This window comes from Bacteroides sp. BFG-606, from assembly GCF_024788145.1.
Classification (GTDB): domain Bacteria; phylum Bacteroidota; class Bacteroidia; order Bacteroidales; family Bacteroidaceae; genus Bacteroides; species Bacteroides vicugnae.
In genome coordinates this window covers 1615757-1846442 of sequence record NZ_JANUIL010000001.1, presented here as the reverse complement: position 1 = coordinate 1846442, position 230686 = coordinate 1615757, and the positions used below count along the sequence as shown (strand labels likewise).

Sequence of the window (230686 nt, the reverse complement as noted above, 5' to 3'; positions counted from 1 at the left end):
TTAAAGTTTTTCAAAGGCTCTGTCTTGTCCAGTACCAATGAATAGTTCCAGGGACTATCCGGATAGATTTCAGTAGTAGGCCATTTCTGGGGATCAGCGCCTTTCTGCCATTTAGAATCACCGATAGCAGTCTCGCGGCTGTCTTTCTCTACATATTTCTCTGCAATCTTGAGAGACAAAGTGAGGGGACCATAATCTACGCTTACGCTATTTTTATTAACCTGCCAGGTACGCATAGACAAAGACATCGGTAACATCAGTTCCACGCGATCTCCATTCGACCATTCCCGATGGATGCAAAGGTATTTTCCCGCTACGGGAGCTACATTTACCTTCTTACCATTCACGCGCACTTCTGCTCCTTTTGTCCATGAAGGAATGCGGAGATAGAACGGAAAAGTGACCTTTTCACCGGTAGAAACAGAGAAGGCAATGCTTTCCTCAAAAGGATAATTCGTCTCTTCGTGAAGAGTGATTTCCTTTCCGTCGCCCACCTTTACAGTAGCTTTGCAAGCTGCATAAATAGCAGTTGCCACTCCGTTGTCGGGAGTTGCCAATACCAGATGTTCGGTAAAGTAAGGCCAGCCCTGTGCATGATTGTGTTGGCAACAACGGCTGCTGAAAGGATTCATCGAAAGGAATGGGCCACGATTGTCAATGCCCGGATGATGATTCTTGGAATCACTGATGGCATGGTTCGGACAGGTGATATAGCGCAATGCTTTAAAGTCCGGCATCACGGCAGCAGGATAAGAGTTGAATGCTACTTCTTCACAGTGTTCAGCCCACATAGGGTCTCCCGTCATGCAAAGCATGATTTCATCGGAGGCCATCTGTTCAACCAGTCCGCAGGTTTCCACTCCCTGACGGGGATCGATGTATCCCAAACGGGCATTCTCATCCGCACCGAACATACCACCGGGCACTTGTCCGAAAGTACGGCGAATCAGATGATGAACATTATAAGAGGCTTTCAGCATCGCTGAATCTCCGGTCTGCATATAATAAGTGGCAGGTTCACGGAAACATTGGGCGATATTGACATTGTGCCAGTTGGGTAAAGAGGTAGATTTAGTCCAGTCGGCAGTGTTGCGATGAATCTTTTCAGCCAATTCTAACAAGAAAGCATCTCCGGTATGGTTGTAAAGCCAATAGATGCTGATGATATTATCACCACCGCGGCTTTTCTCCCAGTAATCTTCCAGAAGCTGGTCATCGGGAACAGTCATCTGCCATTTAAAGTAGTTCGTCATCAGGTCAATGACACGCTGATCTTGAGAATACTCGTAATAGGATTGCAGACACCAGAGCATAATCATTTGTGCCCAAAGTTCACGTTTTCCGTTACGTTCGTTGACAGGACCGAAGTAACCATCCGGCTGGCGACTGGCAAATACGCCTTCAATCCAGTACTTGGTTTCCTCAATCATCTTCGGGTCGTTCAGGATATATGCCAGATTGCCGTAGCCTTTGAGCCAATAGGGAACTTCTTCCCAACCATGGTCACCACCGGTTGTCAACCAAGCATTATTATCTTTCTCCAGCCAGGCACTGATCTCTCCCAAGTGTCCGGTCAGACCGTCACGCTGCAATTCGAGATACTTCTTCACCCAACCTTCAGGCTGAATACTGCCTACCGGCAACTTGATAAAATTCAATGGACGAAGCGGAGCGCGATACCCTGTGTAATTGGTATTGACAGACTGCATATCCGGCCGATCCACTACGGTCACTGTGCCACTGGTGGGAGCAGGTGCGCAAGCTGTAACCGCTATCCCAAACACTATCGATGCAAAAAAAACTTTAGTCTTGATTATCTTCATATCGTCTATTCTACTGATTCCAGAAACTCCTCATCATCCAACGAACCTTAATGGGATGCCAGTACATGACATTCGAAACACAGAACGGATAATCCCTAATCAGACAATCCGTTCTTCAAAAGCAGGAGCCTGTTTTATTGCCTACTTATCTACAGAGAATTTAAAAATACATTGACTTGTATATTTCTCACCCGGACGAAGTACAGCCGACGGCCATTCGGGTTTGTTCGGTGTATCCGGATATTTCTGTGTTTCAAGACATACGGAAGCACGTTGGTTGTAAGTGATACCTTTCTTTCCTGTCAGTGAGCCATCGAGGAAGTTTCCGGCATATACCTGAATACCCGGTTCGTTGGTATAAACATCGAGTACGATACCTGTCTTCGGTGATTTCAGAGAAGCGCATTTACGAGTTACGTCACCTTTTGTATTCAATACCCAGTTGTGGTCGTAGCCGTTGCCGTTTTTCAGTTGTACGAAATCATAGTCATTGATACGCTCGCCTACCGGAGTCGGAGTACGGAAGTCCATTGGAGTACCTTCTACTGTAACAATTTCACCCGTAGTCATAAAGGTGCTGTCCACCGGAGTGTAATAATCCGCATCAACTGTCAACAGATGACCGGCGTTATTGCCTGCGTCTCCCTCCAGGTTGAAATAAGAGTGATTGGTCATATTCACAATAGTCGGCTTGTCTGTTTCTGCCTCGTATTGAATGTCGATAGCGTTATCATCTGTGAGTTTCATTACCACTTTACAAGTGATATTTCCAGGAAAACCTTCTTCACCGTCTTCTGCCAAATAGGTCAGTTGCAGTTCCTGCGGATTGGGTTGAACAGCATCAAACACACGATACTGGAAGCCTTGCGGACCACCGTGCAGGCAATGGCCATAATTGTTACGAGGAAGCTGATATTCCACACCGTCCAATGTAAATTTACCCTGATTGATACGGTTGGCATAACGTCCGATAGTTGCACCGAAATCCGACGGTTTACTGATATAATCCTGAATAGAATCGAAACCGAGCACGACATCGCGCATCTGTCCGTCTTTATCGGGGACCATCACTGAAACAATACGTCCACCAAAGTTCGTGATACAAACTTCCATGTTGTTCTTGTTGCGCAAAGTAAACAAATCGGTTTTCTTTCCATCCACTTCCGTCTGGAAATTACTCTGCAATAAACCGGAATCCGTAGTCTTTTCGGCTTTCGGCGTACAAGATGCCATTAAAAGGGCGGCAACGGCCCATACACATAAATTTTTCATGATACAACTTGTTTTTAGATATTCATTTTCAGATGCAGACGACGCGGATAACGCGTTTTTTCTCATTTTACATCAGAGAAAGAGCCGCATCATCCGCGTTATCCACGTCTAATTTAGTATGTCAGCATATTATTGTATACTATTCAATAAATCTACCTTTCCTTCATTAATCAACTTCAAAATCAGCTCACCGAAAAGAGTATTCTGCCAAGCGAACCATGCACGGGTAAATTTCTTCGGATTATCCTTATGGAAAGATTCGTGCATAAAGCCTGTGCCGGCATCCGTATCCATCAGCATCTTGATACAGGTCTTGATTTCGGCATCATTCTGACTGGTAAAGGCTTTCATCATAATACTCATCGGCCATACCATGTCATAACCGATGTGCGGTCCGCCGATTCCTTCACCTGCCTTGCCTTTAAAGAAGTAAGGATTGTCTTCGCTCCATACAAAGCGACGGGTGTTCTGATAAATCGGATCGTTCACATTCACATCGCCCAGATAAGGCATTGCAAGCAGGCTCGGCACGTTAGCATCGTCCATCAGGTAATGATTTCCAAAGCCATCTACCTCGAAGGCATAGATTTTACCATATTTAGGATGATTATATACCGCGTATTTCTTCAAAGCTGTTTCTACTTCCTGCGCCAGGTCTTTACATTCTTTAGACAAGGCTGTTTTCTTATTTACTTTCTCCAGAATCTCGGCAGCCTTACGCAAAGAAGACACTGCAAAGAAATTGGAAGGAACCAGGAATTGAAGAGTGGTGGCATCGTCCGAAGGACGGAAGCTGGAAACAATCAAACCGACAGGTTTCACCGGTGCTCCAAGGCCGTCATTGCTCACAGTATCCAGTGCACGTTCTGTTTTACGCTGGAATTTATAAGGGCCTACTCCTTCTTTACGTTGCTGTTCCTTGAAGGTTTTTAGTACGTTAGCGATTGCCTGAATCCATTCTTCGTTGAATATGCTTGCATCTCCGGTAGTCTTCCAGTAGTGATAAGCCAGACGCAACGGATAACACAGGGAGTCGATTTCCCATTTACGTTCGTGCAATTCCGGTTTCATATCCGTAAGGTCGCTCATCCAGTGACCGTTAGGAATGGCACCGTCATTAAACGCATTTGCATACGGGTCGATATTGATACATTTAAACTGGCGGAGGATCACTCCTGCCAGCATTTCTTTCAGTTCGGGGTCCGAATTAGCCAGTTGCACATAAGGCCATACCTGTGCACCGGAGTCGCGCAGCCACATGGCATGAATATCCCCCGTATATACGAATGTATCCGGTTTGCCATCACTTCCCTTACGGAAATGTACGGTAGTATCCAGGGTATTCGGGAAACAGTTGGCAAACATCCATGCCAGCTTCTCATTCTTCAGAAGCTTCTGTACACGGAGAATCTCCTTTTCCACTGCATTCGAACGGAACAGGCGGTTGGATATCTCAGGACGGTTATCTTTCTGAATGGCATCTGCCAGACATACATGCATTTCCATCATACGGTTGGAGGCTTGTAGCTGGCCACCGCAGAGAAGCATACCCGCCAGCATACCTGCACTGATATATTTGATTTGTTTTTTCATGATTACTTCTTCTTTTTGAATTCATTAGAGAAAGAGTAAGGGAAATCGCTTTCTTTCGTACCACGTTGCTGATTGGGTTTGGCATCCATCTTGAAAGAAATGGTGGCACCATTCATCAGGTCCTGATGGGTCAGGTAGTTTTTGGTGTGTTCCTTGCCGTTCAGCGTCATTGATGAAATGTAGCGCTTGTCATCTCCGTTATTCGGGGCGGAAATGGTTACTGTCTTTCCGTTTTCCAGATGCAGTTTCATCTCTTTGAAGTAAGGAGTACCCAAGACATACTCATCTGTACCGGGGCATACCGGATAGAATCCCATTGCCGAGAATACATACCAGGCAGAAGTCTGGCCGTTGTCCTCATCACCGCAATAACCGTCGGGAGCAGGAGTATAGAGTTTATCCATTACTTCACGAATCCAGTGCTGCGCTTTCCAGGGTTGACCGGAATAGTTGTACATATAAAGCATGTGCTGGATCGGTTGGTTGCCATGTGCATAGTTGCCCATATTCATAATCTGCATTTCACGGATTTCATGGATAACGGCTCTGTAATAGCTCTCATCGAATATCGGAGGCAGAATAAATACAGAGTCCATCATCTGGTTGAAGCCATCTTTACCACCCATCAGGTCGATCAGACCTTGAGGATCGTGGAATACAGACCAGGTGTAATGCCAGCTATTACCTTCCGTGAAAGCATCTCCCCATTTCAACGGGTTGAACGGAGACTGGAAGGTGCCGTCTTCATTCTTGCCACGCATCAGTTTGTGTTCGGGGTCATACAGATTCTTATAGTTCATCGCTCTCTTTGCGAAGATTTCAATCTCTTTTTTCGGTTTCTTCAAGGCTTTGCCGAGTTGGTAGATACACCAGTCATCATAAGCATACTCCAGTGTGCGGGCTGCATTCTCGTTAATACCTACATTATAAGGTACGTAGCCCAACTTGTTATAATATTCATATCCCAGGCGTCCGGTAGAACCCACTTTCGGATGCACAGCATTCGCTCCGTGTTTCACGGCTTCCCACAACGTCTCAATATCGTATCCTTTCAATCCTTTCAGGTAAGCGTCGGCAACTATGGAAGCAGAGTTGTTTCCAACCATACAACCTCTATGACCGGGGCTCGCCCATTCCGGCAGGAATCCGCTTTCCTTGTAGGTGTTCACCAATCCTTCCTGCATCTTCGTATTCATGGATGGATACATCAGGTTGAGGAATGGGAAAAGACAACGGAATGTATCCCAGAAACCGGTGTCGGTAAACATATAGCCCGGAAGTACTTCACCGTTATAAGGGCTGTAGTGCATAACGTCTCCTTTGGCATCTATTTCATAGAAGCTTCTGGGGAACAATACCGAACGATACAAGCAGGAGTAGAATGTACGCAAATGGTCGATATCATCGTCTTTCACTTCGATACGTCCCAGAACGTCGTTCCATACCTTGCGGCCTTTCGCTGCAATCTGTTCAATGTTGTCCGTACCCAGCTCTTTCAGGTTCAGTTCAGCCTGTTCGGGGCTGATGAAAGAAGAAGCTACACGCACATTTACCTGTTCGCCCTTGCGGGTTTTGAAACCGATCAGTGCACCGGCATGATTGTCTGTCACTTCCAGTTTGTTGGTGTCAATCACACCACTGGCTACGGCAGCTGTATAAGTAAACGGTTTATCGAATACCAATACAAAGTAGTTTTTAAAGTTGGCAGGAACACCACCGCTGTTTTTAGTAGTATAGCCGATAATCTTGTTCTCCGAAGGGATCACTTTTACAAACGAGCCTTTATCGAAGGCGTCTACCACTACATAAGAGTGGTCGTTTTCGGGGAAAGTGAAACGGAAAGCGGCGGCTCTCTCTGTCGGAGCAATCTCCGTCACTACATCATGGTCGGCAAGATATACCTTATAGTAATAAGGGGTAGCCGTTTCAGCTTTGTGAGAGAACCAACTGGCACGCTGGTCCTGATTGAATACTGCTTCACCGGTGACCGGCATGATAGCAAATTGACCGTAATCATTGATCCAGGGACTTGGCTGATGGGTTTGTTTGAATCCCCTGATCTTGTCAGCGTCATACGTATAGGCCCATCCATCGCCCATTTTACCAGTCTGCGGAACCCAAAAGTTCATTCCCCAGGGTAACGCAATGGCGGGGTAAGTATTTCCGGTAGATAGTGCGTGCTTCGACTGCGTACCAACCAGCGGACTAACATAGTCCACTGGGCCGGTAATTGTTTTTGCAGTCATACTCCATGCACTAAGTAACGTAAAAGCGAATAGAGCTAGTTTCTTCATGGTATTCTTGTTTTATTTAATCAGTTTTCCTTCAAGCATCTTGATAAAATATCCACCTACAACGGAACGTGCCTGGAAGCCTCTCTGATTCGGTTCATCTGTAAATACCCAGTCGGACATCGGAACACGGTTAGGTGTCACGTTCATAAACAGATATACCGGTTCAATAAATTTCTCAAAGGTAGCTTTGTCGTCAGCCAATGTAGCTGTCCACATGATCCAGTCGGTTTTGGTGTATGTTTCACGGTTATCCAATGGAAGACCATATTTATTTTGCTTCGAAAGATAGTAAGCTATTTCCGTTTCTGCAACATTTTTAGGGAAGATTTGCAGATTCAACAGTTTATCCCACACTAAGTTATACTTCTGGCTCCATGTTCCCGGTTTGTCAAATGTCAGACGGTAGTGGTCGCCATCATCCGCCATTTTCACCCATTCGGCAGCCATATCTTTTGCTTTCTGTGTGTATTTCTCGGCTACTTCTTTCTTGCCCAGCATATCTGCCAGATAGCCATATGAAGCAACACCCATGATCGCTTTGATAGAAAGGTTGGCATTGTGTGCGAAGTGACCTGCAAAGTCATCGGTACAAAGTTGGTTGGCCGGATCAAGTCCGTGCTCTGCCAGATAATCCGTCCAAGTAGTCAGTGTTTCCCAATGTTTCTGTGCATATTCTGCATTGCCTTCCACCTTTGCAATAGCAGCAGCCAACACTACCATATTACCCGATTCTTCTACCGGCATATCACCGCCATAAGTCTGGCCGTTAGCTAATGGATAAGTACCTACATCATGTGCCGCAAACGGTTTCTCCCATTTTCCGCTTTCGCTATAATAGAAAATATGGTTCATGGTAGCTTTCACCAGTTCCGGGTTATAGTACAAAAGCAGCGGAGCTCCCGGATAAGTCAGGTCGACTGTTCCGATAGAACCATTACTGAAGTTTTCTTTAGAAAGGAATACCAGGTCACCGTTCGGAGCTTCTACCAATTTATGAGCAGCCAATGCCTGACGATAAGCCAATGCACAAAGTTCGGCATATTTACGTCCACCGGCTGCAATCGCTTCTTCCATCATTTTCTTGTCGAAAGCGGCACAGTTCTTCATCTGTGTCTTATATTCTTTCTCTGCTTTCCGGAATTGGGATACAATCGTTTCATTGCCCTGACGGTTCCAGTAAGGACGCAGGTTATCGCCAAAGTATTGGATAGAATAAATATCATCGTATCCGATCAATAGATGACCATCCGCTTTTTGTGTTTCGCCTAATGAGCGTACCAAAGCCAATTTATCATAACCATTCGTGGTAGGAGCTTCCAGTTTATTTGCTACAAAGTTTTTACGCAGTTCTCTGCCGTCACCGATTGCAGATGTGCTGTTTTCTTTTTCAGCAGCCAGATAGAAATGTCCCCAATCGATACGTACATCATCACCTTTCTTCTTCAGGATTTCCTGATTACGGCTTCCGGTACGAAGGAATAACAAGTCACCGTCAGTAAAGCTGTCGGCTACAGATTCCTGGTGAGGTTGGTCGATTGCCCATTGCGGAGATACTTCGAAATACAATTCAACCTGATGTTTCTTGCCGTCATTGGAAGCTACTTCATAAGAAATATAATTGACCGGACGTGACAGCAAATCCAGATTATCCATAAACATAGGAGCGGTAAATGTCAGTTTCAAATCTACCGGACCGCAAGTAAAGGTATAATAAGTCTGCATAGGCTGTACGTCTACAGATATTTGTTGTGCTGTTTGATGGAAAGAACGGTAACCGTCCAGTTCTACCAATAATCCGAAATCCAGTAATCCGTTTCCTACACGGTTACGGCAATAGCCAGCAATCAGATTCTCACCCGGTTTCAAAGAAGCTACCACTTCTTCGGGCAGTTTCACTCTCTCGTTCTTTTTACAAGCATTACCAGTATCTACCACTTTGATGCCGTTGATATAGATGATAGCATCATCGTCGTGAGAGAATTCCAGATATACATTCTTTCCTGTCAAGTCTTCCTGAATATCAGCTACCCGGCGTACCCAGATAAATTCTTCACCCCATTGGGTCTTGGCTGTATGTTCATTCTCCATGGTTCCGAAAGCAGCTTCTCCTTCTTTCCATGCTTTATCATTAAATCCGGCATTCTGCCATCCGTCAGCAGGCTGTTGAGTGGTATACTTTCCTATCCAGCTACCTTGTTCGGATGTCTTTACCAAAGGACGTAGTTCCAGTTCTTCCGTTCCCATGAAACGGTAAGTTTGTCCGTCTACTTTCGCCACTCCAAGCAAAGGGAAATCCTTACCTGTCCAATGTTTTACGGAGCCATCATACAGATTGTCAGTAGTAGACCAAGCACTAGTGTAAGGGTCAATCGTCACCAGCGGGTATGCCGGAGCACGTAATTCATTTTTCTCGTGCTGCTCTATCTGGGTCTCACAGCTACAAAGTACAGAAGCTGTTCCCAGCAACAGCATCATCAGTTGTTGTTTCATAATTTAAATCACCTGTTTTATTTAATCTATTTTACCATTCTATGGATACATTCACTCCGGCAGGATCGTTCTCGAAACTCAATAAAAGAGTTTTTGAAGATTCATCCCATTGCGGCTGTTCCGTCTTCCCGTTTACCAGAACTTTCCCGGGCTTGCGCGGCAAGAGGATTCTGGATACATTCGTCGTATGTAACGGACTCTTAGCTACAAATGAGTAGCTCTGCTTCCCGACTTTCTCATCGTAAACGCGAGAAGCTCCGCAAAGCACCTTCGCTTTCACCTTACCGGACACTTTACTCAAGTCATACAAATATCCTTGTTCGCCGGGATTAATCTGTTTCATGGTCAGTATCGGCAGGTCTTTGTCGAATAAATCGATATACAGTCCCGACAGTTTCAAAGGCTCTTTAGAGGAACTTTCATCCATTACTGCCGCGATTGTATAAGGTCCCCGTTCCACCACAAAATTATTTTTGATTTCTATCTTTTTACCTGTTTTGTCCAGATAAGCGGATGCAATCGTTTCAAAGTATTTGCGGTCGTTCCCATTCTTCAATACAAAATGCTTCGGGTCTTCGCGCATGACAATCACGGTACCTTTGCCAGAACGATATGTTCCATCGCCGGGAGTGCGGGACAAGCCCATTGTCTCAAACAAATGTTCCGAAGGGGCTTTGTAGGCGTTTCCTTCTGTATTCCACCATTCCAAAACGGTTTGATAGGGATCGACATCTTCTCCGCAATACACCAGTGTACCTCCCTTTTTAACCCAGTCTGCCAGATAGTTATGGTATTCCGGCTTCATCGGTTTCATGTTCGAGTAGGACATTACGAGTACCTGAAGTCCTTTGAAAGTTTCTTGGAACGGAGTATTCTCCATGTGTACCAGTTCCACCGGGATTCCTCTTTTTAATAATGGCAAAGTTTGGCCATAGAAGCTGGAGAATTGCGGATCGTCATATCCGTTATGATCCGGAAAACGCTGGAACATCAACGAATTTGCCATTAATACCCCAATGCCGTGCGTACCGTTGATCTGCTTGTCAGAGGTGCGAATGTCATTCAATGTATTAATCATCACCTGCATTTGCGTGGAGTATGAGCGTGGAATGCGTTCTTTCTGATCGGTTCCGGCTATCCGGTATAATCCCTGATAAATACGGTCCGGCCATGGCATCACTTCATAAGTATCTACCATCGGGTACATTAGCTGTGCGGCAAAAGTGGCCTGATAATTTATCTTATAATCCAGCCAGTCTTTGGCACGGTCTTCAATCGGATCGGTCAGGAAATACATTTTGCGATTCAAAGGATCGGTCATGGATTTCATGCAGCCATATTCGAGAAAGGCATTCTCAAATACACGCTCTTTCTTTACACCGTTATAGAAGTTCGGTTCACGGGCAGTACCCGTCCATACCTGTGCTATGTAGCCGTCTACACAATCCAATGAAGCCAGACTGGCTTCCGGGCTTACAATTTGCCAGGAAGTGTAGTTAATCAAAGAATGAGTAGGCACATAACATTTCACATCCAGCCCTTTCGATTTACCGTATTCTTTGGCATAAGTAAATATCTTATCCAGTGCATAATAGTAGAGGTGATATTTCAACTTATTGGAAAGATAGGTGTTCTCGGGAGATTCATGTTGAGGTCTCCAGGGGAAATTATAATATTTCTGCCATTCTGACTTGAAGGCTTCGCTATATCCGCCACGCATCCAGAATTCAGGTTCCTCCAGATAGATAGAAGTAATTCCGGCATCAATCACCCGCTTTATCTGCGTTTCCTGCATATAACGGATAAAACTTTCGGTAGGCACAATGTAGGGTATCAAGTGTCCGTGGGCTATCTCGTTTCCGTTACGATCCCGTTGACCTTCTTTCAGGTGACCGTCTATTCCATCCCATTTGCCGAGAAAATAGTCTTTATAGTCTCCCCATGCCACTCCGGTCATAAATTGTGTCTGATATCCCTTGTCTCTCCACGACTGGACACGTTGTTCAAAAGAAACACCTTTTTTATCGAGTGTACCATATACCATCGTGGCATCGGCACGCACATCTGTTTCCGGTTTCCAGGGTTCGGCTGTTTGAAAAGTTGTTTTTGCTTCCTTGCCGTTAGTCGTTTGAGCAAAGGAAACATTATTACCGGTTAATAAAAGGCTGAATACAATCAGTAGTTGTTTATTATTCATTTTCACGTGGTTCTGTGTCGTTTTCTATTTACTTCTTAGCCGGAAATAAAAGCATCAATGCCGGTATACCGGAAGCTGAATAACTGTCGATTTCCGCACCTGCCGGCAACTTCTTATGATATTCGCCTCCACACACATTCCGCGTCTCATCTCTGTTTGCCCAACCTGTTTTGATGGTACGTTTCAGGAACGGAAGATATTGGGTTTGTCCGCAATCATATACTAACCATGCCATGTATTCTGCAAAGATAGCAGTATAGATACCCTGTTCAATACCACCTTCGAAAGGTAGCACTTTATGTTCCGCAGACATATCTTTCACTGTATAGTCTGCTGCCAAAATTGCATTGTCCAGATAACGTTTCTCTCCGGTCGCCTTATAAAGCAGTATGGATGCACCGATAAAGGTTGCCTGATTGTAGACATGTGACTTCCACGCGGGATTGCCATTTCCATGACGGCTATCAGCTATCTTTCCCGTTTCTTTATCCAGCAGATTTTCCACTCCCCATTCGTAGATTTCTTTGCCTTTGGCAAGATATTGAGCCTTCGTCTGATAAGACGGACGTTTGTCGGTCGATTCTTTTCTATTTTCAGGCACATTATTGTAGAGCGTCAATGCCGCTACCACTGTCGGGAAGTTGATACATGCCATCTTTCCATCACCGAATTTATTCGGTTTCGGATTCCGAATGGGTTGCCATTGCCAGAACATACCTCCGTTTTCTTTGTCATACGAACCGGTATCACCCACCTTTTCCGAGCCATACCACACACGTTTGAAACTGGCCTCCGAGAGTTTCAGGTATTCATCCACTCCAAGAAGCTCGTATGCGCGCGCCAGACTGATAGTCCACCACATGATGTCATCGTAGATGAACCAGCCGGTGTTTTCGTTGTTATCATCAAAATCAAACTGGCAATATTGTGCTTTGTTTCCTGCGAAAATTTTCTCGCAAAGAGTTTTATACTCACGAGTCTTTTTTTTGTCTTTCTGTGCCTTTGCCAGTTTATAGGCATTCATCGCCATGTCCCAATAAATAGGCTGACACCAAATAGCCGCCGCTCCATTACCGCGGTCAACGGCGCTTGGATAGGAGGAATTTGTTTTATAAATATATTTATTAGAGTCTAGTAGGGTATTGTTAAATCCTTCGTAAGCTGCCCATACATCTTCGTTAGTATATGCGTGCTTCTTCTGGTTTGCTTTTCCTAAATTGCCGACTGCCCATATAGTAGTTGATGCTCCCATTAGCAGCGTCAGAGCCAAAAGAATTTTGCCTTTCATGATAGTTTATAAGTTTATAGTATTTTTCCTGTTACAAAGATTGCAGAAATAGCTGAAAAAAAACAATAATATTTATTCAATAAAGAACAAATACAGACCAAAACGCTTTTCTGCAATAAAAATATAGGATTAATAAAAGGGTATTGGAGAATAATTTCCCCTAACGACTTCCTTTGCTTCAAACTAGAAAATCATTTGTACCTTTCAATGAAACACTCAACAAAGGCACAAATGATTATTATAATGAACCTATTGATTTCCCTTTATGCAGGGATTTATAATCAGTGCTTTTTTATTTCCGGTCTTTTACATTCGGAAAAGTCAGCATCAGAGCGGGAATACCAGAAGCTGTATAAGCAGACAGGGGCATTGTTGATAATGGAACTTTTTCGAGGAATTTATTAGTCAGATTACGTTCCTTATCGCGGTTTTTCCAGCCCAGATTGATACTGCGTTCTATGTATTCGGTGTATTGGGTTTGTCCACAATCATTAATCAGGATAGGTATGTATTGGGCTAAAATGGCATTGTAAATACCCATTTCGTCTCCTAATTCTTCTTGAGATGGATTACCTTCCGGTCTTAAAACTTTGTTGGCTGTTGACTTCTTTGCTACAATATAATCCATCGCAGCTTTTGCATGATCCAGATAAGTTTGGTCCTTTGTCTCAAGATAAAGCATTGCTGCAGCACCCATACATGTAGCTTGGTTATAAATAAGCATTGTCCAAGCAGCATCAGCATTTCCATCATGTTTAGAGTCTGCCACCGCGCCTGTTACCGGATTGAATAAATTTTCCGAAGCCCATTTGTAAACGGTTTTTGCTTTTGTCAGATACTCGGAATTGTTTGTAGCCTTGTATAGCTCCATTGCAGCTATGATGGTCGGATAATTAATACATGCCATTTTTCCTGTACGACCGTATTTCCAGTCCCAGTACATACCACCGCTATTCGGGTCGAACGAACCTTTATCTAGTGGATCTCCTCCATCAGCCATCGGTTTTCCATTCCATACTCTATAGAAACCATCTTCTGATATTTTTAGGTATTTATTATCTTTAGTCAACAAGTATGCACGTGCCAATGAACCGACCCACCACATCATATCGTCATACAAATCCCAGTGGGAGTAATCATACCAATCGAATGTGAACTCATTAGAACATCCTTCGAAGTGTTTTTTCATCAGATCCATATATTTATTATCACCTGTGAGTTTGTAGGCATTCATTATCATATCAAACATCGTGGCTTGTGTCCAACCCACAGCAATTTCAGCGCTCCCGCTTCCTGCATCTCTGCGATAGACTTTGCGGGAATCTTGGAATAAGTACTCATTAAATGAGTCGTAAGCTGTAATTACATCGTTGTATGTGAATCCTTGATCATCAGAATTGTTGTTGTCATTGGCATCAGAGTCGGAACACCCGAATAACATAGCCATCAACATCCAACTGAAAACGATTATTGTTTTATTTTTATTCATAACTGTTTTTTTTACTTGAAATTTATGAAAGAGGTTATCCCCGTAAGGATAAGAAGATAACCTCTTTTCAAAATAGGATTGTTTTAATCTAAATGCTACGCCAATAATTACGGAATCAATACTTCCATTGGTTCACTGTAGTTCCATCGACGGGTACTTTCCGTTTCATAGTTTATACGGGCAGCTGCTCGTATAAATACTGTCCGGCCTGACGGTATTGTACCATTGGATTTAATGGTAACTTCTGTTCCAAAAAGAGGTTCAAAGTCTGTTCCAGTGTACTCTATCTTGTTAGACCAGCGATCGTCTCTTGCTCTATATCCCACAGTTGAAGAATAACTTACAAATAGTTGTATATCAGTCATATTCACGAAGTTGTCGTTGTATTTCCCTAGAGGTTCTATCTTTTCTTTGAAAATTTCCTTGCTGACCCCTCTCGTTACTTTGACTTTGGCTGTTATTTTGCCATTGCTGATTGTCGGCTCTCCTACGAATACTATTTTCAAGAAAGGTTCTACTTCAAAACGGACTTTTGTTACGCCTGATATTTCTTTCTCTATCGTTTCATCTGCTAAAGGCACTCCATATTCATCTTCCCGTACTAAGGGTATGAATGGACCATCAATACGGATGTTGTATGTACCTTTGAATAATTTTGTATTCTGGAATGTGCCATCGGGCATACAATAAAAATCAGGGTTGTGCTGAACGTTATCTCCCCAACTAAGTTCGGTCAAGCGTACGCGAATACCTTCACTACCTTGGTCGGTAAGTATTCTTTCTCCTGTAGCTACGTCGATCACTTCACCTTGCAGTGTCTCTCCCGGTTCGTCGTAATTATCAACTTTGAACATATCGCAGGAACCGAAAGTAACCAGTGCACACAATAAAGTACAAAATGTTATCTTTTTCATATTCTATGTTTCTTAATTAGTTTTTTATATCACTTATCTTTTTATCGATTAGGCTGCTGATCAATCACCGGACTCTTAGTCACTTGGTCACCCGGTATCCCGAAGTAGTAGTCGATAGTACTGTAGCTGGCCGTTCTGTTTGAAGCCCACTGAAAACGAGCGTCAAAGAAATACTTACCAGCTTGGGTTGAGAAGAAAGGATATAGTCCACGGAAACGGTATTGGGAATTATTGCTAAACTTACCTTTATCTCTTGTTTCACCCCAGAATCCCTCTCTGTTTTCGTAATGCTGTACACGCCAACGGCGCAAATCCCATTTAGTCTTATGTTCAAAGGCTAATTCTTTACGACGTTCTTTTCGTACGATGTCACGTCCTCCGTCTGTAGCTGTGAGTTTACTCGTCAACAGAGTAGCTCCTGCACGTTCACGGATATCATTTACCGCTTTAGTTGCCAGTTGGAGAAGATCTTCTCCGTCGGGAGAGGTTACTCCGGCCATAGATAATTCTATGGCTGCTTCAGCTGCATTGAGTAGAACTTCGGCATAACGCATCAATATAAAAGGCTGAGCTGATTTTCCTTCGCCTGCCGCGAACGATGGATCAGGATTTAACCATTTACGTCCATAGAATCCGGTCAATGCAGCTTCTCCCTGGTCATAGAACGGACCATTTTCTCCGCCTGCCGTCATATCTTTGCCGTTATATTTTACTACTTCCTGATTTTCCATCTTAGGACTGAGATATAGTGTCTTGGGATTACTGGTATATGCATTTAAGTCTTGGTAGTGAGTATCAGCATTGGCAAAAGAGTAATCATTGAAAAAAGGCTTGATAGGGGTATTTCCGGTATATATTCCCGCTCTGATTTCAATTTCTCTACCTTTAAACATGTCACCGGGGAAGATTACATAAGCACGTAAGCGAGGTTCCGCATTTTTAAAGAAGTCCATCGGTGTGTCAAACATCAGATAGTTGCCATCGGTGTTGGAAGCACCATCAGTCACTTTCATTGTTCCGTCGGCATAATGATCGAAGCCATCAAACAATTCTACAAAATCAAGAGTCGGGCACGTTTCTGATGACAGTGGAGCACGGAAAATTAATGGAGCACTGTAAGCGTCATATCCGTGTGTGATGGTAGGGTAGATGTATTTTCTTACATATATATTTTCAGGACTAGTCAGGTCGCTAAACATATCTACCATATTCTGATATTGAGCTTCTTTATCGTTTGCCGCCCATTTTTTCTTATAAAGATCGTAACCACCATTTATCATCACTTCACGTGCTGATTTATAAGCTTCTGTGAAATATTTCTTGGATGCATTTTCCCATCGACTCTCATCAAATCCGATGACACGCACACCGGTTTTGCGTCCTAGTCCTGTAAGACGTCCCTGAACTTTCTCATTATATTTAGCAACGGACCCTGCATATAGCATCGCTTCGGATTTGAATGCTAATGCGATGTATTTACTTGAATAGCCATCTTTTAACGGTTTGTTACTCAATAATGAAATGGCTGTGTCAAAGTCTGATAACACTTGGTCCCATGTTGCTTCCTCTGATGAACGAGGAACTTCCAGTGTACTTTCGTCAGCCGGATATTGTATTACTTTTGTAACCAGGGGCACGCCACCATAGCGCTTTGCCATCGTGTAAAACACAAAAGCCCTAACAAAATAAGCTTCACCCATATAGTGATTATAAGTAGTACCGGCAAAATTGCCTTCGTATTTTGGCAGGTTTTCAATTAGAAAGTTGGCATCGCGCAACAAAGGAAACGATTTTCCCCAATATTGAGTGTCTTCACCAGTGAAAGTTTTGCAGACGTCATCTCTGCCAACAGCTTCACCTGTGCCTTCAATACCGAACGCACCTAACCAGGAGTTGAAATCAAATCCCCATTTTGCCATATATTTGAAATCCTCAAAAGGCATATTACTGTACATTCGTGCCATATAAATATCCATTCCCGATTCACTTCCTATTAAGTCCTTATCAGTAATGAGATTTTTAGGGGCAATATCCAGATCATTGCAACCACTAAATAACAAGATACTAAACAATGATAATATAAATATCTTTTTCATATAGATAATTTTTAAATTATTTTTTATCCCAAACTTTAGAAAGAAAGAGACATCCCTACTGTATAGGTTTTGTTCAACGGATACATTCTACCCAGATCGTCGTCAGGATGTTCCGGATCGACAAATTTTACACCTGTGATGGTAAACAGATTGTAAGCATTGGCGAATATACGTAGATTCATGGTCGATAGAGCCTTTATTTTAGGTAGGGTATAGCCAATTTCTACACTCTTCAGACGCAAATAAGCTGTGCTGACACGATTGAATTCGGAGTTTCCTCTGGGGTAATGACCTGTATAGCCATAGTGACCGCTAACCCATTGAGTCTTCGGATCGTAGGGATCAGCCGTTGGGTCTGTCGGATGCCAACGATCGAGGAATTGCTCTAAAGCACCTCCGCCATTTTCACCCCATATATTATACAAAGGTTCTTTATATTCCATAGAACCGAGAGCAGAGCCTTGGAATAAGATATTCAAATCGAAATTCTTATAGTTGAAATCCAAGTTCAAACTGTAATTTAACCAAGGTGTCTGATCGAATGCAAAAGGATGCTCGTCTTGTCCATTGATTTCACCATCTCCATTCCAGTCCACATACTTGTAATCTCCGGGAAGTATATCTCTGTCTTTATAAATAGGGTATGACCAGATATCATTCCAATCGGTGTAACGTCCTGCTGCATTATAGCCAAATTGCACGCCTTGGTAACGATTATTTAAATTATCGTTGCGCCATCTGTCATAAGAACTGGACCAAGGACCTTTATCGACTGCAGTCATGTGTTTTCTACGAGTAATGGTACCTATTGCTTTTACCTTATAAGAAAGATCTCCTATTTTATTCCGGTGTGTAAGCTCCAGATCTATACCAAACTGGCGGTCACTGTTAACGTTCTCCAATGGAGCTTCAGCACCTACAACTGTTGGTAAATCACCGCTGCTACGGGCAAACATGTTTTTGCGGCGGCGGTCGAAATAGTCGATTACAAAACCGAATAAACCATCCCATCCCTCAAAGTCTACACCAATGTCGAATGTTCTTGATTCGTACCATGAGATACCTTCATTGGGAAGAGGTTTGGGTGAGGCGGCATAAACGAATTTATCACCGAAAACGAAACCGGGAGCATATTGGTTATAATACCCTTTTTCTGCATTTCCGCTGGTAGCAGGATAATTATATCCTTGTGCCCATTCATAGTTCCAACCATTACTTAAATCATCTCCCAACACACCGTAGCTGGCGCGCAGTTTTAATTGATTTACAAAAGAAAGGGCGGATATTGATTTGAAGAACGGCTCTTCAGAGATACGCCATCCGGCAGATACGGACGGGAAGAATCCCCATTTATGTCCTTTTGCAAATTTGGATGATCCGTCGTAACGGAATTGAGCTTCTAACAGATAACGGCTTCCGTACGCATAATTCACCCTGCCTATCAGAGCGGAATTGGCTTCTTCGTACAAATCAGAGTTACCCGAATACATTCCACCTTGTTGGGCGGTATCTTCGCCTACAAAAAGATATGGAACACTGAAAGCAAGATTACGTTGAGCATAGAAATTATCTCCCTGACGTTTTTGAGTCTCCCAGCCGACTAATCCGCTTATGGAATGCTCTCCAAATGTGCGATTATAATTCAATATCAACTGAGCCAGCGTCTGCTGTTTGTCGTACATTTTTCGGAGGAGGTTGCTCGGAGAACTGTTGTTGTACAATTTTTGAGCATAGGTATCGGTCAAATCATCATAAGCATATTGATAATATTCCTTACGATAACTTTCATTATTGTCCAATCGGTAATCGTAACTGAACAATGCTTTTGCCGACAAACCTTTTAAAACAGGGGTTATCGTTCCAAAATCATAATTGAGTGATGCTGAAGATTGGATGTTTTTCTGTTTGTTCTTTTTGTATCCCGACACGTCGGAAGTCATAAAGGCAACCGTATTATTTTCCAACTCCAATCCTTTGTAATTCAGCATTGTATTTTCCGGATCGGCATATGCCGGATACAATACACCCTGCGACCAATAGTTGCGAATAATGTCGACAGAACTGTAGTAAGGAGAATTTCGTTCATCAAGGAAAGCACTAAGATTGAGTTCAAAAGTCAATCCTTTGAGAATTCTTGTCGAGATGTTAGAACGAATATTATATTTTTCATAATTCAAATCTCCTGATTTAAAGAATCCTTCCTGATAGAAGTAACCCATACCTATATAGTATTGAGTTCTGTCATTTCCTCCTGAAATACTTATATCGTGTTGAGTCTGCGGAGAATGATCTGAAAATATTAATGAATTCCAATCAGTAGCACGACGAGTGCCATTACGGAAAGCTTCGAACTGATCTTCACCGTATATAATATTTCCGCCATCTACTTTATTCATCGCCTTTTCATTATACAGAGTCATTGTTCCATAAGGATCGGCCAGTTTAGGCATATCGGATGGCTGTTGTATAGTAAACGAACCATTGTATGAAACTTTGGTTTTCCCCTCTTTTGATCCTTTTTTGGTGGTTACCAGTACTACGCCATTGGCAGAACGTACACCGTAGATAGCAGCCGAAGCATCTTTCAATACAGAAATATCATCAATATCATTAGCGTTCAAACGCTGGAAGTCTTGCACATCACGGGGAACACCATCAATGATAACCAATGGAGCGTCATATCCACGAATATCGAAGTTGTTGCTATAAGAACCTGGTTCGGCACTTTTCTGCCATACACGTACTCCGGATATTTTACCGGTAAGCATATTCTGGGGATTCTCGTTTTTAGTTTTTAGCAATTCCGTACTTCTCACTCCTGCTATCGAACCGGTAAGGCTCACTTTCTTCTGTACACCATATCCCACAATCACTACATCGCTGAGAGTAATGTCGTTGGATTTCATAGAAACATTGATTTGTGTACGGCCATTTACTTTTTCTTCTATCGGGTTATAGCCTACAAAAGTGAATACTAAAGTAGCATTCGCCGGAGCTTCAATACGATATTGACCATCTATACCGGTTATCGTACCTATGCTTGTATTCTTTATTACAACATTGGCTCCAATTACAGGCTCATTGGTTTCATCTGTAACAATACCTTGAATGGTTTTCTTTTGTGCCCAAGATGAGGAACTCAAAATCAGAAGAAACACCATCAGAATGCAAGTGTACAGGTGCTGCATTCTTTTTGCACGTTGTGTTTTCATCATAATGATAATTATTAAAATTTAGTTATGTTTTTATTCACTCTAAATCGGTTTCCACCCGAATCTTTAACCTGATTAAAAAGGTTGACAGGGAAAAGATTCGAGTAGGAACAGATTCATCTTATTAATTTAATTCGACACTATGGAATACCAGCTTATTCTCATCGCTGCTCTTTTCTCCATTATACACACCTATAGCCAATACTACATTATTGCCGTTGAATTGAGATAAGTCGTATTCGAACTTAGCATAGGAATTCGGATTGTCAGGATTTCCGGCATCATGTTTGAATTTCCAACAACCGCCTTCGGCAGCTGCTGCTTCCCGAGCCGTATTGGATGTGGGTGCTAAGTGAGTGAATGTTCCGTCTTCTTTAACGACAGTAAGCTTGAAGAATGTCCATTGACCACCAAAAGTACGGGTTCTCAATGTTAGTTTGTTATTTCCATCGGCAATTGCAAATTTGGCATAGAAATAGGCCTCAGGTTTATTGATATTAGCAGCTCCGTTACCCGTCGTTTTTATCAGATAGCCTTCACTTGGGAATACTTCGGGGTCTTTTACTGTCGGCATAAATGTCCAGCCATAGGCTATATGATTCACATCTCGCCATGCACGATATGCCCCATAATAATCGTCTCTACCACCTCTAATTGGGCTTATTCCGGTGAATGATTTGGCTGTTTGAACCATTGTTGAGCGGACCATTTCATGAGTTAATTTCCACTCTTCCAAACCACTGATAGAAGTGCCCGGCAACCAGTTCCATCCTTCTACTTTTGTAGGAGCAAAACGAATAGCACGGAGAACCAACTGCTTCCAATAATCGCCTGTTGCGGTACGATAGATTCCGATAGCTATAATGACTTCTTTTCCAACATAATCACTCAAGTCAAAAGTATAATCAGTATAATCGGATGTACCACAGGTCTGGGTTTCTCCTACTTTTACAGCTACAGGTTCTGCTGCAGAAAGATCTACTACTTGTACTCCAAAATATGCTGGAGCCTTGTCATCTGCATTGTGGGTGCGGACTCTCAATGACAGTATCTTATTATCTTCCGTGATTTTCTTGCTACCATAAGTATAAGAGTCAAATGCGTCCAAATTAGCCGGATTCTTTTGTTCATTACCAGTATTTCTGATTCTTAAAGTTGTACCCTCCGACTGTTCTTCCATATTACCCCAGAAACTCAAAGTACACATATAGTCTGTTGACCAGTCCCAATGAGGATAACTGTCGCCATTTCGTCCGCCCCTGTATTCATTATAAAGCCATTTGTCCGCTTCCTTCAAGTCATCGGCCGTTAAGCCCGGTAATACTTCTACTCCACCCAGACGAATATCGAGAGTGGCTACCTTATCTGCGAACTGATCTTTCTTAATATCCCTTGAAACCGCTACATAATTCGTTTTGCTAAATGTAATAGAATAATTGTCGACAATAAGGCTTTCGAATAAGTATTTACCTTCATTGTCGGTCGTTGTAGCCAATGAGCCTAGTTTCACAGTTACGCCTGCAAGAGGAGCATTGTTATTTTTGGCGTCAGTGACAGTACCCATCACTTTAGCATCTGCACTTAACATTTGAATGTTAATAGAGGCTATTTTATTAGCATCGAATTTGCCGGCCAAAACTGTTGCACTGGTAGTCAGATAATCTTTTTTAGTGAATGTAATAGCACGCTTATCCATAGGAACATTGGGAAAAGAATATTTTCCGTCAGCACCGGTTGTTGTAGAACCCTCAACATCAGAGATGGTAACTGCAACACCACCAATTGGCGTGTTGTTTTCATCAGTAACAATACCTGTTACAGTACCGTAGTCGAACTTTGTAGAGTCATCGTCGTCGCTACACGAACTAACTGCGAACGCGATGGTTCCCAGTAGCATAAAGAGCGTGAACGTTCGTAAGTTTTTCATTAGTTTCATACGCAATTCAAAATGTTTTTTTTTGTTTTCCATAATTCATAATTAAATATTTATGTGTGTATTACAAGGGTTAGAACAGTCAAGCATGTTTTAGGCCATAGATCTATTGGACTTAATAATTCGTTTTCATCTTTTGGTTTTATATCCGTCATGGTTCGTTTGGTTATTTCTGGCAAAAAAAGAGTACGACGGTTAAATTATGGGTTAAAATGCGGTTATTAATCAGAAAAATGCATTAATCCCGGCCATTTTACAGGGAATATTTTATGGTCGTTTGGAGGATGACTAATCATCGGATAATTGGAAAAGGTATAGAGACATGTTTAAAAAAAAAGAATATTAAAAGGATTAAAACTATTATATGTGGGACTTTTTATGTAAGTTTGTATTTAATTATTTGATTGAATACACAAATTAAAATATATGAAACCGATAATTTATTATACTATGATAAGTCTGTCCTTCCTATCAACTGCTTTATATGGGCAAGGGCTGGAGTTTAAAGGGAATGATTATCCTATTGATGAGCGTACATTTTATAGTGTTTTCGGTGATACACCTATTCCGTTTTCGGACAAATTTACTATAAGCTTTGATATGTCATTAACCCGACCGTCTCGTTTAGGCTATATAGTCAGGATCAAGAGCGAAGATAATAGCAAAATCTATAATTTATCTTATTACAATGATGGCACATTCTCTGTGTTCAAATTAAATGAAGAGGGCAAGAACAGTCTCATTGCCGCTAAATTTGAAACTAAAGAGCTGGTTGTATCTCGTTGGTTTCCCATTTCAATAGAATTTGAGCCACACAAAGGTTCTTTATGTCTAACCATCAAACGGCAACAGTTTTTTGCTAATAATCTTAACTTGCCTACCAAATGGACTCCAGATATTTATTTTGGAAAGAGTGATTATATGATTGATGTGCCAACCTTTTCGATAAAGGGACTAACTGTCTCTGATAATAAACAGCAATATAATTTCCCTTTAAAGGAAAGTGAGGGGGAGGAAGTCCACACTCTTGAAGGTAAAGTATTCGGGCGTGTTAGTAATCCGATATGGCTCATCAATGAATCTTATAATTGGGATTATAAGCGAAAGTTTACGTCTTCTAGTGTAGCAGGCTACAATTTTGATGCCCTTGCAGACAATATCTATATATTTAATAAGGATACTCTAATTACGTATAATTTGTATTCGGGTGATGTGAGATACGATACTTTTACGAATGAGTGTCCCATGGATATTTTTTTAGGAACAAATTTCCTAGATGGTAAGACTAATAAACTTTATGTGTATGAAGCTCAAGCAGAGGTTGCAGGTAAACCAACCATCGCAACCCTTGATCTATACACCAAAGAGTGGTCTATAATGAGTTATGAAAGTTTGCCTATGCAGCTACACCATCATAGTGCTGCCTATGATCAGACAAATGAACGACATTTCATATTCGGAGGTTTTGGAGATATATACTATAGTAAAGAGCTATATATGTATAATTATAATAAAAACAGGCAGGATGCGGTAGCCTTGAAAGGGAAACAGATAGCCCCCCGATATTTCTCATCCATGGGATATCGTGAGGATAATAATTCTCTCTATATATACGGCGGTATGGGGAATGAATCGGGAGAACAGATTGTAGGACGTCAATATTTTTATGATTTACACAAGGTTAACTTGAGTAATCATACAATCTCTAAGCAATGGGAAATTCCATGGAATAAAGAAAACGTTGTTCCTGTAAGAGAAATGGTTATCCAAGATGATTCATGCTTTTATACGCTTTGCTATCCGGAACATTTTTCTGATACTTATCTCAAACTATATCGTTTCGCATTCAAGGACGGAGCTTTCCAGATATTGGGTGATTCTATACCGATACATTCAGAAAAAATAAAGACTAAGGCTAATTTATATTATAGTGATAAACTCAATAAACTTTTTGCAGTGGTACAGGAGTTTAATGATGATGATATATCTTCAGGCATCAAAATATATTCATTGGCTTTTCCTCCGATAAGTAGTGAATTATTGAGTATATACAAACCTCACAACAGCGATAAAAAATTTACTTATCAACTATTGATAACATTACTTATATTATCGTTTATAGCAATTGTATTTGCTCTGTTTTTTTTCTTAAACGTCGTTCTCATAAAAAACAAGGAGAAAATGATAAAAAAAACGTTATAAATTCAGTAAATGTGAAGCAGCCCACTACCTTGGAACAAAATCCAGTCAAAGCCAATAGTGTTTATTTGTTTGGAGAGTTTATGGTGCGTGACAGGCAAAATAAAGATATAACCTATATGTTTAGTACTAAATTGAAACAGGTGTTCTTATCAATTCTTCAATATAGTCATAAAGGAGGTATTTCATCGCAGAGATTGAGTGAATTGTTCTGGCCCGGTAAATCAGAAGATAAGGTGAAAAACTCACGTGGGGTTACTATTAATCATGTAAGAGGGATATTAAAAGAAATTGATGGAGTTGAACTGATACATGATAAAGGTTTGTTCAGGATTGAATACACTGATGAATTTTATTGTGATTATCTTGCTTGTGTCAAACTTTTAATGACAAATAATACGGGAGGGCATGAGACAGAGCTACTAAGAATCGTGTCTCGAGGCAAGTTCCTTCGTTCAATTGATATGCCGGAGTTTGATTCTTTTAAAGGAAGTCTTGAACAGAAATTAGAACCGATATTATTGATTGAAATCGAAAATTGTTTCAAGAAAGAAGCGTATAAAATAGTTGTTGCACTTTGTGAGAGTTTATTTTATATTGATCCTATCAATGATGAAGCTCTTTGTTATGCAATTCAGTCTCTAACAAAAATGAATATGGTAAATGAGGCAAAAGTGCAATACTTGCAGTTCTGTGTTGAATATATGAATACAATAAATAAAGAATACACTTACTCCTTTATGGATTTACAAAAGAGGAATATGAGCTAGTTTTCAGTAGCTATATCGACAATTGTGATATATTGAATTTATAAGGACAAAAATAAAACAATAAATCAAAAAAAGCCCATCTTTATTAAAATATTAATTACCGATGGGCTGAACTTTTCAGATTTTACTTCAATGGGCTGGCTTCTACTCCCTCGAAAGTCATCTTTATGGGTTTTATTTTTCCGTCTTTATCAAAAATCATGCGATCAATACAGGTCACACGAGCGTTTCCATCCGTTTCACCTAATGGATGGCGATGATAAATGATGTACCATTCGTCCGCTCCCGGACCTTTCACTACAGAATGATGACCGGCACCCGTTCCAATATTGGGATCTCGCTGTAAGATTTTTGCTTCTCTTTTAAAAGGTCCGAATGGTGAGTCGGCAATCGCATAGGCTACGCAATAATCCGGTCCGGTCCAACCGCCTTCCGACCACATAAAATAGTATTTACCGTTACGTTTTAACATGAAAGGTCCCTCTACATATTTTTCGGGAGTTACTTCCTTATAGATGGTACCATCCTCAAACGGTACGATACTCAACAAGTCCGGAGCCAGCTTCACCATATTGCAATGTCCCCAGCCACCATAATACATATAATACTGTCCGTCATCATCTTTGTAAACAAACTGATCGATCGGCTGTGCACCATTTACAAATTTATCAATCAGAGGTTTGCCCAGTGCATCCTTAAATGGTCCGGCAGGATTGTCGGCTACAGCCACACCGATACCTCCCAGCTCGTTATTACTTTGAATATCATTCGCACCGAAGAATATATAATATTTGTCATTCGCATGAACCACAGCAGGTGCCCATAAAGCACGTCTAAACCAACTTATATTCTCTTTCGACAACACTTTCGGGTGTTTTGTCCAGTTCACCAAGTCTTTAGACGAGAAAGCATCCATGAAGGTTTGTTCGTCATAAGGCGCCGAATACGTAGGGTAAATCCAGTATTCATCTCCAAACACAATTCCTTCCGGATCGGCATACCAGCCCGGAAATACAGGATTGCCACTTGTCTTTGGTTGCTGACCGGCCTTTTGCCCAAATACAGACAGGGAACAACAAATAATACAGAAAAGAATAAGATGTTTTAGTTTCATATAATATCAATTTTAAAGTTCGTGCTACAAAGATGAGAAAAAACGAATAGAAAATTCAATAATTATGAACCAATTAAGGATAAATACTAACCAATCTGCAAAAAAAAGATGATTTATCAAGATTTTGTGCTTTCTTTGCAGTGTCATTATAAAATGAAAAATACCATGAAAAGCGGAATCTCATTACTAACTGTACTTTTAGTCATTATTTGTGCATCTTGCCAACCCAAGAAGAAAACAGAGCCGGAAAAGGAAACGATAACAGGAGATACCTATACGAATCCGTTGCGCGAAAAAGGAGCAGAACCATGGGGTGTTTTTCACGAAGGGAAATATTACTACACACAAGGTTCCGAAAGCAGGATCATACTTTGGGAAACGAGTGATATAACAAACTTGGATGACAGTCTTAAAAAACCGGTATGGATACCGACAGACCCTAGTAATTCGCACCATTTATGGGCCCCCGAGCTACATCGGATCAATAATAAATGGTATATCTATTTTGCGGCAGATGACGGTAACATGGACAATCACCAGATTTATGTAATTGAGAACGAGGCTGCCACTCCTACAGAGGGAAAGTTTGTCATGAAAGGCCGAATACCGACTGACAAAGATAACAACTGGGCGATTCATGCAAGCACTTTTGAACATAACGGACAACATTATATGATCTGGTGCGGATGGCAAAAACGAAGAATCGACAGTGAGACACAGTGCATTTACATCGCTTCCATGGAAAATCCATGGACTCTTTCTTCCGATAGAGTCCTGATTTCCAAACCTGAATATGAATGGGAATGTCAATGGGTCAATCCTGATGGCAGTAAAACGGCCTATCCGATTCATGTGAACGAGGCACCTCATTTTTTCCAACCGAAGAATAAAGACAAAGTTTGCATTTTTTATTCTGCCAGTGGTAGCTGGACGCCTTATTATTGTGTAGGATTACTAACAGCAGACGCCAATGCTGACCTGCTGGATCCCGCTTCCTGGAAGAAACATCCGACCCCTGTATTTCAGCAGGAGCCGAAAAACGAAGTTTTTGGTCCCGGCGGCAGTTCTTTCATTCCTTCACCGGATGGAAAAGAATGTTATATGCTTTATCATGCCCGCCAGATTCCCAACGACGCTCCGGGTGCAATGGACTCACGTACTCCCCGCTTACAAAAAATGGAGTGGGACAAAGACGGAATGCCTGTACTGGGTGTTCCGGACAAAGCCGGAACGAAACTCCCCAAACCATCAGGAACAAAAACTGCTGACAAATAACAAAAAAACGATTGTTCAACAAAGAAAAAAACTGACCACTACTTCCGGTATTTATCATCAAAAGTAACTTTATAGGAGACTTTATATAGAAAAAGAAGAGATTTTGCTGTTTTTTGAACGGCAAGTTTCCTTTATTCTCTTTAAATTCCACTTTCTTTGCAATGTTCCTTCTTATGGAATTTATATCTAATAACTAATTATAATGTATACCATGAACATGAAAAAGAATTTTCTAACAATGCTACTTGCATTGGCTCTATGCAGTTCGACTTTTGCTCAATGGAAACCTGCCGGTGACAAAATCAAGACATCGTGGGGAGAACAGCTCGATCCTAAAAATGTATTGCCGGAATATCCGCGTCCTATCATGGAACGTAGTGACTGGAAAAACCTGAACGGGCTTTGGAAATATGCAATCACAAAGAAGGGAACTCCTGCACCTGCTGCTTACCAGGGTGACATTCTGGTTCCTTTTGCTGTAGAATCGTCTTTATCAGGCGTAGGCAAAATGATAAACGAGAAAGAGGAACTGTGGTACCAACGCACTTTCGACGTTCCTTCCAACTGGCGTGGCAAACAAGTCCTGTTGCACTTCGGAGCAGTAGACTGGAAAGCAGAAGTTTGGGTGAATGACGTAAAGGTAGGTGAACACACAGGCGGATTTACCCCTTTCTATTTCGATATCACTTCCGTACTTAATAAAGGCAATAATGATCTGGTAGTAAAAGTATGGGACCCTTCAGATCGTGGCGAACAACCCAGAGGAAAACAAATAGCAAACCCTCATGGCATTTGGTACACTCCGGTTACAGGTATCTGGCAAACAGTGTGGTTGGAACCGGTGGCAACACAATACATCGCTAATCTGAAAACTACTCCTAATATTGATAATAACTCTGTTAAGGTAGAAGTTGCTGCCAACACAACTTCTGCTGACAAAGTGGAAGTAAAAGTATTCGACGGCAAGAACCTTGTAGCCAAAGGTGCAGCGTTGAACGGAGTACCCGTTGAACTGGCAATGCCTGCTAATGCTAAACTGTGGTCTCCGGACTCTCCCTTCCTTTACAATATGGAAGTGACTCTGTATAAAGACGGAAAAGCAATCGACCAAGTAAAGAGCTATACTGCTATGCGTAAATATTCTACCCGCAAGGGTCCGAATGGTATCACTCGCCTGCAGTTGAACAACAAAGATTATTTCCAATTCGGTCCGCTCGACCAGGGATGGTGGCCTGATGGTTTATATACTGCACCGACAGACGAAGCTTTGGTTTACGACTTGAAGAAAACAAAAGACTTCGGCTACAACATGGTACGTAAACACGTTAAGGTAGAACCTGCACGCTGGTACACTCATTGCGACCAGTTGGGATTGATCGTATGGCAAGATATGCCGAACGGTGGTCCCAGCCCACAGTGGCAAGCACGTAACTATTTCAACGGTACAGAAGTGATTCGCTCTGCTGCTTCCGAAGCTAACTACCGCAAAGAGTGGAAAGAAATCATCGACTGTCTGTACTCTTATCCGAGTATCGCTGTATGGGTACCTTTCAATGAAGCATGGGGCCAATTCAAAACTCCGGAAATCGTAGCGTGGACCAAAGAATACGATCCTAGCCGACTGGTGAATCCTGCCAGTGGTGGTAATCACTACACTTGTGGCGATATTCTCGACCTTCACCACTATCCGGGCCCAAACATGTTCCTTTACGATCCGAGACGTGCTACCGTATTGGGTGAGTACGGAGGTATCGGCCTTGTAGTAGAAGGAAACACTTGGGTGAATGACAAGAAAAACTGGGGTTATGTGAAGTTCAATACATCGGACGAAGTAACCAACGAATACATCAAATATGGCAGACATCTGTTGGAATTGATCCAGAAAGGATTCTCTGCTGCCGTATATACTCAGACAACAGACGTAGAAGGTGAAATCAACGGTCTGCTCACTTACGACCGTAAAGTAATCAAAATGGATGAAGCTAAAATCAGGGAAATCAACCAGAAAATCTGTAACTCTCTGAATAAATAATAATTAGAATAATACTCTTTTCCTTGTTGAATTTAAAAACAGCACCTCTGAAGGTCTATATTCAGGGGGGCTGTTTTTTTATGTTTTCATTTTTTCCCGATGGGCTTACTCTTCTTCCTGCATGAAGATCTTTACCTGATTCCAGCTATTCTCCGTATCATTCGATACTTTCTCACCGGGTGTAGAGCGTCCTTCTTCCAGATATTTCTTCATAGTCCGTTTCATCTCTTTCACCTCATTCTCATAACGTTTATCACCGATGATATTTTCTTTTTCCGAAGGATCTTTCACGATATCAAACAATTGCATCGGAGGGAACTTAGCTACATCAACCGGTTTAACGGGATATGTCCACCCACCGGAGCCTCCGTAAAATACCAGTTTCAGTTGGGAAGTACGTAAAGACAGATACCCCTCTCCTGCCTCATGCACCAAGTCTTTGCGGGTGGAAGTGCCTTTCTTACTCAATATCGGCCACATACTGTAACTGTCGACGGCTTCTTCCGTCTCCAAATTGTGGTTAAGCATTTCGGCAAAGGTAGCATAAAAGTCAATCAACGAAACCAGAGAGTTATTTGTCTCTTTCCCGTATTTACCTTTCCAGGAGACAATAAGCGGTATTCTGTGACCGCCTTCATAAATATCACTCTTATAGCCTTTGTAGATATAACTGGGGAAATGCCCCTGTCTTTCCATATCTTTGACGCCTATATAGGCAGCACAGCCATTGTCCGAAGCAAATACGATGATGGTGTTATCCAGTTGTTTATTCTTCTTCAATGTTTCTACAATTTGGCGCACCATGTCGTCTATCATGACTACAAAATCACCATAGGGACCGATGCTGGTTTTACCCTGAAATTCTTTCGAAGGCAATATAGGTGTGTGGGGAGCAGTAATAGGCAAATATAAGAAGAACGGTTTCTTACTGCCTTTCTGCTCATTGATATAGTTCAGGCTGTGACGGATGATGTTGGGAAAACATTCTTCCGGTTTGAAGTCAGCTCCTGCCATTCCTCCGTGCATCAGTAAAGCCAGGTTCTTTTTCTGGGGTTCTATCACATGATCGGGGATAGAGGTTGCCTTATTGTTTTCCACGTAAACATAGGGAGAAATATCCAGTGATGCAGGGATGCCGAAGTAATAGTCAAATCCTCTGTCGGTAGGTCCGTTCTTGATCGGGAGCGAGAAATCGATATCTTTCATGCTTCTACCGTTGTCCGTATATCCCCAGTCCCAGCCTAAATGCCATTTGCCGATACAAGCGGTATTGTATCCGTTGGCTGAAAACATTTGTGCGATGGTGCGACGTTCAGGGTCGATCATAGCAGGTGAATCACCATTAAGACCGCCTCGTTTCAGTTTGGTACGCCACGGATATCTTCCGGTCAGGAGAGAATATCTGGAAGGAGTGGATAAAGCAGAGGAAGCATGGGCATCCGTAAAGGCAATTCCGTGCCCGGCCAGTTTGTCGATGTTAGGAGTATGGATTTTAGATTCGGGATTGAAGGCGGAGATGTCTCCGTAACCTAAATCGTCAGCCAATATAAACACGATATTGGGTGTTTGCGCCCTTACAGCAGTTACTGCAAAAAGTGCAGAAGAGATTGTGATTAGTTTATTCATATATATAATGTATTAAAACCGTAGTTAATAGGTGATATCGCCTATGCCTTCATGTTTTCCAAGCGGCATGCCCGTATTATCCTACTGCCATCTCTTTCGTTCCACTCCAGTGAACGCCCCCTTCCACTCCAGTAAACAGGTCTGTGCACTCTAGTAAACAGTTTGTGCCACTCTAGTGGAACGATGCAGATGCTTTATCAATAACAAGGCAAGAACGAATGGAAAACAGGAGGACATCAGGTTGTTTGAACGGAAAATGCTCTTCATCTGTTTTCAATGTAGGCGTTTACAGTACCCATCATCCGTGCAATTTCGATGAGAAGTGTATGAGAAATGATTGAAAAACGTATGAGAGAAAGCCCTTTTTCCGTTAAAATATCTATAAAAAGTATGAGAGATGCCTGTTTTAAAAACATCTCTCATACTATATACATTTAATTACAAGCTTATTATCGAGATTTTATGAGAAATGAGAAATAAAAAAAATAAAATCTCTTTCAGAGAGCAAATAACGATAGCATTGTTGGAATGCTATGCATTGGCTGCTTTCTTCTGCCTGTTCTTAGGGGTGCGTGGCTGGTCTTTATCAGCTCCGGTATCATTTTGCTGCTTCATCCATTTCTGCAGTTCCATCGTCAGTTCAGCTTTCTTCTTACTATATTTCTTCATATCCGCCAGATTATTCATCTCGAACGGATCTTTCTTGATATCATATAGCTCGAATTCAGGACGATTCTTGTAACGGTTCAATATTTTATGTGCCTGATCCGACTCCTGTGCTTTCCAGGAGAGATACCATTCTGCCTTTTCAATATGTTTTTCCACGTATGTTTCTTCCGGAGTCAGATTCCAGATCAAGCGATAGTGTCCGTCTGAAATGGAGCGAATCGGATAGGCCGGACCCTCGGGAACATTGTTGTGAACATGATAAGCATATTTATGGTGTGTCTTCGTTTTCCCCTGAAACACACCCAGCAAGCTCTTTCCGTCTATCACGTCAGGAATTTCTCCGCCTGCAACATCGATGAACGTAGGAAGAAGATCCTCATATTGAACAATGGCAGAAGTTTCCACACCCGGTTTAATGACACCCGGCCAGGAAGCAACCATCGCCGACTTGACCCCTGCACTCCAATTCGTCCATTTAGCTCCGGCAAATTGCGTACCTTGTTCGGAGATGAAAATGACAAGCGTGTTCTGCAGCAGATTCTTATCTTTCAGAATCTGCATAGCGTCACCCACCTGCTGATCGAGCAAACCGACTTCAGCCAAATATCTGGCATAGTATTCACGCGTTACTTCCGTATCAATAAATTGTGGCGGCAATTGAAGTTTCTTCCGGTCGAAGACGGAAGCGTCACCACCCGTCCAGGGAGCATGCGAGTTGATAGAAGCCAATACCAGACAGAAAGGTTGGGAAGCATCACGCTCCATAAACTTTTCGATACCTTTGGTATGATAGTCAGTGTTTGTACTTGTACATCCTTCAGGAAATCCCGGTACTTTCTCGAAGGGGAAGTTAGCCAAAGGCCTGATATGCCATTTCCCGGCTAATCCTACCCGATAGCCAAGTTCCCCTAGATAAGTGGGAAGAGACTTTACATCAGCATTGACCGCACTATGGTTTGCATAACCACCATGATGCATCGGATACATACCTGTATACACACAATGCCGGGTAGGCGTACTCATCGAAACGGAGTTATACGCATTGTTGAATTTGATCCCCTGCTCCGCCAGTGCGTCTATATGAGGTGTCTTGTTGTTTACAGCCCCGAAACAGCCTATATCATAATAGGAGCAGTCGTCGGCTATGATTAATAGAATATTAGGTTTCGAAGGAGTTTGGGCAAACCCATTCCCTATCGCCAATCCGCCTAAAAGGCACATGCTAATCATTGATTTTTCCATCTTGTATTATTTTCAATTCATAGGGTTAACAGATTCAACGTACTACTTTCCATTCTTTAGGAGCCTTGAATCCGTCACGGCCTTTACCGTATGGAACCTCCGGTATACAAGGAGTGATGGTGTCATATTTCAAGGCAACCTGATACAGGGCCTTCACAATCTTCTCGTTTCCTGCACTGGCATTTTTCTTTTCATAAGGATCTGTTTTATAATCAACCAGAAAATCCTGTTTCAAATCAAGTCCCGGTTTCATGCCTTTTCTGATCAGTTTATAGTCTTTATTGACTACAGCGCCGTGTCCCAGATAGAAATCGCGGTCGATGCAGCTCTTCTTACCATTCAATACAGGGAGTATGCTGATACCATCATATTCACGTTTCGGACGACTGTTATCTCCTACCAGTTCTTTCAATGTGGGAACAAGGTCAACAAAACCTGTCACCTGCGAACTCAAGTTCTTATACTGTTTCTCTGCTTTCTTCCAATAGAGAACAGCCGGAGCGTGCACGCCTCCATCCCACTCGTCGAATTTATGCCCACGCAATGGTCCTGATGAGGATCCCGGAACGCCGGCAGTACCGTTATCGCTAAAGAAGATAAAGAAAGTGTTGTCCATTATTCCTTTCTTCTTCAAGGCATCTACGATAGCTCCGATTCCTCTGTCCATACAGGAAACCATTGCACTATAAGTCACCTTTTTCTGTTCCTTCGGTGTCAGACTGTCGAAGTTATCACAATAAAGTTTAATATCTTTTTCCTGTGCTTGCAGCGGAGTGTGAGGCGCATTATAAGCTACATACAACATAAACGGACCTTCTTTCTCATAAGCATCGATGCAACGGATAGCTTCTTTGGTTATCAGTTCGGTAGAATATCCCTTGTCATGACAAGTTTCCCAATCGTTGTGCCAATCCAATTCGCCCTCACGCGTAAGGTCGAAATAATCTATTGCACCGTTCAGGTGACCGTAGAAATGCGAAAAGCCCCTATTCATCGGATAATGCACTTTCTTCGTATGTCCCAAATGCCACTTACCGATAATGGCTCTGTTCTTATATCCGTTGCGTGCCAACATATCGGCCATCGTTTCTTCATTCTCGTCCAGACCGTCTTCACGCCAAGGCGGAATAACAGCCGAACGAACACCAAAGCGGTTCGGGTAACGTCCCGTCATCAGTCCCGCACGGGTAGGCGTACTGATAGGAGAGGTATAGAAACGTTCGAGCTCCACTCCTTCTCCAACCAGAGCATCCAGACAGGGAGTCTTGATTTCACTTCCATGAAATCCGACATCTCCCCAACCTAAATCGTCGGCCAATACAATCACAATATTAGGACGCTCTGTCTGTGCATGAAGAAATGCCGGAAGCAGAGTACATCCACAAAGCAAACCAAAAAATTCTTTTTTCATGATATACGATTTATTAATAACATTCTGTGTTTCATTCGTTTGATATGTGACGGCTTATTTTTTTCTTTCCCGGCATGTGTTCGAAGGCACGCATCTCGGTAGCTTGTCCTTCGTCTCCACAATCCTTCATCCATCGTTTCAATTCTTTATCCAGCCGGCTGATGGTAGAGGCTTGTCCCGCATCTTCCGCCAAGTTTTTCATACAATACGGATCATTCTTCACATCGTACAGTTCGATAGCAGGGCGATGCTGGTATCTGGTCGTCATAGCTTTCGCATGACTATCCGTTTCCGCCAGACTTTTCCACTCCTTGAATAAAGGAGAACTCGTCATAACATTCTGAAAAGTAGCTTCCGGAGTGAGATTGACAATATATCTGTACCGACCGTCGTATACCGAACGGATTCCGTAATACGGCGATCCGGCATTGATACCTCTCGTGGTCTGAAGGGAGAAAGAATATTTTTTATGTTCCTTCTTTTTGCCTGTCAACACCGGTTTGAAGCTTTCTCCATCCATTTTCGCCTGCGGCTTTCCTCCTGCTATGTCGACAAAGGTAGGAACAATATCGACGTATTCCACCAATGCATCACTCACGCTTGCCGGCTTAATCACTCCCGGCCAGCGGACGATACACGCAGAATGTACTCCCGCATCATAACAAGTCCATTTGGCAAAAGGCAGGCTGTTGCCTTGTTCGCTCAAATATACGACAACAGATTTATCTGTCATTTTTTCCTGATCCAGAATAGAAAGGACGTTGCCAAACTCCTGATCCATAAAATTGATTTCTGCCAGATAACGAGTAAACTGCTTGCGTGTTTGGGGAATATCCACATACATAGGGGGTAAGGTTAGTTTATCTGCATTAAACTGCGAAGCGTCTCCTTTATTCCAGGGAGTATGCGGTTGATTGGAAGCAACAAACAGACAAAAAGGGTCTCCTTTTGCTTTGCAATCGGAAACAAATTTCTGAATCGCTTCAAAATTCAAATCTCCTCCTTTCAAAGAAGGTACATAAAGGTCGAAAGGAAATACTGATTCCGGAGCGATATGCGATTTCCCGATCAATGCTACTTTATAGCCCAATGGCTGCAGATGATGCACGACACTCAATGTTCCTTCATCGGCACAAGTATGATTGGGATAAGCCCCGCTACGTACAGGCCATAAACCTGTATATAAATTATGGCGGGTAGGTGATGACATCGGGACAGCCTGATAGGCTTGTGTGAAACGTACTCCCTGGGTAGCGAAACGGTCGATATTCGGAGTTTTCGAATCAACACTTCCATAACAGCCCAGATCATAATGGGAACAGTCGTCGGCTATAAACAACACAAAGTTCGGTTTTTCCGTTTGCTGTGCATATGCCAGGCTGGTAGCACCCAATGCAACGGATGCGCTCAATAGCAATTTATTCATTTTGTGTTCCTCCTAATTATTTCTTCGGATGTTTAGGCAATACAAAGTTAGCATTCGCCCATTTCTCCCATTCGGTAACCAGTTTCGTCAATACTTCAGGGTGCTGTTCTGCCAGATTGTTACGTTCGGTGCGGTCTTTAACCACGTCATACAGTTCCCATTCTTTTCCTTTTTCGTCGCGGATCGCTTTCCAGTTGCCCCAGCGGATCGCTCTGTTGTTTTGATGTTCCCAGTACATATATTCGTGCAAAGAGTCTGTTTTCTTTTGAATAGCAGGGAAAAGACTGCTTCCTACCAATGGATATATTTTGTTTCCACCGTGATAAGTTTCCGGGTAAGCGGCTCCTGTCGCTTCCAGAATAGTCGGCATAATGTCCGGCAAATAACCGGGAACACGACACCATTCACCTTTTTTATTCTTCAGATTGTTTTTCCACGACACGATGAGAGGGGTAGAAATACCTCCTTCATAAGAACGGCATTTGTATTTGCGGAACGGAGTATTGGAAACCTGTGCCCATGCCCTTCCATAAGAAGGGAATACGCTACAAGCCGGGTCGTTGATCTCTGACACTTTTCCGCCTCCTAATTCTGCATAAGGTTCGGCACAAGCACCATTGTCGGACAGGAACATGACAAGCGTATTGTCCAGTTTATGATTCTTCTTCAGGTAATCCAGCAATTTTCCTACATTATAATCTACACAATGCACCTGTGCTGCATAAACAGCCATCCGATAGGCTACTTTATCTTTCTCCTGCTCCGTCAATTCATCCCATTTCCGGTTTTCCCATTCGGCGAATTCTGTGCTCGAGTCAATAATTCCCATTTTAGTCATCCGTTTCCGTCTTGCTTCACGAATTTCATCCCATCCTTTTTCACGATAGATCTTTGTGAATTTCTGAATGTCTTCCTCTTTCGCCTGCAACGGCCAGTGAGGAGCATTAAAAGCCAGATAAAGGAAGAAAGGTTTATCGTCTTTCTGTTCATCAACAAAGCGGATGGCATAATCAGTAAATGCATCCGTTGTATAATAAGGCGCTTCCGGAGTCGGAAGTTTGGTGTTATCTAGCGTCAACCCGCGTCCTCCTGATGGTCGTAGATAACTGCAAGCTCCTGCCAGGATACCGTAGAAACGTTCAAATCCCCGTTGTAAAGGCCATTTTTCTTCTCCATGCATTCCCAGATGCCATTTACCAGCCATATAAGTATGGTAGCCTCCTTCTTTCAAGACCTCGGCTATTGTGACACAGTTCCGGTTCAGGAATCCTTTATATCCCGGCACTCCCCAGTCGTTCGGACTCTTTTGATTCTCTTGCTTAAACGGATCTTCGGACATTTGCCCGATGCCCGCCTGATGCTGATATAGTCCTGTCATTAAACTGGCCCGGGCGGGGCAAGAACGTGAAGTGTTGTAAAATTGGGTGAAGCGTACTCCTTTGGATGCCAACGCATCAATATTAGGGGTCAGTATTTCTCCACCGTAGCAGCCGATATCGGAATAACCCATATCATCTACCATAATCAGTACGACGTTCGGCTTTTCCTGTGCCGAACAAAACGATGCCATCAGTAAGGGGGCAGTCATTAAGAAATTCTTCTTTACCATAGTATTATCAATTATCTGGAAAACAAAAGTAGAGAAGTTTATGCAAAAGGAAGGAAAAATGCTAATCAATAAAGAACAAAATCAGGTATATGTGATACTAAACAGGCATACAACACGCTCCTGTACTTTTATTTCTATCATGAATAGTTTTTTTCCTTTATTGAACAATATGTTTTCTATTTTTAGATCCATTTTCTCTAACTTTGTACTTTAGTTAAAAATCTATTGAAATGAGAAACAAACGAATTATTCTTCTGCTTTCTTTTTGCTTATCATTAATAGCAACATGGGGAGAAGTACCTCCCGCCAAGGTCATATTCCAACAATATATGAACCAGGCACAAACATTCGCCAACAACTTTCCACGGGAGAAAGCGTATTTACATTTTGATAATACGAGTTATTACGTCGGTGACACAATTTGGTTCAAAGCTTATGTCACCCTTGCCGAAAAGCAGACTTTCAGTCTGATCAGCCGCCCTCTGTATGTGGAGTTAGTAGACCAGACAGGGCATATAGCAGATAAACAAATTATCAAGCTGACACAGGGAGAAGGAAATGGGCAATTTATTCTTCCTCATTCAATGCTATCCGGTTATTATGAGGTACGCGCCTATACGCGCTGGATGCTTGCTTTCGATGAGCCACAGTATTTTTCGCGCACTTTTCCTATTTATCAGCTTTCCAATAGTGATAAATTGGAACGTAGTATCACGACTTACGAACTAAGTTCGTCGATGAAGAACCGTCCGTCTGAAACGGAGGAGAAGTTTAATTTGCGTTTTTTCCCTGAAGGAGGACAATTAGTGGAGGGGGTAACTTCGCAAGTCGCTTTCAAGGCGGAGAGTAAGAATGGAGGGGACATTGAATTATCGGGAACGATCTATACCAAAGAAGGAACAGAGATCACCTCTTTCGAAACTTTGCACGATGGAATGGGACATTTTGAATATACTCCTTCCGCTCAACCCGCGATCGCTAAAGTCAGTTTTCAAGGAAAGAAATATGAATTCACACTTCCACAGGCATTGCCCAACGGGTATGTTTTAAGCACTGTCAGTAATGCCGGTGCCCTTTTGGTGAGAGTATCCTGCAATGCAGCCACTCCTCAAGACACATTGGCTGTATTTATCAGTCATCAAGGGCGTCCATCTATTCATCAGCTGATTAGTTGCCGGGCAGATGCTCCGCAGGAGTTTATTTTGCCCACCCGTAAACTACCGGCAGGTGTACTGCAGGTCAGCCTCATCAACCGGGCAGGTAATACATTGTGCGAACGTTTCGTCTTTGCCAATCCGCGTGCTCCCCTGCAAATATCGACGGAAGGATTGAAAGAAGTGTACGCTCCCTACGCTCCCATTCGTTGCGAATTGCAAGTAAAGAATGCTAAGGGAGAACCAGTATCCGGAGAATTGTCAGTCAGCATCCGGGATGGTGTCCGGTCGGATTACCTGGAGTATGACAACAATATTTTCACCGATCTGCTGTTAACCTCCGATTTAAAAGGATACATCCACCAACCCGGTTATTACTTCGCATCCCCGTCTCCGCGAAAGCAAACCGAACTGGATGTTTTATTGATGGTGCACGGATGGCGTAAATATGACATGAGCCAGACCATCTCTACCGCTCCTTTCACTCCGCTTCAATTGCCGGAAGCACAATTGGCACTGAACGGGCAGGTGAAATCAACCATTCTCAAAAATAAGCTGAAAGATATTGCGCTTAGCGTGATAGTGAAGAAGGACGATCAATTCATAACCGGAGGAACCGTGACCGATGAAAACGGTCGTTTCACCATTCCGGTGGAAGATTTTGAAGGAACGACGGAGGCAGTAATCCAAACCCGGAAAGTCGGTAAAGAACGTAATAAGGATGCTTCTATCCTGATCGACCGTAATTTCTCCCCCGCTCCGCGGGCCTACGGCTACAAAGAGCTTCATCCGGAATGGAAAGACCTGGCCTACTGGCAACAGAAAGCCGAGAGTTTTGATTCTTTATACATGGATTCTATCCGGAAGGTAGAAGGACTTTATGTATTGGATGAGGTGGAAATAAAAAGCAAACGCCGGCAAGGAAGTAACATGGCTACCAAGATCAGCGAGAAGAGTATTGATGCTTATTACGATGTACGCCGTTCGGTGGATGTATTACGCGATAATGGAAAGATTGTCACTACCATTCCCGAATTAATGGAAAAGTTGAGCCCGCAATTTTATTGGGATCGCACCAATGACAAGCATACGTATCGCCAGAAACCGATCTGCTATATTATGGATAATCACATTTTGTCTGAAACAGAAACTCAAATGATGCTGACCGAGGTGGACGGATTAGCTTCTATCATCATTAGCAAAGGTACCGGAGGTATTGATGACGACATCATCCAAAATACAAAGATGTCCGAGGTGACCGATAGTACAGGAGTCGATATAAGCAAACTGGATAAATATAGTGTTTTCTACCTGATTCCCCTGCCCAGACGCGATGTATTGAATAAAAACCAAAGTGCGGTACTAGGTACCCGGCAAACTGTTATCCAAGGATATACCCGTCCATTGGAATATTATTCTCCCGCCTACCCGACCAAGGAGCTGTATATGGACAAAGTAGATAAAAGACGGACGTTATACTGGAATCCATCCGTACAAGCTGATGAAAATGGGAAAGCGGTGATTGAATGTTATAATAATCAATATTCCACTCCGTTGATTATTCAAGCGGAAACACTGGGTAAAGATGGACAAATAGGAAGCATGAGGTATTCTACTATTAGCAAAACAGAACAATAATCTCTATTACGGATTAGTCAAGTTAGTATGTGAATATATTAATGGGGATGAAGTTATTCCTGACCCGGAATCCTTCATCCCCATTATTTGTTCAGTCCTCTATTAATCTGTTTTATATAAAACCCATTTTCTATGAAATAATTCTTATTTCTTTTTCTGTCCCGGATAAGGTTCTACCATACAACGTTTCGCCCATGCTTCATAAGCCTTTGCCATCTCTGCCACCTTTTCCGGATATTTAGCAGCCAGATCGTGTTGCTCACTACGATCTTCATTCAAGTTGTACAATTCCCATTGAGAGTTATTTTTCGGACGAACTAATTTCCAGCCATCATTAGACAGGAAAGCACGTTCGTTGAAGTGTTCGAAACCTAAATAATCATGTCCTTTACGATGTCCGGTCTTAAAGATCGGAAGCAAACTCTTTCCTTCCATAGGAAGAATATCATGTCCTTTGTACGTTGTAGGATATTCTGCATCCGCCAGATCAATACAAGTAGCCATAATGTCCATCACATGGCCGATTTCAGACGTCATGCCACCTATGTTCTTTTTGATACCTTTCGGCCAGTGGGCAATCATCGGAGTACAGATACCTCCTTCATAAGATTTAGCTTTCCAGAAGCGGAACGGAGTATTAGCCACATTAGACCAGCGGGCTCCTAATGAAGCGTATGTAGTTTGTGGTCCGGGCAATACTTGTTTATTACGTGGGTAAATGATTTTCTTTCCATCACGGGTCATATCCGGACGGTCGTTCTCCCCACCAGTCATATTCTGGCAATCTTCATTACTGCACCCATTATCAGACAGGAAAAGAATCAATGTATTATCAAGCTGCCCGGTCTTTTTTAAAGCCTCAATAACCTGCCCGATACCTTGGTCTACACGGTCGATCATGGCAGCATGAACAGCCATGGCACGGGCATCCCATTCCGCGTGCGGATTGTCTTCCCATTTGTCATGAAACTGACGTTCGGACAAGAAATTATCCATTCCCGGGAAAATGCCCAATTGCTTCTGACGTTCGTAGCGGGCATTACGGATAGCTTCCCAACCTACTTTATAGGTATCCTTGTATTTCTCAATATCTTCCGGCAATGCATGCAGCGGCCAGTGTGGTGCTGTATAAGCCAGATACATGAAGAATGGTTTGTCATCTTTTGCGTATTCTTCTACTTCCTGTACAGCACGGTCTGAAAGAGCTTGTGTGATGTAATACCCGTCGGGTACTTCTTTTATGGGTACCTCACCTTCTACCAGACTAAACGGATCAAAATAATCCACTACCCCATAAATAACTCCATAATGAGAATCAAACCCACGATTTACAGGATAATGACACAAATCAGAGAATGTGTCATGGAAAACACGGTGTGCCAGCCATTCGCGTTGATCTTTGCGCAGAGGAGTTTCTGCAACATGCCATTTTCCAACCATACTGGTGGTATATCCTGCTTCCTTCAATACTTCGGCAATGGTAACGGCATTACGTGAGAGTGTCCCACGATAGCCCGGTAAGTGAGCATCAAAGGTCATTCGTCCGATTCCGGCCTGATGCTGGTAAAGTCCCGTCAATAGGGAAGCACGCGTCGGACAACTACGGCTTGCATTATAAAAATGATTAAATCGTACTCCTTCTTGTGCCAGTTTGTCCAAATTAGGAGTATGAATCTCACTACCATAGCATCCCAAATCGGAGTACCCGAGATCGTCTGCAAGAATTACCAGAATATTAGGGCGTTTATCCGACTTTTTCCCTTTCGCTTCCGCTACAGAATTACCGGCAACCATCAAAGCAGTCGGCAATAGTAATAATTTAGAATTCATAAGTTTAATGTTGGTTTATAATTTGTTTTTCACTGTATTACTCTTTTCCTTTATCTTTATTCTCTTCAAACCATTTACATACTTTTTTACTTAACTTGGCTACAACTTCCGGATGCGACTGTGCTACATCATTTTTCTCGAACTTATCTTTTTCAATATCATACAATTGCGCATCACTTCCATCACTATTTATCAGCAACTTCCAGTTACCGCTGCGTATAGCCAGATGAGGACTTCTGTCATTCGGGTTTCCCGGTTTCTTAAAGAACTGATTTCTTCCGAAATCCCACATCAAATCTGTTTTACGTTTAGCTTTTGACTTACCCAAAAGAATTTTATCATAATTTTGTCCGTCTCCCTGATAGCCTTTTTCTGTTGCAATCCCGGCTATTGCACACAAAGACGGATATAAATCGACTGCACACAACACGCTTTCGCTATTCACTTGCCCGGCCTTTATCTTCTTGGGATATTTTATCAGAAACGGCATACGGATACCACCTTCATAAAGGCTATTCTTGGTTCCTCTTAAATAAGCAGCACGAGCGGATTGAAAGCTGGGAGCCGGTCCGTTGTCACTAGTGAAAATCACGATTGTATTTTCTGATAATCCCAGCTCTTCCAGTGCTTTGATAAAACGTCCGATCTGTTTATCCATTTCAGCAAGAACAGGAATGAAGGCTTCTTCCGTATTCCAGCTTTTGTTTTCTTTTTGCTTAAATTCCGGTACCCAAGGGGTATGCATATCATCCGGCCACAGATTCAGGAAGAAGGGTTGGTCTTTATGACGTTTGACAAAGTCAATACTCTTATTTACAAAGTATTCGGTACGTCTCCAACGTTTTACACTGTCTTTAGCTGACCAGATCCAGTTGGTAGCAGTGATTGCCGGATCAGGGTCAGGGCTTTCATACGTTGATATATATTCGTCGAAACCATAATTCCTAATAGAAGGGGCATTGCGCACGTCGCGTCCGCCTCCCATGTGCCATTTCCCGATATGTCCGGTAGCATAACCTGCACTCTGAAAAGCACGTGCCATAGAAGGAGCCTTATCGCTTAGAAAGTTGCGTTGCTCACATTTTTTATTAGCAGCTTTCCCATTTAAAAAGGTGTTGATTCCTTGTGTTATAGGAAATGTCCCTGTTGTCAGTCCGCAACGGGAAGGTGAGCTGACCGGTGCCGAGGAATAATATTGATTGAATAATAATCCGTCCTGCGCTATCTTGTCAATATTCGGAGTGGGGACAAACTTACCTCCATAACAACCGATATCTCCGATTCCCATATCATCTATATAGATAATGACAACATTGGGTTTTGTCTCTGCCTGCATATTGACCACGGGTAGCAAAGCTCCGAGCCAAGGCAAATGTTTCTTGATGTTCATAACTATTTTGATTTAATTAACTGTACTTCTTGTCGTTTTTTGTATGACTGACCTACAGAACAAAAGTAAAGAAGTTTTCTTTTAAAAAAGGAAAAATACAAATCAATAAAGGAAAAAAACAGGTAAACAGAGGTGAAAGCTGTCGGTCATAATCTATTTATAAGCAAATAGGGAAGATATAATTTCCTATATCTTCCCTATTTCTATTTATTAATAGGATTACCATTCAACCTGCTGATCTTCATCCGGAATCTGGGTATTGATATTCCGCTGAAGCGTCATGCTTCCTTCCACCCTATATTTGATGGGAATGACTTCTATACCACTTCCACCATAGGTGAAATCCTGAAAATCGTATTCAAACATGATTTGAACATAACGACGTTCCAAATAAGGGCGTGTAGCATCCATAATCGATGTTTTGCTATAGATAGGTGTTCCTATCAATTTGAACTGCATTTCGTTATTGGGATCATCTGGTTCCATATCCAATGTTTCATCGTCCCTAAAACGCACATTGATTTTGTATTTCTTACGGATATCCTTATCCATGTCTTCATTAATCAGACCGGCATAAAAGAATACGGAATTGTTGTCTATCACATATCCTGTACGCTTGTTCGTCGTTCTCGCGTTGTTATCAGGCTTGCCATTTATATAGGTGTACACTTTCATGGAAGAAGCCGTGTACGAACCGGAATAATCGTTAAAAGGAACCACTCTCAACAGAGCTTTTGCATAGTTCTTGCGCGGATGACCTTGATAATCATAGGATCCATCATCAACAATGGTCAATGGTAAAACCCATTTTTCCAACATATCAATACCTTGCAAATTAAAATCTATATTCAATTGCTCCACACACGAACCGGCAGGAATATGCACTGTCTCAGGGAATTCATATTTGTCTTCCTCCATTTCCGTATACCACAATTCCGGACGATAAAGACTAAAACGTTCGATATTCAACGTTTTCAGTGTGTCCTTATCCACCGCTATATGTATATCTCTGTCCTGTCCATTCACTGTAGAGCCACTGACAATGATAGGTAGTTGATAAGTCACCTTTCCATTGTCCTTATATCTGACATAGATGGTAGTAACACCATCGCCTCCTGAAGCGATAGGCGCTTTGAAAGATACGTATTGTTCATACTGCTCATCTTCCCACTCATTATTACAAGCGGTTCCCAAGATGATGACAGCCAATAAACTTAAGTAAATATATATATTCTTCATATCATATTCTTATTAGGAGATTAATCATTGTACGTCCATCCCGGATTCTGCGTCAACCGTTTATTACGTTTCAACTCATCATGGCTGATAGGCCAGAAATAGAGTTTACGCGAGAAAGCAGTAGGTAAGTCTGCAATTTCAATTGGAGTATAAAATTGTTCTCTCTGCTCCTCTGTGTCCGACATATAGAAATTACATCCGTAATTTTTCTTGGACTCTTCCACTTCTGCATCTTTCCATCTACGTAAATCAAAATAGCGCTGCCCTTCGGCCATTAGTTCAATCTGACGTTCGCGTTTCAGTTTCTTACGGAATATATCCCGATCTTGATACTCCGGTGTTGTATAATCGGGAACACCTGCACGGCGACGTACATCCCTAATGCCTTTTTTCATTTCATTAATGTCACGTCTAACAGTATAACTGGTAGAACCATCCCATGATGGAATGTCGTATGAGGATCCATCTTCCAGTTCATTCAAAGCTTCAGCATAAATCAACAGAATTTCGGCAAAACGAATGGCAGGTTCTGCTTTCGCTTTGATTTCCTTACGGTTCGTATCATCTGGATGTACATACTTCATGATACCGATGCCAGACCGTAAATAAACGCCCGTACCAGAGAAACCGTCAGTATTAATACCGTAATAATAGTTAACTTGTTTCTCAACGTCATTTTTATAATCAACTGTCTCTGCATTTTTTAGTAAAGGCCACACGCAACCATTGAACGAAACAGAAGCATAGAAACGCGGTTCACGCCATGCATACTCTTTCCACACCCCCTTCTTTAAATGAGGATATGTTCCTGCTTCTCCTTCCTTTTTAGTCACAAAACGATTTCCAACCTGACAGGTATCTAAAAAGGTTTGGCGGTTAAACTCCGAACCATCATACATATAGTAAGCATCACACATCTTTAATGTCATACCATAAGCATTGCTACCGTTGCCCAATGTTCTCGGCATTTGAAGTTCCACCATTTTAACCAAACTATTTCCACCCTGATTACGCCCACGACTAAAAATCAACTCCGGATTCTGATACATCGCTAACGCACCGTTGAAAACCGACCGATAAGATTCGTAAGGATCTATATCACTATAACCACCTTCATTCCATGTCTTTGTCGAAAAATCGCCATCCTGATATGGGGCAATGGTAGCAGGATATCCAGGTTCGGCAATATCAGTAGCCTTCTTATGATAAAGTTCATAACGACGCCCGTTATTTTCCCCGGGAAGTTCCATAACATCTCTGGCTGCAGCCGCTGCCTTTGCCCACTTATATTCATTATATTCTTGAGACATCAGACAATTTCCATCGTAGTCTACCATATCCGAAAACTTATCTGCCTCACCCGGACGTGGGTTATTAATGGGGCTTGCCGAGTACAACAACGCTCTAGCACGAGCCGCCAATGCCGCTCCACGTGTAGGACGCGAGCCCTGATTAAGAGCTCGACTCAAAGGCAAATCTTTGGCAGCCAAGAGCATCTCCGATTCGATATATTCTACGCATTCATCATACGAACTACGTTGGATGGCCAAATCATCGTAACTGGCAGTATAATCCAGTCCCTCATCGGGCAACAAAGGTACAGGACCGTATTTGCGCAACAATAACCAATAATAGTAAGCACGAACAAAACGGGCTTGCGCTTTCAGATCAGCCCTCTCCTTCTCGGTAAACTTCGTGTTCATATCAATATTTTGAATGAAGATAGAGGCCTGGCGGATACCTTTATAACTATCATCCCACGAATGGCGATAGCTTTCATTGTAAGTACCAGTCTTGAACTCCTTATACCCAGCAAGACTATTACCTCCGAAATAGATATCATCAGCAAAATTAGTGATAGTATTCAACATCATAGATACTTCCAAATTGTAACCATTTAAAAAGAGTAGGCATGCGCCAACCATTCTTCTGTATTTTCTTTATCAGTAAACACATCCTCTAAAGACCGACGGTCTTTAAAATATTTATCAGAGTCGAGTTTATCCGCACAAGCAACAATAATCGCACTCAACACAATACCAATACACAATTTATATATCTTTCTCATTTTTCATGTATTTAATTAGATATTCACAGTCAATCCCAAAGTAAATGTCTTGGCAAGTGGATACTTCTCTCCATTAGTACTTCCCATTTCTGGATCCCATTCTTTAAATTTAGCAAACGTCAAGAGGTTTGTACCGATAAAAAATACGCGTATCTTGTTAAACCGTATTTTGTTCACGATTGATTTCGGTAATGTATAACCTACTTCCAATGTTTTCAAGCGTAAATAAGAACCGTCTCTGAGCCAGAAAGTGGAAGCTCTATAGTTATTATCATTTCCTCCATAGCTAAGTCTTGGATACGAAGCATTCGGATTCTCATTGGCTGGAATACCCAATGTGGCTGCCGTTTCCGCATCAACATAGCGATCTTGCACCAAATTCGTCAAAACATTTCCCCACTGACTGCCACTAAAGGCGTATACTGTGGGGCCATTAATGAAGAATGAAGACTTACCTGCTCCCTGGAAGTGTGCATTGAAATCGAACCCTTTCCATTGTGCAGAGACACCAAATCCATAAATTAAATTCGGTTTGGTTGTCGCACCAATAGCCACTTTGTCTCCGTCATTAACAACACCGTCTCCATTGACATCTTTATATTTGATGTCACCCGGTTGTACTTTTCCCCATGCTGTCTGTTGAGGGCTATTGCGTATATCATCGTAATCTTTAAATAGTCCCAAAGCAATTAGTCCCTTTGCCTGATTCACCCGGTAACCTGCCTCCTTTTGATAAGGGTAAACCGCATTCATTTCATCTTTCTCCAAAATTTCGTTTTTGCTGTAAGTGAAATTACCTCGAACAGTCAGATTGACCTTTCCTATCTTTTGCTTGTAAGCAAAGTTGCCGTCGAAACCTTTCGACAGAACACTTCCGACGTTAGCTTTCGGATTACTATTCACACCTACAATACCAGGCAAATATTGACGTTCCATATAGATACCGTCACGCTGTTCATGGAAATAATCTACAGTAGCTGTAAACTTATCATTAAATAGAGAAAGGTCCACACCGGCATCGTGCTTGGTGGCAATTTCCCAAGTAACATTATTGGAAGCCAATTGCGTATAGTGCATTCCTGTATAGACATTGTCCGGAGAGCCGTAGTCACTCCATGTCCAGCCATTTCCATCATCTTTGATAGTATATAAATAGGGGAAACGATGTACAGTATCGCCTATTTTAAGTTTATCACTACCAACTTTACCATATGAATAACGTAACTTAAACATATTCATCCATTTCAGATGTCTTTTTATCAGTTTCTCTTCCGCTATGTTCCAAGCCAAAGAAAAGGCCGGAAAAAAGCCAAAGCGATGTCCGTCCGCAAAATTCTCCGAACCATTATAACCGAAATTGAAATCAACAAAATAGCGATAGTTCCAGTTGTAGTTGACACGCCCCGCCAATCCCATGTGCCGTTTGGCAACACCATTTTTTACATCCGTACCAATATCAACCGTAGTCCGGTAAGCGTCCTGAGTATATTTCAATATTGCACCCACATGATGTGCTTTGAACGCCCGATTATATTGTAAGAATGCTTCTAAGAATTCACGACGCTCACCACTCGAAGAACTAGTCTGCTCCATAGGCTTCTCTGCATTTTGTTGCTTAAAAACCAAATTCCCATCATCATCACGGTCTCTTTGGGCACGCCAAGTTTCCGGCATTCTGATGCGGTTTATTTCGCTCTGATTGCTCGTATCAAACCCGAAACGTCCCTCAAAACGTAGACCTTTCGTGATGAAATCCAACTTTTGCTCTAAAGAAATATTGGTCTGAATTTTATTGTTCCAGATTTCCTTATAACCGCTCTGGGTAGCAAGTACCCAGGGATTATTGCGATTATCGTCCGTTCCGTGTGAAGGAATGTACCCGTTAGAATACATTACAGGAATACTGATCGGGCTCTGTCCCATTAAAGAAGTCCATACGTTAGCACCTTGTCCCGGTGCATTACGCTTTTTCAAAGAACCGGATACCCCCACTTTGACAAGTGTACTTTTAGTAATGTCAATATCCGTATTCAGACGATAGTTCCAACGCTGGCTACTGGGATTAGTATTATAATCCTTACGCATAGCCTCATCCGTCTTATACATCCCCTCCTCATTAATGTAACTGAGAGATACGAAGTAACGTGCCGTGCTACCACCACCACTCATATTCAGATTGGCACGATAAGTCATGGCTCCATCCTTCATCAGCACATCCATCCAATCCACATTCGGATACAAATCCTGATCAAGCCCCAATCGCAGGATTTCCATTTCATCATCCTGATACATTCTCTCCTGATTACGCGTAATCCGCGCTTCATTCATTAACATAGCATAACTATAGCCGTCTGCAAATTCAGGTGTGATGGTGCGCGAATTATAAGAACTCTCCACCTTGGCATTGATCTTAATCTTACCTTCTTTACCACGTTTAGTGGTAATCAAAACCACACCATTTGCACCACGAGAACCGTAAATTGCTGTAGTAGAAGCATCCTTCAAGACAGTAAAAGACTCAATATCTTCAATGTTGATTTCATCCAAATCACGTTCAAAACCATCAACCAGCACCAATGCAGCACTATTGGCACCAAAAGTGGAAATACCTCGAATCCAGAATTCAGATGTGTTCACCCCTGGTTGTCCGGAAGTCTGCATAGCAAGCACACCAGACACATTTCCTGCCAGTGCGTTAGAAAGATTGGCTGTAGGGTTAGATTTCAAAACCTCAACATCTACATTCGTCACGGCACCGGTCACAGTCAACTTTTTCTGTGCACCAGTTCCCGTGATTACAACTTCATCGATTTCCCTAGCTTCCGACTCTTTCATTGATATATTAACCAGATTCTGACGTTTCACCAATATCTCTTGCGTATCGAAACCAATATACGAGAATACTAAACGAGAAAATTCCTCTGTTTTAATCTTGTAACGTCCGTTGATATCCGTTATTGCTCCCAATCCCGGTTTGTCCTTCACTGTCACATTGACACCTACCAATGGTTCTTTATTCATATCTGTCACGACTCCTGTCACCTCAATCGTTTTTTCTTGCGCAAAGAGAGAAACTGAGACAAACAACAAACAAATCGTAATAAATTCTTTTATCCTCATGCGTTCTTCTTTTTATTGATTTCCTTGGTTCTGATTATCATCGGATGCTTCTATGCCTAAATCGTCAGAGGCTTGTTCTTTAGCAATCTTCCGAATTTTATGATTTCCCCAATCACCTACATAGAAAGTCTTTGTAGCCTCATCATAGGCCAAAGCTGTCGGTTGATTAAAACGAGCTCTTTCACGCACCTCTCCATTCTGCTTACCCCATTTATAACTGGTTGATGAAGCAGAACCCCGTCCGGCAAATGTAGAAACCACTCCATCCGGAGTCAACACCCGGATACAATGATTCTCTCTATCTGCAAAATAAAAATCATACCAATCAGCTTTATTGGCAGCCTTATACTCCTCATTGAAAACAAAAACACCTTGACCGGGTCTATTGATACGTGCATTGATACCAACAAGATCTTTATAATCTGCCTGACCAGATTGTCCGCACACGATGTACGGAGTCACCAATTTTTTTGTTTCATCATCATAATTGGAACGAAGTATATAATGCGATTCATGCATAATGATATACACATATTTACCTGTTGGATGAGGAACCATACTAAAGTCAACGGTTTGGTTAGGTACGCTAAATGCCAAAAGCTCATCCAGCCCTTCTCCTTTAGGAACTTCCGGATTGTTATTATAACCATTCTCTTCAAAATTATATCTGTACACTTTACCCTCTGCACGATAATTGAAGTAAAGTTCTCCCGTTTGCGGAAGGACCATAGAGCCATTGCAAGCATTACCACGTGTCAAAGCTACCCAACTAGACTCTTTGAAATCCAGCCCGTCCGCACTACTTCCACGTTTTAAGATAATATTGTTTCTATTCTTAGAATTACCAGTCTGAGGAGTAGCCAATACCATATCACCATCATTAGTCCATGTAATAGTAGTTGCACGTTTAATGTCATTTAATTTTTTAGAGTAGATCATCTTCTTTTCCAAATCCAGTATCCTTAAAGGTCTTTCATTATCATTTTGAGACAAGTAAAGGATATTAGGATGTTGAGGATCGAAAGAAAACCAAAAAGGATAATCAATCTTTCCGCAATTATCAAACGGTCCAGTCTCTACAATATCGCCCTGGCCCAATTCATCTACATCACCACATAAGTCTGTCACCACCAATTGTGGTTCATACTGGTATTTTTCAGGCAATACTACAACTTGTTCACCGACTTTCACCTCTACAGTTCCTTCAAAACAACTTTCTGGCGTAGAACAGTAGATAGTGGTACCTTTAACACTGACAACAATAGCTTCTTTTCCGCCTACTTTAACAGAAATAATAGAACGATCTATTCCAAAATTACTTCCATAGATAATCATCTTCTTTTTTCCACCTCCCGATTTAGGCGTAAAATCTGTCACCTCTACCGGCTGATTCGGATCGTAAGGCGCTGATGTCTCATCTTTACTATCTTTACAGCTACCAAGACAGACTGCAAAGATGAATCCCAACATCATGCACTGTAGCCCTATGCTCCCATGTTTCATAGTTTTACATTTCATAATACACTAGATTTAAATTATTGATTATTCTGAACTTTGTCCATTAATACCTTCATCCAGTATCCTCCGATTACTGAACGTGCTCTGAAGCCGACCCATCTGCCGCTGTCTGTATGATGCCAGTCACTGATAGGCACACGAGATACCGTTTCGTTGATATATTTATAGAGAGGATTAGTAAATTTCTGAAAAGTTTCTTTATCCGGAGACATAGCTGCTGTCCACATAATCCAGTCGGATTTTGTATACTCTTTGCGGGAATCTAAAGGAAGTCCATAAGGATTCTGTTTTGTCAAGTAATAGCTGATTTCTTTTCCGATTACATTATTAGGGAACAGATTCAGATTCCACAACTTATCCCAAACCATATTGTATTTTTGGCTCCAAGTGTTCTTACGGTCAAAAGCCAAACGGTAATGGTCGCCTTCATTTGCCATTCCTTCCCACTTCACCGCCATTTTCTTGGCTGTCGCTGCATATTTATCTGCCACATCATTCAAACCGAGCATACGAGCCATCTCGCTATATCCGGCTACGCCCATAATCGCTTTCACTGAAAGGTTGGCATTGTGCGCCCAATGTCCGGCAAAGTCATCCGTGCAAAGTTGGTTTTCCGGGTCCTGTCCATACTCTACTAAATAATTAGTCCATGTAGTTAAAATGTCCCAATATTTCTTAGCATAATCAGCATTACCTTCGATCTTCGAAATGGCTGCTGTTAGAATCACCATGTTACCACTTTCCTCAATTGGCATATCACCACCATAAACTTGTCCATTAGCTATTGGGTAAGTACCAAGGTCATGTGCAGCAAAAGGTTTATTCCAGCGACCACTTGCACTATATTCGAAAATACTGGTCATCATCGCTTTCTCCAAATCTGGATTATAAACGAGGAACAGAGGGGCGGACGGATAGGTCAGATCGACTGTATTGATACAGCCATTACTGTTATTCTCTTTAGAGAACCACATCAGATTACCTTCTTTATCAGTAAAGAGCTTGTGAGCAGAAATAACTTGACGATAGGCTGCAGAGCAGATTTCTGCATATTTTTTGCCACCTGCTTTTTCTGCATCACTATAAATAAGTTCGTCAAGTGCACGACAACGCTCCATGATGGATTGATAGTTATCTCTTAGTTTCTCGAAAGCATCAAAAATCGTCACTTTACCATCATGTTTCCAATATCCCATACGTTTTTCATACATATATTCAATAGAATAAATGTCATCATAACCGATCATCATGAAACCATCTTTACCATCTTTGGTAACAGTTCCAAAATTATGTACATAAGCCATTGCAGGAGTATTTTCTTCTCTGCGAGTGATCCATTTAGTTTTACTTGAAGCTAAAGTTCCATTTTTAGCAAAAGATTCTTTCATTCCGCTATAGTCACCCAAGCTTACAGATTTTCCTGCTCCATTTACACTACCAAGATATACATATCCCCAATCCGCACAAATCAAATCACCTTTACGATCACAGATCGGTTGATTAATAGTACCAGCCTCTACATAACTAATACCATTTTTTGATAATGTGCGCGCAATAGTGGGTTGGGTTGTTTCATTCACTGCTAACTCCGGAGTAGTTTCTATATAAAATTGTACATCGTGCTCTTTTTTATCAAGAGGACGTACACGATAAGAGATGTAGTTAATCGGAGTTGAAAGCAAGTCCAAATCATCTATCAATTGAGGTGCTGTAAATACGACATCTAATTCGACTGGGCCACAAGTGAATGTATAGTAACTGGAAGTGGCTAATACATCTACCGACTTCTGTATGGCTTCATTATCAAATGTTACTGCATTTTTCTTTTCACGATATAAACCGAAATCCACGTAAGATCCTCCAGTTGTGTTATGACAATGTGCGGCAATCACATTTTTACCACTACGAAGTTTCTTCTTTGCTTCATCTGAAAGTTTTAGGTTTACATTATTCTTCCATACGAGATCCGTAGCCACCAGTCTTTCCCCATTTAAATATAATTCGAATACATCGTCGTGAGAATAAATGAGAAAAATATTTTCTGTTAAATCCAAATCATTAATTTCAAATGTACGTCGAATATAAATATCTGTATTATCTCCTTTCCATTCTGTACGGACCCGTGGCATATCACGGCTGCCGAAGGCAGCTTTACCTTTTTTCCAACTACTATCATCAAACTGGAATTCTTGCCATCCATTTGCGGGTTGGCTATTAGTATATGCCGCCTCCCAGCGTTCCACATTCGTCATGGGAGCAATAGGTATTAGAGCCACTTGATCTTTACCCAGGAAACGATACACTTTACCATCTACACGTAAGGCTCCTACTAAAGGCTTTTTAGCTGTAGTCCAGTGTTCTGTACTTCCTTCCATCAATTTATCATAAGGAGACCAGATAGAGAAGTGAGGATCTGAAACAACGATAGGTACTGATGGAGTACGTAGCGCTACCTCTTTTACTGGTTTAAATAAGTTGCCGGTTTGAGCATTTGCAAATAAACCGACCGAAAAGACCATTACTGTTAGTAGTTTCTTCATAAATATTTTCTAATTAATCTACAATTTTAAGGTTACCCATCTACAATCTTGTTTACCAATAAAGAAAAACAAACCCTACATTTTCTTTTATTCTTCTTTTTACCTTACTACTATTACCTCTTAAAAATGCAATTTTACCTTTCTTATCGCTATACCTAAATAATATATAAAATCAGTACTGTCGAACATTGATAAATGCTAGGGGGAAAAGTTAATATAGAATTGTGTGTTTCAGGCAGACCTGGGAGTCATACAAATCCAACTGTTTTTCTATAGCATTTTATTTGTAACGCTACAAAATAATGGAATTAATGCTAAATATTAGGAAAATCTGTGTTCAAGAAAGGACAAAATCTATTCTTTTTTCATGTTTTGAACGTTTTTAAAGTATAAAAAAGGTCTGTTACAGTATGATTTGAGTAGTTTTTTTCCTTTTTGAGCAATTTTTATCCACTTTTTTTAAAGATAGCGCAATACATTTTGAGATTCTAGCTTTTAACGATGAGATATTGCTCATTTCAGATAGCTTTTGTAACTTTGCAATACGAATGCAATACAGATTTTACTATCGCCAAATATACTCCATATATTAAACCAAGGTACGTCACTCGAGAGGGGACTACTGTCCTTTATGTTCGATATAACTACAATCGAACTAAGCGTACGCTCATCTCTACTGGATACAGTATTAAACCAGAACACTGGGATTCTAAAAAGAGATGGATTAAGCGCGCTTGTCCAAACTATGATGAGATTGATGCCTGTCTGATTAGAATGACATCCAAGCTTGGAGAAATTCTTATATATGCAAAGATAAATGGAATAAGTCCAACCGTAGATTTTGTTTTACTTGAACTAAAAAAGAATAGAGAATATGAATTACGACCTAATCGGGTAGATATCTTTGATGCATTAGAAAGATATATTACAGAAAAAGCTCCAGTTGTTTCTGCAGATCAAATAAAAGACTACCGAACACTTCGCAAACATCTGGTCGCTTTCAAAGAACATTCATCGCAACCAATTACTTTCCATAACCTGAATCTTATATTTTACAATGAATTTATGGACTATTTATTTTATAAAGTTATAAAGCCCGATGGAAGTGTTGGTTTACTCACTAATTCTGCTGGAAAAATTGTACGTTTGTTAAAAGGGTTTGTTAATTATCAAATAGATAAAGGAGTTATTCCTCCAATTGACTTGAAGCATTTTAAGGTCGTAGAAGAAGAAACTGATGCTATTTATTTAAGTGAAAAGGAACTTTCAACAATACACGAGTTAGATTTGTCAGATGATAAGCAATTGGAAGAGATTAGAGATGTTTTTATTACTGGGTGTTTTACAGGACTACGATATAGTGATCTCTCAACATTAAGTCCTGAACATATTGATTTAGATAATGAGATTATAAATCTCAAACAGAGAAAAGTGCATAAAGCTGTCATAATCCCTATGATCGATTATGTACCGGAAATACTCAAGAAGTACAACTACGATTTACCTAAAATTCCTAGATATATATTCAACGAAAGAGTTAAAGAATTAGGGCGAAGAGCAAAACTAGAACAGAAAATCGAAGTTGTTCGCAAAAAAGGAAAGGAACGGGAAAAGAGAGTCTATGAAAAATGGGAGATGATCTCTTCTCATACCTGTCGACGATCGTTTTGCACAAATATGTATTTATCCGGCTTTCCTGCTGGAGAGCTTATGCGCATATCTGGGCATAAGAGTCCATCTGCATTCATGAGATATATAAAGGTTGATAATCTACAGGCTGCAAAAAGACTAAAAGAACTTCGAGCTAAACTTGCCAGGTAAAGATTGAAATATTTTATCTTAGTTATTTCAAATTATGTTCTATTTTTCATGTATGCAGAAGAATTAATCTTCTATTGAGTTGCTAAATAGAAAAAAGAAAGTCACATTTACATCATATATATTCCTTTTATTGAATATATATAGCATAATTCTTTATAAACATGTACTTTTTCATACTATCGAAAACGAGTTTTGATATAATGAAACAAGTCGTTGGTTTAAAAGAAACATCTCCTACCTTTAAAAGAAACCACTTATTGGTTTAAAATGAACTACGCTATGGCTTCCTGAATAGGTTTCTAACATCTATTTTTCTTGTTTTCTTAAGCTATTATACGATAGCATTTCTCTGCAAAATAGTATAAAAAGATAGATAATTCATTCTGGAAAGCCTCATTTACGTCGTGTTCATTCAATAAGAGCCATTATTCAATCTATTTGATTTTTTATATCTCAAAATGTTGCCAGTTTTTATATCATAAAAGAAGTTACATAGATAAAAAGGGAAGAGAGAGAGGAAAAATATTCATTTTTTCAGATTAGTCCATATTTCATCTTAGACTACCATTATATTCATCCATTAGCTTTTTTATTTATTAAAAGTCTACTCATAAGTTAGAATTTTGTACTTTGTTTGATGCCCATAACAACACAAAGACAACACGAAATAACGATAATTCATTGTGTAACAACTAGTTATTTACTGTCAACTTAGTCTGGACAGGACCCAGGCAATCAACTTTGTACAGATGATTTTGCAGGTCATTGGGCTCACAATGCCAATCTTTCAGTGAAAGCGATTATGGGTGTAGCCGGATACAGCGAGATAGCTCGTATGCTTGGAATGAATGATGTGGCTGATAAATATGCAACGATAGCTAAGAAAATGGCGGTGAAATGGGAAGAAATGGCAAATGAGGGTGATCATTACCGTTTGGCCTTTGACCGTAAGAATACCTGGAGCCAGAAATATAATATAGTGTGGGATAAGATGTGGAGTCTAAATTTATTCCCAAATAATGTAATAAAGAAGGAGATTGATTATTATTTAACAAAGCAGCATCCTTACGGACTGCCTTTGGATTCCCGTAGAGAATACACTAAATCCGACTGGATTATGTGGACAGCGGCTATGTCACCCAATCAATACACATTCGAAAAATTCGTATCCCCCCTTTATAAATATATCAATGAAACAAATTCTCGAGTACCTATTAGTGATTGGCATGATACAAACAGTGGTGACTGGATAGGATTTCGTGCACGTTCAGTGATTGGGGGATATTGGATGCAAGTATTGATGAATAAATCTTATGAAGTGTTTGAGTTAAAGAATTTCTATTATTAATTAAAATGAAAAACATGAAAAGTAGAATGAAAAAAGTATTGAATGAATGGCAGTGGATGATACTGGCATTACTTGCAATTTGTAATTACAGTTGCAAGAATGAGAACAATGTAAAAGTAGGTGTTTTTGATCCTTCAAGCCCTATGACAATTTCTGATTTTACTCCACATGAAGGTGGAGCATATCAAAAACTTTTAATCTATGGGGAAAATTTTGGAACTGACGCTTCTAAAGTAAAAGTGACTATTGGTGGAAAAAACGCAATTGTTATTAATGTGAAACACACTCATATTTATTGTTTTGTTCCTTCTGGAGCCTTTAATGGAGAAATAGAAGTAACCGTAGGTGAAGGAGAAAATAGTATAACAGCTGTTGCTGATAGAAAATTTGAATATCAGAAAAAGATGGTAGTAGGAACACTTTGTGGTTATCGCAATAATCGTGATGATCAAGGATGGAAAGATGGACCATTTGATGGTCCCGATGGTATCAGATGTTGCGGTTTTGCTAATAGCGGTCGTATGGCATTCGATCCGCTAAATAAAAATCATATATATATATGTTATGATGGTCATAAGGCCATACAATTGATTGACTTGGAGAAACGTGAACTTTCTTCACCTTTGAATATTAATACCGTGCCTACTAACCGCTTGCGTAGTATAACCTTCAACAAAAAAATAGATGGATATGCTGATGAGGCACAATATATGATCATATCAGTTGACTATGATGGTCGGGGAGATGAAAGTGCCAGTGTTTATATCATCAAACGTAATGCAGATGGAACATTCAATGATAATTCTGATATTCAATTGCTAGCTTCTTATAAACAATGTAATGGTGCCTCTATTCATCCTATTAACGGGGAACTCTATTTTAACAGTTATGAAAAGGGACAGGTATTTCGTTTGGACTTAGCTGAATATTTCAAAACAATCAGAAATAATCAGGATTGGGATCCAGTCGTAAAAAAACATCCGGATATCTTCAAACAACTATTTACTATTGCTGACCCTAGTTGGGAGTTTCAGATTTTTATTCATCCTACAGGCAAATACGCTTATTTTGGAGTCATTAATAACCATTACTTTATGCGCTCTGATTACGATGAGGAGAAAAAAACATTCATTACTCCATATAATTTTGTGGGAGGTTATAAACAAAGTGGTTATAAAGATGATGTAGGAACGGTGGCGCGCATGAATCAACCTAGCCAAGGTGTGTTTGTCAAAAATGACGAGTATATAGGTGAAAATGATGAGTATGATTTTTATTTTGTAGATAAGCTCAATTTCTGTGTACGAAAAGTAACTCCGGAAGGTATCGTTTCTACATATGCAGGACGAGGAATATCTACAACTTTGGCTGATGGCAACCAATGGGGAACGGATGATGGTGATTTGCGCGAAACAGCACGTTTTCGCGATGTTACCGGGCTTGTTTATGATGATGAGAAAGAGATTTTCTACATTCATGATCAAATAGGACGTACCATTCGTACCATTTCAATGGAGAAAGCTGTAGCTATCGGTGACAAGACAGTGGATGACGAATATAAATAAAAGAAACTAACAAATAAACATACTATTGGAATATGAAAAAAATATTAGCTATTTTCTTATTGGTCGCAGTAGTTCCATTGACAATATTAGCACAGCAAAAAATTACTGTAGGAGGAATAGTCACCGACACACAAGGGGAGCCAATGATTGGCGTAAACATTACTGTAAAAGATGTAGCCGGTTTGGGTACTATTACAGATATTAACGGTCAATTCATCATTAAAGTAGAACCCTATCATCGTCTGCTATTCTCATATATTGGATACGATAATGTAGAAGTGCTTGTGAAGGAACAGCGTACTGTTAACGTAACAATGAAGGAGTCAGAAGCGAGCAAATTGGACGAAGTTGTCGTTACTGGTATGGGGACTCAAAAAAAGCTTACCGTAACGGGAGCTGTAACGAACGTAGATGTAGGTGAGCTGAAACGTTTTCCAACTTCTAATATCTCTAATGCATTAGCAGGTAATGTACCGGGTATTATTGCCCAACAAACTTCCGGACAACCGGGGAAAAATACATCAGAATTCTGGATACGAGGTATTTCGACTTTCGGAGCTAGCTCGAGTGCTTATATTTTGGTAGATGGATTTGAACGCAGTAGCTTGGATGAAATCAATATTGAAGACATCGAGTCGTTTACAGTATTGAAAGATGCTTCCGCCACTGCCATTTATGGCTCTAAAGGAGCTAACGGTGTGGTACTGATTACAACCAAGCGCGGTAAAGCCGGAAAGATAAATATTGATGCTAAAGTGGAAACCTCTTACAATACTCGTACTATTACACCAAAGTTTGTAGACGGCCTTACATATGCAGGATTGATGAACGAAGCGTTGGTGACCCGTAATAAGGGAGTGGCCTATCAACCTGAAGAACTGGAACTATTTCGTACTCAAATGGATCCGGATTTTTATCCGAATGTAGATTGGTTAGACTTGATTTTGAAAAATGGTGCATGGAGTTATCGTGCCAATCTGAATATGCACGGCGGTGGTAATACTGCCCGTTACTATGTGTCTGCAAGTTATACAGAAGACCAAGGTATGTATAAAACTGATGAAACATTACGGAAAGATTACAATACAAATGCCAACTATAAGCGCTGGAACTATCGTATGAATGTGGATATTGATATAACAAAGAGTACTATTCTGAAGTTAGGTGTAGCTGGCTCGCTTGCTAAGCGCAATAGTCCGGGATTAGGGGACGATACTTTGTGGGGAATGCTTTTCGGATATAACTCTATTGCTTCACCTGTGTATTACTCCAATGGATATACACCTATTTCTCATAGGGATAATGTGAATAAGCTCAATCCATGGGTAGCCTCCACACAGACTGGATATAATGAAAATTGGGATAACAATCTACAAACTAACGTAACCTTGGAACAGAAATTGGATTTTATCACTAAAGGTTTGAAGTTTATCGGACGCTTTGGATACGATACAGATAACAGTAACTGGATAAACCGCCATCGTCAACCGGATTTATATAAAGCAAATGGACGTGATCAGACAACTGGTGAAATTATCTTTGATAAAATGTTTTCTGCATATGATATGCAACAATCAAGTGGCAGCTCTGGTAAACGTCGAGAATTCCTTGACTTGTTATTAAGTTGGGACCGTAGTGTAGACAATCACCATGGAGGAGTTACTTTCCGTTATACACAGGATAGTGAGAAACGCACCGTAGATATTGGTTCGGATATCAAAAATGGTGTGTCAAAACGTAACCAAGGATTGGCGGGACGTTTCACTTATAACTGGAATTACCGCTATTTTGCCGATTTCAATTTCGGTTACACCGGCTCGGAGAACTTTGCTCCAGGACATCAATTCGGTTTCTTTCCTGCTTTTTCTCTAGCTTGGAATGTAGCCGAAGAACCATTCGTTAAACAACACCTAAAATGGATGAATATGTTTAAAATACGCTACTCACATGGCAAAGTAGGAAATGATAACCTTGGAAACGAAAACCGTTTTCCATATTTATATACCATAGCAACAACTGGATATAATGACAAAGGGGATCCTAATTATGTATATAATTGGGGATTTGGTGATTATAAAAAGCAATTCATTGGTGCTCATTATACACAAATGGCTTCAACCGGCGTAACTTGGGAAATTGCAACAAAAGATGACTTGGGAATAGACTTTTCTCTCTTTAATGACAAACTTACTGCAACGGTAGATTACTTCTATGAAAAACGTACAGGAATTTTTATGCCTCGTGAATTTCTACCAGAAATTGCCGGTTTAGAAAGCAAACCGAAAGCAAATGTAGGTGCGGTAAAATCTCGTGGATTCGACGGTAACTTTACCTACCATCAGAAGCTTGGTAAAGTGGATATGACTGTTCGTGGCAACATCACATACAGTAAAAATGAGGTGCTGGAAAAAGATGAAGAAAATCAAGTTTATTCTTATTTATATGAAAGAGGCTACCGTGTAAACCAGTGTAAAGGATTGATCTCTGAAGGATTGTTTGCCAATTATGATGATATCCGTAACAGTCCTAAACAAAGTTGGGGGACAGTACAACCTGGTGATATAAAGTATAAAGATGTCAATGGCGATGGGATTGTTAACGATCAAGACAAAGTGGCTATTGGTGCTACAACCAAACCGAACTTAATATATGGCATAGGGGCTTCTTTTGCATGGGAAGGTTTTGATATCAATATTCATTTTCAAGGAGCTGGAAAATCTACTTTCCCCATTTATGGTAAGTGTGTCTATGCGTTTAGTGAAAGTGATTGGGGGAATATCTTCAAGGATATGATAAATGACCGTTGGGTGGATGCAGAAACTGCTGTCAAGCTAGGTATTCCTGCTAATGAAAATCCGAATGCATCTTATCCTCGTCTGAGTTATGGAGGAAACAGTAACAACCAGCAAACATCCACTTTCTGGATGCGTGATGGACGGTATATTCGTTTAAAGAACTTGGATATCGGTTATACATTGCCAAAGAATTTCGTAAACAAACTGCATTTTAATAATATTCGTGTTTACATCACAGGATCAAACCTGATTACATGGTCAAAATTTAAGACTTGGGATCCAGAATCAGCCAATCCACGTGGCGAAGACTATCCATTAACAAAATCGATTACTGTGGGAATAACTGTCAACCTATAAAATACAATTAGAAATTATGGTAAAGAAAATTTTTATATTACTATTAGCTATAGTGGGAATAGGATTTATGCTCTCCTGTTCAGATTACCTAAATTCGGAGAAATATTTCAAAGATCGTCTAACCTTGGAAAAAACATTCGAAAGCAAGGATCATGTGGAAGAGTGGTTAGCTTATACTTATTCATTTCTAAAAGGAGAAAACGAAGAGGTTACGACTAAAAACCCCGGAACTAATCCTTTCTGTTTCGCTGACGATATGTATTTTGGTGATCGTGATAAAACAATTGATGCTACCAAAAATGAATTGTCGTATAATATGTTCAAATTGGGAGAATATGATGAAAACTCATATAATATTGGTGCTTGGGGAGCATGTTACAAAGGAATTTATCAAGCATCCGTCATGATTCATAATGTAGACAAATGTAAAGAAATGGAAGACTGGGAGATTCAAGACTACAAGGGACAAGCTCGTTTTGCACGTGCCTACTATTATTGGTTGTTGTTACGGCGTTATGGTCCTGTGCCTGTTATGCCGGATGAAGGGGTAGACTACACTGAAAGTTACGAACAAATTGCTACGCCACGCAACTCATATGAAGAAGTGGCCCAATATATTAGTAACGAAATGGTACTGGCTGCCAAAGAATTGCAATACGACCGACGTACAGATAATTATGCTGTTACTCGTCCCACTAGGGGGGCTGCACTAGCGACACGTGCCTATGCACTGATTTTTGCTGCTAGTCCATTTGCTAATGGTAATAACGATGAATACGCGCAGGCATTAGTAGACGATCAAGGTAATCGTCTACTCTCTCAGGAATATACTGAAGAGAAATGGGCGAAGGCCGCTGCTGCATGTCGGGATGTTCTTGATTTAAATGTTTACGACTTGGTTCATGTGAACAAATCCACTTCGGATAATGGGCCTTCCGAACGTCCGACTGTTAAAATACCGGATGATGGGGAATTTTCCACTAAAGAGTGGCCCAACGGTTGGGCTAATATTGATCCGCTTAGATCTTATCGTAACATATTCGACGGGACGTTATTGCCTGCTAATAATCAAGAACTCATCTTTACACGTGGTGCGACAGATATTAATATGATGGTGCTTCACCAAATGCCAAAAGATGATGGTGGGTGGAACTCACATGGTATGACGCAGAAAATGCTTGATGCTTATTATATGAACGATGGAACCGACTGCCCGGGTATGAATAGTATGTATATGGGAGTTACCGGTTATGAAGACCGTGTAGATAGCCGTGAGCGCAGGACTGGATTTACCGGATTACAAGATCTTAAAAATGGTAAGTACACAGAACTCGGATGGAAATATGATCCTAATAAGGGTGACAATGAGCAGGCTTCAACAGGCATGAATGTTTCTTTACAGTATGTAGAGCGGGAGCCAAGATTCTATGCCTCTGTGGCATACAACGGCTGTACATGGCATTACTTGAGCCAGACTGAAAGCAAACCCGCTGATTGTAATCAACAGGTCTGGTACTATTTTAGAAGTTCTGACGGTTATCGAAATGATGGTTTCTATTTGCGTACAGGTATAGGAATCAAGAAGTTTGTTCACCCAAATGATTATCCGGGTAATTATGTCGCAAAAGCAGAAACTGCTATCCGTTATGCTGATATTTTATTGCTTTATGCAGAAGCACTGAATGAGTTAACTGGAATTTATGATATTTCTTCTTGGAATGGAGCGATAACCTATACTATCAGTCGTGACAAGTCACAAATGGAACGGGGTATTCATCCGGTTCGTATTCGTGCCGGCCTACCAGACTATAGTGACGATGTATATGCTAATGCTGATAAGATGCGTAAAGCGTTGAAACGTGAACGTATGATCGAATTAATGGGAGAAGGGAAACGCTATTTCGATCTTCGCCGCTGGAAAGACGCACCTACGGAAGAGGCTGTGCAAATATATGGATGTAATGTTTTTGTGGCTGAAGACAAAAGAGAAGAATTCCATTCTGCTATCCCTGTATACAATCTTCCATCTACATTCTCTGAGAAATTGTGGCTTTGGCCAATCAAACACAGTGAGTTGAAACGCAATTCTCGTTTGACACAGAACCCTGGATGGACCATGTATGATTAATTATAAAAGTAGAGACAGATATATGAAAAAGATATATACTTTAGCAGTTTTAGCTGCAATTATCGTGTTAGGAACTTCCTGTAACTCAGAATGGGAAAAGGAACAGTATCAACATTACATCTCTTTTAGCTCTCCTTTAGACAGCAAAGGAGTCACGAATATTTATGTGCCTTATAGTCGCCATGATATAGAAGGTAATTATGCAGAAGGTGGCGAAGGAAGGTCCAGTTATCGCTTGCCAGTACTTGTCAGTGGTTCTACTGATAATACTCAAGATATTACCATACATATATCACATGACTCGGATACGTTGAACACTTTGAATAAGGCTCGTTTTGCAACTCGTACAGATTTATTCTATAAAGATATGGGAAATGAAAGGTTAACGTTTGTTTCCTATCCAGAAAACATGCTGATAGGGGCAGGACAAAATATTGGTTTGTTAGACCTCAAGTTTGATTTTCGGGGAATTGACATGTCTGAAAAATGGGTACTTCCATTACAAATAGTAGACAATCCGTCTTACGGTTATCAAGCACATCCACGTAAAAATTACGCTAAAGCAATATTGAGAATTTTTCCGTTCAATGACTATTCAGGTGATTACTCCGGAACAGGACTAACTAACAAAGTTGTGATGGGCGAAAATACAGATGGCACAATAAATGAAACAGCTGAATCTATTACGAAAGCTTCAGTAAGAGGATATGTAATAGACGAACAGTCGATGTTCATTTATGCCGGAATTGTAGATGAAGATTATACAGACCGCAAAAAATATAAGATTAAATTCAAATTTAAGGGCGACAAGAACGGGTCAGTCAGCATATCGTGCGATAATGCGGAAGAGATTGGATTCAAAGTGAATGAAAAAATTATGCCTTCATTCCGTATTTCATCATCCATGGATGAAGCAAAACCTTACTTGGAACATCGTTATGTAATTATCAATAACATAGATTACTTCTTCAATTATATTCCAGTAGAAGGCACTATCATTCGCTATCATGTAAAAGGTACATTGACTTTGTCACGCGATATCAATACCCAAGTACCAGATGAAGATCAGGCTATTGAATGGTAATTTGTAAGTATCCGCTTTATTCCCTTAAAGAGATTAGTGATTAATAGTTAGTAGGCTGCACAATATGAAGTGCAGCCTACTCGGTAAATGGCTTACATATCTTCCAGCCCTAAAACTCGTGTCTCAATATCATATTTTGCCATCTCTTTGTGTCTTAGATGCTCCACTTTTTCCATGAAGGCCGAATGGACATAATTGTTCTCCGGCATTCGTTTCACCTCAGCTACAAGTGCTTTCTTACCACTTGATTTGAGAGCAACAATATCAATTTCAAAAGAATTTAATCGTTCCTTGTTTGCAGAACTTTTAGTTTCCCACCAGGAGCCAATTTCTTTAAACCCTCCTTCCTCTGCTAATTTCTGTTTAAAATATTTCTCCAATACTCTACCTGAATAGGTCTGATAATCAGCCTTTGCTAGTTGACGAAGGTCTTCAAAGTTCTGTAGCTCAATATAGGAACGGTTCCGTTCAATGTATTTAAACCAGAAATTTAGAAAGTTATCACCAATAATATATCGTACATTCTTCTTTGTACCGGGTTTCGCAAAAATAGGCCGCTCACGAGTTATCAAATTATACACATTTTCTAATTTACTTAAATGGCCTCCAATAGATATACCACCTAATGCCGATTCTATTTCTCCTTGTGTATAATGTCCATTTGCTATTTCTAATAGGATAGAAAAGTAAATACCGTAATTTTTTCCAAATTCAGTAATCAACAAATTACGCCCTTCATCTATAAACAGGGAATTCTCTGAAAAAACGAAGTCATATATCCGGTCAACAGAAAGCGCTTGATTGTCACAGAATAACTCTACATATTTAGGGATTCCTCCGCTCAATGTATACAAAGCTAACAGGTCATCATTGGTATACCCGGGTGCAAAATCCTCCATAATTTGTTTTAGCACTTTGGTATTGAAGGGCCGAAGACATAAAATGTTGTCAGCACGTCCGAATAATGGTTCTCCATGATCTGTGAATATCTTTTGCATCAATGAATATACAGAGCCGCTAATTACAAGATTTATTTTAGTTTCTTGCCGATATTCATCCCAAAGATTTTGCATATCACTAAAAACATCGGGTCTGATATTATAAAACTCCTGAAATTCATCAATGACAATATTAAAAGAGCGTGTTTTTCCTATTTCGAAAAGATATTGTATCAAATTAGTAAAGTTGGATATGCCATCCGGAATAAAAATAGATAATGTCTCACGTACTATTTTTATAAAATCTGCTACTAATATACTCTCTGCCTTTCTTCCAATGAAAAAATAGACAGTAGGTGTTCCCTTCAGAGCCTGTTTTATAAGACTGGTTTTTCCAATACGCCTACGGCCTGTAACCACAATCATTCTGGAGTTTTGACCAAATGCAAGCTCTTGTACACGCTTTAATTCTGCAATTTCTTTCTCTCTATTATAAAACTTCATAATCAATAAGTTTTTCTCAACGGTCGTTGAATCAACCGCCGTTGCAAAAATATGAAATAAATTAAGAACAGGCAATTTTACAATACTTATTATTGATGTTTTCGCCATTTTTAGAGCTCATCCGAAAGAAAATGGAATAATAAAAAAATGAAAATAAGTGACTTTATTGAGAGAAAAATTACTTTGATTTTACTCAAAAAAGGTGTAAAGCACAATACAGAAACAATACATAAATCTATAATACCTAGATTATCAAATAGATATAATAAGATTTGTTAGTTTGGACAGGACCCGGAAAACCAACTTTGCACGGATGACTTCGCCGGGCATTGGGCGCACAATGCCAACCTTTCAGTGAAAGCGATTATGGGCGTAGCCGGATATAGCGAGATGGCTCGTATGCTCGGTTTGAATGATGTGGCAGATAAGTATGCAGCGACAGCCAAGAAAATGGCGGTGAAGTGGGAGGAAATGGCAAATGAAGGCGACCATTACCGTTTGGCTTTTGACCGTAAGAACACTTGGAGCCAAAAATACAATATGGTTTGGGATAAGTTGTGGAATCTGAATCTGTTCCCTAATAATGTAATCGGAAAAGAAATCAGCTATTACTTGACAAAACAGAATCCTTATGGACTTCCTCTAGATTCCCGCAAAGAATACACAAAATCCGACTGGATTATGTGGACAGCAGCTATGTCTCCGGATAAAGAGACTTTTCAGAAATTTGCTAATCCTCTCTATAAATATATCAACGAAACGGTATCTCGTGTGCCTATCAGTGACTGGCATCATACAGACAGCGGCAGATGGGTCGGCTTCAGAGCACGTTCAGTAATCGGAGGATACTGGATGAAGGTATTAATGGACAAAGTTCAGAATAATCAATAAAACTACTATGGTGTTAACTCAAAATTTATACGTATGAAGTTCTTAAGAGAAATTTTGTTAGTTGGACTATTACCCGGTTTTCTTATAAGCCAGGCACAAAATGTCCAAAACAAAGAAGATTTACCTTTAGATTTAGGTTATCGTGTACTTCCTATGGGAGATTATAACGGTTCAGCCTACACTATCTCGGGTAAACAGTTACGTAATCTACCCGTTACAAATCTTTCGGCAGTATTAGCAGGATTGGTACCTGGTTATTTTGCCCGGCAGGTCCAAGGTGGTGGATTGGTGAATGAACAGAATTCATTCTGGATAAGAGGACAGAGAAGTAATTCATCCGATGTGCTAGTACTGGTTGATGGACAAGAACGGGATTTTGCTGTTTTGTCATCACACGAAGTAGAATCAATTACCGTATTGAAAGATGCTGCAGCAACAGCTTTATATGGAATGCGTGCAGGCAGTGGAGCTATTCTGGTTACAACCCGTAAAGGAATAAAAGGGAAACCACAGGTTGAATTAACAGCTCAAATAATAGCTCAACAGCCACTTAAAGAGTTAGAGTCATTAAATGCAGCCGATTACGCAAGACAGCATAACATTGCCCGTCACAATGACAATATGGATCCACTGTATTCCAACTATGACATTATGAATTATGCAAACAATGACCCTAATTCCATATTGTATCCCAATGTAGATTGGGCCGATAAATACTTGAAAGATACCCGATGGAGCCAGCGCTATAATCTTAATATCCAAGGAGGGACTGAAAAAAGTACATATTTCGTGAATGCAATGTACACTCGTAACAATGGCTACTTCAATACGGATGATTCACATGATTATAGTACCAATCACTCTGCCGAACGGTTTAATATCCGTTCCAATATTGATTTTGCTGTAACTCGCACCACCCAACTGGACGTAAATTTGTATGGCTGGTATCAAAGCCAGAACGGGCCTGGCAGTGGAGCCGAAAACATTTATAAAAACCTGGTCACATTACCGCAAGGAATCTTCCCTGAATGGTACAGTGATCAAGGGTATACAGATCAATACGGCAATATTATCAATACAGAAGATGGAAAAATTGTAGCAGGAAATGCATTCCGTGAAAATCCATGGGCAATGCTAAACCGCTCCGGTTACTTCCAGGACAAACAATTGTATGGTTCTTTCCGTACGAAACTCTCACAGGATCTTTCCTTCATAACAGAGGGATTAAAAGCTTCTATTGCTTTATCTATGGATTCACGCACAGTTTCTTCTATCAGACGTACAATAACTTTCGCATATTACGAAAAGGACGCCACGAATGAGAACGTTCTCCGCCGGACCCGCGAGGATGACTCGATGATAAACAAGGTAGATAATACCAGTTCTTTCCGCCGGACCGGTATCGTGGCTCAATTAGATTATAACCGTACCTTTGGAAAACATGGAGTTTCGGCTTTAGCTTTCTATGAACAATATGAAAGCAATGATGAAATGGTATTACCAACCCGCTTCCAAAGCGTAAACGGTTGGTTCGGCTATAATTATGATAAAAGATATGGCATCGATGTTATCGGAGCTTATCAGGGTTCTCACAAATTTGGTCCGGGACACAAATTCGGTTTCTTCCCTACAGTATCTGCCGGATGGACTGTTTCTAACGAGTCCTTTTGGAAAGATGTTCAAAAATTAGTGCCCTACCTGAAACTAAAAGCATCTTATGGACAAGTCGGCAACTCATCGGGTGTAGATGCCTTTTATTACAGGGGACGTATGTGGCCGCAAAACGATGTCTACATCACAGGGGTAAACATGGGAACAAAACTTGGAGGATATATTCAGGATATACTTCCAAATCCCGGACTGACTTGGGAAAAAGCAAGAATTCTGAACATCGGAATAGATACCAGACTATTTTCAGACCACCTATCTGTTACAGCTGAATTTTTCAAGGACAACCGTCATGATATGTACGTAGTTAATAATAAAATCAGCTCTCTTGTCGGTAATGTAAAAGAATTTAAGCAGAATATAGGCAAGATCAATAGCCATGGAGTAGACTTATCTGCCATGTGGAATTCAAATATCGCAGATTGGAGCTATTTCATAGGAGGTACATTCTCTTATTCCACGAATGAGCTGATTGCAAATGGCGAAGTAGATCAGCCATACGAATGGTTGAAGAATCAGGGACGTCCTTTGGGAGAAAACCGAGGATACATCGCAAAAGGCTTTTTTAACTCTTGGGAAGAAATAGCAGCCTCTCCTGTACAAACATTCTCTGATGTCCAACCAGGCGATGTACGTTATGAAGATATAAACAAAGACGGACAGATCGATGTAAACGATATGATACCTATCGGATATGGAGATATTCCCAGAATGATGTATGGCATTAATCTAGGAGTCGGCTACAAAGGATTTTCGATCACCGCATTGTTTCAGGGAGCAGCAAAAGTCTCTCATCAATATTCGGACATCGTAATGAATCCTTTTACAGACAACGGAACCATATTTGAGCATCAACTTGATTATTGGACACCCGAACACCAGAATGCAGCATTCCCACGTTTAACAACACTGGACAATGCCAATCTTAACAACAGGCAGATAAGTACATTAAATGTGAAAGATGCTGATTTCTTAAGATTGAAAACGTTGGAAGTTTCTTATGACTTTCCTGTAAAAATGATACAGAAAATCCATCTTAAGGGATTGAGACTTTTCCTTAGCGGAACGAATCTGATTACCTGGACAAAATATAAATGGGTTGATCCTGAAGCGCCTTCACTGGCGGCTCCTTTGACGAGAAACATGAGTATAGGTTGTTCCTTAAAATTCTGATAGCATGAAAAAATCGATAATTTATTTAGCAATAAGCGCAACACTTACACTTTCTGGTTGTGATTATCTGGATGACATGCCCTATGACTGGGCACAACCTGATGATATTTTTACGAATGAGCAGAACTATCTGAAACCTATCAATCAGGTTTATGCATATATTCCCGAAGGCTTCAACCACGTAGGAAATGCCTTTTTAGATGCAGCCACTAATGATGGAATAAGCACAATCATAGATTCGGATATCCATAAGTTGTCTCGTGGATATATCACTTCTTCAAATCCGATTGAAGAATGCTGGAATAATTCATACAAGGGAATCCAACAAGCTGTTTTTGCTCGCAAGTATTTGCGTGAAGCCGACTTGGTGTTACAAAATAAGACAGAAGAAGATATCCAAGCATTTAAGGACACTTATTGTGCGGAAACTGAATGTTTACAGGCCTTATTTGAGTTTAACCTGTTAAGACACTACGGAGGTTTTCCTATTGTCGATCGTATTTATGAAGTCGACGATCCTGAACTGCAAACAAAAGCAAGAGACTCTTTCAAGGACTGTGTCAATCACATCGTACAGTTGTGTGAGAGTGCTGCCGCTGTGTTGAAAGTTGACCCGGAAGGTGGGAATGGTTCTTATGGCCGTATGACTAAAGGAATGGCACTTGCCATTAAAGCCAAGACGTTACTCTACGCTGCAAGCCCACTCTATAACAGAACAGATAATAATGACCCAGTACTAGGGTATACTGACGGCTCGGATGTGACAGAACGCTGGCAACTTGCCGCCAAAGCTTGTGCAGATGTAATTAACCTGAATGCAGATGGAACTATAAACCCAAATGGAAATAAGAAATATAGCCTGATAGCTCTTACTGCTGCTAAAACGTATGATAAGATCTTTATCCATGCTAACCCTAATCAGGAATACATATTGTTCTACACAGCTGCCAAAGACAATGCTCTGGAAAACAGGCATTATCCCCCTACTATTTCCAAAGATCAGGGAGGAGGTACAGTACCTTCACAGCAATTAATCGATGCATTTACTATGAAAGATGGAAGTAATTATACCCATTCTTCTGATGGCGAGAACATGTATAATAACAGAGACCCACGTCTGGCAGCAATTATTGGATATGACGGTTCGGTTTATGGAAAGAATACCATCTATACGCGAATTAGTGATAATATAACCATAGACGGACTCAACCAAGTGAAAAACCGTTCGACCAATACTGGGTATTATTTGGCTAAGTTCCTGGACAAAACCCTGAACTTCGGACAGGCTAATGTAGGTACTGTTTTCCACTTATTCCCGATGATTCGCTTATCTGATATCCTACTTTCCTACGCAGAAGCCATGCATCACGCTTACGGCATGAATGCGGACCCTGAAGGCTATGGTTTGACAGCAATAGAAGCCGTACAGAAAATACGTTCCAGAGCCGGATTCGGAACAGATGATAAATTTCTTAATGGGGTGACAGATGATAACTTCATGGAAAAGGTGAAGCAAGAACGTCGTATCGAACTCTGTTTTGAAGAACATCGTTACTTTGATTTGCGACGTTGGATGGATGGCAATCAACTAAGAGAACCTATTGTCGGAATGAAAGTAGAAGAAAATGTTTCCGGACTTCATTATACTCGCTTTACAGTAGATGAAGCACGCAATTTTAAGGATTACATGTATTATCATCCCATTCCTCTGAAAGTAATCAAGGAAAGCCCTTCCATTCAACAAAATCCGGGTTGGTAATGGGGATCAAAACTATTTAATAGATAGAAAACATGAAAAAAATAATAATATTATTCATATGCTTAACCAGTTCCATCTGGCATGTCTATGCACAAACCAAAGTTAGCGGAATTGTCAAAGATGCCCAAGGAATGGAGATGATTGGCGCTACTGTCCTTCAGAAAGGGACTAATAATGGAATAGTGACTGGTTTGGATGGCAAATTTACTCTTACATTGTCCAACGAAGCAGAACAGACAATTCTTATCTCAATGATTGGCTTTATTGAACAATCTATTGCCATAAAAAAGAATCATCCTTTTATCAATGTCACTTTAGAAGAAGATGTTGCGCAATTGGATGAAGTCGTTGTTGTAGGATATGGCACACAGAAAAAAGTATCTCTCACCGGTTCCATTTCTAATGTCGGGACGCAAGACTTGAAAAGTATGCCTGTATCAAGTGTCACAAATGCTTTAGGCGGCCGCATCCCGGGACTAGTAACCCGACAGGAAAGCGGACGTCCCGGTGGCGATCAGGCTACGATGTTTGTTCGTGGTCGCGCTTCATTGAACGATTCTAGCCCCTTGGTACTGATTGACGGGGTAGAACGCCCTATGGCACAAATCGACCCTGATGATATTGAAACCATCTCCGTGTTAAAGGATGCTTCTGCAACGGCGGTATACGGTGTACGAGGAGCAAATGGTGTGATACTGGTGACTACCCGACGAGGTCGTGAAGGAGAAACTCAAATTTCTTTCTCGTCTGAATTCGGTGTTACTTCCTTCAATCGTATATCTCAAACTCTAAGTGCAGAATCCGTTTCAAGATTCATGCGTGAAGGTGCTATCAATGACGGCTTTGACCCTTCCGATACTGGTAATACCCGAGGCCTTTTTCTTTCAGAATACGATAACTATCTCTATCGTACCCAAAAAAGTCCGTTCACACACCCGGACAATGACTTTGTAGATATGTTTACGAAGAATGGTTTCCAACAAAAATACAACGTCAACTTATCCGGTGGAAACAAGACAGTACGCTACTTTGTCTCTGTGGGATACTTTACTCAAACAGGTATGTTTGAGACAGATGTGGACAAAATTAAAGAACACGAAACGATACAAGCTCTTTTAGCAGCCTCACCAGATGTAGCAAAAGGCTTGTACAAAGAAGGCTATAATTCAGAATACAGGTACAATAGGCTCACTACCCGTTCAAATATCGATATCAATCTGACTGAAGATTTTAAAGTATCCGTGAATCTTGCTTATCGTTTCGGAAGTCAGAACCGTCCCTATGGCTACGATGCTGATGGACAGGAAGCCATGCGTTTGTTCGGTATGTTCTACCGCAATTCTCCTCAAGCATTCCCCATCTTGAATGCGAATGGTACCTATGCCGCTGCCGATGGGATATGGAGACAAAATCCACTCGTAACGTTATGTTATACAGGTTTTTTTCTTGATTTCAACAATAAGCTTGAGACAGATTTTGCTTTCAAATATAACCTAAGGAAACTGTTAAAAGGATTAAGTATAGACGGAAAGTTCTCTTACGATGCCGGTTGGAGCAATAACCGCAGCATACAGCAGCGTCCCAATATCTATCAATATAATCCTGTAAACGAAACCTATAAACAAGGGCTTGAAATGGTGTTGCCAACAAAAGCCACTAACAAAACGGCAGCTACACACCGTAAGTATATTGAAGCAGCAGTTCGCTATAAACAGTCCTTCTCCGGACATAACGTATCCGGACTGGCACTTTATAATATGAGTTACACCTCCACCCCTGGCGGACGCTATTCTTACGTGCCTCATATCTATCAGGCTTTAGTAGGACGTGTAAACTATGATTATGAAAATCGCTATCTGCTCGAAGTTAACGCAGGTTATAACGGTTCAAACCGTTTTGCGGAAGGACACCGTTATCAGCTCTTCCCTGCAGCATCAATGGGATGGGTACTGACTAATGAACCTTTCTTTAAAGAAAACCCTATCTTAAGTTTTACTAAACTACGCTTCTCTTATGGTGAAGTTGGTAATGACAAGCTGGGAGGCTTCTCTTACTATTATCGTTCAGGATATGATGAAGGATTAGGGTACACTTTTGGAGAGACACACAATCCTGCGATTAAAGGTCTGATTCAAGGAAAAAGTGCCAATGAAAACATCACATGGGAAGTTGCACGGAAATACAACTTAGGACTTGAGACAAAATGGCTGAAAGACAAAATATCTGCCAGTATCGACTTTTTTAAAGAACGTCGCAGTAACATCTTATGTGAACCGGAAAGATATTCTCAGGCAGCCGGTTCAAACGGACTGGCTCCCATAAACTATGGTGTCGTAACAAATCAGGGATATGATCTGGAAATAGGATATCAAGATCAAAAAGGAGATTTTGGATATTCCGTAAAAGGGATTTACGGATATGCCCACAATGAGATTGTAGAGAAAAGTGAATCAGTGAAACCCTATTCCTATATGTCACAAACCGGCAATCCTATCGGACAGTTTATCGGCTATATTTCCGACGGATTCTTCAGTTCTTATGAAGACATAGCAAGTTCTCCCGTTCAATTCGGACAAGTAAGCCGACCAGGAGATATTAAATACAAAGATTTGAATCATGACGGAGTGATCGATTCCAACGACCAGGCTCCTATCGGTTACAATCCGGTGCCCGAGATGACCTTTTCTCTTGCCGCCGGTATGAACTGGAAAGGATTTGATTTTAGCATATTACTTCAGGGAGCTGCCCGTTCATCTATCTATCTGCAACAAGATATTGCATGGGATAATTTCTGGGGGAATTATTACGAAGAGCATATCGGAAGATGGACACCGGAGACAGCGGCAACAGCAACATATCCACGTTTCACAAAAGCAGCCACTGCCGCACATCCTAATTATTATAAATCCGACTATTGGTTGAAAGACTCCAAATACTTGCGTCTGAAAAACATTCAGTTAGGCTACACTATACCTCGCAAACTATTGAAAAAATTCGGAGTACGTTCACTTAGAGTATATGCGAATGCCTACAATCTCTTTACATGGGATAACGTAAAAAAGGTAGACCCTGAATCATCGAACAATAGCAATGGACAATTCTATCCACAACAAAAAGTAATAAATTTTGGTATCAACCTGAATTTCTAATGTTTGAAATGAATAATTTATGAGAAAACTATTTATATCCTTTGTAACGGCTGTCCTGCTTACCAGTTGTAGTGCAGATAGCCTGATGAAAGAAACCGAACTGGATCTTACAGATACAGAGAAAGTTTATTCGGACATTACCTTGACCCGCAAAGTTGCATACGACTTGTATGCACGTATGCGCATGGGGAGAGACCGCCTGGGCAGCTTTGGCTTTTTGGCAAACATTGGCGGTTCACCTTGTATGCTTGACAACGCAACAGACGATGGAGCCGGAAATACAACCCGTGCCGGAGGTGCAGTCATTCCCGAACTCGAAAAATTTATCAAGGGAGGAATTGATGCTTCCAAAGGTTTGATTGGCGGTGACCATCCCTGGATATTCTACTATAAGGCCATTCGTTCTGCAAACACCTTCCTAAACAACGTAGACCGTTCACCTCTGGAGAATGCAGAGAAGATCTCCTTGAAAAATCAAGTACGTTTTCTGCGTGCATTGTATCACCACGAACTGTTTCGTTTCTACGGAGCATTAGTAATCGGAGACAAAGAACTCGATCCGTTGCTTTATGATGAAATCAAACGTGAATCGTTAGAGACCACCGTCCGTTGGATTACTAATGAATTCAAAGAACTTGCAGAACCGGGAGTATTGCCGGACAAATACGATGCGGCAGACTACGGAAGAGCTACCCGGGGAGCAGCCCTAGGCTATCTGGCACGCACATTACTTTATGCAGCAAGTCCCTTACACAATGCGTCCGGAGTGACCTGGAGGGAAGCTGCTGATGCTGCCTACGATATGATTGAATATTCTGACAACGGAGATTTCTATCGTTTATATGAAGATCCGACCACTCCGGAAAAGAGCTACACACGATTATTCAATACTCGTGCCAATGGTGAGGTAATCATGGGATTTCTCCGCGCACCGGCAAATGATCTTTACGGAATGATGCCTGCCTTTGACCCCTGGAATGTAAATAAGGAGCTACTGACTTGCCCGGACCAATGGTTGGTAGATTGTTATGATATGCTCGACGGTTCACAGCCCATTCTCGGTTACGAATCAAATACGAAAGCCATCATCAACCCGAATTCCGGTTACAATGAAAATTCTCCTTATGCTAACAGGGATCCCCGTTTGGCGCAAAGCATTCTATGTGATGGTGCTACCTGGCCTCTGGTCAACGGTAAGCCAGCTACAATAGACCTGTCAAAATCATATAGATGGGGAAGCGGATACTTCCTGACAAAGTTCCTGGATGACCGTATCGATCATCGAAAAGGTGGTACCACTTACATGGACTTTCCAATGATGAGATATGCAGAAATCCTGCTTGATTATGCAGAAGCCGAGAATGAAGCTGAAGATACGAACACAGCCAGAGAGAAAGCAATAGCCCAACTTAACAGGATCCGTCGCCGTGCCGGTATCACGACAGACTTACTGGCCGCAGATTATAATCAGGCAACCCTTCGGGAACGCATACGCAAAGAACGCCGTGTAGAACTTTGTTTTGAAGATCATCGATTCTTTGATATAAGAAGATGGCTGATAGCAAAAGATGTAATGAGATTACCGGCTGTCGGAATAAAGAAAATTAACGGTGAATATCAACGGGTAACTTTAGATACACGTAATTATAACGAGCGTATGAACTTGGCTCCAATACCACAGGATGAAGTTAATAACTGCCCGAATATCTACCAGAATCCGGGATACTAATCTAAATAGAATGTTTACTTAAAAAAATAAAGTCATGAAAACAAATAGTATAATTGCATTAATTCTGTCAATCAGTTTATTCGGACTATTTAGCTGCGCAGATAAATATGAAGTTGATTATGAAGCACCTGTCAAGATTGAATTTGCAGATGTCGATCAGAACAATAGAGTATCATTAGAGAAAGGAGTTGCAGAATACACGGCAACTGTCAAAGTACAGGGAGAGATCATGAGTTTTGAAATCTACCAGGCAGATTCCAAAACCGGAATGCAAGGAAATCTGATAGAAGAAACTGCCCAGTCATTTGCAGACGGAACCACTAATTATGAGACAAGTTACAAGTTTACTTCTTTAAAAGAAAATGCCTGTATTACAGTAGTCGTTCTAGGTGCCGACGGTCATACGTACCAACGCAACTTATTGGTAGAGATTACTCCTTCCGTTTTATTCTCCGATCCGGATTACGGAAAAGATGGAGAAATAGTAGAGACAGCCTCGGCCTACTATGGTTGTTATTATGCAACATGGCTTCTTGGACGCACCTATATGGCTGCTGATGCCATGAAATATACAAACGAAGTAGATTTCTCACTCGGAGATGTTATCTTGTCTTCGGGAAGTGAAGCAGTACCTGCTTTTGTTTCACCAGCTAAAAGAAGTGAGTATGGTTTGATGACAATTAGCGGTTTACAACATACATTATTTGCTGAAACCTCTTTATCACAAGCGGAATTTAATGCAATCTCCCAGGTAGATGCAACTCCGATAGAAAGTCTGGCAGATCCGACCTCCGAAGTTTTAGCTATTCAAGCAAATAAAGTTTACTTGTTCAAAACAGCTAATGGAAAGAAAGGATTGATTTGCATACAAAAAATAACAGCAAAAACTGGTACAATCGAAGTGTCACCGGATAATTGGGTAGAAAACACTAAATACTCATGGGTACAATTACTGACTAAAACTGTGGCAAAGTAAAGCTCCCATTCAAGATACTCTCTCCAATGACAGTACCATAGAATAATTAGAAGAATAGAGAAGTTTTCGGTTTCTACGAGCTTCTCTATTCCTGTTTTATCAACAGAAGAAAGGAGAAATCTATCATTCTACCATTTTTTTTCCTTTATTGATTAGTATTTTTCCTTCCTTCTCTGATATCTTCCCTACTTTTGCGGAAAGTCATCACGAAAAACTGAAGTTAATTAAATCAAAATAATTATGAACTTAAAAAAACATTTACCCTGGTTGGGAGCCCTCCTCCCCATTGCTAACACACAAGCTGAAACAAAACCCAATGTAGTAATTATCTATATCGATGATATGGGTATCGGTGATATCGGTTGCTATGGAGGTAAATTCGCTCCTACTCCTAATATTGATAAATTGGCACAGGACGGATTATTATTCAATCAGTATTATTCTTCTGCGCCGGTTAGTTCTCCATCCCGCTGCGGACTGACAACAGGTCTATTTCCTCTTGAAGTGGGAATCAACACTTTCCTGAACGACAAAGCGAGCAATAGGAAATGCGAACAACGTAACTTCCTTGATGATAAGTTGCCTTCAATGGCACGTGCTTTCCAAAATGCAGGTTACTCAACAGGACATATCGGAAAATGGCACATGGGAGGCGGACGCGACGTACATGATGCTCCTTCTATTAAGAATTACGGTTTTGATGAATACATTTCAACTTACGAGAGCCCGGATCCGGAACCCGCAATCACTGCTACTAAGTGGATATGGTCGGATAAAGACAGTGTGAAACGCTGGAGACGTACCGAATACTTTGTAGATAAAAGTATTGAGTTTGTAAAACATCACAAAGATGAGCCTTTCTTCCTGAACCTATGGCCGGATGACATGCACACCCCTTGGGTACCGGAATTCAAACAAAAGGAAAGAAAAAGCTGGGAAACACAGGAAGCGTTTGCACCCGTACTTGCGGAAATGGATAAACAGCTCGGACGTTTTATCAAAGCACTGGATGAGTTGGGACTGGCGGAAAACACAATCATTATTTTCACCAGTGACAATGGTCCCGCACCTAGCTTCAAATCTGTACGCTCCGCTTATCTGAGGGGAACTAAAAATAGTCTTTATGAAGGCGGTATCCGCATGCCGTTCATCGTCAGATATCCTAAGAAGATTAAAGCCGGACAGGTAAATAATGAGTCTGTATTATGTGCCGTAGATTTATATCCGACTTTATGTTCAGTAGCGGGAATCAAAACTGAAAAAGGCTACAAAGGTGATGGGCAGAACTATGCAAAAGTTCTTCTCGGAAAATCGGAAGCTAAACGCAAGACTGATTTAATGTGGGATTTCGGAAGAAACAAATTCTTCATGTTCCCCGGAAATGCTTATGATAAAAGCCCTCATTTAGCTATACGTAGCGGAAAATGGAAATTATTAGTGAATGGTGACGGAAGTGATGCACAACTATATGACATGGAAAAGGATAAGTTTGAAAAGAGCAATATCGCAAGTGAGCATCCTGATCTGGTTGCCAAGTTGAGCAAAAAGGTATGCCAATGGTATGCCGAAAACAAGGACAAAGGATTACAAACCTCTAATTAAACAATAATATTCATGAATTCTAAAGCTTTTATTCTGCCGGCGGCGCTAATGATAGCCGGCAACACTGCAGCAAACGCCAAAGGAAAAAAGTCTGATCAGAGACCTAATATCCTGGTAATTCTTGCAGATGACCTCGGCTATTCCGATTTGGGATGCTACGGTAGTGAAATTCACACACCTAATCTGGACAAACTGGCAAAACAAGGAGTACGTTTCAATCATTTCTATAACACCAGTCGGAGCTGTCCGACACGTGCTTCCTTATTAACAGGACTTTATCAACATCAGGCAGGAATCGGACGAATGACTTTCGATGACCACCTGCCGGGATACCGGGGTACACTATCACGCAATGCAGTTACCATTGCTGAAGTATTGAAAGAATCAGGATATGCAACCAGCATGGTAGGTAAATGGCATATCGCCGAGACTCCCTTACGCAAAGACCAACGCGAATGGCTCGCACACCACGTATACCACGAAACCTACTCTGACCTCTGTCATTATCCGGTGAATCGAGGATTTGACACCCATTATGGTACGATTTATGGAGTGGTAGATTATTTTGATCCATTCAGTCTAGTAGAAGGAGAAGTACCCGTAAAAGAAGTACCCGACGGATATTACATCACACAGGCACTTTCAGACCGTGCAGTGAAAGAAGTGAAAGAGTATGCCAAAGACGATAAACCATTCTTTATGTACCTGGCTTACACAGCACCACACTGGCCGTTGCACGCATTGCCGGAAGATATTGAGAAATACAAGGATACCTATAAAGTAGGTTGGGAAGCCATCCGTAATGCACGTTACGAACGTCAGAAACAACTGGGTATATTCCCTGACATGGATAATTTCCTGTCTGACAGACAGTTCAAAGATAAATGGGAAGATAATCCACATGCTGAATGGGATGCTCGCGCCATGGCTGTTCATGCTGCCATGATCGACCGTATGGACCAGGGAATAGGACAAGTAATCGATGCTCTGGAAAAGACAGGACAGCTTGAAAACACATTGATTCTATTCCTTTCCGATAACGGATGCAGCAATGAAAATTGTCAGAACTACTCTCCTGGAGAAAACGACCGTCCTGACATGACACGTAAAGGGGAGAAAATGGTTTATCCTCATAACAAAGAAGTACTACCCGGACCGGAAACAACTTATGCTTCACTGGGAGCACGTTGGGCAAACGTAGCCAATACACCGTTCCGTTTCTGGAAAGCTAAATCTTATGAAGGAGGTATCTGTACTCCGATGATTGCTCACTGGCCGAAAGGTATCAAGAAGAATGTCGGCAAGATGACTCCTGAAATCGGGCATGTGATGGATATTATGGCAACCTGTATCGATATGGCGGGAGCTACTTATCCTACCAAATACAAAGGAAACGACATCATTCCATTAGAAGGTAAGAGCTTGGTTCCTATTTTCAAAAACGGACATCGTGAAGGACACGACTATTTGGGATTCGAGCATTACAATGAACGTGCATTTCTTTCTAAAGATGGATGGAAGCTGGTTCGTCCGGGAGAAAACGCTAAATGGGAGTTATACAACCTGAATGAAGACCGGAGCGAAATGCATAATCTGGCAGCGCAACACCCTGAAAAAGTAGCGGAAATGACAAAAGCTTACGAAGCGTGGGCGAAACGTTGTATGGTAGAACCTTATCCGGGACAAAAAAAGAAATAAAAAGCATTCAATTGATTATTTTATAAAAGACTCCTGCCGCAATATCATAAGATATTTCCCGGCAGGAGTCTTTTTATATGCTTTATGCAATCTATCACTCCTCACCTGAAACCGGAGGCTGACCATTATATTCTTTAGGTAATACGCCATATTGCGCTTTAAAACATTTCGCAAAATAAGAAGAAGAAGTAAATCCCACCTGTGCTGCCACTTCAGAAATCCGGGTACCGCTCATAATCAGTTCAGCAGCTCTATTCATACGAAGTGTCTTCAAATAATCATTAGGTGACATTCCGGACAAAGCCTTGATCTTCCGATAGAAATTGGAACGGCTCATATTCATCTGTTCAGACAAGGTATCTATCGAAAAGTTCTCATCTGCCAGCTGTTCGGCTATCACCCCTTGTATCTTCGCAATGAATTCACAGTCTTTCTGCGACATCGCAAAGTCCGTTGTCGAAACAGCCACCGTATCCCCAGCCAGGCTCACCATCAATTTATGGAAAGACTGCCTCAACTTCAGCAAATTCTCGATCTGCATATGAAGTTGTTTGATAGAAAATGGTTTCTCCACATATACATCTGCTCCACATGTAAGTCCTTCGACTTTAGACTCCAAAGTGGTTTTTGCCGTCAATAAAATGACCGGAATATGGGAATAAGAGATTTCAGACTTCACTTTGCAACAAAGTTCCAGACCATCCATCTCCGGCATCATAACGTCGCTTACTATGACATCTACATTTTCCTGTGCAAGCACTTCAAGTGCTTCACGACCATTGGAAGCCCTCAACACACGGAACCATTCTGCCAACGACTCGCGAGTCAGATTCAATAAATCAACATTATCCTCAACCAGCAGAACCGTAAACTTCTTCCCTGAATACTCCGAAGATACAGCATCAGAAACATCCACATGTTCCGGATGCATTTCTACAATATCAGCCGTTTTCTCCGTCTCCCACTCTTTGACCGGAAGAGACAATATAAATGAAGAACCGCCTCCAACATTATCTTCCAAGTACAAATCTCCCTGGTGAGCCTCCGCCAAAGACTTTGCAAAAGCCAATCCGATACCGGTACCTACAGCCGTAGCCACCTTATCATCAGGCAGTTGATAGAAAGCTTCAAATATCTTTTGTTTCTGTTCATCCGGTATTCCGGGACCATCATCATTCACCTGTATCTCATATCCTTTATCAGTGACAACTAGTTTCAATTCAATATGCGCATGAGCATATTTGATGGCATTTCCCATCAGGTTAACAAGAATCTTACTTAATTTCTCCCGATCCACCGTAGACACCAGCTCTTGTTCTGGAACAGTCAATTGTAAATCAATTCCCTTTAATTCAGCAGGGCTTGTAAATTGGTTATAAACATCACTGACAAGTTCCTTAATATCACTCTTCTTCAAATTCAAATGCAGCGTGCCACTCTCCATTTTCTGGAAGTCAAGCAATTCATTAGTAATTCCCAACAGATAATTTACATTCTTATCTATCACAGACAGATACTTGAGATCTTTCCCTTCACGCTCTTTCTCCAACAGTTTTTCCAAGGGAAGACGTATCAAACTAAGCGGAGTACGTATCTCATGCACCAAATTGATGAAGAAGCTAATCTTCGACTTATAAACTTCCTGTTCCTTGGCAGTCTGATATTTTTCCATCCGCCGTTTATATTTGCGTTTAACGCGGAGATTCCATCGCCAGGCCATCCAGCCGATCCATCCCAATAACATGAGAACATAAACAACATAAGCCAAAGTACTACGCCACCAAGGAGGAGTAATCACCACCTTTAAAGTAGTAGTCTTCTCATTCCACTGACGGTCATTATTAGAACCTCTGACTTCGAACAGATACTCACCGGGAGGCAAATTGGTATAAGAAGCCACATTATTCTCGGTATTCATAATCCATTCCTTATCCACTCCCCGAAGTATATAAGAATATCGGTTCTTTGCCGGATCTTCAAAACTAAGAGCGACAAATCGGATGGAGAAACTGTTGTTCTCATAAGATAAAGTCACCTTATCGGCCATATAAAGCGGTTTATCCAACTGAAGCAGTTTCTTTACTTCCAGTTCATCAGTCTGATAAGGCAACCGGATGTCGGTCACATAAACCGGAGGAATGTATTTGTTATCCACAAACTGTTCGGGCTGAAATACATTAAAGCCATTTATTCCACCAAAATACAATTTTCCTTCGGATGATTTCAATGAAGATCGAGCCATAAACTGATTTCCCTGCAAACCATCATTAATCGTAAATTGTCGGAAATGATCTTTAGTGAGAGGATTAATCTTGAAAATTCCGGCATTACTGGATATCCAGAAATCACCTCCCTGATCTTGTTCAATCGCATAAATAACCTTATTAGGTAATAAGGTATTATGCGGATCAAATTCAATGAATGTTTTCGTTTTAGGATCAAAGGAACACAACCCTCCTCCATTAGTACCAAACCACATGGTTCCTTTCGCATCTTCAAACAGAGTGATGACCGAATTGCTGGTAATTGTGGTCGAGTCTTCCCGTTCATGCTGATAATGCTTCCAATGGGCATTCATCGTGTTGTAAGAAAACACACCACTATTGGAAGTCGCAATCCAAAGATGATTGTACATATCCTCATATATATCGACAACAGAAACCATTGAACCGACACTTGTGATAGTCATAAAGTTATCTTTCGCAGAGTCATAACAGCATAATCCCCAACTCGTCCCTACATAGATATCTCCTTTCCGTCCTTTATAGATACATAACACATCATTGCTACAAATTGTATTCGGGATTCCACGAGAGTGAGTATAAGCCTTCACTGCTCCTGTGCGCAAATTAACAACCCGTATTCCTCCGGCATAAGTCCCGATCCATAGGTAGTCGCCGTCCAACATTAAAGAACGAATATCATATTTCTGACTTTTAGCTCCTCCAATAGCATAGGGAGAAAGCTCTTGGGTAGCAGCATTAAAGAAATACAAACCGCTTTGAGTTCCAATCCAGATATTCCCATCTTTACTCTCACAGAAAGGAGCAACCACCTCCCCTGCTCCCGGCACCCCGGACAAATAGGCAGGCGAATAATAATCAAAGCGTTTAGTTTGCTTGGACATATAGTTGATTCCTCCCAGATTGGTCAACACCCAAAGAGCTCCTTCAGCATCCCACATCATTCCATTGATGGTCTGATCGCTCAAACTTCTCGGATCCGCCGGATTATCCGCCCGCTGGAATGTGTTTGTATTCTGATTGAACAGATAAAGCCCGTTATCAGTCCCTACCAACAACTCTTTGTCCGTATACTTCAACAAGCAATGAACAGCTCCGAAATTAAACGCCGAACCACTGTAGTTATCTATAGCTTCGGTTCGTTCATCCAAGCGACTCAGCAGATTGCTTCCTGCACCAATCCAGATTTCTCCATCGATATTCTGAATGCAGTTCACCTTATAACTATCGGAGGCATTTGTTTCCAATGAGATTTCGTATGCCCGGAGAAACTTGCCATTCTCGTCAAAACACAACAATCCTTCCTGTAGAGAAGAGATATACACCCTCTTTTGATCGGCACTCTGACAAAGGTCCCACACAAAAGAAGTCTGGACACTATTTTGAGTCAACACCTCTGTTTTCGGATCATAAATAAAAAATCCCTGTCCCAAAGTCGCAATCCAGATAAGACCATTTTCCGTCTTTATAATCTTTTTAATCTCACTACTGATATATACACCATACTGCGTAGTTTTATCAAAATAAGAAAAACGATCGGTATCGCGGTCATAAATATAAAGTCCGGAGTTCGTTCCGACCCAGATAGTCTTGTCCACTTCTATCAAGGCTTCTACGAAATTATTTTCTAATGAAAATTTATCGTTGAGAACATTCCGGTACACTTTATTGCCTCGTCCGTCATAACGGTTCAATCCGTCACTGGTACCCAGCCAGATAAAGCCATAACTGTCTTGAAGGGCACACCACACGGTATTATGAGACAACCCATCCTCCACCTGGTATTTCTTGAATGAAAAATAAGGAGACGCAGATAATGTTCCGGCCCAGAAGACCAGCAAGCATATTAGTATTTTAGTTAACTTCATTCTCTGTGTGTGTTTTTAATTCAATTATCGATTCAGCCAAGGTTCAGGGTTCAGCTTTTCTTTCTCCCTGCGCAACTGGAAATGCAATACCGTCCGCCCATTATCCGTAGCGTCGGAAAAGACCTGGCCGATAGACTGCTTCGTCTTCACCGTATCACCAGCCTTAACGGAGGCAGAAGAAAGATTGCAATAAACAGAAATATAATCACCATGACGAATGAGAACGTTAAATAATCCGTTCAATTGGAATACAGCCGCCACCTTTCCATCAAAAATGGCACGTGCCTGTGCACCCGGTCTTCCCTGAATATCAATACCCTTGTTATCCAGTTTCACGTTGCGTAAGCCCTCTACAGCATATTGCCCGTAACGGCTGGTAATGATATAAGCTCCGGATATAGGCATTGGCAGTTTTCCGCGATTAGCAGCAAAGTTACCCGATAATTCCCGATCCGCCTTGCTCATGGTATAAGCATCAAGAGGTTTCGATTTCGCAGCCGCTTCCGTTGCAGTGGATTTCCCCTCCTTACTTTCCTCTTTCTTACGTGCAGCGGCTTCACGACGGGCTTCTTCCTGTGCACGCTTACGGGCACGTTCTATTTCTTCCGCAATTAATTTATCAATACGGGCATTCAGTTGATTGGCTTCCCTGCGTTTTTTATTAATCTCATTCTGCAATCCTTTCTGTTTCTTTTGCAGATTAGTCACCAACGTACGCTTCTCCTTTTCCTGTTCCTCCAGCTTGACCTTTTCGCTCTCGCGTTCCTGCAGCAGGCTCTCCTTGGCAGCTTTCACCTGTTGCCGTTCCGCTTTCTTCTTGCGTATCTGTTCTTGTTTCTTCAGGATTTCCTCCCCTTGCAGACGTTGATAAGTAGCATATTCACGGACATAGCGCATACGGCGGTAAGTCTGTCCCAAGTTCTTTGCCGAAAAAATAAACATCAGCTTCTCCTCTATCGACTTATTCTTATACAAGTACTGGACAGAAGCTTCATATTTCTTCTTTTTATCTTTCAAATCCTTCTCCAACCCTCTCAACTGACGTTCCAATGACGCCAGTTCACGCTGGATAGCTTCCACATCATTGTTTATAGCCATGATATAGCGTTTCCGTTCTTCAATCTGCCCCGTCAACACAGCCAAGCTGTTCAACTGGCTTCCCACATCTTTCTTTGTATTCTTCAATATAGATTCCGATTCGGCAATCTGTTTTTGCAGCGTGCCGCGTTTACTTTCCAGCTCACGAATCAACTTGTTCGATTGAGCGAAAAGAGGAACTGCCAACCAAAGGCAACTGATTAGAATAACAAAGAAACGTTTCATCATAATAAAGCTACCAGCATTTTTACTAATTCTTCCAAAGGAATTTGGTTATACTTAGACGTCAGTTCCGTCGGAGTCATTGAAAACTCCTGTGTCGAAAACTCATAAAGTTGAACTTTAGCCTTTTCCAATGAGGGGATTCCTATATCCTTTCCTGTCAGTTCTGTCTTTCCGCCAGGAAGAGAAGCATCCATCAATATCTTTTCCAAACGGGAGAATTCCACGTTCTTTGATAACACATTCTTCAATTCAGCCTTTGTTGCACGAACGAAGCGTTTATTCATCCGGTCTACAAGCAGCACTTCGTCGGGAGTTACTTCTATACGTGCCACTTCCGTACGGAGAATAGGCATCAATAAGGAGATTTGTACCCGCTCATGAGTTTTCATTTTTAGGGTTCCCCCTACAGACATACTCCCCTTCTTACCGGGAATGGTCAATTGAAGCTTGGAAGCCAAATAACTGGAGGTCTGCGTCTTTGTCGAAGTCTTAGTTTCCGAGGTCGCTAAATGCTTCGAACTCTTACAGCCTGCCAACACTACCACCACCAACAATAGATAAACTATTCTTTTCATTCCGCAATATATTTCTTCTTTTCTATTTTCTGTTTCAACATCTTCGACTCGCTACCCATTTCCAGTGCCTTCTTCCAGTATTTCAACGCACCTTCCACATCACCGGTCATAAAATAAATATCTCCGCAATGCTCCACAATCACATCACTTTTCTCACCGTCGTTCTTCATCGCATTATCAATGTAGATACGGGCTTCGGCATAGTTTCCCTTTTCGAAAAGAATCCAGGCATAAGTGTCGAGATAGGTCGAATTATTAGGTTCAGCTTTCACCGTTTTGTAACTCATCTCCTCCGCTTTGTCCAAATCACGACGTTCCACAGACAGATAATAAGCATAATTATTTAATGCGCCAATATTGGAAGGATTATATACCAAAGCCGAATCGTAAGCAGCATAAGCCTCCGCCATCTGTTTCTTGGTATGATAAATATCCCCCATGATAGAATAAAAATCTGAAACAACTTCTTTCCTCGTATCAGGAGCTATATGTTCCAATGCTCTATTACAAACACTCAATACACTATCTCCCTGTTCTGCCTGATGATAAGCGATAGCCAGATAATAATAAAGCTCCAACGCATCCGGAGTGGCTTCAATGCCCGGTTCGCAGACCTTGATAATTTGCTTGTAATCTTCCTTCTTCACCGCCGCACTGACCAGCATCAAACGAGCAGCCTTATTAGTAGGATCCAGATCAACCACCTGCTCCAATACCGGCACAGCTTCCTGTTCCATATTCTTCGACAACAGGTATTGAGAATAAAGCATCGGTATCTGCGGATCATCCATATCCTGCTTCATCATCCGGTCAAACAACTCAATCACCTGAGTGCTATCTTTAGCGGATGACTGTTCATTTTCCGCAATCACCTGTCTCATGACACTGATTTTAGTATCAGAAGTCACCTTTTTGTTCAATAACAACGTATCCAGTTGCTGTTGATACAATTCTTTCTGACCGGTCTGTTCATAATAAGAAGCCATCGAGAAAAGAGCCATCGGATTATCAGGTTCTACAGCCAGAACTTTCTGGTATACATCATAAGCTTCCTGCTTTTTCCCATTCTGAAGATATACATCTCCCAGGATCACCTGATAACGCATATCCATCGGATATTCCTGTACCAGACTTTCTATTTCCTGAAATGCCTTCTTATCATCTTTCATCTGAAGATAAATCCGGAATTTCTCCATAGACAGCTGCTCATTCTTACCCAGACGTTTCTCTAAACGGTTCAATGTGGAAATGACATCATTATACTTCTCCTGGCGACTGTAAATATCAAGAAGGCTGAACAAAGGGTCCTGTTTCGACGGGAAACGGGTGACCATCTTCTCAAGCAAAGCCGCAGCCTTATCCAATTCATTTTGTTGCTGATACAGACTGACCAATCCCTGACTATACCAATAGTTATCAGGCGCAAAAGCCACTGCCTGCTCCAGAGCAGCCTGACCTTGCGGCACCTGGCGAAGGAACATATAATATTGCGATATTTCATAAAGCGCAGAAGAAGCAGTGGGGTTGATATCCAGACAATGCTGTAGCAATCCAAATGCCGCATCATACTCATTCTTTCCTTTCATCCGCATGGCTTCCAAGAAGAAGTAGTCATATTTACGCTGTTGTTCAGCAGAAAGCCATGTTTCCTTCATCAAAGAAGCTCCATCTGCTTTCGCTGTTGTTTTTGCTGTACGCACAGACCGGATTCCCCCACACGAAGTGAGCATCAATACCGTCACGAACAGCCATCCTATTTTTATCTTCATTCTATTTTCTCCATTAAGCATTCATCATACTCCGGTATGTCCGAAACCACCGGCTCCCCGTTCTGTTTCATCCAGCACCTCTACTTCCTGCCATGCAGGCTGTTCGTGCTTCGCTATCACCATCTGCGCGATACGTTCACCGTCTTCAATCACAAACGTTTCAGAGGAGAGATTGACTAAAATGATACAAACTTCCCCACGATAATCCGCATCAATCGTACCCGGAGAATTGAGCACCGTAATCCCTTTCTTGATTGCCAGTCCGCTACGTGGACGAACCTGTGCCTCAAATCCCTTCGGCAAGGCGATATACAGTCCTGTCGGCACCAGACAACGTTGCAACGGTTCCAGTGTGATAGGTTCAGAAAGATTAGCACGGATATCCATTCCTGCGGACAATTCAGTGGCATAAGCCGGAAGCGGATGCTTCGATTTATTGATAACTTGAATATTCATAAATGCATGTTTACTATTTAACGGGCGAAAATACACATTTTGAACTGAAAAATAGTTAAGTTTGCAGTTAAATAATGTACCGTTCCCTAAATTGTAAATAGTAAATATAGTCAAATCGTAAATAAAATGATGAATTGGAACCAATTAATATCAGCGAAACGTTTCGGAATGGAAGAATTCCATGAGGAACGACAGGAAAACCGATCCGAATTCCAACGGGACTATGACCGTCTTATTTTTTCGGCTCCTTTCCGCAGATTACAGAACAAAACGCAAGTATTCCCTCTACCGGGCAGCGTTTTTGTACACAACCGCCTTACGCACAGTCTCGAAGTCGCCAGCGTCGGTCGTTCACTCGGGGACGATGTTGCCAAAGCACTTCTGGAACGTCATCCGGAACTTCAGGATTCTTTCCTGCCGGAGATCGGCTCTATCGTTTCAGCCGCTTGCCTGGCACACGATTTGGGCAACCCGCCTTTCGGTCATTCAGGCGAAAAGGCCATTTCCACTTTTTTCTCTGAAGGGAAAGGAGTTCGTCTGAAAGAGAAACAGCCCGACGGAGAGCAACTTTCTCCGATGGAATGGGAAGATTTGACACATTTTGAAGGAAATGCGAATGCCTTCCGGATACTTACACATCAGTTCGAGGGACGTCGCAAAGGCGGATTCGTTCTAACATATACCACCTTGGCTTCTATTGTAAAATACCCCTTTTCATCGAGCCTTGCAGGAACAAAATCCAAGTTTGGCTTTTTCGTCAGCGAAGAAGAAAGCTTCCACAAAATTGCAACAGAATTAGGACTGATATTGCTCAACGAACATCCTTTGAAGTATGCACGCCACCCGTTAGTTTATTTGGTTGAAGCAGCAGACGACATTTGCTATCAGATGATGGATATTGAGGATGCATATAAACTGAAGATTCTCACCACAGAAGAAACCAAGGAGCTATTAATGGCCTATTTCAGCGAAGAACGACAGGAACATCTCCGGAAAACATTCCTGATCGTCAACGATGTCAACGAGCAAATCGCCTACCTGCGTTCTTCCGTCATCGGTTTATTAATCCGGGAGTGTACCCGTGTCTTTTTAGATCATGAACAAGAAATACTGTCCGGCACGTTCGAAGGATCACTAATCAAGCGCATAGCCGAGCGTCCGGCAGCAGCCTATAAACACAGCGTCGAAGTATCTATCAACAAAATCTACCGTTCACGGGATGTACTGGACATCGAGCTGGCGGGGTTCCGCATCATCAGCACCTTACTAGAATTGATGATAGATGCCGTAACTTCACCCGAAAAGGCTTATTCCAAACTCCTGATCGACCGGGTTTCCAGCCAATACAATATAAAATCGCCCGTACTCTATGAAAGAATACAGGCGGTACTTGACTATATATCTGGAATGACCGATGTCTTTGCTCTTGATCTTTATCGTAAAATTAACGGGAACAGTCTGCCTGCGGTGTAACCACTTTAGGAGTAAACACTTCTTCCCCTCCACAAGAAGACAATCTCAACGCATCCGGATAGCTTTCAATAAACGTCTGGATGTGTCGAATCCGTTTATCCTCGAGAATTTCGTCTACAGCAATCAGAATACCGGTTTCTTCCACATCGCCGAATTCATAATTGATAGCTGTTCCGAACATACGCATCGTAGGGCTTAGGCTCATATATGCATTTACCAACGGAGGTATATTATACCCCAGTTTACGGATTTCACAATTCAATATTTTATAGTCTTCCTTGAAAGAATGCTTGCAGAAGAGAGATTTCAGCTCTGCCTCGGAAGTTTCAAGTTTCAGAGGCTCGATCGGGGTGACAAGTTTCTCTTTGTCATAAAAATGCTTCTTAAGGAAATGAAGAATCATATCACGCCCACGACGATGATAGCTCGGATACATGGTCACTTTACCAAAGAAATATTTCACATTCGGCATAACCACGGTCAACGCTCCCAATCCATCCCACAAGTTATCTAAGGCAAACAAACCTTTGCTTCCGGCACGGGTAGACTGATATTCAAGCGTAACGAACGAACGCCCCAATTCAATTGTCTGCGGCAAGTATTCTTTAATAAAAGCATCAGAAAAATGAAACATATGGGAAGTAGCCAGAATCGGAGCACCTTTTTCATCAAAACGCACGTCCGTACCTAGCAAATACCGGTAACCACCCAGAATTTCTTCCGCTTCCGGATTCCATACAATCAACTGCTTATAGGGGTGTTCCATCGTGTCGTATTCATCGATATCCATTGACAGACCTGTACCTCCACCAGCAGCACGGAAAGCTATCTCACGCAAACGACCAATCTCTCTCATTACATTAGGAGCATTCTGATGAGTAATAATATAAATCTGATTATTACTCTTATTCGTCATTCGTAAGCGCCTGTCTTCCGTCAATTCTGCTTTTAGCAGTTCTTTGCTTACCGGTTTAATAATCTCTTCCATATTCCTTGTTATAGTTGTTCTATCAGTTACAGTTTATAAACAATATCCTTTACGTATTCAGCCCACTGCGCAGGAGTTTTCGATTTATCAAAAGTCTGCCAGGGTATGGGCTTTCCAAAAGTGACAGTAAAAGTTTTGTGGCGATTCTTAAACATTTCATCCGCAAGATACAACATAGCAATGTTAAACTTAATGCCCAGTGCCTTGCAAACATTTGCCAGATTGTAAAAGAAGTCAGAATTCCTACCCCCAAAATGCACGGGTATTACATCACGTTTTGTTTGTATGCTCTTTACTACAAATGTCTTTTTTCCATTCCACGTCACGAATGACTCCATTGTGACGGCGCGAACACAGTCCGGCAGGAAACATAATCAACTGATCGTCGGAATGGAATCCGGCTTCCACCATCTTCGGGAAATCCTTTGCTTGCTTGCCGGTTTTATTAATAGGTATGCAAAGGGGAGCCAGCCCGCGTAGATTCATCAACAAATCATTCACCAGGTATTTCACTTTCCCATCATAATGTTTTCCTAACACATAACCAAGCGCAACACCATCCTGTCCGCCCAGCGGATGATTGGAAACAAAAGTGTACAGACCATCCTTAGGCAAATTCTCAATGCCTTTTACATCCACTTTCGCATCCAGAAAATCCATACACGCTTCCAGAAAGTCCACTCCCAGTTTATCCTTCGACTCATTCAGGAATACATTAATTTCATCCTGATGAATAATTTTCTTCAAGTAAGAAATCACGAACTTAGGGACGTACTTATAACGCTTCGGAGCCTTTGTCCGAAGTATCTTATCGACATCGATCAAAAATAAAGAGTCATCAGTCATTCTTTTCAAATAAAAATGATGGCACAAAATTAACGGTTCTTTTTTATTAATCGCAATAATTTGGTAGAAAATGCAGGATTTAAGTTCAGAAGATAAAAAAACACCACCCAAAAACTATCAAAAATGACCTAAAAACTATCCGCGGATAGTTTTCGGGTAAAAAACGTCTGTTTTTCCCCTACCGGGTTTCAGAAATTCATGTAAACTTGCAACATCGAAAATAACAAACGAATATTCACCTTTAAAAAGCAACACATTATGAAAAGTTTAAGCTTCAGAAAAGATTTAGTAGGAGTACAAGATGAATTACTACGCTTCGCTTATAAACTGACAACTGACCGTGAAGAAGCAAACGATTTGTTGCAGGAGACATCATTAAAAGCATTAGATAATGAAGATAAATATACCCCTGATACAAATTTCAAAGGATGGATGTATACCATCATGCGCAATATATTCATAAACAACTACCGCAAGGTAGTCCGCGACCAGACATTCATCGACCAGACTGACAATCTTTATCATCTGAATTTGCCACAGGACGGAAGTTCTGAAAATACAGAAAGAGCATACGACCTGAAAGAGATGCACCGTGTAGTCAACAAACTCCCCAAAGAATACAGGGTCCCGTTCGCGATGCACGTTTCAGGATTCAAATACCGTGAAATTGCGGAAAAATTGAACCTGCCGTTGGGTACAGTGAAAAGCCGTATTTTCTTCACGCGCCAGAAATTACAGGAAGAATTGAAAGACTTCCGCTAAACCTTAACTATATAAAACTCAGTGATTTTGAGTCACATATTTCTTTAATACAGATTTTTAGTTTTGATAATGATTAAAAGGCAGAAATACTCCGGTATATTCTGCCTTTTCTTTTATTGCAAAGATTAGTTGTCCGACACCCGGGTGTCAGACACACCGGCACCCGGATGTCAGGCATGCCGAGACCCGGGTGTTGGGAGTACCGAGACCCGGGTGTCAGTCTATTTATTATTGCATAGAAATAAAACTCTTTTCTCTATATTATCAAATTTTACCTATACAGACATTTTTTTCGTTCTGCGGGCACAAGCTCCCCACCAGTAAAGCATTCTCGAAGGCACATCATTTTCAAGCAAATAGACATTTAACATTCTGTTGAAAACTTCTCTGAAAGTTTTTTATGGAAAGTTGTGGGGAATTGTGGGGAATTTCATACTTTTACGGTCGCTTATTATAATAAGGTAATGATACGTTTTTTAGGAAATATTGAAGCCAGGGCGGACGCCAAAGGAAGGGTGTTCATACCCGCCACCTTCAGGAAGCAATTACAAGCCGCTTCTGAAGAGAGGCTTATTATGCGTAAAGACGTATTTCAGGACTGTTTAACCCTGTACCCCGAGAGCGTGTGGAACGAGGAGTTGAACGAGCTACGTAGTAGACTTAACAAATGGAATAGCAAACACCAACTTATTTTCAGGCAATTCGTGAGCGACGTTGAAATAGTGACACCTGATAGCAATGGGCGCATATTAATTCCGAAACGGTATTTACAGATTTGCAGTATCTATGGGGATATCCGCTTTATCGGCATCGACAACAAGATAGAGATCTGGGCGAAAGAACGGGCAGAACAGCCTTTCATGTCACCCGAAGAGTTCGGTGCAGCATTAGAAGAAATTATGAACGATGATAATAGACAAGATGGAGAAAGATGAATTGACATATCACGTACCTGTATTGCTGAAAGAAAGCGTTGACGGTATGAATATCCAACCGGATGGAACGTATGTAGACGTCACATTCGGAGGAGCGGGACATTCGCGCGAGATCCTTTCACGGCTCGGAGAAGGCGGACGTCTGCTGGGTTTCGACCAGGACGAGGACGCTGAACGGAACATTGTCAACGATACTCATTTCATCTTCGTGCGCAGTAACTTCCGCTATCTGCACAACTTCCTGCGTTATCACGACATCGAGCAGGTAGATGCGATCCTGGCCGACCTCGGCGTATCTTCCCATCATTTCGACGATAGCGAGCGTGGCTTCTCCTTCCGTTTTGACGGGGCACTGGATATGCGCATGAACAAGCGTGCCGGAATGACAGCAGCAGATATCGTGAATACTTATGATGAAGAACGCCTTGCAAACATCCTCTACCTGTATGGAGAACTAAAAAATAGCCGCAAACTGGCTTCTGTCATCGTTAAAGCCAGAAGCGGACAGTATATCCGGACCATCGGTGAATTTTTGGAAATCATCAAACCGCTTTTCGGTCGTGAACGCGAAAAGAAAGAGTTGGCAAAAGTGTTCCAGGCACTGCGAATTGAAGTAAATCAAGAGATGGAAGCATTGAAGGAGATGTTGCAGGCTGCTACGGAGGCATTAAGGCCGGGCGGCAGACTGGTAGTTATCACCTATCATTCGTTGGAAGACCGTATGGTGAAAAACATCATGAAGACAGGCAATGTAGAAGGAAAAGCGGAAACCGACTTCTTCGGCAATCTGCAAACACCTTTCCGCCTTGTCAACAATAAGGTAATCGTTCCTGACGAAGCAGAAATAGAACGAAACCCGCGGTCGAGAAGTGCCAAATTACGAATTGCAGAAAAGAAGTAAAAAGATATGGAAGAAGAAGTAGTAAATAAGAAAGCAGAAGAGGGCAAGAAGAAAAAACGTACCTCACTGAAGAGTATTCTGGGTGGAGACATTCTGGCTACCGATTTTTTCCGCCGTCAAACGAAGTTGCTGGTACTTATCATGGTATTTATCATCTTCTATATTCATAATCGCTATGCCAGTCAACAACAGCAGATCGAAATAGACCGGCTGAAAAAAGAATTGACAGATATTAAATATGACGCGCTGACACGCAGTTCGGAGCTAATGGAAAAGAGCCGCCAGTCGCGCATTGAAGATTATATATCAAGTAAGGAAAGCGATTTGCAGACATCGACGAATCCTCCCTACCTTATTAAATAAGTGAGAGTGGATAGTTGATAAATGATAGTTAAAAAAGAAAGGCGCTGTGGCAGTTAATAAAAAGAACATAATGACCCGTTACTTCTTCGTCATCCTGTTGATGGCGTTGATAGGAGTAGCTATTGTTGTAAAAGCAGGCATCACCATGTTTGCCGAACGACAATACTGGCAGGATGTGGCTGATCGTTTCGTAAAAGAAAATGTGACGGTGAAACCCAATCGTGGAAACATTATTTCTTCTGACGGTAAACTAATGGCCAGTTCTCTGCCCGAATACAGAATATATATGGACTTTATGTCTGGTGAAAAAGATGAAAAACGCAGGCAGAAAGATCAGGCACGACGTGATTCTATCCTCAACGCGAACATGGATTCTATCTGTATCGGACTTCACAAGATATTCCCGGACAAGAGCGTGGCACAATTCAAGGCACATCTCAAAAAAGGACGCCAGGCAAAAAGCCGCAATTATCTGATTTATCCGAAACGTATCTCCTATATACAATATAAAGAGGTAAAGAGACTACCTGTGTTCTGTTTGAACCGGTATAAAGGCGGATTCAAAGAACAGGCTTACAATCAGCGTAAGAAACCGTTCGGTTCACTGGCTGCCCGTACATTGGGAGACGTGTATGCAGACACAGCCAAAGGAGCGAGAAATGGTATCGAGCTTGCTTTCGACACCATCCTGAAAGGACGGGACGGATTGACACACCGCCAGAAAGTGATGAACAAATACCTGAACATTGTCGATGTGCCGCCGGTTGACGGTTGCGATCTGATTAGTACTATCGACGTAGGTATGCAGGATATTTGCGAGAAAGCGTTGGTGGATAAACTAAAAGAGTTGAATGCCAGTGTGGGTGTGGTGGTATTGATGGAAGTAGCTACCGGAGAGGTGAAAGCCATCGTCAACATGATGCAAGGCAAAGATGGTGAATACTACGAAATGCGCAACAATGCCATCAGCGATATGCTTGAGCCGGGGTCTACTTTCAAAACTGCCTCTATCATGGTAGCTCTTGAAGACGGAAAGATCACTCCGGACTATGTGGTAGACACCGGTAACGGACAGATGCCGATGTACGGACGTGTCATGAAAGACCACAACTGGCATCGCGGAGGATACGGAAAACTGACTGTCACAGAAATCCTGGGAGTGTCGTCCAACGTCGGTACCTCTTATATAATAGACCATTTCTACGGCAGCAACCCGCAGAAATTTGTAGACGGATTGAAACGGATGAGCATCGACCAACCGTTACACCTGCAAATTTCGGGAGAAGGAAAACCGAATATACGCGGTCCGAAAGAACGTTATTTTGCAAAGACAACTTTGCCGTGGATGAGTATCGGCTACGAGACACAGGTTCCGCCGATCAATATTCTCACATTCTATAATGGGATAGCCAACAATGGAGTCACCGTACGTCCGAAGTTTGTCAGAGCTGCCGTGAAAGATGGGGAAGTCGTGAAAGAATATCCGACAGAGGTGATCAATCCCAAGATTTGTTCGGATAAGACTTTGGCACAGATCCGTGAGATTCTCCGGAAAGTGGTCGGTGAAGGACTTGCCAAACCTGCGGGAAGCAAGCAGTTCCACGTTTCAGGAAAAACAGGAACGGCGCAGATCTCACAGGGAGCAGCCGGATACAAAACGGGAAGAACGAATTATCTGGTTAGTTTTTGCGGATATTTCCCGTCAGAAGCGCCTAAATATAGCATGATTGTCTCTATCCAGAAACCAGGATTACCGGCTTCGGGAGGTTTGATGGCAGGTAGTGTGTTCAGCAAGATTGCAGAAAGGGTGTATGCCAAAGACCTGCGGTTACCGCTGACCAATGCGATTGATACTAATTCCGTAGTCATTCCGAATGTAAAAGCCGGAGAGATGCGCGAAGCGCAACGGGTATTGGAAGAGCTGCAGATTAATGTACAAGGCAAAATTGCTGATTCGGGCAAAGAAGTTTGGGGAAATACCCATTCTGCCCCACAAGCTGTGGTTCTTGAAAGCCGGAGCAATATGCAGAATTTTGTACCCAGTGTGATAGGTATGGGAGCGAAAGACGCTGTGTACTTGTTGGAAAGCAAAGGATTGAAAGTCAACCTGGTCGGCGTGGGCAAAGTAAAAAGCCAGTCGATAGCCAACGGAACGATTGTAAAGAAAGGACAGACGGTGACGCTTACGCTTCATTAAAAATTAAAGATTAAAAATTGAATAAAGTGATGTTATTAAATGAGTTACTGAAAGCAATCCAACCGGTAGAGATAGCCGGAGATTCAAACATAGAAATCACCGGTGTCAACATCGACTCCCGTCTAGTGGAAGCCGGACAGCTATTCATGGCAATGCGTGGCACACAAGCCGACGGCCATGCTTATATACCTGCTGCCATTGCAAAAGGAGCGATCGCCATCCTCTGCGAGGATATGCCGGAAAAGCCCGTAGCGGGGATCACCTATATACAAGTAAAAGACAGCGAAGATGCGGTAGGAAAGATTGCCACTACCTTTTACGGAGACCCGACTTCCAAGTTGGAACTGGTCGGTGTTACCGGAACGAACGGAAAAACAACAATCGCTACCTTATTATATAATACATTCCGTTATTTCGGATATAAGGTAGGATTGATTTCTACCGTTTGCAATTATATCGATGATGAACCGATTCCGACAGAACATACTACTCCAGATCCAATCACGTTGAACTGTCTGTTGGGACGGATGGCAGATGAAGGATGCAAATATGTTTTCATGGAAGTCAGCTCCCACTCGATTGCACAGAAACGTATCAGTGGATTAAAGTTTGCAGGAGGGATCTTTACCAATCTGACCCGCGACCATCTCGACTATCATAAAACAGTAGAGAATTATCTGAAAGCGAAGAAAAAGTTCTTTGACGATCTGCCGAAAAATGCATTCAGCCTGACCAATCTGGACGATAAAAACGGACTGGTAATGACGCAGAACACACGTTCGAAGGTCTATACTTATTCATTGAGAAGTCTTAGCGACTTTAAAGGACGGGTATTGGAGTCTCATTTTGAAGGGATGCTGCTCGACTTCAACAATCATGAACTGGCAGTTCAGTTTATCGGAAAGTTCAATGCTTCCAATTTGTTGGCGGTATTCGGGGCGGCAGTTCTGTTAGGTAAGAAAGAGGAAGAGGTGCTTGTAGCTCTTAGCACACTTCATCCGGTAGCCGGACGCTTCGATGCGGTCCGCTCACCGCAGGGAATTACGGCGATTGTTGATTATGCACATACCCCGGATGCTCTCATTAATGTACTGAACGCTATTCATGGAGTGCTTGAAGGAAAAGGAAAAGTGATTACTGTGGTAGGCGCCGGCGGCAACCGCGACAAGGGCAAACGCCCCATCATGGCAAAGGAAGCTGCCAAAGCGAGTGACCGCGTCATCATCACTTCCGACAATCCGCGCTTTGAAGAGCCACAAGACATCATCAATGATATGCTTGCCGGACTGGATGCGGAAGATATGAAGAAAACACTAAGCATTGCCGACCGTAAAGAAGCAATTCGCACGGCTTGCATGCTGGCAGAGAAAGGAGATGTAATTCTCGTTGCCGGAAAAGGACATGAGAATTACCAGGAGATAAAAGGAGTGAAACATCATTTTGATGACAAAGAAGTACTCAAAGAAATTTTTAAATAATGAATAGACTGTGCTAATATGCCGACCGGCTTCGTTATCTATCCGACAGCAACCGGCATAACAACACATCAATAAATTGGCAAATTATTTATGTTATACTATCTATTTGAATGGCTACATAAGCTCAATTTTCCAGGAGCGGGAATGTTCGGATATACCTCATTCCGTGCTTTGATGGCAGTTATCCTCGCGTTACTGATTTCAAGTATCTGGGGAGACAAGTTCATCAACCTACTCAAAAGGAAACAAATCACAGAAACGCAACGTGATGCTAAAACCGACCCGTTCGGAGTCAACAAAGTAGGCGTCCCGAGCATGGGTGGTGTTATCATCATTGTAGCCATCCTGATACCCTGTTTACTGTTAGGTAAACTGCATAATATATATATGATACTGATGCTGATCACCACCATATGGTTGGGATCACTCGGATTCGCAGACGACTATATCAAAATCTTCAAAAGAGACAAGGAAGGTTTGCATGGCAAGTTCAAAATCATCGGTCAGGTTGGTTTAGGCTTAATTGTCGGAATGACTTTATACCTTAGTCCGGACGTAGTGATCCGCGAAAATATCGAAGTTCATAATCCGGGACAGGAGATGGAAGTAATACACGGAACGAATGACCTGAAATCTACCCAGACAACGATTCCTTTTTTCAAGAGCAACAACCTTGATTATGCCGATCTGGTATCTTTCATGGGAGAACATGCGCAAACAGCCGGATGGATATTGTTCGTCATTGTCACCATCATTGTAGTTACCGCCGTATCAAACGGCGCCAACCTGAATGACGGTATGGACGGAATGGCAGCCGGGAACTCGGCAATTATCGGTGCAACGCTGGGGGTACTGGCGTATGTATCATCGCACATCGAATTTGCAGGCTACCTGAACATCATGTATATTCCGGGTTCGGAAGAACTGGTAATCTATATCTGCGCCTTCATCGGTGCACTGATCGGTTTCCTATGGTACAATGCCTATCCGGCACAAGTATTTATGGGAGACACAGGCAGTCTTACTATCGGTGGTATTATCGCAGTGTTTGCCATCATCATCCACAAAGAGTTGCTGATACCGATTCTTTGCGGTGTATTCCTGGTAGAAAACCTGTCGGTCATCCTGCAACGGGCTTATTATAAGGCAGGAAAACGAAAAGGTGTGAAACAACGATTGTTCAAGCGCACACCGATTCACGATCACTTCCGCACTTCGATGAACCTGATTGAACCGGGATGCACGGTGAAATTCACCAAACCCGACCAACTGTTTCATGAATCAAAGATTACCGTCCGTTTCTGGATTGTAACGATTGTATTGGCAGCAATAACAATTATAACGCTTAAAATAAGATAAAATGAAAACACAGATTACACGGATTAACGCGGTTTTAACTGCATAATCCCCTTAAAACCGTGAAATCCGCGTAATCCGTGCCTAATTAAAGATATAGAGAGTATTAACCCGATTATTAACTTTTAAAGATGTGCACAGCTAATAGGATCAATCAATTAGAAAATAAGGGCACATTATTGTAGATGAAAAGAATAGTAATTTTAGGAGCTGGCGAAAGCGGCGCAGGTGCAGCCGTACTCGCTAAAGTCAAAGGATTTGAGACGTTTGTTTCGGACATGTCCGCCATCAAGGACAAGTATAAGGAACTTCTCGACAGCCATCAGATTGCCTGGGAAGAAGGACACCATACCGAAGAACTCATTCTGAATGCCGACGAGGTGATCAAAAGCCCCGGTATCCCGAATGACGCCCCGATCATCCTGAAACTGAAAGCTCAAGGCACACCGGTGATCTCCGAGATAGAGTTTGCCGGACGCTATACTGATGCCAAAATGATCTGTATTACAGGTTCTAACGGAAAGACAACAACAACTTCCTTGATCTACCATATTTTCAAAAGCGCAGGTCTGAACGTAGGTTTGGCAGGCAACATCGGCAAAAGCCTTGCTTTGCAGGTAGCCGAAGATTACCACGATTACTATATTATCGAACTTAGCTCTTTCCAGTTGGATAATATGTATAACTTCCGTGCGAACATCGCCGTATTGATGAACATCACTCCGGACCATCTTGACCGCTACGACCATTGTATGCAGAATTACATCGACGCCAAATTTCGCATCACCCAGAACCAAACACCGGACGATGCTTTCATCTTCTGGAACGATGACCCTATCATCAGACAAGAACTGGCGAAACATGGTCTGAAAGCCCACCTGTATCCCTTTTGCCGCTGTAAAAGAGGATGGAGCGATTGCATACGTAGAAGATCACGAAGTGAAAATCACCGAACCGATTGCCTTCAACATGGAGCAGGAGGAACTGGCCCTGACAGGACAACACAACCTGTACAACTCTTTAGCCGCCGGTATCTCGGCAAACCTTGCCGGCATCGCCAAAGAAAACATCCGGAAAGCCCTCTCCGACTTCAAGGGAGTGGAACATCGGTTGGAAAAGGTGGCACGTGTGCGCGGAATTGATTTTATTAACGACTCTAAAGCCACGAATGTCAACTCCTGCTGGTATGCCCTGCAAAGCATGACTACCAAAACGGTATTGATTCTCGGTGGTAAAGATAAAGGAAACGACTATACTGAAATTGAAGACCTGGTACGCGAAAAGTGTTCAGCACTGGTATATCTGGGACTTCATAACGAAAAGCTCCACGAGTTCTTCGACCGTTTCGGCCTGCCGGTAGCCGATGTGCAAACCGGCATGAAAGATGCCGTAGAAGCAGCCTATAAACTGGCAAAGAAAGGTGAAACGGTATTATTAAGTCCTTGCTGTGCTTCTTTCGACCTCTTCAAGAGTTACGAAGACCGTGGCGATCAATTTAAAGAATGTGTCCGTGCCCTTTAATTCTCAATTTTTAATTCTCAATTCTCAATTTAAGAAGTGGATTTATTAAAGAACATATTCAAAGGTGACAAGGTAATCTGGATTATCTTCCTCTGTCTCTGCCTCATCTCGATCATCGAGGTGTTTTCGGCAGCGTCGACGCTGACTTACAAAAGCGGCGACCATTGGGGACCGATTACGCAACACTCCATCATTCTGATGGTAGGAGCTGTGGTAGTCGTATTTCTGCATAATGTTCCCTACAAATGGTTCCAGGTATTTCCGGTCTTTCTATATCCGGTATCTCTGGTTCTACTGGCATTTGTCACGCTGATGGGTATCATCACAGGCGACCGTGTCAACGGAGCAGCCCGCTGGATGACCTTTATGGGATTGCAATTCCAGCCATCGGAATTGGCAAAGATGGCGGTAATCATTGCCGTCTCATTCATCCTGTCCAAAAAACAGGACGAATACGGGGCCAATCCGAAAGCCTTTAAATATATCATGATTCTTACCGGACTGGTATTTCTGCTCATCGCACCGGAAAACCTTTCAACAGCAATGCTGCTGTTCGGAGTGGTATGCATGATGATGTTCATCGGGCGGGTATCTTCCAAGAAGCTGTTCGGAATGTTGGGAATATTGGGACTTATAGGTGGGGTTGCGGTAGGTGTACTGATGGCTATTCCCGCCAAAACACTGCATAGCACTCCGGGACTTCACCGCTTCGAGACGTGGCAGAATCGTGTTTCCGGTTTCTTTGAGAAGGAAGAAGTGCCGGCAGCCAAATTTGATATTGACAAAGACGCACAGATTGCACATGCGCGAATCGCCATTGCTACCAGCCATGTAGTAGGCAAAGGTCCGGGAAACTCGATACAGCGTGACTTCCTTAGCCAGGCATTCTCCGATTTTATCTTCGCGATTGTGATTGAAGAAATGGGATTGGTAGGAGGAATATTTGTGGTGTTCCTCTATTTATGGTTGCTGATGCGAGCCGGACGAATCGCCCAGAAGTGCGAGCGAACCTTCCCCGCCTTTCTCGTTATGGGTATTGCGCTGTTGTTGGTATCACAGGCAATACTGAATATGATGGTTGCCGTCGGGTTATTCCCCGTCACAGGACAGCCTCTGCCTCTGGTCAGCAAAGGAGGTACAAGTACGCTAATCAACTGCGCTTATATCGGAATGATATTAAGCGTAAGCCGATATACCGCTTATCTGGAAGAACAAAAAGCGCACGATGCACAGATCCAACTGCAAATAGAGGCGGATGCCGCAGCCAATTCCGAAGCACAGGCTGCAGCCGAACCGACAGCGCAGATTCTGAACAGCGACGCTGAATTTGAAGATGAGCATGATAGCAGAAACAACGAACGGTAAATGTTGAGAAAGAACGAACAGAAGAAAACAGTATGATGGAAAAAGAACTTAGAATTATCATCAGCGGTGGAGGAACAGGAGGACATATCTTTCCTGCCGTCTCTATCGCAAACGCTATAATAGAGCTACGCCCCGACGCAGAGATTCTCTTTGTAGGCGCTGAAGGACGTATGGAAATGCAACGGGTTCCCGATGCAGGCTACCGGATTATCGGACTTCCGATAGCCGGATTCGACCGCAAACATTTATGGAAAAATGTATCCGTATTGATTAAACTGATGCGCAGCCAATGGAAGGCGCGCAAAGTAATCAAAAACTTCCGTCCGCAAGTGGCGGTAGGTGTAGGCGGATATGCAAGCGGGCCGACACTAAAGACTGCCGGCATGATGGGAGTCCCCACATTAATCCAAGAGCAAAACTCATATGCCGGAGTTACCAATAAACTGCTGGCACAGAAAGCTCGTAAGATTTGTGTCGCTTATGAGGGAATGGAAAAGTTTTTCCCCGCCGACAAGATTATCATGACGGGCAATCCCGTCCGCCAAAACCTGACAAAGGATATGCCGCCAAAAGAAGAAGCGTTACGTTCCTTCCACTTACAGTCCGGCAAAAAGACAATACTGATTGTAGGTGGCAGCTTGGGTGCACGCACCATCAACAATACGCTGACAGCCGGTCTGGCAATTATCAAAGAAAACACGGACGTGCAATTCATCTGGCAAACGGGCAAATACTATTACCCGCAAGTGACAGAAGCCGTAAAAGCGGCAGGAGCACTTCCGAATTTATATGTAACGGATTTCATCAAAGATATGGCAGCCGCTTATGCCGCTGCCGATCTGGTCATTTCCCGTGCGGGAGCAGGTTCCATTTCTGAATTCTGCCTGCTGCACAAACCTGTTATCTTAGTGCCCTCGCCCAACGTGGCGGAAGATCACCAAACGAAGAACGCCTTGGCGTTGGTGAACAAGCAGGCAGCTATCTACGTCAAAGACAGTGAAGCGGCAACCACTTTGATGGACGTAGCCCTGTCCACTGTCAACGACGAGCAGAAATTGAAAGAACTAACAGAGAATATCGCCAAACTGGCTTTACCCGATTCAGCGAGAATCATCGCACAAGAGGTCATTAAGCTGGCGGAAGCAAAAAACAATAATAACAATTAGGCACGGATTACGCGGATTACACGGTTTAAGAATGATACACGAGAAATTGACAAAAGAGATTATAAGTGCTTTTTATGAAGTACACAGCACATTAGGATTCGGATTCCTAGAGCAGGTCTACCAAAATGCACTTTATAAGGAACTCTTAAAAAGAGGACTCTTCTGCCAAACTCAAAAAGAGATGAAAGTATATTATAAAGGTGAAATTGTAGGAAGGTATATTGCAGATATGATAGTAAATAATGAAATCATTCTTGAATTAAAAGCAGTAACAACTCTTCGTCCAGAACATGAATGGCAATTAGTAAATTATCTAAAAGCAACAGGAATAGAAGTTGGATTACTACTAAATTTTGGTGTAACAGCAGAGATTAAACGTAAAATATTGACACATCATGAAACCGTGAAATCCGTGTAATCCGTGCCTAAAATAAAAAAATAAAAAGAAATGAATATAGAAACGATAAAATCAGTCTATTTCGTAGGTGCCGGCGGCATCGGTATGAGTGCACTTGTACGCTACTTCCTTTTCAAAGGAAAGGTAGTGGCCGGATATGACCGTACTCCTACTCCATTGACTGAAACGCTGATTGCCGAAGGCGCACAAATACATTATGAAGAAAACGTCGACCTGATTCCCGAAGCCTGCAAAGACAAGGAAAGTACGTTAGTCATATACACTCCGGCCGTTCCGCAGGAACACGAAGAACTCGTTTATTTCCGTAACAACGGATTCGAAATACAGAAACGCGCCCAAGTATTGGGAACAATTACCCACTCGAGCAAAGGTCTGTGTGTGGCAGGCACTCACGGGAAAACAACCACATCGACTATGACAGCCCATCTGTTTCACCAGTCACATGTGGAATGTACCGCTTTTCTCGGAGGAATCTCGAAAAATTACAGCACCAACCTGCTGCTCTCTCAAGCAAGCCCTTACACAGTGATTGAAGCGGATGAATTCGACCGTTCTTTCCACTGGCTGTCGCCTTATATGTCGGTAATCACGTCTACCGACCCCGATCATCTGGACATCTACGGAACAGAGCAAGCCTACCTGGAAAGTTTCGAACATTACACCACGTTAATCCAACCGGGTGGCGCACTGATTATCCGCAAAGGCATCTCCCTGCAACCCAAAGTGCAGCCGGGCGTTCGTGTCTACACTTACTCACGTGACGAAGGCGACTTCCATGCAGAAAACATCCGCATCGGAAACGGAGAGATATTCATCGACTTTGTTGCTCCGGACACCCGTATCAACGACATCCAACTGGGAATTCCGGTAAGTATCAACATAGAAAATGGCGTAGCCGCCATGGCATTGGCACACCTCAACGGGGTGACCGATGAAGAGATAAAAAGAGGTATGGCAAGTTTCCGCGGAGTAGACCGCCGGTTCGACTTCAAACTCAAGAACGACCGGATTGTCTTTCTAAGTGACTACGCACACCATCCCTCTGAAATCAAACAGAGCGTGCTGTCTATGCGCGAACTTTACAAGGACAAGAAGATCACAGCCATCTTCCAGCCTCATCTCTATACCCGTACCCGCGACTTCTATCAGGACTTTGCCGATAGCCTGTCGCTACTCGACGAAGTGATTCTGGTAGACATCTACCCGGCACGTGAAGCACCAATCCCGGGCGTCACCAGCAAACTGATTTATGATAATCTCCGTCCGGGTATCGAAAAAAGTATGTGCAAAAAAGAAGAGATACTGAACATTCTGAAAGATAAAAACATTGAAGTATTAATAACTTTAGGAGCCGGAGACATCGACAACTATGTCCCCGAAATAAAGGAACTATTAGAAAAAAGATAAATAAATGAATAATCATCCGGCAGCCTGTCCGAAACAGTGCAAGCATTTTAATTTTTAATCTTTAATTTTTGATTATGATTAAAAGAATCCTTCTATCCATCGTCATGCTGGTGCTCATAGCCTACCTTGCCGTAGCTATCACCGCTTTCAACCGCAAGCCTGCCGACCAGACCTGCCGTGACATGGAATTGGTTATCAAGGATACCGCATACGCCGGCTTCATCACCAAAGAAGAGCTGAAAGGTATCCTTCAGCAGAAAGGGATCTATCCCATCGGGAAGAAGATGGAACGCATCTCCACCAAGTCACTGGAACGGGAACTAAGCAAACATCCGTTGATTGACGAAGCCGAATGCTACAAAACACCCAGTGGCAAAGTGTGCGTGGAAGTGACACAGCGTATTCCTATCCTTCGCGTCATGAGTGCCAACGGCCAAAACTACTACCTTGACAACAAAGGAACTATCATGCCACCGGAAGCAAAATGTGTCGCTCATCGGGTAATTGTCACCGGAAACGTAGAAAAGTCGTTTGCAATGAAGGATTTATATAAGTTTGGTGTATTTTTGCATAATAATAAATTCTGGGACGCCCAGATAGAGCAGATCCATGTGTTGCCCGACCAGAATATCGAATTGGTGCCGCGTGTGGGAGATCATCTGGTCTATCTTGGAAAACTGGAGAATTTTGAAGATAAACTGGCACGTTTGAAGGAGTTCTACAAAAAAGGACTCAACCGGGTAGGCTGGAACAAATATTCACGTATCAACCTCGAATTCAGCAACCAGATTATCTGCACAAAACGAGAGTAGATGATAAATGATAGGTGATAGATGATAGGTGATGAGTGAATAGTCTTTTTTCAATCGTAAATTGTAAATCGTAAAATCGTAAATAAATATATATGGCAACAACAGAATTTATCGCCGCTATTGAACTTGGTTCATCGAAGATAACCGGTGTGGCCGGAAGAAAGAACAGTGACGGAAGCATGCAGGTATTAGCGTATGCCCAGGAAGACTCTTCTACGTTCATTCGTAAAGGAGTAATCTTTAATCTGGACAAGACAGCGCAAAGCCTGACTTCAATCATCAACAGACTGGAAGGTGAGTTGAAAAACTCAATAGCCAAGGTATATGTAGGCATCGGCGGACAATCACTCCGCACCGTCCGCAATGTAGTAAGCCGCGACCTGGAGGAAGAAGCTATCATATCCGAAGAGCTTGTAAGCGCTATCGGTGATGAGAACATTGCCATCCCGGTGGTCGATATGGATATATTGGACGTAGCTCCACAAGAATATAAGGTGGGCAATAACCTGCAAGCCAATCCGGTAGGTCTGGTAGGAAGCCACATCGAAGGACGTTTCCTCAATATCGTTGCCCGTGCTTCCGTACGTAAGAACCTGGAGCACTGTTTCCAACAGGCTAAAATTGATATTGCCGACCAACTGATCGCTCCGTTAGTAACCGCAAATGCCGTACTGACAGAAAGCGAACGCCGTTCGGGTTGTGCACTGATCGACTTCGGAGCAGACACAACTACCATCTCTGTATATAAGAATAACATTCTCCGCTTCCTGACAGTATTGCCTTTGGGAGGCAACAGCATCACGCGTGACATCACCACCCTGCAAATGGAGGAAGAAGAAGCCGAACGCCTGAAAAAAGCCTACGGTGACGCCCTCTATGAAGAGGACCCCGAACAGGAAGAAGCAACCTGCAAACTGGATGATGACAACCGTATCATCAAAGTGGCGGATCTTAACAATATCATCGAAGCCCGTGTCGAGGAAATCGTTGCCAACGTATGGAACCAGATACAACTATCGAGCTACGAGGACAAACTGCTGGCAGGAATCATCCTGACAGGAGGAGCCGCCAACCTGAAGAATCTGGACGAAACCTTGCGCAAACGCAGCAAGATAGAAAAGATACGGATGGCGAAACTCCCACGCAATACGGTTCATGCGCCCAGCAACATACTGAAGAAAGACGGTTCGCAGAACACTTTGTTCGGACTCCTGTTTGAAGGTAACCAGAACTGCTGCCTGACCGAAACTGCTCCACAAGCTCCTGCACCATCAGTCTCCAAACCGGAGCCGGAAGTGCATACAGTAGATATGTTTGAGGACGATCAGGAACTGAAAGAACAGGCCCGCATCGCCCGTCTCAAGAAAGAGGAAGAAGAGCGGGAAGCCAAGTTAGCCGCCAAAGAAGCGGAAAAACTTCGCAAGCAAAAGGAAAAGGAAGAGAAAGAAAGACGGAAAAGAGAAGCGGGTCCGAGCTGGATTCAACGCAAGATCGATTCGTTGACGAAAGAAATCTTCTCCGACGACGATATGAAGTAACCTTCAGCAGCTTGTTAATCAATATTCATAATTCGTAATTCATAATTCAATCAAGATATGGACGAGATAGTACAATTCGATTTCCCGACAGATTCACCGAAGATCATCAAAGTGATTGGTGTAGGTGGTGGTGGTGGTAACGCTGTAAACCACATGTACCGGGAAGGCATCCATGATGTAACGTTCGTTCTTTGTAACACGGACAACCAGGCACTAGCCGAATCACCTGTCCCGGTGAAACTGCAACTGGGCCGTAGCATCACGCAAGGGCTTGGAGCCGGCAACCGTCCCGAACGGGCACGCGACGCCGCCGAAGAAAGTATAGAAGATATCAGAAACCAGCTGAACGACGGCACCAAAATGGTATTCATCACCGCCGGAATGGGAGGAGGAACCGGAACGGGAGCTGCCCCGGTCATCGCCCGCATTGCGAAGGAAATGGATATTCTGACTGTCGGTATCGTCACCATTCCCTTTATCTTCGAAGGAGAAAAGAAAATTATCCAGGCATTGGACGGTGTTGAACGTATCGCCCAGCACGTTGACGCCCTACTGGTTATCAACAACGAACGCCTGCGTGAAATATACGCCGACCTTACCTTTATGAACGCCTTCGGCAAAGCCGATGATACTCTTTCCATTGCTGCCAAGAGCATTGCCGAGATTATCACCATGCGGGGTACGGTCAACCTTGACTTCGCTGATGTGAAAACCATCCTGAAAGATGGTGGAGTAGCAATCATGAGTACCGGATTCGGTGAAGGAGAAAATCGTGTGACGAAAGCAATCGACGATGCCCTACATTCTCCGTTGCTCAACAACAATGATATCTTCAATGCCAAGAAAGTAATGTTGAACGTATCTTTCTGCCCGTCGTCCGAACTGATGATGGAGGAAATGAACGAGATACACGAGTTCATGAGCAAATTCCGCGAAGGGGTGGAAGTGATTTGGGGTGTTGCCATCGACAACTCACTGGAAACAAGAGTAAAAATCACCGTATTGGCAACAGGATTCGGTGTGGAAGACGTTCCCGGAATGGACAGCCTGCACGCTGCACGCAGCCAGGAAGAGGAAGAACGCCAACTGCAACTGGAAGAGGAAAAAGAAAAGAACAAGGAACGTATCCGCAAGGCATACGGTGAAAGTGCCAGCAACATCGGAAGCAAGAGCCTCCGCAAACGCCGCCACATCTATCTTTTCAACACGGAAGATCTGGACAACGACGACATCATCGCCATGGTAGAAGATTCTCCCACCTATATGCGTGATAAGACTACTCTTACCAAAATCCGGACGAAAGCCGCTCTGGAAGAGGAAGTAGCCACGGAAGAAGCTACAGATGACAACGGTGTGATTACGTTCTAAACAAAGAACTAAGAACGAAAATTATAAACTCGCAAAATCAGGCTTCAGATCTAATTTTTAATCTTTAATTTTTAATTACAATAGTATGGATTTATTCGATCAAGTCAGCGAAGACATTAAAACCGCAATGAAGGCGAAAGACAAAGTAGCCCTTGAAACTTTGAGAAATATAAAGAAGTTCTTCCTCGAAGCTAAAACAGCCCCGGGAGCTAACGATATATTGACAGATGATGCTGCTCTGAAGATTATCCAGAAACTGGTGAAACAAGGAAAAGATGCTGCTGAAATCTATATCGGACAAGGTCGTCAGGATTTGGCTGACGTAGAATTAGGCCAGGTAGCCGTTATGGAGAAATACCTGCCGAAACAAATGACCGCTGAAGAACTGGAAGCTGCCTTAAAGGAAATTATTGCTGAAACAGGTGCAACAAGCGGTAAAGATATGGGTAAAGTAATGGGAGTTGCCTCCAAGAAGTTAGCAGGTCTTGCAGAAGGACGTGCCATTTCTGCAAAAGTGAAAGAGCTTTTGGGATAACTTCCGGAACTTTCACGATACCGTTGCAGATGTGTGCAAGATGTTTTATCTTACACACATCTGCAACTTTCTTTAAATACGGCATTCACCACCTTCACCACTCTGAAACATCGATGAATAAAGGGATTCCGGGTGAAGGTCTACCTTTCACATAAGTTTCACCCGATTCACCGCATTTTTTGCAAGATTGAAATAAACTGCCTTATGTTTTTCTCATAGTCAGATACCATCCCTTTCCTCTTCTTGGTTCAAGATAAGCATTCGTTCTGATTGTCCCATATATTGTGGGAAAGTATTCCTATATATTTAGGGAATTTGTTCCCACAAAATAAGGGAATACTTTCCCAATTGACTGGGAATCTTTTCCCACAACATATGGGACAAAGGAAATATATAATGAAAGCCAAGCGGAGGATAAGTTTAATCCATTTCCGTACTGAAAGAATAGATAAGGTTGATAATATAGCATCAAAACTGAATGCTCATTCCATATTAAAATTATGTTCAAATTAATATCTACATTGATAACAATTGGCTTTGTTTTATTCACACTAATCAGTTGTCATAATAAAACAAATAATTCAAGAAACACTATAAATCTTGAATATGAAAATAATGCCGACTCTCTAAATTCATATAAAATGGATATATCACATTTCATTCATTCCATCGAGCCAGGAGAAACGATTGTAGAAGAAAAACAAATGCAAGGGAAAGAATTGATCACAAGAAAAAATGAGAATATAAAAGTCTACTTTTTATTACAAGACCCTTGTTCAAAAGACGGATTCTTGAATACTGAAATTACAAATGATACAAATGATACCATTTTTTATATGAACGATCTCTTTTCATACTATAAGATATGCTTAATGAGCACAATGGAAAAACTTATTTAGGCGAATCAGGAACTTATATCAATGAAGCTAATAACTTCGTCACATCTTCTAATTTCATTTCTGACGTAGGAAATGGCGCAGGAGTTGGAGCAAATATTCTACCCTCGCTAACCAACCTCACACACGAAGTAGCGGTTACGCCGGGTCATATTTATCAGATTTTTGATAAAAATACACTTATAGATTTTCCGTCAGGTAATCGTGCTATTCAAGTAGAAGCAAGTTATTACCAAGCCTATGTTGTATCTAAAATATTAAATAGCGACATGACTATCGGTGCAATTGTAAAATACATACCAGTTGTCCCTGACAATAATGAACTGCCTGCATATAAGTATAATATTGGAAGCCTTCACTACATAGGTGAAACGGTTGAATTAGCATTACCCCCAAATATTGAGTTTTTCTTGAAAGAACATAGTGCAGGAAAAAAAGGATTAAATGTAACATCTGCCAATAACAAATTAAGAATAACCCTAACTAAAGCACCTGACATAGTCAACGGACCTTATGGAACATTCGACCTTTATATCCGTTCAAATAATGTCTTTACAGTCGTAGAAGTGAATGTGAAATAAGAGCTTTATTATCCAGTAGAACTAAGGGAAAAGGAGAGGAATAAACATCTCTTTAATTATTGGTATCTTCATACAGTTGTTCTGAAGAGCAGTCGTACGAACCTGAAAAGATTACCTCTTTAACCCTAATGTATGACGATAAAACAGAGAAATTCGGTTTTAAATTTGCTACAAAAATGTCATACGGATATATTCTACAGAGTGATAAAACATCAGAATATCAGCAACGATATCCTGACGCCGGTATCACAGAAGTAAAAGTGAATCATGTTTGGAAGGACAATGGAATAATCCAATTAGGAGGACTTACATTTTAATTAAATTGAAAAAGGAGGTTATTAACAAACGAAGATTGCCCTTTCATCGTTTGTCATGGAATCTATATCCAAGTCCCAGCATCAGATTGCTGGGGTCTTTAAACTTGCTCAACTGATATCCCACGTGCAAAAACAAATGCCGGGTGACATAAGTTTTGAGAGCCAGAATCTGGTAGAACCCTTTTGTATCATCCCCACTGTATATCAGGTTCCGACCGACGCCGACATTGATAGAGAAAACAGGCATCACCAGTTCTGCCCGAAGAGATAACCCCATGGCAAATTGCTTACGGAAAGGAGGACGATGAAACTTCAAATCACCCGAGTAGAACTCGCCCACTCTATACTCCTTAAGATTGGCACTCTCATCATATTGCGCATCTGCAGAAAGCCCTGCCCGAAAATAGTTATTGAAATTATACATCGGAGCGAAATTGATGCCCGCCACGCCGAACGAACCGGGAATCAGACTCGACACATCGTCTCCAATCAGTCCTCTTTTGCGGGTGGCTCCGTAAATCACCAAGTCATAGCTGACGTGAGGCTTTATAAAGAGCCGTCCGGGAGTGATGGAACCGGGCGCCTCATCCGCGCCCAAAGTACGTACGATGCCGACTCTTCCTCCAATAACATTAAGACCGCCATTAGGATAATGCGTGTTTCCATTGGAGAAATGGGTGAGATCTACGCCTGCCGCCAGTTTCCAATACCTGTGAACTTGCCAGTTCAGCAAAAAGCCGAGATTGATGTATGCATTGATCTTGGAGCCAACCAACACGTTTTGCGGATTGGATAGTTCGCCATATTTCTTCCAGCCAAAAGAAGCTCCGAAGTTCCATTCGTAATCGAGCGATAGGCGGGGCAACAGTTGCGCGATACGTGACCCTTGAAAAGCGTATACCGACACCGGATTTCCCAATTCAACGGGACTAAAGAAGGTATGGTAGGAAACGCCAATACCCTGATAGGTATGAGGAAAGAGCCTGCCTAGATTGGATTCTTTGCCGAATCTGAAAGCGTACTTGAAATGGAAAGAAAGCGATTGGTCGATTTTCTTTTGTTGCGCATTGTCTCCTTGCAGAAAACTATGGGTGGAGACGATATAGCCCGGACGGATGTCAAAGCCGAGCTGATGGCGGATCAAGGGATGGCTGACGCTGTCGTTCCGTTGTCCGATGATTGTCTGGGCTTCCAGATTTACGTTGATTGCCGGATGTACCAGGAGGCAAAGGAGGCACAGCAACCGTATGGTGTTTCTATTTCTAATCATTAATATGCTAGTTATTGAAAGGTTAGTTGTTGAGAGGAACATCCCTGTGTGTTATGTGATATTTTACAGGCATTTCGCTATGTAACGTACCGCTTACGATTCGTTGTTTCTTGGTTTTGGGATGAGAAACATAGAGGGTATATCGCGTTTCCAACCAATCATACACCATCCATAAGGTATAGGTTCGAGCAGTTCGGGGAGGGACTATGTCTTCTTCCTGTTCCGTACTGGGGCAAGACAACATTTGTTGTGCAGAAATGAACGACACCCGTTTACCGTTCATCCCTAAATATCCGTCTTTCATGCTTGGTATTTCCACCGTCAGACCGGCTTTGCCCAGTAGCTGAAAAGCTTCGGGCACATCGCTTTTGAATCTCATAAAATGGTAAAAAGACTCGAAAGGAAAAAACGTGTATGTAGACGAAACATCTGTAAAGTTATGAAAGGAGACGCCTTCTTTTCTCTCTGTCTTGTTTTCCGGATCGTAAGAATATGCATCCAAAGAATAAATAATACTGTCCATTACATATCTGTCTGCCGGAGAGATCTCGACATGTATCTCCTGCCACTCATACTCGTTGCTTGCCGTGAGTTGAAATTGAAAAGGAGCGGAAAGGGCATTCTCGCCCACCGTTATCTTCACTTCTTCGGGATGAACACGCTCGATAGTGAAATCAATCATCTCCCCGACACACACAATCTTGCCTAATCCGTTCAGCAATGGACCTTGATCATCTGTTACCTGGCGATTGTCCGCATCATATACTTTATATTGAAAGGGAAAACCGGAAGCTGTATACATTGTTAACCAATCCCAATTGGCAGCTGCAAATTGAATAGTGGCAACATCCCCGTTCCCGTCCAACATCAGTTCGGAATCGGAAGGACGGAAGTCGTCGACAAATACGTCTCCGTTACAACCATAAAACTCCCCCAGGATAAGAAGACAGATTGTCAGGTATAAGAATCTTTTCATATTGTTTTCTCTCTTGTTCATGCTCTTTTATTCTCTACGGACAAAAGTAACATATATTTTCAGGAACAGCATACAAACCCGCATTAAGAAGTGTTATTATCACCTGATTAATTACCATATACAGTGGCGGACGCTAAAACGGAGCTAAAACAATATATAGCAAGCAGATGGAGAGAAGTTACTAATTAATCAAACAGTTCTTTCAATACCTCCAGTGATTTCAATGCCGGAAAGTCCGGCAGATGCAAACGATAATAATCATTCATGATCGTCAGGCAGCGAGTACGCTCCGCACGGCTCATACCGAAAAGATGCATGGTCTCATAGTTCATGCGCATCAACTGACGGAGACGGGCGGCCTCTTCAGGATTGATATAAGAAGAATGTAGCTGGGGACGAATGGAAGTGAAACAGGCATTCAATAAATCGAAGTAATCGCCGGTATGATAATCTTCCAGATTCGGGTAAAGCCCCAGAAAACGCGAAAGACGCATCAGGAAAACCAGATGGAAATTGGCAAATCCCTCTCCACACTCGTCCAGCCAAATGATAGAATGTTGCAGATAGGCGAATAACGGACGGTTCTCCGCCTCCTCCCGGATAGCCCTGTAAAGAAACTCCGACAGGAAAAGTGCCATCGAAGACTTATACGGATCATAAGGTATGGAAGAAAATGGATAAAAGGATTTCGCTTCCTTCACACGATAGAGTGTTGCATTGGGCCGATAGTCGGCCTCGAACTCGATAAAAGACAACGGTTGGAAAAGTACGGATTTTACAGCCGCCTTCCGTGAACGGGGTACTGTTACAAGGAAAGAAGCCCTGCCGGACAACTCTGTATACATATCTACAATGATAGAAGTATCATTGTATTTTAATGTATGAAGAACTATTCCTTTCGTTTTTTGCAACATAACCAAATAACCTCGTTTCCAATCCGAAGCAAAACTACAAAAAATAGATAGTAATCAGAGAGTTTTTAAAGGCATTAACAACAAAAAAGATAACTACTTTTGTTATAGTCCCTGAATAACAAGTAAAGATAAACAAGCTTATGAAACGAAAAAGTAATAAAAACGGATTTACCGGATGCGCCAAAGCATACATCCGGAATTTACAGGAAGAAGGTCGTTATTCGACAGCACATGTGTATAAGAATGCAATTCTTTCATTCACGAGGTTCTGCGGTACTCCCGGCATAGCTTTCGGACAGGTCACCCGCGATAGTTTGAGACGATACGGACAGCATCTCCACGAACATGGGTTGAAACCAAACACTGTTTCGACCTATATGCGTATGTTGCGCAGCATCTATAACCGTGGTGTGGAGGCAGGTATAGCCCGCTTCATCCCCCGGTTGTTTCGCGACGTATACACTGGCGTAGATGTACGGCAGAAAAGGGCACTCCCTGTCAGCGAACTGCATACACTTCTCTACAAAGCTCCTCAATCCCAACACTTAAGTCGTACGCAAGCTATCGCACGGTTGATGTTCCAATTCTGCGGTATGCCGTTCTCTGATTTCGCACATTTAGAAAAATCGGCATTGGAACACGGAATCCTTAGATACAATCGCATAAAAACAGGCACACCAATAAGCCTTGAAATCCTGGACACCTCCAAGAAAGAGATAAACAGACTGCGTAACAACAATCCGCCGAGAGAAGATTGCCCAGACTACCTATTTAATATAATGAAAGGAGATAAGAGACGAAAAGAAGAAAGCATATATAAGGAATATCAGTCAGCCCTCCGCCGATTCAACAATCAATTGAAAAGCCTGTCAAAAGAGCTAAACCTAAAATCACCTGTCAGTTCATATACTATCCGGCATTCTTGGGCAACAAATGCCAAATACCAGGGAATCCCTATTGAAATGATCAGTGAATCATTAGGACATAAATCAATAAAAACCACACAAACTTATCTGAAAGGTTTTGGTTTGAAGAAAAGAACAGAAGCCAACCAATTGAATTGTTTTTACGTAGAATCTTACAGCACAAGTCATCAATAAAATATAAGCAGCTATCTATCAGCAATCTACCTTATCCATTACTTCTTAGGTAACGGACATAAATACTGCACAAAGATATATAAAAAGAGTATTACATTCCAAATTAATTATAGATTATTTTATTCAACTTCTTCCGAAGAATAAAATAAGATATGAGAACACGAATCACTTTTAGTTCATGTTCCAACTATCTATTGCCAATCATCGGACCGTTTTTTCTGTCCGAAAGCTTCCAGAGACGTATATCAATAAAAGACCACTGTCTTTTTTACTTTTCCCCCATGTGCTCCTGTCATTAAACAGGAGTTCCGTTACCTAAGAAGTAACAGATACACATAAACAAATAATTATGACACACAAACCCGATATCAGTAAAAATGAAAGGCCTGCTGCCAGCAACAGGTGGAGATATGCGGCAAACATTAAACATGGGCTAGCCATCATTGCCTTTGTTACATGTATTCTGCCTGCTTCAAACCTTTGCGGACAAAATATAGCCATTAAAAGCAATCTGCTTTACGATCTAACCACTACTCTCAACATGGGAGGAGAAGTGCGATGTGACGATACACATACCATCAGCCTTTCTCTCAATTACAATCCCTGGGACTTCGGAGGGAACAAAAAGATGAAACATTTCCTGTTACAGCCGGAATACCGTAAATGGTTTAATGAAGCATTCACAGGAAATTTTATCGGCTTTCAGCTACACTATGCTTTGTTCAATTTTGGAGGAATGCTCCCTTGGGGATTCAGCGATGGGAAAATGCTGGGTATTGAGAACAGGCAGATTGCTCATAACAGATATCAAGGCAATCTGGCGGGTTTCGGCATTTCCTACGGTTATCAATGGATGATCAGCCCTCAATGGAACCTGGAAGCAGGAATCTCACTCGGATATGCACACCTTAATTATAAACGCTACGGACAGTCTGAAGGTGCAGCCCTATTGGAAAAATCAAGCTGCAACTACTGGGGACCTACACAAGCAGGGATATCAATCATATATTTCATCCGATAAATCAACCTAATAATAACCACATAAAATGAAAACGAAAGCATTCATATTTTTCAGCTTATTGATATGCAATCTACTCCCGGCACAAAACATTAAACTGGATATTACTCCACACTTTCTCGGAGTGCGGGCAGATTCATTACTACTCTCCATGGATGTATCGGTAGAAATAGAAAATATGGAGTCTAAAAATGCCGTCAGACTAACGCCCGTCTTAACCGGACAGGAAAAGAAAATCTTACTACCCTCCATCCTATTGAACGGCAAACAAAAACAGAAATTATATCTGCGCAACCAGATATTACGAAAAAAAAGCGGGCATAAAGAAGAGGATGCAACCTACCTCGTTGCCGGTATCGGCGAAAGTCATTCCCGCACCATCGCTTACCGGACTTCGTTGCCCGCAGAAGATTGGATGAACCACGCAACTCTCCTCCTTCGGAGAACAATCATCCGTCCTGAAAGCGAACAAGCGTTGAAAGACACTTTACTCATTACATCTCAACCTGCTGCACTCCCATCCCTCCAAAAGAATCCGGACGAGGCTACGTCAACAGCAGAAAACACGTCTCAGGCCGATACGACAACCACAAAAATGAAATATAAAGGTTCGTATGTTTCTCCGGCTACGGATGATGTAGATATACGAAATCAGAAAGAGTTGAATTTTAATCTTGAAGAGGCTAAGATTATGGCTGACGTCAATCCACAAATGTTGTCGCTCCGCGAACTCTATACCGTAGCTCTGTCATATGCAGATAACAAAGCCAAGTTTTACCAAATTATTAACATCAGTGTCAAACTGTATCCTGTACACCCCATCGCCAACCTGAACGCTGCCGCTGCCGCCATCGAACAAGGAAATACTCAATCAATAAGCAAGTTTTTATCGATGGCTCCTCATGACAACCTTGCTTACAAGAATTGCCGGGGTGTATATGAGCTAATGACTGGAAACACATACGAAGGCATTCGTATGTTAAAGGCCGCTAAGACAGAAGGGTCAGAAGAGGCTTCTTACAATCTGAATGTATTTTTTGAAAATAATAAACGTCCTTAACGAGCAGATACAATGAAATATTTCTTATTCTTATTCCTGTTCTTATCAGTTGGTTGGCTCCACTGTCACTCACAGAAAGTAGCAGTCAGGGTGAATGCGCTTCGTGCAATAGAGGGGGCTCTCGAGGTCGGAGTCTCATATGCCATCGGAAATAAAAGCACAGTTGAACTGACCGGCAGTCTGCGACCATGGAAACGGGAAGAGAAATATGTGAACCGCTATTGGCTGATACAACCAGAATATAAATACTGGACTTGCCAGAAGTTTAACGGCTTTTTCTGGGGTACTTACCTCAATGGGGCACAATTCAATATCGGAGGGAAAAAACTGCCTTTCGGTATATTCGCCGGGTTGAAAAAGTACAGATATGAAGGATGGCTGGCAGGCGGAGGTATCAGTGCCGGATATCACTGGATGCTGAATGATCATTGGAATATAGAAACAAGTCTGGGAGTAGGATACGATTTTATCCGCTACAAGCAATACAACTGCGTCAAGAAATGCGCCGGATTACGGGACAAAGGTGATTATCATTACATAGGGCCTAGTAAGGCTTCAATAAGTTTAGTTTATCTATTTTAAAATAAAACAGGATGAAAAGTTTATGGAAAGTCTGGTTCTCCAGAAAAAGAAGTATCTACATACGAATAGCACGTCAATGCCGTTCTACCCCATGGAGAGTATATTATCTAGGACATGGAGGCATCAGCAGATCAATAAAGGACATGAAGATATTGAAAGCATTGCAGCAGCAAGGAATCATTTCACGAATTTATCCATGGTGAGTTATGATTGCTTTTGTTACGGATAAGGAGTCATTTAGTTGTAAAATTATGAAAACAGGAGGAACTTTTATCATTGCAGCCATCTTATCTCTTTCTCTTCAGGCACAGACACCTGTAGCAGGAGATGATGGCACTGTTCGAGCCACTTCCTCCAGCCTGCACAAGGCCGGGAAAGAATTACTGGTTTCTATTGGAATAGAAGTCACTCGTGACTTCCTGCCCAATGAATCAATGACATTGATACCTGTTGTCAGTGACAGTCTGGAACACCGGTTGGAATTACCACCGATCTATATCAACAGCCGAAAACAACACATCATATTTTTGCGCGAAGCCGGCAAGAAGGAAAGAGAAGCCGAAGCATTGCAAAGAAAAAACGGAAGTCGGCAGACAATGCATTATCTGCAATCTGTACCTTTCGAAAGTTGGATGAATCATGCCACTCTCTCACTCGTTGAGAAAAGCTGTGGCTGTGGGATTCCGGGTGAAGAAAATTTCACTTGTATCGCCCGTTTACACCCACAGCCAACCCCTATTCCACAACTCGTATTCCTGACTCCCCAAGTGGAAACCTCGAAAATCAGAGAAGAAAAAGGGTGTGCGTTTATTGATTTTCCTGTCAATGTGACTGCTATATACGAAACATACAGCAACAATACAGTAGAACTGAATAAAATTATTGAAACAATCAACACCATTAAAAATGACACCAACGTTACCATCACACACATCAGCATTCACGGCTACGCTTCACCCGACGGACCTTACCGACTCAATGAGAAGTTGGCCCGTGAACGTACTCAATCTGTGAAAGAGTATGTAAATCAGCTATATGCATTCGACGGAGCGCATATCCGGACAGACTATACTCCCGAAGATTGGGAAGGATTTGAAGCTCTTCTCTGTGATACGACTTTTCAAGAGAAAGAAGCGATAATAAAAACCATAACAAGCGACATTCACCCCGACAGCAAGGAGAGAAAGTTAAAAAAACACTTCCCTGCATTCTACGCTTTTGTCCTGAAGCATTGGTTTACTCTACTTAGACATTCCGACTACACTATTGAATATCGTGTACGCCCGTTTACTCTTGCAGAATCCCGGAAAGTCTTTACTACAAACCCTAAAAATTTGAGTCTTGAAGAAATGTTTCGTCTCGCACTTGCCAGTACACCTGGAAGCGAAACTTATAATCAGATTTTCATGACTGCCGTACAACTATTTCCCGATAATCCCACAGCCAACTTGAATGCCGCCTGTATAGCCTTGATGCAAAGAGACGTCCAAACAGCTGCCACTTATCTGGAAAAAGCTCCGGAAGTACCGGAAACAATATTAGCAAAAGGAGTTCTATGCTTTCTTAAAAATAACTATGAGGAAGCAGAGTACTTATTCAGACAAGCTCAAAAAGCAGGACTATCACAAGCGGATAATAATCTGCAATTAGTCCTTGAATTAAAATAAATACTCATTAAAATCAAATGTAAAATGAAAAGATTCAGTAAATTAATGTCACTGCTTTTATTCGCGGCAGTCACACAGTACAGTTGCATCAATGATGCAGATGTGGTCATCGCCGATGACACTCATTCAGAGTCAAATGGTAATCTCGCCTTGTTCTTCGAGATTCCAAACGTTGCTACCAGCCGAAGTGCCGAATCGTCCGGCGTTACCACCGAAGGTTCGAAAGAAGAATATGCGGTAAAGAGTCTCACAGTTTATCTATTTGACTCGACCACAAAAACGCTCAAAGATCAGCAGGAACTGAAGAACATCAACCGGACAGTTACGAGCGGTCAAAACATACAGTACACCGCTGACAAAATCACTGTAAATCCGGGAACTTATAACATCTTTGCCATAGCTAACGGAAAAGCAATCACTGGAAATATCAGCACACAAGAGGCTTTTCTGAATGCAGTTGATGCCGTTACTTACAGTGCAGGAAAAATTCCAAGCGTACCCGAAAACGGTTTCGTTATGACCAATCGTGGAGCTGCCAATCTGAACGTTGAAGTGAAGAAACCTACAGATTCCGATAAAGTGACCAGTGTATCTATTGGTCTCGAACGCGTGGTTGCCAAAGTCGAACTGACTCAAACACAGGAAACTTTCCCGCTAACAGACCCAGCCGGAAAGACCTACTGTACAATCAAACTGAACAATTTCAGAATGTTGAACCTGGCAACCCAGTTCTATACTTTCCGCCATACAGCGGTACTGAACAGTTTCCAGGAACCAGATTCATATACTGATGAAAACTTCGGTGATATCAACGACAACAATGGTTATGTTATCGATCCTTATTTCTTCAAGAAAACAGTGGAGAATGCCGGGGACTTTACAAACGCCGATGGTTTCTTTGCACAAGCTCTAGTACAGTTGGATATCAACGACGGCAACTGGGCAGGTATGGCGCAAGCTAACAGTTGGTCACATATCTACTGCCTGGAAAACTGTATGTTCCTTGACGCCCAACTGAACGCATACAGCACGGGAGTTATGTTCAAAGCCAACATGGATATTGCCCCCGACCGCGTTTTCAATGAAAATGGCGATGTAGTTAGCAATCAGTCCAACTGGCCGACTAATATGTTCTACTTCAATTACAACTTTTATACCAGCGTAGATGCAATCCGTAAACTAGTCCTTAATAATTTGCCCAATGATGTCACTGACAACTCGACAACAGAAGAACTAGCCCGATATAGTATCAAACGTTTCAAGAAAACGGAAAACTACTCTTGTTATTACAATTACTGGATCAAACACCTTGATAATAATTCTCCGGAAATGGGTGTTATGGAATTCGGTATCGTACGCAACAATATATACAGATTGTCAGTCAACAAAATTGCAGGACTCGGTAGCGGCGAACCTTTCATCGACCCGGATCAGCCGGATGAATATAAAGCCGAACTAGACATCAATTTCAATGTTTTTCCGTGGGCCGTACGTAATCAAGATGTAGAACTTGAATAAGTATTGGCCACCCGAACTAAATTTATTATAAATGCGTCCATTTTTACTCTATATTATCAGTGCCATCGCCTTGTTCTCATCCTGTGACTGGGTGAACGACGACTTGTCAGACTGCCCTTCCGGGACTTGGCTGAAAATCTCGTATACCTATAATATACTAGATGTGGACGCTGCCTCCACACAAGTAAGCGATATTACCATCCTTGCTTTCGACAAGGATGATAAATATGTGGATCGAGTGGACGTAGACAGCATTACATTACATCAAGGCTACTGTATGGTAAAAGTACCATTTCCCGAAGGAACTTATCGTCTGCTTATATGGGGAGGGACATCCAACCATATGTACCAGCTCCCTAATCTCAAAGCCGGACAAACGGAACGAAGGTCCCTGAATATATCACTGGCATGCGACAATAAGAATCAGTCGGACAGGAAACTGAATGCACTCTTTTACAGTAGCCTTGAAAATATTACTATTAGTCAAAAATATCAGGTTATTACCGCCAATTTAGTGAAAGATACTAATTATTTCTCATGCATTCTTCAAGATGAAGCAAATGCTCCTCTACGCCAAGAGGACTTTTCCTTTACGCTAGAATCTGGCAACGGAATAATAGACTACACAAACACACCGGTCGGTACAACTCCAGTCTACTATCTTCCATATCAGAAGGAAGTGGCTGTAATGTCCGAGCAAACTCCGGTCATTCATGCGAGATTAAATACATTACGTATCATGAAAGGGGATCAGACAACCTTATCGATCAAACATATACCAAGCGGCCAGAACATTCTTCGTCTCCCACTCACCCAATATCTGTTGTTATCCAAAATCTACAATGATATAGGTGAAATGAGTGACCAGGAGTATCTCGACCGTCAGGACTCATATACGCTTTTGTTCTTTATCCAGTCATCGGATACCGGGATTCCGAAGATATGCCCAAGAATGCAAGTTAACGGATGGATTATACGCCTGAACAACTCCGAACTGGAGTCTTAAAAACGTATGGCGAAATAGTATGTGAACAATATTTAGGTGAGATGTATTTACAAAGGCTACTGCGAAGTACCCTAGCGGGCTCTTTTGCCCTCTGCTCATGTAATGTTTCCCACTACATGTAGCATCTTAATAAAACGATTTTTCAAAGAAAATATCGTTTTATTAAAATTGTTTGTTTTGTTTGTGTTTCGTGCATTCTGTCCAAGCGAGGAGAGAATGCACTTTTTTTGTTACAAGAGAAATCACAAATAAGTAGCCTTTTTAGTTCATTATAATATAATAAGGTATATGAAAGAGGACACCTTCCAGTTTTTTTACCGGAAAGAAGTTTTTTTATAAAAAGTAAAGCATTCTATTTCATTGAATATCAAGATAAAAGAATGGTCAATTTGAAAAAAAACGCATATTCCACGAAAATTTTCCTATGAATCATTTGTCAGTTTCAAAAAAGTTCCTACCTTTGCATCCGCAATCGAGAAACAAATACAGATTCGAGAAAGCAAAACGCAGAAATGCAACAATAGGATGGCCCGTTCGTCTATCGGTTAGGACGCAAGATTTTCATTCTTGAAAGGGGGGTTCGATTCCCCCACGGGCTACAAGTTAAAAGAATAAAGAACTAAAAAAATAGATTAGTCGAGATGGCAAATCATAAATCATCACTGAAAAGAATCAGACAAGAAGAGACTAGAAGACTTCACAACAGATATTATGGCAAGACCATGAGAAATGCTGTTAGAAAGCTTCGTGCAACTACTGATAAAGCAGAAGCAGTTGCAATGTACCCAGGCATTACAAAGATGTTGGATAAGTTGGCTAAGGTGAATATTATTCACAAGAACAAAGCTAGCAATCTGAAATCTAAGTTAGCTCTTTACATCAACAAGCTCGCTTAATAGAAAGAATTTTATAATTCTACATAGCATCCAGGCTGAACTTTTAAGTTCGGCCTTTCTTGTTTATAACCCATTGAATATCAAACTTATCAAGATAGCGGAGAATCCACTCACATTCTTTATTTTTCACTGATTATTCTTCGTCAAGTCGACAATTTTCACTATATTTGCTCTGTTATTAAAGTTAGAAAGGCAATTATGAGCGAAGAACAAATCACTCCCAATAACGGGTCTTATTCTGCGGATAGTATCCAGGTATTGGAAGGTCTTGAAGCAGTAAGAAAACGCCCTGCGATGTACATTGGTGACATCAGCGTCAAGGGACTTCACCATTTGGTATACGAAATCGTTGACAACTCTATCGACGAAGCATTGGCCGGATATTGCGACCATATCGAAGTAATAATCAACGAAGACAATTCAATCACAGTACAGGACAACGGACGCGGTATTCCGGTGGACTATCACGAGAAAGAAAAGAAGTCGGCACTGGAAGTTGCCATGACTGTACTGCACGCCGGAGGTAAATTCGACAAAGGATCTTACAAGGTATCCGGAGGTTTGCACGGTGTAGGTATGTCTTGCGTAAATGCGCTGTCTACCCACATGACTACGCAAGTATTCCGTAATGGCAAAATCTACCAGCAGGAGTACGAGATCGGTAAACCGCTTTACTCTGTAAAAGAAGTCGGTACAGCCGACATCACGGGAACCCGCCAACAATTCTGGCCGGACAATACCATCTTTACAGAAACGGTATACGATTACAAGATTCTGGCTTCACGCCTGCGTGAATTAGCTTATCTGAACGCTGGTCTCCGTATTTCCCTGACCGACCGTCGAGTTGTGAACGAAGACGGAAGCTTCAAGGGTGAGCAGTTCTATTCAGAAGAAGGCTTGAGAGAGTTTGTACGTTTTATCGAGTCTTCACGCGAGCACTTGATTAACGACGTTATCTATCTGAACTCGGAAAAACAGGGAATCCCTATTGAAGTGGCTATCATGTACAATACCGGATTCTCCGAAAACGTTCACTCATACGTTAACAATATCAACACCATTGAAGGTGGTACACACCTGGCAGGTTTCCGCCGTGCGCTGACCCGTACGTTGAAGAAATATGCCGAAGACAGCAAGATGCTGGAAAAAGTGAAGGTTGAAATCTCGGGAGATGACTTCCGCGAGGGTTTGACTGCCGTTATCTCCGTAAAAGTGCAAGAGCCACAGTTTGAAGGACAGACTAAAACGAAGTTGGGTAACAACGAAGTGATGGGCGCTGTCGACCAGGCAGTGGGGGAAGTATTGGCATATTATCTGGAAGAGCATCCGAAGGAAGCAAAAACGATTGTAGACAAGGTGATTCTCGCCGCTACCGCACGTCATGCAGCAAGAAAAGCCCGTGAAATGGTACAACGCAAGTCCCCAATGTCAGGAGGCGGTCTACCAGGTAAATTGGCTGACTGTTCGGATAAGGATGCAACGAAATGTGAATTATTCCTCGTCGAGGGAGATTCGGCAGGTGGTACTGCCAAGCAGGGACGTAACCGTATGTTCCAAGCTATCCTCCCATTGCGCGGTAAGATTCTGAACGTAGAGAAAGCCATGTATCACAAGGCTTTGGAAAGTGATGAAATCCGTAACATCTACACAGCCCTCGGTGTTACTATCGGAACTGACGAGGACAGCAAAGAAGCGAATATCCAAAAGCTGCGCTATCACAAGATCATCATCATGACCGATGCCGACGTCGATGGTTCTCACATCGACACACTGATCATGACGTTCTTCTTCCGCTATATGCCACAGATTATTCAGAATGGCTATTTGTACATCGCTACTCCCCCGCTCTACCTCTGCAAAAAAGGTAAAGTAGAAGAGTATTGCTGGACAGATGCACAACGCCAGAAGTTTATCGATACTTACGGTGGCGGTTCGGAAAGTGCTGTTCATACACAGCGCTACAAAGGTTTGGGTGAAATGAACGCACAGCAATTGTGGGAAACAACTATGGACCCCGAAAACCGTATGTTGAAACAAGTAAATATTGACAACGCTGCAGAAGCCGATTATATCTTCTCTATGTTAATGGGTGAAGATGTAGGACCACGCCGCGAGTTTATTGAAGAAAATGCAACGTATGCAAATATCGACACATAATTTAAATAATTACGTTTTATAAACCAACCTCACATCTTACAACGAGGAAACGCCGATGGCGAAGGAACATCCTTCGATCGGCGTTTTTCTTTTGCCCAAAGGGTCTTTATGTTCGAATAGTTCAACTGCCTATCTCTTAATAAAAGCTAACAGCAGAAACGTTTTCCATACAAAATCACTATCTTGCATAAAAAGCAAAGAAAACATAACTATGAAAATGAAAACTACTGCTCCTAATCCATTATTTGCAAAGATCAGGTTGTTTCTTATTGTATTGACTTCCTGTGTGATCGCCACTTGTATCTTCTTGATTATTATTCATCCGGAAGTATGGATGATACCGGCATGCGGAATAATAATCGCATTGTGTATTTTACTATATCAAGTATATTGCATACGCAAGAACCGGAAGAGAATTTAAATATATTGTTGCTTTTTCAGTTCTTCGGCAACAGTAACCAGTTCTTTGTACCATTCTTCACCGAACTTACGGATTAAAGGCTCTTTCAGAAACTGATATACGGGAAGATTCTCTTTTTTTCCCAGCAAAACCGCTGCTTTGCATATGTCCCAACGATTATAATTCACCGCTTTATAAGGTCCGTAATCTCCAATCCGGATAGGGTAAAGATGGCAGGACACCGGTTTATAGAAAGCAGTCTTTCCCGCTCGATAGGCCTTTTCGATTGCGCAATAACAACAACCGTTCTCATCATAACAAGTAAACACACAGTCCTTATTATTGACAATAGAAGTCACCAAATCACCTTCCTGATCCGTATATACCACTCCTTGCTTTTCAATCACCGCACGTGCCTCCGGAGCCAGTTCGTCCCAGATAACCGGCAAAACTTCTTCCAACTCCATCACCTCATCCAGCTCTACCGGAGCACCGGCATCACCTTCAATGCAACAAGCACCCTTACAGGCACCCAGATCGCAAAGAAACTTCTCCTGAAATACATCAAGAGATACTACTACATCACCTATTTGTATCATCTTAAATTGAGAATTAAAAATTGAGAAATAAATGTTTTGATAAAACAAACTCTTTTTCAGATCCTACTAAAAACTTGTATGCGTTTACTATACGAATAGCAAACGCATACGATTTAACATGAATAGCATTATTCTTAGCTATCATTTTTTAATTTTTAATTCTCAATTCTCAATTTATCAACACTTTTCCGTCCATTTCAGCCGGAACAGCCAGCCCCATAATCTTGAGAATAGTCGGAGCAACATCTGCCAGACGACCGTTTTCTACTTTCGCAGCTTTGTTCTCAGTTACGTAAACACAAGGAACAGGGTTCAAAGAGTGAGCAGTGTTCGGAGTGCCGTCTTCGTTCAAAGCGTGGTCAGCGTTACCATGATCAGCAATGATAATTGCTTCGTAATCCTGTGCTTTGGCAGCTTCAATTACATCTTTCACGCAAGCATCTACAGCAATAACAGCTTTCTCGATTGCTTCATAAATACCGGTATGACCTACCATGTCACCATTAGCGAAGTTCACTACGATGAAATCATATTTGTTCTCGTTGATGGCAGCCACCAGTTTGTCTTTTACTTCGAAAGCGCTCATTTCCGGCTTCAAGTCATAAGTAGCCACTTTGGGAGAAGGAACAAGAATACGATCTTCTTTGTCAAACGGAGTTTCACGTCCACCATTGAAGAAGAATGTTACGTGTGCATACTTTTCTGTTTCAGCGATATGAAGTTGGCTCAAGCCTTTAGAAGCAAGATATTCGCCCAATGTATTAGATACATTATCTTTGTCAAACAGGATATGAACACCCTTGAAAGAAGCATCGTACGGAGTCATACAGTAATATTGCAGGCCCGGGATAGTGTGCATACCGGCTTCCGGCATATCTTGTTGAGTCAATACAACAGTCAACTCTTTGGCACGGTCATTACGGTAGTTGAAGAAGATAACCACATCACCTTCTTTGATTGTTCCGTCGCAGTTGGCATTCACAATCGGTTTGATAAATTCATCTGTAACACCTGCATTATAAGAGTCCTGCATGGCCTGAACCATATCGGTAGCTTTCTCACCTATGCCGTTTACAAGCAGGTCATAAGCTTCTTTTACACGTTCCCAGCGTTTGTCACGGTCCATAGCGTAATAACGGCCGATGATAGAAGCAATCTTGCCTGCAGATTTCTCACAGTGTGCAGAAAGTTCTTCGATAAAGCCTTTACCGCTCTTCGGGTCAGTGTCACGACCATCCATGAAGCAGTGGATAAATGTATTGTCGATGTTATATTCTTTAGCGATATCGCAAAGTTTGAAGAGATGAACGAGTGAGCTGTGTACGCCACCGTTAGAAGTCAGCCCCATAAAGTGAACACTCTTTCCGTTTTCTTTCGCATAAGAGAAAGCAGAAACGACTTCAGGATTTTTCAGGATGCTATTATCAGCACATGCACGATTGATTTTTACCAAATCCTGATAAACCACGCGTCCGGCACCGATATTCAAGTGACCTACTTCCGAGTTACCCATCTGTCCGTCGGGCAAACCTACGTTTTCACCGCTTGCCTGAAGTTGAGAGTGAGGATAAGTAGTCATCAGATAATCCCAGTAAGGAGTGGGCGTGTTGAAGATTACGTCGTCTTTCTTTTGGTCACCTAATCCCCAACCATCGAGGATCATTAAAAGGGCTTTCTTACTCATAATATTTCAATATTTAAATTATCACTCTGATTTTCGGGCGCAAAGGTACAAAAAGATGGTTACGTAAACGTTTAATCTATGTTAAGTTACAGGGCAGAAGTGCACCAGGCTATGGATGTTTTTCTTACTTTGTAAAAGTACTTTCAATATATTGATCGAAAAACACGATACAAAAGGCGGAACCTACTTCATTTTTCCGTACCTTTGCATCGCTTTAAAAATAAAATCATAGAAATATGGACGATTCAAACCCGCGAACGTGCACAACTAGTATTAATTAAAGCGAACAGAGTCATTGAAACCTGATGCCTCTGCTCGTGTCAAACAAACGAAAGGAGGCAATAAGATGAGAACGTATCTTTATTGTGAAGCTGGCTTTGTGGAAAAAGCTCAATGGCTTCCTAACAGCTGGGTAAATGTAGTATGCCCGAATAACGATGACTTTGAATTTCTAACTCAAACTCTCAACGTACCCGAATCATTTCTTAATGACATAGCCGATACGGACGAACGTCCGCGTACGGATACGGAAGGTAACTGGTTATTGACCATTCTTCGTATCCCTGTACAGATTGCGCAAAACAGCACTCTGCCTTTCAGCACCGTACCAATTGGTATCATCACCAACAATGAGATCATTGTGTCCGTCTGTTATCATAACACTGATCTATTACCGGATTTTATTGAACACACCCGCCGAAAAGGGATTGTTGTGCGCAACAAACTGGATCTGATTCTCCGGATCATCTATTCTTCTGCCGTGTGGTTCCTGAAGTATCTAAAGCAGATAAACATAGACATCAGCGCCGCAGAAAAGGAACTGGAGCGAAGCATCCGCAACGAGGACCTGCTCCGGCTGATGAGACTGCAGAAAACACTTGTCTACTTCAACACTTCCATCCGCGGAAATGAAGTAATGATAGGAAAGTTAAGAACTATCTTCCAGGATACGGATTATTTGGACACAGAACTTGTGGAGGATGTTATTATCGAATTGAAACAGGCACTTAACACGGTGAATATTTACAGTGATATTCTCACGGGAACAATGGATGCTTTTGCCTCTATTATCTCCAATAACGTGAATACGATCATGAAACGTATGACAAGTTTATCCATCGTCCTGATGCTCCCGACATTGATTGCCAGTTTCTATGGTATGAATGTGGATATTCATCTGGAAGAGGTACCCTTCGCTTTCTCTTTGATTGTACTCTTCTCCATTGGATTGTCAACTCTTGCATTTGTGATATTCCGGAAGATAAAATGGTTCTAATACAAAAAACAGCTCACCATCTGTGATCCTTTAGAGGACTCTAAGACGGTAAGCTGTAAATTATACGTTTTTTATTCGATAGAGAATTAATTAAAAGAGAATGTTTAGAGAGAGAAATTAAAATATCTTATCCTTCTTTATTTGCTTTTCTTCCGCCCAACGGAATAGAAACTCCAACGAATCCGTTCACAGAGTTAGAGTTCTTACCTAAGAACATATAGTCAGTTCCGACAAACAGAGGACCTAATTTCAGACCCAGACCGAAAGATTTACCTGCTGACTGGATAGCTGAGTAGCTAAGTGCTACATTGAACCAGCTTTTCGGACGGTAGTTTGCAGAGAATGTTAATTCTGTAAGAGCATCAGGCTGTACAAAACGAGTTGTTGACAATACACCTACTGCTAATTTGTTATTGAAGAATCCATATTCTGCACCTAATACTAGGGTAGAAGCAAGACGAGATTTACGGGACTTGCTTGCTTCTTCCGTTCTAAGTTGCAACATTTCATAGTCAAGTACGTCACCGCCACTAACACGCTCCATATATCCATTAGCATCCGTCTGCAAATCCTTTATGTTATTTTCAATAGCAGTAATACTTCCAGGGGATATTATTAGGATCAATACCTGATGTGTAGTCACTTCCCTTCATATCAATGCCTGCTGCTTTAGCATTAGCTATTTGAGTGCTACTTTTCGACCATGATATAAACCCCAAGTCCAAAATAGAAGCAGATACAGTCAGATTATCCATAATCTTGTAAGACGCTCCCAAGTCAATACCGAAGCCGTAACCTGCGATTCCCATGTCTTTGCTCTCAAATTCGAAATCACTAATATAATCCTGTCCATCTTCCTTTTTCAAATTCAATCCTTTGAAAGAACTTTCCAAATGAGCATCTACTGCCAGATTAGCATGGTAGCCCTCAATTTCACTTCTTAACTTCGTAATATCGTCAACACCCAAACTAGATAAATATGCTGGATCCTGTAATTGATTAATACGGGCATCACTAGGCAAATTAGCATTCATCGCAACTTTATTAAGTTTCAACTCCATGTTGCCAATACCCAATAAAGCTTTCACTCTAGCACCAACCGTCAAACGGTTATTAATCTGACGTGAAAGTCCTAAACCAACTTCAGTATAAGCATTGATATTCAATTGCTGACCACTAATATCATAGTTACTATTTCTCCAGTTTTCTTCAACTGTTTCCATCTCATTCAAGAAGGTAAACATATTCTTTGTCAGGTTAGCACCAATATCTGTACGAAGACCAATATTGAATGACCAGAAGTTTTTTCCTTTATACCATCCTGCAGAAAGAATTTCTGTACTGAAGTTTACATTCAGTTTATTATTATCTTTCAGACGATTCATGAAATCCGGTTTAGTGTAGAAATCATCGCCATCATCAATAATGTCAATGATATCCTGATAACCTAACGAAGTAGAACCAACCGTTGCATTGACAGCACCGATCACCGGAAGATTGAAGTAACCTTTAGTCGGTGTTAAAGCCGGATTCAGTTGTTGACGATAGTGAGTACCTTCCATGAAATAGGAAGTACGTAAAAACTGTGCATTTGCAGAAAGAGTGCAAACCAACATAATAAAAAATACCCCAATGAGCTTAGAAGACCATAATAGCTTGTTCGTTGCCATGATTTTAAACTTTTTAATTCTTATTATTGTTCGCAAAGATATAGCATTTCAATAACAAATAAAAGCACTAGGCAACACTTTTTTAGCCTAAACGGAACAATTTCACGGTTATCCGTAACAAAATCGTGCTTATTCTGCAAAAAAATGTAGAAAATATGTGCAAAATGAAATAAAGCGACCTTAGAAGTTCAAAGTCAACTGTCCATCTCCCAACAGGTTGAACGTCATGCGATGGTAAGGAGTAGTGCCACGTTCGGCAATGGCGGCACGATGTTTCTTAGTTGGATAACCTTTATTGTGGTCCCAATCATAATACGGAAATTCTTCGTGAAGGCGGTTCATATAATCGTCTCGATATGTTTTGGCTAAAATAGAAGCTGCTGCTATTGAAAGATATTTCCCGTCTCCTTTCACTACTGTAGTATGAGGAACACCGGGGTATTTAGTGAAACGATTACCGTCGATCAGTAAATGTTGGGGACGGGTGGACAACTGGTCCACTGCACGATGCATCGCCAGAAAAGAAGCCCGCAGGATATTTATTTCATCAATTTCTTCCGGTGACACAATGCCAACCGCCCAAGCAATCGCTTCTTTCTCTATTACCTCACGTAATGCATAACGTTGCTTTTCCGTCAGTTGTTTGGAATCATTCAACAGTTCATTCTTAAAATCCTTCGGAAGAATAACTGCAGCAGCATATACCGCTCCCGCCAAACACCCACGACCGGCCTCATCACATCCGGCCTCAATCAGATTCTCGTTCAAATAAGGTAATAACATATTTATTGCTTCTATTTTGACACAAAGGTAATTCAAATAAGAAAAAGGAGACTTGTTTTGTCTCCTTTTTCTTATTTCTCTTCTGCTTTTTTAGAATAAACTCCAAGCAACAGTAAGTCCTGCCATCACAATGGCGACCATACTCATAAGCTTTATCAAAATATTCAAGCTCGGACCGGAGGTATCTTTAAACGGATCACCTACTGTATCTCCTACTACGGTTGCTTTATGCACTTCACCGCCTTTTCCACCAAAGTTACCTTCTTCCACATATTTCTTTGCGTTATCCCATGCACCTCCGGCGTTAGCCATAAAGATAGCCAATACGAAACCACTGCTCAAGCCACCAATCAGCAGACCGAGTACGCCGGGAACACCAAAGATAAATCCTGTAAGAATCGGAGCAACAATAGCAATCAAGGAAGGAATAACCATCTCACGCTGCGCACCCTTTGTCGATATTTCAACACAACGTTCGTAATCCGGCTCGGCCTCTCCAGTCAGAATACCCTTTATGTCACGGAACTGGCGGCGCACTTCGTCAACCATGTGTCCTGCCGCACGTCCTACTGCATTCATTGTCAAACCACAAAACAGGAAAGCCATCATTGAACCGAGGAACATGCCCGAAAGTACTTTCGGATTCATCAAGTGTACTTCGTAATAATCCATGAAGTCGATAAAAGTGGCATTTGCTACGCTGATAGAACTTCCATCTGCAAAAGTCAGGTCCACATTACCAAGACGTGTCAGACCGATTCGGATTTCTTCAATATAAGAAGCCAGCAAAGCCAAACCTGTCAGTGCAGCGGAACCTATAGCAAAACCTTTTCCCGTGGCGGCAGTTGTATTACCCAATGAATCGAGCGCATCAGTACGTTTGCGAACTTCAGCACCCAGGCCGGACATTTCCGCATTACCTCCCGCATTATCCGCAATCGGCCCGTAAGCATCCGTTGCCAATGTGATACCTAAGGTAGAAAGCATACCGACAGCTGCAATACCGATACCATACAGTCCCATACCGACATTGGCAAAATCACCTGCGGAAGCTAACAAATAGGAAGCTATGATACCGACAACCACTGCGATCACAGGAATAGCCGTTGAAAGCATACCCAAACCAATACCGGAAATAATAACGGTAGCAGGTCCAGTCTTACCGCTTTCACTTAGTTTTTGGGTAGGGCGATAGGATTGGGAAGTGTAATATTCCGTAGAACGTCCGATGACAATACCTACCAACAATCCGACTACTACGGCACAAGAAATCAAAATCCAGTTATCAAGCTGCAAGAACCACAGGATTAAGAATGTAGCTGCAACAATAAGCACGGAGCTAAGGTTCGTACCGAAAGCCAACGAACCGAGCAAATCTTTCATAGTTGCATTCTCTTTAGTACGGACAGCAAATATACCTATAATAGAAAGGATAATACCAACAGCTGCAATCAACATCGGAGCAATAACCGCCTTGAATTGCATCACTGTATCTGCCGAATGGATAAAAGCAGCAGCACCCAGTGCAGCTGTTGCCAGAATCGAGCCACAGTAAGATTCATATAAGTCAGCTCCCATACCGGCTACGTCACCGACATTGTCACCGACATTATCGGCAATGGTGGCAGGATTACGAGGGTCATCTTCCGGAATTCCGGCTTCTACTTTACCTACCAAGTCGGCTCCAACATCGGCTGCCTTCGTATAGATACCACCACCTACACGGGCAAAGAGTGCTTGCGTAGAAGCACCCATACCGAAAGTCAGCATGGTAGTAGTAATTACACAGAGTTTATGAGTAGGTGTCAGCGCATCAGCAGGAATCACTGCATTCAACAACAGATACCAGAAAGATATATCGAGCAATCCCAGACCAACTACAACTAATCCCATCACCGCGCCGCTTCGGAAAGCAATCCTCAACCCTGCATTCAGAGAAGTGCGGGCAGCATTAGCGGTACGAGCCGATGCATAAGTCGCCGTCTTCATCCCTAGAAATCCGGAAAGTCCGGAGAAAAATCCGCCTGTAAGAAAAGCAATGGGAACCCATGCATTCTGTACATGAAAGCCATAGGCCATAATTGAAAACAGAATAACCAACCCCAAGAATACCCAGCCTACTATTTTGTATTGCTGTTTCAGATAAGACATAGCTCCTTTGCGCACAGCAGCAGCTATCTTTATCATTTGGGGTGTACCTTCGCTCTCTTTCATCATTTGCTTATGAAAGTAATAAGCAAAGCAGAGGGCTAACACGGAAGCGACTGGAACCAGCCAGAAAAGAATGTTGTCCATAGGATCAATTTTTAAAGGGTTTACGAAGGCTAAAAGTATGGAAATCAAACGAAATAAGCAAGTAAAAAAAGAAAGAATTTATAAAGCTGAATCATTCTATCTTTTATACATCTCTTTAAACAAATGAACATGCTGTGGTTATTTACTTTATCCCTTATTTCCGCACTGGTTATGAACATTTCTATTTCACCACAGAGGACACCGAGTATACAGAGGAAAGAAATAATCTGTGGTGAAATGATTCATTTCTATGCCATTATAATTATCTTTGCGGCATTCTATGCCCACAAACTAACTAATACCTGTTAATTATTAAAAAACCATGAAGAAACTTTTCGTATTACTTATGGCATTGTTTACCCTGGCGCAAGTGGACGCCCAAGAAAAGAACATTATCCGCATCGCAACGGACAACACTGACTTAATTCTCCAAGTAGCTCCTAACGGACGACTCTACCAGGCTTATCTGGGCGATAAGTTACTGAACGAGAAAGACATTAACAACTTTTCTCCTTACGTAAAAGGAGGAAGTGACGGTAGCGTATCCACCCGCGGATGGGAAGTATATCCGGGCTCCGGCGCCGAAGATTATTTTGAACCGGCTGTAGCCATCACGCACAATGACGGGAACCCGAGTACGATTCTCCGCTATATATCCTCCGAGCAGAAGGCAGTGGCGGGCGGAACGGAAACGATCATTCAACTAAAAGACGATCAATACCCGGTGGAAGTCACACTGCATTACATCGCTTATCCGAAAGAAAACGTCATCAAGACGTGGAGTGAAATCAAACATGCAGAAAAAAAGCCTGTGACCTTATGGCGTTATGCTTCCACAATGCTTTATTTCTCCGGAAACGAATATTACCTGACAGAATTCAGCAGCGATTGGGCAAAAGAAGCACAAATGAGCACACAACCTCTGTTGTTTGGTAAAAAGGTGATCGACACCAAACTGGGAAGCCGTGCTGCCATGCACACCCACCCGTTCTTCGAGCTTGGTTTTGAACAACCGGCACAGGAAGCACAGGGACGTGCCATGCTAGGTACTATCGGATGGACAGGAAACTTCCAGTTCACTTTCGAAGTGGACAACGTAGGTAATCTCCGTGTAATCCCTGCCATCAATCCTTATGCATCTGATTATGAACTGAAGCCGAATGAAGTGTTTACAACTCCTGAATTCATCTTTACTTTCAGCAACAACGGCACGGGCGAAGCCAGCCGTAACCTTCACGCATGGGCACGCAACTACCAGCTGAAAGACGGACAAGGCGACCGCATGACTTTATTAAACAACTGGGAAAATACTTACTTCAAATTCAATGAGGAACTGCTTGCCGAATTGATGAAAGAAGCTAAACATCTTGGTGTAGATATGTTCTTGTTGGATGACGGCTGGTTTGGCAACAAGCACCCACGCAACAGTGACAATGCCGGACTGGGTGACTGGGAAGTGATGAGATCCAAACTGCCGGGCGGTATTCCTGCCCTTGTACAGTCTGCCAAAAAAGCCGGAGTGAAATTTGGTATCTGGATTGAACCCGAAATGGTCAACCCTAAAAGTGAGTTGTTCGAAAAGCATCCCGACTGGGCTATCCAGCTGCCTAACCGCGAAACATACTATTACCGTAACCAGCTGGTACTCGATCTTAGCAATCCGAAAGTACAGGACTTTGTATATGGCGTAGTGGATAAGATCCTGACAGAGAATCCGGAAGTGGCTTTCTTTAAATGGGACTGTAACTCTCCAATTACGAATATTTATTCTCCATATTTAAAAAATAAGCAGGGACAACTTTATATCGACCATGTACGTGGTATATACAATGTATTGAAACGTGTCAAAGACAAATATCCGAACGTGCCAATGATGCTCTGCTCCGGCGGTGGCGCCCGTTGCGACTATGAAGCTCTGAAATATTACACAGAATTCTGGTGCAGCGACAACACAGACCCGATAGAACGTCTGTTTATCCAGTGGGGATTCTCACAAATCTTCCCGGCAAAGGCCATGTGTGCACACGTAACCAGCTGGAACAAGAAGACAAGCGTGAAGTTCCGTACGGATGTGGCAAGTATGTGCAAACTGGGCTTTGACCTCGGACTGAAGGAACTGAATGCAGATGAACAGACTTATTGCCAGAATGCGGTTGCCAACTGGACGCGTCTGAAAAAAGTGATTCTGGACGGCGATCAATACAGACTGGTTTCTCCCTACGATGGCAATCACATGTCTCTCATGTATACCTCACCGGATAAGAACAAAGCTGTACTTTATACCTATGATATCCACCCACGTTTCGGTGAGAAACTGCTCCCGGTAAAACTTCAGGGACTGGATACGAAGAAAATGTATAAGGTGAAAGAAATCAACCTGATGCCGAATTCCAAATCGAATCTGGCTGCCAATGAGAATACTTATTCAGGAGATTATCTGATGAAAGTGGGAATCAATGCTTTCACAACAAATCAAGCTTTCAGCCGCGTAATTGAGCTGACTGCCGAATAAAAAGGAATGAAGTAATCAATAAAAAAGGGGATTCGCCGTTATAAGCGTTTCCCCTTTCTTTTTACACACAATAATATTCAATTCATCTTCAATCGTAACAGCTGTTTCAATGGTTACAACTATTCCATTAGACGGGGAAGTCCCCTAAAAAAGTTGCAGCTACACCGTATTTTTTTACGATATAGCTGCGATTAATGTTAAAGAGAGAGAATTTATATAATATAAGCATGGTCTCACGACCCTCCTGATATTCAATGAACATTTTGTTTCTTTACTTATTAGACGCACGAAAGTCCCAATCACTGCACTTGACTGCATCTTTTTTTAGTTAAAGAATAAAAAAGCCGCTACTCCGCAGGAATAGCAGCTCATATCTTTAAAACATCTTGCTGACACGTTCAATCCCTGCCACCAATGTGTCTATTTCCGATTTGGTATTGTACATGGCAAACGAAGCACGTACAGTTCCCTCTATGCCAAGACGTTGCATGAGAGGTTGTGCACAATGATGCCCCGTTCTCACGGCAATACCTAAACGATCCAGCAACGTGCCAAGATCGAAATGATGGATATCTCCCACCAGGAAGGAAATGACTGCTCCCCGTTCGGCTGCTTCACCGAATATACGCATATGGGGGATTTCTTTCAAGCGTTGCAAAGCGTAAGTTGTCAGTTCATGCTCATGGGCGGCTATCTGTTCAATACCATGTCCATTCACATAATCAAGGGCTTTTGCCAATCCGGTAGTTCCGATATAGTCGGGCGTACCCGCTTCAAACTTGAAAGGAAGTTCATTAAAAGTGGTCTTCTCGAAAGAGACATGCTGGATCATCTCTCCTCCTCCCTGATAAGGAGGAAGGCGATCTAACCATTCTTCTTTTCCGTAAAGCACTCCGACACCTGTCGGACCATATATCTTATGGGCGGAGAATACCAGAAAATCGGCATCCAACTCCTGTACATCTACTTTCATGTGAGGAATAGACTGTGCAGCATCTATCAGGCAAGGTACACCATGCGCATGAGCTGTTGCGATCATCTCCTTCACCGGATTCACTGTACCCAGTACGTTCGATACATGAACCACACTGACTATTTTCGTACGTTCGGAAAATAGTTTTTCATATTCATCCAGCAGAAGTTCACCTTTGTCGTTCATCGGAATCACTTTAATGGCAATTCCTTTGCGGGCAGCCAACAGTTGCCAGGGAACGATGTTACTATGATGTTCCATCACGGAAACAATCACTTCATCCCCTTCTTCCATAAACTCGTCGCCAAAGCTGGAAACAAGCAGGTTGATACTTTCTGTTGTTCCGCGTGTAAAGACAACTTCATTCGTGCTACGGGCATTGATGAACTGACGTACCGTTTCACGGGAAGCTTCATGCAGTTCCGTAGCTTGCTGGGAAAGATAATGTACGCCGCGATGCACATTGGCATTGACGGAATAATATTCATCCACCAGCGCATCAACCACCAGACGGGGTTTCTGTGTTGTCGCACCGTTGTCGAAATAAACCAAAGGTTTACCGTAAACCGTACGGCTCAATATCGGAAAATCTTCACGTATCTTTTGAATATCCACGTTCTTTATTTTTAGTGGTTACTTACAAATGGCACAACCCTGACATCTATTCAACTCGCCACGGAAACGTTTCTCTACCAATAGATGCAAACGATCTTTCAGCGCTTCCAGACGGATGGTATCGATCACTTCGTTGACAAATGCGAACATCAGCAGCAGACGGGCTTCTTTCTCTGCAATACCACGCGAACGCATGTAGAATAATGCACCTTCATCCAACTGGCCTACTGTTGCTCCATGCGAACATTTCACATCATCCGCATAAATCTCCAATTGAGGTTGTGTATACATTCTTGCATCACGCGTAGCACACAGATTCCGGTTAGTCTGTTGGGAATTCGTATGTTGTGCATCGGGACGCACGAGTACCAATCCGGCAAACGCACCTACCGACTGGTCGTCGAGTACATACTTGAACAGCTCATTGCTGGTACAGTTCGGTACGGCATGGTCAATACTTGTATGATTGTCTACGTGCTGGTTCTTGTCAGCAATCGCCATACCACAAAGATTTATTTCGGCTCCTTCTCCTGCCAGCAGCACTTCGGTCGTGTTGCGGGTAGTACCATTATGCAAAGTCATTCCGTTGAGCAATACATTGCTGTTGGCCTCTTGCTTTACATACAGGTTACTGATACGAACTGTACTTGTATGTGTTTCTTCCAGTTCATACATATCGAATACCGCATTCTCACCTGCAAACACTTCAATGACTTGTGTCGCCAGAAAGTTCACATTATCCATTGCATGGTCACAAATCAGCAAACGGGCTTGCGCGCCATCCTCCAGAATAATCAGTACGCGACGGTTCACCATAAAGTTTACATCTGCACGCAGGATATTTACCAACTGAATCGTTTTTTCCACCACCACGTTCTTCGGCACATAAAAGACAACGCCATCTTGTGCAAAAGCGGTATTGAAAGCAGTCACACCATCCTTGGAAGTATCTGCCAGTTGACCGTAATACTTCTTCACCAACTCCGGGTGTTGCTCGGCCACTTCTTTCAGGCTGCCGAAAATCACACCTTCCGGCAGATTTCCTGTGGGAAGTGCTCTATTATAAAATGTGTCATTTACCACAAAATACAAGGAGGTACTCATATTCGGCACATCACACTTAAACACCTCATACGGATTGACCGGAATAGCCAAACGATTCAAGTTCAAACCGAAATCCGGTTCAAAGTACTTGCTCACATCCGTATATTTGTACTTCTCCATCTTACGGGTCGGAAATCCGAGTCGCTCAAAATCGGCAAATGCTGATGCACGAGGCGCATTCAGCACTTCGGCACTATGCTTGCAGATCATCGCTTCCGTCTGTGAGAAAAGTTCTATATATTGTTGTTCAACCATCATAGCTTATATTTTTTTATTTACAGGCACGGATTACACGGATTTCACAGTTTAAAATACATGAGCAAAACCGCGTTATCCGTGTAATCCGTGCCTAAAATTATTCTCCTACTTCTTTCTTGATCCAATCATATCCTTTTTCTTCCAGTTCCAGAGCAAGTTCCGGTCCGGCAGTTTTTACGATACGACCTTTATAAAGGACATGCACAATATCAGGCTTGATATAATCGAGCAAACGTTGGTAGTGGGTAATAACGATTGTACTTGTTTCAGGAGTTTTCAGCTTGTTCACCCCTTCCGCAACAATACGGAGTGCATCAATATCCAAACCGGAGTCTGTCTCATCGAGGATGCTCAAACGCGGTTCCAGCATAGCCATCTGGAAAATCTCGTTCCGTTTCTTCTCACCACCGGAAAAGCCTTCATTCACCGAACGGTTAGCCAGTTTATTATCCAACTCCACCACCGCACGTTTCTCACGCATCAGCTTCAGGAACTCACTGGCGGTCAGTGCAGGCAGACCTTTATATTTGCGTTGCTCATTCACAGCAGCACGCATAAAGTTCACCATGCTCACACCCGGAATTTCTACGGGATACTGGAAACTAAGGAAGATTCCTTCATGGCTACGATCTTCGGGGCTCAACTCCAACAGATCCTTTCCATCAAAAGTGACCGAACCTTTTGTTACCTCAAAAGCCGGATTTCCCACCAGTACGGAGGAAAGTGTACTTTTACCGGAACCATTCGGTCCCATAATAGCGTGCACCTCACCGGGATTCACCGTCAGGTTAATACCTTTCAATATCTCTTTGCCATTAATGCTGGCATGCAGGTCTTTTATTTCTAACATGATTATATTTACTATTTTTTCATTTACTATTTACTATTAAAAACCTATACTACCGACAATTTACCTCCAATAAGCACACAGCCAAATAGTAAATCGTAAATTGTCAAATAGTAAATTACCCCACGCTTCCTTCCAATGAGATGGTAAGCAGCTTCTGTGCTTCTACCGCAAACTCCATCGGAAGTTTATTCAACACTTCCTTTGCATATCCGTTCACAATAAGTCCGATAGCATCTTCTGTCGGAATACCGCGCTGGTTGCAATAGAATATCTGGTCTTCACTGATCTTGCTCGTCGTAGCTTCATGCTCTACTACTGCCGTCTCATTGTGAATATCCATATACGGGAAGGTATGTGCACCACACTTATCTCCCAGCAACAGAGAGTCACACTGGCTATAATTACGGGCATTATCCGCTTTCTCGGCCACGCGTACCAACCCACGATAGGAGTTCTCACTATGTCCGGCAGAAATACCTTTACTTACAATCGTACTACGGGTGTTCTTACCCAGATGAATCATCTTCGTTCCGGTATCTGCCTGCTGATAGTTGTTCGTTACAGCTACGGAATAGAATTCAGCAGTCGAGTTATCGCCCGTCAGGATACAGGAAGGATATTTCCAGGTGATTGCCGAACCGGTTTCCACTTGTGTCCAGGATAATTTACTGTCCACTCCTTTACAGTTACCGCGTTTGGTCACAAAGTTGTATACACCGCCCTTGCCTTCCGCATCTCCCGGATACCAGTTCTGAACGGTACTGTATTTTACCTCTGCACGGTCGTGCACAATGATCTCAACGATAGCGGCATGCAACTGATTTTCATCCCGCATCGGAGCCGTACATCCTTCCAGATAAGAAACATACGAATCATCATCCGCTACAATCAGCGTACGCTCAAACTGTCCCGTATTACGGGCATTGATACGGAAATAAGTGGAAAGCTCCATCGGGCAACGTACGCCTTTCGGAATATACACGAAAGAGCCGTCAGAGAACACTGCGGAATTCAACGCTGCAAAGAAATTGTCCCGATAACCTACTACCGATCCCATATATTTCTTCACTAGATCCGGATGCTCCCGCACGGCTTCACTGAACGAGCAGAATATAATTCCTTTCTCCATCAGCGTTTCCTTGAAGGTAGTCTTTACGGAAACAGAGTCCATAACGGCATCCACTGCCATTCCACTAAGAGCCATTTGCTCTTCCAAAGGAATTCCCAGTTTATTAAACGTCTTTATCAGTTCAGGATCGACTTCCTCCATGCTCTTCGGTCCTTCTTTCTTCTTTGTCGGATCGGCATAATAAGAAATTGCCTGATAATCAATTTCAGGGATACGGAGATGTGCCCAGGTAGGCATTTCCAGCGTCAGCCAATGGCGATACGCTTTCAATCGAAACTCCAGCAACCACTCCGGTTCGTCTTTTTTCGATGAAATCAGACGAACGACATCTTCATTAAGTCCACGCTCAATGATGTCCGTATGCACCTCTGTGGTGAAGCCGTATTTATATTTCTCCTCCGCAAATTTCCGGACAAACTCATTATCAGTCTTCTTTTCAAGTTCGTCTTTCTGATTGGGTTTCATTTTATTGGGTTCTTGTTGCATCTTTATCTTTATTCTCTAATATATATTGTTGCGTCATATTCTTCGCGGCAGGGAAAAAGATCCCCGCAAACGTTTCCATCGGATAATATAACAAAGATTCTTCCTTTTTTGTTGCACTAATTAACTTATTATCGCTGTCCACAAACTCTATCGCACCAATCACTACACTCGTTAACAACAGAAACTTTAGTGCTCCCAGCCCACTTCCTAACCAGCGATTCAGCCAGTTCAGCGAAATAGCCTGCATTGCTTTTGTCAATAACGAGGCGATCAATACAAAGATCAATGGTACGGCAATCCAGATCATGATAAAAGCCAACACTTGCGCAACTGTCATTGAATCCGTCACTGTCGGGCAAAGCTTTTCCGCCAAAGAGGCATACAGAGCTTTCGCTGCCATCAGACCGACTATCAACCCCAAAATAGAAGCCAACTGACGAATGAAGCCTTTTACAAAACCTACAATCGCTCCGGCGCCTATTACAATAAGGATAATTATATCAATCGTTGCCATATTCTTCTATTCTATGATATAATTCAGGCACGGATTTCACGGATTACACGGATTTATTAAAGAACCGTGAAATCCGCGTAATCCGTGCCTGATATTGATTCAGCACTGCCTATTACAGTGTCTGTTTCACTTCTATTTCTTCGAATGTCTCGATCATATCGCCTACCTTCATGTCGTTGCAGTTCACCAGACTGATACCACACTCGAAGTTTGTACCTACTTCCTTCACATCGTCCTTGAAACGTTTCAATGCGTTGATGTTTCCGGTAAAGATTACGATACCATCGCGGATCAAACGAGCCTTGTCGCTGCGTTTCACCTTTCCGGTCTTCACCATTGCTCCGGCTACCAGACCGACTTTCGTGATATTGAATACTTCGCGGATTTCGATGGTTGCAGTAATCTGTTCCTTTACTTCCGGAGCCAACATACCTTCCATAGCAGCCTTTACCTCTTCGATTGCATCGTAGATGACAGAATACTTACGGATGTCAACACCCTCTTGGTCGGCCATCTTACCGGCAGCACCCGAAGGACGTACCTGGAATCCGACAATAATCGCATCCGAAGCGGCAGCCAGAGAAACATCAGATTCAGAAATAGCTCCCACACCCTTATGGATAACATTTACCTGAATTTGTTCCGTAGACAACTTAATCAACGAATCGCTCAATGCTTCCACAGAACCATCCACGTCACCCTTAACGATGATGTTCAATTCCTGGAAGTTACCCAAAGCAATACGACGACCCAACTCATCCAATGTAAGGATCTTCTGCGTACGCAAACCTTGTTCACGAGCCAGCTGCTCACGTTTATTAGTGATTTCACGAGCTTCCTGATCGCTTTCGACTACATGGAATGTATCACCTGCAGCAGGAGCACCATTCAATCCCAGGATCAATGCCGGTTCGGAAGGTCCTGCTTCCTTGACGCGTTGGTTACGTTCGTTGAACATAGCCTTCACACGTCCGTAGCTGGTTCCCGCCAATACGATGTCTCCCACTTTCAGAGTACCGTTAGATACCAATACAGTAGCTACATATCCACGTCCCTTATCCAGTGAAGATTCGATGATGGACCCCGTAGCATTACGGTTCGGATTTGCCTTCAGGTCGAGCATTTCTGCTTCGAGCAATACTTTTTCCAGCAAGTCTTCCACACCCATACCTTTCTTGGCAGAGATATCTTGTGACTGATATTTACCACCCCATTCTTCAACAAGGTAATTCATCGCAGCCAGTTCTTCTTTAATCTTATCCGGATTTGCAGTCGGTTTATCGACCTTATTGATTGCAAATACAATAGGTACACCGGCAGCCATCGCGTGATTGATCGCTTCTTTCGTTTGTGGCATCACGTTATCATCGGCAGCCACAATAATGATAGCAATATCCGTTACTTTGGCACCACGAGCACGCATAGCGGTAAACGCTTCGTGACCCGGAGTATCGAGGAATGTAATACGACGACCGTCTTCCAGTTGCACGTTATAAGCACCGATATGCTGGGTAATACCTCCAGCCTCACCGGCAATTACATTCGCCTTACGGATATAGTCGAGCAAAGAAGTCTTACCGTGGTCAACGTGTCCCATCACCGTTACAATCGGAGCACGCGGTTGCAAATCTTCCGGAGCATCTTCTTCTTCAACAATAGCTTGTGCCACTTCCGCACTTACATATTCAGTCTTGAATCCGAATTCTTCAGCCACCAGATTGATGGTTTCCGCATCCAAACGCTGGTTGATGGAAACCATGATACCAATACTCATACAAGTAGCGATAACCTGATTAACCGAAACATCCATCATCGTTGCCAATTCGTTAGCCGTAACGAACTCGGTCAACTTCAATACCTTGCTGTCTGCCATTTCCTGATCTTCCAGTTCCTGCATACGGTTGGAAGCCATTTCACGTTTCTCTTTACGGTATTTGGAGGTTTTATTCTTACCTTTGGTTGTCAGACGTGCAAGGGTTTCTTTTACCTGTTTTGCTACGTCTTCCTCGCTCACTTCCTGTTTGATAACCGGCTTCTTGAAGCGATCTTTATTGTTGTTATTTCTTCTGTTGTTATTTCCCTGTCCGTTGGCCTGACCGCCCTGACCGTTACCATTGCCGCCTTTACCCTGTACATTAGGTCTCGGAGCAGCAAAGTTGGAAGTTGCAACATTGTTAACGTCCACCTTCTCTTTATTGATACGGTTCCGTTTCTTCTTGTTTGCAGCTGCTTCCGCACTGTCCTTAGGTCCGCTCTTCGCCAATTTAGAATCATCCTTACGGATTTCCTTGATGATAGCTTCCTTCATCAACTTCTTCTGATCCTGACGGATTTTTTCCTTTTCTTCACGTTCGCGACGTTTCTCTTCCTTCGATTTCTTCTTGGGGCGAGTAGACTGATTCAATGCAGCCAGGTCGATCTGACCGATCACATTAATCTTCGCGCCTAATTCCGGTTGACGGATTTTGAAAACACCATCATCCTCCGGAGCCTTTTCCGCTACCGGGGTTACTTCAGCCTGTGCAGTTTCCACCTTTTTTTCTTCTTTATGTTCTTCCGCCTTCACAGGTGCAGTTGCTACTACCTTCGGCTCTTCTTTTTTCACTACTTCCACTACTTTTTCAACTTCTACCGGCTTCGTCTCCACTACAGGTTCCGGCACTACTACGGGCTCAACCACCACTGGAGCAGGCTCTACAACAGAAACAGGAGGTGTCACCACCTCTTCCTTCTTCACCTCGGGTTCTTTCTTCTCGGGCTCCTTTTCCACTTCGGGTTTAACGACAGGCCGTTCTACAACAGGTTCTTCCTGTTTCTGTTCCGGTGCTTTCTCCACCTTTTCAGGTTTACGACCGTTCAATTTATCCAAATCAATTTTTCCGACAGGTTTAAACTTCGGACGTGCATCCTCAGGTACGACTGTCTTAATCACATCTTCCGACTTCGGCTTTTCGGGCTGCTTTTCGAAGCCTTCAATCGATACCGACGCCTTATTACGTTCCTTATTCTGACGTTCCTGTATGAAACGCTCCGATTCAAGTCTAAGGTTCTTATCTGTACTAAACTCCTTTACGAGTATAGCGTATTGCTCCTCGCTAATTTTGGTATTAGGATTAGCCTCAACGGTATGCCCTTTCTTTTGCAGGAACTCAACTACCGTCGCGATTCCTACGTTCAAATCTCTTGTAACTTTGTTTAACCTTATCGTCATATTTTAAAATTAATGAATAAATGGAGCTTGTTTAATTGAAAATTGAGAATTAAAAAATAAAAGTCTGCTACATTATGTTGTATCGCAATTTTTTAATTTTTAATTTTTAATTTTCAATTGAAGAAGGATCTTCTTCTTCAAACTCCGATTTCAAAATGCGTATTACCTCGTCCACTGTCTCTTCTTCCAAGTCCGTCTTTTCAATCAACATCTCACGAGGAGCATTCAACACAGCCTTCGCTGTATCGATGCCGATAGCTTTGATAGCGTCGATCACCCATCCGTCGATTTCGTCTCTGAACTCGTCGAGATAGATATCTTCGTCAGCTACATTCTCATCCAACTCACGGAACACGTCGATAGTGTACTCAGTCAACATACTGGCCAGTTTGATATTCAAACCGCCTTTACCGATAGCCAGCGAAACTTCTTCCGGTTTGAGGAATACCTCTGCTTTCTTCTCTTCCTCGTTCAGACGAATAGAAGAAATCTTAGCCGGGCTTAAAGCGCGCTGTATAAACAATGAGATGTTCGATGTGTAATTGATTACGTCGATGTTCTCATTGCGAAGTTCACGAACAATGCCATGAATACGACTTCCCTTTACACCTACACAGGCTCCTACAGGGTCGATTCTGTCATCGTAAGATTCCACCGCGATCTTGGCACGTTCGCCGGGGATACGGGCAATCTTCTTGATGGTAATCAAACCATCATTAATTTCGGGTACTTCCATCTCGAACAAGCGTTGCAGGAAAACGGGAGAAGTACGTGACAAGATAATCTTAGGATTATTATTCTTGTTATCCACGCGGGCAACTACTGCACGAGCCGTCTCACCTTTACGATAAAAGTCGCTCGGGATTTGTTCGGTCTTAGGTAACAGCAATTCGTTTCCTTCATCGTCTAAAAGCAACATCTCTTTTTTCCAGATCTGATATACTTCCGCATTGATGATAGTACCTACCTTATCTATATATTTATTATAAATACTGTCTTTTTCGAGTTCCAGAATCTTGGAAGCCAGCGTCTGGCGAAGATTCAGGATAGCACGACGTCCGAACTTGGCAAAGATCACCTCGTCAGTCACCTCTTCACCTTCTTCGTAAGAAGCATCAATTTTCTGTGCCTCGCTCAACGAGATCTGCATATTCGGGTTAGTCAGATCTTCATCGGCCACAACTTCACGGTTACGCCATATCTCGAAGTCACCCTTGTCCGGGTTCACGATCACGTCGTAATTCTCATCGGTGCCAAACATTTTCGCGATTACGCTACGGAACGACTCTTCGAGTACGCTAACCATCGTCGTTCTATCGATATTCTTCAGTTCCTTAAATTCCGAAAATGTATCAATCAAGCTGATTGTTTCTTCTTTTTTGGCCATAACTATTTAAAGCTAATTAAGTATTTAGTATATTTTATTTGCTCATAAGTGAAGGTTTCGTCCTCTTCTACCAGTTTCGGACGCTTTGATCCTTCGGGTTTTACTTTCTTTTGTACGCCTACCGTAAACTTCTCTTCATCGGCATCTTTCAGTATGCCGGCCAACTTCCGTCCGTCTCCGGTCAGCACTTCCACCTCTTGTCCGATGTGGATATAATACTGTTGCAGAACTTTAAAGGGTTGTCCGATCCCAGCCGACCCTACTTCCAGTTCATAATCTTCCTCTTCGCGGTTCAGTTTCGACTCTATGAAGCGGCTAAGCTCCACGCAATCTTCGATCCAAACACCTTCTGCATGGTCTATTTCAACCACAATCTTGTCATCCGGGCTCACGGTTACCTCTACTAAAAAGTAGTCTTTTCCTTCCAGCCACTCTTCTACAATCTGACAAACAGTTTTCTTTTCTATCATTTATTAGCTATATAAGAACAAAAAAAGGAGCTTAATTGCCCCTCCACCTTTCATCCGTTTTCGGTTGCAAAGATATAAATAATCTGTTCGACTACAAAACATTAAAGAAAAAAAGTATGAATTAACAGTGCTATATTCGTATCTTTACGCCGTAATTCAAAAAATAACGACTATGGCACATCGTCTCAACACAAATAAACAGTTTATGGTAGGTAACGGGCTGCTTGCTTTTGCCGTCATTTTTGTCGTAGTTATTTTTGTCTATATGAGCATGCGACTACAACGGGAAAAGCAGGAAGAACGTCATTTTATCGAGAGCTATACAATCAGTCTGGTAAAGGGGTTTGCCGGAGATTCCATCTCTTTGTTTGTCAATGACAGTCTGATCTCCAACAAAACCATGTCGGAAGAACCTTACACAGTAGAAGTGGGACGTTTTGCCGAACAGAGCGCCTTGCTGATTGTAGATAATAACACAGAATTAGTGTCTACGTTTGATCTTAGTGAAAAAGGAGGGACTTATCAGTTCGAAAAAGAATCAGACGGAATTAAACAATTAGCCAAACAATAAGGGCATATTAACTAAGTTTGTGCCACCACGTTGGCACAACTATGCCATCGCATTGGCACGACTGTGCCAACGTGGTGGCACAAGTGTGACAATACGATGCCACTAATCCGGCAATGAAACATTCTAAATTTCCGTACGGTACTTTCTTAATTCTCCCCTTAAAGCCAATGCTTTTCCTTCTGTAAGCTGATTTAGCAACGCCCAAAATCGTTCGCTATGATTCATCTCACGCGTATGACATAATTCGTGCAACAACACATAGTCTATTAAATGAGAAGGCAGTAAAATCAGATAATAGGATAAATTAATATCTTTTCGAGCCGAACAACTTCCCCACCTGCCTTGACTGGAGTTTATTTTCACACTTGAATAGGGAAGTCCGCATTGCTTGGACAAGGAGGCCAAACGTGAAGGAAGGATACTTTTCGCATTCCGCCTCAACGATTCTTCGATTACCTTATGCAACCAGCTTTGCAGTTTCTCATCCGTAAAATCCGCATGAGGCGGACAAACTATTTCCATAACTCCCAACCGGGAATTAGCCAGAAACTGATCTTTTTCACCGGAAACCAAGGATAGTTTAAAGTGCTCCGCATCAATTTTATAATTCAGATCAATCAACGGCCGGGCTAGTTTTTGTCGGGAGGCCAGAAGTTTACCACGCAGATTCTCGACCGCCTGCTTCACTTCTTTCAATGTAGTGCCGGGAGGAACCGAAACATAAACAGCATCACTCTTTGTACGGAATACAAGACTCCTCGCACGTGAATTGACGCGCACTATCAGACGTCCCAATTCGTCATCTTCTATGATCTTATCCATTATAATCCTCCTATCAACAGGCACAAAAGTAATAAAAAAGAAGATTCTAATGAAAAACTTCGCGTAAGATGCAACTTTATATCAGACTCTTCCGTCTAACTGCCATATCAATCATAGAAAAACATAATTATGAAAACAAGTTTATTGCTCGTATTAGTCACCGGATTGTCTCTAGTACTTACTGCCGGCTCTTGCTTGCAGGGAAAACACGTAGTAGGCAGCAAGAACTACATCTCCCAAGAAGTAAAAGCCGACCACTTCAATGAAATCAAACTATTGGGAAGTGCCAATATCAGTTATCACCAAGATACACTCAGCCACGTTGAGATACATGGCTCCGATAACATTATACCACTTGTAGAAACGTATGTAGACGGCAATACATTAATTATTAAAATCAAGAAGAATGTCAGTATCCGGAAAGGGAAACTGGAAATAAAAGTTTTTGCTCCGGAACTGAATAAGCTAACGATTAATGGTTCGGGAAATATAAAATTAATCAATGGAATACAAACTTCTAAAGATATCGAGTTCCATATAAACGGATCGGGAAACATTCAGGGAGAAGGACTTAACTGCCGAAGAATGGCTGTTTCAATTAATGGATCGGGAGATGTAAGACTGCAACAAATTGAGAGTCAGGAATGTCAGGCAGGAATTTCCGGTTCGGGCAACATCAATCTTAAAGGCAAAGCCATTCAAGCAAAATATTCTATTAGCGGATCGGGAAACATTCAGGCTGCAGATTTAGAAGCAGAAAATACGGATGCAAGCATCAGTGGATCCGGAAACATCAGTTGCCATGCAAGTCAGAAGCTGGTTGCCCGCGTGAAAGGAAGTGGCGATATTGCCTATAAAGGCAATCCACAAGAAGTGGATGCTCCACGGAAAAACATACGGCAAATCAAATAAAGACAGTCTAAAACACATAAAAGGGCTACTGCATCGCGCGGTAGCCCATTTATTTAGTTAGTTTTAATCTAAAAATTTGAGAGAATTGAAAACTTCACAGTTTCGCCTTCGTTGTTGTTTTAATTAAGCACACTAACTATATTATATGTTTAAAGCAAATGAAAATGTCTATTCGTTTATAACTTGCACCTTGTGGTTGATCTTCGCCAAACTATCGGCTAAAACCTGTTCCGCTTTCACATCATTCGAGATAGCGACCGATGGTGCAGTTACTTGTTTACCAATGGTATCCGTTGCCAATACACTTCCGTCATCTCCGGAGAAAGAATGTTGTGCCACATTCCCCAAAGAAAGGATGATTGCAATCACGGCAGCGGCTTTGAACAGAGGAATAAAACGACCGGCCAGCGTCAAGCGTTTCGCTTTTACAACCGTAGGCTCCACCGCTGCCAGAATACGTGCATCAAAGTCTTCGCCCAGTCCTACTTCCTGCTGAACCTGTTGATAAACAAACAGGTTTTTATAGCGAAGCAAATGAGCCGGAACTTCCTCCTTTGCGAAGAAGTCGCGCAATGTTGCTTCCTCCTCAACGGAAGTTTCGCATTGCCAGTATCGCTCCAGGAGCTGTTCTATATCCTTATAATCCATATTCGTCAATTTCTAAGTACCTTTGTTTTACTTTTTGTCTGGCTCTGAAGAGGTTCACTTTGACTTGTTCCTCTGTCAGATTCAGCAACCCTGCAATTTTCTTATAGCTTTCACCTTCAATGTCCCTCAGTTGCATGATAAGCCGCTGTTTTTCGGGAAGTTCGTTTACCAGTCTATTAATAATGTTCATTCTTTCATCATGAATCATCTGGTCATACGGACTGTTTGCATCAGGTTCTTCCTCCATCTCGGGGGTGAGTTCCACGTTTTGAGCCTCTTTCTTTTGACTTCGATCTATCGCCAGATTCTTTGCCACTGTCAGGCAATAAGCTTCGACCGATTCAATTTGAGACCACTCATCACGCATCTTCCACACTCTTATCATGGTGTCCTGAACGACATCCTCGGCTTCGGCCCTATCCAGGGTGATTCTGAGAGCCAATCGAAAGAGTTTATCCTTCAACGGCAAAATATCGTTTCGGAAGCTGATTTCTTGCATCTCTATAATAATGACGGGCTAGGATATGAAAAGTTACAGTCGCCCACTACTTTTTTTTGAATTATTTTTTTATTCTTGTTCCACCAGTATCGTTAATCGCTGACGCTAAAGTGATTACCACTTCAGAGACTCCTGCATTTATTGCTTCAAAAGAATTCTCCAACTTGGGAATCATACCTCCCTGAATAACGCCATCAGCTACATATTGTTCAAATTCGGCACGGGTGATTTGGGGAATCACACTGTCATCATCATTCTCGTCACGCAACACGCCTTTCTTCTCAAAACAATATACCAATGTCACATCAAACAGCGTAGACAACGCTTTCGCTGTCTCCCCGGCAATGGTATCTGCATTCGTGTTCAGCATATTACCGTGTCCGTCATGTGTCAATGGAGCCATTACCGGAACCACTCCCTTATGTATCAAATCCGACAACAAAGTAGCATCCACCTTTTCCACATCACCCACAAAACCATAGTCCACCTCTTTCACCGGGCGTTTTACCGAACGGATCACGTTCATATCCGCTCCGGTCAATCCGAGTGCATTGACTCCGCGCGCTTGCAGGCCTGCCACAATATTTTTATTCACTAATCCGCCGTATACCATCGTTACGACCTTCAAGGTTTCGGCATCGGTAATCCGACGACCATTTACCATTTTGCTTTCAATACCCAGTTGTGCGGCAATCTTTGTAGCCGAACGGCCGCCGCCGTGAACCAATACTTTATGCCCAGCGATAGCGGCAAAGTCATTTAACAACTGACGAAGGGTGGCTTCCTCTTCTACGATTTTGCCACCCACCTTAATAACTGTTAGTTTTTCTCTCATTTCCTATTCTTATTTTAGGCACGGATTACACGGATTTCACGGTTTTAGTTGTGTGAGAACGTAAAGCAACCGTGAAATTATGCGAAGCCACCGTGAAATCCGTGTAATCCGTGCCTACTTATCTATTCCAAATAAGTATATCCGTAAAGCCCTGAACGATAGTTGGAGAGGAATTCTTTTCCTTCTTCCAAAGAAATCTTTCCCTCTTTCACAGACTTCGTCACCCAGGTTTCGAGTGTACGTACCAGTTTCTTCGGATTGTACTGTACATAGTCCAACACCTCCGCTACCGTTTCTCCGTCAATAATCTGTTCGATATTATATCCTTTCTCATTCACCGAAACATGCACGGCATTCGTATCACCGAACAAATTGTGCATATCTCCCAGAATCTCCTGATAAGCACCGACCAGGAACACAGCTACATAGTAGGGCTCCGTTTTTTTCAGTGTATGTACGGGCAGATAATGGGAAACGTTACGGGTAGAAATAAAATTAGCAATTTTACCGTCCGAATCACAGGTAATATCCTGCAAAGTAGCCGAACGTTCCGGTTTCTCATCCAGTCGCTGGATAGGCATGATCGGGAATATCTGGTCGATCGCCCAAGAGTCGGGAAGCGACTGAAAGAGCGAGAAGTTACAGAAATATTTATCGGCAAGCAATTTAGACAGTCCGCGGAATTCATCGGGCGCGTGCTTCAAACCACCGGCAATCTGATTAATCTCACGCGTAATAGACCAATACAGACGCTCAATTTGTGCACGGGTTTTCAGATCTACGATTCCATGACTGAACAAGTCCAGCGCTTCCTCCCTGATCTGCTGCGCATCATGCCATGCTTCCAACATCTTGTTCTGATTCAGTGTATCCCAGATACCATACAGTTCCTGCACCAGTTCATGAGCATCCGGAGCAATCTCTTCCTCGTCATCCCATTCGGGCAAGGTAGCAGTTTCAAGTACCTCAAAGATAAGAACGGAATGATGTGCCGTCAGTGCACGTCCACTCTCCGTTATGATATTCGGGTGTGGGATGCCATTTTTATCGCTCACGTCCACCAGAGTAGAAATAGAGTCGTTTACATATTCCTGAATGGAATAATTCACGCTACCTTCACTATTAGACGAACGGGTTCCGTCATAATCCACTCCCAGTCCACCACCAATATCGACAAATTCGACGTTGAATCCCATCGAATGCAGCTGCACATAGAATTGTGAAGCCTCACGCAAAGCCGTTTTGATACGACGTATCTTTGTCACTTGACTGCCGATATGGAAATGAATCAGTTTCAGACAATCCTTCAACCCTTTGCTATCCAGAAAGTCGAGCGCTTCGAGAAGTTCACTGGAAGTCAAACCGAATTTGCTGGCATCCCCTCCCGACTCTTCCCACTTTCCGCTCCCGGAAGAAGCGAGTTTGATACGTATGCCGATGTTAGGCTGCACATTCAGCTGTTTTGCCATCTTTGCAATCAGCTTCAGTTCGTTCATCTTCTCTACAACGAGGAAAATACGTTTACCCATTTTCTGGGCAAGCAAAGCCAGTTCAATATAGCTTTCGTCTTTATATCCGTTACATACAATTAATGAGTCAGAATCCGTATTGACAGCAATCACCGCATGGAGTTCCGGTTTGGAACCGGCTTCCAGTCCGAGATTGAACTTCTTTCCATGGCTGATAATCTCTTCCACCACGGGGCGCATCTGGTTGACTTTAATCGGATAGATAATAAAGTTCTCGGCTTTATAACCATACTCCTCGGCTGCCTGTTTAAAGCAGGACGACATCTTCTCAATACGGTTGTCCAAAATATCCGGAAAACGCACCAGCATGGGAGCTGCCACATCACGCAATTGTAACTCATCGACCAGTTCTTTCAAATCGACAGACACCCCGTCTCTACGAGGTGTAACAACAACATGACCCTTGTCATTAATACCAAAGTACGAGGTGCCCCAACCTGTGATGTTGTAGAGTTCCTCAGAATCTTCAATACGCCACTTTCTCATTTTCTGTTATTCAGTGTTTTTAGTAAATAATTGGACGGCAAAAATACGGATTAATCTACATGTTGGCAATTAATTAGACATTAAATCTTTCAAACGGTCCAGATAACCACTATTTCCGTTACGGGCGTCATAGCGATGTGCCAGCTCCTCTGCCTGTTGATAGAAATAATTGCGAAGTTCGTTTACCTGATAAATTCCATCCGGACGATAAAGAGGAAACTCTTCCGGCAAAGACAACGAGACTTCCGGACGAGTTTCATACTTCAAAGCCTCTACCATATCACAGGAGAAACGATAACTCTTCAACGTATTCGTACGCAAACTCCAACCGATACACCGTTCGACATATTCCCAAGCCCTTTCCGGCTTCGTCATCATATAATAGGCAATAAACAATCCCAGATAGAGCAAAAGATATTCATCCTTCTCCCTTCCTACCAACGCTTCTTCGGCACGTGCACACATATCAGCGGCAATTTCCGGTTTACCTGCTTTCTGCGCATAATAAGAAAGTTTCAAGTAGGCCCGCAGATTAGCCTCATAACAAGTGACCTGCTTATTAATCAACGGTTGCGCGCGGCTGTAAGCCTCATCAAACTGTCCTGTTTCCAGATAATAATCCAGCATAAAGTTCAATTCACAAGCCTCACACGACTGATCGTCTATCTTCTCATTCAACATTTTATCAATGTATTCTTTCGCCTTGTCATACTGCCGCATCCAGACACATTCCACAGACCAGCGGTGAAAATAACTCCGCAAAGAATATCCGTTCCGGAGGATACGGGTTTTATAATCCTCCCCGACTGCCTGCACCTGTTCCATCGGAATCTCCGGAAGATCGAACGTACAAGCCCATATCCACTTATATTTCCACAACAAGTCATCTTCCTTGATCACATCCTTGTGATTCTCGTAATCATCCAGAATTTTAGAGAACACGGTAATCTCCTCAGCATCCGCCGAGAGAAGATTCAGTTCATAAATAAGATCCAGTCTCATCTCCGTAGCCCATTCCACATCTTCGTTCTCATCAGCGATACGGATGGCTTCTTTCAACAGATTGGCTTTTTCGCGGGGATGCAGGTTCTTATTCTGTGTCTGCAACAGCAATTTTTGTATTTCAAGTGTGTATCTCATTCTCTTTCTTTAATTCAGGAAATTTATAAAATCATTCATTTTCGAAGTCATCAGTTCACTTAGCGAATGGTTGAAAAGCTCCATTTCTTCGCTGTTTACCGGATATTTACCTTGCAGAAGCGACTGTACATACAATATATGCACCACATGCTGAAACAGTTTATTGTCTCCTTGTATTTGCAATAAGGTCTGCACCATTTCATTATCCGCATTGAAAGTGAGTGTCGGCGGAATCTGCTTTGCAGTATTCACAGCCCCCAACACAGCCGCCAACGGGTTATTAGCACTTTTAGCGGCATTCTCCTTTTCCTCCGCCACAAAAATAACCGGAATATCTACCGGAGTAAAATGCTTCAGACGACAGATACAGCCAAACCGTTTCAACAGTTCGTTCGCTTTCACCTCAAAAGCCTGAGATTCCTGGTTCGCCTCCACTTCACCAAACTGCTCCAGCAACCGTGAAGGAGATATTTCATCCAAAGTAAGTTCCGGATTCAGACGGACATACTTTTTCAACAAAGTTTCATCAAACGTATAAGCAGCATTCACGACCAGCCAACCCTGTGCTCCGGCTATACGCCGCACTTGCCGGAAATCCTCCAGATTCTTGGTATAACATATCACATTGCTTGCCGAACGAATATTTCCAAAGCTACGCAACCCCTTATTGGTTTCAAAAGGAAGGTAATCCATAAACAAACGGAGCAATTCATTATCCTCCGAAGCAATCGCCTTGATATGAAAGTGATGAACATCCAGAATCCGGTTGAACATGGCACGGTCATTCTGCACCAATCCCCGCAGATAATCCTTGATAGCCACCCCGATTTCTTTTCGGGCATCCTTCAGCTGGTCATTACTCACCAAAGACTCCCGGGAAGCAGTAGACAGCAACCCGTCCGCATTCACCAGACAACGGATAAAGAAAGCCCACGACGGCAACAGATTGCAATCATCCTCGCTCAACAGCATACGCTTGAGATAGACCTTATGAGAGTTACGCACTGAAAATTGCGTACGGAAAGGCAGGACATAAAGCACCCCTTCCACTTTGCCGCTTTCAGTATAGATCCGGAAAGCATCGAGAGCAGACGACTGAAACACTTTCGCCCCATAATCCAGCAACTCCTTACGAGTCGCCTTCGGGTCAAGCCATACAGGTGAAGGCGTATTTACCAACTCCTCCTCCCCCTGATAATGCAGATAGATAGGATACGGCAACACTTCCCCGTAACTCACCAGTATCTTCTTAAACGTTTCATATTCAAAAAGATGCATCCAGTCTCCTTTCGGGTGCAATACCACCTGCGACCCGATGGGCCGTTCTTCGTCTGATAAAGTCAGCTGATACGTCCCATCCACTTTTCCACACCAGCAAACAGGTTGTCCGCCCATTGCCGAACGGCTCTCTACGGTGATTTCATTAGTCACCACAAAACAAGACAACAATCCGATACCGAACCTTCCGATAAAATCGTCCGCATCGGGAGTATCCCGCTTTGAACTCTCCCCGATAACAGTCAGAAAACGATAAACTTCCTCCTCTTTCAGTCCGATACCATTATCCCGGAATACCACTGTCTTGTCCTCATTCAGAAAGACATCGATGCGACCTTTGTAATTCTCGTCAATATTGCGTAGTGCCGTGATGGCATCTACACAATTCTGCAACAGTTCGCGAACAAAAGTATTCGGATTACTATAAATGTGCTCTGATAACAGGGCAATCATACCTTTAAGATTGACCTGAAACAGATTATTTCCTTCTTTTTCCATGTTCCTCTTCTACTTCCTCCTCCTTCCGGTGATTTTAAGAGCTTTCTCATTGCCATTCTCTGCGGCCTTTTCGAACCACTCCATGGCTATTTCATCGTTTTCTTCCACACCATTTCCTGTCAGATAGGCATTTCCAAGTTCAAATTGTGCTTTATCGTTGTTTTTCTCGGCAGCTTTCAGCAACCATTGCACCGCAGCTTCCGGATCAGGGTTACAACCTTCGCCATACATCATCATCTTACCCAGATAATAAGTCGCAGCGATATTCTCATGCCCCGCCGCATCCGTAAACCAGCGATAAGCTTCGGCATAATTCTGCTTCACACCTACTCCGTTATAATAGCAAAGTCCGGTACGATACATACTCATCGTATTCCCATTATCCGCAGCCAGTGTATAATATTTAAAAGCCTCCGTTTCATTATCTTCCACTCCGATACCCATTTCATAACAGATACCCAGTCCTTCACTGTACCATTCATACTCGGCAGCTTTCTTGAAATAAGCAAAAGCCTTTTCCGACTCATTCAGGCTGTCATAATCATACAGATAATACTCACCCATACGCAACATAGCCATCGGAATCTCATTAGCCACCGCCTTGTCATACCATTCCACAGCCGTTTTATTATCTTCCAGACAGGGACCGCAACCGAAGAAATAATAATCTCCCATCTTAAACTGCGCATAACCATAGTCCTGCTCGGCAGCCTTCATCATATATTCCACTGCCTTTTGAGGATTCTCTTCCACGCCATTGCCGTTCTCATAAGCCATCCCCAATTCGGTCAGACAACGGGCTTCATTCTTTTCCGCCCCTTTACTAAACCATTCGAGTGCCTTATCCCAGTTTTCTTCCGTCCCGATACCTTCTCTATAGCAACGTCCCAAAGCAAAGATCGCATCATTATCGTCCGCTTCAGCCGCCTTTGTATACCAAGCGAAAGCCTCTTCCGGTTTCACTTCGCCAAGAACACCCTTTTCCATATAAAGTCCTACACGGAACATTGCATAAGGATAACCCTGTTCGGCCGCCTTGCTAATCAGTTCAAAAGACTTTTCATAGTTCTTCTCCACTCCATCGCCATTCTCATATAAGAATGCCAGTTCCACAAGGGCAAAGCAAGCACCCAGTTCGGCCGCTTTTTCATAATATTCCCTTGATTTTACAGGGTCCTTCACACCACTATATCCATTAGCCAGATAAAGAGCCACACGGCAATACCCATCGGCATTATTCAGCGAAGCCGCCTTTTCATAATACTCCAATGCCTTCGCATAATCCGGTTCTTCAGACAAGAAGCCACGTTCATACATCCAGCCCAAACGATAAGCTGCACTTCCCGAACCCAATTCAATGGCTTTCTCCAACAACTCTTTCGCGCGATTCATGTCTTCCGGCACCAAATCACCGTTGAAATAGATATTGGCCAGTCCTTCGATACCTTGTATGTAATCATCCTCCACGCAGCGGTTCAGACACATCAGTCCACGTTCCACGTCCTTATATTCATCATTATACAGGTAGATCAATGACAGTTCATACGCACTGTATGGTTCACAATAAAGCATGCCCTTTTCCAACCACTCAATCGCCTTAGGTATATCCAGCCATTCCTCTTCCTGATAGTTATATCCCAGGAAATTGGCGGCAGACCACACACCGGCATGCCAGGCCTTTTCCCAAAGTTCGAAACTCAGTTCTTTCGGTTTATTCAGTTCCGGATAACGGAAATAAAGCGTAGCCAGATTTTTAAGACTATAAAGATTGGGAACAATTTCCAGAGCTTTTTCGTAGTAAGCAGCTTCCTCTGCCACGTTACCTTCCGCCCTGTCGAGCGCATCTCCCAACGACGCATATACATGAGCACGCAAACGTTCACCTTCAGGCAGTTCGGCAAGCAGGTCATTCCGTATCTGTAATGCCTTTGCTTTATCTCCTGTAAATTCTTCGACAAAAGCACGATAATGCTTTCCCCACCAAATAGCTTCGGGAGAAGTGAGAGCGGCAAAACGCCGTTCCCCCTCTTCTTTATCTTGTTCACAATAAAATCCCATGTATCGCCAATAGGCAACAGTTGCTTCCGCTTCAGCCCACCCCATATCGGCAGCTTTCTCGTAGTATGGAAACAAATAACTCATATCCCGCTTTCCATAACGGGCTTCAGAATATTGTGCACCTTTCTGCGCCCATCCCGCACCGCTAAACTCTGCTACACGGTCGCATACCTGCATCACCTTTTCCCACCAGAATTCATATTCTTCCGCATTGAGACCGACCTCTACGTTACAGTCAAAAGCACTGAATATCAGTTCAAAAAAATCTTCTGTTAATTTCTCGTCTTCTTTTGTGTCCAAAGCATATTCACATACAGCCAATGCTTCCCACCAGTTTTCCGCACTTAATAATGAAGCCGGTGTATACTGCGGAAACCATCCCCTTGCAGGTTGTCCGGATGCTTTAATTTTAGCGGATAACTCCCCAAATTTCTCTTTTAAAGTTTTCATGATATAGACTTTACCTTAATTTTGTGTCACTAGTCAATAAAAATCTCATAACGAGTGCAAGGTACAAATATTGACCGAATGCACAAACAAGAGTCTTAAAAAAGATAAGACTGATATACTATTTAGGCACGGATTACGCGGACTGCACTGTTACTCTATCATACAGATATTTAGAGGAACCGTGAAATCCGTGTAATCCGTGCCTATTTTATAATCCCAAAAGTTGTCGTAACCGTTGCACCGATGTTTCAATCTGCCAACGGTCTTCCAATTCGTCTGCATTAAAGATATATTGAGCCTGGTGATAAAAAGGAGCCCGCTTCTCCAGTGCCTGAATAATGAACGCTTTCAGTTCTTCATCCTCTTTCCCTTGAAGAATAGGACGTTGCTGCTTAGCCACACGCAAACGCCTGAAAAGCACATCCGGATGCACATCGAGAAAAACCGTCTTTCCGGTCCGGTTCATAAACTCCATATTATCATAAAAACAAGGCGCTCCACCTCCCGTCGAGATTACCACATTCTCAAACTCGGCTACTTCATGGAGCATATTTCTCTCCAGCTCCCTGAATCCTGTTTCGCCTCGTTCAATGAATAATTCTCCAACGGTTTTGTGAAAACGCTCTTCAATATACCAGTCCAGATCAATGAACGGTATATCCATATGCCGGGCAAAAGCCTTACCCAACGTCGTTTTTCCGGCACCCATATAGCCGGTAAGGAAGATACGAACCATAAATGATTAATTTTGCTCACAAAATTAATCATTTAATGAAGAATGAAGAATGAAGAATAAAGAATTTTAGCCATTATGTCATCCAATTCTTCATTATTCCTTCTTTATTTCCGATTTATTTAAAGATTCTCACCCGTTCTTCAAGCGGCTGGAATTCTTTTTCACCCGGTTTGCCGACAGGAAGTCCGAACGGCATTTCCGCAATCAGATGCCAATGTTCCGGCAAATCCCATGCACGGCGCACTTCTTCATCAATCAACGGGTTATAGTGTTGTAGCGATGCTCCGAAACCTACATCTTCAAGCATTACCCAGATAGCTAACTGGTGCATGGCAGAAGTCTGCAATGACCATCCCGGAAAATTCTCCTGATAAGACGGGAAAGCCTCCTGAAGCCCTTTCACAACCTTCTGATCCTCAAAAAACAACACAGTGCCATAACCACAGGCAAACGAATGATCTATCTTCTCTTCTGTCTTGACAAACGCTTCGGCCGGCACAATCTTCTTCAATGCATCCTTCACGATCTGCCACAATTTCTGATGCGATTCTCCCAATAGAAGTACCACACGGGTAGATTGCGAATTAAATGCCGACGGCACGTGGCGCACAGTCATATTAACGATACATTCGATCTCCTGATCGGATATAGGTGACTGATTAGTAATTGAATAGTAAGTTCGACGTTGTTTCAAAGCTTCACTAAAAGATCTTTCCATCATGGTTCCTTTCTTATTTTATATTCTTAAAACTCTCTTTTTTTTATAACAAGTAGCCCCCCTAACTTGTTCAGTTAGAGAATATATTTGTACCTTCGCAGCGTCAATTCATTGACTATCTAAAATTATCGTCGGAAAAAATGGCTAAACAGAAATTTTATGTAGTATGGGAAGGTGTCACACCCGGAGTTTATACTTCCTGGACAGACTGCCAACTTCAAATCAAAGGATATGAAGCTGCCAAATACAAATCATTTGACACGCGCGAAGAAGCGGAACGCGCGTTGACAATGTCTCCCTATGCTTATATCGGCAAGAACGCAAAGGCTAAATCAGGAGGTCCCAAACCTTCTTCAGATACTTTACCTTCTTGTGTGATCGACAATAGCCTGGCTGTCGATGCGGCCTGTAGCGGTAATCCGGGACCGATGGAATATCGCGGCGTACACATTGCCAGCCGTCAGGAGATTTTTCATTTCGGCCCGATGAAGGGAACAAATAATATCGGTGAGTTTCTAGCCATCGTACACGGCTTGGCTTTGTTGAAGAAGAAAGGTTTCGATATGCCCATTTACAGCGACAGCGTGAATGCCATCAGCTGGGTGCGACAGAAAAAGTGCAAGACCAAACTTCCCCGGACTCCGGAAACAGAAGAACTGTTTCTACTAATTGAACGGGCGGAGAAATGGTTGCAAGGAAACACCTATACTACTCGTATCCTGAAATGGGAAACCAAAGAATGGGGAGAGATTCCGGCCGACTTCGGCAGAAAATAAAAGAACATAAATTTCAATATAAGAAAAAGATGAAAACATTGACTTCAAGCAAAGCTTTCTGGCTGTTACTAGTCATTTGCGTAGTTACCATCCTGCCTTTCCTCGGTTTATCGGAGTACCACACCAAAGGGGAGCCTCGTGAATCTATCGTCTCCTACTCCATGCTGGATAGCGGGAACTGGATTTTACCCAGAAACAACGGAGGAGAAATGGCTTACAAACCGCCTTTCTTCCACTGGAGCATTGCTGCTGTCTCGGCAGCAGTAAACGGAGGGCAAGTCACAGAAATGACCTCCCGCTTGCCGTCTGCCATCGCCTTGATTGCCATGACTCTCTGCGGCTTTCTGTTCTTTGCCAAAAGAAAAGGAGTGGAACTGGCGCTGTTAGCCGCCTTTATTACCCTGACTAATTTTGAACTGCATCGGGCCGGAGCAAACTGCCGGGTAGACATGGTATTGACAGCTCTCACCGTTGGCGCTCTTTATTGTCTCTACAAATGGTATGAGAAGGGGCTTAAAGGTATTCCCTGGCTGGCCATTCTCCTGATGAGTTGCGGCACACTGACTAAAGGGCCGGTAGGTACTATCATTCCATGTTTGGTTGTAGGCATCTTTTTATTACTCCGGGGTGTCAACTTCTTCAAAGCATTCCTGTTACTTTCCGCCTGGGCCATTCTTTCACTCATCCTGCCTTTCTGCTGGTATGTCGCTGCTTACCAACAAGGCGGAGAAGAATTTCTGGCATTGGTTATGGAAGAAAATCTCGGTCGTATGACCAATACCATGAGTTATGATTCATGTGTGAACCCCTGGCATTATAATTTTGTGACCTTGTTTGCCGGATACGTTCCCTGGACACTGTTAGTCGTGCTCTCCCTGTTCAGCCTGACTTACCATAAATTCAGCATCCAACCTGCCGCGTGGTGGAAACGTTTCACCACATGGATAAAGAATATGGACCCGGTGGATTTATTCTCTTTCACCAGCATCGTCGTAATCTTCGTCTTCTACTGTATCCCGCAGAGCAAACGTAGTGTATATCTGATGCCGATCTATCCTTTCATTGCTTATTTCCTTGCCAAATATCTATTCTATCTGGTTAAGAAGCAATCCAAAGTCATCAAGGTATACGGAAGTATTCTTGCAGTAATCAGCCTGTTACTGTTCACCTGCTTCATCGTATTAAAATGCGGACTCATCCCCGAAACGATTTTCCACGGTCGCCACGCACAAGACAACATTAATTTCATGCGTGCCATACAGAATATCAACGGAGCAAGAGCCTTGATACTGATTGCCATTCCTACCATTCTCGGTATCTACTGGTGGTTCTATCAACGGAAAAATGCATTAAGCAACCGCTTCCTGTATGCCCTCGTTGTGCTAACAATGGGATTATACCTTGCACTGGACGGTGCTTACCAACCGGCGGCATTAAATTCGAAATCGGTGAAATTCATCGCTGCAGAAATAGAAAAGGTTGCGCCGGAAAACGAAGGGACTATGTATGAGTTCATTGAAGAAAGTCTGCATGCAGCAGGTGACCCCGTACATTACTTCGAACTCAACTTCTATCTGCGCAACCGTCTCGACAACTTCTACCGGAAACGTCCTTCGGAAGGTTTCTTGTTAATCGGCACGAATGATGCAGAGAAATATCTTCCCGAATTCGAGAAAGAAGGGTATCAGTTTGAGCAGGTGTATGAATCTCCCAAACGAGTACTCCGGCAAATAGCCAAGGTATACAAGTTCGTTAAAAAACAACAGCCTGAAAATACCGAAACGACTACTCCTATTGTTGAGTGAAAGGTATAGAATTAAGCGTTTTTCCATGCTTCACAAGGAACTCCGCCGATTGGAGCATGGAAAAACTATATTCTTTCAAAGGCAAAAAGCTATCATCCATCGGAACAGCATTCAATTTGCCGTTACCTATATGATAAGTAAGTTCCTGCTGAGTCTCGTAATTATAAAGATAGAGTAACGTATCATTGCGTCCCACCACCATATTGTCAGCAGTATAGAACATACAGGGACGTTCTTCCTTCAACAAGTCTACCCCAAAATTATTCTGTAAATAATCAATATTCAACAACCCTAATATCGTTGGCTGTATATCTACCTGACCGCCAAATGTAGTTTTCTCTTCCGGCTGAATACGGCTGGAGTAAATCATCAGCGGAATATGGTTATAAGACTCCGGCAATTCACATTCGGCGTCTCCCACCAGTTTGCCATGATCCCCTTCCAATACGAATATCGTATTATCAAACCAGGGTTGTTTACGCGCCTCTTCAAAGAACTGGCGCAAAGCCCAATCCGCATACTCAACGATCTGCGTCTCCGGTTCACTTGTTTTCGGATGGAAGAAAGGAGGTATCACATACGGCGGATGATTACTGATGGACAGTAACGTAGCAAAAAACGGTTGTCCGGTAGCAGCCCGCTGATTCAATACCGGAATTGCGTAGTCATACAAGAAATCATCCTGCACTCCAAAGCTATTCACCACCTTATCAGCCGGATAGTTTTCTTGTGAGAACACTTCATCATAGCCGTTTGTCCGGAAGAAAGCGTTCATATTATCATACTGCCCTTCATGCGTCATAAAGAAAAGGTTGTAATAGCCGTTTTCTTTCAATACGGTAGGCAGTCCCGAATAGCGGGGAATGACAGAGCCTTTCATCAGGTTCCGTTTCATCATAGCGGGAAAAGAATACAAGGTAGCATACAAACCGTGGTTCGTATGGATTCCTGCGGAATAGAAATTGCGGAAACTGATAGAACGGGTATACAGGCTATCCAGGAAAGGAGTCAAGGTCTCCGATTGCCCGAAATGCTTCATAAACTTGCAGGACATAGACTCCATCATAATCAATACAACATTAGGACGGTGCCGTTGTACGCTATCCGTCATCGAAGGATGCCTATAAACAGCCAGCGGTGACACATTCGCTTCCCCCGGCCGGTTGAGCAGAGCCTGCGCCTTAGTGATTGCTTCCTGTTCATCCATCAGATGCAAGTATTTATTTTCAGGCCGCATATCATCCATCACGCTTGTCAGCAGATTAAAGGTAGGGCTTACTCCCAGCTGATTGAGAAAAGCGTCCTGACAGAAATATGCCGCACTCACTTTGATCGGATTATACCCTGTACGTCCCCGGATTCCAAAGATGCAGAGTCCGATTAAACAGGCTCCGATCAGAACCGCCCCTCCTCGCTTCCAATAAGGAAACGGAGCAGAAATGGTAAGGCTACGATGATGGAAATAACGCGCCAGATAGATAAGCCAAGCTACGAATCCGCCCAGAAGGAGAAGAAATAATCCGATGGACAGATAATAGGCACTTTCACCCAATATCATTCCGGCGGTAGTTCCCGCATAACCGAACCATTCGAATATGGAAGAATTGATATGTTTAAAGAAATAGGCAAAATAAGGAATGTCTGACGCACTGATTAAATAAACCAATCCATAAAAGACACTGAAAAAGATCGTAAAGAAACGGAACAACGCTTTCCCATAATAGTTGCAAACTCCACACACCACTGCAACTACCAGAGGCAACAGAAGTATGTAACAGCCTATCACATTGTCAAACCAGACACCATGCACAAAAGCAAGCATCGAAAGTGTCTTATCCGACAAGGCTTCAGAGGTCAACTGATGATAAGATGAGATGAAAAGTACCAGGCGAAACAGTCCTGCGACCAGCAAAGCCGAAACATGTATGGCAAGTATATATACAACAAGATTTAGAAAACGTTTCATAATAGCCTTTTCTTTTTATGAATTAAATAAAAGGGGTTGAATAGTGTTATTTCCTCCCTTTATAGATATAAACGAAATGAAGAATCAGGAAATTGACAGGCACCACGATAATCATTACCAGTATCGGTGCAAGCAGTTCACCCGCGCCTATCCAAAGGAAGAGATTCAGCAAACCGATCTCAAGCAGGTAATTAATCAGATGACTAAAACCAAAGCCAATCGCATTATGCGAGGATGGCTTGGAACGAAAGGTAAAGAAAGTTGTCAGGAAGTAGTTGCAGACAAATCCCACAGCATAACCGGCCGTAAAGGAGATATTGGCATTCGCAACCAACAAGACCAGGCAATATACGCCGTAATGAATGGCCGAAGATATAGTGCCGACAACTCCAAAACGAACAAACTGCCAGAACTTATCCCGCCAATCCGGGTACTTCTCAAGTATAGCCTTACTTATTCTGATCATCGTACAACACTTCTTCCACGTTATAGAGCGGACGACGTTTTACCTCTTTATAAATCTTGCCAATATACAGTCCGACAGCTCCTATGGATAATAAAACAACTCCGCCTACAAACCAGATTGATAACATCAAAGAAGCCCAGCCATGTTCCGCAGTACCCGAAATCAATGCGTAAAGAACATAGATTCCAATCAAAATACTGATAAAAACAAAGATACCTCCCAGATAAACAATTCCGTAAATAGGCTTTACCGAGAAAGAGGTTATCCCGTCCAAAGCCAGACTGAACATCTTTCTCACTGTATATTTGGAAGTTCCGGCTGTCCGTTCCCGGATCACATCATCTACCGTAGTAGAAGGGAAGCCGAGCAACGGGATAATACCACGCAGATAGACATTGCGTTCCTGATAATGAGACAACTGTTCCAGCACTCTCCGGCTTAGAAAACGAAAATCCGCATGATTGTAGATAGTCTCTACTCCCATCCGGTGCTGTAGTTTATAAAAAGCAGTTGCGGAAAGACGTTTCAGCATCGGGTCTGCCTGACGGGATACTTTCACCCCATATACTACATCATATCCTTCCGTATAGGCATCGATCATCTCCTCAATCGCATTCAGATCATCCTGCAAATCGGCATCCATGGTAATAACGGCATCACTCCAGTCTTTAGCGGTCATCATACCCGCCATGATTGCATACTGATGTCCTACGTTCCGTGCCAGATTCATTCCTTTTATATAAGGATTCGTCCCGTGCAGTTTCTTAATGATGCTCCATGTACGATCTTTACTGCCATCATTCACAAAGAGCACAAAGCTGTCGGCACTGATCTTCTCTTTCGCCACCAGTTCATCAAACAAGGCTGTCAAACGGGCGGCCGAATCTTCCAACACTTCCTCCTCATTATAGCAGGGGGATACAATAGCCAATTTTATCATTTTTCGTCCGGTTTATTCAGTTCAGCCAGTTTTATCTGTGCAAATTCCGAGTAAGTCATAAAAGCATATCCTTTTTCTTTCAGTTTGCGGATCAGCCTATCCAGACGTTCCTCCATTCCCTTACCGGAATGATTGCGGATAATAAAAGGCATCTTAAATTCAGGATGTTCACCCAACGGGTAGAATTCCCACGGGTGGAAATAAGTCACAAAATATCCGTCATGCTTCAATACCCGGTTTACCAGGAGTTGATACAGCCACATCGGCAGATTATGACAAGACAACCAAAATAGCGGGAAGCGAATCCACGGAGTTACAGAAGCCGGGATTTGAAGTAACTTACCCGTCATAAAGCAGGTACGCGGCTCCGACAAATGCATATATCTTCCGGGGATAAATGCGGGATTCAATGAGGAGTTATATACATACCCCATCCGTTCAAGTTCCGTATCTGATACGGGGAACATACGCGGCTGGCGATAGCCTTGTATCGTCCTGCCGGTAAGGCGTTCCAGAATTTCTTTTGAACGACTGACATCCGAAGCCTGTGGCCGCCAATGGTCACATCCATGCGCAGCAACTTCATGTCCCTCGTCCATAATGCGCCGCATCACTTCCGACGCATTTTCTGCAAAATTGCTTGTACAAAAGAAAGTAGCTTTCACCCCGTTGTTTTTCAGGCAGTCCAGTATCCGGTTCGTACCATAGACTGACACTTTCATTGCTTCATCCAGCGGAAAGTCTACACCATGCTCACGAGGTACATCAAATTCTTCCGTATCAAAACTTAATAATATCATTGCAATATCAAGAATTACAACTGCTGCATATCATGCAGACGTTTATAGTAACCGTTTAACTCAATGAGTTCTTCATGCTTACCACGTTCCACAATCTCACCCTCATACAGCACACAGATTTCATCTGCATTCTTAATTGTAGAAAGACGGTGGGCAATAGCAATCGTCGTACGTGTTTTCATCAAACGTTCCAACGCTTCCTGCACAAGACGTTCTGATTCGGTATCCAAAGCAGAAGTAGCCTCATCAAGAATCAGAATCGGAGGATTCTTCAGAATAGCACGCGCGATACTGATACGCTGGCGCTGGCCACCGGACAATTTTCCACCACGGTCACCGATATTCATATTATATCCTTCCGGTTTCTCCATGATGAAATCATGCGCATTGGCTATCTTTGCCGCTTCTACAACTTGTTCCATTGTCGCATTCTCCACACCAAAAGCAATGTTATTGAAGAATGTATCATTAAACAGAATAGCCTCCTGGTTTACATTACCAATCAAACTGCGCAAATCTGCAATACGTACATCACGAATACTTGTTCCGTCAATGGTAATATCACCCTCCTGCACATCGTGATAACGCGGCAACAAATCGACTAATGTGGATTTACCGGATCCCGATTGTCCAACCAGTGCAATCGTCTTCCCTTTAGGAACTGTCAGGTTTACATGTTTCAGCACCTCTCTCTTACCATCATAGCTGAAAGAGATATCTTTAAATTCTATTTTATCAAACAAACCTTTCAACGGTTTCGGATTCGGAATTTCCTTAATCTTATTCTCTGCCTTCAGGATTTTATCAACACGTTCCATGGAAGCCAAACCTTTCGGAATGTTGTATCCAGCTTTAGCAAAGTCTTTCAACGGATTGATTACACTATATAAGATAACCATATAGAAGATGAATGTAGGAGCATCGATGCTTGCATTCTGTCCCAAAATCAATGTACCTCCAAACCACAATACGGCTACAATCAGGATTGTTCCTAAAAACTCACTCATCGGATGAGCCATAGCCTGACGTATGGCAACCTTGTTTGTCGCATCCCGGAGCTCGTTGCTACACTTGGTGAAGCGGTTAATCATTTTATCTTCCGCAATAAAAGCCTTGATGATGCGCAAGCCTCCCAGTGTTTCTTCCAATTGCGACATCGTATCACTCCATTTCGACTGCGCCTCCAATGACTGGCGTTTCAGTTTTCTTCCGACTACTCCCATCAGCCAACCCATTCCCGGCAATACAACGATAGTAAAGAGTGTCAACTGCCAACTAACCGTAACCAATGTCACAAAATATATAATAATCAGAATTGGACTTTTCATCAACATATCCAATGAACTAGTGATGGAATTTTCCACTTCCCCCACATCACCACTCATACGAGCTATAATATCTCCCTTTCTTTCTTCCGAAAAAAAAGACATCGGCAGACGCATAACCTTAGCATACACCATAATACGAATATCACGTACCACTCCTGTACGCAATGGAATCATCACGGCTGAAGAAGCAAAGTAACAACCAGTTTTAAACAATGTCATTACCATCAGGAACAGTCCCAAGAATATAAGAGCCATAGTGGGACCATTATCCACGATCATCTGAGATATGTAATAATAGAAGTTATTCTTGGCAACATCCGCTAAATCTCCACTACCCCATTCCATAAAATGGTACACTTTATCCGCTCCTTCTGTTTTAAACAGAATACTCAAGATAGGAATCAAAAAAGTAAATGAGAATACATTGAATACAGCAGACAAAATATTCAGCAAAACAGCCCAGCCGATATACTTCTTATAAGGCGACACAAAACGTCGCATTAGTTGTAGAAATTCCTTCATTATTTACCATTAAAAAAGTTAAGACCGCAAAGATACAATAAAACTGATTAACAGACAGTAGTTTCAGCTAATTATTAACGCGATTTATCGAAAAGCGTTCTTCAATAAATGAAAAATGACTTAATAATTCTCTTTCAGCCAAATTCCCAAAAAACGATCATATATCTGACAGATTCCCATTTCCTGAGTCACGAAATCCTTTTCCAGTAACCCTTTTAGTGCTGCTTGGACTGAACTAGCAGAAGCCAGTCTGTATTTTCTAATGAAAGCACCGGAAGTGACAGCTTTAGCCTTTCCCTCTTTAGTGATAGCAATCAGCAACTCCTTTTGTTTTTCCGGCAAACGAAAAAGAATCTCCGAATAAGTATATCTGAATGAATCAATAATCTGCCGAATAGCGCCTGGCACCATTTCAACTCTACAGACTCCCTGTTCCGGAGTCATGTCATAAAGCGTATTCAACACTTTTTGTATATACCATGTGATTCCCTCAAACTGTTGATAAATCGCAACAATAGCGTTTTCTTCTATTTCTTTGCCCGCACGCTTGAAATGAGTACCTGCAAAACGAATATATTCTTCTAAAGGAATACTTTCCAAATGCATCATTGATACACTTTGATAAAAAGGCCGGGAAGGCGTTAAAAACATATTTCCCATCACATGCCGCTGACTCCCTGCAAAAATGAAACGTGCATTATTACAATGTTGCACATAGGTCCGAAGAGTAGCTTCCACATTTTTCTCTACATATCCGGAAATCTGCTGGAATTCATCAATTGCAACCAGACAAGGTTTATCCGCCTGTTCCAAATACCGAAAGATTTCATCGAGTGTAGTAGCCGGAGCTTGTATATCCCCTAGCCCCAAATTCAAAGAAGGCATACCATTCACATCAAAAGAGATACTGGCTTGCAAAGATTTCACACATTCCCAAAAGCTCTGCAAAGCTTTCTTCCCCACAGGTTTCAGCACTTCCAGAATCTCCTTACTAAGTGCAAAGACCAAATCACGCAACGAACGGCTATCATATATATCAATAAAAAAGGTATAGTAACCCTGTTTAATTTCAGGAAACTGAAAGCAATGACGGATCAGCCCTGTCTTTCCCATTCGCCGGGTAGAGACAAGAGCCAAATTATTCCCATTCATCACCTCGCGCACCAACTGTTCGCTCTCAAAACGGCGATCGCAAAAATAATCAGCAGAGACATATCCGCTTGTTATAAAAGGATTTCTTATCATAGTCTTCATACATCTCACGTTATTACGCAAAGATAATTATTATAAAATAATAAAAGCCATCTACTATACATTATTTCATCATCATCCTTACTCAACAGGCACCACATGATAATAGACCCCACGCGTTTTCCTGAACGACTTTACCCCCAATCTCTGCAAGATACGCCCGAAATAATTAACTTGTCCGGAAGAAAACTTCATTTTACTTGCCTTTTGTATACGCTGAAGGATATCTGCAGCAAGCAACCACTCTCCCTCTTCTTCCTCTTCCGCTGCCCGGTAATATACCTGAAACAATTGTTCAATCGCCGGAGACTGTTCAAATTCCCGATTAGCTTCCGTCATGATAGCCTCTTCCTTCTCATCAAACCAGTAGCGTTCATTACTACGCAGCAATGCCATTGCCTGCGCATACAATTGTTCATAATCAATAGGGTGGACCACATCAATCACTCCCGTCACCTCGACACCGATAAAACGACGACTGCCGGAAGTATCCGTCAGCAAATCTTTATGATTACTCGTACCTATAAAAGAAGCGTACCGGCGAAGCTCCTCCACTGCCGAAGCATTCGGACGTCGCGTATTGACAACAGGCTTTTGCAGAATATGCTTGAGAAAAGACTGCTGATTGATGCCAATCTGATCAAACTCATCCATATTAATCAATAGAAAACGATTCAAATACAGTTCGGCATCCCGTTTCCGGCTGAAATCAATACTGTCCGTATAATACGCCTGCAAACACGGGGGCAAGATCAATCGGCAAAATGTAGATTTACGATAGGCTTGCGGACCGATTAATATTGGCGAAGTACTGTTCGCGTGATTCTTACCCATCCCACGCCAGTGTGCAACCATACTAAGAAACCAGCGACGAAACAATTGAGTCCAATAAGGATGATCACAAGGAACCCGTTTGGCAAGATTACCAATATAATCTTTGCCGTTCCAGCGAGGAAGGTCATAAAGAAATTCTTCGACTGGCTGATAGAGCGGCACATGATCCGAATTCAGGTAACGCACGACATCTTTATCCCAAAGTTTAAGTCCCTCATATTGTGCATTCATTGTAATGCTTGCCATCAACCGTTTATCCACCGGACGAAAATAAAAATTAAAGCTATTCCGTTCGCGACATTCCACTTGTGATGTCAGTTGGTTGAAACGAAAATCATAACGCCGTTTCATAAACTCGTCCATCTGCATGACAAATAATTGTTCCGGCAAGAGACTACTCTTACTCGCAAATCCCTCACAAGTGCGGTATACATTTCGTACGGTTTCCCGAACCAATGTATCGTCCTTCGGCAAGCGATAATGGGCACGAGACCATCGTACTGTATCTTCTTCAGGAATACCGGCACGGAAACAATGTCCCGCAAGGTTAATCAAAAGCGATTGTTTGTCTCCTTCCGATTGATAATCAGTCTCTTCATCCAGCGCACGTGCAAAAGCAGCTTCGAAAAGTACAGAAAGCGCATTACATTTTTCATATCCCGGCGCAAGCCGTTGCAACGGCGAAGTTTCCGTTTGCACCCGTTCGCGATAAGTCACCTCACCCGGCATAGCCGCAGGCTGCTTCATATAAATAGGCATTGCATTGGGATTAAAATACAAGTTCGGGTCAAAAGTTAAACGACAATATTGCTCCAACGAAGGCACTTTCAGTTCAATATCATAAGGGAGTTGTGGCTGATAATATTTCACTGCCAACCGATAGGCATGCGCATGAAAAAGCTCTGCTTCCTCACTAGTTGTCGGCAGAAGATCATTGGGATAAGTAAAACGTACCCATACTTTCACAGACTTTCCGGAAGAACCGGTGAAAGCTAAGTAAGTCTGCGGAAGTTCCTTTACCCGTTCTTTCACTTCATCCGCTTCCATGTGCCCAGACAAATTGTTGACCTGAATCATCACAATGCCATTATATTCACTCATCGTCGTTATGCCGCCTTTGCGAAAAAAGGCGGCTGCGGGTATCAACTTCGGTACATTCTGTACATAGTCATTTTTATCACCCGGAAGCATAAAAGGCAGGACTTCTCTCATTTTTGAGACAGGCTGTGCTTTGGTTTCCACTTTCATTTGCTCCACGAGCTGTTCAATTCTTAACGTACGCATAGTGTTCACCTTGCCATCGTCTCTTACCAGTGTTATTCTCATTACTTCATTTATTTGTCCTGCATGTGTTTGTAGGGCGATTATTATGATACAAAGATACTGTAAATATTACATACAAACAACTTTTCCGGAAATACTTACTACACCTCTCTACTAGAAAAGATTTTTCAATTTCATTTCTCATATTCTCATAGATTTAAGATAAAGCACATATAATCAAAGAAGTACATTATGAGAAACGTTTTTAAAATAGGCATTTCTCATACTGTCCTCATCGATTTTCTTCAAAAAAACGCTATTTCTCATACTATTTCAGGGTATTTCTCATAGTCAGTTACAGCTATTCTCCTATTTATCCACCAAGCTTATCTTACCAAATATCTAGCTATTTCTTTCATGTAAACAACTAGTTAATTACTTGTTTTTCATCTAATAATGTCGTATCTTTGAAAGAGCATACCAATCGTTCCACTACAGTGCACAGGCCTGTTCACTACAGTAAAAAGATATGTCTACTAGAGTGAAAAGAACCGTTCACTGTAGTGGAACAATCAGGATGGCGGTTGAATAATAAAAGAATAAAGGCAAGATGTGATAAGCGCATCAGGTATATAACATATAAACAACCATTAAATTAGAACAAAGATGGCAATACAATTCGAGTTTTATAAGAATCCCCAACCGGAGAAAGAAGGAGAAGAACCTAGTTATCACCCGCGGGTGGTTAATTTTCAACATGTGATCACTCAAAAGCTGGCAAGAGAAATCCATATGGCAACTACTTTCGGGAAAGCGGAAGTAGAAGCCATGCTAATGGAATTGAGCAGATGTATGGGAAACCACCTACGTGAAGGAGAACGAGTACATCTGGATGGAATCGGCTATTTCCAAATTACATTACAGGCTACCGAACCTGTACATTCGCTTGCCACTCGCGCAGACAAAGTGAAGCTAAAATCTATTAACTTCCAGGCCGACAGAGATTTAAAAAGTTTATGTATGAGTACTCACTTACGACGTTCGAAATACAAGCCACATTCGGCGTCCCTCTCAGAAGAAGAGATTGACAAGAAGCTCACTGCCTATTTTGCAACCCATCCTGTATTGACCCGTAGTAATATGCAGTCACTCTGTTGTTTTACCCAAAGCATGGCCAGCAGACAGATTCGTCGTCTGAAAGCAAAGGGTAACTTACAGAATATCGGCAAACCCACACAGCCTATTTATGTACCAGCTCCGGGGCATTATGAGAAATGAGTTCAACGGGTATGAGAAATAAGCCAAATTAAGGCCTATTCGCGAATGAAACTATGAGAAATGCCAAATTCAAAAACATTTCTCATAGTTTATACTATTAATAATCTGACACTTAGAACATATTTATGAGAATATGAGAAATGAATATTTTATATCCATTTCGGAGGCGTGTCAATTCTCCACCAACCACTTTTCTATATTTCTTGTTTCAGCACTAAAGTTCACACCAATCTTGAAAAGCTTTCGTGAATCCGTTGCAAACGGACGAGCATAATGTTTATCCTCTATCTGCTGCAAAGCTTCTTCCGCCGTACCATTCAATTTAAATTCCATGATATAGATGAATTTATCGGTCTGCAATACCATATCCACACGACCCTCACTCGTATGGTATTCTGCTTTTACATAAAAACCAACCAGTTTACACACGATATAAAGTACATTCTGATAATGTAACTCCAATTCGCGGGCAAGCTCGTATGGAATATCAGAGAAGAAACTTTGCAAGCGACGAAAAAAAGATTCATAATCACCAGCCTCCACTTCACGAACAAATTTCTGAATTTCAAAGGGAGATTCCACTTTATCTACGTTCGCATAATAAGGAAGCAGGAAACGGACAAACCCTTCTTCCACTTCACGATTAGGAAAACCTAAACGGTAAATACCAAATTCTTCATCATATCCTTTAATAGTGAGGTATCCGCTCTGATAAATCACGGGGATAGGATTAGTAGATTCAGAATCTATACTGTTCAGTACCTGTTCATCGGTTTCTTCATGGGCCATTCGGTGTAGATCATAATGATGCTTCTTCAGCAACTCCACTAAATAAGTGGGAGTACCTGTTTCAAACCAGTAGCTTTTAAACTCATTCCTATCAAAAGCCAAAAGCAGACTGAAAGGATTGTACATTCCTTTGGAATTGTGCGTGAAATGATAGCCATCATACATTTCTTTCAACCGGACACATATCCCTTCATACGTCACTCCCTGCACATTGGCAAATTCATGAAGTTCGGCATCCAGATTATCGTATAGTTCCTGTTCGCTCACACCACAAATATCTATATATTTATTCCACATTGAAATGTCATTCAGATTATTCAAATCACTGAATACACTGACTTTACCGAACTTGGTAACTCCCGTCAACAAAGCAAACTTAATACAGCCATCCTGACTTTTCAATGCGCCATAAAAAGCTTTCAATGTATTACGGAAACTCTTTTGCAAAGCATCATCACCAATAGCCTGTAACATTGGTTTATCATACTCGTCCACTAGGATCACCACACTTTGCCCCTCTTGCCGACAAGCACGCTTAATAATCCCCTCAAAACGCATAGCCAAGGATTTCTCCGATGGCTCCGCACCATATATCTTCTCCCATTCCACCAACGCCCCATTCAGTTTATTCTCCAAGCTTTCCGGAGTATCATATTTTTCGGTATTCAGATCAAGATGTAATACGGGATACATTATCCACTCTTTTTCCAGCTTCTCCATAGCCAGTCCTTCAAAGAATTCACGCTTTCCTTGAAAGTAGGCTTCAAGCGTAGAAATAAGCAGACTTTTGCCAAAACGGCGCGGACGACTTAAAACATAGTAACTCCCGGTTTTCACCAATTGATAAATCAATTCCGTTTTATCAATATAAAAATAGCCACCTCTACGGAGTTTCTCAAAATTCTGTATACCAATAGGGTAAATCTTGCCACCCATATTTCCATCTGTTTAAGTTCACATCGTACAAATATAGTCATTTGCTGTTTGCAAACAGCAAAAAGTAGGAGAAAATGCTGTTTGCAAACAGCAAATAAACACACTCCAGCAATTCGCTAAGATATTTTTATTTTCTCGAAAAGGCACATGCCTTTTAATAATTTGATAAGGAAATAACAAAGAGTAAAATAATAAGTTGTATTTGTCCTTTCATTTTCTTATTTTTGTAAGATTGAATACAAAAATGAAAAGCATGATTAACACAACGGCAAAGATAGCCCCAAACGCACAAATAGGAAAAGGAACTATTATTGAAGAATTTACAGTTATCGCTCCTAATGCTAAAATTGGAAACGAATGCAAAATTCATCGTAATATATTTATTGATTCAAACGTAATAATCGGAAACCGAGTCAAGATACAAGACAATGTTATGATTCCTCATGGCGTGACACTGGAGGACGGAGTCTTTGTCGGGCCATCAGTATCTTTCACAAATGACAAGTATCCCCGTTCCATAAATCCTGACGGAACATTAAAATCATCCGAAGATTGGGACGTCAGCGAGACTGTGGTTAAATATGGCGCTTCTATCGGAGCCAACGCGACAATTTTGTGTGGAGTAACTTTAGGAGAATGGTGCATGGTTGCCGCTGGTGCCGTTGTCACCAAAGACGTCCCGGCATATACCCTGGTAGCTGGAAATCCTGCAAGAATTGTAGGACCTGTGAATTTCTGACCTTTGAACAAACATCTATCAAAATCAATATTATGGAAAATAATCTGATTCAAGCGGCAGTGGACTATGTCCATAATCTGGACTGGAGTGATATCTTCACAAATATTATTTCAAACAAACTTCTCTTTATCTTATCTATCGCGATACCAGTAATCATTCCATTACTCAATATCTACAAAAGAATTGTAAGGATAAGAAAAATTGTAATATTAAAAGTTTTGAATTGGAAGTTGGTATCACAAGTCGATCTGGCACGATATAAGATAAGAGCCATATTTGACATTACCTTGTTTGTTATAACAATAATTATTTTCTTTATAACCGATGGCCAATACAAGTGGTATGCAATGATACCAGTCGGAGGGATAGTAATCACCGAATGCTGTGCCAATTACAGGCATATACTACAACGGATACCGTTCAAACGGATAAAAGAATTTCCCTATCTTAAATATGAACAAGCTGCACTAATTATCCCCAAAGGATTAGTCGGTATATTATCCACCACATTAAAGGAAGTAAAAGACATACCTGCTAATCCCAGAATGATGAAAATTCATTTTGCCACTACTGACGAATCATACGAAACCCGCCAGGTGATAACAGATAAATCTATAATTGAAAGAATCATAAAGAACGAGATTGTTGCCTATTATGATAGCCTGACAGAAAAAATCAGAGAAAAAGGATATGACCGAAGTCAATTTTTCTATATAGAAAATGAAAATGGGCACAAAGAATTTATATGTGATATATTAAAGGGTATATATTCTCTGGAAAATGTTTATAATGCCATTATACAAGTCCAGTCGGATATCACAAAAGATGGTTCTATCCGCTTTATTGGTGATAAAGTGGGAATCAGAGGTTACAAACTGGAAAAAGGCGAACTTTTATTGGACATATACGAGACGGATCATTTTACATTTAAAGTTTTCAAAAAAATATTCAAGGACCGCAGATTCAAGAGAATCTTTCAAGAAATTATCTGTAGAACCAACAAAGCAAATGATAACATAAAACCTCTACTGGTGGAATCGCTAGCCTTCTTGTTTTCTTCTTTCGGGATTGATATAATTATCGGAGGTAGAGATGCCAGAGGAGCTAAAAAGATGTTGGTAGCAGCAAGAAGCGGGCATATAGAAAGCGACAACAGATCCACTTTGCACGTTCCTGTCAATGAATCCTTTTCCCGGACAGATCTGGTTGAACACGACCAATATTATAGTCCCTATCATTGTGTGCTTCGCGGCATTAAAGAAGAGTTAGGAATTCCGGAAGAAACTTGCAAAAAAGCATCTGTATCATTCCATGACTTTGCCATTGTATCCGATGAAGGAGAGATTGGTTTAGGATGTTACGTCGACTTCTCTTTTGTCATGCCGCTGGAAGAAGCGAGATTATATCCGGGACAGGACAAGTATCTTGAACTTGCTGATATCCTGATAGTGCCTTATCCGCCTTTCAAATGGTCTCCATTCGCTTATGAAGATTATTTTTATAAAACGACAGGCAACGAAAAATTCTGTATGCAGTGGCAAAGTTTTACGACACTGTTATATCAACGAGCTATTCTAAGGAATGCCGAGGCGTCTATCCCCATAATATGGTTAGTGGACTCTATTATTATACTGACTTTGCTTTTCTTACTGACAAATTATACTCAGATTGATTTAACGAGTACGGTCATTTCTTTAATATTAGGAGGAGTGGCACTCTCTATAGTGAAACGGTTCAACAATAAACCCGCACATAAACTTACTTACGGAAAATTCCTGAAACCTTTCGTTCCACAATGGAATGGAGATGTAAGAGTTTTACAGTCAACGATGCACTCTCAAATCGTCAAAGGATCAAGAAAGGAAACAAATCCCATAGCTGACGGTATCATGTTCGGGCTAAACAGTCCTTCCGAACAGAAACTGAAATTGTCCGACATTCATTTGCTTACTCCCCCATTCTGTACCGTCCGACGTGAATTCGTTAATTTTACAGAATATCCTATCAGTTTTTACTATGTCACAGAAAAAAATGGAGATATCGGGAACTGCTTGTCTTTTATCAAGATACCATATGCTCTATCCAGCGACGACCTATCTTTATTGTTAACTATTAAAACAGAGAAAGGCCATATTGTCTCCTATAATTTTACTAAACCCATCCATTCCGATATTATACTGGATTTTACTAAAACACTAGATGAAAAACAGATTAATACATTTAGTAAATATTATAGAATAAACAAAGATTTACTCAAAAATGTACAAATCGCTTCCTTAGATGAGAACTTTCAAAAAAGATGGTTTCCTTTGGATTTACTTAATGCCGGTAATGACTACTTCTGGTCTGTCATCGACATGGAAGATGAACTGGAAAAACACGACAGTTATGATTTTGACTTTAAAATCGGAAAGAAGACCCAACCACGTGATTTGTATATGAAAGTGATCGCAAAGAATATGGATAGAAGCTGTTTTTCAATCAGACTCAATGGCCATTTGAAGGATATGGAAGCTTTTTTATGCGCTTTTACCTCCAGAAATGACAATAGAAGGAAAATGAGCGATTTGGATATTTATATGATGCAGCTATTTCTTATCAGAATTGGAATAGTATATGCAAAAAAGAAATAGGAGCGATTATTTAATATTGAACATTTATATATAAGCAGAAAAGAATTTCCAAATCTAATGAGAGTTTCTTTCCACTGCGCTGATAGAAGTCCATTGCCAGCTCAATCTGTTTATGTTCTGCAAAATACAAGTCATCAGCCGCCACAAACAAAGTATCGTCCATATTATCATACAACTAAATATTTAGAAAACCTTTAAAATACCAGACGGGAGACTTACAAACTAATCATCGTTTTTCAGTTCAATTTTCATGCAAAAGTACATACAAATTATTACGTTAAATAAAACTAAAGTAAATAGTTCGTTATTAAACTCTCACTTTTTATATATACCTTAGCTAGAAATTGAATTATACAATATCCATATGACATTTGAATTATTTACAAAAAATAAAAATCACCATATATTATATTCTTTATTAAATAGAAAGTGGGCTTATATTTCATATATACCTGAAGTATACTACAGAAAAAAAGATTTACATTATATGCTATCTCACCAAAATAAAAGAGAAGCTCTTATTATAGGTAAAATTTTTCATAGATTAGGATATAATGTGAAAGTAGCCCTATTTAATGACCCCAAAGAATGTGATAACAGAAAGTATGACATTATTTTTGGCCTTGAACCTAACTTCATAACAATGTGCCAGAAAAACCCCAAGGCTCTTAAGATATATTACGCAACAGGAGCATATTGGGAACATCAAATAGCTAGTGTAATCACTCAAACAGACTTATTTAACAAAGCCCACAATACTCATTTACAATATTCCCGATTAGTCAAGCCACACAATAGTTGTGAAATAGCAGATACTATATTTCAAATAGGGAGTTCATTCACAATCAAAACTTATCCACAAAAGCTACAACAAAAAATTAAAATTATTAATCAATCTAGCAATTTTACAGGTCTGTGCAATCTTGAAAAGAAATTAAAAACAACATCTAATACTGAATTCATATGGTTTGGCTCTGATGGTAGTATTTTAAAAGGATTAGACATTGTCATAGAATATTTCACACAAAATACTCATTTGAAATTACATATAGTAGGTCCCATCGACCCAGATTTCAAAGATTATTTTCAACCTAGAACTAAGAAATATACCAATATAATTTTTCATGGCTTCTTACACACACATTCTGAAGAATTTATGAATATAGCCTATAAAGCATCATTTAATATATTTCCTTCCGGAAGTGAAGGATGCCCTGGTTCTGTAATTACACTAATGCAAATGGGGGTTATTCCTATTGTGTCACCATGGGCAGCCTTTGATAAAATTGAAGAATATGGCTACTTACTACCAAATTTATCCATAAAAGCAATAGACAAGGCTATCCAATGGAGCAGAGCATTATCTCCTACCCAAACCCAAGAATTAATAATAAGAAACATAAACTATTCAAAACAAAAATGGAACATACAACAATTCGAATATGAATTTCAATATTTGTTAAAAAACGAAATCATTAATCATACAAAATGAAAAAGCCATATATATTATACGATTCCCAGATATTTGACCTTCAAAGGATTGGAGGAATATCACGCTATTTCTGTGAAATCATTTCAAGATTACAACAACCTTTTGACATTAGTATACGATACAGCGAGAATTACTACCTAAAAAATTCAACAATAGCACGACATCGAATTCCACTTCCACAATGCCTATTTAAACGGTATAAAGACAAATTACTTCACAAAAATCTTAAGTATACAAAGAATAGACTTAGAACATCATCTCCTTATCTTTTACATGCCACTTATTATGAACCTTATTTTTTAAAATATATAGGCAACAATCCTTTTGTCATAACAGTACATGATATGATATATGAAAGATTACCTGAATATTTTTCAAAAGAAGAAACTGAACAAATTATCCAACAAAAAAAAGAAATCATATCAAAAGCTAGCCGTATTATCGCAATTAGTGAAAATACCAAAAAAGATCTGATAGAGTTATTACACATTGACCAACAAAAGATAGATGTTATCTATCATGGGACAAGCATGCAGCGATTTGAAAAAAAAATCACCATGCAACTGCCAGAAAAATACGTCCTTTTTGTTGGCAGCAGATACTCATACAAAAACTTCAATCGTTTTATAGAAGCTTTTTCCTTACTAGCTCAAAAAGATAGTAAGCTATACCTTATTTGTACAGGCAATAGGTTCAGTCAAGATGAAGAAGATAAATTATCAAAATTACATATTAAAAACAGAACACTACAAATTAATGCATCCGATAAAGAGTTGAGCGAACTATACACCCGTGCCTCCTTATTTGTTTTCCCATCTTTATATGAAGGATTTGGTATACCCATCTTAGAGGCTTACGCATGTCATTGCCCTATTGCAATAAGTAACACTAGTTGTTTTCCTGAAATAGCAGGAGATGCAGCCATATATTTCAACCCTTATTCTGTAAAAGACATAACCAATACTATAGAAGCAATAATATACAATCCTCAAAAAGCCAATGAATTAATTCACAAAGGCATTAAACGGTTAGAATTATACTCTTGGGAAAAAACAGTTGTAGAAACAGAAAAAACATATAAAAAAACAATACGAGGTTACAACTTTTAAACATGTACAACAAACAAATCCGGCAGAAGTATTCAAAGAAACTGTATATACTTCAGAATAACTTTATTTCCTGCCAGAAAAAAAATCATTAGTTTTTAATATGAACAAAAGCAACGGTTTGATGCGATATTGAAGCCGATGAGTCTTACTTAAACGCAAAAAAACATCTAATAAAGGAAGCTTTTTCAATTGTTCTGCTTCCTGAAAATATTTACGCAAAACAGGAGAAAACAGATGGTCCAAAACTTGTTCTCGCTCTCTAATACATTCTTCTGCCGAAAGCGAACTGACACCACTCGTATCAAAATTACTAATAGTCCGTTTTACATGTCGATAAGAACACCCTTCCAAAATAATCTTCTTCACAAAAAATTCCCAATCTGAAACGATCCTCAAACTCTCTGTATAAAGATAACTTTGAAACAATTCTCTTTTAATAAACGTAGCAGGGTGCCCTAACGAACGCTCTAGAAAATAACCAACAGTCAAAACATCTGGATAAACAAAAACAGCTCCCCCTCCATTTGCCTCCATAAAAAATAAATCCCCATAAACAATATCCTCTCCCGACAAAAAACTATGAATATCAGACAAAACAGCCGAATCACTCAATATATCACCTGAATTCAAGAACAATAGATATTCACCGGAAGCCCTCTGTATTCCTTTATTCATGGCATTATAAATTCCTGAATCCTTTTCAGAGCACCAGAAATCTATATATTGTTGATACCCCTGAACGACTTCTTTACTTTTATCAGAGCTAGCACCATCTATAATAATGTACTCATATTCATTATATGTCTGTTCCACAACACTTCGAATTGTTTTCTCCAATCCAGAAGCATTATTATAATTTATCGTAATAATAGAAATTTGTTTCATTCTACTTCTTTTTCAGGTTGCCCTTTATATATTTATAAAACAAACGGCGATACCACTTATTTTTGTGTCGAGCAATTCGCGATTTGCAATCTTCCAGCTCTTTCTCACAAAGGAACAATCGACGTAAAGGAAGAATTGCACTTCCATAATACAACAAATAACGTCTTATATGTTTCTGATAAATATAATTCTCAACTTCCGCGATATTCTGAGCTGCGGTTACGTTTTTAGAGACCGCCTTTATTCGATAAAAGAACAAAGGTTCCTGTATTTGATATACAATACTTTGCTCATCCAACAATCGTATATAAAATTCCCAATCCTCTAATCCCAAATGCATATCTTCATCAAAACCACCAATCCGAAGCATATCGCTCTTTCTAAAAACTGATGAACAAAAAATCTCATTGTTGACTAATAACTTAGCATAACCTTTATAAGATACTTGACTGTGATTAGTCGCTTCCCCAAAAAAGTCCCATTGACAATACACCAACAATGTTTCCGGATGATGAGTAAAATGGGACAAGGCCTTTTCTATATAAGTTTTCTCCAATTTATCGTCTGCATCTAAAGGTAGAATATAAGTACCCAACGCTTGTGCAGCTCCTATATTTCTTGCTTTAGAAACACCCCCCATTTTCCTGAAAGACATACTTGAACCTCTCATCCTTCTTCACATATTCCAAGGCTATTTCTTCTGTATTATCAGTAGACCCATCATTTACGATGATCCCCTCCCAATTCTGAAAAGTCTGCTTTTCCAATGAGTTCAAAGCATCCGAAAGATAAATTCCCTGATTATAACATGCTATAACAACCGAGATGATAGGAGCTTCTTCATATTTCATTTTAACATTAAATAATAAACAACTTTCTTCATTTCAAATTTTAATTATACAAACATACAAAAAATAACACTAGCCCCAAACAATTATTTTAAAAACTGTCTTTATTCCGAGATAAAACGTAAGTTCGCTTGCCACTTCTATTTTTCTTCATACCTTTGCATCTAACAATTTTTACGCACTATGGATATCGATATTATAATACCCATTTATAATGCTTTTGATTTTGTCAGAAAGTGCATTGAAACAGTAATTGAGCATACAGATCTTACCCAGCACACATTATTGTTAGTCAATGATAAAAGCACAGACGAAAGAATATTGCCCTTATTGAATTCCTTTATAAAAGAAAATCAATCGCTAAATATCATATTAATAAATAATAAAGATAACCAAGGATTTGTCCGAACTGTGAATATTGGCATGCAATATTCACACCATGATGTAGTCTTATTAAATAGTGACACAGAAGTAACCAGAAATTGGCTTTCCAAGATGCAAAACTGCGCATATAGCAAACCAGCAGTAGCAACTGTTACTCCCCTATCCAACAACGCGACTTTAGCATCTGTACCTGTTTTTTTGGCAGAAAACACCATTCCTCCAGGTTTAAGTGTAGAAGAATATGCTAACCTTGTCGAAAAATGCAGTATGAATTTATTTCCAGAAATCCCTACTGCGCACGGATTCTGTATGTATATTAAAAGGGAGGCAATAGACGATCTAGGTCTATTTGACGAAGAAACTTTTGGGAAAGGATATGGGGAAGAAAATGATTTCTCATATAGATGTTTACAAGCTGGATATAGACATTTACTATGTGACAATACATATATTTATCATAAAGGAACCCAATCTTTCACTCAAGAAAAAACCAATTTGATAAACTCTCATCTACAAATATTAAAAGAGAGATACCCAGTATGCTTCGCAAACACAGAAGCTTTTGTTCAACAAAATCCAATCTCAGACATACAACTAAATGTACGTTATAACACAGATATGTATTCTAAAAAAAACATACTGATCGTAATACATGAATTCAAAGCAATCAAGGAAAGAAATATTGGTGGAACAACATTACATGTACATGATTTAATTAGAAACATGCGAAAGGAATTTAATTTCCATGTAATCTATTATTCTGTGGATGATTTCAGATATTATCTAACTTCTTATTTTTCATCTGACGAGATTACTGTTTCACTAGGCACGTATTCTCAATATACAGCTTTAAACCTTTATAATGATGTTTTCAAGAAAGATATTGAGAGACTAATAACAGCCCTAAGAATAGATTTAATCCATATCCATCATTTAAGAAACATGTATTTGGATATTTTCAAAGTGGCACAAGATAAGAACATTCCCTTTATATATACAATGCATGATTTTTATTCAATATGTCCTTCCGTAAAACTCTTCGACGAGGAAACTTTTCTTTGCAGTTATAACAACCGAAGTGGATGTGCTTCATGCATATCAAAAAAGTTTAAGCAGAATATTAATTTTATACCTTTATGGAGAAAAGAATTTTATTCGAATCTAAAATTGGCAAAGAAAATAGTCGTCCCCTCTTACAATACCAAGAATATTGTTTTAGATGTATACAAAGACCTAACAATTGATGTGATAGAGCATGGCTACAATCAAGTAAACAAAGATTCGAATTATTCTAACACAAAGAAAAATAAAAAAGAAAAGTTTAATATTGCTTTTATTGGTGGGATTTCAGAAGAAAAAGGATTAAGATATTTAAAAGGGTTAATAGCTGAAGCAAAAAAATCCGAAATAACAATCCATCTCTTTGGAATGGCAGAAAATAAAAAATATAACACCAATAAACAAAATTATATCTATCATGGTGAATATTTACAGAAAGACTTACCTAATCTACTACTTGAAAATGATATTAAATTAGTATGTTTAATGTCCATGTGGCCAGAAACATATTCCTATACTTTATCAGAAAGCCTTATTGCAGAAATTCCTGTAATCACATTCGATTTAGGAGCTATAGCTGAACGGGTGAAAGCCATTGATGCAGGATGGATTTTTCCCATACACAGTACTGTAAAAGATATTTTTAAGTTTATTTTAACAGTCAAATCAGACATCACCGGAGAATACCAAAAGAAAAAAGAGAATATCAGGCATTACATAAAAGATATGAAGTCTGTAAAAGAAATGACTGATGAATATGCGAGAATATACAATAAAGTCATCAATACGTTCCCTGTTTTGACTTATGATATCAATGACATACAATCAAAGATTGAATTCTACAAAAAAAGCAGAGAACTCAATCCATCAGGTATAAAGTTAATACAAGAAAATAAAGAATATAAACGCATAAAGAATATCATTAAAGGATCAGCACCTTTTAAACGTGCTTTTAGAGAGTTGAAGCTCTATCGTGAGACTTATACAAACAGTAAGTGGCGAAATAAAATCCTTTTTAAATTTATATGGTATAGAATTATATGTCTTAATATTTGTAGTATTTTTACCAAAAGATATTATTAAATAGTTCATCTTAAAAATACACCATACACATAACAAAAGAAGTCATAAACCCAATTCAATAAAGTTCTATCAAAATGATTAACGTCTTATACATAGCAGTAGGTGAAGGAGGCTCTGACCAAGCATTAATCACTTTAATTAAAGAACTCAAAAGCAAAATAAGGCCTTATGTCACATTAGGAAAACTAGCAAGCCAATCAACCATTGATAAATTGAGATCGGAAAATATACCATATAGTATTCTCAATTACGACTTCTTCTGGTATCCCTCAAAAAAAAATTTATGGAATTATATTACTCGGCCCATATATGCCTTCAAATTAAAAAATAAAAATAAATTCTTTGCCAAACAAATTATAGAATTATCTAAACAATATAAGATTGATATTATTCATACCAATTCTTCCGCATATCAGTTCGGGGCTGCTGCTGCTCAATCACTAAAGATTCCACACATATGGCACCTAAGAGAATATCAATCTTTAGATTTCGGACATTCACACGCTTACTCACTTCCATATTTAAAGAAACAACTACACAAACCCGGCAATTTCAATATAGCAATAACAAAAGGTATATATAATTTCTACCAACTAAAGGAGGAAAACTCGACTATTATTTACGACGGTGTTTTGAAGCAAAATTATAAACCTAAAGAACTTCCTAAAGAAGATTATTTTCTATTTGTAGGACGTATCGTAAAAGAAAAAGGTATCTTTTCATTATTAAATAGCTATAAAGACTATCTAGTAAGAGGGGGTAGCTTCAAATTAATACTTGCTGGGAACTATTCTTCAAAGACAAAACAAAAAATTGATAGACTAATAGAAAAATACAATATACAAAATAGTATTATGTTTAAAGGACTACTACCCACCAATCAAATATATGATCTAATGAATCGAGCAACAGCTTTAGTCGTCCCATCACCTTTTGAAGCATTTGGCCTAATTACAGCAGAAGCAATGTTTAACAAATGCTTAGTCATTGGAAAAGATACTGCCGGGACAAAAGAACAATTTGACAATGGTCAAAAGAAATACAATAAAGAAATTGCTCTTCGTTTTACCAATGAACAACAATTAACCACCCATTTAACAGATATAGAACAGAAACAGATACAACAATACACCAAAATCATCGAACGAGCATATAATTATGCTTCATCATTATACTCTATTGAAAACAATGCCAAACAGATAGAGCGTCTATATATAGACGTTCTTATAACATAGTTATTTATAAGACGCAAACAAAATTTCATGCATTTACAATACCAATAATTATTTTATATTTATCTTTGCAAAAAAAATTAGACCGTGCTATTTAACTCATTCGAATTCTTAGTCTTTCTACCAATAGTATTCTTATTATATTGGTTTGCTTTCAAAAAATTAAGGGTACAAAACTTATTTGTTGTTGTAGCTAGTTATCTATTTTATGGTTGGTGGGATTGGCGCTTTCTTATCCTAATAGCGTTTACTACTTTATGTAGCTATGCAAGCGGGATCCTGCTCGAACGCCAAGAAAATCATAGACATATTCAGCGTTTAATAAGTATTGCCAACATTGTATTAAACCTAACCATATTAGGAATATTCAAGTATTTCAACTTCTTCTCTGAGAATCTACAACATCTATTTCAATGGTTTGGTTTTGAATTGGACTGGGTTACATTAGACATCTTACTTCCAGTAGGAATTAGCTTCTACACATTTCAGGCACTTAGTTACACGATCGATATCTATCGCCGCAAAATGAAGCCTACACATGACATTGTAGCATTCTTCGCCTTCATCAGTTTTTTTCCTCAACTAGTTGCAGGCCCTATTGAAAGAGCAACTAATTTATTACCTCAATTCGAAAAACGTCGAACTTTTGACTACACAGCAGCAGTAGACGGTATGAGACAAATTTTATGGGGACTATTTAAGAAAATTGTTGTAGCAGACACATGTGCCGCTGCAGCTAATGAAATATTTACAAATTACCAAACATTAGACAGTCTAAATCTAGTTTGGGGAGCTTTCTTATTTACCTTCCAAATCTACGGAGACTTTTCTGGCTACTCTGATATTGCTATCGGCACAGCTAAATTATTTGGTATTCATTTACAACAAAACTTCAATTACCCCTATTTTTCTCGTGACATTGCCGAGTTTTGGAGACGCTGGCATATTTCACTCACAACTTGGTTTAGAGATTACATCTATATTCCTTTAGGAGGAAGCCACTGTAGCAAATGGAAATCTTTCCGCAACACTATGATTATCTTCTTAGTTAGCGGGCTCTGGCATGGAGCCAATTGGACATTCATTTGTTGGGGTGCATTCCATGCTCTATTATTTCTACCATTATTACTTATGGGAAAAAACAGAAAATATAAAAATATAGTAGCTGAAAACAAATATCTACCATCTATCAAAGAACTTGGACAGATCATCTGCACTTTCATTCTTGTGATGATTGGCTGGGTCATTTTCCGTGCCGAAAACATAAAAGATGCCTATCAATATATTATCTATATGTTCACTAAATGGCAGCCTTCATCACTTGAATATGGAGTTAAATGCATCCAATATATTGCTATTTTGATTATTATAGAATGGATTAATAGACGCAAAATGCATGGACTAGAAATTAACATAAAATCCCCAATAGTCAGATGGGGGCTCTACTGTGCCATATTCTATTATATATTTTATTATTCGAATGAGATTCAAACATTTATCTACTTTCAATTCTAGAACGATATGAAAAAATTTATATTAAAATGCTTGTTCACCATTTTTCCTGTCATGCTGTTAATATACGCCTATGGTTTCTATGTAAACTTCTATTTAATAGGAGATGTATTAACCAAAGCTGGCGATTTAGGAAACCTAGGATACTTCTATATCAATAAGAGTCAAACAAATTTAGGGAAAAAACTATACGAAAATAAAGTAGATCAATACCATGAAAGTATACAAGAAAAGTATAATATACTCACTATAGGCGACTCCTTTAGTCAACAAGGCTTCGGTGGCTATCAGAACTATTTAGGGAATAAATTAGGAGAAAGAATCCTCAACTATCCAGATCCTAGAGGAAAAGGATATTGCTCTGAAGAAATCGCATTATATTTACTGAATAATGACATATATACTAAGTTAGGATGTAAAACTGTTATTATCGAAACTGTTGAAAGAGAATTTGTACAACATATACTAAGTTTCAGAGATATTACAAATATTGACTACAGCATTGACAACGAAGACAATACTAGTAAGAGTAGCTCTACGAAGAAAAGAGATTATTTAATGGAAACATTCAAATACATCAAATATCACTTGTATAAATCAAAAAGACCAGTAAAAGAAGCACAATTAAGTATAGACTGTTTTTCTGTTCCACCTTATAAAACCCTTTATTTTTATAATGACGATTTATGGAAATTATCAATAACTGAGGAAGAGTATAATACTATTTGGGATAGACTTAATAACCTTCATAAACGCTTCCAGGAAAAAGGTATTAATCTCTATTATTTAATAGCCCCTGATAAATATGATGTATATCAACCATATATAGTAAACAATCCATACTCACCTAAGACAGTTATTGATCAATTAGAAAAAAATGGAATTAATCAACTAGAGTGGCTAATCAACCCTAGAAACAAATTTAGGGAAATGATTTCTAGTGGAGTCAAAGACGTTTACCATATAGATGATACACATTGGGCAACTATAGCCAGTGAGACAGTGAGCAATATTATCGCAAATAAAATCACACATCCTACCAAATAAATCATTTCCTTGTTTCCAAACAGGATTTATATCATTCATCTAAAAATAAGAATATTGAGTGACTACAGCCGATCTTTATCACGAGTAATTAAACACGGTATTAAACAACTAAAACTTTTATTTAATCGTTCTACATAATAATCACAGGGATTTGCTCTTAAAGAAGATACTAAGTACAACATAAGTTCCTTCTTAATTGTTGGAGAAACCTTCAGCCTTTTTATCTCTTTATAAAAACTTCCATGACGTACAGCCTTTCTTTGTTTTCCTATATTAAGAAGAAATTGTTCTATTGTATTTACTATATATACATCTTCTCGAATCCCCTCACCTGTCTTTTGTGCCTTTTTGGTAGTACTCACATTATGCAAGCGGAACTTGTTCAATTTTTCATAGACTTCAAGCACCACACCTTGCCTTGCCATCTCTATCCAAAAAAGCCAATCACCACTATATCGCATTGAAAAACAAGACAAATCCTTTATCCGTTCAAAACATTGCTTACGAAAAACAACACCGCTAGCGTTGTAAATATAATTACGCCAATAAAGATTATGTTTTATGTAATCTTCACCATCAAAAATACCTATATTATGAGGACGGCATAATTGTTTTGAAGTCCAACGGTCAAAATCTGTAGATAGTTCATTCCCTTTCTCGTCTATACAATGTGAACCTAAAAAACAGAAAGAAGCCTGAGGATATTGATTTAAGGCAGAAACAGCCTTTTCCAAAAAAGAAGAATCAGCCGCATCATCGCTCTCGGCAATCCATATATATTTTCCACGAGACAAACTAATCCCTTTTTGCCACTGTGCAAAAGGACTCCCTGTATTGACAGAATTTATCTCCAAATGAGCAACACGAGAGTTTGTTCTATAATGGTTTAAAATAGACACACTATCATCGGTTGAAGCATCATCTAATAATATAATTTCATAGTCTGTATATGTTTGTGCCAATACCGACTCGATACGTTGTTGCAAAAAACGAGCATAGTTATAATTAGGGATGATTACACTTACTTCCACCGGATGATTTTCCATTACAAACATACTATTTATCTTAGTTATTATAACAAACTGGTAGTAAAGATACGGATATTATTCTTAAAAAGGATGCTAACCCTCTAATGTTTAGCAAAAAAGCCTTTAACGCTTGTCACAACCAAATAAAATGTATACATTTGTAGAATTTTAGTGCAAGCCCCCTTAACTATTTAATTAACATTGTAATAATTATATGAATAAACCAATGGCGAGCAACATTAGTACATCGCTAATTATATCCACCTATAATAGAAGCGACGCATTAGAATTATGCGTTAAAAGCGTGCTACGTCAATCTCTCCTTCCTAATGAAATTATCATTGCCGATGATGGTTCTAAAGAAGATACAAGAGAACTAATTCATCAATTGGCTGTTTCTTCCGAAGTCCCCATTATTCATGTTTGGCATGAAGATTTAGGTTTCAGACTGGCCTCCATCCGCAACAAAGCTATTGCGAAAGCATCTAAAGAATATATTATACAAATTGACGGAGATATCGTCTTACACAAAGATTTCGTCAAAGATCATGCACATTTTGCTAAAAAAGGCAGTTTCGTAACCGGTAGCCGTGTATTAATCCGGGAAGGTTTAACCCAAAAGATGCTAGCAGAAAGGAACTGTATTATCTCTATTCACGACAAAGGTACTAAGAATGCAATCAACGGAGTACATTTGCCTTGGCTAAGCCCATTACTTCAGCATTATCGCCAATGGGATATTTCATATTCCAGAGGATGCAATATGGCTTTCTGGAAAGAGGATTTATTAAAAGTCAATGGGTACAATGAAGCTATTACCGGATGGGGAAGCGAAGATCATGAATTAGTGTGCCGCCTTATCAACAGCGGTGTACGCAAGCGTACCATCAAATTTGCGGGAATTGTGTTCCATCTTCATCACGAACTACATGGAACAGATAATTTGAGCAACAACCGCAGCATTTTGAACGAAACGAAAGTCAGGAAACTAACCTGGTGCGATAAAGGAATCATACAAAACTAATATGGAAAAGAATTTGAACTTTTTAGATCGAAACGAATTTAACTACAGTCCATCAAAAGAAGTAGTAGAAGCTTTAAAAAACTTCGATATAAATAAACTTTGTTTTTATACCCGCATTTATGATGAAGGAAAGAAAAGTATATTATCTGTTTTCTTATCCGAACTTTACGATATAGATGAAACACAAGTCTTATTAGGATACGGCGGAGAAGATATTCTGAAACAAGCCGTACACTACTTCCTGACTCAAGAAGATGGAAATAAAACGATGTTGATTCCCAAGTTCTCATGGTGGTATTATAAATCAATTGCAGATGAGGTGAATGGCCATACTTTGCAATATCCTCTCTACGAAGACGGAAATACTTTTAAATATGACTTTGAGACGCTAAAAAATATGATTCGGAAAGAGAATCCGAAGATTCTTTTACTAGCTTCTCCCAATAACCCTACCGGCAATGGTTTGACTCCGAAAGAATTGGATGAACTACTTGCAGAAGTACCCGGCCAAACAGTGGTATTGATAGACGAAGCATACGCTTCTTTTGTTTCAACTGATACCAGTTATATCAAAAAGCTGGTTAATAAATATCCGAATTTGATTATTTCCCGTACCTTATCTAAATTTTATGGATTGCCGGGTTTACGTATGGGATTCGGATTTATGAGTAAGGAGCTGGAAAAATTCAGCAGATACAGCAATAAATATCTGGGATACAACCGGATATCCGAAGATATCGCCATTGCGGCTCTTAAATCGGACGCACACTATCGAAACATCGCAAAACTGATGAACGAAGACCGTGAGCGTTACGAAAAGGAAATCGGCGTGTTGCCCGGATTCAAAGTATATGAATCGGTTGCCAACTTTATTTTAATCAAATACCCGATAGAGCTGAAAGAGGCTTTACAAAAGGCTTTTGCTGAACAGAGTTATAAAGTGAAATTTATGAATGAACCGGATATCAATACTCATTTGCGTATCACATTGGGTCGCCCAGAGCAGAACCGGATCGTTATAGATACAATCAAAGAAATCGCATCCAAATGAAAGCAATAATATTAGCCGCAGGAATAGCTTCACGCTTACGCCCGCTGACCGATACGACGCCCAAATGTCTTCTCAAGATAGGAGAACGATGCCTTTTGGAAAGGGCTTTTGATGCTCTGATACAAAACGGATTTGATGAATTCATCATTGTCACCGGGTATCGCCAGCAGCAAATCGTTGATTTCCTACAGGCACATTATCCAACCCAAGATATTACTTTCATCTATAATGACAGGTATGAATCAACCAACAATATCTATTCATTATGGCTCACCCGCCCATATACGGATGGGGAGGAAATTCTGTTATTAGACAGCGACATTGTATTCGATCCGCAGATTGTAGAGAAGCTGCTTCATTCGGATAAGGACGACATATTGGCACTGAATCGCCATGAGCTCGGAGCAGAAGAAATAAAAGTCATCGTGGACGACGCACAAAAGGTCGTGGAAATCAGCAAAGTCTGTTCGATATCCGATGCTATCGGAGAGTCCATCGGTATCGAAAAGATGTCAGCTGAATATACCAAGGCGCTATTTCGTGAACTGGAAATTATGATTACTACCGAAGGACTGGATAATATATTCTACGAACGGGCTTTTGAGAGACTGATTCCGCAAGGATATAGTTTTTACGTTATGGACACCACCGAGTTCTTCTCGGCCGAGCTGGACACAGTAGAGGACTTTCAACAGGCACAGAAGCTGATTCCATCCAGTCTTTATTAATTAAAATCAGATAAAATGGCTAATTACGACATCCGCCCTCTACAGCTTCGCATATTAAAGAACTTATTAGCTGTTGACAAAGTTTGCAAAGAACATAATCTGCGATATTACATCATGGCAGGCACCATGTTGGGAGCTGTACGCCACAAAGGATTCATCCCCTGGGATGATGACTTGGATATCGGAATGCCAAGAGCTGATTATGATTTACTAATGGCTAATGCCAAAGAATGGTTACCGGAACCTTACGAAGCGGTATGCGCCGAGAATGATAAGGAATATCCTCTTCCGTTCGCAAAGGTGCAGGATGCCAATACAACCTTAATCGAGCGTATGCATCTCAAATATCTGGGAGGTGTATATATTGATATATTTCCACTGGATGGAGTTCCGGAAAGCCGCATGGCGCAAAGAATGCATTTTGCGAAGTATGAGTTCTACAAACGAATACTTTACCTGATTCATCGTGATCCATACAAACATGGAAAAGGTCCCAGTTCATGGATACCGCTATTATGCAGAAAGTTTTTCACCCTTACCGGAACACAGGAAAGCATCAGGAAGGTAATGAAGAAATACGATTTCGACCAATGCGCATTAGTCTGCGATTATGATGACGGAATGAAAGGAATCATGTCGAAGGACATTCTGGGCACTCCTACTCCCATCCGGTTTGAAGATGAAGAAGTATGGGGAGTACAGAAATACGACACTTATCTGTCACAGAAATATGGAGATTACATGACCATACCTAAACAAAGTGGACAAAGACAACACAATTTCCATTATTTAGACTTGAATAAACCTTATCGGAATTTTGAAGTCTAAATTATAATCATATAAAGGTAAGAAGTAGAAATGAGAATAGGTTTTGACGGAAAACGTGCAGTACAGAATTTCACCGGTCTGGGTAATTATAGCCGCTATATAGTGGATATTCTATGCCAATTCGGTCCGGAGAATGAATATGTGCTGTATGCCCCCAAGAAACGGGAAAACAAGAGGCTGGACAAATTAACGAAGCAGTATCAGCAACTACAGCTTTCTTATCCCACTACTTCTTCCTGGAAAAAGTTAAGTTCATTGTGGCGAGTATGGGGAGTCACCCGCCAATTGGAAAAAGAAAAAATCGATATATTCCACGGGCTTAGTAATGAGCTGCCCCTGAATATTCATCAAAGCGAGGTAAAAAGTATTGTAACGATCCACGATCTGATCTTTCTGCGCTATCCGCAGTATTACCATTCGATCGACAGGAAAATATACACATACAAATTCCGTAAAGCCTGCGAAAATGCCGATAAAATCATTGCTATCAGCGAATGTACCAAGCGTGATATTATTGAGTTTTTCAGGATTCCCGCCGATAAGATAGAAGTTGTTTATCAGGGATGTGACCCTTCATTCATACATCCTGTAGCAGAAGAGAAGAAAAGAGAAGTCCGGGCTAAATATCAGCTACCGGATCACTATATCCTTAACGTAGGAAGTATTGAAGAACGCAAGAACGCCCTTTCAGCGGTGCAGGCACTAATGATGCTTCCTGAACAAATTCATCTCGTCATCGTAGGACGCCATACGGAATATACTGATAAGGTTGAACATTTCATTAAGGAGAATAAGCTGGAAGAAAGAGTGCATATCATCAGCAATGTTCCTTTTGATGATCTACCGGCTTTTTATCAGTTAGCAGAAATTTTTGTATACCCTTCCCGTTTTGAAGGTTTTGGTATTCCCATCATAGAAGCTCTGTACTCCGGTATTCCGGTAGTGGCCGCTACAGGATCTTGTCTGGAAGAAGCGGGAGGTCCCGATTCTATCTATGTACATCCTGACGATATCAAAGGAATGGCCGATGCCCTCAAACAGATATACACAGATCCCGAGAGAAAAAAGAACATGATTGAAAAGGGGCATTCTTTTGCCAAAAGATTCTCTGAAGAAAAGCAAGCGGAAGAGATCTTAAACATCTACAAGAAACTAATGAAATGAACGTACTTAAACATACAATAAAGAAATTTATATATGGCACTCTTCCATATTATTTCATGAAAGGGTATAAACCTGATTCACCCTATCTGAAATATTATGAGTATATTAAAAAACACGGGTATTCAAGACATTTGTATGAATTCAAAGATGAATATACAAATATGCCTGTCAATGTACAAAAGGATGAGAAAAAAGGCTTATACTATGTACAACAAGAAAAGAAACGGCTATATTTCAGAAAGAGTACTCCACCCAAGAAAATTCAAAAGTACTACAGGGCTTTGAGTATGGAGCAGGACAAGCGATCACCGCACCATTATTTCGATAGTGTAAAAGATGTCACAGGAAAAGTTTTTGTGGACATTGGTTGTGCCGAAGGATATTCTTCACTGGAAATCGTAGAAGAAGCCAAGCATATCTATTTGTTTGAGCAGGACGAACAATGGCTGGAGGCTATCAGAGCTACTTTCGAACCATGGCAGGATAAAGTTACAATCATACAGAAGTATGTGAGCGACCATAATTCTTCGAGAGAGCAAACTCTTGATGATTTCTTCAATAACCAGACGGATGAACATCTGTTTCTTAAAATGGATATAGAAGGAGCCGAACGGCACGCATTGACCGGATGCAAGAACTTATTTCAAAATTGCCAAAAGCTGGATTTTGCTATTTGCACATACCACTTGCGTGATGACGAAGAAGTTATCTCTACATTCCTGAACAAACACAACTGCGCATATATTAATCAAAAAGGTTTTTTCAGGCATAGAATCCGCAGTGTAGTGATGCGCGGAAGTAAGAGGTAATCAATCATTGATAATCAGCAGAAAGCAATTCACAATAATCATACTTGCACAAGTATGTATCATAGATATGCTTTTCCTTTTTCAATAAGAAACGTGAGATATGCGGCTCCCAAGAAAAGAATTTACGTACGGAACGGTATAAACGGAAGAATAAAATCAGGGATACAATATGCTTTTCTTTTTCTTTCCGTGCCGCACGACGATAAATGTAATGAGTAAAGAACTGATCGCTGTAACGAAGAGCCAGACTGACCGTAGATTCGATGTCCCATCCACGCAAAGAAGCATATTCTGTCATGATGTAAGTCAGTACCTCACGCGAAATACACAAACGGCACATATTACGGCATACCGTATCACAATCAATTTCCGATAGCAACTGCATGCGATTCACATCGACCAGGGAGAAACTGTATTCATTCGTTTCATTCTGATGGATCAGTATATTACCGGGAGAATAGTCTAAATGGAGGATACCTGCCTGATGCAAAGCAGCAGTGTAGCGTGCAAAAGCTGAAAGTTTGTCTTCATTCCCCTCCACCTTTCCATCCATCAGGGAACGGACAGTTTCGCCACCATCATAACAACAAATGTAATAGCTATGCGAGAGAAGACCATCTTGAAATTGCTCGATCATAGCCACTGGCTCCGGAGTGTCAAAACCATGCTGTTGGATCTCCATAGAATAAATATAGGAACGTTCTGCCTTCGACTGGCGGAAAAACGAATATACAACACGATTGATGATGTGAGGCTTTTTAAAGCTCTTCACCACAACATCAATGCTGCCCAAACTAATCCGTTTCAGAACATTACGACCATCGTACACCACATCTCCTTCGTTCTGGAAGGACCTCGGAACTTCTTCTATCTCCTTCTGCAAATGTGCGTACTTGGGATTTACAATCACTCTCATTACACTCTCCTATATAATCCTAATTACAAAGATTGAGCAAAGATAAAGAAATTAGGCCATATTCCGACTATATTTTTCTCTTTTCTCACAAAGATTGGCTAACTCTCTCCACATATAAGCAGCATCACGGTGGCTTTAATCGTTTTTTCTTTTTTCTTTTCATTTATATTTAGACATAAATGCTTTTTTTTAGTTATGTTTGCACGGTAAAAAGCATAAAGAAGTTTAAGCATGAAACCAATCAAAAGAATTCTGATTATTCGATTTAGACAAATAGGGGACTCTATTCTGGCTGTTGCATTGTGCAGCACACTGAAAAAAAGCTTTCCCGATGCAGAGATACACTTCGTGCTTAATAAAAATATTGCTCCACTCTATGAGGGGCATCCGGACATAGACAAAGTCATTACATTTGACAAGAATGAGAATAAGCCGTTCACTGCATATATAAAAAAAATATGGCAGGTAATGCACCAAAATAAATACGATGTAATCATCGATATGCGTTCTACCATCCGGACTCTTTTTTTCTCTCTTTTCTCATTAAAAACTCCTTTCCGAATAGGACGTATCAAAGGATATACCCGTTTTCTATTGAACTACCGGACAGATACTTACAGTAAGAATCTGACAACTGATATGGTACAACGCAACCTGTTACTTGCGGCACCATTAGAGAAGATCAGACCTATTCAATACACAAAAGAATTCAAGTTATACCTGACTGACCGGGAGAAAGAAGATTTCCGATATTATATGGAAAAAGAAGGGATTGATTTTACACACCCCGTGTTATTAATAGGAGTCACAACCAAACTCATCCATAAGAAATGGAATACGGAGTTCATGATAGCCACACTGAAAAGAATATTAGAGGAACACAAGGACATACAAATGATCTTCAACTACGCACCGGGGTACGAAGAAGAAGATGCCAGAAATATCTACAAGGAATTAGGATGTCCGGAACGCATCAAGATTGATATACAAGCTTCTTCATTACGACAACTGGCAGCACTTTGTGCCAACTGTTCATTTTACTTCGGGAACGAAGGAGGAGCCAGACACATCGCCCAGGCCCTTGGAGTTCCTTCATTTGCCATTTATTCACCAAGTGCGTCAAAATCAATGTGGTTACCCGCCAATTCCGTACTTGCCGAAGGAATTAGTCCTGACGACATTCTTCCGCCGGAACAGCAGGCAACATTAACCTATGAAGAGCGTTTTGCATTAATTACTCCCGAAAAGGTATACGGGCAATTGACTTCAATACTAAGGCAATTGAGCTAACTCCCGATATAAATCAAGGTAGGCTTGTATATGCTTCTCGTAACTGAATGAAGCGGCATGTTCCTTGATTTTCTCCAGACGCTCCTTGTCTTTATAAAAATCAGGCAGATGCTCCCGGATACTTTGCACCATAGATTCTGTATCCAAATGCTCCCACATGATAGCGTGTCCATTACAAACTTCCGGCAAACTAGTGCGATTAGCGGCAAATACAGCCTTCCCAAATTGCATAGCTTCCACCACCGGCAATCCAAAGCCTTCTCCCTCACTAGGAAACAGGAATGCCTCACAGTTCCGATATAACCAGATCTTCTCGCTTTGAGAGATAACATCCGTCAAAAAGACATTAGTGAGCTGATTCTCACGAATCAGATTGCGCACTTCTTCAGCATAAGCAAAATGAGCATCTCCACAAATATATAGATCATATTCCGGGAAATGACGCATTACGTCAACCAAGAGATGGAAGTTCTTTTTTCTACGGATTTGTCCAATCGTAAAAAAGAAAGGACGCCCTGTAGCAAACGACGGTTTTGTTCCTTCCAGTGTATCAATCCTCTCCACTCCATTATAGATGACCCGTACCTCTTTCCCTTTCAAATCTACATGCTGTCGAATGACATCTGCCACATAATGAGAGATCGTAGTCACGACCGCTGCCTTATTGACCTTATTCTGCATCCGGCGAAGATACATTTTCGCCTTCCAGGGCTTTTTCTCGGTTAAGAAATTAAAGTCATGTATAGTAAAGATAAATTTTGTACCACCGGCAATACGCAACAACTTGCGCTGTTGATTCACTGCATGCCATACATCTACCTTGGGAAGGGTAAAAGGAAGAAACTTATTGATACGACGTACCGGAACAGAAGTCACATTCGGGCCAAATTCCTGCATATATTTCTGCCGCAATAAATATACAAAATGAAGATCTTCTACCGGCATAGACGAAAAGGCGGTTGCATAGTTGGCCGCAATCTGCCCGAAGCCGGCTGTGAGACTACCATAATTCGTAAGATCTATCAGTACTTTTTTCTTTCGTTGTATCTCTTTCATCATTATTTGATTCTACGCTCTTTCGGCTCAATAAACAGCTAATTTGAACTTCAGCAAGGATTAATCTACAATCCCTTCTATTTTCGCAATGACCTGCTCCGGTTTTATATCCCTCAGGCAGGCATAATCACCTCGCCAGCAAGGCTTCTGTCCATATACGGAACAGGGGCGGCATGACAAATCGAGTTGTACGGTATTGACCGGCAATTGTTTCCAGCCCATAAAACCGGCATAAGGATGGGTGGCTCCCCAAATAGAGACAACCGGAATATTGACCAAGGATGCCAAATGCATGTTGGCAGAATCCATTGAAAGCATCACATCCAGATGGCTCATCAGATTCAGCTCGGTACGCATATTCAGTTTACCGATCATTGAAACAACAGAAGGATATTTAGCAATCCATGCATCAAATACGTCCTGTTCGCTTTTACCACCTCCAAAAAGGAAAACCTTTACTTTGGGATTGGCAGCAAAATGTGCTATAACTTGCTCTTGCAGTTCTAACGGATAAATCTTACCTGCATGTTTGGCAAAAGGAGCTATACCAATCCACTTCTGGTCTTCTTTAGGTCCTGTGACTGGTTCTATTTCCGCAAAGTTTCCTTTTCCTTCGCCATAAATGGAAGAGAAATTTAATAGTACCGGTAAACCTAGCTTCTCAAGTACATCGGCATAACGACGAAAAGAACTCTTCTGATTTTCCATCACCTTATCATGACGGCGAACCAGCTTCTTTTTGCCTGCCCTTCCTTTACAAATGGAAGCTACCGGTTTATTGGCAAGACGGAATCGCAAACATAAATACTTAGAACGAAGTACATGATGAAAATCAGCAATGTAATCAAAATGCATCGCTTTTAATTCCGAATAAAGGCTATTCAAGCCCCAAAATCCCTTGTGTTTGCCAGTTAAATCAGCTCCGACAAAACCCACATTGGCAGGCAACCCCTGAAAGAGCGGCTGCCATACAGCACGACTTAACACTGTTATTTCGTGCTGCGGGTATTGCACAGCCAGCGAATGTATTACCGGGATTGTCATGGCTACATCGCCAAGAGCTGAAAAACGAATAATGAGAATACGCGCCATTCGTTATTTTTTCGCATAAAGCACCGGATTTAATGCCGGGTCATTATACATCTTCATCTGTTTATATACTTTCATATATTTTCTTCCGGCCTCGATATCAGCCAACAGCTGTTCAATAGCCGTAGAAAGGTCTTTGCGTTGTTCCAGCAGGATATTCAACTTAGTCTGGCATTGAGCACGGTGTTCCTCGGTAGTATCCGTACGCTCCACCTCCTGTTGCATGTGGTAAATTTTCAATGCAAGAATTGACAGGCGGTCAATTGCCCATGCAGGGCTTTCCGTATTGATCGTTGCGTCAGAGAGAGGTTTTACCTCTTTGTATTTGTCTAAAAAGTAGCTATCAATTAATTCCACCAGATCCGTACGGTCCTGATTTGATTTATCAATTCTTCTTTTCAAGGCCAATGCTTCTACCGGATCAATCTGCGGGTCACGGATAATATCCTCAAAATGCCATTGCACGGCATCAATCCAGTTCTTTAGATATAAATAATACTCAATAGTTTTCAACTCGTAAGGATTGTTCATCGGAGCATCCACACTATCCGTCACATGGTAATCAGTTGTCGATTTCCAAAAAATCTCGTTGCAAAGGTTACTAAATGTCATAATCTTAACTAGCTAATAGATATATAATAGGGCAAATCTATGTAATATTTTTCAGACAAGCAACCGTTTCTTACTTTTTTATTTGTTACCTTTGTGGGTACAAAAGATGAATTGTATATGAAAATTATTATCGACAATAAAATACCTTATATAAAAGAGGCGGTTCAGAGAATAGCCGATGAGGTGGTTTATGCACCGGGTAAGGATTTCACCCCGGAGCTCGTACGAGATGCAGACGCTCTTATTGTCCGTACCCGCACACATTGCAACCGGGATTTATTGGAAGGTAGTCGAGTGAGATTCATAGCGACCGCAACCATAGGTTTCGACCATATTGATACGGAGTATTGCAAACAGGCAGGCATTGAATGGACGAATGCACCGGGATGTAACTCGGCTTCTGTCGCCCAATATATACAGTCATCGCTTCTGGTGTGGAAATCTTGCAGAAACAAAAAGCTAAATGAACTGACGATTGGAATCATAGGAGTAGGAAATGTCGGGAGTAAGGTAGCTAAAGTTGCCCAGGATTTTGGCATGCGTGTTTTATTGAATGATTTGCCACGGGAAGAAAAAGAAGGTGCAGAACGGTTCTCTTCACTAAAGAAAATAGCGGAAGAGTGCGACATCATCACTTTTCACGTACCTTTATATAAGGAAGGAAAATATAAAACGTTCCACCTGGCAGATGAAGATTTCTTTCAGTCACTCAAACGGAAGCCTGTTATTATCAATACCTCACGAGGAGAAGTCATCCAGACTGATGCTCTTTTAAAAGCCTTGAACAGCCGGATGATTTCGGATGCCATCATCGACGTATGGGAGCATGAACCGGAAATCAACCGTGATCTACTGGAAAAGGCATTTATCGGAACTCCTCACATTGCAGGTTACTCTGCAGATGGAAAAGCAAACGCCACACGTATGTCATTGGATGCTATCTGCAAATTCTTCCAAATAAAAGGGGATTATGAAATTAACGCACCCGCACCCGCCTCCCCCATTATTCACGCTAAAAACCACGAAGAAGCAGTCCTCCAAATGTATAATCCAACCGAAGACAGCAACCGGCTAAAAAATCAACCGGAGCTATTCGAAACCCTGCGCGGAGATTATCCTTTGCGGCGGGAAGAGAAAGCATACATTATTAAGTATTAGGTGTTACTTAATACCTGTTCTATGATTTTCGGGAAGTGTTCATATTCCAAAGCATGCACCTTTTTAGCTACATCACCCGGAGAATCAGTCGAAAGAACAGGGCAAGTAGCTTGAAAAATCGTATTTCCTTCGTCGTAATGCTCATTTATATAATGTATAGTGATACCGCTTTCTTTTTCACCGGCAGCTACCACTGCTTCATGCACTCGGTCGCCATACATTCCTTTACCTCCATACTTCGGCAGAAGAGCAGGATGTATATTTATAATTTTATCGGGATAAGCATGCAAAAGCAAATCCGGTACACGAACTAAGAAGCCGGCCAACACGACAAAATCAATGCGGTACTCCTGCAAAATAGCCAAAATTTCATCTCCGGCTATCCAATCCTCCTTTGGAAACACGTTAGAAGGCACTCCCAAGCGATGCGCACGTTCCAAAACATAGGCATCACTCTTATTAGAAAGTACCAACGAAACCTGAACGGAATCGTTTTTTTGGAAATACCGGATAATATTCTCAGCATTAGAGCCGGAACCGGAAGCGAAAATTGCGATGTTTTTCTTCATAACCCTCAAATTCGATGCACAAAACAGTGAAAAATGTGCAAAACATTGCATTTATTTAGTCAAATATTTGCGCAAAACGATAAATATTCATTCCTTTGCACCGCAAATTTAAAGAAATAAAACTAATTATTAATTAAAAACTTAAAGTTATGTCTGAAATTGCATCAAGAGTAAAAGCGATTATCGTTGATAAATTAGGCGTAGAAGAATCAGAAGTTACAACCGAAGCAAGCTTCACTAACGACCTGGGAGCAGATTCTCTTGACACTGTAGAACTTATCATGGAATTCGAAAAAGAATTCGGTATCTCTATTCCTGATGACCAAGCAGAAAAGATTGGTACTGTAGGTGATGCTGTATCTTATATCGAAGAACACGCTAAGTAATTCGATTTCATCAATATGGAATTAAAAAGAGTGGTAGTAACAGGCCTTGGCGCCATTACTCCCGTTGGCAATAGCGTTCCCGAATTTTGGGAAAACATTGTGAACGGGGTTAGTGGAGCAGGGCCTATTACTCATTTTGATGCGTCGTTATTCAAGACCCAATTCGCATGCGAAGTGAAAGACTTCGATGCAACGAAATACATAGACCGCAAAGAAGCAAGAAAGATGGACTTGTACACTCAGTATGCCATCGCTGTTGCCAAAGAAGCGGTAAGTGATTCGGGGCTTGACGTCGAGAAAGAAGACTTGAACAAAATCGGTGTTATTTTTGGCGCCGGTATTGGTGGTATACATACATTTGAAGAAGAGGTAGGCAACTACTACACTCGTCAGGAAATGGGTCCGAAGTTTAATCCGTTCTTCATTCCAAAGATGATTTCGGATATTGCAGCCGGACAGATTTCTATCATGTATGGTTTCCATGGTCCTAACTACGCGACTTGTTCAGCATGTGCTACTTCAACCAATGCCATTGCAGATGCCTTCAACCTGATTCGTTTGGGTAAAGCAAATGTAATTGTATCTGGTGGTTCGGAAGCAGCGATCTTCCCGGCAGGTGTAGGTGGTTTCAACGCTATGCACGCCTTGTCAACACGCAACGACGAAGCTTCTAAAGCTTCACGTCCGTTTAGCGCAAGCCGCGATGGTTTCGTTATGGGCGAAGGTGGCGGTTGCTTGATCCTGGAAGAACTGGAACACGCTAAAGCTCGTGGTGCAAAAATCTATGCAGAAGTTGCCGGTGTAGGTATGTCTGCAGATGCACATCACCTGACAGCTTCTCATCCGGAAGGTCTGGGAGCGAAATTGGTGATGAGAAATGCACTGGAAGATGCGGAAATGGATCCGAAAGAAGTAGATTATATCAATGTACACGGTACATCTACTCCGGTTGGTGATATTTCAGAAGCAAAAGCAATCAAGGAAGTATTCGGTGATCATGCGTTCGAGTTGAACATCAGTTCAACCAAATCAATGACAGGTCACTTGCTGGGAGCTGCCGGTGCGGTAGAATCTATTGCAAGCATCCTTGCCATCAAGAACGGCATTGTTCCTCCGACTATCAACCACGAAGAAGGTGACAACGACGAGAACATCGACTATAACCTTAATTTCACGTTCAACAAAGCACAGAAACGCGAAGTTAATGTTGCCTTGTCCAATACATTCGGATTTGGCGGTCACAATGCGTGCGTTATCTTCAAGAAATACGCAGAGTAATATCGTGTTACGTAACGAAATAGATAAGATAAGGCTCTTGTTCCGCAAGGATAGAGAGTCTTATCTTTGTTTTTACCGGATACTCGGGTTCTACCCGCGCAATATCCAGCTTTATGAGCAGGCTCTCCTGCACAAATCGACTTCTGTCCGCTCCGACAAGGGACGTCCCCTCAACAATGAACGGCTGGAGTTTTTAGGTGACGCCATCCTCGACGCCATCGTGGGAGATATTGTCTACAAACGTTTCGAAGGGAAACGGGAAGGTTTCCTGACCAATACACGTTCCAAGATTGTACAACGGGAAACGTTGAACAAGTTGGCCGTTGAAATCGGCTTGGACAAGCTCATCAAGTATTCCACCCGCTCCTCCTCTCACAATAGCTATATGTACGGAAATGCTTTTGAAGCGTTTATCGGAGCTATTTATCTGGATCAGGGATATGAACGTTGCAAGCAGTTTATGGAGCAACGGATCATTAACCGTTATATCGACCTGGAGAAAATATCCCGAAAAGAGGTTAACTTCAAATCCAAACTTATCGAGTGGAGTCAAAAGAACAAAATGGAGGTTTCCTTTGAATTAATAGAGCAGTTTCTCGATCATGACAGCAATCCTGTATTCCAAACCGAAGTACGCATTGAAGGACTTCCGGCAGGAACAGGTACGGGGTATTCCAAGAAGGAGTCTCAACAGAATGCCGCCCAGATGGCTATAAAGAAAGTAAAGGAGCCTACATTTATATCAACTATCGAAGAGATCAAAGCACAACATTCTGCAACTGCTGCTGAACCGGAAAATATTTCAGAAGAAAACATCCTCGTCGATGAGATTTCCACAATGCAGGACGCAGAAGCTCCGGAGTCTAACCAAAGCAAATCCCCATGCGACGACCCTGAATCACCAAATCGTGATCTTCAGTAACTAATTTCAGTTTTCCTGCAACTTCTTCAAGAGGGATAGATGCTATATCATCCCCTTTTAAAGTCACCATACGCCCGAATTGGCCATTGGCTATCAATTCTGTTGCATGCCCGCCCATGCGGGTAGAAAGATTGCGGTCGAAAGGAGTAGGCGAACCACCACGCTGGATATACCCCAAAACTGTTTCGCGGGTTTCTATACCGGTTTCATATTCAATTTCCTGCGCGATATATTCAGCAGCACGTTTACGCCCGTCAGTCTGAATACCTTCCGCTACCACTACAATAGAATAGGGTTTGCCTTTCTTTAGTCTTTCCAGAATCGTATTGCCGATATTCTTAATGTCATAAGCAATTTCTGGGACGAGAATCACATCCCCTCCTCCTGCCATACCGGAATACAAAGCAATCCAACCCGCTTTATGCCCCATCACTTCAATCACCATCACCCTTTTATGAGAACTTGCGGTGGAATGTAGACGGTCAATGGCATCAGTAGCAATACTTACCGCCGAATCGAAACCAAAAGAGATGTCCGTGCCCCAAATATCATTATCAATGGTTTTAGGAACAGATACGATGTTAACTCCCATTGCAGCAAACTTGGCTGCGGTCTTCTGTGTTCCATTTCCACCGATACAAACGATACAATCCAGTCCCATTTCACGGATATTCTGAAGAATTAAAGACGGTTTGTCAACATCCGAGACAACACCTCCTTTTTTGAAAGGCTTCTCGCGAGAGGTTCCCAACATCGTTCCACCCAAATTCAGCAGACCGGAAAGCGACTTGTCTGTAATAGATTCGACATCTTTGGTCAGCAAGCCCTGAAAACCGCTGTGAATGCCTATCACTTCCATCCCATAATAATTGATGGCAGTTTTGCACACGCCACGAATGGTGGCATTGATGCCGGGACAGTCCCCGCCGGATGTTAAGATTCCAATTCTCATTGTCGCATTTTTTAGTCTAAAACTCGGGTATTCTATGGAAGTCGTCAATTTTTAACGATTATTTCCGTCGTAAAGATAGAAAAAAAAGATAAATAAGTTACTTTTGCACGACTAAACATTATTATGTTAAAGCAGAAATGAATATTACAAAAATTATTAGTAAGACTTTCGATTCCCGTTTAAAACAGATAGACCTATATGCTAGTCAGGCTAGTGAGATACAGCATCGTGTGTTAAGCCGCTTAATACACCAGGCCGCTCAGACTGAATGGGGAAGAAAGTACGATTACTCCTCTATCCGTAACTATGAAGACTTCCGGAAACGTGTTCCTATCCAAACATACGAAGAAATCAAACCTTATGTAGAACGTTTGCGAGCCGGGGAACAGAATCTGCTTTGGCCATCGGAGATACGCTGGTTTGCAAAATCCTCCGGAACGACTAATGATAAAAGTAAATTCCTTCCTGTCAGCAAAGAGGCACTGGAAGACATTCATTACAGAGGAGGAAAAGATGCGGCAGCTCTTTATTTCCGCATCAATCCGGATAGCCATTTTTTCTCCGGCAAGGGACTGATTCTTGGAGGTAGCCATAGTCCGAACCTCAACTCCAACCATAGTTTAGTAGGAGATTTATCCGCTATTCTGATTCAAAATGTGAATCCGCTTATCAATTTCATTCGTGTACCCAGCAAGAAAATTGCATTGATGAGCGAATGGGAAACCAAAATAGAAGCAATCGCCAACAGCACTATTCCGGTAAATGTGACAAGTTTGTCCGGCGTACCGTCATGGATGCTCGTACTTATCAAACGTGTTCTCGAAAAGACAGGAAAACAGACTTTGGAAGAAGTATGGCCCAATCTGGAAGTTTTCTTCCACGGTGGAGTGGCTTTCACTCCTTATCGTGAGCAATACAAGCAGGTGATTCAAACACCGAAGATGCATTATGTTGAGACTTATAATGCTTCTGAAGGATATTTCGGAACTCAAAACGACCTCTCCGATCCTGCCATGTTATTAATGATCGACTATGGAATCTTCTACGAGTTTGTTCCGCTGGAGGAAGTAGGAAAAGAAAGTCCACGGGTTTACTGCCTTGAAGAAGTCGAGCTCAACAAAAACTATGCAATGGTTATTTCTACTTCTTGCGGTTTATGGAGATACATGATTGGTGATACGGTGAAGTTTACCAGCAAGAATCCCTATAAGTTTGTCATCACAGGAAGAACAAAGCATTTCATCAACGCATTTGGCGAAGAACTGATTGTCGATAACGCTGAAAAAGGATTGGCAAAGGCTTGTGCCGAAACCGGAGCGCAAGTTAGTGAATACACCGCGGCACCTGTGTTTATGGATGAGAATGCCAAATGCCGGCACCAGTGGTTAATAGAGTTCGCTAAGATGCCGGATTCAGTAGAGAAATTTGCAGCGATACTTGATGCCACACTGAAAGAGGTTAACTCCGATTATGAGGCGAAACGATGGAAAGACATAGCTTTGCAACCATTGGAAGTGATCGTTGCCCGTGAGGGATTATTCCATGATTGGCTGGCACAGAAAGGAAAGCTGGGAGGACAACACAAAGTTCCCAGATTAAGTAATACGCGCGAATATATAGAAACAATGCTAGCGCTGAATGACAGTATTCCTTCGGAAGAATAACCAAAAACCAAGACATAACCGACACAAGTATCTTTATTACAGAGATTGCTTGTACAAGGAAGGTATTTCGAAGCAGAAGCACCATTCTAGTATCTTTTAGGCACGGATTACGCGGATTACACGGACAAGTTTATTCTCTTTCCATGTTCATCCGCGTAATCCGCGTAATCCGTGCCTAATCTTTGTCAGTCAATAAGCTAAATTTCGTTTTGACTCACCCCTGTCAGACGAATCACCTTCCCCCATATAAAGATTACCGGGCGTTGACTATTATCCCTCCTCCCAATAATAAGCCATCTTTATAGAATGCGGCAGCTTGTCCCGGAGCAATGGCGGTTAAAGGCTCATGAAGTTGCACATGTAGTAGATGATCCGGTGTAATGGTAATCGTAGCATGGTTTTCCTGTTTGCGATACCGTATTTTCACAATGATGTCAGAATGCCCTAAAGTACGCTCCTGATTGACAAGATTCCAGTCTTTCAACCACATTTCTGTTTTCTCCAGAGCAGAAAGAGAAGCTAATACTACTTCGTTCTTTTCAGGATTAATCTCTTTCACAAATACGGGACGGTTCAAATGAATGCCCAAGCCACGTCTCTGTCCAATGGTATAAAAAGGATAGCCCTCATGCCAGGCAATAAAATCGCCCTTTTCATCGACAAATCTTCCTCGTTTCACTTTATTGAGTCCTACCTGATTGCTTCCAGTCAATCTCTGACAATCTTCAACCAATGCTTGATCCTCCTCCATCATCCACTTTTCCCCTGCCAATGCCGCACTATTTTGAGTCAACCAGTTTTTCAAAAAAGTCCGATAGTCCATTGGGCAAAAACAAACGCCTATACTGTCCTTTTTAGTTGCCACCTTCCGGAACCCATGTTCGGCAGCCCAGACACGGGCTTCCACTTTCGTAATATCCCCCATCGGCAACAGCATCCTGCAAAGAATATCTTGTTTCAATCCCCATAGAAAGAAGGTTTGATCCTTATCCGAGTCGGCAGCGTATGTTATATAAAAGGTGTTATTTAGTTGTATATTCTGCGCATAGTGCCCGGTAGCTATATAGAAAACACCCATTTCATCGGCAATTTTAGCAAGCAGAGGCCATTTCAGGTAATTATTGCACAATGTACAAGGGACCGGAGTCCGTCCTGCCAGATACTCCTGCACAAAATAGTCAATAATCTGCTTACTGAATATTTCACGGGCATCGTACGTTATATGCCGTATTCCTAAACGTTCTGCCAGATTACGGGCATCTTCCAGATACTCTGTCGAGCCATTCAGTTCATAAAAACGAAAGGTTACTCCGATTACTTCATAACCGGCTTCCAACAATCGCATAGCAGCAACAGAACTATCTGTACCGCCGCTCATTCCAAGCAATACTCGTTTGTTTTCCTCCATCATGCTGCAAAATTAAGTATTTTCCCGTATCTTTGTCTGTTAAAGCCTAAAAGAGAATGAAAGAGAGACCAACTAACGGACAAGTTATAATCGTTTTCACAGAGCATCCGATACTCGGCATATTGCTGATTCCCTATATTGCGGAAAGGCTGGACGATGGAACCTTGCAATTGGTGGAACAAGCATTTCATGCCTCTCCCGAAGCTATGAGCAAGATGAGTGAGGCAGAAAGACAAGCTATTCATATCGCCTCTTATTATACAGAGAAGCATCTAATGAGTGTTTACTCCCGCGAAAAAACAGTATCGCGTTTTCTACATAAGTTATCCGAAGATCCGGAACGAATTAAAAATGATATCCGTCCGCCTATCGAAAAGAAACTGTTGGAGATGCTGGCACTAATACGGGACAATGGACTGCCTTTTTATCAGAAACAAGCCGGCAGTAAAATACTATACGCCCATCATGCCTATCACATAAATCCTCATAATGCAGAAATTCGCGTAACGTTTCATGTTGACAATAAAACGTTCCGTTATCAGTTGCAGTGCTATTATGAAGGGCAGCCATTCTCTTTGAGTGAGTTGAAACCTGTGGTTGTACTGACTTCCTCGCCGACGACGCTATTATTGGGAATGGAGCTATACTTCTTTCCGCACATTGAAAGTGCACGTATCTTACCTTTCACAAAGAAAAGATCGATCAGCGTAGACGCTTCCCAAATTGAAAAATACATAGATAACATTGTCATCCCGATTGCACGCTATCACGAAATCGAGGCTCACGGTTTGAGTATGATGGAAGAAAAATGTACTTGTGAAGCAATTCTCTCATTCGAAGACACGACGTACAACGGACAAGCATTGCAGCTTGGTTTCCGTTATGGAGATCAGACATTTACACCGGATAGCGCCCTTGAAATGAAGAAAATCGTCTATCGGAAAACATCCGGTGGGATCTTCTTTTTCGCCGGAACATTACTGCTGAAAAACAAGCCGTTCAGCTCTTAACGGATGCAGGCCTGCAACAACTCAATGATACACATTTCAGCCTATCCCCCGAAGCTCCGGAAAAAACGATTGTCGAATGGATCAACAGCCATCGGGAGATGTTGCAGCAGTCCTTCCATCTCACCTGCAATATGGGAAACACACCTTATTGCCTGGACGAGATACGCATCGAGCAAAGTTGCGACGATGAGGTCGACTGGTTTGAATTGCGCATCACCGTTGTTATCGGTAATCTGCGTATTCCTTTTTCACGTTTCCGCAAACATATCCTGGAAGAAAAGAGAGAGTATCTGCTACCCGATGGCCGCATGATTCTCCTGCCAGAGGAATGGTTCAGCAAATATGCGAATTTATTAGAGATAGGAATTCAAACGGAAAAAGGAATCCGCTTGAAACATACATTTGCAGGTGCTGCACAAACTGCCTTAAGTGAAGAGGAATTAAAGAAATTTCCGGTGAAGCAACAGATACAAAATGTTGCCGTACCCAGAAAACTCAAAGCAACGTTACGTCCCTATCAGCATAAAGGATTCTCATGGATGGTACACTTGCACAAACAAGGATTTGGCGGATGCCTGGCAGATGACATGGGACTTGGGAAGACACTTCAAACTCTCACTCTATTACAGTATATATATAAGCCATCTACTCCCAAGCAACCGGCTACCCTGATCGTTGTCCCCACATCGCTACTTCATAACTGGCGACGGGAAGCCAAACGCTTTACAGCGCTCTCGATGACGGAATACAACAACACCGTGGCTATAGACAAGGAACGACCGGAAAAATTCTTCGGTCATTTTCACTTGATCTTTACGACGTATGGCATGATGAGGAATAACATTGATATACTCTGTTCATACCGTTTCGAATACATCGTGCTCGATGAAAGTCAGAATATCAAAAATAGTGAATCGCTCACCTTCCGGTCAGCCATTCGACTACAAAGTAAACACCGGCTTGTGCTTACAGGTACTCCCATCGAAAACTCATTAAAGGACCTGTGGGCTCAATTTCACTTTATACAACCAGACTTACTGGGCACGGAAAGTGCTTTCCAAAAGCAGTTTATAATGCCGATTCGTCAGGGGAATGCCCGCGCAAAAGTATTATTGCAACAACTGACAGCCCCATTTATCCTCCGTAGAAGCAAGAAAGAGGTAGCTCCGGAACTTCCGGCACTTACCGAAGAGACCATCTACTGCGACATGACTGAAGAACAGAATACTTGTTACGAACAGGAGAAAAACAGCCTGCGTAACATCCTTCTTCAGCATCCTCAAAGTACCGACAGGCTTCATTCGTTTAGTGTATTAAATGGCATCTTACGTTTACGACAACTATCCTGCCACCCGCAACTTATCCTTCCCGACTATACCGGAACATCCGGAAAAACGGCACAGATAATCGAAACATTCGATACGCTACAGAGCGAAGGCCACAAAGTTTTAATTTTCTCCTCATTCGTCAGGCATCTGGAGGTGCTCGCCGAAGCTTTCCACGAACGGGGTTGGAAATATGCCTTATTAACAGGAACGACCAACAACCGCCCTTCCGAAATCGCCCATTTCACCGATCAAAAAGATGTCCAGGCATTCCTGATTTCACTAAAGGCAGGAGGCGTGGGACTTAATCTGACTCAAGCCGACTATGTATTTATCATAGATCCCTGGTGGAATCCTGCCGCCGAATCGCAGGCGATCGCCCGCGCCCATCGTATCGGGCAGGACAAGCAAGTGATTGCTTACCGCTTCATTACCCAAAACAGTATCGAAGAAAAGATTCTTCACCTACAAGATGAGAAACGGAAACTGGCGGAAACATTTGTTGCCGATAGTGAGCCATTACCTATGTTAAGTAACGAGCAATGGGTAGACCTGCTCTAATAATACATAAGTCACAATCTATCACAGAGGCGTGTAAAATGTATTATTTCATCGTATTCCTGAATTTTTTTATCCATATATTCTTATTTTATCCGGTTATCTTTGCCATTGTGAAAATTATAAATAACCCGAAATAATAAACGTATGAAAAACAGGAGCATTACCTACCTATTACTATTTGGTATTTGCAGCATGTTGGCAATCATGCAATCGTGCCAGAAAACAGATGACCTGGAAGCAGACATCAATTCTCTGAAAGACCGTGTCGCTGCTTTGGAAAAAGCAACGGAAGGACTGAATACTTCATTTGCCAGTCTGCAAGCCCTTATGCAAAAAAACAAAGTCATTATCGGAATTACTCCGACTAAAGATGGTCTGGGATATTTGCTGGAACTTAGTGACGGAACAAGCATTAAAGTCATGGAAAGTGAAGCGGTACAGGCATCTGTCCCTGAATTTTCCGTAGATGAAGAAGGCTACTGGATATATAAAACAAGTAGTGATACCGATTTCAAATATCTGCCGGGAGCCGATGGAGAGAAAGTATCGGCATGGCCCCGTGATGAAGAAGGCAATGTGGTGGCAACTCCATTAATCAGCGTATCCTCCAGTGGATATTGGCAAGTGAGCTACGATAATGGACAAACGTATACAAGCTTAGGAACTAAGGCCGAAGGTGGAAGTCAGGGAGGAACCAGTATATTCAGTAAGGTAGAATATAATGAAGCAAACCACACTTTCTCATTCACATTATCCGATGGAGGAAAAACATATACCTTTCCGGTAGATGACACCTTTGGACTGATAATTTATGGTCTCAATGATGCCGACAGCGAACAAGCCGTGCAGGTTTTCGCCCCCAATGAGAATCATAAGGAATATAAAGTAGAACAGAATGACGTACAACAAGCCGTAGTACAAGCTCCTAAAGGATGGAATGTTCTTTTGTCCGAGAACTTGTTAACTATCACACCACAAGCAACTGCGACAAAGGATGTGGAAGAAACTATTAAAATTGTACTGACTTCATCAAAGAATTATATCCGTATTGTATCTATTGAAGTTAAACAACTTTCCAGCGAAGCCGGAGCAGAAGCCTGGCAGCAGTTTGTTAACGCTGACCAACAGAATGTGTTATTAGACTTTTCATACGCCGGATATAAGTACGGTGAAATGGCTCCTCCCGAAATAGAAACGCTAACAGCGCAAGGATATAAAGTATACGATGTTACAGATCCCAAATATGGAGCTATCCCCAACGACGGTAAATCTGACAGAGCAGCTTTCATGAAGGTCTTGGCAGAAATAGCGAGTCAAACAAAGCAAGAAGACAACAATATGACCGACCGATATATCAAGGAAAATGCTAAAGCTATTATCTACTTCCCCGAAGGAAACTATATTCTGCAAGATGAGGATTCTAAAGATCGCAGGATTCGTATATCAATGAGTGATATTGTTTTAAAAGGAGCCGGAAAAAACAAAACGACACTCGAAATGACCGCTGCCAATAATTCTCCCAAGCCAACCGAAGAGATGTGGAATGCTCCTGTCATGATGGAGTTCAAACACAATACAGGATTAGGAGAATCTGTCGGTACCATCACCGAAGACGCTCCGATAGGCAGCAAAACCATAACGGCTAGTTTAACAGGAGTAAGCGGAGGCAGCTGGGTATGCCTTGTGTTGGAAAATACGGATGACAATGTAATTAACTCCGAATTATATCCACACAAATGGGAAGATATTAAGATACAGCAAGGTGGTACTCCCAATATCAAGACAAAAGGGATTCAGATATACGAATATCATCAGATTGAGAAAATCAGCGGTAACAATGTTACCTTCAAAGAGCCGATCATGCACGCTATCAATAAAGATTGGGGATGGAAAGTACATAAGTTCGCAAACTATGCCAATGTGGGTGTAGAAGACCTGACCTTCAAAGGACACGCCAAAGAGAAGTTCATTCACCACGGCTCTGACATTGACGATGGTGGTTTTAAGCTCATCGATTTTGTGCGTCTGACCAATTCGTGGATGCGCCGGGTTAATTTTGAGAGTGTTAGTGAAGCCATGTCAATCACCAGTTCTGCCAACTGTTCTGCTTATGACATCACTATCGGCGGTAATCGTGGACACGCCTCTATCCGTTCACAGGCTTCTTCCCGTATCTTTATTGGAAAAGTAACTGAAAACAGCAATGGCTACACACTTAGAAAAGGAGAAGGTGAAAGCACATTGATGGAATATAAAACGAACGTTGGACAATATCACGCTTGCGGTGTTTCAAAGCAAAGTATGGGTGCTGTAATATGGAATGTTAGATGGGGAGATGATTCATGCTTTGAATCACATGCCACACAGCCACGTGCAACACTAATCGACTGCTGTTCCGGTGGTTTCATGCATTGGAGACAAGGAGGAGACTCTGCCCAAATGCCTAATCATATGGAGAATCTGACAATATGGAATTTCTACGCAACAAATGCACAAACAGACCAGGACATCGATACAGAAGGTAAATTTACCTGGTGGGATGGTAACGGCTTTTGGTGGAAATTTATGCCTCCTATCATTGTCGGTTTCCACGGAAGTCCTTTAGATTTTGATGATACTCAAATGAAACGACTCGAAAGCAACGGAACTGCTGTGGAACCATATTCACTCTATGAGGCTCAATTACGTAAACGTTTGGGATATGTTCCTTCTTGGCTATCCTCTTTAAAATAATAACTTTAAAACAATATAATCATGAAAAAAGTATGGAGTATGTTCATGTTATTGGCTGTATGCCTGGTAGCATGTACCAACATTGACGATTTGGAAGATGATGTAGACGCACTGAAAAAGCGCGTTACCGCACTCGAAACACAAGTACGTGATATAAATAGTAATACTGAAGCTCTTCGCGAACTTTATAATGAAGGAACATTTATTACTAATATAGAGGAAAAGTCTGATTCTTACACACTCACTTTGAGCAATGGAAAGACAGTAAATCTATATATGAAAAACGATAATAACCTGTTATGCCCTATTATCGGTATTGATTCAGAAGGCTACTGGACTGTTCTTTATAACAAAAATGAAACTCCGGAACGTCTGACTGTAAACGGACAACCTGTGAAAGCTAATGGAGAGAGTGGCAAGACTCCTACATTCAATGTAGATAGTGAAGGTTACTGGCAGGTTAGCTATGACGGAGGAAAGAATTATAGTTATATATACAAAGAAGGAACTACTGACAAAGTCAGTGCAACCGGTGACGGTTCTGCTCCGACAGAAGACAAAAACTTCAAGAGTGTAACAGTAGAAAACAACGAACTGGTCTTAGTACTTGCAGGTGAGGATGCTCCAACCATACGCATCCCTATCGTTAGCGATTTCGAATGTAGTTTTGCAGCCGAAGATTTAAAACAAGTACAGGAGTTTTCGGCAGGTGAAGTGAAAGAGTTTACCATGACCGTGAGAGGAGTAGAAAATACAATGATTACTGCTCCCGAAGGATGGAGTGCTAAATTCTCTAAGGAAGCTGGAAAAGAAAATGTATTGGTTGTTACTGCCCCTGCATCAAGCGCAAAGATGATGACTCGTGCAACAGCTGATAACAGTACTGATATTGCGGTATTGGCAACAAGCGGAAAGTATGCTATGATTGCAAAGATTCAGGTTAGTATCAAGAATCGTACGGATTATAAGGCTGATTTTGATAATGGAAAAGACATTACTATCGGCGGCATCACCATCAACAACCAAATTTATTCAGATGCTGACATACAAATATTGGATGCAACAGATGCCGATGTAGCACTTGATACTTACTTTAGTGCCACAATGAGTAAACCCGTTATACTGTTCCTCACAGGTACAGCACACAATTTTACCACAGCCGGAGTAAAATCAATCAGTAATGATGTTATTATTATCGGTCAATATGATGACGAGCAAGTAACACTTCGTCCTGCTAATTGCTGGAAATCATGCAAAGGAAAGCTACTTTTAAAAAATATAAAAATAGATTTAAGTGATCTCGATGGAGTCGCTAGCAATACTGGTTACTTCATAAACAATGCAGGTGTTGCCAGCAGTGGAGACTTCACTGACATATGCTTTGACAACTGCCTGATTGCGAATGTCTTGAAACCAATTTATTACGATGCAGCACAAAAGGGATATTTTGGTATAAATAACATCTCTGTTCAAGACACTCGTATTGAAGTTAATGCTATAAAAATTGCCTTGATAAATATATATAAAGGCTTCAATTTAGGAGATTATAAAACTTTCAACTTCAAGAACAATATTGTGTATAGTCAGACACCTCAAGAAGGCGTACAAATATTAAACTGGGCTACTGGTAATATACCTTTATCAGATGGTGTACTTTCTGCCGAAATTATAAATAATACTTTTGTCAACATGGTAGGTAGCAATATATTCTTCAGATACCAAAAAGGAACATCATTGACTATAAGCAAGAATATCTTTGACGTAAGTCCGGAAGCAGAATTCGGCTCCTACTATTATTCTTTCTTAGAAAGTTGCACGCCTCAAATAGATGTAACCGACAATATCGTATATGGCTTAACCAAAAATTGGAATTATTATCATACAGGTTCTCAAGTTAAAGAACCAGCAAGCAGTAATAACATAACCAAGCACGCAACAGCTCCTATTACTCAATATGATTATGTAAATGGTATATTTACATTAGCTAGCGACGTAGCCGGTTATGGAGCAACAATTGAATAAAACTATTTTACCAGTTTAATAATAAAAGCCGCATAACTTTCGTTATGCGGCTTTTATTTATCTAAATGTTATATCATCAATCAAGAAATCAGAAACAGGAGAAGCTACTACATCCGAAAAATACGGGTCTGGTTCAAAAAGAAAATCCCTGCATCTGATACATAACAGCGCGAGGACTCGAATCTGAAGCTCCTTTATTAATATCCAATACAGATGAACCTGTAAAAACAATATCCAACTTTGAATGATAATCGTAAATCAAATTAAGCTCTTTCGACCAATCTTTATATTTATAAATTTCATCAATAAACAAGTACTTGCCTCCCATCTTTACAAAAGCATCTGCTAAGTCGAACAAACGATGGCTGGCTTAGATACGATTATTTGCACTATAATAGTGCAAATAACAAAACAAATTGCACTATCACAGTGCAATTTCAGCTAAAACCACATCTTTTCCCCCACCACCTTGCAGAAAAACTTTTTTAATTTATCTTTGCATCCAAAACAACCCTACATGAAATACAAACTTATCGTGCTTGATCTTGACGGCACACTCACCAACTCTAAAAAGGAAATCACTCCCCGCAACAGGGAAACTCTGATACGTATGCAAGAGCAAGGAATACGACTGGTATTAGCTTCCGGACGGCCTACTTATGGCATTGTGCCATTAGCTAATGAGTTACGTATGAATGAATTCGGTGGATTCATCCTGTCCTATAACGGAGGAGAAATCATTAATTGGGAAACACAGGAGATGGTATATGAAAATGTGTTGCCTAATGAAGTCGTTCCAATGCTTTACGAATGTGCCCGTACCCATCAACTAAGTATATTAACCTATGACGGAGCAGAGATAATAACCGAAAACTCTCAAGATCCATACGTATTAAAAGAGGCCTTTCTCAATAAAATGGCAGTTCGGGAGACAAACGACTTCCTGACAGACATCACGCTTCCCGTAGCCAAATGCCTCATCGTAGGAGATGCCGATAAACTGATTCCACTTGAAGCCGAACTTTGTCTCCGGCTGCAAGGTCGCATTAATGTTTTCCGTTCAGAACCCTATTTTCTCGAATTAGTCCCGCAAGGTATTGACAAAGCTCTTTCTTTGGCTGTCCTGTTAAAAGAAATAGGAGTAGCACGTGAAGAAGTTATTGCCATAGGTGATGGCTATAATGACCTATCCATGATTAAGTTTGCAGGATTGGGGATTGCCATGGGAAATGCTCAAGAACCTGTAAAGAAAGCAGCAGATTACATCACTCTAAGTAACGAAGAAGACGGTGTAGCAGAAGCAATCAATAAGTTTTATAATCAACAATAGCCAAACATTTACTGACATGCTGACAGAGTTTTAGTTTCTCGGTGAGAAACCTTTGGTTCCTCGGTGTGAAACTGTCAGTTTCATACCGGGAAACAAATCACCTTACTAGCAAAAACGACCCAACACTTAAAATCAACCGATTAAAGATAGGGCGCATATTCAGATTTTATACTAACTTTGCGATTCCAATAAAACAAATATAAAATGTTATGGAACATCAACTTACCATTTACAACACCTTAGATAGAAAGAAAGAGTTGTTTGTACCGCTTCATGCACCTCATGTAGGCATGTATGTGTGTGGACCGACTGTTTACGGAGATGCCCATTTAGGACACGCCCGCCCGGCTATAACCTTCGACGTGTTATTCCGCTATCTCACCCACCTAGGATATAAAGTACGCTACGTACGAAATATTACCGACGTAGGTCATCTGGAACACGATGCCGATGACGGAGAAGACAAAATCGCCAAAAAAGCACGTCTGGAAGAGTTGGAGCCAATGGAAGTTGTTCAATATTTCCTGAACCGCTATCATAAAGCAATGGAAGCGTTGAATGTACTTTCTCCAAGCATTGAGCCACATGCTTCAGGACATATCATTGAACAAATCCAACTGGTACAGAAGATTTTGGATGCCGGATACGCCTATGAAAGCGAAGGCTCCGTCTACTTCGATGTAGCCAAATACAATAAGGATTACCACTACGGAAAACTTTCCGGACGTAATCTGGACGACGTATTAAATACCACCCGTGACCTCGACGGACAAAGCGAAAAACGCAATCCTGCCGACTTCGCCCTTTGGAAAAAGGCACAACCGGACCATATCATGCGCTGGCCGTCTCCATGGAGCGACGGTTTCCCCGGATGGCACGCCGAATGTACCGCTATGGGACGCAAATACCTGGGTGAGCACTTCGATATTCACGGAGGAGGAATGGACTTGATTTTCCCCCACCACGAATGTGAAATCGCACAATCGGTAGCTTCGCAAGGGGACGACATGGTTCACTACTGGATGCACAACAATATGATTACCATCAATGGAACAAAGATGGGTAAATCACTTGGCAACTTCATCACACTGGACGAATTCTTCAACGGTACCCATAAGCTGTTGGCACAAGCCTACACACCAATGACGATCCGCTTCTTCATCCTGCAAGCTCATTACCGCAGTACGGTAGATTTCAGCAATGAGGCATTGCAAGCATCCGAAAAAGGCCTGCAACGTCTGATGGAAGCTATCGACGCATTGGATAAGATAACTCCCGCATCGGCAACTTCAGAGGGAATCAACGTGAAAGAGCTACGTGCAAAATGCTACGAAGCAATGAATGACGACTTGAATACACCGATTGTCATCGCACAGCTTTTCGAAGGCGCCCGCATCATTAACAATATCATTGCCGGCAATGCCACTATCTCCGCCGAAGACCTGAAAGACCTGAAAGAAACATTCCATCTGTTCAGTTTCGACATCATGGGATTGAAAGAAGAAAAAGGCTCTTCAGATGGTCGTGAAGCAGCTTACGGCAAGGTAGTAGATATGCTACTGGAACAACGTATGAAAGCGAAAGCCAACAAAGACTGGGCTACTTCCGACGAGATCCGCAACACACTGACAGCACTCGGATTTGAAATCAAAGATACCAAAGACGGTTTCGAATGGAGACTGAATAAGTAACAAGACAAAAAAGTGCTCAACGCGCAACAATGTAGATATAAAGAGACCGGCTCACCACGAACCGGTCTCTTCTTTTTCTCACAACATATAGTAATGCGAATCAGTGTAGTCAAAAACAAATAATACAGGGTGTTGATATTTTAGGCACGGATAACACGGATTTCACGGTTTTCAGAGATATGATTGCATAAAGCAACAGTGTAATCCGCGTAATCCGTGCCTAAAGACCATCATTTATTTTCCATGAGCATTTCAACCGGCTGTCCATGCTGACAAGTTACCGTCAGTACGGTCTGGTCTCCCTGCTGTTCCAACCGGACATTTTCCATCGGGCTTGTCAATCTCCAATGTCCTTTAAGCCGTATCTCCTTAACAATAGGACGACTGGGTTCTTTCGTTGTATACGTCTTCTCTTCTATATTCAGATTCGGATCACAGACGCTTAAACGGATCCCCTTATCAGATTCCTTTGCATACATCACCATTGTTTCCGCAGGAATAGCGACGAACACTTTATCAGTGGCAGGCTGATAAGCTTCAAAAGCAGCATACGCCGTGATACCTGTCTTCTTATCATAAACAACGTGAGCAGTCTGATCGCGTTGCAACACCTCGTATACAGAGGTTTTACGCAGCTCGTCGAGTTCGGAAGCCGAAGGCTGAATCAGCACCATATACTCGTATGTTCCGTCTTTCGGAGCCTTACCATGTTCTATCCAGGCAGAAGAGAATTTCCCCTTGGTTACTTCACGTGTCTTTTCATGTCGTGATTCCTGATCTGCCACTTGTGAACGAACGGTTCCGTCCACTACATGATAATAATTGTCATAACCATCATGAAGCCAATAGTTATCCTCTCCCACCTTGGGCTCCTTCCCATTGTATTTTGTCTGGAAAAGAGTGGTTTCCGTAGGATAGTCCGCATTAGAGTTCGAGATACCTGTTCCCAGGCAAACCATCCAGTTATCAAAACAGAAAACAGATTTACGGGCCACAAAGTCCGGTGTGAAGTTCTCATAATCCCGTTCTGACAACTTCATGGCAAACATACCATTTTGGCCATTCAAAGAACTGCTTCCGGAAAAATTCTCTTTGGAGTGTGCCATAGTTGTTCCTTTCAGCGGACTGTCGAGTAACTCAAAAGGCAAATGAATGGTCGTTGTACCCGGCAAGCGATTCCAGTCCCATCCCTCCTGCACAAAGCCGCTTCCGGCACGTGACACGGGACTTCCTTTCCCCATAATCTGCACGGAACCATAGCTCTGATAACGTCCGTAACGGTTATCTTTCGTATAAATTTCAGCCCCCCATACATCAGTGGTATATCCTTTCAATGTCACCATCCAATCCGCACGACGGAAAATCCCCGCCGAACCGTAGTTGTAAACGAAGAATCCCTGTGGAGCCTGTGCCGGTTGAATACCTTCCTTCTTGAAGAAACGCGCATTCGGAGTATCACTATTGCGTATCAGACGTAAATAGTCGGCAGCCAGACCACGATCAAACGCGTTTCCCTGACCGGACAAATCGCCGGATAAAGCGATATTGGCAAATGCTTCGATATCATCGCTTCCCATCTTCCCTCCAAAAGGATGACGGCCACTGATTCCGATGCCCCATTCATAGAGATTACAATAATTGCGCATAGCAATAAAGGCTGATTTCATGTGTTTGCGCGCATCTTCTGTCAGCTCAAAACTTGTGCCATTGGTAAATGCAATATATTCTCCTACAGTCGCAAGTACTCCAGTAGTATATCCCGGATAGAAACCGCCATGATGGAACGTCGTACCGTCTACCTTTATACCACCGATCGTTCCCGGAGTATAACGCAAAGAAGAAGACAACCAATGCGACAAGCCGCTCAAAGCTTGCGCTTGTTCCCTTGCATCGGGAAACATCATAGCGGAAATAAACTTCGCCATCAATAACGTATGCCAGGAATCCAACAATTCGTCACGCGTTGGAGAACATGGCTGACGGGTTTCTTGCAGAGCCGCCCAAAAACGCAATGTGGAGAGATAAGCATCCCGATGAGGATGTTTATAGATTGCATCACGCATCAGCCAGGCAGTCGTATATATCTTACGCACCTGATAACCATAATGATGATTGGTACCCATACCGCTGCCATAGGCAAATCCCTGATCGATAGCATAGTCGAACACAGTAAAGTAGTTTTTCTTTGATGTTTCGTTCCGGTTATAATAAGCATCATAGGCAAAACCGGAAAGCATCGTTTCAATATCATTCCATGACATCTCCCCTTTCTTCTTGTCCTGTTCATCAGGAGCAACAATAGGAGTTCCTATAAATCCCGTTCCGGCGATGGATGGACTGATAGCCGCTTTCTCAAACGTTTTATAGGCAGCATTAATCGGTCCTTGCGGAGCCTTTTTCACTTCCAAAAAGTCAGTCAAACGTTGTTCGATAGTCTTCAGCTCCTTCTTTTGCTCGCTTGTCAATTTAGAAGGCAGAGGAATAGCATACGACTGTTGTTCCCATTTCCACACCAGACACCAATGCCACAAATCACGATTAGACAGCCCATTATTAGCAGGCAACTGCTGGTCGGGAGTGGTACGAAGATTCATTTTCTTTTCCGGGAAAATGAGACGGTCAAGAAAGATACGTCCCTTCCGTTGCGGGGCAACCAGCCGATAGGCTACGATCTTCTTATCTTTCTTGTCGCCCTGCATATACTCAAAAGAGATCCAGCAAGCCCGCCATCCTGCTGCCTGCAAACGATAAGAGAACCAATAAGAGACTTCTCCCTCTTTATTCAGAAACTCAAAACGAATAGAATCCTGCTGTGGTTTCTCATTATAAATCCACAAAGTAATGCCGAACTGCTTCTCGTTTCTCGTATTCAACGATAAAGGAGCAATCTGAACATCCAGTGTAGAACCGGGCTGAAAGTCCCATTCCAGACAGCTTTCACCCTCCTTGTAAAAAAGAGAAGAGATTTTCACTTCTCCCTTTCCGGAAACTTTAAATGTTTCGGGCACTTCCTTTTCAAATCCGATGAGTTGGGCGAAAGCTGAAGGAATAATTCCCAAAAGGAATAATACTATAAAACAACTGTTTTTCATTACTGAATTGCTTTCGTTTTTTAGGCACGGATTACACGGATGAACGCGGTTGCCTTGCAACAATGAGAACACTAAAGACCGTGAAATCCGTGTAATCCGTGCCTAAATGATTATATAAGAATACATAAATCGCTAATAAGGGATCCGATCCGACAGAATCTTTTCCGTATACCAAGGATCGTTAATCTCTTTCAACATAGCTCCCATTTCACCGCAAAGTTTTGCCACAATCTCCTTATTTTCTTCCAAAGGCAAGTTATGCAGCTGATATGGATCTTTTACATCATCGAATAAGAGGCTTTTCTTCAATTGCTTCGTATCACGGTCAATATATAAAGCCAATGTATATTGAGCTGTCTTGATACCTCTTGAAGAAGGGAAGTAAGTCTGCACCAATCCATTTTCATCTTTATCACCGTCTACATTCTGAATATACAGTGCACCTGTAGGGCGAACAATTTCAGCCTTTTCATCGAAGAAAAGAGGAGCAAAATTACGTCCCTGCACTTCTGCCGGAATAGAATCACCCAGCCCGCATAAGCCAAGCACCGTAGGCATAATATCAGGAGCAGAGAGCAATAAATCATCTACCCGCGGCTGAATCTTACCGGGAAAACGAACCAGAAACGGAATATTCATGGATTCAGAATAAGGGGAATTCTTCGGATCATCAGTGCGCTGGCTACACATCGTCTCGCCATGGTCGGAAGCAAAAATTACGACTGTATTCTTATCCAATCCCAGCTCTTTCAATGTCGTCAAAATCTGTCCGAAAGCACGGTCTACTCCGGTTACGGAAGCGAAATAATAACGTGCGGACTCTGCTTTCTTCATCTTCAAATCGACATTCGGGCGAATCAGCAGACTATCCAGAGGCTGATCTTTATAAAGATTGAAATCCTGCTCTTCACAGTCATTCAAAGAACGATACGGGCTATGGGGAGGATTCATACCCACCATTATAAAGAAAGGTTTCTTGGTATCACGCACGTTACCGTCATTTTTCAGATAAGAAATGACTTTGCCTGATTCATGCAAAGGTGACCATTCCTTCGGATCATGTCTCTTACCATCCGTATCCCAGTAATGCGGATTCTTGTGTTCATCAAATGTTCCGTAAGAATACCAGTAGTTAAAACCGTGCCGGCGTTCTTTCGGTGTATAAGCATCCCATGCCGGACGTTTTTCCTCCACATACTGTCCCGGATGTTCGGGATCGTTCGGAGTTGGGAAGTCAGCATGAAGTTTGCCAAAATAAGCACAGTCATAGCCTGCTTTGCTGAATACATCGCCGATACATTCCGCATCCTCGCGCAAGGAACTGATCGGACGTGTAGAGTTGCAATTCAATGGTACACCACTTTTGTTCGGATACATACCGGTCAGTAACATTCCACGATGGGGGCTGCTCAACGGACAGTTACTCTGCGCAGACGACAAGACCATAGATTCACGTGCAAAGGCATCCAGATTAGGAGTATGCACGGGGTCTCCTTCAAAGTTTACTTTATCCCGGAATCCGTTCTGGCTCCAGAAGCCCATCGCCTGGTTACGGTATTGATCGGGAAATACATAGATTATATTAGGATGCTCCGCTTGTTGGGACACTTGTTTCGGAGCCTTGCAACCTTGTGCGGCAAACAGCGTCAATCCTCCTACAAGAAGGTTAATAGGTTTATTCATGATAGTTTATGATAAATGATTAAAACAGGTAAATGACAAACGGTCAATAGAGAGTTATAAACAATAAGTAGCGAATGATAAACGGTAAACATTTTCCGTCAGAATCCGCCAAGCATTCACCGTTCACTGTTTACCGTTCATTGTCTATTTCTTATTTCTTTTCCAAATCTCTTTTACGCATCAGTCCTTCCAGGAAGTAATAGTCAGCATAGTTCAAAGGAACGTCAATTTCCTGACCGTGAGGAATACTGCCAACGGAGTGCATCAGGATAAAGTTGCCGTTTGTTCCGACCTTTGCACGATAAGCAGGTGAGCCTAAACTTTCCATTATCTTATCAGCAGTTTCCTTGTAGTGGTTGCCCGGCAGGTAGCCATCCAGTTCGTAAAGGGCAGAGGCTGTACAAGCTGCTGCAGAAGCATCGCGAGGTTCGTTCGGAATATTCGGAGCATCATAATCCCAATAAGGCACGAGGTCTTCCGGCAAGTTCTTATTATTAAAGATGAAGTTATATACCTTTTGTACCTGGTCGAGATACTTCTTATCTTTCGTATAGCGATAGCAGATAGTATATCCATACAGAGCCCAAGCTTGTCCGCGAGCCCAAGCCGATTCGTCGGCATATCCCTGTGCAGTTTGTCTCTTACGTACTTCTCCTGTCTCCGGATCGTAATCTACCACATGGTAGCAGCTGTTGTCCGGACGGAAATGGTGAGCCATTGTTGTATCAGCATGTTTCACTGCAATATTATAGAAAGTAGAATCTCCGGAAAGGGCTGTTGCTTCAAATAAGAGTTCGAGATTCATCATATTATCAATAATCACCGGACATTTCCATCCCCGTGTTCCTTGCCAGCCTTTATCGGCATCCCATGACTGGATAACGCCTGCATTCGGACGAAAACGAGTGGACAATGATCTGGCAGCTTCTATAATGACGTCTTTATACTCTTTCTTATCTGCCATGCGATAGCCGTTCAAATAACTGCAACCGATCATGAACCCTACATCATGATGCCATTTCAAATATTTCACTGAATCAAGAGCCTCTGTGTATTTCTCTGCCAGCGGCAACCATTTCTTATCACCCGTCAGATTATAAGTCAACCATATACTACCGGGAAAGAAACCTGAGCACCAGTCTTCCATAGGTATGTAAGAAATACTCCCATCTTCGTTGATTGTTCTCGGATTCAAGATTTTACCGGACTTCTCAATAATGTCCGTCTGGATTGTGTTCTGTGCCACAGCGTTGTCGATGTTGTCCTGAATAAAGTCTACTTCAACCTTTTTTTGTCCACCGCAACTCGTAAAGATCAATAGGGAAAGTCCTAATGCGCTAAGAATTGTTTTCATAATACAGGGATTATTTGTTAAGTGATTAATTTTCCTGATGGCAAAAGTAGTGCATTTAAATAGAATTGACCGACCTAAATAATCCAAATGAAAGACAATTTTGGTACATTTCCCCGAAAATAATGAATTTACTGTCCTCATACATTAAACAATGCATATATTATAAAATGGAACTGTCATGTTTTTCATACACTGAATCACACAACAATTCCATTTTCACAAAACCCTTCTAAAAACCAGTTAAATTTTATCTTAATCAATAATTATATTTAGTAACTTCGTTTACCTGATTAACCGAATGGATAGGGACTAAGGTAAATCCCCAACTATATTCACGATTAGCCAAGATTTGATGGATTGATTCCGGACGTGCGCCCCAACTATTATAACCGCCCACTCCCTGCTGCTTCATATCCACACAGACTTCCACGAAGTCCTTCGGAGTGATATCATTGACATGATGCATTCTTCGCAATACGTTGCGTGCTGCGTTCTCATCATGGTTGGCAATCTCTTCGGGAGTAAGATTATGCCATTGATAAGAACGAGACGAAGCCTCTTCCGAGTCAAAGTCTTCAACAGAGTTGCAAAGAGCATTGAATCCGACAAGACTATCGGCTACAATAGCCAATCCGTTTCCTCTGTCAGGTGATAAAGCAACCCAGCGGGTATCCGTACGATGTCCGTTCTCTTGGGGGCGAACGTAATTGAAATACATCTTATCCGCAGTCGTCTTATATACGCCAACTAGTGTTCCATGATTGCGGTCGATATAGTTTTCTCCCGGGCCACGACCGAAGTATTGTACATTATTCATTTGAACCGGTAAACGGAAACGAACACCGATGCGAGGAACTTCCAGTTTGGAAGCAGCCTTGCGAGCAGCATCACTTCCGGGAGTAAAGGTAGCCGTGCGGGTAGCTTCGGAAACTTCTGTCTCAGCTGCTTCCATATCAGTAGAAGTAAACAAAGTTTTCACATTCACAATTCCGCTCGGATAGATTTTATAAGTAACGACATACAGATTACCGGTAGCCAAAAGATAAGTAGCTTTTAATAAGACAACTTTATCCTTTGTTGTCATATCAACGTCTGTCACACAGAAATTCTTACTTGATTGCTTCCATACCTGCAAACGTTTGGGAGCACCGTTCCCATAATCATTATCGGTAGGCGCACGCCAGAAGTTAGGCTGAATCCCAAATCCATCATTAAAATATTCAGTACCATTTACTCTATATGAGGTCACCAATCCGCTATTCTTATTGAATACGAAGTTTACCTTTGAAGAAGATACGATAAATTCATCGCCTTGAGTGGCTGTTTTCAATGCAGGTCCGTTTGCTTTATAAGTACTCTTTTCCGCCTGTACAGGCAGCTGAAACTGGTCGTAAGCAATTTCATATCCAGTTGGAATCAGAGCCTCCGGCTCTGTCGTTGTTACGCTGAAGTTTACAAAATAGTCTGTTCCCGGTTGAACTTTCAAGCCGTTTACAGATACAGTGAACTCTTTAGAACCTTGCGGAGCAATATCCAATGACACATTTCCATTTTTGATTGTCTTACCGTTGGCAAGTACACTATAATGAATCCGGTACTTTTTCAGGTTAGTAAAGTAGAAACGGTTCGTAATTCTGAACTTACCGGAAGCAGCATCGATTGCTTCAAAACCTACATTCTGATGTACATACTTCACTTCTGCCATAGCCGGATGCGGCCCACGATCGGGATTGACAAGACCATTACACAGGAAATTACCATCACTCGGAGCATTCACGCCAAAATCACCACCGTAAGCCCAGTATTCTTTACCATTCTTATCTTTTTGGAGAAGACCTTGATCTACCCAGTCCCAAATATATCCTCCCTGAAGGTTCGGATATTTATAAATAGCCTGCCATTGTCCCCACAAGTTTCCGGTAGAGTTACCCATAGCATGAGCATATTCCGAGGGGACAATAGGGCGGTCGCTGCCGTTCTTACCAACAGACGCCAGCCAACTGGCACCCGGATATTGAGGAACGTACATATCAGAATTCCATTCCCATTGTGCACGCTCATAGTTGATAGGACGAACCATCAGATTCTTGTCCGCTTCTTTCAGCCACAGATAAGTCTGATAGAAGTTGTATCCGTTTCCGGCTTCGTTACCCAGTGACCAAAAAGTGACGCACGGATAGTTCTTGTTGCGTTCGAACATATTGATTGTACGGTCCATGTGTGCCTTCAGCCATTCCGGATTATTTGCCAATGTACCTCCTTTGCGAAGGTTATAATACATGCCATGGCTTTCAATATTAGCT

154 protein-coding genes, 1 tRNA gene and 10 pseudogenes (2 of these 165 cut by a window edge) are annotated in these 230686 nt (G+C 41.6%); 81 read left to right on the top strand and 84 right to left on the bottom strand.

All coding sequences use genetic code 11. The features are described from left to right. The 12 genes from NXV01_RS06545 to NXV01_RS06490 form a co-directional block, all read right to left on the bottom strand. Positions 1-1823: the 5' portion of a glycoside hydrolase family 127 protein gene (locus NXV01_RS06545; RefSeq protein WP_258979254.1), read on the bottom strand. 232 nt of this gene lie to the left of the window's left edge; 1823 of the gene's 2055 nt are visible here — the first part of the coding sequence; it begins with the start codon at positions 1821-1823; the stop codon falls past the left edge of the window. 141 nt (positions 1824-1964) lie between these two features. After that, positions 1965-3095 (bottom strand): aldose epimerase family protein, encoded by a 1131-nt coding sequence (locus tag NXV01_RS06540; protein WP_008998073.1) that lies wholly within the window; start codon positions 3093-3095, stop codon positions 1965-1967. Positions 3096-3224: 129 nt separating this feature from the next. Continuing rightward, positions 3225-4643, bottom strand: coding sequence for a glycoside hydrolase family 125 protein (locus NXV01_RS06535; protein WP_259023438.1), 1419 nt, complete (start codon positions 4641-4643; stop codon positions 3225-3227). A 47-nt stretch (positions 4644-4690) separates the two neighbouring features. Continuing rightward, on the bottom strand, positions 4691-6982 hold the full coding sequence (locus NXV01_RS06530; RefSeq protein WP_259022020.1) for a GH92 family glycosyl hydrolase: 2292 nt from the start codon (positions 6980-6982) through the stop codon (positions 4691-4693). 12 nt (positions 6983-6994) lie between these two features. After that, complete coding sequence (locus NXV01_RS06525; RefSeq protein ID WP_217723538.1) at positions 6995-9472, bottom strand: glutaminase domain-containing protein; 2478 nt, start codon at positions 9470-9472, stop codon at positions 6995-6997. Between the two features lie 31 nt (positions 9473-9503). Continuing rightward, entirely contained in the window at positions 9504-11669 is a 2166-nt protein-coding gene (locus tag NXV01_RS06520; protein WP_259022019.1) for a hypothetical protein, read from the bottom strand. Between the two features lie 28 nt (positions 11670-11697). Beyond that, on the bottom strand, positions 11698-12957 hold the full coding sequence (locus tag NXV01_RS06515; RefSeq protein WP_259022018.1) for a glycoside hydrolase family 76 protein: 1260 nt from the start codon (positions 12955-12957) through the stop codon (positions 11698-11700). A gap of 292 nt (positions 12958-13249) precedes the next feature. Continuing rightward, positions 13250-14446: a glycoside hydrolase family 76 protein gene (locus NXV01_RS06510; RefSeq protein WP_259022017.1), complete on the bottom strand. Its 1197-nt coding sequence runs from the start codon at positions 14444-14446 to the stop codon at positions 13250-13252. 107 nt (positions 14447-14553) lie between these two features. Next, on the bottom strand, positions 14554-15360 hold the full coding sequence (locus NXV01_RS06505) for a DUF3823 domain-containing protein (RefSeq protein WP_259022015.1): 807 nt from the start codon (positions 15358-15360) through the stop codon (positions 14554-14556). A gap of 41 nt (positions 15361-15401) precedes the next feature. Next, a complete protein-coding gene (locus NXV01_RS06500; RefSeq protein ID WP_259022013.1) occupies positions 15402-17456 on the bottom strand; it encodes a RagB/SusD family nutrient uptake outer membrane protein in 2055 nt (684 codons plus the stop codon). 35 nt (positions 17457-17491) lie between these two features. Continuing rightward, positions 17492-20671, bottom strand: coding sequence for a TonB-dependent receptor (locus NXV01_RS06495; RefSeq protein ID WP_259022012.1), 3180 nt, complete (start codon positions 20669-20671; stop codon positions 17492-17494). Positions 20672-20792: 121 nt separating this feature from the next. Further along, positions 20793-22604 (bottom strand): carboxypeptidase-like regulatory domain-containing protein, encoded by a 1812-nt coding sequence (locus tag NXV01_RS06490; RefSeq protein ID WP_259022010.1) that lies wholly within the window; start codon positions 22602-22604, stop codon positions 20793-20795. A gap of 423 nt (positions 22605-23027) precedes the next feature. Between NXV01_RS06490 and NXV01_RS06485 the strand changes: the two genes are divergently transcribed. Together NXV01_RS06485 and NXV01_RS06480 are read left to right on the top strand one after the other, a co-directional pair. Then, positions 23028-24803 (top strand): hypothetical protein, encoded by a 1776-nt coding sequence (locus tag NXV01_RS06485; RefSeq protein ID WP_259022009.1) that lies wholly within the window; start codon positions 23028-23030, stop codon positions 24801-24803. Between the two features lie 29 nt (positions 24804-24832). Then, on the top strand, positions 24833-25570 hold the full coding sequence (locus NXV01_RS06480) for a hypothetical protein (protein ID WP_259022008.1): 738 nt from the start codon (positions 24833-24835) through the stop codon (positions 25568-25570). A 124-nt stretch (positions 25571-25694) separates the two neighbouring features. Here the strand turns inward: NXV01_RS06480 and NXV01_RS06475 are convergent, their stop codons facing one another. Continuing rightward, a complete protein-coding gene (locus NXV01_RS06475) occupies positions 25695-26684 on the bottom strand; it encodes a glycoside hydrolase family 43 protein (RefSeq protein ID WP_195648867.1) in 990 nt (329 codons plus the stop codon). Between the two features lie 165 nt (positions 26685-26849). Here NXV01_RS06475 and NXV01_RS06470 point away from each other — a divergent pair, with 165 nt between their 5' ends. Both NXV01_RS06470 and NXV01_RS06465 read left to right on the top strand, forming a co-directional pair. Further along, the gene (locus NXV01_RS06470; RefSeq protein WP_167511709.1) at positions 26850-27959 is read left to right on the top strand and encodes a family 43 glycosylhydrolase; all 1110 of its coding nucleotides are present in this window, start codon (positions 26850-26852) and stop codon (positions 27957-27959) included. Between the two features lie 217 nt (positions 27960-28176). After that, entirely contained in the window at positions 28177-29991 is a 1815-nt protein-coding gene (locus tag NXV01_RS06465; protein WP_259022006.1) for a glycoside hydrolase family 2 protein, read from the top strand. A 105-nt stretch (positions 29992-30096) separates the two neighbouring features. Here NXV01_RS06465 and NXV01_RS06460 read toward each other — a convergent pair whose 3' ends face one another. From NXV01_RS06460 to NXV01_RS06440, 5 genes are all read right to left on the bottom strand, one after another. Further along, positions 30097-31617, bottom strand: a complete 1521-nt coding sequence (locus tag NXV01_RS06460; RefSeq protein ID WP_148364117.1) for an arylsulfatase — start codon at positions 31615-31617, stop codon at positions 30097-30099. A 531-nt stretch (positions 31618-32148) separates the two neighbouring features. Next, complete coding sequence (locus tag NXV01_RS06455) at positions 32149-33528, bottom strand: sulfatase (protein WP_259022004.1); 1380 nt, start codon at positions 33526-33528, stop codon at positions 32149-32151. A 34-nt stretch (positions 33529-33562) separates the two neighbouring features. Continuing rightward, entirely contained in the window at positions 33563-34939 is a 1377-nt protein-coding gene (locus tag NXV01_RS06450) for an arylsulfatase (RefSeq protein WP_195648884.1), read from the bottom strand. Between the two features lie 31 nt (positions 34940-34970). Continuing rightward, positions 34971-36365: a sulfatase gene (locus tag NXV01_RS06445; RefSeq protein ID WP_259022002.1), complete on the bottom strand. Its 1395-nt coding sequence runs from the start codon at positions 36363-36365 to the stop codon at positions 34971-34973. Between the two features lie 16 nt (positions 36366-36381). Continuing rightward, a complete protein-coding gene (locus tag NXV01_RS06440) occupies positions 36382-37974 on the bottom strand; it encodes an arylsulfatase (RefSeq protein WP_167511710.1) in 1593 nt (530 codons plus the stop codon). Between the two features lie 230 nt (positions 37975-38204). Here NXV01_RS06440 and NXV01_RS06435 point away from each other — a divergent pair, with 230 nt between their 5' ends. Then, on the top strand, positions 38205-40766 hold the full coding sequence (locus tag NXV01_RS06435; RefSeq protein ID WP_259022000.1) for a hypothetical protein: 2562 nt from the start codon (positions 38205-38207) through the stop codon (positions 40764-40766). A 144-nt stretch (positions 40767-40910) separates the two neighbouring features. Here the strand turns inward: NXV01_RS06435 and NXV01_RS06430 are convergent, their stop codons facing one another. The 7 genes and pseudogenes from NXV01_RS06430 to NXV01_RS06400 form a co-directional block, all read right to left on the bottom strand. Then, a complete protein-coding gene (locus NXV01_RS06430) occupies positions 40911-42596 on the bottom strand; it encodes an arylsulfatase (RefSeq protein WP_258979132.1) in 1686 nt (561 codons plus the stop codon). Between the two features lie 37 nt (positions 42597-42633). Further along, positions 42634-43986 carry a sulfatase gene (locus tag NXV01_RS06425; protein WP_148364124.1) on the bottom strand — a complete coding sequence of 451 codons (1353 nt, stop codon included), beginning with the start codon at positions 43984-43986 and terminating at the stop codon, positions 42634-42636. Positions 43987-44205: 219 nt separating this feature from the next. Beyond that, on the bottom strand, positions 44206-45225 hold the full coding sequence (locus tag NXV01_RS06420) for a DUF4973 domain-containing protein (RefSeq protein WP_259021999.1): 1020 nt from the start codon (positions 45223-45225) through the stop codon (positions 44206-44208). A 20-nt stretch (positions 45226-45245) separates the two neighbouring features. Further along, a pseudogene (locus tag NXV01_RS06415) lies at positions 45246-47293 on the bottom strand (RagB/SusD family nutrient uptake outer membrane protein). Positions 47294-47308: 15 nt separating this feature from the next. Further along, positions 47309-50413, bottom strand: a complete 3105-nt coding sequence (locus tag NXV01_RS06410; RefSeq protein WP_259021990.1) for a TonB-dependent receptor — start codon at positions 50411-50413, stop codon at positions 47309-47311. A 12-nt stretch (positions 50414-50425) separates the two neighbouring features. Beyond that, the gene (locus tag NXV01_RS06405; protein WP_259021988.1) at positions 50426-51931 is read right to left on the bottom strand and encodes an IPT/TIG domain-containing protein; all 1506 of its coding nucleotides are present in this window, start codon (positions 51929-51931) and stop codon (positions 50426-50428) included. A 17-nt stretch (positions 51932-51948) separates the two neighbouring features. After that, the gene (locus NXV01_RS06400) at positions 51949-54471 is read right to left on the bottom strand and encodes a glutaminase family protein (protein ID WP_259021984.1); all 2523 of its coding nucleotides are present in this window, start codon (positions 54469-54471) and stop codon (positions 51949-51951) included. Positions 54472-55008: 537 nt separating this feature from the next. Between NXV01_RS06400 and NXV01_RS06395 the strand changes: the two genes are divergently transcribed. From NXV01_RS06395 to NXV01_RS06370, 6 genes and pseudogenes are all read left to right on the top strand, one after another. Beyond that, positions 55009-56292 carry a tyrosine-type recombinase/integrase gene (locus tag NXV01_RS06395; protein ID WP_309569314.1) on the top strand — a complete coding sequence of 428 codons (1284 nt, stop codon included), beginning with the start codon at positions 55009-55011 and terminating at the stop codon, positions 56290-56292. A gap of 718 nt (positions 56293-57010) precedes the next feature. Further along, positions 57011-57640: pseudogene (locus tag NXV01_RS06390) on the top strand (glutaminase domain-containing protein); the annotation flags it as partial. Positions 57641-57666: 26 nt separating this feature from the next. Next, positions 57667-59205, top strand: coding sequence for an IPT/TIG domain-containing protein (locus NXV01_RS06385; protein ID WP_234133941.1), 1539 nt, complete (start codon positions 57667-57669; stop codon positions 59203-59205). Between the two features lie 32 nt (positions 59206-59237). Then, positions 59238-62357: a TonB-dependent receptor gene (locus NXV01_RS06380; RefSeq protein WP_234133940.1), complete on the top strand. Its 3120-nt coding sequence runs from the start codon at positions 59238-59240 to the stop codon at positions 62355-62357. Between the two features lie 16 nt (positions 62358-62373). After that, a complete protein-coding gene (locus NXV01_RS06375; protein WP_259021980.1) occupies positions 62374-64485 on the top strand; it encodes a RagB/SusD family nutrient uptake outer membrane protein in 2112 nt (703 codons plus the stop codon). 22 nt (positions 64486-64507) lie between these two features. Next, a complete protein-coding gene (locus NXV01_RS06370; RefSeq protein ID WP_195648888.1) occupies positions 64508-65569 on the top strand; it encodes a DUF4973 domain-containing protein in 1062 nt (353 codons plus the stop codon). 92 nt (positions 65570-65661) lie between these two features. On the opposite strand, the gene NXV01_RS06365 is transcribed toward NXV01_RS06370, so the two are convergent. Continuing rightward, positions 65662-67011: an ATP-binding protein gene (locus NXV01_RS06365; RefSeq protein ID WP_195648967.1), complete on the bottom strand. Its 1350-nt coding sequence runs from the start codon at positions 67009-67011 to the stop codon at positions 65662-65664. A 279-nt stretch (positions 67012-67290) separates the two neighbouring features. On the opposite strand from NXV01_RS06365, the pseudogene NXV01_RS06360 reads away from it, so the two are divergent. The 8 genes and pseudogenes from NXV01_RS06360 to NXV01_RS06325 form a co-directional block, all read left to right on the top strand. Continuing rightward, positions 67291-67902: pseudogene (locus NXV01_RS06360) on the top strand (glutaminase domain-containing protein); the annotation flags it as partial. 33 nt (positions 67903-67935) lie between these two features. After that, complete coding sequence (locus NXV01_RS06355; RefSeq protein ID WP_148364136.1) at positions 67936-70743, top strand: TonB-dependent receptor; 2808 nt, start codon at positions 67936-67938, stop codon at positions 70741-70743. Positions 70744-70747: 4 nt separating this feature from the next. Beyond that, a complete protein-coding gene (locus NXV01_RS06350) occupies positions 70748-72502 on the top strand; it encodes a RagB/SusD family nutrient uptake outer membrane protein (RefSeq protein ID WP_259021977.1) in 1755 nt (584 codons plus the stop codon). Between the two features lie 32 nt (positions 72503-72534). After that, positions 72535-75651, top strand: coding sequence for a TonB-dependent receptor (locus tag NXV01_RS06345; RefSeq protein ID WP_259021974.1), 3117 nt, complete (start codon positions 72535-72537; stop codon positions 75649-75651). Between the two features lie 19 nt (positions 75652-75670). Then, on the top strand, positions 75671-77380 hold the full coding sequence (locus NXV01_RS06340) for a RagB/SusD family nutrient uptake outer membrane protein (protein ID WP_148364139.1): 1710 nt from the start codon (positions 75671-75673) through the stop codon (positions 77378-77380). A gap of 34 nt (positions 77381-77414) precedes the next feature. Beyond that, on the top strand, positions 77415-78356 hold the full coding sequence (locus tag NXV01_RS06335) for a hypothetical protein (RefSeq protein WP_148364140.1): 942 nt from the start codon (positions 77415-77417) through the stop codon (positions 78354-78356). Between the two features lie 240 nt (positions 78357-78596). Continuing rightward, positions 78597-79958, top strand: coding sequence for a sulfatase (locus NXV01_RS06330; protein WP_195648897.1), 1362 nt, complete (start codon positions 78597-78599; stop codon positions 79956-79958). 12 nt (positions 79959-79970) lie between these two features. After that, complete coding sequence (locus NXV01_RS06325; protein WP_148364142.1) at positions 79971-81656, top strand: arylsulfatase; 1686 nt, start codon at positions 79971-79973, stop codon at positions 81654-81656. 94 nt (positions 81657-81750) lie between these two features. On the opposite strand, the gene NXV01_RS06320 is transcribed toward NXV01_RS06325, so the two are convergent. The 5 genes from NXV01_RS06320 to dut are packed head-to-tail and all read right to left on the bottom strand — an operon-like array spanning position 81751 to position 89890. Beyond that, positions 81751-85767 (bottom strand): two-component regulator propeller domain-containing protein, encoded by a 4017-nt coding sequence (locus NXV01_RS06320; RefSeq protein WP_148364143.1) that lies wholly within the window; start codon positions 85765-85767, stop codon positions 81751-81753. Positions 85768-85791: 24 nt separating this feature from the next. Next, the gene (locus NXV01_RS06315) at positions 85792-87093 is read right to left on the bottom strand and encodes a murein hydrolase activator EnvC (RefSeq protein ID WP_148364144.1); all 1302 of its coding nucleotides are present in this window, start codon (positions 87091-87093) and stop codon (positions 85792-85794) included. Further along, complete coding sequence (locus NXV01_RS06310; protein ID WP_148364145.1) at positions 87090-87665, bottom strand: DUF4292 domain-containing protein; 576 nt, start codon at positions 87663-87665, stop codon at positions 87090-87092. The genes NXV01_RS06315 and NXV01_RS06310 overlap by 4 nt, the downstream gene beginning before the upstream one ends. Next, positions 87662-89434: a tetratricopeptide repeat protein gene (locus NXV01_RS06305; protein WP_148364146.1), complete on the bottom strand. Its 1773-nt coding sequence runs from the start codon at positions 89432-89434 to the stop codon at positions 87662-87664. Before NXV01_RS06305 ends, NXV01_RS06310 begins: the two co-directional genes overlap by 4 nt. A gap of 24 nt (positions 89435-89458) precedes the next feature. Further along, positions 89459-89890: a dUTP diphosphatase gene (gene dut / locus NXV01_RS06300; protein ID WP_004307331.1), complete on the bottom strand. Its 432-nt coding sequence runs from the start codon at positions 89888-89890 to the stop codon at positions 89459-89461. Positions 89891-90016: 126 nt separating this feature from the next. On the opposite strand from dut, the gene NXV01_RS06295 reads away from it, so the two are divergent. Next, positions 90017-91363, top strand: coding sequence for a deoxyguanosinetriphosphate triphosphohydrolase (locus NXV01_RS06295; protein ID WP_148364147.1), 1347 nt, complete (start codon positions 90017-90019; stop codon positions 91361-91363). Here the strand turns inward: NXV01_RS06295 and NXV01_RS06290 are convergent. Next, positions 91335-92351, bottom strand: a complete 1017-nt coding sequence (locus tag NXV01_RS06290; RefSeq protein ID WP_259021966.1) for a GNAT family N-acetyltransferase — start codon at positions 92349-92351, stop codon at positions 91335-91337. The genes NXV01_RS06295 and NXV01_RS06290 overlap by 29 nt on opposite strands. Before the next feature lie 26 nt (positions 92352-92377). Further along, positions 92378-93197, bottom strand: a pseudogene (locus tag NXV01_RS06285) (1-acyl-sn-glycerol-3-phosphate acyltransferase). Between the two features lie 258 nt (positions 93198-93455). On the opposite strand from NXV01_RS06285, the gene NXV01_RS06280 reads away from it, so the two are divergent. The 18 genes and pseudogenes from NXV01_RS06280 to NXV01_RS06195 form a co-directional block, all read left to right on the top strand. Beyond that, positions 93456-93959: an RNA polymerase sigma factor gene (locus NXV01_RS06280; protein ID WP_004298201.1), complete on the top strand. Its 504-nt coding sequence runs from the start codon at positions 93456-93458 to the stop codon at positions 93957-93959. Positions 93960-94423: 464 nt separating this feature from the next. After that, a complete protein-coding gene (gene mraZ, locus NXV01_RS06275; protein WP_259023437.1) occupies positions 94424-94894 on the top strand; it encodes a division/cell wall cluster transcriptional repressor MraZ in 471 nt (156 codons plus the stop codon). Then, positions 94881-95795: a 16S rRNA (cytosine(1402)-N(4))-methyltransferase RsmH gene (rsmH, locus tag NXV01_RS06270; RefSeq protein WP_259023436.1), complete on the top strand. Its 915-nt coding sequence runs from the start codon at positions 94881-94883 to the stop codon at positions 95793-95795. Before mraZ ends, rsmH begins: the two co-directional genes overlap by 14 nt. A gap of 6 nt (positions 95796-95801) precedes the next feature. After that, positions 95802-96158 carry an FtsL-like putative cell division protein gene (locus tag NXV01_RS06265; RefSeq protein WP_148364150.1) on the top strand — a complete coding sequence of 119 codons (357 nt, stop codon included), beginning with the start codon at positions 95802-95804 and terminating at the stop codon, positions 96156-96158. A gap of 70 nt (positions 96159-96228) precedes the next feature. Further along, a complete protein-coding gene (locus NXV01_RS06260; protein WP_259023435.1) occupies positions 96229-98355 on the top strand; it encodes a penicillin-binding transpeptidase domain-containing protein in 2127 nt (708 codons plus the stop codon). A gap of 29 nt (positions 98356-98384) precedes the next feature. After that, positions 98385-99833: a UDP-N-acetylmuramoyl-L-alanyl-D-glutamate--2,6-diaminopimelate ligase gene (locus tag NXV01_RS06255; RefSeq protein ID WP_148364257.1), complete on the top strand. Its 1449-nt coding sequence runs from the start codon at positions 98385-98387 to the stop codon at positions 99831-99833. Between the two features lie 90 nt (positions 99834-99923). Then, entirely contained in the window at positions 99924-101192 is a 1269-nt protein-coding gene (locus tag NXV01_RS06250) for a phospho-N-acetylmuramoyl-pentapeptide-transferase (protein ID WP_148364151.1), read from the top strand. A 182-nt stretch (positions 101193-101374) separates the two neighbouring features. Beyond that, positions 101375-102710 (top strand): annotated as a pseudogene (gene murD / locus NXV01_RS06245) (UDP-N-acetylmuramoyl-L-alanine--D-glutamate ligase). A 36-nt stretch (positions 102711-102746) separates the two neighbouring features. Beyond that, positions 102747-104075 (top strand): FtsW/RodA/SpoVE family cell cycle protein, encoded by a 1329-nt coding sequence (locus NXV01_RS06240; RefSeq protein ID WP_259021964.1) that lies wholly within the window; start codon positions 102747-102749, stop codon positions 104073-104075. Between the two features lie 35 nt (positions 104076-104110). Further along, entirely contained in the window at positions 104111-105241 is a 1131-nt protein-coding gene (murG, locus tag NXV01_RS06235; protein ID WP_259023434.1) for an undecaprenyldiphospho-muramoylpentapeptide beta-N-acetylglucosaminyltransferase, read from the top strand. A 31-nt stretch (positions 105242-105272) separates the two neighbouring features. After that, the gene (locus NXV01_RS06230; protein ID WP_195648902.1) at positions 105273-105659 is read left to right on the top strand and encodes a GxxExxY protein; all 387 of its coding nucleotides are present in this window, start codon (positions 105273-105275) and stop codon (positions 105657-105659) included. Between the two features lie 30 nt (positions 105660-105689). After that, positions 105690-107066, top strand: coding sequence for a UDP-N-acetylmuramate--L-alanine ligase (gene murC, locus NXV01_RS06225; RefSeq protein WP_148364153.1), 1377 nt, complete (start codon positions 105690-105692; stop codon positions 107064-107066). Between the two features lie 74 nt (positions 107067-107140). Continuing rightward, positions 107141-107878, top strand: a complete 738-nt coding sequence (locus tag NXV01_RS06220) for a cell division protein FtsQ/DivIB (RefSeq protein WP_004298212.1) — start codon at positions 107141-107143, stop codon at positions 107876-107878. 92 nt (positions 107879-107970) lie between these two features. Continuing rightward, positions 107971-109416: a cell division protein FtsA gene (gene ftsA / locus NXV01_RS06215; protein ID WP_074558442.1), complete on the top strand. Its 1446-nt coding sequence runs from the start codon at positions 107971-107973 to the stop codon at positions 109414-109416. Between the two features lie 57 nt (positions 109417-109473). Continuing rightward, positions 109474-110784 (top strand): cell division protein FtsZ, encoded by a 1311-nt coding sequence (gene ftsZ / locus NXV01_RS06210; RefSeq protein ID WP_004307359.1) that lies wholly within the window; start codon positions 109474-109476, stop codon positions 110782-110784. An 85-nt stretch (positions 110785-110869) separates the two neighbouring features. Continuing rightward, entirely contained in the window at positions 110870-111319 is a 450-nt protein-coding gene (locus NXV01_RS06205) for a GatB/YqeY domain-containing protein (RefSeq protein ID WP_195648904.1), read from the top strand. A 500-nt stretch (positions 111320-111819) separates the two neighbouring features. Next, positions 111820-112182: pseudogene (locus NXV01_RS06200) on the top strand (hypothetical protein); the annotation flags it as partial. Beyond that, a pseudogene (locus NXV01_RS06195) lies at positions 112182-112796 on the top strand (DUF5036 family protein); the annotation flags it as partial. The pseudogenes NXV01_RS06200 and NXV01_RS06195, both read left to right, overlap by 1 nt. A gap of 360 nt (positions 112797-113156) precedes the next feature. Here NXV01_RS06195 and NXV01_RS06190 read toward each other — a convergent pair. The 3 genes from NXV01_RS06190 to recO form a co-directional block, all read right to left on the bottom strand. Further along, complete coding sequence (locus NXV01_RS06190; protein WP_259021961.1) at positions 113157-114383, bottom strand: acyloxyacyl hydrolase; 1227 nt, start codon at positions 114381-114383, stop codon at positions 113157-113159. A gap of 22 nt (positions 114384-114405) precedes the next feature. Then, on the bottom strand, positions 114406-115359 hold the full coding sequence (locus NXV01_RS06185; RefSeq protein WP_148364155.1) for a hypothetical protein: 954 nt from the start codon (positions 115357-115359) through the stop codon (positions 114406-114408). 185 nt (positions 115360-115544) lie between these two features. Then, positions 115545-116273 carry a DNA repair protein RecO gene (recO, locus tag NXV01_RS06180; RefSeq protein WP_004298226.1) on the bottom strand — a complete coding sequence of 243 codons (729 nt, stop codon included), beginning with the start codon at positions 116271-116273 and terminating at the stop codon, positions 115545-115547. A gap of 140 nt (positions 116274-116413) precedes the next feature. On the opposite strand from recO, the gene NXV01_RS06175 reads away from it, so the two are divergent. From NXV01_RS06175 to gyrB, 11 genes are all read left to right on the top strand, one after another. Further along, positions 116414-117373, top strand: a complete 960-nt coding sequence (locus NXV01_RS06175) for a tyrosine-type DNA invertase cluster 3b (protein ID WP_195648911.1) — start codon at positions 116414-116416, stop codon at positions 117371-117373. 349 nt (positions 117374-117722) lie between these two features. After that, the gene (locus NXV01_RS06170; RefSeq protein WP_148364157.1) at positions 117723-118394 is read left to right on the top strand and encodes a DUF3575 domain-containing protein; all 672 of its coding nucleotides are present in this window, start codon (positions 117723-117725) and stop codon (positions 118392-118394) included. A 25-nt stretch (positions 118395-118419) separates the two neighbouring features. Further along, positions 118420-119451, top strand: a complete 1032-nt coding sequence (locus NXV01_RS06165) for a DUF3868 domain-containing protein (RefSeq protein WP_120080760.1) — start codon at positions 118420-118422, stop codon at positions 119449-119451. Positions 119452-119463: 12 nt separating this feature from the next. Continuing rightward, the gene (locus tag NXV01_RS06160) at positions 119464-120033 is read left to right on the top strand and encodes a DUF3575 domain-containing protein (protein WP_259021959.1); all 570 of its coding nucleotides are present in this window, start codon (positions 119464-119466) and stop codon (positions 120031-120033) included. An 11-nt stretch (positions 120034-120044) separates the two neighbouring features. Further along, positions 120045-120236: a hypothetical protein gene (locus NXV01_RS06155; RefSeq protein ID WP_165863283.1), complete on the top strand. Its 192-nt coding sequence runs from the start codon at positions 120045-120047 to the stop codon at positions 120234-120236. A gap of 48 nt (positions 120237-120284) precedes the next feature. Continuing rightward, positions 120285-121700, top strand: a complete 1416-nt coding sequence (locus tag NXV01_RS06150) for a hypothetical protein (protein WP_259021957.1) — start codon at positions 120285-120287, stop codon at positions 121698-121700. A gap of 24 nt (positions 121701-121724) precedes the next feature. Continuing rightward, the gene (locus tag NXV01_RS06145; protein WP_120080752.1) at positions 121725-123218 is read left to right on the top strand and encodes an Mfa1 family fimbria major subunit; all 1494 of its coding nucleotides are present in this window, start codon (positions 121725-121727) and stop codon (positions 123216-123218) included. A 31-nt stretch (positions 123219-123249) separates the two neighbouring features. Beyond that, positions 123250-124224 carry a FimB/Mfa2 family fimbrial subunit gene (locus NXV01_RS06140; protein ID WP_148364160.1) on the top strand — a complete coding sequence of 325 codons (975 nt, stop codon included), beginning with the start codon at positions 123250-123252 and terminating at the stop codon, positions 124222-124224. 527 nt (positions 124225-124751) lie between these two features. Then, positions 124752-124823: transfer RNA gene (locus tag NXV01_RS06135), tRNA-Glu, on the top strand. Between the two features lie 42 nt (positions 124824-124865). Then, positions 124866-125120 (top strand): 30S ribosomal protein S20, encoded by a 255-nt coding sequence (rpsT, locus tag NXV01_RS06130; RefSeq protein ID WP_004298235.1) that lies wholly within the window; start codon positions 124866-124868, stop codon positions 125118-125120. A 198-nt stretch (positions 125121-125318) separates the two neighbouring features. Further along, on the top strand, positions 125319-127277 hold the full coding sequence (gene gyrB / locus NXV01_RS06125) for a DNA topoisomerase (ATP-hydrolyzing) subunit B (protein ID WP_074558273.1): 1959 nt from the start codon (positions 125319-125321) through the stop codon (positions 127275-127277). A gap of 417 nt (positions 127278-127694) precedes the next feature. Here the strand turns inward: gyrB and NXV01_RS06120 are convergent, their stop codons facing one another. Together NXV01_RS06120 and gpmI are read right to left on the bottom strand one after the other, a co-directional pair. Beyond that, positions 127695-128276: a DUF3109 family protein gene (locus tag NXV01_RS06120; RefSeq protein WP_008649198.1), complete on the bottom strand. Its 582-nt coding sequence runs from the start codon at positions 128274-128276 to the stop codon at positions 127695-127697. Between the two features lie 169 nt (positions 128277-128445). Further along, positions 128446-129960: a 2,3-bisphosphoglycerate-independent phosphoglycerate mutase gene (gene gpmI / locus NXV01_RS06115; RefSeq protein WP_148364161.1), complete on the bottom strand. Its 1515-nt coding sequence runs from the start codon at positions 129958-129960 to the stop codon at positions 128446-128448. A gap of 346 nt (positions 129961-130306) precedes the next feature. On the opposite strand from gpmI, the gene NXV01_RS06110 reads away from it, so the two are divergent. Then, complete coding sequence (locus tag NXV01_RS06110; protein ID WP_008649186.1) at positions 130307-131236, top strand: magnesium transporter CorA family protein; 930 nt, start codon at positions 130307-130309, stop codon at positions 131234-131236. A 127-nt stretch (positions 131237-131363) separates the two neighbouring features. Here NXV01_RS06110 and NXV01_RS06105 read toward each other — a convergent pair. The 3 genes and pseudogenes from NXV01_RS06105 to NXV01_RS06095 form a co-directional block, all read right to left on the bottom strand. After that, positions 131364-132906 (bottom strand): annotated as a pseudogene (locus tag NXV01_RS06105) (DUF5723 family protein). Between the two features lie 180 nt (positions 132907-133086). Then, positions 133087-133689, bottom strand: a complete 603-nt coding sequence (locus NXV01_RS06100; RefSeq protein ID WP_074558286.1) for a ribonuclease HII — start codon at positions 133687-133689, stop codon at positions 133087-133089. A gap of 90 nt (positions 133690-133779) precedes the next feature. Continuing rightward, on the bottom strand, positions 133780-135984 hold the full coding sequence (locus NXV01_RS06095; RefSeq protein WP_234131640.1) for a sodium-translocating pyrophosphatase: 2205 nt from the start codon (positions 135982-135984) through the stop codon (positions 133780-133782). A 322-nt stretch (positions 135985-136306) separates the two neighbouring features. Here NXV01_RS06095 and NXV01_RS06090 point away from each other — a divergent pair, with 322 nt between their 5' ends. After that, a complete protein-coding gene (locus tag NXV01_RS06090) occupies positions 136307-138496 on the top strand; it encodes an alpha-galactosidase (protein ID WP_259021947.1) in 2190 nt (729 codons plus the stop codon). Between the two features lie 376 nt (positions 138497-138872). On the opposite strand, the gene NXV01_RS06085 is transcribed toward NXV01_RS06090, so the two are convergent. The 8 genes from NXV01_RS06085 to rimP form a co-directional block, all read right to left on the bottom strand. Further along, positions 138873-140084 (bottom strand): aminotransferase class V-fold PLP-dependent enzyme, encoded by a 1212-nt coding sequence (locus NXV01_RS06085; RefSeq protein ID WP_099146879.1) that lies wholly within the window; start codon positions 140082-140084, stop codon positions 138873-138875. 18 nt (positions 140085-140102) lie between these two features. Next, complete coding sequence (gene sufD / locus NXV01_RS06080) at positions 140103-141446, bottom strand: Fe-S cluster assembly protein SufD (protein WP_004298250.1); 1344 nt, start codon at positions 141444-141446, stop codon at positions 140103-140105. 97 nt (positions 141447-141543) lie between these two features. Then, a complete protein-coding gene (gene sufC / locus NXV01_RS06075) occupies positions 141544-142296 on the bottom strand; it encodes a Fe-S cluster assembly ATPase SufC (protein WP_259021943.1) in 753 nt (250 codons plus the stop codon). Positions 142297-142411: 115 nt separating this feature from the next. Then, on the bottom strand, positions 142412-143890 hold the full coding sequence (sufB, locus tag NXV01_RS06070) for a Fe-S cluster assembly protein SufB (protein ID WP_259021941.1): 1479 nt from the start codon (positions 143888-143890) through the stop codon (positions 142412-142414). A gap of 1 nt (position 143891) precedes the next feature. Beyond that, positions 143892-144425, bottom strand: coding sequence for a CvpA family protein (locus tag NXV01_RS06065; protein WP_148364164.1), 534 nt, complete (start codon positions 144423-144425; stop codon positions 143892-143894). 112 nt (positions 144426-144537) lie between these two features. Further along, positions 144538-147636, bottom strand: a complete 3099-nt coding sequence (gene infB, locus NXV01_RS06060; RefSeq protein ID WP_195357704.1) for a translation initiation factor IF-2 — start codon at positions 147634-147636, stop codon at positions 144538-144540. Positions 147637-147742: 106 nt separating this feature from the next. Further along, the gene (gene nusA / locus NXV01_RS06055; protein ID WP_117932414.1) at positions 147743-149023 is read right to left on the bottom strand and encodes a transcription termination factor NusA; all 1281 of its coding nucleotides are present in this window, start codon (positions 149021-149023) and stop codon (positions 147743-147745) included. Positions 149024-149025: 2 nt separating this feature from the next. Next, positions 149026-149493, bottom strand: coding sequence for a ribosome assembly cofactor RimP (gene rimP / locus NXV01_RS06050; protein ID WP_148364166.1), 468 nt, complete (start codon positions 149491-149493; stop codon positions 149026-149028). Between the two features lie 172 nt (positions 149494-149665). Here rimP and NXV01_RS06045 point away from each other — a divergent pair, with 172 nt between their 5' ends. Continuing rightward, a complete protein-coding gene (locus NXV01_RS06045; RefSeq protein ID WP_148364167.1) occupies positions 149666-150064 on the top strand; it encodes a hypothetical protein in 399 nt (132 codons plus the stop codon). A 123-nt stretch (positions 150065-150187) separates the two neighbouring features. On the opposite strand, the gene NXV01_RS06040 is transcribed toward NXV01_RS06045, so the two are convergent. Next, positions 150188-150886, bottom strand: a complete 699-nt coding sequence (locus NXV01_RS06040; protein ID WP_148364168.1) for a SprT family zinc-dependent metalloprotease — start codon at positions 150884-150886, stop codon at positions 150188-150190. A 129-nt stretch (positions 150887-151015) separates the two neighbouring features. Between NXV01_RS06040 and NXV01_RS06035 the strand changes: the two genes are divergently transcribed. Then, on the top strand, positions 151016-151798 hold the full coding sequence (locus tag NXV01_RS06035; protein ID WP_259021940.1) for a head GIN domain-containing protein: 783 nt from the start codon (positions 151016-151018) through the stop codon (positions 151796-151798). A gap of 168 nt (positions 151799-151966) precedes the next feature. On the opposite strand, the gene NXV01_RS06030 is transcribed toward NXV01_RS06035, so the two are convergent. The 9 genes from NXV01_RS06030 to NXV01_RS05990 all read right to left on the bottom strand — a co-directional run bounded on the left by NXV01_RS06030 (position 151967) and on the right by NXV01_RS05990 (position 162673). Beyond that, on the bottom strand, positions 151967-152446 hold the full coding sequence (locus NXV01_RS06030; protein WP_259021938.1) for a hypothetical protein: 480 nt from the start codon (positions 152444-152446) through the stop codon (positions 151967-151969). Continuing rightward, the gene (locus tag NXV01_RS06025) at positions 152436-152945 is read right to left on the bottom strand and encodes an RNA polymerase sigma factor (protein ID WP_148364171.1); all 510 of its coding nucleotides are present in this window, start codon (positions 152943-152945) and stop codon (positions 152436-152438) included. The genes NXV01_RS06030 and NXV01_RS06025 overlap by 11 nt, the downstream gene beginning before the upstream one ends. A gap of 61 nt (positions 152946-153006) precedes the next feature. Continuing rightward, the gene (argB, locus tag NXV01_RS06020) at positions 153007-153780 is read right to left on the bottom strand and encodes an acetylglutamate kinase (protein ID WP_148364172.1); all 774 of its coding nucleotides are present in this window, start codon (positions 153778-153780) and stop codon (positions 153007-153009) included. A 122-nt stretch (positions 153781-153902) separates the two neighbouring features. After that, the gene (speA, locus tag NXV01_RS06015; protein WP_074558252.1) at positions 153903-155795 is read right to left on the bottom strand and encodes a biosynthetic arginine decarboxylase; all 1893 of its coding nucleotides are present in this window, start codon (positions 155793-155795) and stop codon (positions 153903-153905) included. Positions 155796-155864: 69 nt separating this feature from the next. Continuing rightward, a complete protein-coding gene (locus NXV01_RS06010; RefSeq protein WP_217722649.1) occupies positions 155865-156935 on the bottom strand; it encodes a hypothetical protein in 1071 nt (356 codons plus the stop codon). 9 nt (positions 156936-156944) lie between these two features. Then, positions 156945-158711 carry an HSP90 family protein gene (locus NXV01_RS06005; protein ID WP_234131645.1) on the bottom strand — a complete coding sequence of 589 codons (1767 nt, stop codon included), beginning with the start codon at positions 158709-158711 and terminating at the stop codon, positions 156945-156947. Between the two features lie 9 nt (positions 158712-158720). Beyond that, complete coding sequence (locus NXV01_RS06000; protein ID WP_259021936.1) at positions 158721-161219, bottom strand: hypothetical protein; 2499 nt, start codon at positions 161217-161219, stop codon at positions 158721-158723. Positions 161220-161427: 208 nt separating this feature from the next. Further along, positions 161428-161955, bottom strand: a complete 528-nt coding sequence (locus tag NXV01_RS05995) for a shikimate kinase (RefSeq protein WP_074558244.1) — start codon at positions 161953-161955, stop codon at positions 161428-161430. A gap of 115 nt (positions 161956-162070) precedes the next feature. After that, positions 162071-162673 carry a nitroreductase family protein gene (locus NXV01_RS05990; RefSeq protein WP_148364260.1) on the bottom strand — a complete coding sequence of 201 codons (603 nt, stop codon included), beginning with the start codon at positions 162671-162673 and terminating at the stop codon, positions 162071-162073. A gap of 140 nt (positions 162674-162813) precedes the next feature. On the opposite strand from NXV01_RS05990, the gene NXV01_RS05985 reads away from it, so the two are divergent. Together NXV01_RS05985 and NXV01_RS05980 are read left to right on the top strand one after the other, a co-directional pair. Beyond that, positions 162814-163449 (top strand): viroplasmin family protein, encoded by a 636-nt coding sequence (locus NXV01_RS05985; RefSeq protein WP_148364176.1) that lies wholly within the window; start codon positions 162814-162816, stop codon positions 163447-163449. Positions 163450-163478: 29 nt separating this feature from the next. Further along, positions 163479-165254, top strand: a complete 1776-nt coding sequence (locus tag NXV01_RS05980) for a glycosyltransferase family 39 protein (RefSeq protein WP_148364177.1) — start codon at positions 163479-163481, stop codon at positions 165252-165254. Here NXV01_RS05980 and NXV01_RS05975 read toward each other — a convergent pair. The 7 genes from NXV01_RS05975 to NXV01_RS05945 form a co-directional block, all read right to left on the bottom strand. Next, positions 165241-167220, bottom strand: a complete 1980-nt coding sequence (locus NXV01_RS05975) for an LTA synthase family protein (protein ID WP_259021934.1) — start codon at positions 167218-167220, stop codon at positions 165241-165243. The genes NXV01_RS05980 and NXV01_RS05975 overlap by 14 nt on opposite strands. Before the next feature lie 46 nt (positions 167221-167266). Beyond that, complete coding sequence (locus NXV01_RS05970; RefSeq protein ID WP_259021933.1) at positions 167267-167686, bottom strand: GtrA family protein; 420 nt, start codon at positions 167684-167686, stop codon at positions 167267-167269. Then, on the bottom strand, positions 167670-168626 hold the full coding sequence (locus tag NXV01_RS05965) for a glycosyltransferase family 2 protein (RefSeq protein WP_148364180.1): 957 nt from the start codon (positions 168624-168626) through the stop codon (positions 167670-167672). The genes NXV01_RS05970 and NXV01_RS05965 overlap by 17 nt, the downstream gene beginning before the upstream one ends. Then, on the bottom strand, positions 168623-169426 hold the full coding sequence (locus NXV01_RS05960) for a polysaccharide deacetylase family protein (protein ID WP_259021932.1): 804 nt from the start codon (positions 169424-169426) through the stop codon (positions 168623-168625). The genes NXV01_RS05965 and NXV01_RS05960 overlap by 4 nt, the downstream gene beginning before the upstream one ends. 14 nt (positions 169427-169440) lie before the next feature. Beyond that, positions 169441-171276: an ABC transporter ATP-binding protein gene (locus NXV01_RS05955; protein WP_148364182.1), complete on the bottom strand. Its 1836-nt coding sequence runs from the start codon at positions 171274-171276 to the stop codon at positions 169441-169443. 120 nt (positions 171277-171396) lie between these two features. After that, complete coding sequence (locus tag NXV01_RS05950; RefSeq protein WP_148364183.1) at positions 171397-172530, bottom strand: ATP-binding protein; 1134 nt, start codon at positions 172528-172530, stop codon at positions 171397-171399. A 78-nt stretch (positions 172531-172608) separates the two neighbouring features. Continuing rightward, positions 172609-174687, bottom strand: coding sequence for a BT4734/BF3469 family protein (locus NXV01_RS05945; RefSeq protein ID WP_259021930.1), 2079 nt, complete (start codon positions 174685-174687; stop codon positions 172609-172611). A 603-nt stretch (positions 174688-175290) separates the two neighbouring features. Here NXV01_RS05945 and NXV01_RS05940 point away from each other — a divergent pair. After that, positions 175291-175902 (top strand): HU family DNA-binding protein, encoded by a 612-nt coding sequence (locus NXV01_RS05940; protein ID WP_259021928.1) that lies wholly within the window; start codon positions 175291-175293, stop codon positions 175900-175902. Positions 175903-176073: 171 nt separating this feature from the next. Here NXV01_RS05940 and NXV01_RS05935 read toward each other — a convergent pair whose 3' ends face one another. Continuing rightward, entirely contained in the window at positions 176074-177627 is a 1554-nt protein-coding gene (locus NXV01_RS05935) for an ATP-binding protein (RefSeq protein ID WP_259021927.1), read from the bottom strand. 253 nt (positions 177628-177880) lie between these two features. Between NXV01_RS05935 and NXV01_RS05930 the strand changes: the two genes are divergently transcribed. Together NXV01_RS05930 and NXV01_RS05925 are read left to right on the top strand one after the other, a co-directional pair. Continuing rightward, positions 177881-178366, top strand: coding sequence for an acyltransferase (locus NXV01_RS05930; protein WP_259021924.1), 486 nt, complete (start codon positions 177881-177883; stop codon positions 178364-178366). A 32-nt stretch (positions 178367-178398) separates the two neighbouring features. After that, positions 178399-180999 carry a hypothetical protein gene (locus tag NXV01_RS05925; RefSeq protein WP_259021923.1) on the top strand — a complete coding sequence of 867 codons (2601 nt, stop codon included), beginning with the start codon at positions 178399-178401 and terminating at the stop codon, positions 180997-180999. Between the two features lie 10 nt (positions 181000-181009). Here the strand turns inward: NXV01_RS05925 and NXV01_RS05920 are convergent, their stop codons facing one another. Next, a complete protein-coding gene (locus NXV01_RS05920) occupies positions 181010-181162 on the bottom strand; it encodes a hypothetical protein (RefSeq protein WP_259021922.1) in 153 nt (50 codons plus the stop codon). A 201-nt stretch (positions 181163-181363) separates the two neighbouring features. Here NXV01_RS05920 and NXV01_RS05915 point away from each other — a divergent pair, with 201 nt between their 5' ends. Both NXV01_RS05915 and NXV01_RS05910 read left to right on the top strand, forming a co-directional pair. After that, entirely contained in the window at positions 181364-182491 is a 1128-nt protein-coding gene (locus NXV01_RS05915) for a glycosyltransferase (protein ID WP_259021921.1), read from the top strand. Then, positions 182488-183600 (top strand): glycosyltransferase family 1 protein, encoded by a 1113-nt coding sequence (locus tag NXV01_RS05910; protein WP_259021920.1) that lies wholly within the window; start codon positions 182488-182490, stop codon positions 183598-183600. The genes NXV01_RS05915 and NXV01_RS05910 overlap by 4 nt, the downstream gene beginning before the upstream one ends. A gap of 63 nt (positions 183601-183663) precedes the next feature. On the opposite strand, the gene NXV01_RS05905 is transcribed toward NXV01_RS05910, so the two are convergent. From NXV01_RS05905 to NXV01_RS05895, 3 genes are read right to left on the bottom strand one after another with little or no spacing between them, the layout of a single operon-like run. Next, positions 183664-184485, bottom strand: coding sequence for a glycosyltransferase family 2 protein (locus NXV01_RS05905; RefSeq protein ID WP_259021918.1), 822 nt, complete (start codon positions 184483-184485; stop codon positions 183664-183666). 1 nt (position 184486) lies between these two features. Next, positions 184487-185140 carry a glycosyltransferase gene (locus tag NXV01_RS05900; RefSeq protein WP_259021917.1) on the bottom strand — a complete coding sequence of 218 codons (654 nt, stop codon included), beginning with the start codon at positions 185138-185140 and terminating at the stop codon, positions 184487-184489. Beyond that, positions 185109-185336: a glycosyltransferase family 2 protein gene (locus NXV01_RS05895; RefSeq protein ID WP_259021915.1), complete on the bottom strand. Its 228-nt coding sequence runs from the start codon at positions 185334-185336 to the stop codon at positions 185109-185111. Before NXV01_RS05895 ends, NXV01_RS05900 begins: the two co-directional genes overlap by 32 nt. Positions 185337-185516: 180 nt before the next feature. On the opposite strand from NXV01_RS05895, the gene NXV01_RS05890 reads away from it, so the two are divergent. The 4 genes from NXV01_RS05890 (at position 185517) to NXV01_RS05875 (ending at position 191650) form a co-directional block, all read left to right on the top strand. Further along, positions 185517-187859 carry a glycosyltransferase gene (locus NXV01_RS05890; RefSeq protein WP_259021913.1) on the top strand — a complete coding sequence of 781 codons (2343 nt, stop codon included), beginning with the start codon at positions 185517-185519 and terminating at the stop codon, positions 187857-187859. Between the two features lie 74 nt (positions 187860-187933). Then, entirely contained in the window at positions 187934-189094 is a 1161-nt protein-coding gene (locus NXV01_RS05885) for a glycosyltransferase family 4 protein (RefSeq protein ID WP_259021911.1), read from the top strand. 84 nt (positions 189095-189178) lie between these two features. After that, positions 189179-190606: an MBOAT family protein gene (locus tag NXV01_RS05880; protein WP_259021909.1), complete on the top strand. Its 1428-nt coding sequence runs from the start codon at positions 189179-189181 to the stop codon at positions 190604-190606. A 6-nt stretch (positions 190607-190612) separates the two neighbouring features. Continuing rightward, the gene (locus NXV01_RS05875) at positions 190613-191650 is read left to right on the top strand and encodes a hypothetical protein (RefSeq protein ID WP_259021908.1); all 1038 of its coding nucleotides are present in this window, start codon (positions 190613-190615) and stop codon (positions 191648-191650) included. Between the two features lie 62 nt (positions 191651-191712). Here the strand turns inward: NXV01_RS05875 and NXV01_RS05870 are convergent, their stop codons facing one another. Then, positions 191713-192705: a glycosyltransferase gene (locus NXV01_RS05870; protein WP_259021907.1), complete on the bottom strand. Its 993-nt coding sequence runs from the start codon at positions 192703-192705 to the stop codon at positions 191713-191715. 187 nt (positions 192706-192892) lie between these two features. Between NXV01_RS05870 and NXV01_RS05865 the strand changes: the two genes are divergently transcribed. The 6 genes from NXV01_RS05865 to NXV01_RS05840 are packed head-to-tail and all read left to right on the top strand — an operon-like array spanning position 192893 to position 198282. Beyond that, positions 192893-193702, top strand: coding sequence for a glycosyltransferase family 2 protein (locus tag NXV01_RS05865; protein WP_234131657.1), 810 nt, complete (start codon positions 192893-192895; stop codon positions 193700-193702). 1 nt (position 193703) lies between these two features. Then, entirely contained in the window at positions 193704-194753 is a 1050-nt protein-coding gene (locus NXV01_RS05860; RefSeq protein WP_258979025.1) for a histidinol-phosphate transaminase, read from the top strand. Further along, the gene (locus NXV01_RS05855) at positions 194750-195481 is read left to right on the top strand and encodes an NTP transferase domain-containing protein (protein WP_148364200.1); all 732 of its coding nucleotides are present in this window, start codon (positions 194750-194752) and stop codon (positions 195479-195481) included. Before NXV01_RS05860 ends, NXV01_RS05855 begins: the two co-directional genes overlap by 4 nt. A 15-nt stretch (positions 195482-195496) precedes the next feature. Beyond that, a complete protein-coding gene (locus tag NXV01_RS05850) occupies positions 195497-196309 on the top strand; it encodes a phosphorylcholine transferase LicD (protein WP_148364201.1) in 813 nt (270 codons plus the stop codon). A 30-nt stretch (positions 196310-196339) separates the two neighbouring features. After that, a complete protein-coding gene (locus tag NXV01_RS05845; protein ID WP_259021905.1) occupies positions 196340-197473 on the top strand; it encodes a glycosyltransferase family 1 protein in 1134 nt (377 codons plus the stop codon). Then, positions 197470-198282, top strand: a complete 813-nt coding sequence (locus tag NXV01_RS05840; RefSeq protein WP_148364203.1) for an FkbM family methyltransferase — start codon at positions 197470-197472, stop codon at positions 198280-198282. The genes NXV01_RS05845 and NXV01_RS05840 overlap by 4 nt, the downstream gene beginning before the upstream one ends. Before the next feature lie 4 nt (positions 198283-198286). Here the strand turns inward: NXV01_RS05840 and NXV01_RS05835 are convergent, their stop codons facing one another. Continuing rightward, positions 198287-199198, bottom strand: coding sequence for a lipopolysaccharide kinase InaA family protein (locus tag NXV01_RS05835; protein WP_148364204.1), 912 nt, complete (start codon positions 199196-199198; stop codon positions 198287-198289). A gap of 231 nt (positions 199199-199429) precedes the next feature. Between NXV01_RS05835 and NXV01_RS05830 the strand changes: the two genes are divergently transcribed. Next, on the top strand, positions 199430-200488 hold the full coding sequence (locus NXV01_RS05830; protein WP_217723339.1) for a glycosyltransferase family 9 protein: 1059 nt from the start codon (positions 199430-199432) through the stop codon (positions 200486-200488). Here NXV01_RS05830 and NXV01_RS05825 read toward each other — a convergent pair. The 3 genes from NXV01_RS05825 to NXV01_RS05815 are packed head-to-tail and all read right to left on the bottom strand — an operon-like array spanning position 200471 to position 203245. Next, positions 200471-201547, bottom strand: a complete 1077-nt coding sequence (locus NXV01_RS05825) for a glycosyltransferase family 1 protein (protein ID WP_259021903.1) — start codon at positions 201545-201547, stop codon at positions 200471-200473. The two genes, NXV01_RS05830 and NXV01_RS05825, sit on opposite strands and share 18 nt — an antisense overlap. 57 nt (positions 201548-201604) lie before the next feature. Next, positions 201605-202636, bottom strand: coding sequence for a glycosyltransferase family 9 protein (locus tag NXV01_RS05820; RefSeq protein WP_148364207.1), 1032 nt, complete (start codon positions 202634-202636; stop codon positions 201605-201607). Positions 202637-202639: 3 nt separating this feature from the next. Beyond that, the gene (locus NXV01_RS05815; RefSeq protein WP_004324325.1) at positions 202640-203245 is read right to left on the bottom strand and encodes a DUF4254 domain-containing protein; all 606 of its coding nucleotides are present in this window, start codon (positions 203243-203245) and stop codon (positions 202640-202642) included. A gap of 117 nt (positions 203246-203362) precedes the next feature. Between NXV01_RS05815 and pdxB the strand changes: the two genes are divergently transcribed. Beyond that, positions 203363-204403 (top strand): 4-phosphoerythronate dehydrogenase PdxB, encoded by a 1041-nt coding sequence (gene pdxB, locus NXV01_RS05810; protein WP_217723344.1) that lies wholly within the window; start codon positions 203363-203365, stop codon positions 204401-204403. On the opposite strand, the gene NXV01_RS05805 is transcribed toward pdxB, so the two are convergent. Further along, positions 204400-205023, bottom strand: a complete 624-nt coding sequence (locus tag NXV01_RS05805) for a phosphoribosylglycinamide formyltransferase (protein ID WP_217723346.1) — start codon at positions 205021-205023, stop codon at positions 204400-204402. The genes pdxB and NXV01_RS05805 overlap by 4 nt on opposite strands. A 98-nt stretch (positions 205024-205121) precedes the next feature. Between NXV01_RS05805 and NXV01_RS05800 the strand changes: the two genes are divergently transcribed. From NXV01_RS05800 to rnc, 3 genes are read left to right on the top strand one after another with little or no spacing between them, the layout of a single operon-like run. Then, on the top strand, positions 205122-205358 hold the full coding sequence (locus NXV01_RS05800; protein WP_002558672.1) for an acyl carrier protein: 237 nt from the start codon (positions 205122-205124) through the stop codon (positions 205356-205358). 15 nt (positions 205359-205373) lie between these two features. After that, entirely contained in the window at positions 205374-206636 is a 1263-nt protein-coding gene (gene fabF, locus NXV01_RS05795) for a beta-ketoacyl-ACP synthase II (protein ID WP_148364210.1), read from the top strand. Further along, positions 206602-207558: a ribonuclease III gene (gene rnc, locus NXV01_RS05790; RefSeq protein WP_148364211.1), complete on the top strand. Its 957-nt coding sequence runs from the start codon at positions 206602-206604 to the stop codon at positions 207556-207558. Before fabF ends, rnc begins: the two co-directional genes overlap by 35 nt. Here the strand turns inward: rnc and NXV01_RS05785 are convergent. Continuing rightward, complete coding sequence (locus NXV01_RS05785) at positions 207500-208510, bottom strand: ATP-dependent 6-phosphofructokinase (protein ID WP_148364212.1); 1011 nt, start codon at positions 208508-208510, stop codon at positions 207500-207502. The two genes, rnc and NXV01_RS05785, sit on opposite strands and share 59 nt — an antisense overlap. A gap of 137 nt (positions 208511-208647) precedes the next feature. Here NXV01_RS05785 and NXV01_RS05780 point away from each other — a divergent pair, with 137 nt between their 5' ends. Continuing rightward, complete coding sequence (locus NXV01_RS05780) at positions 208648-210174, top strand: GH3 auxin-responsive promoter family protein (protein ID WP_148364213.1); 1527 nt, start codon at positions 208648-208650, stop codon at positions 210172-210174. A 253-nt stretch (positions 210175-210427) separates the two neighbouring features. Here NXV01_RS05780 and mnmA read toward each other — a convergent pair whose 3' ends face one another. Next, positions 210428-211585, bottom strand: a complete 1158-nt coding sequence (gene mnmA, locus NXV01_RS05775; protein WP_148364214.1) for a tRNA 2-thiouridine(34) synthase MnmA — start codon at positions 211583-211585, stop codon at positions 210428-210430. A gap of 53 nt (positions 211586-211638) precedes the next feature. Here mnmA and NXV01_RS05770 point away from each other — a divergent pair. The 3 genes and pseudogenes from NXV01_RS05770 to NXV01_RS05760 all read left to right on the top strand — a co-directional run bounded on the left by NXV01_RS05770 (position 211639) and on the right by NXV01_RS05760 (position 219233). Further along, positions 211639-214478: pseudogene (locus tag NXV01_RS05770) on the top strand (DEAD/DEAH box helicase). A gap of 144 nt (positions 214479-214622) precedes the next feature. Then, positions 214623-217211, top strand: coding sequence for a DUF4955 domain-containing protein (locus NXV01_RS05765; RefSeq protein WP_259021901.1), 2589 nt, complete (start codon positions 214623-214625; stop codon positions 217209-217211). 21 nt (positions 217212-217232) lie between these two features. Next, the gene (locus NXV01_RS05760) at positions 217233-219233 is read left to right on the top strand and encodes a DUF4988 domain-containing protein (RefSeq protein WP_259021900.1); all 2001 of its coding nucleotides are present in this window, start codon (positions 217233-217235) and stop codon (positions 219231-219233) included. A 136-nt stretch (positions 219234-219369) separates the two neighbouring features. Here NXV01_RS05760 and NXV01_RS05755 read toward each other — a convergent pair. Beyond that, positions 219370-219603, bottom strand: a pseudogene (locus tag NXV01_RS05755) (ATP-binding protein); the annotation flags it as partial. Between the two features lie 147 nt (positions 219604-219750). Between NXV01_RS05755 and NXV01_RS05750 the strand changes: the two are divergent. Both NXV01_RS05750 and cysS read left to right on the top strand, forming a co-directional pair. Continuing rightward, positions 219751-220563, top strand: coding sequence for a Cof-type HAD-IIB family hydrolase (locus tag NXV01_RS05750; RefSeq protein WP_259021899.1), 813 nt, complete (start codon positions 219751-219753; stop codon positions 220561-220563). A 209-nt stretch (positions 220564-220772) separates the two neighbouring features. After that, complete coding sequence (gene cysS / locus NXV01_RS05745; RefSeq protein WP_259021897.1) at positions 220773-222254, top strand: cysteine--tRNA ligase; 1482 nt, start codon at positions 220773-220775, stop codon at positions 222252-222254. A gap of 230 nt (positions 222255-222484) precedes the next feature. On the opposite strand, the gene NXV01_RS05740 is transcribed toward cysS, so the two are convergent. The 4 genes from NXV01_RS05740 to NXV01_RS05725 form a co-directional block, all read right to left on the bottom strand. Continuing rightward, positions 222485-225346 carry a chondroitinase family polysaccharide lyase gene (locus NXV01_RS05740; protein ID WP_259021896.1) on the bottom strand — a complete coding sequence of 954 codons (2862 nt, stop codon included), beginning with the start codon at positions 225344-225346 and terminating at the stop codon, positions 222485-222487. Positions 225347-225478: 132 nt separating this feature from the next. Next, positions 225479-227029, bottom strand: coding sequence for a sulfatase (locus tag NXV01_RS05735; RefSeq protein WP_217723362.1), 1551 nt, complete (start codon positions 227027-227029; stop codon positions 225479-225481). Positions 227030-227180: 151 nt separating this feature from the next. Beyond that, positions 227181-228383 (bottom strand): glycoside hydrolase family 88 protein, encoded by a 1203-nt coding sequence (locus NXV01_RS05730; protein WP_259021895.1) that lies wholly within the window; start codon positions 228381-228383, stop codon positions 227181-227183. Between the two features lie 256 nt (positions 228384-228639). Further along, positions 228640-230686 carry the 3' portion of a glycoside hydrolase family 2 TIM barrel-domain containing protein gene (locus tag NXV01_RS05725; protein ID WP_409012949.1) on the bottom strand. Its footprint extends 1271 nt past the window's final position, so only the last 2047 of its 3318 coding nucleotides appear in the window; its start codon lies off the right edge, out of view; the stop codon is at positions 228640-228642.

Excerpts from the sequence above, each read along its gene's own strand:
- NXV01_RS06540 (WP_008998073.1), bottom strand. The coding sequence starts at position 3,095 with ATGAAAAATTTATGTGTATGGGCCGTTGCCGCCCTTTTAATGGCATCT.
- NXV01_RS06535 (WP_259023438.1), bottom strand. The coding sequence starts at position 4,643 with ATGCTTCTCTGCGGTGGCCAGCTACAAGCCTCCAACCGTATGATGGAA.
- NXV01_RS06530 (WP_259022020.1), bottom strand. The coding sequence starts at position 6,982 with ATGAAGAAACTAGCTCTATTCGCTTTTACGTTACTTAGTGCATGGAGT.
- NXV01_RS06525 (WP_217723538.1), bottom strand. The coding sequence starts at position 9,472 with ATGAAACAACAACTGATGATGCTGTTGCTGGGAACAGCTTCTGTACTT.
- NXV01_RS06520 (WP_259022019.1), bottom strand. The coding sequence starts at position 11,669 with ATGAATAATAAACAACTACTGATTGTATTCAGCCTTTTATTAACCGGT.
- NXV01_RS06515 (WP_259022018.1), bottom strand. The coding sequence starts at position 12,957 with ATGAAAGGCAAAATTCTTTTGGCTCTGACGCTGCTAATGGGAGCATCA.
- NXV01_RS06510 (WP_259022017.1), bottom strand. The coding sequence starts at position 14,446 with ATGAATAAAAATAAAACAATAATCGTTTTCAGTTGGATGTTGATGGCT.
- NXV01_RS06505 (WP_259022015.1), bottom strand. The coding sequence starts at position 15,360 with ATGAAAAAGATAACATTTTGTACTTTATTGTGTGCACTGGTTACTTTC.
- NXV01_RS06500 (WP_259022013.1), bottom strand. The coding sequence starts at position 17,456 with ATGAAAAAGATATTTATATTATCATTGTTTAGTATCTTGTTATTTAGT.
- NXV01_RS06495 (WP_259022012.1), bottom strand. The coding sequence starts at position 20,671 with ATGATGAAAACACAACGTGCAAAAAGAATGCAGCACCTGTACACTTGC.
- NXV01_RS06490 (WP_259022010.1), bottom strand. The coding sequence starts at position 22,604 with ATGAAACTAATGAAAAACTTACGAACGTTCACGCTCTTTATGCTACTG.
- NXV01_RS06485 (WP_259022009.1), top strand. The coding sequence starts at position 23,028 with ATGAAACCGATAATTTATTATACTATGATAAGTCTGTCCTTCCTATCA.
- NXV01_RS06475 (WP_195648867.1), bottom strand. The coding sequence starts at position 26,684 with ATGAAACTAAAACATCTTATTCTTTTCTGTATTATTTGTTGTTCCCTG.
- NXV01_RS06470 (WP_167511709.1), top strand. The coding sequence starts at position 26,850 with ATGAAAAGCGGAATCTCATTACTAACTGTACTTTTAGTCATTATTTGT.
- NXV01_RS06465 (WP_259022006.1), top strand. The coding sequence starts at position 28,177 with ATGAAAAAGAATTTTCTAACAATGCTACTTGCATTGGCTCTATGCAGT.
- NXV01_RS06460 (WP_148364117.1), bottom strand. The coding sequence starts at position 31,617 with ATGAATAAACTAATCACAATCTCTTCTGCACTTTTTGCAGTAACTGCT.
- NXV01_RS06455 (WP_259022004.1), bottom strand. The coding sequence starts at position 33,528 with ATGGAAAAATCAATGATTAGCATGTGCCTTTTAGGCGGATTGGCGATA.
- NXV01_RS06450 (WP_195648884.1), bottom strand. The coding sequence starts at position 34,939 with ATGAAAAAAGAATTTTTTGGTTTGCTTTGTGGATGTACTCTGCTTCCG.
- NXV01_RS06445 (WP_259022002.1), bottom strand. The coding sequence starts at position 36,365 with ATGAATAAATTGCTATTGAGCGCATCCGTTGCATTGGGTGCTACCAGC.
- NXV01_RS06440 (WP_167511710.1), bottom strand. The coding sequence starts at position 37,974 with ATGGTAAAGAAGAATTTCTTAATGACTGCCCCCTTACTGATGGCATCG.
- NXV01_RS06435 (WP_259022000.1), top strand. The coding sequence starts at position 38,205 with ATGAGAAACAAACGAATTATTCTTCTGCTTTCTTTTTGCTTATCATTA.
- NXV01_RS06430 (WP_258979132.1), bottom strand. The coding sequence starts at position 42,596 with ATGAATTCTAAATTATTACTATTGCCGACTGCTTTGATGGTTGCCGGT.
- NXV01_RS06425 (WP_148364124.1), bottom strand. The coding sequence starts at position 43,986 with ATGAACATCAAGAAACATTTGCCTTGGCTCGGAGCTTTGCTACCCGTG.
- NXV01_RS06420 (WP_259021999.1), bottom strand. The coding sequence starts at position 45,225 with ATGAAGAATATATATATTTACTTAAGTTTATTGGCTGTCATCATCTTG.
- NXV01_RS06410 (WP_259021990.1), bottom strand. The coding sequence starts at position 50,413 with ATGAGGATAAAAGAATTTATTACGATTTGTTTGTTGTTTGTCTCAGTT.
- NXV01_RS06405 (WP_259021988.1), bottom strand. The coding sequence starts at position 51,931 with ATGAAATGTAAAACTATGAAACATGGGAGCATAGGGCTACAGTGCATG.
- NXV01_RS06400 (WP_259021984.1), bottom strand. The coding sequence starts at position 54,471 with ATGAAGAAACTACTAACAGTAATGGTCTTTTCGGTCGGTTTATTTGCA.
- NXV01_RS06385 (WP_234133941.1), top strand. The coding sequence starts at position 57,667 with ATGAAAAAAGTATTGAATGAATGGCAGTGGATGATACTGGCATTACTT.
- NXV01_RS06380 (WP_234133940.1), top strand. The coding sequence starts at position 59,238 with ATGAAAAAAATATTAGCTATTTTCTTATTGGTCGCAGTAGTTCCATTG.
- NXV01_RS06375 (WP_259021980.1), top strand. The coding sequence starts at position 62,374 with ATGGTAAAGAAAATTTTTATATTACTATTAGCTATAGTGGGAATAGGA.
- NXV01_RS06370 (WP_195648888.1), top strand. The coding sequence starts at position 64,508 with ATGAAAAAGATATATACTTTAGCAGTTTTAGCTGCAATTATCGTGTTA.
- NXV01_RS06365 (WP_195648967.1), bottom strand. The coding sequence starts at position 67,011 with ATGAAGTTTTATAATAGAGAGAAAGAAATTGCAGAATTAAAGCGTGTA.
- NXV01_RS06355 (WP_148364136.1), top strand. The coding sequence starts at position 67,936 with ATGAAGTTCTTAAGAGAAATTTTGTTAGTTGGACTATTACCCGGTTTT.
- NXV01_RS06350 (WP_259021977.1), top strand. The coding sequence starts at position 70,748 with ATGAAAAAATCGATAATTTATTTAGCAATAAGCGCAACACTTACACTT.
- NXV01_RS06345 (WP_259021974.1), top strand. The coding sequence starts at position 72,535 with ATGAAAAAAATAATAATATTATTCATATGCTTAACCAGTTCCATCTGG.
- NXV01_RS06340 (WP_148364139.1), top strand. The coding sequence starts at position 75,671 with ATGAGAAAACTATTTATATCCTTTGTAACGGCTGTCCTGCTTACCAGT.
- NXV01_RS06335 (WP_148364140.1), top strand. The coding sequence starts at position 77,415 with ATGAAAACAAATAGTATAATTGCATTAATTCTGTCAATCAGTTTATTC.
- NXV01_RS06330 (WP_195648897.1), top strand. The coding sequence starts at position 78,597 with ATGAACTTAAAAAAACATTTACCCTGGTTGGGAGCCCTCCTCCCCATT.
- NXV01_RS06325 (WP_148364142.1), top strand. The coding sequence starts at position 79,971 with ATGAATTCTAAAGCTTTTATTCTGCCGGCGGCGCTAATGATAGCCGGC.
- NXV01_RS06320 (WP_148364143.1), bottom strand. The coding sequence starts at position 85,767 with ATGAAGTTAACTAAAATACTAATATGCTTGCTGGTCTTCTGGGCCGGA.
- NXV01_RS06315 (WP_148364144.1), bottom strand. The coding sequence starts at position 87,093 with ATGATGAAACGTTTCTTTGTTATTCTAATCAGTTGCCTTTGGTTGGCA.
- NXV01_RS06310 (WP_148364145.1), bottom strand. The coding sequence starts at position 87,665 with ATGAAAAGAATAGTTTATCTATTGTTGGTGGTGGTAGTGTTGGCAGGC.
- NXV01_RS06305 (WP_148364146.1), bottom strand. The coding sequence starts at position 89,434 with ATGAAGATAAAAATAGGATGGCTGTTCGTGACGGTATTGATGCTCACT.
- dut (WP_004307331.1), bottom strand. The coding sequence starts at position 89,890 with ATGAATATTCAAGTTATCAATAAATCGAAGCATCCGCTTCCGGCTTAT.
- NXV01_RS06295 (WP_148364147.1), top strand. The coding sequence starts at position 90,017 with ATGATGAATTGGAACCAATTAATATCAGCGAAACGTTTCGGAATGGAA.
- NXV01_RS06290 (WP_259021966.1), bottom strand. The coding sequence starts at position 92,351 with ATGGAAGAGATTATTAAACCGGTAAGCAAAGAACTGCTAAAAGCAGAA.
- NXV01_RS06280 (WP_004298201.1), top strand. The coding sequence starts at position 93,456 with ATGAAAAGTTTAAGCTTCAGAAAAGATTTAGTAGGAGTACAAGATGAA.
- mraZ (WP_259023437.1), top strand. The coding sequence starts at position 94,424 with ATGATACGTTTTTTAGGAAATATTGAAGCCAGGGCGGACGCCAAAGGA.
- rsmH (WP_259023436.1), top strand. The coding sequence starts at position 94,881 with ATGGAGAAAGATGAATTGACATATCACGTACCTGTATTGCTGAAAGAA.
- NXV01_RS06265 (WP_148364150.1), top strand. The coding sequence starts at position 95,802 with ATGGAAGAAGAAGTAGTAAATAAGAAAGCAGAAGAGGGCAAGAAGAAA.
- NXV01_RS06260 (WP_259023435.1), top strand. The coding sequence starts at position 96,229 with ATGACCCGTTACTTCTTCGTCATCCTGTTGATGGCGTTGATAGGAGTA.
- NXV01_RS06255 (WP_148364257.1), top strand. The coding sequence starts at position 98,385 with ATGTTATTAAATGAGTTACTGAAAGCAATCCAACCGGTAGAGATAGCC.
- NXV01_RS06250 (WP_148364151.1), top strand. The coding sequence starts at position 99,924 with ATGTTATACTATCTATTTGAATGGCTACATAAGCTCAATTTTCCAGGA.
- murG (WP_259023434.1), top strand. The coding sequence starts at position 104,111 with ATGGAAAAAGAACTTAGAATTATCATCAGCGGTGGAGGAACAGGAGGA.
- NXV01_RS06230 (WP_195648902.1), top strand. The coding sequence starts at position 105,273 with ATGATACACGAGAAATTGACAAAAGAGATTATAAGTGCTTTTTATGAA.
- murC (WP_148364153.1), top strand. The coding sequence starts at position 105,690 with ATGAATATAGAAACGATAAAATCAGTCTATTTCGTAGGTGCCGGCGGC.
- NXV01_RS06220 (WP_004298212.1), top strand. The coding sequence starts at position 107,141 with ATGATTAAAAGAATCCTTCTATCCATCGTCATGCTGGTGCTCATAGCC.
- ftsA (WP_074558442.1), top strand. The coding sequence starts at position 107,971 with ATGGCAACAACAGAATTTATCGCCGCTATTGAACTTGGTTCATCGAAG.
- ftsZ (WP_004307359.1), top strand. The coding sequence starts at position 109,474 with ATGGACGAGATAGTACAATTCGATTTCCCGACAGATTCACCGAAGATC.
- NXV01_RS06205 (WP_195648904.1), top strand. The coding sequence starts at position 110,870 with ATGGATTTATTCGATCAAGTCAGCGAAGACATTAAAACCGCAATGAAG.
- NXV01_RS06190 (WP_259021961.1), bottom strand. The coding sequence starts at position 114,383 with ATGATTAGAAATAGAAACACCATACGGTTGCTGTGCCTCCTTTGCCTC.
- NXV01_RS06185 (WP_148364155.1), bottom strand. The coding sequence starts at position 115,359 with ATGAAAAGATTCTTATACCTGACAATCTGTCTTCTTATCCTGGGGGAG.
- recO (WP_004298226.1), bottom strand. The coding sequence starts at position 116,273 with ATGTTGCAAAAAACGAAAGGAATAGTTCTTCATACATTAAAATACAAT.
- NXV01_RS06175 (WP_195648911.1), top strand. The coding sequence starts at position 116,414 with ATGAAACGAAAAAGTAATAAAAACGGATTTACCGGATGCGCCAAAGCA.
- NXV01_RS06170 (WP_148364157.1), top strand. The coding sequence starts at position 117,723 with ATGACACACAAACCCGATATCAGTAAAAATGAAAGGCCTGCTGCCAGC.
- NXV01_RS06165 (WP_120080760.1), top strand. The coding sequence starts at position 118,420 with ATGAAAACGAAAGCATTCATATTTTTCAGCTTATTGATATGCAATCTA.
- NXV01_RS06160 (WP_259021959.1), top strand. The coding sequence starts at position 119,464 with ATGAAATATTTCTTATTCTTATTCCTGTTCTTATCAGTTGGTTGGCTC.
- NXV01_RS06155 (WP_165863283.1), top strand. The coding sequence starts at position 120,045 with ATGAAAAGTTTATGGAAAGTCTGGTTCTCCAGAAAAAGAAGTATCTAC.
- NXV01_RS06150 (WP_259021957.1), top strand. The coding sequence starts at position 120,285 with ATGAAAACAGGAGGAACTTTTATCATTGCAGCCATCTTATCTCTTTCT.
- NXV01_RS06145 (WP_120080752.1), top strand. The coding sequence starts at position 121,725 with ATGAAAAGATTCAGTAAATTAATGTCACTGCTTTTATTCGCGGCAGTC.
- NXV01_RS06140 (WP_148364160.1), top strand. The coding sequence starts at position 123,250 with ATGCGTCCATTTTTACTCTATATTATCAGTGCCATCGCCTTGTTCTCA.
- rpsT (WP_004298235.1), top strand. The coding sequence starts at position 124,866 with ATGGCAAATCATAAATCATCACTGAAAAGAATCAGACAAGAAGAGACT.
- gyrB (WP_074558273.1), top strand. The coding sequence starts at position 125,319 with ATGAGCGAAGAACAAATCACTCCCAATAACGGGTCTTATTCTGCGGAT.
- NXV01_RS06120 (WP_008649198.1), bottom strand. The coding sequence starts at position 128,276 with ATGATACAAATAGGTGATGTAGTAGTATCTCTTGATGTATTTCAGGAG.
- gpmI (WP_148364161.1), bottom strand. The coding sequence starts at position 129,960 with ATGAGTAAGAAAGCCCTTTTAATGATCCTCGATGGTTGGGGATTAGGT.
- NXV01_RS06110 (WP_008649186.1), top strand. The coding sequence starts at position 130,307 with ATGAGAACGTATCTTTATTGTGAAGCTGGCTTTGTGGAAAAAGCTCAA.
- NXV01_RS06100 (WP_074558286.1), bottom strand. The coding sequence starts at position 133,689 with ATGTTATTACCTTATTTGAACGAGAATCTGATTGAGGCCGGATGTGAT.
- NXV01_RS06095 (WP_234131640.1), bottom strand. The coding sequence starts at position 135,984 with ATGGACAACATTCTTTTCTGGCTGGTTCCAGTCGCTTCCGTGTTAGCC.
- NXV01_RS06090 (WP_259021947.1), top strand. The coding sequence starts at position 136,307 with ATGAAGAAACTTTTCGTATTACTTATGGCATTGTTTACCCTGGCGCAA.
- sufD (WP_004298250.1), bottom strand. The coding sequence starts at position 141,446 with ATGATGGTTGAACAACAATATATAGAACTTTTCTCACAGACGGAAGCG.
- sufC (WP_259021943.1), bottom strand. The coding sequence starts at position 142,296 with ATGTTAGAAATAAAAGACCTGCATGCCAGCATTAATGGCAAAGAGATA.
- sufB (WP_259021941.1), bottom strand. The coding sequence starts at position 143,890 with ATGAAACCCAATCAGAAAGACGAACTTGAAAAGAAGACTGATAATGAG.
- NXV01_RS06065 (WP_148364164.1), bottom strand. The coding sequence starts at position 144,425 with ATGGCAACGATTGATATAATTATCCTTATTGTAATAGGCGCCGGAGCG.
- infB (WP_195357704.1), bottom strand. The coding sequence starts at position 147,636 with ATGACGATAAGGTTAAACAAAGTTACAAGAGATTTGAACGTAGGAATC.
- nusA (WP_117932414.1), bottom strand. The coding sequence starts at position 149,023 with ATGGCCAAAAAAGAAGAAACAATCAGCTTGATTGATACATTTTCGGAA.
- rimP (WP_148364166.1), bottom strand. The coding sequence starts at position 149,493 with ATGATAGAAAAGAAAACTGTTTGTCAGATTGTAGAAGAGTGGCTGGAA.
- NXV01_RS06045 (WP_148364167.1), top strand. The coding sequence starts at position 149,666 with ATGGCACATCGTCTCAACACAAATAAACAGTTTATGGTAGGTAACGGG.
- NXV01_RS06040 (WP_148364168.1), bottom strand. The coding sequence starts at position 150,886 with ATGGATAAGATCATAGAAGATGACGAATTGGGACGTCTGATAGTGCGC.
- NXV01_RS06035 (WP_259021940.1), top strand. The coding sequence starts at position 151,016 with ATGAAAACAAGTTTATTGCTCGTATTAGTCACCGGATTGTCTCTAGTA.
- NXV01_RS06030 (WP_259021938.1), bottom strand. The coding sequence starts at position 152,446 with ATGGATTATAAGGATATAGAACAGCTCCTGGAGCGATACTGGCAATGC.
- NXV01_RS06025 (WP_148364171.1), bottom strand. The coding sequence starts at position 152,945 with ATGCAAGAAATCAGCTTCCGAAACGATATTTTGCCGTTGAAGGATAAA.
- argB (WP_148364172.1), bottom strand. The coding sequence starts at position 153,780 with ATGAGAGAAAAACTAACAGTTATTAAGGTGGGTGGCAAAATCGTAGAA.
- speA (WP_074558252.1), bottom strand. The coding sequence starts at position 155,795 with ATGAGAAAGTGGCGTATTGAAGATTCTGAGGAACTCTACAACATCACA.
- NXV01_RS06010 (WP_217722649.1), bottom strand. The coding sequence starts at position 156,935 with ATGAGATACACACTTGAAATACAAAAATTGCTGTTGCAGACACAGAAT.
- NXV01_RS06005 (WP_234131645.1), bottom strand. The coding sequence starts at position 158,711 with ATGGAAAAAGAAGGAAATAATCTGTTTCAGGTCAATCTTAAAGGTATG.
- NXV01_RS06000 (WP_259021936.1), bottom strand. The coding sequence starts at position 161,219 with ATGAAAACTTTAAAAGAGAAATTTGGGGAGTTATCCGCTAAAATTAAA.
- NXV01_RS05995 (WP_074558244.1), bottom strand. The coding sequence starts at position 161,955 with ATGGTTCGTATCTTCCTTACCGGCTATATGGGTGCCGGAAAAACGACG.
- NXV01_RS05990 (WP_148364260.1), bottom strand. The coding sequence starts at position 162,673 with ATGGAAAGATCTTTTAGTGAAGCTTTGAAACAACGTCGAACTTACTAT.
- NXV01_RS05985 (WP_148364176.1), top strand. The coding sequence starts at position 162,814 with ATGGCTAAACAGAAATTTTATGTAGTATGGGAAGGTGTCACACCCGGA.
- NXV01_RS05980 (WP_148364177.1), top strand. The coding sequence starts at position 163,479 with ATGAAAACATTGACTTCAAGCAAAGCTTTCTGGCTGTTACTAGTCATT.
- NXV01_RS05975 (WP_259021934.1), bottom strand. The coding sequence starts at position 167,220 with ATGAAACGTTTTCTAAATCTTGTTGTATATATACTTGCCATACATGTT.
- NXV01_RS05970 (WP_259021933.1), bottom strand. The coding sequence starts at position 167,686 with ATGATCAGAATAAGTAAGGCTATACTTGAGAAGTACCCGGATTGGCGG.
- NXV01_RS05965 (WP_148364180.1), bottom strand. The coding sequence starts at position 168,626 with ATGATAAAATTGGCTATTGTATCCCCCTGCTATAATGAGGAGGAAGTG.
- NXV01_RS05960 (WP_259021932.1), bottom strand. The coding sequence starts at position 169,426 with ATGATATTATTAAGTTTTGATACGGAAGAATTTGATGTACCTCGTGAG.
- NXV01_RS05955 (WP_148364182.1), bottom strand. The coding sequence starts at position 171,276 with ATGAAGGAATTTCTACAACTAATGCGACGTTTTGTGTCGCCTTATAAG.
- NXV01_RS05950 (WP_148364183.1), bottom strand. The coding sequence starts at position 172,530 with ATGAAGACTATGATAAGAAATCCTTTTATAACAAGCGGATATGTCTCT.
- NXV01_RS05945 (WP_259021930.1), bottom strand. The coding sequence starts at position 174,687 with ATGAGAATAACACTGGTAAGAGACGATGGCAAGGTGAACACTATGCGT.
- NXV01_RS05940 (WP_259021928.1), top strand. The coding sequence starts at position 175,291 with ATGGCAATACAATTCGAGTTTTATAAGAATCCCCAACCGGAGAAAGAA.
- NXV01_RS05935 (WP_259021927.1), bottom strand. The coding sequence starts at position 177,627 with ATGGGTGGCAAGATTTACCCTATTGGTATACAGAATTTTGAGAAACTC.
- NXV01_RS05930 (WP_259021924.1), top strand. The coding sequence starts at position 177,881 with ATGATTAACACAACGGCAAAGATAGCCCCAAACGCACAAATAGGAAAA.
- NXV01_RS05925 (WP_259021923.1), top strand. The coding sequence starts at position 178,399 with ATGGAAAATAATCTGATTCAAGCGGCAGTGGACTATGTCCATAATCTG.
- NXV01_RS05920 (WP_259021922.1), bottom strand. The coding sequence starts at position 181,162 with ATGGACGATACTTTGTTTGTGGCGGCTGATGACTTGTATTTTGCAGAA.
- NXV01_RS05915 (WP_259021921.1), top strand. The coding sequence starts at position 181,364 with ATGACATTTGAATTATTTACAAAAAATAAAAATCACCATATATTATAT.
- NXV01_RS05910 (WP_259021920.1), top strand. The coding sequence starts at position 182,488 with ATGAAAAAGCCATATATATTATACGATTCCCAGATATTTGACCTTCAA.
- NXV01_RS05905 (WP_259021918.1), bottom strand. The coding sequence starts at position 184,485 with ATGAAACAAATTTCTATTATTACGATAAATTATAATAATGCTTCTGGA.
- NXV01_RS05900 (WP_259021917.1), bottom strand. The coding sequence starts at position 185,140 with ATGTCTTTCAGGAAAATGGGGGGTGTTTCTAAAGCAAGAAATATAGGA.
- NXV01_RS05895 (WP_259021915.1), bottom strand. The coding sequence starts at position 185,336 with ATGAAATATGAAGAAGCTCCTATCATCTCGGTTGTTATAGCATGTTAT.
- NXV01_RS05890 (WP_259021913.1), top strand. The coding sequence starts at position 185,517 with ATGGATATCGATATTATAATACCCATTTATAATGCTTTTGATTTTGTC.
- NXV01_RS05885 (WP_259021911.1), top strand. The coding sequence starts at position 187,934 with ATGATTAACGTCTTATACATAGCAGTAGGTGAAGGAGGCTCTGACCAA.
- NXV01_RS05875 (WP_259021908.1), top strand. The coding sequence starts at position 190,613 with ATGAAAAAATTTATATTAAAATGCTTGTTCACCATTTTTCCTGTCATG.
- NXV01_RS05870 (WP_259021907.1), bottom strand. The coding sequence starts at position 192,705 with ATGTTTGTAATGGAAAATCATCCGGTGGAAGTAAGTGTAATCATCCCT.
- NXV01_RS05865 (WP_234131657.1), top strand. The coding sequence starts at position 192,893 with ATGAATAAACCAATGGCGAGCAACATTAGTACATCGCTAATTATATCC.
- NXV01_RS05860 (WP_258979025.1), top strand. The coding sequence starts at position 193,704 with ATGGAAAAGAATTTGAACTTTTTAGATCGAAACGAATTTAACTACAGT.
- NXV01_RS05855 (WP_148364200.1), top strand. The coding sequence starts at position 194,750 with ATGAAAGCAATAATATTAGCCGCAGGAATAGCTTCACGCTTACGCCCG.
- NXV01_RS05850 (WP_148364201.1), top strand. The coding sequence starts at position 195,497 with ATGGCTAATTACGACATCCGCCCTCTACAGCTTCGCATATTAAAGAAC.
- NXV01_RS05845 (WP_259021905.1), top strand. The coding sequence starts at position 196,340 with ATGAGAATAGGTTTTGACGGAAAACGTGCAGTACAGAATTTCACCGGT.
- NXV01_RS05840 (WP_148364203.1), top strand. The coding sequence starts at position 197,470 with ATGAACGTACTTAAACATACAATAAAGAAATTTATATATGGCACTCTT.
- NXV01_RS05835 (WP_148364204.1), bottom strand. The coding sequence starts at position 199,198 with ATGAGAGTGATTGTAAATCCCAAGTACGCACATTTGCAGAAGGAGATA.
- NXV01_RS05830 (WP_217723339.1), top strand. The coding sequence starts at position 199,430 with ATGAAACCAATCAAAAGAATTCTGATTATTCGATTTAGACAAATAGGG.
- NXV01_RS05825 (WP_259021903.1), bottom strand. The coding sequence starts at position 201,547 with ATGATGAAAGAGATACAACGAAAGAAAAAAGTACTGATAGATCTTACG.
- NXV01_RS05820 (WP_148364207.1), bottom strand. The coding sequence starts at position 202,636 with ATGGCGCGTATTCTCATTATTCGTTTTTCAGCTCTTGGCGATGTAGCC.
- NXV01_RS05815 (WP_004324325.1), bottom strand. The coding sequence starts at position 203,245 with ATGACATTTAGTAACCTTTGCAACGAGATTTTTTGGAAATCGACAACT.
- pdxB (WP_217723344.1), top strand. The coding sequence starts at position 203,363 with ATGAAAATTATTATCGACAATAAAATACCTTATATAAAAGAGGCGGTT.
- NXV01_RS05805 (WP_217723346.1), bottom strand. The coding sequence starts at position 205,023 with ATGCAATGTTTTGCACATTTTTCACTGTTTTGTGCATCGAATTTGAGG.
- NXV01_RS05800 (WP_002558672.1), top strand. The coding sequence starts at position 205,122 with ATGTCTGAAATTGCATCAAGAGTAAAAGCGATTATCGTTGATAAATTA.
- fabF (WP_148364210.1), top strand. The coding sequence starts at position 205,374 with ATGGAATTAAAAAGAGTGGTAGTAACAGGCCTTGGCGCCATTACTCCC.
- rnc (WP_148364211.1), top strand. The coding sequence starts at position 206,602 with ATGCGTGCGTTATCTTCAAGAAATACGCAGAGTAATATCGTGTTACGT.
- NXV01_RS05785 (WP_148364212.1), bottom strand. The coding sequence starts at position 208,510 with ATGAGAATTGGAATCTTAACATCCGGCGGGGACTGTCCCGGCATCAAT.
- NXV01_RS05780 (WP_148364213.1), top strand. The coding sequence starts at position 208,648 with ATGAATATTACAAAAATTATTAGTAAGACTTTCGATTCCCGTTTAAAA.
- mnmA (WP_148364214.1), bottom strand. The coding sequence starts at position 211,585 with ATGATGGAGGAAAACAAACGAGTATTGCTTGGAATGAGCGGCGGTACA.
- NXV01_RS05765 (WP_259021901.1), top strand. The coding sequence starts at position 214,623 with ATGAAAAACAGGAGCATTACCTACCTATTACTATTTGGTATTTGCAGC.
- NXV01_RS05760 (WP_259021900.1), top strand. The coding sequence starts at position 217,233 with ATGAAAAAAGTATGGAGTATGTTCATGTTATTGGCTGTATGCCTGGTA.
- NXV01_RS05750 (WP_259021899.1), top strand. The coding sequence starts at position 219,751 with ATGAAATACAAACTTATCGTGCTTGATCTTGACGGCACACTCACCAAC.
- cysS (WP_259021897.1), top strand. The coding sequence starts at position 220,773 with ATGGAACATCAACTTACCATTTACAACACCTTAGATAGAAAGAAAGAG.
- NXV01_RS05740 (WP_259021896.1), bottom strand. The coding sequence starts at position 225,346 with ATGAAAAACAGTTGTTTTATAGTATTATTCCTTTTGGGAATTATTCCT.
- NXV01_RS05735 (WP_217723362.1), bottom strand. The coding sequence starts at position 227,029 with ATGAATAAACCTATTAACCTTCTTGTAGGAGGATTGACGCTGTTTGCC.
- NXV01_RS05730 (WP_259021895.1), bottom strand. The coding sequence starts at position 228,383 with ATGAAAACAATTCTTAGCGCATTAGGACTTTCCCTATTGATCTTTACG.